General features: G+C 62.2%; 216 protein-coding genes, 1 tRNA gene and 4 pseudogenes (2 of these 221 cut by a window edge). 100 read left to right on the top strand and 121 right to left on the bottom strand.

What is annotated here, in order from left to right; all coding sequences use genetic code 11:
* On the top strand, positions 1-334 hold the final stretch of the coding sequence (locus NLY36_RS29660) for an aq_1923 C-terminal domain (RefSeq protein ID WP_023734156.1). The gene continues 857 nt to the left of window position 1, outside the view; only the last 334 of its 1,191 coding nucleotides appear in the window; the start codon falls outside the window, past its left edge; its stop codon occupies positions 332-334.
* A 230-nt stretch (positions 335-564) separates the two neighbouring features.
* Here the strand turns inward: NLY36_RS29660 and aspS are convergent, their stop codons facing one another.
* The gene (aspS, locus tag NLY36_RS29655) at positions 565-2,352 is read right to left on the bottom strand and encodes an aspartate--tRNA ligase (RefSeq protein ID WP_023682421.1); all 1,788 of its coding nucleotides are present in this window, start codon (positions 2,350-2,352) and stop codon (positions 565-567) included.
* A 223-nt stretch (positions 2,353-2,575) separates the two neighbouring features.
* Here aspS and NLY36_RS29650 point away from each other — a divergent pair, with 223 nt between their 5' ends.
* Positions 2,576-2,995: a hypothetical protein gene (locus NLY36_RS29650; RefSeq protein WP_023734157.1), complete on the top strand. Its 420-nt coding sequence runs from the start codon at positions 2,576-2,578 to the stop codon at positions 2,993-2,995.
* Here the strand turns inward: NLY36_RS29650 and NLY36_RS29645 are convergent.
* A complete protein-coding gene (locus NLY36_RS29645; protein WP_023734158.1) occupies positions 2,992-3,750 on the bottom strand; it encodes a DeoR/GlpR family DNA-binding transcription regulator in 759 nt (252 codons plus the stop codon). The genes NLY36_RS29650 and NLY36_RS29645 overlap by 4 nt on opposite strands.
* Before the next feature lie 112 nt (positions 3,751-3,862).
* Between NLY36_RS29645 and NLY36_RS29640 the strand changes: the two genes are divergently transcribed.
* The 3 genes from NLY36_RS29640 (at position 3,863) to rnd (ending at position 7,644) form a co-directional block, all read left to right on the top strand.
* A complete protein-coding gene (locus tag NLY36_RS29640) occupies positions 3,863-5,068 on the top strand; it encodes an MFS transporter (protein WP_023734159.1) in 1,206 nt (401 codons plus the stop codon).
* Between the two features lie 104 nt (positions 5,069-5,172).
* Positions 5,173-6,417 (top strand): MFS transporter, encoded by a 1,245-nt coding sequence (locus tag NLY36_RS29635; RefSeq protein WP_023750462.1) that lies wholly within the window; start codon positions 5,173-5,175, stop codon positions 6,415-6,417.
* Positions 6,418-6,492: 75 nt separating this feature from the next.
* On the top strand, positions 6,493-7,644 hold the full coding sequence (gene rnd, locus NLY36_RS29630) for a ribonuclease D (protein ID WP_023705815.1): 1,152 nt from the start codon (positions 6,493-6,495) through the stop codon (positions 7,642-7,644).
* Between the two features lie 62 nt (positions 7,645-7,706).
* Here the strand turns inward: rnd and NLY36_RS29625 are convergent, their stop codons facing one another.
* The 5 genes from NLY36_RS29625 to NLY36_RS29605 form a co-directional block, all read right to left on the bottom strand.
* Complete coding sequence (locus NLY36_RS29625; RefSeq protein ID WP_023736459.1) at positions 7,707-8,126, bottom strand: MAPEG family protein; 420 nt, start codon at positions 8,124-8,126, stop codon at positions 7,707-7,709.
* Positions 8,127-8,148: 22 nt separating this feature from the next.
* The gene (locus tag NLY36_RS29620) at positions 8,149-8,718 is read right to left on the bottom strand and encodes a hypothetical protein (protein ID WP_023749016.1); all 570 of its coding nucleotides are present in this window, start codon (positions 8,716-8,718) and stop codon (positions 8,149-8,151) included.
* 19 nt (positions 8,719-8,737) lie between these two features.
* Positions 8,738-10,240: an IMP dehydrogenase gene (gene guaB / locus NLY36_RS29615; RefSeq protein WP_023736458.1), complete on the bottom strand. Its 1,503-nt coding sequence runs from the start codon at positions 10,238-10,240 to the stop codon at positions 8,738-8,740.
* A 142-nt stretch (positions 10,241-10,382) separates the two neighbouring features.
* A complete protein-coding gene (locus tag NLY36_RS29610) occupies positions 10,383-10,838 on the bottom strand; it encodes a PIN domain-containing protein (protein ID WP_023673035.1) in 456 nt (151 codons plus the stop codon).
* Positions 10,835-11,080 (bottom strand): type II toxin-antitoxin system Phd/YefM family antitoxin, encoded by a 246-nt coding sequence (locus NLY36_RS29605; protein WP_023673036.1) that lies wholly within the window; start codon positions 11,078-11,080, stop codon positions 10,835-10,837. The genes NLY36_RS29610 and NLY36_RS29605 overlap by 4 nt, the downstream gene beginning before the upstream one ends.
* Positions 11,081-11,322: 242 nt before the next feature.
* Between NLY36_RS29605 and NLY36_RS29600 the strand changes: the two genes are divergently transcribed.
* The gene (locus NLY36_RS29600; protein WP_023736457.1) at positions 11,323-12,744 is read left to right on the top strand and encodes an MFS transporter; all 1,422 of its coding nucleotides are present in this window, start codon (positions 11,323-11,325) and stop codon (positions 12,742-12,744) included.
* Between the two features lie 222 nt (positions 12,745-12,966).
* On the opposite strand, the gene NLY36_RS29595 is transcribed toward NLY36_RS29600, so the two are convergent.
* Positions 12,967-13,677: an RlmE family RNA methyltransferase gene (locus NLY36_RS29595; RefSeq protein ID WP_023700576.1), complete on the bottom strand. Its 711-nt coding sequence runs from the start codon at positions 13,675-13,677 to the stop codon at positions 12,967-12,969.
* Between the two features lie 247 nt (positions 13,678-13,924).
* Complete coding sequence (locus NLY36_RS29590) at positions 13,925-15,268, bottom strand: Ppx/GppA phosphatase family protein (protein WP_023736456.1); 1,344 nt, start codon at positions 15,266-15,268, stop codon at positions 13,925-13,927.
* Between the two features lie 349 nt (positions 15,269-15,617).
* On the opposite strand from NLY36_RS29590, the gene NLY36_RS29585 reads away from it, so the two are divergent.
* The 6 genes from NLY36_RS29585 (at position 15,618) to NLY36_RS29560 (ending at position 19,362) form a co-directional block, all read left to right on the top strand.
* Positions 15,618-16,565, top strand: coding sequence for a lysylphosphatidylglycerol synthase domain-containing protein (locus NLY36_RS29585; RefSeq protein ID WP_023736455.1), 948 nt, complete (start codon positions 15,618-15,620; stop codon positions 16,563-16,565).
* A gap of 146 nt (positions 16,566-16,711) precedes the next feature.
* Positions 16,712-16,785 (top strand) — tRNA-Gln (locus NLY36_RS29580).
* A 216-nt stretch (positions 16,786-17,001) separates the two neighbouring features.
* Positions 17,002-17,406 carry a hypothetical protein gene (locus NLY36_RS29575; protein ID WP_156933239.1) on the top strand — a complete coding sequence of 135 codons (405 nt, stop codon included), beginning with the start codon at positions 17,002-17,004 and terminating at the stop codon, positions 17,404-17,406.
* Positions 17,407-17,490: 84 nt separating this feature from the next.
* Entirely contained in the window at positions 17,491-17,757 is a 267-nt protein-coding gene (locus tag NLY36_RS29570; RefSeq protein WP_023736453.1) for a hypothetical protein, read from the top strand.
* Between the two features lie 172 nt (positions 17,758-17,929).
* Positions 17,930-18,685, top strand: a complete 756-nt coding sequence (locus tag NLY36_RS29565; RefSeq protein ID WP_245260286.1) for a DNA-processing protein DprA — start codon at positions 17,930-17,932, stop codon at positions 18,683-18,685.
* Positions 18,686-18,714: 29 nt separating this feature from the next.
* Positions 18,715-19,362 carry a phosphoribosyltransferase gene (locus NLY36_RS29560; RefSeq protein WP_023736451.1) on the top strand — a complete coding sequence of 216 codons (648 nt, stop codon included), beginning with the start codon at positions 18,715-18,717 and terminating at the stop codon, positions 19,360-19,362.
* Positions 19,363-19,778: 416 nt separating this feature from the next.
* Here NLY36_RS29560 and NLY36_RS29555 read toward each other — a convergent pair whose 3' ends face one another.
* Positions 19,779-20,099: a hypothetical protein gene (locus NLY36_RS29555; protein WP_023736449.1), complete on the bottom strand. Its 321-nt coding sequence runs from the start codon at positions 20,097-20,099 to the stop codon at positions 19,779-19,781.
* 696 nt (positions 20,100-20,795) lie between these two features.
* On the opposite strand from NLY36_RS29555, the gene NLY36_RS29550 reads away from it, so the two are divergent.
* Positions 20,796-21,341: a DUF6932 family protein gene (locus tag NLY36_RS29550; protein ID WP_023736447.1), complete on the top strand. Its 546-nt coding sequence runs from the start codon at positions 20,796-20,798 to the stop codon at positions 21,339-21,341.
* Positions 21,341-22,288: a hypothetical protein gene (locus NLY36_RS29545; protein WP_023736446.1), complete on the top strand. Its 948-nt coding sequence runs from the start codon at positions 21,341-21,343 to the stop codon at positions 22,286-22,288. Before NLY36_RS29550 ends, NLY36_RS29545 begins: the two co-directional genes overlap by 1 nt.
* Before the next feature lie 205 nt (positions 22,289-22,493).
* Here the strand turns inward: NLY36_RS29545 and NLY36_RS29540 are convergent, their stop codons facing one another.
* From NLY36_RS29540 to NLY36_RS29525, 4 genes are all read right to left on the bottom strand, one after another.
* On the bottom strand, positions 22,494-23,171 hold the full coding sequence (locus NLY36_RS29540; protein WP_023736445.1) for a cation efflux transmembrane domain-containing protein: 678 nt from the start codon (positions 23,169-23,171) through the stop codon (positions 22,494-22,496).
* Between the two features lie 132 nt (positions 23,172-23,303).
* On the bottom strand, positions 23,304-23,594 hold the full coding sequence (locus tag NLY36_RS29535; RefSeq protein WP_031249300.1) for a helix-turn-helix domain-containing protein: 291 nt from the start codon (positions 23,592-23,594) through the stop codon (positions 23,304-23,306).
* A gap of 396 nt (positions 23,595-23,990) precedes the next feature.
* The gene (locus NLY36_RS29530; RefSeq protein WP_023673385.1) at positions 23,991-24,194 is read right to left on the bottom strand and encodes a CsbD family protein; all 204 of its coding nucleotides are present in this window, start codon (positions 24,192-24,194) and stop codon (positions 23,991-23,993) included.
* Between the two features lie 413 nt (positions 24,195-24,607).
* Entirely contained in the window at positions 24,608-24,838 is a 231-nt protein-coding gene (locus NLY36_RS29525) for a hypothetical protein (protein WP_245260285.1), read from the bottom strand.
* A 79-nt stretch (positions 24,839-24,917) separates the two neighbouring features.
* On the opposite strand from NLY36_RS29525, the gene NLY36_RS29520 reads away from it, so the two are divergent.
* Entirely contained in the window at positions 24,918-25,775 is an 858-nt protein-coding gene (locus NLY36_RS29520) for an ATP-dependent DNA ligase (protein WP_286461609.1), read from the top strand.
* A gap of 699 nt (positions 25,776-26,474) precedes the next feature.
* On the opposite strand, the gene NLY36_RS29515 is transcribed toward NLY36_RS29520, so the two are convergent.
* Genes NLY36_RS29515 through NLY36_RS29505 form a run of 3 tightly spaced genes read right to left on the bottom strand, consistent with a single transcriptional unit; the run spans position 26,475 to position 27,838 of the window.
* Positions 26,475-27,167, bottom strand: a complete 693-nt coding sequence (locus NLY36_RS29515) for an SOS response-associated peptidase (protein WP_023736438.1) — start codon at positions 27,165-27,167, stop codon at positions 26,475-26,477.
* Positions 27,168-27,176: 9 nt separating this feature from the next.
* The gene (locus NLY36_RS29510) at positions 27,177-27,557 is read right to left on the bottom strand and encodes a hypothetical protein (protein ID WP_023736437.1); all 381 of its coding nucleotides are present in this window, start codon (positions 27,555-27,557) and stop codon (positions 27,177-27,179) included.
* Positions 27,557-27,838, bottom strand: a complete 282-nt coding sequence (locus tag NLY36_RS29505; RefSeq protein ID WP_023736436.1) for a hypothetical protein — start codon at positions 27,836-27,838, stop codon at positions 27,557-27,559. Before NLY36_RS29505 ends, NLY36_RS29510 begins: the two co-directional genes overlap by 1 nt.
* A gap of 73 nt (positions 27,839-27,911) precedes the next feature.
* Between NLY36_RS29505 and NLY36_RS29500 the strand changes: the two genes are divergently transcribed.
* The 3 genes from NLY36_RS29500 to NLY36_RS29490 are packed head-to-tail and all read left to right on the top strand — an operon-like array spanning position 27,912 to position 28,837.
* Entirely contained in the window at positions 27,912-28,226 is a 315-nt protein-coding gene (locus NLY36_RS29500; RefSeq protein ID WP_023736435.1) for a hypothetical protein, read from the top strand.
* Positions 28,227-28,229: 3 nt separating this feature from the next.
* Entirely contained in the window at positions 28,230-28,481 is a 252-nt protein-coding gene (locus tag NLY36_RS29495; RefSeq protein WP_023736434.1) for a hypothetical protein, read from the top strand.
* A gap of 32 nt (positions 28,482-28,513) precedes the next feature.
* The gene (locus NLY36_RS29490; protein ID WP_023736433.1) at positions 28,514-28,837 is read left to right on the top strand and encodes a sunset domain-containing protein; all 324 of its coding nucleotides are present in this window, start codon (positions 28,514-28,516) and stop codon (positions 28,835-28,837) included.
* Between the two features lie 1,003 nt (positions 28,838-29,840).
* Here NLY36_RS29490 and NLY36_RS29485 read toward each other — a convergent pair.
* The 5 genes from NLY36_RS29485 to NLY36_RS29465 all read right to left on the bottom strand — a co-directional run bounded on the left by NLY36_RS29485 (position 29,841) and on the right by NLY36_RS29465 (position 33,348).
* Positions 29,841-30,182: a hypothetical protein gene (locus NLY36_RS29485; RefSeq protein WP_031249295.1), complete on the bottom strand. Its 342-nt coding sequence runs from the start codon at positions 30,180-30,182 to the stop codon at positions 29,841-29,843.
* 265 nt (positions 30,183-30,447) lie between these two features.
* Positions 30,448-30,654, bottom strand: coding sequence for a hypothetical protein (locus NLY36_RS29480; RefSeq protein WP_023736430.1), 207 nt, complete (start codon positions 30,652-30,654; stop codon positions 30,448-30,450).
* On the bottom strand, positions 30,651-30,926 hold the full coding sequence (locus tag NLY36_RS29475) for a hypothetical protein (protein WP_023736429.1): 276 nt from the start codon (positions 30,924-30,926) through the stop codon (positions 30,651-30,653). Before NLY36_RS29475 ends, NLY36_RS29480 begins: the two co-directional genes overlap by 4 nt.
* Before the next feature lie 379 nt (positions 30,927-31,305).
* On the bottom strand, positions 31,306-32,328 hold the full coding sequence (locus NLY36_RS29470) for a hypothetical protein (protein ID WP_023736427.1): 1,023 nt from the start codon (positions 32,326-32,328) through the stop codon (positions 31,306-31,308).
* 825 nt (positions 32,329-33,153) lie between these two features.
* On the bottom strand, positions 33,154-33,348 hold the full coding sequence (locus NLY36_RS29465) for a hypothetical protein (RefSeq protein WP_023736424.1): 195 nt from the start codon (positions 33,346-33,348) through the stop codon (positions 33,154-33,156).
* Between the two features lie 115 nt (positions 33,349-33,463).
* Between NLY36_RS29465 and NLY36_RS29460 the strand changes: the two genes are divergently transcribed.
* The 10 genes from NLY36_RS29460 (at position 33,464) to NLY36_RS29415 (ending at position 45,072) form a co-directional block, all read left to right on the top strand.
* Entirely contained in the window at positions 33,464-34,102 is a 639-nt protein-coding gene (locus tag NLY36_RS29460) for a hypothetical protein (protein ID WP_023736423.1), read from the top strand.
* The gene (locus tag NLY36_RS29455) at positions 34,089-35,303 is read left to right on the top strand and encodes a tyrosine-type recombinase/integrase (protein WP_023736422.1); all 1,215 of its coding nucleotides are present in this window, start codon (positions 34,089-34,091) and stop codon (positions 35,301-35,303) included. The genes NLY36_RS29460 and NLY36_RS29455 overlap by 14 nt, the downstream gene beginning before the upstream one ends.
* Positions 35,304-35,405: 102 nt before the next feature.
* A complete protein-coding gene (locus tag NLY36_RS29450) occupies positions 35,406-36,032 on the top strand; it encodes a hypothetical protein (protein WP_031249291.1) in 627 nt (208 codons plus the stop codon).
* Between the two features lie 106 nt (positions 36,033-36,138).
* On the top strand, positions 36,139-36,351 hold the full coding sequence (locus NLY36_RS29445; protein ID WP_031249289.1) for a hypothetical protein: 213 nt from the start codon (positions 36,139-36,141) through the stop codon (positions 36,349-36,351).
* Positions 36,352-36,619: 268 nt separating this feature from the next.
* Positions 36,620-36,775: a hypothetical protein gene (locus NLY36_RS29440; protein WP_023736421.1), complete on the top strand. Its 156-nt coding sequence runs from the start codon at positions 36,620-36,622 to the stop codon at positions 36,773-36,775.
* A 279-nt stretch (positions 36,776-37,054) separates the two neighbouring features.
* Positions 37,055-37,558, top strand: a complete 504-nt coding sequence (locus NLY36_RS29435) for a hypothetical protein (protein ID WP_023698053.1) — start codon at positions 37,055-37,057, stop codon at positions 37,556-37,558.
* Between the two features lie 598 nt (positions 37,559-38,156).
* Entirely contained in the window at positions 38,157-41,498 is a 3,342-nt protein-coding gene (locus NLY36_RS29430; RefSeq protein WP_023736420.1) for a M10 family metallopeptidase C-terminal domain-containing protein, read from the top strand.
* Between the two features lie 72 nt (positions 41,499-41,570).
* A complete protein-coding gene (locus NLY36_RS29425; protein ID WP_023682883.1) occupies positions 41,571-41,993 on the top strand; it encodes a hypothetical protein in 423 nt (140 codons plus the stop codon).
* A gap of 35 nt (positions 41,994-42,028) precedes the next feature.
* Positions 42,029-43,765, top strand: a complete 1,737-nt coding sequence (locus tag NLY36_RS29420) for a type I secretion system permease/ATPase (protein WP_023736419.1) — start codon at positions 42,029-42,031, stop codon at positions 43,763-43,765.
* Positions 43,762-45,072, top strand: coding sequence for an HlyD family type I secretion periplasmic adaptor subunit (locus NLY36_RS29415; protein ID WP_023689671.1), 1,311 nt, complete (start codon positions 43,762-43,764; stop codon positions 45,070-45,072). The genes NLY36_RS29420 and NLY36_RS29415 overlap by 4 nt, the downstream gene beginning before the upstream one ends.
* A 383-nt stretch (positions 45,073-45,455) precedes the next feature.
* Here NLY36_RS29415 and NLY36_RS29410 read toward each other — a convergent pair whose 3' ends face one another.
* The 6 genes from NLY36_RS29410 to NLY36_RS29385 all read right to left on the bottom strand — a co-directional run bounded on the left by NLY36_RS29410 (position 45,456) and on the right by NLY36_RS29385 (position 51,600).
* A complete protein-coding gene (locus NLY36_RS29410) occupies positions 45,456-47,708 on the bottom strand; it encodes a nucleoside triphosphate pyrophosphohydrolase (protein WP_286461608.1) in 2,253 nt (750 codons plus the stop codon).
* Positions 47,709-47,881: 173 nt separating this feature from the next.
* The gene (locus NLY36_RS29405) at positions 47,882-48,457 is read right to left on the bottom strand and encodes a hypothetical protein (protein WP_023724893.1); all 576 of its coding nucleotides are present in this window, start codon (positions 48,455-48,457) and stop codon (positions 47,882-47,884) included.
* Entirely contained in the window at positions 48,454-49,107 is a 654-nt protein-coding gene (locus NLY36_RS29400) for a hypothetical protein (RefSeq protein WP_156933237.1), read from the bottom strand. Before NLY36_RS29400 ends, NLY36_RS29405 begins: the two co-directional genes overlap by 4 nt.
* Positions 49,108-49,252: 145 nt before the next feature.
* On the bottom strand, positions 49,253-50,686 hold the full coding sequence (locus NLY36_RS29395; protein ID WP_023724891.1) for an aldehyde dehydrogenase family protein: 1,434 nt from the start codon (positions 50,684-50,686) through the stop codon (positions 49,253-49,255).
* 115 nt (positions 50,687-50,801) lie between these two features.
* The gene (locus tag NLY36_RS29390; RefSeq protein ID WP_023736418.1) at positions 50,802-51,185 is read right to left on the bottom strand and encodes an ACT domain-containing protein; all 384 of its coding nucleotides are present in this window, start codon (positions 51,183-51,185) and stop codon (positions 50,802-50,804) included.
* A gap of 13 nt (positions 51,186-51,198) precedes the next feature.
* The gene (locus tag NLY36_RS29385) at positions 51,199-51,600 is read right to left on the bottom strand and encodes a GNAT family N-acetyltransferase (RefSeq protein WP_023736417.1); all 402 of its coding nucleotides are present in this window, start codon (positions 51,598-51,600) and stop codon (positions 51,199-51,201) included.
* Between the two features lie 807 nt (positions 51,601-52,407).
* On the opposite strand from NLY36_RS29385, the gene NLY36_RS29380 reads away from it, so the two are divergent.
* Together NLY36_RS29380 and NLY36_RS29375 are read left to right on the top strand one after the other, a co-directional pair.
* On the top strand, positions 52,408-55,134 hold the full coding sequence (locus NLY36_RS29380) for an autotransporter domain-containing protein (RefSeq protein WP_023736416.1): 2,727 nt from the start codon (positions 52,408-52,410) through the stop codon (positions 55,132-55,134).
* Between the two features lie 246 nt (positions 55,135-55,380).
* Entirely contained in the window at positions 55,381-56,415 is a 1,035-nt protein-coding gene (locus NLY36_RS29375) for a YeiH family protein (protein ID WP_502882042.1), read from the top strand.
* On the opposite strand, the gene msrC is transcribed toward NLY36_RS29375, so the two are convergent.
* Positions 56,412-56,909 (bottom strand): free L-methionine (R)-S-oxide reductase MsrC, encoded by a 498-nt coding sequence (msrC, locus tag NLY36_RS29370; RefSeq protein ID WP_023736415.1) that lies wholly within the window; start codon positions 56,907-56,909, stop codon positions 56,412-56,414. The genes NLY36_RS29375 and msrC overlap by 4 nt on opposite strands.
* A gap of 183 nt (positions 56,910-57,092) precedes the next feature.
* Between msrC and NLY36_RS29365 the strand changes: the two genes are divergently transcribed.
* From NLY36_RS29365 to NLY36_RS29335, 7 genes and pseudogenes are all read left to right on the top strand, one after another.
* Complete coding sequence (locus NLY36_RS29365) at positions 57,093-57,989, top strand: GlxA family transcriptional regulator (protein ID WP_245260298.1); 897 nt, start codon at positions 57,093-57,095, stop codon at positions 57,987-57,989.
* A gap of 317 nt (positions 57,990-58,306) precedes the next feature.
* Positions 58,307-59,611: a M24 family metallopeptidase gene (locus tag NLY36_RS29360; protein WP_023736413.1), complete on the top strand. Its 1,305-nt coding sequence runs from the start codon at positions 58,307-58,309 to the stop codon at positions 59,609-59,611.
* A 337-nt stretch (positions 59,612-59,948) separates the two neighbouring features.
* Positions 59,949-60,626 carry an isochorismatase family protein gene (locus tag NLY36_RS29355; RefSeq protein WP_023736411.1) on the top strand — a complete coding sequence of 226 codons (678 nt, stop codon included), beginning with the start codon at positions 59,949-59,951 and terminating at the stop codon, positions 60,624-60,626.
* Positions 60,627-60,629: 3 nt separating this feature from the next.
* Positions 60,630-61,616: an alpha/beta hydrolase gene (locus NLY36_RS29350; RefSeq protein WP_031201599.1), complete on the top strand. Its 987-nt coding sequence runs from the start codon at positions 60,630-60,632 to the stop codon at positions 61,614-61,616.
* Between the two features lie 417 nt (positions 61,617-62,033).
* Positions 62,034-63,674, top strand: a complete 1,641-nt coding sequence (locus NLY36_RS29345) for an ABC transporter substrate-binding protein (RefSeq protein ID WP_023736409.1) — start codon at positions 62,034-62,036, stop codon at positions 63,672-63,674.
* 173 nt (positions 63,675-63,847) lie between these two features.
* Positions 63,848-64,252, top strand: coding sequence for a hypothetical protein (locus NLY36_RS29340; protein ID WP_023698040.1), 405 nt, complete (start codon positions 63,848-63,850; stop codon positions 64,250-64,252).
* Positions 64,253-64,318: 66 nt separating this feature from the next.
* A pseudogene (locus NLY36_RS29335) lies at positions 64,319-64,552 on the top strand (hypothetical protein); the annotation flags it as partial.
* 67 nt (positions 64,553-64,619) lie between these two features.
* Here NLY36_RS29335 and NLY36_RS29330 read toward each other — a convergent pair.
* Together NLY36_RS29330 and NLY36_RS29325 are read right to left on the bottom strand one after the other, a co-directional pair.
* Positions 64,620-65,498: a hypothetical protein gene (locus NLY36_RS29330; protein ID WP_023698039.1), complete on the bottom strand. Its 879-nt coding sequence runs from the start codon at positions 65,496-65,498 to the stop codon at positions 64,620-64,622.
* Between the two features lie 60 nt (positions 65,499-65,558).
* Complete coding sequence (locus NLY36_RS29325) at positions 65,559-66,341, bottom strand: hypothetical protein (protein ID WP_023698038.1); 783 nt, start codon at positions 66,339-66,341, stop codon at positions 65,559-65,561.
* A 150-nt stretch (positions 66,342-66,491) separates the two neighbouring features.
* Between NLY36_RS29325 and NLY36_RS29320 the strand changes: the two genes are divergently transcribed.
* From NLY36_RS29320 to NLY36_RS29295, 6 genes are read left to right on the top strand one after another with little or no spacing between them, the layout of a single operon-like run.
* A complete protein-coding gene (locus NLY36_RS29320) occupies positions 66,492-67,124 on the top strand; it encodes a DUF4129 domain-containing protein (RefSeq protein ID WP_023682900.1) in 633 nt (210 codons plus the stop codon).
* Positions 67,121-68,329: a hypothetical protein gene (locus tag NLY36_RS29315; protein WP_023736408.1), complete on the top strand. Its 1,209-nt coding sequence runs from the start codon at positions 67,121-67,123 to the stop codon at positions 68,327-68,329. Before NLY36_RS29320 ends, NLY36_RS29315 begins: the two co-directional genes overlap by 4 nt.
* Positions 68,316-69,272, top strand: a complete 957-nt coding sequence (locus tag NLY36_RS29310) for an AAA family ATPase (protein ID WP_023698037.1) — start codon at positions 68,316-68,318, stop codon at positions 69,270-69,272. The genes NLY36_RS29315 and NLY36_RS29310 overlap by 14 nt, the downstream gene beginning before the upstream one ends.
* Positions 69,269-70,579 carry a DUF58 domain-containing protein gene (locus NLY36_RS29305; protein ID WP_023711604.1) on the top strand — a complete coding sequence of 437 codons (1,311 nt, stop codon included), beginning with the start codon at positions 69,269-69,271 and terminating at the stop codon, positions 70,577-70,579. The genes NLY36_RS29310 and NLY36_RS29305 overlap by 4 nt, the downstream gene beginning before the upstream one ends.
* Positions 70,576-71,595: a stage II sporulation protein M gene (locus NLY36_RS29300; RefSeq protein ID WP_023698035.1), complete on the top strand. Its 1,020-nt coding sequence runs from the start codon at positions 70,576-70,578 to the stop codon at positions 71,593-71,595. Before NLY36_RS29305 ends, NLY36_RS29300 begins: the two co-directional genes overlap by 4 nt.
* Positions 71,582-72,448: an RDD family protein gene (locus NLY36_RS29295; protein ID WP_023698034.1), complete on the top strand. Its 867-nt coding sequence runs from the start codon at positions 71,582-71,584 to the stop codon at positions 72,446-72,448. The genes NLY36_RS29300 and NLY36_RS29295 overlap by 14 nt, the downstream gene beginning before the upstream one ends.
* Before the next feature lie 241 nt (positions 72,449-72,689).
* Here the strand turns inward: NLY36_RS29295 and NLY36_RS29290 are convergent, their stop codons facing one another.
* Positions 72,690-73,376: a D-lyxose/D-mannose family sugar isomerase gene (locus NLY36_RS29290; RefSeq protein ID WP_023698033.1), complete on the bottom strand. Its 687-nt coding sequence runs from the start codon at positions 73,374-73,376 to the stop codon at positions 72,690-72,692.
* Positions 73,377-73,526: 150 nt separating this feature from the next.
* Between NLY36_RS29290 and NLY36_RS29285 the strand changes: the two genes are divergently transcribed.
* From NLY36_RS29285 to NLY36_RS29275, 3 genes and pseudogenes are all read left to right on the top strand, one after another.
* Complete coding sequence (locus NLY36_RS29285; protein WP_023736407.1) at positions 73,527-74,585, top strand: D-TA family PLP-dependent enzyme; 1,059 nt, start codon at positions 73,527-73,529, stop codon at positions 74,583-74,585.
* 68 nt (positions 74,586-74,653) lie between these two features.
* Positions 74,654-74,958: pseudogene (locus NLY36_RS29280) on the top strand (type II toxin-antitoxin system RelE/ParE family toxin).
* Positions 74,951-75,247 carry an addiction module antidote protein gene (locus NLY36_RS29275; RefSeq protein WP_023672893.1) on the top strand — a complete coding sequence of 99 codons (297 nt, stop codon included), beginning with the start codon at positions 74,951-74,953 and terminating at the stop codon, positions 75,245-75,247. Before NLY36_RS29280 ends, NLY36_RS29275 begins: the two are co-directional and overlap by 8 nt.
* A gap of 47 nt (positions 75,248-75,294) precedes the next feature.
* Here the strand turns inward: NLY36_RS29275 and NLY36_RS29270 are convergent, their stop codons facing one another.
* The 10 genes from NLY36_RS29270 to hutI all read right to left on the bottom strand — a co-directional run bounded on the left by NLY36_RS29270 (position 75,295) and on the right by hutI (position 95,652).
* Complete coding sequence (locus NLY36_RS29270; RefSeq protein ID WP_023698032.1) at positions 75,295-76,926, bottom strand: tetratricopeptide repeat-containing sulfotransferase family protein; 1,632 nt, start codon at positions 76,924-76,926, stop codon at positions 75,295-75,297.
* A 34-nt stretch (positions 76,927-76,960) separates the two neighbouring features.
* The gene (locus tag NLY36_RS29265; RefSeq protein WP_023698031.1) at positions 76,961-77,644 is read right to left on the bottom strand and encodes an outer membrane protein; all 684 of its coding nucleotides are present in this window, start codon (positions 77,642-77,644) and stop codon (positions 76,961-76,963) included.
* A 201-nt stretch (positions 77,645-77,845) separates the two neighbouring features.
* Entirely contained in the window at positions 77,846-78,598 is a 753-nt protein-coding gene (locus NLY36_RS29260) for a heme ABC transporter permease (RefSeq protein ID WP_023698030.1), read from the bottom strand.
* A 172-nt stretch (positions 78,599-78,770) separates the two neighbouring features.
* Positions 78,771-80,543, bottom strand: coding sequence for a glucan ABC transporter ATP-binding protein/ permease (locus tag NLY36_RS29255; RefSeq protein ID WP_023672897.1), 1,773 nt, complete (start codon positions 80,541-80,543; stop codon positions 78,771-78,773).
* Between the two features lie 344 nt (positions 80,544-80,887).
* Positions 80,888-89,467 carry a glycoside hydrolase family 94 protein gene (locus NLY36_RS29250; protein WP_023736405.1) on the bottom strand — a complete coding sequence of 2,860 codons (8,580 nt, stop codon included), beginning with the start codon at positions 89,465-89,467 and terminating at the stop codon, positions 80,888-80,890.
* Positions 89,468-89,756: 289 nt separating this feature from the next.
* Positions 89,757-90,356 (bottom strand): HutD/Ves family protein, encoded by a 600-nt coding sequence (locus tag NLY36_RS29245; protein ID WP_023736404.1) that lies wholly within the window; start codon positions 90,354-90,356, stop codon positions 89,757-89,759.
* 12 nt (positions 90,357-90,368) lie between these two features.
* Positions 90,369-92,039 carry a urocanate hydratase gene (hutU, locus tag NLY36_RS29240; RefSeq protein WP_023734210.1) on the bottom strand — a complete coding sequence of 557 codons (1,671 nt, stop codon included), beginning with the start codon at positions 92,037-92,039 and terminating at the stop codon, positions 90,369-90,371.
* A 28-nt stretch (positions 92,040-92,067) separates the two neighbouring features.
* On the bottom strand, positions 92,068-92,880 hold the full coding sequence (gene hutG / locus NLY36_RS29235; RefSeq protein WP_023672901.1) for an N-formylglutamate deformylase: 813 nt from the start codon (positions 92,878-92,880) through the stop codon (positions 92,068-92,070).
* Position 92,881: 1 nt separating this feature from the next.
* A complete protein-coding gene (gene hutH / locus NLY36_RS29230; protein ID WP_023736403.1) occupies positions 92,882-94,420 on the bottom strand; it encodes a histidine ammonia-lyase in 1,539 nt (512 codons plus the stop codon).
* Positions 94,417-95,652 carry an imidazolonepropionase gene (gene hutI, locus NLY36_RS29225; RefSeq protein ID WP_023736402.1) on the bottom strand — a complete coding sequence of 412 codons (1,236 nt, stop codon included), beginning with the start codon at positions 95,650-95,652 and terminating at the stop codon, positions 94,417-94,419. Before hutI ends, hutH begins: the two co-directional genes overlap by 4 nt.
* An 88-nt stretch (positions 95,653-95,740) precedes the next feature.
* Between hutI and NLY36_RS29220 the strand changes: the two genes are divergently transcribed.
* Together NLY36_RS29220 and hutC are read left to right on the top strand one after the other, a co-directional pair.
* Positions 95,741-97,093 carry a formimidoylglutamate deiminase gene (locus NLY36_RS29220; protein ID WP_023736401.1) on the top strand — a complete coding sequence of 451 codons (1,353 nt, stop codon included), beginning with the start codon at positions 95,741-95,743 and terminating at the stop codon, positions 97,091-97,093.
* Positions 97,090-97,830 (top strand): histidine utilization transcriptional repressor HutC, encoded by a 741-nt coding sequence (hutC, locus tag NLY36_RS29215; RefSeq protein WP_023698022.1) that lies wholly within the window; start codon positions 97,090-97,092, stop codon positions 97,828-97,830. The genes NLY36_RS29220 and hutC overlap by 4 nt, the downstream gene beginning before the upstream one ends.
* A gap of 169 nt (positions 97,831-97,999) precedes the next feature.
* On the opposite strand, the gene NLY36_RS29210 is transcribed toward hutC, so the two are convergent.
* Positions 98,000-98,344 carry a RidA family protein gene (locus tag NLY36_RS29210; protein WP_023672906.1) on the bottom strand — a complete coding sequence of 115 codons (345 nt, stop codon included), beginning with the start codon at positions 98,342-98,344 and terminating at the stop codon, positions 98,000-98,002.
* Between the two features lie 207 nt (positions 98,345-98,551).
* Here NLY36_RS29210 and NLY36_RS29205 point away from each other — a divergent pair, with 207 nt between their 5' ends.
* Positions 98,552-98,890 (top strand): protein tyrosine phosphatase family protein, encoded by a 339-nt coding sequence (locus NLY36_RS29205; protein WP_023672907.1) that lies wholly within the window; start codon positions 98,552-98,554, stop codon positions 98,888-98,890.
* 224 nt (positions 98,891-99,114) lie between these two features.
* Here NLY36_RS29205 and NLY36_RS29200 read toward each other — a convergent pair whose 3' ends face one another.
* On the bottom strand, positions 99,115-99,582 hold the full coding sequence (locus tag NLY36_RS29200; protein WP_023698021.1) for an Lrp/AsnC family transcriptional regulator: 468 nt from the start codon (positions 99,580-99,582) through the stop codon (positions 99,115-99,117).
* 139 nt (positions 99,583-99,721) lie between these two features.
* Between NLY36_RS29200 and hppD the strand changes: the two genes are divergently transcribed.
* On the top strand, positions 99,722-100,837 hold the full coding sequence (hppD, locus tag NLY36_RS29195; protein ID WP_023698020.1) for a 4-hydroxyphenylpyruvate dioxygenase: 1,116 nt from the start codon (positions 99,722-99,724) through the stop codon (positions 100,835-100,837).
* 65 nt (positions 100,838-100,902) lie between these two features.
* Complete coding sequence (locus NLY36_RS29190; protein ID WP_023698019.1) at positions 100,903-101,127, top strand: type II toxin-antitoxin system Phd/YefM family antitoxin; 225 nt, start codon at positions 100,903-100,905, stop codon at positions 101,125-101,127.
* Between the two features lie 3 nt (positions 101,128-101,130).
* Here the strand turns inward: NLY36_RS29190 and NLY36_RS29185 are convergent, their stop codons facing one another.
* The 6 genes from NLY36_RS29185 to hmgA are packed head-to-tail and all read right to left on the bottom strand — an operon-like array spanning position 101,131 to position 105,505.
* Positions 101,131-101,667, bottom strand: coding sequence for a DinB family protein (locus NLY36_RS29185; RefSeq protein ID WP_023698018.1), 537 nt, complete (start codon positions 101,665-101,667; stop codon positions 101,131-101,133).
* A 1-nt stretch (position 101,668) separates the two neighbouring features.
* A complete protein-coding gene (locus NLY36_RS29180; protein WP_023698017.1) occupies positions 101,669-101,965 on the bottom strand; it encodes a hypothetical protein in 297 nt (98 codons plus the stop codon).
* Positions 101,966-101,972: 7 nt separating this feature from the next.
* A complete protein-coding gene (locus NLY36_RS29175) occupies positions 101,973-102,269 on the bottom strand; it encodes a hypothetical protein (protein WP_023724856.1) in 297 nt (98 codons plus the stop codon).
* A gap of 14 nt (positions 102,270-102,283) precedes the next feature.
* On the bottom strand, positions 102,284-103,297 hold the full coding sequence (locus tag NLY36_RS29170; RefSeq protein WP_023736400.1) for a fumarylacetoacetate hydrolase family protein: 1,014 nt from the start codon (positions 103,295-103,297) through the stop codon (positions 102,284-102,286).
* A complete protein-coding gene (locus NLY36_RS29165; protein WP_023736399.1) occupies positions 103,294-104,181 on the bottom strand; it encodes an MBL fold metallo-hydrolase in 888 nt (295 codons plus the stop codon). Before NLY36_RS29165 ends, NLY36_RS29170 begins: the two co-directional genes overlap by 4 nt.
* 10 nt (positions 104,182-104,191) lie before the next feature.
* On the bottom strand, positions 104,192-105,505 hold the full coding sequence (gene hmgA / locus NLY36_RS29160) for a homogentisate 1,2-dioxygenase (protein ID WP_023736398.1): 1,314 nt from the start codon (positions 105,503-105,505) through the stop codon (positions 104,192-104,194).
* Between the two features lie 124 nt (positions 105,506-105,629).
* Between hmgA and NLY36_RS29155 the strand changes: the two genes are divergently transcribed.
* Positions 105,630-106,064, top strand: a complete 435-nt coding sequence (locus tag NLY36_RS29155; protein WP_286461607.1) for a MarR family winged helix-turn-helix transcriptional regulator — start codon at positions 105,630-105,632, stop codon at positions 106,062-106,064.
* A gap of 226 nt (positions 106,065-106,290) precedes the next feature.
* Here the strand turns inward: NLY36_RS29155 and tdh are convergent, their stop codons facing one another.
* Together tdh and NLY36_RS29145 are read right to left on the bottom strand one after the other, a co-directional pair.
* On the bottom strand, positions 106,291-107,325 hold the full coding sequence (gene tdh, locus NLY36_RS29150) for an L-threonine 3-dehydrogenase (protein ID WP_023672918.1): 1,035 nt from the start codon (positions 107,323-107,325) through the stop codon (positions 106,291-106,293).
* Between the two features lie 169 nt (positions 107,326-107,494).
* On the bottom strand, positions 107,495-108,682 hold the full coding sequence (locus NLY36_RS29145; RefSeq protein WP_023736397.1) for a glycine C-acetyltransferase: 1,188 nt from the start codon (positions 108,680-108,682) through the stop codon (positions 107,495-107,497).
* 310 nt (positions 108,683-108,992) lie between these two features.
* Here NLY36_RS29145 and NLY36_RS29140 point away from each other — a divergent pair, with 310 nt between their 5' ends.
* Positions 108,993-111,059, top strand: coding sequence for a putative bifunctional diguanylate cyclase/phosphodiesterase (locus tag NLY36_RS29140; protein WP_023672920.1), 2,067 nt, complete (start codon positions 108,993-108,995; stop codon positions 111,057-111,059).
* Between the two features lie 21 nt (positions 111,060-111,080).
* On the opposite strand, the gene NLY36_RS29135 is transcribed toward NLY36_RS29140, so the two are convergent.
* Complete coding sequence (locus NLY36_RS29135) at positions 111,081-111,485, bottom strand: MarR family winged helix-turn-helix transcriptional regulator (RefSeq protein WP_023672921.1); 405 nt, start codon at positions 111,483-111,485, stop codon at positions 111,081-111,083.
* A gap of 192 nt (positions 111,486-111,677) precedes the next feature.
* Between NLY36_RS29135 and NLY36_RS29130 the strand changes: the two genes are divergently transcribed.
* Positions 111,678-112,085 (top strand): hypothetical protein, encoded by a 408-nt coding sequence (locus tag NLY36_RS29130; protein ID WP_023682929.1) that lies wholly within the window; start codon positions 111,678-111,680, stop codon positions 112,083-112,085.
* 220 nt (positions 112,086-112,305) lie between these two features.
* On the opposite strand, the gene NLY36_RS29125 is transcribed toward NLY36_RS29130, so the two are convergent.
* Positions 112,306-114,351 (bottom strand): oxidoreductase, encoded by a 2,046-nt coding sequence (locus tag NLY36_RS29125; protein ID WP_023730498.1) that lies wholly within the window; start codon positions 114,349-114,351, stop codon positions 112,306-112,308.
* Between the two features lie 139 nt (positions 114,352-114,490).
* Between NLY36_RS29125 and queF the strand changes: the two genes are divergently transcribed.
* Together queF and NLY36_RS29115 are read left to right on the top strand one after the other, a co-directional pair.
* Positions 114,491-114,952 carry a preQ(1) synthase gene (gene queF / locus NLY36_RS29120; RefSeq protein WP_023736396.1) on the top strand — a complete coding sequence of 154 codons (462 nt, stop codon included), beginning with the start codon at positions 114,491-114,493 and terminating at the stop codon, positions 114,950-114,952.
* 36 nt (positions 114,953-114,988) lie between these two features.
* Complete coding sequence (locus NLY36_RS29115) at positions 114,989-115,270, top strand: hypothetical protein (RefSeq protein ID WP_156933235.1); 282 nt, start codon at positions 114,989-114,991, stop codon at positions 115,268-115,270.
* Here the strand turns inward: NLY36_RS29115 and NLY36_RS29110 are convergent.
* From NLY36_RS29110 to NLY36_RS29095, 4 genes are all read right to left on the bottom strand, one after another.
* Positions 115,248-115,850, bottom strand: a complete 603-nt coding sequence (locus NLY36_RS29110; protein WP_023736395.1) for a YqhG/Tai3 family protein — start codon at positions 115,848-115,850, stop codon at positions 115,248-115,250. The two genes, NLY36_RS29115 and NLY36_RS29110, sit on opposite strands and share 23 nt — an antisense overlap.
* Before the next feature lie 161 nt (positions 115,851-116,011).
* Positions 116,012-116,977, bottom strand: a complete 966-nt coding sequence (locus NLY36_RS29105) for a right-handed parallel beta-helix repeat-containing protein (protein ID WP_023698007.1) — start codon at positions 116,975-116,977, stop codon at positions 116,012-116,014.
* A gap of 433 nt (positions 116,978-117,410) precedes the next feature.
* Positions 117,411-118,328 (bottom strand): right-handed parallel beta-helix repeat-containing protein, encoded by a 918-nt coding sequence (locus NLY36_RS29100; protein ID WP_023713078.1) that lies wholly within the window; start codon positions 118,326-118,328, stop codon positions 117,411-117,413.
* Positions 118,329-118,697: 369 nt separating this feature from the next.
* Positions 118,698-119,597, bottom strand: a complete 900-nt coding sequence (locus NLY36_RS29095; protein WP_023689607.1) for a hypothetical protein — start codon at positions 119,595-119,597, stop codon at positions 118,698-118,700.
* Positions 119,598-119,784: 187 nt separating this feature from the next.
* Between NLY36_RS29095 and NLY36_RS29090 the strand changes: the two genes are divergently transcribed.
* From NLY36_RS29090 to NLY36_RS29080, 3 genes are read left to right on the top strand one after another with little or no spacing between them, the layout of a single operon-like run.
* Positions 119,785-120,276 (top strand): hypothetical protein, encoded by a 492-nt coding sequence (locus tag NLY36_RS29090; RefSeq protein ID WP_155923242.1) that lies wholly within the window; start codon positions 119,785-119,787, stop codon positions 120,274-120,276.
* Positions 120,218-120,682, top strand: coding sequence for a hypothetical protein (locus tag NLY36_RS29085; protein ID WP_023689606.1), 465 nt, complete (start codon positions 120,218-120,220; stop codon positions 120,680-120,682). Before NLY36_RS29090 ends, NLY36_RS29085 begins: the two co-directional genes overlap by 59 nt.
* Positions 120,683-121,102, top strand: a complete 420-nt coding sequence (locus NLY36_RS29080; protein WP_027049645.1) for a hypothetical protein — start codon at positions 120,683-120,685, stop codon at positions 121,100-121,102.
* Here NLY36_RS29080 and NLY36_RS29075 read toward each other — a convergent pair.
* The 5 genes from NLY36_RS29075 to NLY36_RS29055 all read right to left on the bottom strand — a co-directional run bounded on the left by NLY36_RS29075 (position 121,059) and on the right by NLY36_RS29055 (position 125,520).
* Positions 121,059-121,298 carry an RNA-binding protein gene (locus NLY36_RS29075; protein ID WP_023689605.1) on the bottom strand — a complete coding sequence of 80 codons (240 nt, stop codon included), beginning with the start codon at positions 121,296-121,298 and terminating at the stop codon, positions 121,059-121,061. The two genes, NLY36_RS29080 and NLY36_RS29075, sit on opposite strands and share 44 nt — an antisense overlap.
* Positions 121,299-121,484 carry a hypothetical protein gene (locus NLY36_RS29070; RefSeq protein WP_023689604.1) on the bottom strand — a complete coding sequence of 62 codons (186 nt, stop codon included), beginning with the start codon at positions 121,482-121,484 and terminating at the stop codon, positions 121,299-121,301.
* 200 nt (positions 121,485-121,684) lie between these two features.
* The gene (locus tag NLY36_RS29065) at positions 121,685-122,164 is read right to left on the bottom strand and encodes a DUF3828 domain-containing protein (protein ID WP_023698004.1); all 480 of its coding nucleotides are present in this window, start codon (positions 122,162-122,164) and stop codon (positions 121,685-121,687) included.
* A 94-nt stretch (positions 122,165-122,258) separates the two neighbouring features.
* Positions 122,259-123,908 (bottom strand): ABC transporter substrate-binding protein, encoded by a 1,650-nt coding sequence (locus tag NLY36_RS29060; RefSeq protein ID WP_023713079.1) that lies wholly within the window; start codon positions 123,906-123,908, stop codon positions 122,259-122,261.
* Positions 123,909-123,969: 61 nt separating this feature from the next.
* The gene (locus tag NLY36_RS29055; protein WP_023736394.1) at positions 123,970-125,520 is read right to left on the bottom strand and encodes a trimethylamine methyltransferase family protein; all 1,551 of its coding nucleotides are present in this window, start codon (positions 125,518-125,520) and stop codon (positions 123,970-123,972) included.
* 89 nt (positions 125,521-125,609) lie between these two features.
* Here NLY36_RS29055 and NLY36_RS29050 point away from each other — a divergent pair, with 89 nt between their 5' ends.
* Both NLY36_RS29050 and mutL read left to right on the top strand, forming a co-directional pair.
* Positions 125,610-126,512, top strand: a complete 903-nt coding sequence (locus tag NLY36_RS29050; RefSeq protein WP_023713081.1) for a LysR substrate-binding domain-containing protein — start codon at positions 125,610-125,612, stop codon at positions 126,510-126,512.
* A gap of 259 nt (positions 126,513-126,771) precedes the next feature.
* On the top strand, positions 126,772-128,619 hold the full coding sequence (mutL, locus tag NLY36_RS29045; protein WP_023736393.1) for a DNA mismatch repair endonuclease MutL: 1,848 nt from the start codon (positions 126,772-126,774) through the stop codon (positions 128,617-128,619).
* A 200-nt stretch (positions 128,620-128,819) separates the two neighbouring features.
* Here mutL and NLY36_RS29040 read toward each other — a convergent pair whose 3' ends face one another.
* Positions 128,820-129,575, bottom strand: coding sequence for a hypothetical protein (locus tag NLY36_RS29040; RefSeq protein ID WP_023713083.1), 756 nt, complete (start codon positions 129,573-129,575; stop codon positions 128,820-128,822).
* Positions 129,576-129,711: 136 nt separating this feature from the next.
* Positions 129,712-130,605, bottom strand: coding sequence for a DMT family transporter (locus NLY36_RS29035; RefSeq protein WP_023736392.1), 894 nt, complete (start codon positions 130,603-130,605; stop codon positions 129,712-129,714).
* A gap of 91 nt (positions 130,606-130,696) precedes the next feature.
* Between NLY36_RS29035 and NLY36_RS29030 the strand changes: the two genes are divergently transcribed.
* Positions 130,697-131,623, top strand: coding sequence for a LysR substrate-binding domain-containing protein (locus NLY36_RS29030; RefSeq protein WP_023734233.1), 927 nt, complete (start codon positions 130,697-130,699; stop codon positions 131,621-131,623).
* Between the two features lie 17 nt (positions 131,624-131,640).
* Here the strand turns inward: NLY36_RS29030 and NLY36_RS29025 are convergent, their stop codons facing one another.
* On the bottom strand, positions 131,641-132,240 hold the full coding sequence (locus NLY36_RS29025) for a hypothetical protein (RefSeq protein WP_023734234.1): 600 nt from the start codon (positions 132,238-132,240) through the stop codon (positions 131,641-131,643).
* Positions 132,241-132,352: 112 nt separating this feature from the next.
* Here NLY36_RS29025 and NLY36_RS29020 point away from each other — a divergent pair, with 112 nt between their 5' ends.
* Positions 132,353-132,586 (top strand): DUF2093 domain-containing protein, encoded by a 234-nt coding sequence (locus NLY36_RS29020; RefSeq protein ID WP_023694434.1) that lies wholly within the window; start codon positions 132,353-132,355, stop codon positions 132,584-132,586.
* A gap of 60 nt (positions 132,587-132,646) precedes the next feature.
* On the opposite strand, the gene NLY36_RS29015 is transcribed toward NLY36_RS29020, so the two are convergent.
* From NLY36_RS29015 to epmA, 8 genes are all read right to left on the bottom strand, one after another.
* Positions 132,647-133,129: a PM0630 family protein gene (locus NLY36_RS29015; protein WP_156933234.1), complete on the bottom strand. Its 483-nt coding sequence runs from the start codon at positions 133,127-133,129 to the stop codon at positions 132,647-132,649.
* 89 nt (positions 133,130-133,218) lie between these two features.
* Positions 133,219-134,247 carry a tetraacyldisaccharide 4'-kinase gene (lpxK, locus tag NLY36_RS29010; protein WP_286461606.1) on the bottom strand — a complete coding sequence of 343 codons (1,029 nt, stop codon included), beginning with the start codon at positions 134,245-134,247 and terminating at the stop codon, positions 133,219-133,221.
* A complete protein-coding gene (gene waaA, locus NLY36_RS29005) occupies positions 134,248-135,564 on the bottom strand; it encodes a lipid IV(A) 3-deoxy-D-manno-octulosonic acid transferase (RefSeq protein WP_023689593.1) in 1,317 nt (438 codons plus the stop codon).
* The gene (locus tag NLY36_RS29000; RefSeq protein ID WP_023682942.1) at positions 135,561-136,349 is read right to left on the bottom strand and encodes a lysophospholipid acyltransferase family protein; all 789 of its coding nucleotides are present in this window, start codon (positions 136,347-136,349) and stop codon (positions 135,561-135,563) included. Before NLY36_RS29000 ends, waaA begins: the two co-directional genes overlap by 4 nt.
* Positions 136,350-136,354: 5 nt before the next feature.
* Positions 136,355-136,600, bottom strand: coding sequence for a DUF4170 domain-containing protein (locus NLY36_RS28995; RefSeq protein ID WP_023682943.1), 246 nt, complete (start codon positions 136,598-136,600; stop codon positions 136,355-136,357).
* A gap of 68 nt (positions 136,601-136,668) precedes the next feature.
* Positions 136,669-137,475 (bottom strand): 3'(2'),5'-bisphosphate nucleotidase CysQ, encoded by an 807-nt coding sequence (locus tag NLY36_RS28990; protein ID WP_023712781.1) that lies wholly within the window; start codon positions 137,473-137,475, stop codon positions 136,669-136,671.
* Positions 137,462-138,805, bottom strand: a complete 1,344-nt coding sequence (locus NLY36_RS28985; protein ID WP_023712780.1) for a TldD/PmbA family protein — start codon at positions 138,803-138,805, stop codon at positions 137,462-137,464. Before NLY36_RS28985 ends, NLY36_RS28990 begins: the two co-directional genes overlap by 14 nt.
* 202 nt (positions 138,806-139,007) lie before the next feature.
* Positions 139,008-140,054, bottom strand: coding sequence for an EF-P lysine aminoacylase EpmA (gene epmA / locus NLY36_RS28980; RefSeq protein ID WP_023712779.1), 1,047 nt, complete (start codon positions 140,052-140,054; stop codon positions 139,008-139,010).
* A gap of 129 nt (positions 140,055-140,183) precedes the next feature.
* Between epmA and efp the strand changes: the two genes are divergently transcribed.
* From efp to NLY36_RS28965, 3 genes are all read left to right on the top strand, one after another.
* The gene (gene efp / locus NLY36_RS28975; protein ID WP_023682947.1) at positions 140,184-140,753 is read left to right on the top strand and encodes an elongation factor P; all 570 of its coding nucleotides are present in this window, start codon (positions 140,184-140,186) and stop codon (positions 140,751-140,753) included.
* Positions 140,754-140,842: 89 nt separating this feature from the next.
* Entirely contained in the window at positions 140,843-142,303 is a 1,461-nt protein-coding gene (locus NLY36_RS28970) for a phospholipase D-like domain-containing protein (RefSeq protein ID WP_023712778.1), read from the top strand.
* Positions 142,304-142,384: 81 nt separating this feature from the next.
* Positions 142,385-143,185 carry an endonuclease/exonuclease/phosphatase family protein gene (locus tag NLY36_RS28965; RefSeq protein ID WP_023671569.1) on the top strand — a complete coding sequence of 267 codons (801 nt, stop codon included), beginning with the start codon at positions 142,385-142,387 and terminating at the stop codon, positions 143,183-143,185.
* 1 nt (position 143,186) lies between these two features.
* Here NLY36_RS28965 and NLY36_RS28960 read toward each other — a convergent pair whose 3' ends face one another.
* From NLY36_RS28960 to NLY36_RS28925, 8 genes are all read right to left on the bottom strand, one after another.
* The gene (locus tag NLY36_RS28960; protein WP_023736389.1) at positions 143,187-145,154 is read right to left on the bottom strand and encodes a glycoside hydrolase family 127 protein; all 1,968 of its coding nucleotides are present in this window, start codon (positions 145,152-145,154) and stop codon (positions 143,187-143,189) included.
* Between the two features lie 38 nt (positions 145,155-145,192).
* The gene (locus NLY36_RS28955; RefSeq protein WP_023682951.1) at positions 145,193-146,050 is read right to left on the bottom strand and encodes a carbohydrate ABC transporter permease; all 858 of its coding nucleotides are present in this window, start codon (positions 146,048-146,050) and stop codon (positions 145,193-145,195) included.
* Complete coding sequence (locus tag NLY36_RS28950) at positions 146,050-146,970, bottom strand: carbohydrate ABC transporter permease (protein ID WP_023682952.1); 921 nt, start codon at positions 146,968-146,970, stop codon at positions 146,050-146,052. The genes NLY36_RS28955 and NLY36_RS28950 overlap by 1 nt, the downstream gene beginning before the upstream one ends.
* A 329-nt stretch (positions 146,971-147,299) precedes the next feature.
* Positions 147,300-148,538 carry an ABC transporter substrate-binding protein gene (locus tag NLY36_RS28945; protein ID WP_023712774.1) on the bottom strand — a complete coding sequence of 413 codons (1,239 nt, stop codon included), beginning with the start codon at positions 148,536-148,538 and terminating at the stop codon, positions 147,300-147,302.
* A 63-nt stretch (positions 148,539-148,601) separates the two neighbouring features.
* On the bottom strand, positions 148,602-149,660 hold the full coding sequence (locus NLY36_RS28940) for a LacI family DNA-binding transcriptional regulator (RefSeq protein ID WP_023736388.1): 1,059 nt from the start codon (positions 149,658-149,660) through the stop codon (positions 148,602-148,604).
* Between the two features lie 410 nt (positions 149,661-150,070).
* Positions 150,071-151,945, bottom strand: coding sequence for a pYEATS domain-containing protein (locus tag NLY36_RS28935; protein ID WP_023736387.1), 1,875 nt, complete (start codon positions 151,943-151,945; stop codon positions 150,071-150,073).
* A complete protein-coding gene (locus tag NLY36_RS28930) occupies positions 151,932-153,011 on the bottom strand; it encodes a caspase family protein (protein ID WP_081727432.1) in 1,080 nt (359 codons plus the stop codon). The genes NLY36_RS28935 and NLY36_RS28930 overlap by 14 nt, the downstream gene beginning before the upstream one ends.
* A gap of 9 nt (positions 153,012-153,020) precedes the next feature.
* Positions 153,021-154,547: a hypothetical protein gene (locus NLY36_RS28925; protein ID WP_023736384.1), complete on the bottom strand. Its 1,527-nt coding sequence runs from the start codon at positions 154,545-154,547 to the stop codon at positions 153,021-153,023.
* 560 nt (positions 154,548-155,107) lie between these two features.
* On the opposite strand from NLY36_RS28925, the gene NLY36_RS28920 reads away from it, so the two are divergent.
* The 4 genes from NLY36_RS28920 (at position 155,108) to NLY36_RS28905 (ending at position 160,966) form a co-directional block, all read left to right on the top strand.
* Positions 155,108-159,193 carry a Pls/PosA family non-ribosomal peptide synthetase gene (locus NLY36_RS28920; RefSeq protein ID WP_023736383.1) on the top strand — a complete coding sequence of 1,362 codons (4,086 nt, stop codon included), beginning with the start codon at positions 155,108-155,110 and terminating at the stop codon, positions 159,191-159,193.
* Positions 159,193-159,651, top strand: a complete 459-nt coding sequence (locus tag NLY36_RS28915) for a GNAT family N-acetyltransferase (protein WP_023736382.1) — start codon at positions 159,193-159,195, stop codon at positions 159,649-159,651. The genes NLY36_RS28920 and NLY36_RS28915 overlap by 1 nt, the downstream gene beginning before the upstream one ends.
* Positions 159,648-160,316: a 4'-phosphopantetheinyl transferase family protein gene (locus NLY36_RS28910; RefSeq protein ID WP_023736381.1), complete on the top strand. Its 669-nt coding sequence runs from the start codon at positions 159,648-159,650 to the stop codon at positions 160,314-160,316. Before NLY36_RS28915 ends, NLY36_RS28910 begins: the two co-directional genes overlap by 4 nt.
* A 113-nt stretch (positions 160,317-160,429) precedes the next feature.
* On the top strand, positions 160,430-160,966 hold the full coding sequence (locus NLY36_RS28905) for a dihydrofolate reductase family protein (protein WP_023697685.1): 537 nt from the start codon (positions 160,430-160,432) through the stop codon (positions 160,964-160,966).
* 167 nt (positions 160,967-161,133) lie between these two features.
* Here the strand turns inward: NLY36_RS28905 and NLY36_RS28900 are convergent, their stop codons facing one another.
* The 5 genes from NLY36_RS28900 to NLY36_RS28880 all read right to left on the bottom strand — a co-directional run bounded on the left by NLY36_RS28900 (position 161,134) and on the right by NLY36_RS28880 (position 167,736).
* Positions 161,134-161,994 (bottom strand): patatin-like phospholipase family protein, encoded by an 861-nt coding sequence (locus NLY36_RS28900; RefSeq protein WP_023694766.1) that lies wholly within the window; start codon positions 161,992-161,994, stop codon positions 161,134-161,136.
* The gene (locus NLY36_RS28895; RefSeq protein ID WP_023697687.1) at positions 161,991-163,367 is read right to left on the bottom strand and encodes a M16 family metallopeptidase; all 1,377 of its coding nucleotides are present in this window, start codon (positions 163,365-163,367) and stop codon (positions 161,991-161,993) included. The genes NLY36_RS28900 and NLY36_RS28895 overlap by 4 nt, the downstream gene beginning before the upstream one ends.
* 188 nt (positions 163,368-163,555) lie before the next feature.
* A complete protein-coding gene (locus NLY36_RS28890; RefSeq protein ID WP_023715212.1) occupies positions 163,556-164,911 on the bottom strand; it encodes a M16 family metallopeptidase in 1,356 nt (451 codons plus the stop codon).
* 96 nt (positions 164,912-165,007) lie between these two features.
* Positions 165,008-165,562, bottom strand: coding sequence for a 16S rRNA (guanine(966)-N(2))-methyltransferase RsmD (gene rsmD / locus NLY36_RS28885; RefSeq protein ID WP_023697689.1), 555 nt, complete (start codon positions 165,560-165,562; stop codon positions 165,008-165,010).
* A 47-nt stretch (positions 165,563-165,609) separates the two neighbouring features.
* A complete protein-coding gene (locus tag NLY36_RS28880) occupies positions 165,610-167,736 on the bottom strand; it encodes a pseudouridine synthase (RefSeq protein WP_023697690.1) in 2,127 nt (708 codons plus the stop codon).
* Between the two features lie 180 nt (positions 167,737-167,916).
* Between NLY36_RS28880 and NLY36_RS28875 the strand changes: the two genes are divergently transcribed.
* A complete protein-coding gene (locus NLY36_RS28875) occupies positions 167,917-168,369 on the top strand; it encodes a nucleoside deaminase (RefSeq protein WP_023694762.1) in 453 nt (150 codons plus the stop codon).
* Positions 168,370-168,397: 28 nt separating this feature from the next.
* Here NLY36_RS28875 and NLY36_RS28870 read toward each other — a convergent pair whose 3' ends face one another.
* The 3 genes from NLY36_RS28870 to NLY36_RS28860 form a co-directional block, all read right to left on the bottom strand.
* Complete coding sequence (locus tag NLY36_RS28870) at positions 168,398-169,081, bottom strand: hypothetical protein (protein ID WP_023736380.1); 684 nt, start codon at positions 169,079-169,081, stop codon at positions 168,398-168,400.
* Positions 169,082-169,282: 201 nt separating this feature from the next.
* Positions 169,283-172,264 (bottom strand): isoleucine--tRNA ligase, encoded by a 2,982-nt coding sequence (gene ileS / locus NLY36_RS28865; protein WP_023697691.1) that lies wholly within the window; start codon positions 172,262-172,264, stop codon positions 169,283-169,285.
* A 231-nt stretch (positions 172,265-172,495) separates the two neighbouring features.
* Entirely contained in the window at positions 172,496-173,299 is an 804-nt protein-coding gene (locus NLY36_RS28860) for a MipA/OmpV family protein (RefSeq protein WP_023734252.1), read from the bottom strand.
* A gap of 212 nt (positions 173,300-173,511) precedes the next feature.
* Between NLY36_RS28860 and NLY36_RS28855 the strand changes: the two genes are divergently transcribed.
* The 4 genes from NLY36_RS28855 (at position 173,512) to NLY36_RS28840 (ending at position 175,405) form a co-directional block, all read left to right on the top strand.
* Positions 173,512-173,817 (top strand): ArsR/SmtB family transcription factor, encoded by a 306-nt coding sequence (locus NLY36_RS28855; protein ID WP_023689559.1) that lies wholly within the window; start codon positions 173,512-173,514, stop codon positions 173,815-173,817.
* On the top strand, positions 173,814-174,296 hold the full coding sequence (locus tag NLY36_RS28850; RefSeq protein ID WP_023694759.1) for an SRPBCC family protein: 483 nt from the start codon (positions 173,814-173,816) through the stop codon (positions 174,294-174,296). The genes NLY36_RS28855 and NLY36_RS28850 overlap by 4 nt, the downstream gene beginning before the upstream one ends.
* Positions 174,297-174,308: 12 nt before the next feature.
* Positions 174,309-174,722 (top strand): MAPEG family protein, encoded by a 414-nt coding sequence (locus tag NLY36_RS28845; RefSeq protein WP_023736379.1) that lies wholly within the window; start codon positions 174,309-174,311, stop codon positions 174,720-174,722.
* Positions 174,723-174,850: 128 nt separating this feature from the next.
* Positions 174,851-175,405: an HdeD family acid-resistance protein gene (locus tag NLY36_RS28840; RefSeq protein ID WP_023671535.1), complete on the top strand. Its 555-nt coding sequence runs from the start codon at positions 174,851-174,853 to the stop codon at positions 175,403-175,405.
* A 29-nt stretch (positions 175,406-175,434) separates the two neighbouring features.
* Here the strand turns inward: NLY36_RS28840 and NLY36_RS28835 are convergent, their stop codons facing one another.
* Both NLY36_RS28835 and NLY36_RS28830 read right to left on the bottom strand, forming a co-directional pair.
* Positions 175,435-176,418 carry a bifunctional riboflavin kinase/FAD synthetase gene (locus NLY36_RS28835; RefSeq protein WP_023694758.1) on the bottom strand — a complete coding sequence of 328 codons (984 nt, stop codon included), beginning with the start codon at positions 176,416-176,418 and terminating at the stop codon, positions 175,435-175,437.
* Positions 176,419-176,427: 9 nt separating this feature from the next.
* Entirely contained in the window at positions 176,428-177,288 is an 861-nt protein-coding gene (locus NLY36_RS28830) for a TIGR01459 family HAD-type hydrolase (protein ID WP_023736378.1), read from the bottom strand.
* A 335-nt stretch (positions 177,289-177,623) separates the two neighbouring features.
* On the opposite strand from NLY36_RS28830, the gene NLY36_RS28825 reads away from it, so the two are divergent.
* The 4 genes from NLY36_RS28825 (at position 177,624) to NLY36_RS28810 (ending at position 183,140) form a co-directional block, all read left to right on the top strand.
* On the top strand, positions 177,624-179,513 hold the full coding sequence (locus tag NLY36_RS28825; RefSeq protein WP_023697694.1) for a pilus assembly protein: 1,890 nt from the start codon (positions 177,624-177,626) through the stop codon (positions 179,511-179,513).
* 187 nt (positions 179,514-179,700) lie between these two features.
* Positions 179,701-181,674: a pilus assembly protein gene (locus NLY36_RS28820; protein ID WP_023697695.1), complete on the top strand. Its 1,974-nt coding sequence runs from the start codon at positions 179,701-179,703 to the stop codon at positions 181,672-181,674.
* A gap of 156 nt (positions 181,675-181,830) precedes the next feature.
* Complete coding sequence (locus NLY36_RS28815; protein WP_023697696.1) at positions 181,831-182,463, top strand: LysE family translocator; 633 nt, start codon at positions 181,831-181,833, stop codon at positions 182,461-182,463.
* A gap of 146 nt (positions 182,464-182,609) precedes the next feature.
* Positions 182,610-183,140, top strand: a complete 531-nt coding sequence (locus NLY36_RS28810) for a CAP domain-containing protein (RefSeq protein WP_023671529.1) — start codon at positions 182,610-182,612, stop codon at positions 183,138-183,140.
* 29 nt (positions 183,141-183,169) lie between these two features.
* Here the strand turns inward: NLY36_RS28810 and NLY36_RS28805 are convergent, their stop codons facing one another.
* From NLY36_RS28805 to NLY36_RS28785, 5 genes and pseudogenes are all read right to left on the bottom strand, one after another.
* Complete coding sequence (locus tag NLY36_RS28805) at positions 183,170-185,788, bottom strand: EAL domain-containing protein (protein ID WP_286461605.1); 2,619 nt, start codon at positions 185,786-185,788, stop codon at positions 183,170-183,172.
* Positions 185,789-186,121: 333 nt separating this feature from the next.
* The gene (locus tag NLY36_RS28800) at positions 186,122-187,657 is read right to left on the bottom strand and encodes a DHA2 family efflux MFS transporter permease subunit (RefSeq protein ID WP_023671527.1); all 1,536 of its coding nucleotides are present in this window, start codon (positions 187,655-187,657) and stop codon (positions 186,122-186,124) included.
* Between the two features lie 349 nt (positions 187,658-188,006).
* Positions 188,007-189,200 carry an HlyD family secretion protein gene (locus NLY36_RS28795; protein ID WP_023736377.1) on the bottom strand — a complete coding sequence of 398 codons (1,194 nt, stop codon included), beginning with the start codon at positions 189,198-189,200 and terminating at the stop codon, positions 188,007-188,009.
* Positions 189,197-189,667: a MarR family winged helix-turn-helix transcriptional regulator gene (locus tag NLY36_RS28790; RefSeq protein ID WP_023736376.1), complete on the bottom strand. Its 471-nt coding sequence runs from the start codon at positions 189,665-189,667 to the stop codon at positions 189,197-189,199. The genes NLY36_RS28795 and NLY36_RS28790 overlap by 4 nt, the downstream gene beginning before the upstream one ends.
* A 126-nt stretch (positions 189,668-189,793) precedes the next feature.
* A pseudogene (locus tag NLY36_RS28785) lies at positions 189,794-190,005 on the bottom strand (iron chelate uptake ABC transporter family permease subunit); the annotation flags it as partial.
* A gap of 129 nt (positions 190,006-190,134) precedes the next feature.
* Between NLY36_RS28785 and NLY36_RS28780 the strand changes: the two are divergent.
* Entirely contained in the window at positions 190,135-190,965 is an 831-nt protein-coding gene (locus tag NLY36_RS28780) for an AraC family transcriptional regulator (protein ID WP_023736375.1), read from the top strand.
* Between the two features lie 6 nt (positions 190,966-190,971).
* Here NLY36_RS28780 and NLY36_RS28775 read toward each other — a convergent pair whose 3' ends face one another.
* Positions 190,972-191,907 (bottom strand): bifunctional helix-turn-helix transcriptional regulator/GNAT family N-acetyltransferase, encoded by a 936-nt coding sequence (locus NLY36_RS28775; protein ID WP_023736374.1) that lies wholly within the window; start codon positions 191,905-191,907, stop codon positions 190,972-190,974.
* Positions 191,908-191,986: 79 nt separating this feature from the next.
* A complete protein-coding gene (locus tag NLY36_RS28770; RefSeq protein WP_286461604.1) occupies positions 191,987-193,174 on the bottom strand; it encodes an MFS transporter in 1,188 nt (395 codons plus the stop codon).
* Between the two features lie 170 nt (positions 193,175-193,344).
* On the opposite strand from NLY36_RS28770, the gene NLY36_RS28765 reads away from it, so the two are divergent.
* The gene (locus NLY36_RS28765; RefSeq protein ID WP_023712752.1) at positions 193,345-193,971 is read left to right on the top strand and encodes a TetR/AcrR family transcriptional regulator; all 627 of its coding nucleotides are present in this window, start codon (positions 193,345-193,347) and stop codon (positions 193,969-193,971) included.
* On the opposite strand, the gene NLY36_RS28760 is transcribed toward NLY36_RS28765, so the two are convergent.
* Positions 193,968-194,837, bottom strand: coding sequence for a hypothetical protein (locus tag NLY36_RS28760; RefSeq protein WP_023736373.1), 870 nt, complete (start codon positions 194,835-194,837; stop codon positions 193,968-193,970). The two genes, NLY36_RS28765 and NLY36_RS28760, sit on opposite strands and share 4 nt — an antisense overlap.
* An 82-nt stretch (positions 194,838-194,919) precedes the next feature.
* On the opposite strand from NLY36_RS28760, the gene NLY36_RS28755 reads away from it, so the two are divergent.
* The 3 genes from NLY36_RS28755 to groL all read left to right on the top strand — a co-directional run bounded on the left by NLY36_RS28755 (position 194,920) and on the right by groL (position 197,917).
* Complete coding sequence (locus tag NLY36_RS28755) at positions 194,920-195,717, top strand: class I SAM-dependent methyltransferase (protein ID WP_023689544.1); 798 nt, start codon at positions 194,920-194,922, stop codon at positions 195,715-195,717.
* A gap of 184 nt (positions 195,718-195,901) precedes the next feature.
* Positions 195,902-196,198 carry a co-chaperone GroES gene (groES, locus tag NLY36_RS28750; RefSeq protein ID WP_006203049.1) on the top strand — a complete coding sequence of 99 codons (297 nt, stop codon included), beginning with the start codon at positions 195,902-195,904 and terminating at the stop codon, positions 196,196-196,198.
* A gap of 63 nt (positions 196,199-196,261) precedes the next feature.
* A complete protein-coding gene (gene groL, locus NLY36_RS28745; RefSeq protein ID WP_023709705.1) occupies positions 196,262-197,917 on the top strand; it encodes a chaperonin GroEL in 1,656 nt (551 codons plus the stop codon).
* A 221-nt stretch (positions 197,918-198,138) separates the two neighbouring features.
* Here groL and NLY36_RS28740 read toward each other — a convergent pair whose 3' ends face one another.
* Positions 198,139-198,747: a TetR/AcrR family transcriptional regulator gene (locus tag NLY36_RS28740; RefSeq protein WP_023735847.1), complete on the bottom strand. Its 609-nt coding sequence runs from the start codon at positions 198,745-198,747 to the stop codon at positions 198,139-198,141.
* A 102-nt stretch (positions 198,748-198,849) separates the two neighbouring features.
* On the opposite strand from NLY36_RS28740, the gene NLY36_RS28735 reads away from it, so the two are divergent.
* Genes NLY36_RS28735 through NLY36_RS28725 form a run of 3 tightly spaced genes read left to right on the top strand, consistent with a single transcriptional unit; the run spans position 198,850 to position 200,755 of the window.
* Positions 198,850-199,860 (top strand): zinc-dependent alcohol dehydrogenase family protein, encoded by a 1,011-nt coding sequence (locus tag NLY36_RS28735; protein ID WP_023735848.1) that lies wholly within the window; start codon positions 198,850-198,852, stop codon positions 199,858-199,860.
* A gap of 41 nt (positions 199,861-199,901) precedes the next feature.
* Positions 199,902-200,351 carry an OsmC family peroxiredoxin gene (locus NLY36_RS28730; protein ID WP_023705715.1) on the top strand — a complete coding sequence of 150 codons (450 nt, stop codon included), beginning with the start codon at positions 199,902-199,904 and terminating at the stop codon, positions 200,349-200,351.
* A 17-nt stretch (positions 200,352-200,368) separates the two neighbouring features.
* The gene (locus tag NLY36_RS28725; protein WP_023735849.1) at positions 200,369-200,755 is read left to right on the top strand and encodes a nuclear transport factor 2 family protein; all 387 of its coding nucleotides are present in this window, start codon (positions 200,369-200,371) and stop codon (positions 200,753-200,755) included.
* A gap of 76 nt (positions 200,756-200,831) precedes the next feature.
* On the opposite strand, the gene NLY36_RS28720 is transcribed toward NLY36_RS28725, so the two are convergent.
* Positions 200,832-201,344, bottom strand: a complete 513-nt coding sequence (locus tag NLY36_RS28720) for an OsmC family protein (RefSeq protein WP_023735850.1) — start codon at positions 201,342-201,344, stop codon at positions 200,832-200,834.
* Positions 201,345-201,400: 56 nt separating this feature from the next.
* Positions 201,401-201,825: pseudogene (locus NLY36_RS28715) on the bottom strand (GFA family protein).
* 182 nt (positions 201,826-202,007) lie between these two features.
* Here NLY36_RS28715 and NLY36_RS28710 point away from each other — a divergent pair.
* The gene (locus tag NLY36_RS28710; RefSeq protein WP_023694696.1) at positions 202,008-203,000 is read left to right on the top strand and encodes an AraC family transcriptional regulator; all 993 of its coding nucleotides are present in this window, start codon (positions 202,008-202,010) and stop codon (positions 202,998-203,000) included.
* A 23-nt stretch (positions 203,001-203,023) separates the two neighbouring features.
* On the opposite strand, the gene NLY36_RS28705 is transcribed toward NLY36_RS28710, so the two are convergent.
* The 8 genes from NLY36_RS28705 to NLY36_RS28670 form a co-directional block, all read right to left on the bottom strand.
* Complete coding sequence (locus NLY36_RS28705; RefSeq protein WP_023735851.1) at positions 203,024-203,635, bottom strand: LysE family translocator; 612 nt, start codon at positions 203,633-203,635, stop codon at positions 203,024-203,026.
* A 69-nt stretch (positions 203,636-203,704) separates the two neighbouring features.
* Positions 203,705-204,085: a YkgJ family cysteine cluster protein gene (locus NLY36_RS28700; protein WP_023715196.1), complete on the bottom strand. Its 381-nt coding sequence runs from the start codon at positions 204,083-204,085 to the stop codon at positions 203,705-203,707.
* A gap of 4 nt (positions 204,086-204,089) precedes the next feature.
* A complete protein-coding gene (locus NLY36_RS28695; RefSeq protein WP_023671505.1) occupies positions 204,090-204,254 on the bottom strand; it encodes a hypothetical protein in 165 nt (54 codons plus the stop codon).
* Position 204,255: 1 nt separating this feature from the next.
* Complete coding sequence (locus NLY36_RS28690) at positions 204,256-204,663, bottom strand: hypothetical protein (RefSeq protein WP_023671504.1); 408 nt, start codon at positions 204,661-204,663, stop codon at positions 204,256-204,258.
* The gene (locus tag NLY36_RS28685) at positions 204,663-204,887 is read right to left on the bottom strand and encodes a hypothetical protein (protein WP_023705710.1); all 225 of its coding nucleotides are present in this window, start codon (positions 204,885-204,887) and stop codon (positions 204,663-204,665) included. The genes NLY36_RS28690 and NLY36_RS28685 overlap by 1 nt, the downstream gene beginning before the upstream one ends.
* A 292-nt stretch (positions 204,888-205,179) precedes the next feature.
* Positions 205,180-205,389, bottom strand: coding sequence for a cold-shock protein (locus tag NLY36_RS28680; RefSeq protein WP_023671502.1), 210 nt, complete (start codon positions 205,387-205,389; stop codon positions 205,180-205,182).
* 467 nt (positions 205,390-205,856) lie between these two features.
* Positions 205,857-206,186, bottom strand: coding sequence for a YciI family protein (locus NLY36_RS28675; RefSeq protein ID WP_023705709.1), 330 nt, complete (start codon positions 206,184-206,186; stop codon positions 205,857-205,859).
* A 29-nt stretch (positions 206,187-206,215) separates the two neighbouring features.
* Complete coding sequence (locus tag NLY36_RS28670; RefSeq protein ID WP_023735852.1) at positions 206,216-206,869, bottom strand: glutathione S-transferase family protein; 654 nt, start codon at positions 206,867-206,869, stop codon at positions 206,216-206,218.
* A 170-nt stretch (positions 206,870-207,039) separates the two neighbouring features.
* On the opposite strand from NLY36_RS28670, the gene NLY36_RS28665 reads away from it, so the two are divergent.
* Positions 207,040-207,219: a CsbD family protein gene (locus NLY36_RS28665; protein WP_023835135.1), complete on the top strand. Its 180-nt coding sequence runs from the start codon at positions 207,040-207,042 to the stop codon at positions 207,217-207,219.
* 50 nt (positions 207,220-207,269) lie between these two features.
* Here NLY36_RS28665 and NLY36_RS28660 read toward each other — a convergent pair whose 3' ends face one another.
* Entirely contained in the window at positions 207,270-208,394 is a 1,125-nt protein-coding gene (locus tag NLY36_RS28660; protein ID WP_023700653.1) for a metallophosphoesterase, read from the bottom strand.
* Positions 208,395-208,526: 132 nt separating this feature from the next.
* Here NLY36_RS28660 and NLY36_RS28655 point away from each other — a divergent pair, with 132 nt between their 5' ends.
* Complete coding sequence (locus tag NLY36_RS28655; RefSeq protein WP_023735854.1) at positions 208,527-209,120, top strand: hypothetical protein; 594 nt, start codon at positions 208,527-208,529, stop codon at positions 209,118-209,120.
* Between the two features lie 18 nt (positions 209,121-209,138).
* Here NLY36_RS28655 and NLY36_RS28650 read toward each other — a convergent pair whose 3' ends face one another.
* Positions 209,139-209,825: a TetR/AcrR family transcriptional regulator gene (locus tag NLY36_RS28650; RefSeq protein ID WP_023735855.1), complete on the bottom strand. Its 687-nt coding sequence runs from the start codon at positions 209,823-209,825 to the stop codon at positions 209,139-209,141.
* Positions 209,826-209,910: 85 nt separating this feature from the next.
* Here NLY36_RS28650 and NLY36_RS28645 point away from each other — a divergent pair, with 85 nt between their 5' ends.
* The 6 genes from NLY36_RS28645 to NLY36_RS28620 all read left to right on the top strand — a co-directional run bounded on the left by NLY36_RS28645 (position 209,911) and on the right by NLY36_RS28620 (position 215,851).
* A complete protein-coding gene (locus NLY36_RS28645) occupies positions 209,911-210,672 on the top strand; it encodes an NIPSNAP family protein (RefSeq protein ID WP_023735856.1) in 762 nt (253 codons plus the stop codon).
* Positions 210,673-210,800: 128 nt separating this feature from the next.
* On the top strand, positions 210,801-211,562 hold the full coding sequence (locus NLY36_RS28640) for an SDR family NAD(P)-dependent oxidoreductase (protein ID WP_023697718.1): 762 nt from the start codon (positions 210,801-210,803) through the stop codon (positions 211,560-211,562).
* Between the two features lie 4 nt (positions 211,563-211,566).
* On the top strand, positions 211,567-212,652 hold the full coding sequence (locus tag NLY36_RS28635; protein ID WP_245260232.1) for a glycosyltransferase family 10 domain-containing protein: 1,086 nt from the start codon (positions 211,567-211,569) through the stop codon (positions 212,650-212,652).
* A gap of 577 nt (positions 212,653-213,229) precedes the next feature.
* Positions 213,230-214,627: a class II fumarate hydratase gene (fumC, locus tag NLY36_RS28630; RefSeq protein ID WP_023697720.1), complete on the top strand. Its 1,398-nt coding sequence runs from the start codon at positions 213,230-213,232 to the stop codon at positions 214,625-214,627.
* 255 nt (positions 214,628-214,882) lie between these two features.
* The gene (locus tag NLY36_RS28625; protein ID WP_023697721.1) at positions 214,883-215,305 is read left to right on the top strand and encodes a DoxX family protein; all 423 of its coding nucleotides are present in this window, start codon (positions 214,883-214,885) and stop codon (positions 215,303-215,305) included.
* A 138-nt stretch (positions 215,306-215,443) separates the two neighbouring features.
* Positions 215,444-215,851: a DoxX family protein gene (locus NLY36_RS28620; RefSeq protein WP_023734272.1), complete on the top strand. Its 408-nt coding sequence runs from the start codon at positions 215,444-215,446 to the stop codon at positions 215,849-215,851.
* Between the two features lie 256 nt (positions 215,852-216,107).
* On the opposite strand, the gene ppx is transcribed toward NLY36_RS28620, so the two are convergent.
* Together ppx and NLY36_RS28610 are read right to left on the bottom strand one after the other, a co-directional pair.
* Positions 216,108-217,640, bottom strand: coding sequence for an exopolyphosphatase (gene ppx / locus NLY36_RS28615; RefSeq protein ID WP_023697723.1), 1,533 nt, complete (start codon positions 217,638-217,640; stop codon positions 216,108-216,110).
* Positions 217,640-219,832 (bottom strand): RNA degradosome polyphosphate kinase, encoded by a 2,193-nt coding sequence (locus NLY36_RS28610; RefSeq protein ID WP_023671487.1) that lies wholly within the window; start codon positions 219,830-219,832, stop codon positions 217,640-217,642. Before NLY36_RS28610 ends, ppx begins: the two co-directional genes overlap by 1 nt.
* Positions 219,833-220,066: 234 nt before the next feature.
* Here NLY36_RS28610 and NLY36_RS28605 point away from each other — a divergent pair, with 234 nt between their 5' ends.
* On the top strand, positions 220,067-220,312 hold the full coding sequence (locus tag NLY36_RS28605; RefSeq protein ID WP_023705697.1) for a zinc-finger domain-containing protein: 246 nt from the start codon (positions 220,067-220,069) through the stop codon (positions 220,310-220,312).
* A gap of 19 nt (positions 220,313-220,331) precedes the next feature.
* Positions 220,332-221,570, top strand: a complete 1,239-nt coding sequence (locus tag NLY36_RS28600; protein WP_023697724.1) for an FAD-dependent monooxygenase — start codon at positions 220,332-220,334, stop codon at positions 221,568-221,570.
* A 223-nt stretch (positions 221,571-221,793) separates the two neighbouring features.
* Here NLY36_RS28600 and NLY36_RS28595 read toward each other — a convergent pair whose 3' ends face one another.
* From NLY36_RS28595 to NLY36_RS28570, 6 genes are all read right to left on the bottom strand, one after another.
* Positions 221,794-222,459: a TIGR02117 family protein gene (locus tag NLY36_RS28595; protein WP_023735857.1), complete on the bottom strand. Its 666-nt coding sequence runs from the start codon at positions 222,457-222,459 to the stop codon at positions 221,794-221,796.
* Between the two features lie 105 nt (positions 222,460-222,564).
* A complete protein-coding gene (locus NLY36_RS28590; RefSeq protein WP_023671483.1) occupies positions 222,565-223,368 on the bottom strand; it encodes an amino acid ABC transporter ATP-binding protein in 804 nt (267 codons plus the stop codon).
* Positions 223,369-223,391: 23 nt separating this feature from the next.
* A complete protein-coding gene (locus NLY36_RS28585) occupies positions 223,392-224,549 on the bottom strand; it encodes an amino acid ABC transporter permease (RefSeq protein ID WP_023684325.1) in 1,158 nt (385 codons plus the stop codon).
* A gap of 4 nt (positions 224,550-224,553) precedes the next feature.
* Positions 224,554-225,741 (bottom strand): amino acid ABC transporter permease, encoded by a 1,188-nt coding sequence (locus NLY36_RS28580; RefSeq protein WP_023689901.1) that lies wholly within the window; start codon positions 225,739-225,741, stop codon positions 224,554-224,556.
* A gap of 62 nt (positions 225,742-225,803) precedes the next feature.
* Complete coding sequence (locus tag NLY36_RS28575) at positions 225,804-226,832, bottom strand: amino acid ABC transporter substrate-binding protein (protein WP_023689900.1); 1,029 nt, start codon at positions 226,830-226,832, stop codon at positions 225,804-225,806.
* An 89-nt stretch (positions 226,833-226,921) separates the two neighbouring features.
* On the bottom strand, positions 226,922-227,113 hold the full coding sequence (locus NLY36_RS28570; protein ID WP_023684328.1) for a hypothetical protein: 192 nt from the start codon (positions 227,111-227,113) through the stop codon (positions 226,922-226,924).
* Between the two features lie 178 nt (positions 227,114-227,291).
* Here NLY36_RS28570 and NLY36_RS28565 point away from each other — a divergent pair, with 178 nt between their 5' ends.
* Both NLY36_RS28565 and NLY36_RS28560 read left to right on the top strand, forming a co-directional pair.
* On the top strand, positions 227,292-228,461 hold the full coding sequence (locus NLY36_RS28565; protein WP_023684329.1) for a cystathionine beta-lyase: 1,170 nt from the start codon (positions 227,292-227,294) through the stop codon (positions 228,459-228,461).
* Positions 228,462-228,686: 225 nt separating this feature from the next.
* A protein-coding gene (locus NLY36_RS28560; RefSeq protein ID WP_023735858.1) for an HPP family protein crosses the window boundary here: on the top strand, positions 228,687-228,997 show its beginning. 778 nt of this gene lie beyond the right edge of the window; only the first 311 of its 1,089 coding nucleotides appear in the window; its start codon is at positions 228,687-228,689; its stop codon lies beyond the right edge, outside the window.

Genomic DNA, 228,997 nt, shown 5'->3' with positions numbered 1-228,997 from the left:
TTCCTTCAACAGCGCCTCGATCCGCTTCGACGACGATTCGCTGACCGGCAAGGTGCTTGAATATGTCGGCAAGCAGCAGGGCATGTCGGGCAAGGACATCGCCAACCAGGCCAAGGCGATCGTGCCGTTCGGCATGGCGCAGCTCAACAATCCCGAACTGACCGCCGAAGTGACGGCCGCGGTGAGCAAGTACCTCGACGATCCGAAGAGCCTCGAGATTTCGGCCGAGCCGCCGGCAGCGGTGCCGTTCGCGCTGATCATGGCCGGCGCCATGTCCAACCCGGCCGACCTGACCAAGACGCTGGGCGTCCACGTCAAGGCCAACGAAGACTGATCGAAGTTCGCTCCCTTCTCCCCGTCACTATACGGGGAGAAGGTGCCGGCAGGCAGATGAGGGGCGGCGCCAACGCGTGCAAATTGTAGTTCGATGCTGAACCGATTGTCAGAAGGCGCCAACTGCTAAGGCCGTTCGCCAATCGCCTGCATGCGTGCTGCCCCTCATTGTCCTGCCGGACATTTCTCCCCGTATAGAGACGGGGAGAAAGGGCAGCTGCAACGCTGCCGTCAGTCCTTCTTCACTGCCGCGACACGCAGCGACAGATCACGCAACTGCTGCGGCGAGGCTTCCGAAGGCGCGTTCATCAACAAATCGTAGGCCTGCTGGTTCATCGGGAACATGGTGATCTCTCGCAGGTTCTTGGCGCCGACCAGCAGCATGACGACACGGTCGACGCCGGCCGCCATGCCGCCATGCGGCGGGGCGCCATACTGGAAGGCGCGGTAGAGGCCACCAAAGCGTTCTTCCACCGTGGCGCGGTCGAGGCCAACCGTCTCGAACGCCTTGACCATGGTTTCCGGCAAATGGTTGCGGATACCGCCAGAGGCGATCTCGAAGCCGTTGCAGACCATGTCGTACTGGAAGGCCTTGATGCCGAGCAGGTCGTCGCCGTTGAGCGCGTCGATACCGCCTTGCGGCATCGAGAACGGGTTGTGGGCGAAGTCGATCTTCTTCTCCTCCTCGCTCCATTCGAAGAACGGGAAGTCGACGATCCAGCACAATTCGAAGCGCTCGCGGTCGACAAGGTTCAGTTCTTCGCCGGCACGCGTACGCGCGGCACCGGCGAAGGTAACGAACTTCTTCGGATCGCCGGCGACGAAGAAGGCGGCGTCGCCATCGGCAAGGCCGAGCTGCTGGCGGATCGCCTCGGTGCGCTCCTCGCCGATGTTCTTGGCCAGCGGACCGGCGCCTTCAAGCTTGTCGCCTTCCTTGCGCCAGAAGATGTAACCCAGTCCCGGCTGGCCCTCGCCCTGCGCCCACGAGTTCATGCGGTCGCAGAAGGCGCGGCTGCCGCCGGTCTTGGCCGGAATGCCCCACACTTCGGCCTTCGGATCGTTGGCCAGGATGTTGGCGAAGACCTTGAAGCCGGAATCGCGAAAATGGTCGGAGACGGCCTGCATCTCGATCGGGTTGCGCAGGTCCGGCTTGTCGGAGCCATATTTGCGCATGGCGACATCGTAAGGAATGCGCTGGAATGTCTGCGTCACCGGCTTGCCGTTGGCGAAGGTCTCGAAGACGCCGCGCATCACCGGTTCCATGGTCGACAGCACGTCGTCCTGCTCGACGAAGCTCATTTCGAGGTCGAGCTGGTAGAATTCGCCGGGCAGACGGTCGGCGCGCGGGTCCTCGTCGCGGAAGCAGGGCGCGATCTGGAAATAGCGGTCGAAGCCCGAAACCATGATCAGTTGCTTGTACTGCTGCGGCGCCTGCGGCAGCGCGTAAAAGGTGCCGGGATGGATGCGCGACGGCACCAGGAAGTCGCGCGCGCCTTCCGGCGACGAGGCCGTCAGGATCGGCGTCGAGAATTCGGTGAAGCCGACATCGGTCATACGCTTGCGCATCTCGGCGATGATTTTCGTGCGCGCCACGATGTTCCTGTGCAGCGTCTCGCGGCGCAGGTCGAGAAAACGGTACTTCAGGCGGATGTCTTCGGGATAGTCGGGCTCGCCGAACACCGGCAGCGGCAATTCCTTGGCTGCCGACAGCACCTCGATCTCGCGGGCAAAGATCTCGATCTCGCCGGTCGGCAGGTTGGCGTTGGTGGTGTCCGGCAGGCGCGCCTTGACCTCGCCGTCGACGCGGATCACCCATTCGCCACGCAGCGTCTCGGCCACCTTGAAGGCGGGCGAATCCGGATCGGCGACGATCTGGGTCAGGCCGTAATGGTCGCGCAGATCGATGAACAGCAGGCCGCCATGGTCGCGCACGCGATGCACCCAGCCCGACAGGCGAACCGAAGAGCCGACATCGCTCTTTCTCAACTGGGCACAGGTGTGGCTGCGGTAACGATGCATTGTCATGTCAAAATTCCGGGGTGCTGGGTTGTGGGTCGAGCATCAAAGCCCGGTCCAAAATTTGCGCGAAAAGCGCATGGGAGGCCCGATTTGTCAAGGCAAGCCGGGTTTGGGTCGTCTCTCTATCCGCTAGTCAGTGTTGAAGTCTTTGCCAGGCTTGGCGCATTGCCGCCAGAAGTGTTTCTCGCGACAGTGCAGTCATCGAATGATCTGGAGATACTTCATGCCAGAACCCACAGTCCCGCCGGGTGTCGGGCCACATAATGGCCGCGAATTGGAGCTGATGCTTCAGGGCGACAAATCAATGGCCTTGTTCGCGGCGGAACCGGGTATGGACGCCGACGATATTGGCGATGCAGGTTTTGCACCGTTTGTCGACGAAGGTCGCATCCTGAAGTTCACCCAGATTGTTCCTAAAACCTCAGTGGAAGAGCGCTGCTACTGCCTGCCGACAGAAGAATGGCGCTGCAAACTGAGCTTGTTGATCTCCAGAATGTGCCGCAGCGGAGAGGCCTTTGACATCTTCACATCGAATGATCTGGCGAGGCTTGAAGGAGCCCTTCTCGGCTATTCAAAGGAAGATGTCGAAGTGTTCGTCGCCCATGCTGCGTCCCGGACTGCCCGCGCGCCGAGCTCCGTTTAAGCCAAATGGATTTCGGCGCCCTGGCGTTCGAAGTCGGCGAGGATTGCGGCCGGCGCGGTCTTTTCGACCACGAGGTGGCGGATCGCCTCTGGCCTGGCAACCCGGTAGGGTGCGGCTGTGGCCAGCTTGTCGTTGGTTACAGCGATGACGATGCCTGCGCTGTTCTTGGCCATGGCCCGCTTTACCTCGGCCTCAGCCGAATCGAAGGCCGTGACGCCGCGCGACGCATCGAGACCGCAGGAGCCGAGAACAAACAGGTCCGCGCCAAGTTGCGCGACAGCGGCAAGCGTGTCGGCGCCGACGCAGGCGCCGAGATGGCGGTCGAACCGCCCGCCCAGCACAATCAGTTCGACCAAAGCGTGGTCTGACAGGACGGAGGCAATTTCGAGCGAATTGGTGGCGACGGTCAGATCGATGTCGCGCGGGATGGCCCTGGCGATCGCGGCATTGGTCGAGCCGCTGTCGATGAACAGGGTCTGTCCGCGCGAAAGCAGTGCCACGGTCGCGCGGGCCAGCCGCGTCTTTTCTTCGACCGCATGGCCGGCGCGCAGGCCGACCGGCGTGGCCGCGAAGGGTGCGGCCGCGACCGCGCCGCCATAGACGCGGCGGCACTGCCCGGCCTTGGCCAACTCCCTGAGGTCGCGCCGAACCGTGTCTTCCGAAACGCCGAAGCGGCCTGCCAGCTCGCCGGCCAGCACCCTTCCCTCGACGGCCAGGCGATCGCGAATAATTTGATGCCGCTCATCGGTCAGCATTGCATGATCCTGTTTTTTTCCATGCACGTTCTTGCACGATTTGCATGTTTGTGCAAGATGTAGGCATATCAAACAGTGACAACCGTCGACTCTCTTCCCCGAAAGCATCGTCATGACCTTTGGCCTCCGCCTCGCTCCGCAACACCGGGTCTACGCCGGCTTTGCGATCTATTCGTTCGCCATGGGCCAAATCTTCCCGCGGCTGCCCGACATCAAGCACGCCATGGGCATCGGGGACGGCACGCTCGGGCTAAGCCTGATCGGGACGCCGATCGGCACCTTGACCGCGCTGACGCTGGCGGCGCCGATCCTGGAGCGCATCGGCTTCCGCCGCGCGCTGCTCGGGCTGGTGCCGCTTTTGTCGGTTGTCTTTGCCATTGCCGTGCATGCGCCTGGGCCGCTTGCGCTGTTCCTGATGCTGTTTCCGGTCGGCCTGATGATCGGCAGCGTCGAGATCATTCTCAATGTCGAGGCCGATAGAACCGAATTCCTGCTCAAGCGCCGGATCATGAACCGGGCGCATTCGTTCTGGAGCATCGGCTTTTTCGGCGCCGGCCTGTTCGGCGCCGCGCTTGCGCATCTCGGCATTTCGCCGCAACTGCACCTGGCGATTGTCGTACCGATGGTGGCGACAGGAATCGCGCTGTTTCTCGGCGGTTACGAACCGGCGCCGAGCCGCTTCGCCGGCAATGACGAGACGGCGCCAAGGCTGGCGCGGCCGACGCTGCCGATCCTCGTCCTCGTCGCGGTGACACTGTCGGCGATGCTGATGGAAGGCGCCAGCATCGACTGGTCGGCAATCTACATGCGCACCGTGTTCGATGCGGGCCCTTTCGTCGCCGGCTTCACCGTGGCGCTGTTTGCATTCTCGCAAGCGAGCACGCGCTTCTTTGCCGACTCCTTTGTCGACCGCCACTCGCCGAGCGTCGTGGCGCGGGTGCTGCTGGCGACGATGGCGGTGGGCGTGCTGCTCGTCTTCTTCTCGCCTGCCCCGCTCGTATCGATGCTGGGCTTTGCGCTACTTGGCATTGGCAGCAGCGTGCTCTTTCCGCTGGCGATCTCGGCGGCAGCCCAGCGGACGGACCGCTCCGCGACGATCAATGTCGCGGCGCTGTCGCAGATTTCCTTCGTCGCCTTCCTGCTCGGCCCGCCGCTGCTCGGTTTCGTCTCCGACCATTGGGGCATCCGCTCGGCCTTCGGTATCGGCATCCCGTTCATCATGCTCAGCCTGCTGACCGCCGGCTCGCTTGGCCGAAGGGCTGCCCGGGGCAAGCCTGCGCCGGCGAGCGAAGCTTTGGCGAGGGCCGACGGAGCTTGAACGGCCGCACTTGAAGCCACACACCTGTTGGCGGCGGGACAAGCCACTGGCATTGGCCACACCGATGGTTCAGAACTGTGGAGCCACCTAAGCAACGGTTCCGTATGTCCTCCATCCGCCCGCTGATCCCGCTCCTCATCGCCGCCGGCATCCTGCTTGGCGGCAACGGGCTGCAGGGCACGCTGATCGCGCTGCGCGGCGCGCAGGAAGGATTTTCGGCCTCCGACATCGGCCTGATGGGCACGTTCTATTTCGCCGGCTTCCTGTTGGGGTGCCTGGCCGTCACCCGTATCCTCAAGGCAGTCGGCCATGTCCGGACGTTTTCAGCACTGGCCGCCATCGCCGCGGCCAGTACGCTGCTCCTGGTGCTGGTGATCGATCCGGTGATGTGGTGCGCGGTGCGCTTTGCCGGCGGTTTCTGCTTTGCCGGCCTGTTCACCGTCATGGAAGCCTGGCTGAACTCCGGCGTCGAAAACAAGGATCGTGCGCGCGTGCTGGCCATCTACCGCATGGTCGATATCGGCTCGGTGACCGGCGCACAGTTCCTGATCCCGATCTTCGGCCCCGGCGGCTTTGCCATCTTCGCCATCATGTCGATGATGATCACGCTGTCGCTGGTTCCGGTGTCGCTCGGCGACCGCTCCAACCCGACGCCGCCGGAAGACGTCAAGCTCGATCTCGCCCGCGTCTGGCGGATTTCGCCGCTCGGCTGCTTCGGCTGCATCTGCGTCGGCGTCACCAACAGCGCGTTCCGCACGCTGTCGCCAGTCTATGCCGAACAGATCGGCATGTCGGTGGCCGATGTCGTCACCTTCGTCAGCGTCGGCATCTTCGGCGGCGCCCTCATCCAGTATCCGCTGGGCTACCTCTCCGACCGCTGGGATCGGCGCGCGGTGCTTTTGGCCACGACATGCGGCGCCATGTTCGCCGCGCTGGCGCTGGTCTTCGTCGCCGGCGCCGATCCGACCCTCAATTTGATCATCGTCTTCATCTTCGGCAGCTTCGCCATGCCGCTCTATTCGCTGTCGGCGGCGCATTCCAACGACCGCGCCGACAAGGGCGAGTTCGTGCTGATCAACGCCGCCTTGATGCTGTTCTATTCCTTCGGCGCCATTGGTGGCCCCTTCGCGGCGTCCGCAGTGATGCAACATTTCGGACCGGGCGCCCTGTTTGTCTTCAGCGCAGTCGTCTACGCCACCCTCATCGCCGTCATTCTCTACCGCATGCAGGTGCGCGGCAGCGTGCCGGCGGGCAAGCGCAGCCGCTTCACGGCGCTGCTGCGCACATCAACCGTCTTCGCGCGGCTGGCGCGCAGGAATGGCGATTCCGACGGATCGGCTGATACTTGACCGAAGGGCGGCTTGACGAAAGCGCCCATGGCTGAAATTGAAAGAGAACCTTACCCGTTACTAAAAAGCGATTTGATGCACGTCATCACCACCCAAAATGAGCTCGAGTCCGTTCTCGCCGCTTTTGAAAAGTCGGATTTCGTCACCGTCGACACCGAATTCATCCGCGAAACGACATTCTGGCCGATTCTGTGCCTGATCCAGATGGCGGCGCCAGGCGTCACCGCGCTGGTCGACCCGCTGGCGCCCGACATCAACCTCGCCCCATTCTTCCGGCTGATGGCCAATGAAGCGGTGGTCAAGGTTTTCCATGCCGCGCGCCAGGACATTGAAATCATCGTCCATCTCGGCGATCTGGTGCCGCATCCGGTGTTCGACACCCAGGTCGCGGCCATGGTCTGCGGCTTCGGCGACAGCGTCTCCTACGATCAGCTGGTGCAGCGCATCACCGGCGCACGGCTCGACAAATCCTCGCGTTTCACCGACTGGCGCCACCGGCCGCTGTCGGACAAGCAGCTCGACTATGCCTTGGCCGACGTCACCCATCTGATCGACGTCTACAAGCATCTCAGCGCCGAACTGGAGCGGGAAAACCGCGCCCATTGGCTAAACGAGGAAATGGAGGTGCTGACTTCGCGCGAGACCTACGATCCGCACCCCGAAGACGCCTGGAAGCGGCTGAAGATGCGGCTGCGCAAGCCGCAGGAGCTGGCGATCGTGCAGACGGTGGCGGCATGGCGCGAACGCGAGGCGCGCGAGCGTGACGTGCCGCGCGGCCGGGTGCTCAAGGACGACGCCATATACGAGGTCGCCCAGCAGGCGCCGCGCGATGCGGCAGCCCTTGGCAAGCTGCGCACCACGCCGAAAGGCTGGGAACGGTCATCGACGGCAACGGCGCTGCTCGGCGCGGTCAACACGGCGCTCGCTTTGCCCCGCGAAGAAATGCCGAAGCTGCCCAAGAGCTTTCAGCCGCCCGAGGGCTCCAATGCCGCCTCCGAGCTATTGAAAGTGCTGTTGCGGATCGTCGCCGAGAAGGAAGGCGTCGCCTCGAAAGTGCTGGCGTCCAGCGACGACATCGACCGCATCGCCGCCGAGGGCGAGGATGCCGACGTGCCGGCCCTGCAGGGCTGGCGACGCGCCGTGTTCGGCGAAGCCGCACTGAAGCTGGTGCGCGGCGAAATCGGCATCAAGTTCGACAAGCGCAAGATCGCGGTGTTCGATTTGTAGACCCCACCCCGCTCCGCTGCGCGGAGCGACCCTCCCCACAAGGGGGAGGGTAAGCGACTGCCCTACACCGCTCCGAGCAGGTGTAGCGCGAACCAGATCCATGCCAACAAGAGAATGATCGCGCCGACGTAGAAGGCGCGGCTGCGAAACCGCAGATTGTTGCTGGTGAGGTGGACCCAGGCGTGGCCATAGCGGGAAATCACGAAAATCCACATCAACGCCAGGGTCAGATAATTGACGCCATTGGTCGCGTGCAGCGCCAGGCACAGCACATAGAACAGCACCGGCAGTTCGAACTGGTTGATGAGATTGTTGGCAACCGTGACGCTCGACCCGGGCTCGGTCGTGCGCACCTTGTATTGACCGACCTTGGCCTCGCCCGATTTGACCGCGCCGTAGCGGCGCCGGCCCATCACGACATAGACGATATAGACGAGCAACACCTGCGCCGGCATCGGCCAGAAAATCGCGGTCTGGCTCATGGCGTTGCCCCTGCTCTGTCGTTCATGCCTGTGGACGCCGCTGGGCGGCAAGGATCAAAAACGCGATGACGATGACGGGGATCGCCAGCAGCGCGAATTTGGTGACGATCAGCGACGAGGCGAAAGACAGAGAATCCGGGTTGGCCGACAGCGCATCGGACAAGAGCCGCGCCACCGCAATGTTCTGGGCGTAGTCGGCGCATGTGTAGGGCAGCACGATGACCAGCGCGAACAGCGCCTGAAGCTGCACCGGCATGGCACGAAAATTCTTCAGCCGCCGCCCCGTTGCCAGGATCAGGCTGACCATGGTCAGCGACAGCAGCGCCGGGAAGAGAAGGTCGAAAGTCAAATAGTGCCAGACCAGGATGATCTCGCTGCCGCGTCGGCCGAGTGCCGTCAGCCAGGCCATGCCCTCATCGGGCGTGAACCCGCCAAGGCGCACGTCGAGCGACGGCAGGCCACCGCTCAGCCGGCGGAAATAGAAGAATTCCAGCAGCGTCATGATGATGAAAACCGCCGCGGCGGCAAAGCACAGCGCGCCGGCATGGCGCGCCAGCCGCAGCACGATCGTCGCCTGGTGGCGCCAGAGCATGTACCGCTCTGGCTGCCGGTCAGGCTCCGCCAGGATAGTTCGGGCTTTCGCGGGTAATCGTGACGTCATGGGCGTGGCTTTCACGAAGTCCGGCGTTGGATATGCGCACAAAGGTGGCGCGTTCGCGAAAATCGGCAAGGTCGCGGCCACCGACATAACCCATAGCGGCTTTTAGCCCTCCCGCAAGCTGGTGCAGCACGCCAGACACAGGTCCCTTGTAGGGCACCTGCCCTTCAATGCCTTCCGGGACCAGTTTCAGCGTGTCGCGAACCTCGGCCTGGAAGTAGCGATCGGCCGAGCCGCGCGCCATGGCGCCGACAGAGCCCATGCCGCGATAGGCCTTGAAGGAGCGGCCCTGATGCAGATAGACCTCGCCCGGGCTTTCGTCGGTGCCGGCCAGCAGCGAACCGATCATGGCCGCACTGGCGCCCGCGGCAAGCGCCTTGACCAGGTCACCCGAATATTTGATGCCGCCGTCGGCGATGACCGACACGCCTGATCTATGCGCCGTCTCGACCGCCGACATGATCGCCGAAAGCTGCGGCACGCCGACGCCGGCGACGATGCGCGTGGTGCAGATCGAGCCCGGGCCGATGCCGACCTTGACGGCATCGGCGCCGGCGTCGATCAGCGCCTGCGTGCCTTCGGCGGTGGCGACGTTGCCGGCCAGGATGCGGACGGAATTGGAAAGCTTCTTGGCCCGCGTCACCGCATCGAGCACGCGCTGCGAATGGCCATGCGCGGTGTCGATGACCAGGAGGTCGACACCGGCATCGATCAACCGCTCGGCGCGCTCGAAGCCGTCATCGCCGACGCTGGTGGCGGCCGCCGCCCGCAGGCGCCCCTGCGCATCCTTGGTGGCGTGCGGGTTGAGCTGCGACTTCTCGATGTCCTTGACGGTGATCAGGCCGACGCAATTGCCGGACTTGTCCACGACGACGAGCTTTTCGATGCGGTGCTGGTGCAGCAGCCGCTTGGCCTCGTCCTGGTCGACATTCTCCTTGACCGTGATCAGGTTCTCACGGGTCATCAATTCGTAAACTTTCTGCCCCGGATCGGAGGCGAAGCGCACGTCGCGGTTGGTCAGGATACCAACCAGGCGGCCGATCTTCTGGCCGCCGGTGCCGCCATTCTCGACAACCGGAATGCCCGAGATGGAATAGGTGCGCATCAGCGCCAGCGCGTCGGCGAGCGTGGCGTCGGGGCCGATGGTGACCGGATTGATGACCATGCCCGATTCGAACTTCTTGACCTGGCGAACCTGCTCGGCCTGTTCGGCCGGCGAGAAATTGCGGTGGATGACGCCGATGCCGCCGGCCTGCGCCATGGCGATGGCGAGCCGCGCCTCGGTGACGGTGTCCATGGCGGCCGACAGGATCGGCACGTTGAGGTCGATGTCGGTGGCGATGCGGGTGCGGATGTCGGTCTCACCGGGCATGACCTCGGAATGACCGGGCTGCAACAGCACGTCGTCAAAGGTCAGCGCCAGCGCGCCGGTGGACGTTTCGATGATTTTTGCCATGGCCAGTCCTCGGATACGAAAAGCGCTGGGAGAATACAAAAAAGCGCTGGACCGAAATGGACAGCGCCGACTCGTTTCTTCCCTTTCAGGATTGGCGCTGGCTGGTAACACGTCGCGGCGTGGTTGAAAAGCCGGTCGTGGCCTATTCGGCGGACTTGCCCAACAGGGCATCGAGCAAGACATGGCGCGGTGACGCGAAAGGATTGACGACCGTTACGCCGCCCCAGGTGAAGCCGTCCTGCAGATCTTCCGACAGCAGCAGCCGGCAACCGGTTTGCGAGGCAACAGACAGGATGGTCGCATCCCAGATGCCGAAATGGTGATCGGTCGCAAGATCAGCCGCGACCGTCATCACCTCCGGCGTCGTGCCGACAACCGGAAACGCGTCGCGCCAGCTCAACAGGGCGTCGCGCGCTTGTGCACGTGATCGTCCGGCCTTGCGTGTGAGAACGGTGAACAATTCGCCGAGCACTTGGACTGGAATGACGGCTGCCTCTTGCGCAATGTCGTGCAGCAGGCCGAAAACGATGTCGCGCTTCTCGGCTCCGTTGATCCCCTCGGCATAAACAAGGATGTTGGTATCGAGCGCGACCTTCACCGCTCGTCCTCGTAAAGCTCGTCGCGGCTCCAGCGCCCGGCTTCTACAACAGGCTGGCGTTCGAGGCGCGACAGCAGCGCTGTGCGCGAACGAGACGCCGCAGGGTCGGGCTGCCCTGCAGGCACGATCCGCGCCACGGGACGCCCATGGCTGGTCACGACATAGCTCTGTCCTTCGCGGACACCGCGCAGGAGGAGCGAGAATTTGCGGTTGGCGTCGGCTGCGGAAACGGCTTCTTCCATGGCATTGTCCATATAGTAGTTATATTCACTACAGCATAGTGAACCCGGTCAATTTTCGCAAGTTCATTCAATGTGGCGAAACGCAGCGACGCCTCTTGTCCGCCCACGGTCGCACAAAAGTGACAGCAAATTAATGCGACATCGCGCCTGAGGCGTGATAACCGCCGGTTCGTATCGCTTGCCCCGCCTTTTCATTGCCTGGATTGGCCGGCACGCAATTTTGGCCAATTCGGACGCGTTCGTTGAACCGCATCATTCCGCTCATTCTGGCGGTCGCCTTGTTCATGGAAAACATGGATTCGACCGTCATTGCGACATCGCTGCCGGCGATCGCCGTCGACATCCACACCAGCCCGATCGCGCTCAAGCTGGCGCTGACCGCCTATCTGGTGTCGCTGGCCATCTTCATTCCGATCAGCGGCTGGATGGCCGACCGGTTTGGCGCCAAGACCATTTTTCGCGCCGCGATCGGCGTGTTCATCGTCGGCTCGGTCTGCTGCGCCGTCTCCAACTCGCTGCCGGCCTTTGTCGTCTCGCGCTTCCTGCAAGGCATAGGCGGCGCCATGATGACGCCGGTCGGCCGGCTGGTCCTGGTGCGCGCGACGCCGAAGAGCGAGCTGGTTGCCGCCATGTCGTGGCTGACGGTGCCGGCGCTGGTCGGACCGCTCGTCGGACCACCGATCGGCGGCTTCATCACCACTTATTTCACCTGGCACTGGATCTTTCTGATCAACGTGCCGATCGGCCTGATCGGCATCTGGCTGGCGACGCGCTTCCTGCCGCAAACCGACTCGATGGAGACGCCGCCGCTCGATTTCGTCGGTTTCGTGCTGAGCGGGCTGGCGGCCTCCGGCGTCGTCTTTGGCCTGTCGGTGGTCAGCCTGCCCTATCTGCCGCCGGCGACCGGCCTCATCACCGTGGCGGTCGGGCTGATTTCCGGCGTGCTCTATCTGCTGCATGCGCGGCGCGCCAAGAATCCCCTGCTGGCGCTGGAACTGTTCCGCAACCAGGTGTTCCGCTCCTCGGTGCTCGGCGGCTCGCTGTTTCGCATCGGCATCGGCGCGGTGCCGTTCCTGTTGCCCCTGATGTTCCAGATCGGGTTCGGGCTGACGCCGTTCCAGTCGGGCATGATCACCTTCGTCTCGGCCATCGGCGCCATTGGCATGAAGTTCGTCACCGCGCTGATCTTCCGGCTCGCCGGCTTCCGCCGGGTGCTGATCTGGGGCTCGCTGATCGCCGCCACATCGATCGCCATCTACGGCCTGTTCACGCCGGAGACGCCTTACGCGCTGATGCTGGCGATATTGCTGGTCGGCGGGTTTATCCGCTCGATGTTCTTCACCGGCGTCAATGCGCTCTCCTATGCCGAAGTGTCGGCCGAGGACACCAGCAAGGCAACGCCGATCACGGCGGTGTTCCAGCAACTGTCGATCGCACTCGGCGTGGCGCTGGCCGGCGGCATCCTGGAAGTCTCGACCTCGATCCATGGCGGCCCGCTGATGCTCGGCGATTTCCACATTGCCTTCTTCATCGTGGCGGCAGTGTCAGCGGCGGCGTCGGTGTCGTTCACGCGGCTGGCGCCGGATGCCGGCAATGCCGTGTCGGGACATGGCCGGCTGACGACGCCGAAGACGCTGGAGCCGGTGAGCACGGCTGGGAAGTAAGGGGCGGCGCGACGAAAATTGTCGACGTCGGCGATCCTTCACCCCCCCCTCTGGCCTGCCGGCCATCTCCCCCGCAAGGGGGGAGATCGGATATCACGCGGCTTTCGCCAATCTTGCAACTTTGAAGGAACGGCGAGGCGGGGGCGGTCGCAACTGCCAATCTCCCCCCTTGCGGGGGAGATGTCCGGCAGGACAGAGGGACGGAACGCTACGAAGCGTCTTTCACGCCGTGCCGTCTCTGCCCTTAAAATCCTTCGCCAGCAGATACAACTCCACCGACTCATCGCGCGACGCCGGCGGCTTGACGTGATGCACTGAGCGGAAGTTCTTCTTGAGCATCGACAGCAGCTCGTTCTCCGCGCCGCCCTGAAACGTCTTGGCCAGAAAGTGCCCGCCCGGCTTCAGCACCGACAGCGCGAAATCGGCGGCCACTTCGCACAGATGCATGGTGCGGATGTGGTCGGTTCGCTTGTGGCCGGTGGTCGGCGCCGCCATGTCGGACAGCACGACATCGGGGTCGCCGCCCAGCGCTTCGGCGAGCTTTTGCGGCGCCTCGGGGTTAAGGAAGTCCATCAGCAGCACCGGCGCGCCGGGCACGGCGGGCATTTCGAGATAGTCGATGCCGATGACATGCGGATTTTCTGCCGTCGACTTGGTCCTCGCGGCCGCCACCTGGCACCAGCCGCCGGGGGCCGCACCGAGGTCGATGACCTTCATGCCGGGTTTCAGCAGATGATGCTTGTCGTCGATCTCGATCAGCTTGTAAGCCGCGCGCGAGCGATAGCCATCGGCCTTGGAGCGCTGAACGTAGGGATCGTTGATGTGGCGTTGCAGCCAGCGGCGCGACGATTCTTTCAGGCCCGACTTCTTCTTGATCCGCGTTTTGAGGACACGAATGCTGGCGGAGCCCGGCTTTTCCGGCTTCTTGGTCATGACTTTTTTTCTTGTTTGAGTTTTTGCACTCGCCGAGTTGCCGCCGTTTTTCGGCGGCTTCGCGTTTCGCGAAGGGCTTCCCCCACTCCGTCGCCGCTTCGCGGCGCCACCTCTCCCCCCTCCGGAGGGAGAGGAAAGGCGCTGGTCTGCATAAGTTCGCGCCCTTCCTCTACCCCGTCGATCGGGGGAGAGGTGTCGAGCGAAGCTCGACGGAGTGGGGGTCGACCGTTCACCAAAGCAATGCGGATCATGCTCGGCCCCGCCCACTGTTGCGCCAGACGCCGTCATCGGCCATCAGCTCGCTCAAAATGCCTTCGCGCAGACCACGGTCGGCGACGCGCAGCCGCTCCGACGGCCACACCGCACGTATCGCTTCAAGAATAGCACAGCCGGCCAGCACCAGGTCGGCACGGTCGGCGCCGATGCACGGGTTGGCGCAGCGCTGCTGGAAATCCCAGCCAACCAGCTTTTCGACCATGCGGTCGACGCTGTCGCGGTCCATCCACAGCCCATCGACGCGGCGGCGGTCGTAGCGTTCGAGATCGAGATGGACGCCGGCCAGCGTCGTCACCGTGCCGGATGTGCCCAGCAGATGGAATTTCGGACTGGCCAGCACATGGCTCAGCCGGTCGCGGCCGTCGAAGGCTTTCAGCCGCACCGCGACGTCGTCGACCATGGCGGCAAAGATCTCGCGCGTCACCGTGCGGCCGCCAAAGCGTTCGGCCAGAGAGACGACGCCGACCGGCAGCGAGGTCCACGACACGATGTGGTTGGCCAGCCGCGGCGAGCGCTGGCCGGTGAGGTCGATCAGCGCGATTTCGGACGAGCCACCGCCAATGTCGAACAGCACCACGCCTTGCGTGTCGCGCTCGACCAGCGAGCCGCAGCCGGATACAGCAAGCCGCGCTTCGGTCTGGCGGTCGATGATTTCCAACTTCAGCCCTGCCTCGCGCTCGACGCGCTGCAGGAATTCGACGCCATTGTCGGCGGTGCGGCAGGCTTCGGTGGCGATCAGCCGGGCTTTCCTGATCTTGCGGTTGCGCAATTTGTCGCCGCAGATTTTCAGCGCCTCGACGGCGCGGTCCATCGCCGCCTGGCTCAGGTGCCCATTCGCCGTCAGCCCCTCGCCCAGCCGGACGATGCGCGAGAAGGCGTCGATGACGCGGAACTGGCCATGGCGTTGCGGCACCGCGACCAGCAGCCGGCAATTGTTGGTGCCGAGATCGAGCGCGGCAAACACCGGCAGTTCCTGCATCGGCGGCCGATGCATGGGCTGTTCCGGTCGGGGTTGTGGGGCCGAGGGCAAAGGCACGGGCGCTGGAGCGGCCGGGCCGACGAAGGCCGGCGCACCGACCGCCGCGGCCGTTGCGAGAGGGCTGTCGTCGCGCGCAAAAACCTTGCGCCCACGCCGGCGCTTGCGCCGCTTTCTCGCCTTGCCGCGCTGATGCTGGGCGTCGCCGGCCTGTCCGTTGCCGGACTGGGGCCCCGCCTGGCGGGGCCGCCCGGCGGATGGGCTTGGCCCGCCTGATGGCGGCGAAGCCCTGGACACGCCCACTTCCGGCGCGCCAGCGCCGGTGTCGTGGTCTTCCACTTCAGTTCCTTCCGGCGCCGCGCGAACCGGAAAACCGGACGCAGCAGGCGCTTCAATCTTTTAAGTTGCCGCCAGAGTAGCAGCGCCGGACCGGATCACCAAGAGCAAGGACTCAAATTTTGCCGGCTGCGTCCTGCCAAATCCCCGCTGCTTTGCAGCGTCCCGGCGTTCGCTAGCCTTTCATCTTGCCACTGGCACGACGAATTCGCCGTTGGCGAACCGGCTGCTCACCCTTGCCGGTTGAATAGCCGGTTTCAATGAGGCATTTCTGAAATGAGGGGGAATTGGTGAATCGCGGACGTTTTAACGCCCGCCTGGGCGATGGGCAGCAACGCATGACGACAACTCCATGAATTGGGGGGCCACGAATTGGAAGCGCTATCTGTGGCCGGTCATCGGTGTCGCGGCGGTCATCGGGTCGCTGTTGTTGCTGTGGCATGAACTGCGCGGCATCTCGATCGACGATGTCTGGGACGGCATATCCGCCATCCCGACGCGCGGCTGGATGCTGGCGGCACTGAGCTCGGTGGTCGCCTATGCCTCGCTCGCCGGCTATGACCACATCGCGCTCTTGCATATCGGCAGACGAGTGTCGTGGCTGTTCGTCACCTTCTGCTCCTTCACCACCTACGCGCTGTCGCACAATATCGGCGGCTCGGTGTTTTCGGGCGCCGTGATCCGCTACCGCGCCTACGGCACCAGGGGGCTGACCGGCCAGGATGTCGGCATTCTGGTGGCGATCTGCTGGATCACCTTCGTGCTCTCCAGCATTCTGGTCGGCGGCCTGGTGCTGGTTTTCGAGCCTGCAATCATCGACCGCTTTTCCGGCGCCCCGCACCACGGCCTGGCGATCGCCGCCGGCATCGCTTTGCTGATCCTGGTCGGCGCCTACATCTTCGGCAGCTGGCTGCATCTGAAGCCGCTGAAAATCGCCGGCTTCCAGTTGCACTACCCGGCGCTGCCGATCGTGGCGCGGCAATTGCTGATCGGCCCGATCGAGCTTCTGGCGGCGGCGGCGATCATCTTCTTTGCCCTGCCCGTTGCCGGCAATCCCGGCTATTTCGTCATCCTCGGCGTGTTCCTGGTGTCGTTCTCGGTTGCGCAGATCTCGCATGCGCCGGGCGGGCTCGGCGTGTTCGAGGTCGTGTTCCTCGCCGGCCTGTCTGATATGGACCCGGTCGGCGTGCTGGCGGCACTTCTGGTGTTCCGGCTGTTCTACCTGATCATCCCGCTGCTGATCGCGCTTGGCGTGGTGCTGTTCTTCGAGCACTCGCAATACAGCCGGACGGACAGTTGAGGTCGCGCCGGGCGACAGCGCCCGCCTGGCGCAATTGGCTGATGAAACACCGAGATTGAAATGCAACGCAGGCTTGACTATTTTCCGGCGGCGGCTACAAGGCACGCGCGGCTGCTTCGGCGGCCCACCAGCGCGACAGCGCCTGCTGGGGAATAGGTTAACGGTAGACCCACGGACTCTGACTCCGTTAGTCCTGGTTCGAATCCAGGTTCCCCAGCCAGCATTTTTCCAAATGAAATCACAAACTTAGACCGATGGGGATTTCCGTTTCTCGCGATTTGGTGCCGCGACACGTTGCGACACGTTCGCCTTGATTCTCAACGGTTCTCATCCGTTCGCCGCTACTCGACGCGACATGGACGCGACATGAAAGGGCATCGTCATGGTATGGTCTGACATCCTCTATTTCACCCCGGTCATCCTTTGCGTCGGCGGCATGGCGCTGGCCAAGCTTCCTGATCTCCTGGACGTAATCCAAGGAACGCCGGGCCAAGCCGATTTCGAACGCTTCATGATGGATGCCCGCCGGCGCGGTCTCACCTATTCGGAATCGATGCGAGAATTGGATATTAGGACGATCTTCGCCCGGCTTCGTCGCGAGGCCAGCGACGCCGTCGCGATCGACATCGAAAACTGGAAGCCGATCCTGGACGCCAAGGTCGCGGCATGCCTCGCCGACAATCCCGAACATGCCAGCGACCTTATGGCGATGATGGTAGGCTTGAGCTACGGCCACATTTTATATGAGCATGAGGCGGCCAACGTAGATAGCCTGTACACGGGGCTTCGCCGTGGCGGACAATCGATCGACCAGCTGGCGGCGTTGCGCGTGCACCGGTAGCGGCCTCATCCAAAATCACTGTTGAATTTTGGTTTTTCAACGCTATCTATTCGCCTGAAACAAGCGCGGTGAAGGGTGGACTGCATGTCAGACTTGAGCGAAGGCGCTAAAAAAATCCTCCGACATTTTCGAGACAACAAGATTCCGCAACTTGCATACGAATTTCCAGACACGTTGGCGGCATTGTTTGACGATCCTGAAGAGTGCGAACAGGCTCAGAAGGAATTGCAAGGACGTGGGTTTATCGAGTTGGGGCCAGAACTGCCCAAGCATATTCCGGTGTCATCACGTGTCCGACACGCGGCTATTACGCTGGAAGGCGAGCGGCACACAAAGAAGAATGATATCTAATCCAAGACCCTGACCATTTTCCTCAAGCTAGGAAAATTTGCCTCTCATGCAGGACTCAGTTATATAATTTGGTAGTCTTGTCCACAGTTGAACGCCAGAGTTAGCTATCGTCGCCAGACGAATCGCAATAGCCTTCCCGCGAAGGCGGGGCTGGCAAACGCTGGGGAACGTGTTGCTGCAACGTATGGCAAAGAAACAGCGAGAAAGTTCCGGTCCAAAGTCTGGTCGCGGATCGCCTTACGTTCGACCATTTGAAGCTGAGACTATACCGCTTCAGCAACTGTTAGACTACACGCGTCGGCCATTCCCTGAAACCCAGACTAACCTCTTCCGCGATCAAGATGACGCGGACCTTGCTATCTATTATTCTGGCGACCTCACTTTCCTACTAAACAGGTGCGTATCGGTGATCGGCGCACGGGACGTATCTCCGGAAGGGCAGGCTAGAGCCAGGCGCGTCGCTAGAGAACTCACTGGCTTCGGGATTGTCGTGACTAGTGGTCTAGCCAAGGGCGTCGACATTGCGGCGCATCGCGGTGCCATGGACGCCGGCGGCAAAACTATCGCCGTGATTGGAACGCCAATCGAAAAGGCCTACCCCATAGAACACGCCGAAACGCAGATGGAAATCTATCGGCACCATTTGCTTATTTCTCAGTTTCGCCCGGGCCAGCGCACATTCCCATCGGACTTCCCGAAGCGAAACCGCCTTATGGCAGCACTCACCGACGCGAGCGTTATTGTGGAAGCTTCGGATACATCAGGAACGCTGCATCAGGCGGTCGAGTGCACCAAGTTAGGCCGTTGGCTTTTTATCGCTAACTCAGTGGTCGAAGATCCTCGACTAAGCTGGCCAAAAAAGTTTCTGGAGTACGAAAACTGTGTTCCGCTTAAAGATATTTCGGATATTACCAGTAGATTGCTGTAGTAGCTCGCCGATTGAGCGGATTGAAAAGTATGCGAGTTTATTTTCGGGCGCAGTATCTGACTAGCGCTGTTGGTCAAATGCGTAGAGCCGACTACAACGCCACACTGTTGGTTCATGCGGTAAAAGGGAAATCGATCAACTCCAGTCAGTATGCCCATGTGAAAATCGGCGGCTCTTCCGTCATGATCACCGACGGAAACAAGGACCGGGCGATGGATTGGTTCGGTGAGTGGGCCGCCCAATACGTCCGAGCGCAGGGATGGGGGCCGAAAGTTCTTGTTCCAATCCCAAACAGATCGGCTGTGATCGGCAGTTCTGCTGCACCAAGAACGGCTTTGATCGCTCACGCCGTCCGCAGGGCCACCAGTGGGGCCGTTGTTGTGGCAGATGTGTTGCGATGGAAGCGACAGCTACCCAAGAGCACCGACATTGCTTCGCGAAGGCCAGAAGTCCTGCTGCCGGATTTGGTCCTGACCGGCAAACTTCCGGTTGGCACTGTGGTTCTCGTTGACGATGTATTCACCTCGGGCGGGCATGCCGTTGCTTCAGCGTGGCGATTGGCCGACCAACTTAAAATACCTAGCTGCGTGATTTCCTGCGGCCGGACCCTTCACGAACAGCTACCAGACCCATTCGCGGTGCCAGACGAAGAATTGATAATTCCGAAGCGACCGTAGACTGGCACCAGGCGTGACAGTGCGCAGTTGTTTAATCCTTGCCGACCCCCGCTGATGCTAAAGTCCGGGCGTCATAGAACGGAGAATCAACGATGCTGTTCGCCGACATGCAGGACGCACACGACAGGCGAGTCGAAAAGCTAATCGCTAGGATGGACAATCCCGGAGATCAGGACGCCAGTATTCTAGCTGATGAGCTTCGGACCGTTCCGTTAGTTTCGAATTTCAATCTCGTAGGGATCAGACGGCGATTAAACAACATCGAGGTAGGCGTATGGGCGATTGTCGGACTGCTGGTTCTCCACATCTATCGCCATTGGTGAAGTGCAGCCTGCGGCAATAAAATTCGTCGCGCGTGCGGTCGAGCCAGATCGATTTCCCTGCAATGGCTGGCCCAATCAGGGCAATGAAGCTTGTTAAATATCGCCGGGAGAAACCACTCCCCTACAGCCCCGATAGTCCCCATCCGCAACCACAACCCATTTGAAATAGCCGGTATCACTGGTGATGATTGCACGGGTGCCGGGCTTAACGACACAGGCCACAAACGGCATGATCAGATCGATGCCGCCAGGCTCATTCATGAGAACGTTTCCTTGGCGAGATGCAGAACCGTTCTGCCAAACAATGACCCAACTCTCTCCGGGCCGATTCAGTGTCACCGATTGCGCCAGTGCTGCCTGAGTGAAAAGCAAGCTTACGATAGCGGTGAATTTCAGAGCCCGAACAATCTTCATTTTGCGCCTCCCCTGTGACCAGATCGGGGAGTTGAGAAGCCTTCAGGTGGAAGGCCGCATACGCCTTTAGGCTTTCGCCCTGGACATACACGTATGCCTCCCCGACCTTGGTCGGAGAGTGCGGATATCGGCAGCACTGGTGCCGCCACCTGAAGGGGTTCTCACGCCCCTGAGCTTTCGCTCAGATGGCGTTATAAAGGTCGTTGACGCCTCTGCCAATCCTGATGCGCCAGCTTTACCTTTTGGTGCGTTGCTCGAAACTGGCGGGCTGCAGGGCGGAAGGTGCGGTTTCATCGCTCAGCGAAGAGCTGACTGGGCGAAGGCCGTAACAGCCGGCGTCACCCGGTGAAAAACTGATGGGGCTCGGTGCCCTCGGCGTAACAAGCATGGCTGCGGCGGCGTTAGCGTCTCTGGTGACCCTGTTATTGGCGGACATCTGGCGGGTGCTGCGAGGTGGCTGGCCTCAACGTTGCGCTCAGAATGAAGTGGACTGAGAATAAACGCGGCGCGGAGTGACTGGCCGTTCCTTCTGGACAGACTGCAGAGAACGTTTTGCGTCTACGGATGTCGACAAAAAACTTTCCCCCATTCGCACTTTGGTTGCAGACTTGTTTACGAATGTCCGTAGAGTATGAACGATCTAATCCGGGTGGGAGGGGGCTCTTGCCGATACCAGGTTTTGGTGGGAACGGGCTGTTGCCGCCGTTTGTTGGCGTCGATGCAACGACGACGGCCAGCCGATCGCCTTACTTCGCGCATATCACAGAGGTGGTTCAGAATTTTGGCACCTCCGTGGAGCGTCGGGCACTCCTGTCAAATCTGATCAGCTACCGCACACTGCTCGCTGGCGAAGGCTATGTGTCAGGGCTGCAGTTCGTCGATGGAAGCTTTGTGGAGGACATCGAGTCCGTGGCGAAACGGCCGCCAAGCGACATAGACGTATTTAGCATTCTGAACTTGCCGGCCAAATACCTAGGTGCTGGGCCTGACATATTAGCAGAGGGCGAAGCTTTCTGGCGCGATCGGGTCGCTAACAGGGAACATAACAAGGCGAATTTGAAACTCGACACCTATGCGCTCCTGGTGGAACAAACGGCCCTTGGCGACATGCTCCAGCAGGTTATGTATTGGTACAGCTTATTTTCGCATCAGAGAGACACCTTCGCATGGAAGGGCTTTCTTGCGATTGTGATTGACCCGGGTGCCGACAAGGAAGCAGCAAAAATGTTAGGGGGAGCTTGATGCCAACGCTACTCTCCCTTGAATCTCTCGAAACCGACCGCCAGTTCGTTGAGCGTCAGCGCGACGAAGCCAAACAAGGAGCATGGGGCACATCACGATTGATGTGGGAAAACCGGCTTCGGGAACTGAACCTTCGCATTGCCGAGTTGAAAGCTGGGAGCAACAGCTACGCTAGTGTTGCTCTGATTTTCGATGGATTGCCGGTGATTGGGCAGGGAGACATTCGGTTAGACTTCTCCACTGATGCCCTCAACAGCTATCAGAAGATGATCTCAATCGCGCTTGCGTCCCAGGCTGGCGAGGATTTGCCAGAGCGAGGCCCCGTCAAAGGGTCGGGAAAAGGAAGGCTATTTATTCGCGATCTCGTTCGAGGGTCGATGGGTTTCATGCTCGAAGAGCTCGCGCCAGATCAACAGGAGATGATTGCCACTCCATTAAAGCAGGCCGTCGAGAGCGCGACGGCTTTAATCGGCTCCATGACCGCTGACCAAACGGATGAGAATTTTGATGCCTTATTGGCGGATACGCAACCAAGGATGGTCGCTGCTGTCCAGAAATTCACGAAGGTGCTTCAGGAGGCTGGGGCTAGCACCCGTATCGTCGGAGACGAACACGCTGTAGGGCTGACGGGACCGCAGGTTGACGCTTTATACAAGCGGCTGAAAACCGTCGAGGTAAAGGAGGATGTTGAGGAGGTCGATGGGACCTTGCTTGGCATCCTACCAGATGCTCACCAGTTCGAAATGCGCCTACCAGGCGATGATGGTGGCACGTTGAAAGGCAGCGTGGCCGATGACCTCGCGCTAAAATATCTGGCCGACTTGCAGTTCAAAGAAACTTTGCTCCTTAAGCCCGTGAGAGCTTCGATCAATTACATCAGAACCATGCGGAACGGAAAAGTGATCAAAGAGCACAAGGTGCTGCAGAATCTGGTGCCATTAGGCTGAGGGCCAACCAACGTCCCTGTGTGGCTCAGTGACCCAAAAGCCGCCGGCTCTCGCTGGCGGCTTTTTGCGTCAGTTGGGAACATCCTCGCTCTGAGGCTGTTCGGTCACACCCGGCTCGTTCTTCAGCGGTCCGTGCCGGTGACCAAGATGCCCTGACTCATCATGGTCGGCCCGCGCGCTCGGAAGCAAGCGCGGGCCATCCCATTCACAAAGCCCGCTGGCTAGCTGATCTTATGTGACTCTCAGCGGGAGACAATGTGCGGGATGTCTGCAACTCGGCAAGCGACTGCCGGATGACGGTAACGGCCCCTTGAAGCGCAAGCGCGGCCATGATTCCTGCCACCGCAATGTCAGGCCAGCCGGAGCCAGTTCCAAAGACGCCAGCGGCGGCAAGCAGGACGGCAAGGTTGCCTAGAACATCGTTGCGGGTGCAAATCCATGCGGAACGCATGTTCGCGTCACCGCCTCGATACGCCCAAAGCAGGCCGAATGAAGCGGCATTGGCCAGCAAGGCTGCAAAGCCGACTGTGCCCATCGTTAAAGCGCCGGGCAACGTGCCGTGAGCAGTATTCCAGATGGCAATGCCAATGACCCAGGCCGCGAACAGCCCCATGGTAGCGCCTTTGACCAACGCGGCGGACGCGCGATAGCGAAGCGCCATGCCGATCACAAAAAGGCTGATAGCGTAGTTGCCGGCGTCACCAAGGAAGTCTAGCGCATCGGCCTGTAGCGAGGCAGAGCCAGCCGCTACGCCCGCGCCGATCTCGACTGCGAACATTGCCGCGTTAATCGCCAAGACAAGCCAGAGCGCCCGCCGGTAGCCGGCATTGGCCTTCTGCTCCTCGGCTTCGTTATGATGATGTCCGCAACACGCTGCGCCCATTTGGGATCACTCCTGCTTTGCGCTAAGCATATAGGAATTTAGGCAGGTGTGCGAAAGACACCGCTATGCATTACGAGCTTTCCGGTGTGAGTTCCGAGCCTGAGACGCTCCTGAGTGGGCTTTTCGCCCTTATTATTTCCTCTGCCGCCGACGCCACTGTCTATTGTCGGTGGCGAGGCCGCTATCACCTTCTGAGCGGGCGAGCGATGGAGTGCCTTCGGCGGTGAAGACAATTCCGGCGTCCTCCAACGCTTTGCGGATCGCCGCGATGTTGTGGGGACGCGATTTCCTGAATCCGTTCTCAAGATCGCTGATGGCCATTTCGCTAAGATCGGCCTTTGCGGCAAGTCGCACACGCGACCAGTTCAGTAGGGCCCGTGCTGCTCTGGATTGGTCTGCTGACAGTACGGTTCGGCTGTTCATAGACAGTCGAACATTCAAAATCGCTAAAATGTTCCTCTTGACCTACTGCGTTTCTCTAACGGCGTGAGGCCGGCCTCTCGGGTAATGCGGAGGGGTTTTCCAATAACTTTGCGGAACGCTGATCGTCACGCTGCAATGTCTTCTTTTTCGGCTTCGTCCGCTCAACCAGATCTGGCCTTTTCGCTATCAGGTAGTCGGCCTTGTTCGTTCGGTAATCTTGTTTGAGGACGGACATTTCTACAATCTCCATTGTGGAGATCAACGCGGCTGGGAGCCGACACGTTCCCATAAATCGCTTGTTCAAGGCCGAGCCGAGCGGCGCACGGATGCCACAAACGCGAAAAGGGCGCGGTTCATGACGGCGCCCTTTATTTGAAAAGGTTCAACTGTCGTATCCTACGAGTCTTGCCGACCATACCAGTCGTCGACGTCTCGCCGCACGCGATCCTTCTCAATGCCGTAACGTTCCTGGATCGTACCTTCGAGCTGATCGCGGTTGCCGGCTATGCGGTCGAGATCATCATCGGTGAGCTTGCCCCACTGCTCCTTGACCTTACCTTTGAATTGCTTCCAATTTCCTTCGACGCGATTCCAGTCCATGATGGCGATCTCCTTTCGTTCGTCCTTTCGAATAACGGTCGTATGGCCGTCAGGTTCCGCTGCAGGTAAGCGCGCTTGCTCGTGATCTAGCAATGGAACCTAATGCCCATCGCCAGCTTGAGTGCGCCGGCCTTTTCAGTTTTGGAACACAGCGGGCCTTTCGCCGTTTGGTGCAATGGAACAGCTTCGCAGCCAGATGCAGGTATTCGCCGATCCAGGCCTGTGGATCGCCTTGGCGGCACTGCTGATCCCTTATGGGATCGGTGTCGCACTGCTCCTGCGGGTAGCCGGTTGATGGAAGCCTGTTAACTTTCCTAGATCTCCGTGAAGCCTCTTGGACGCGGCGGAAGGTCTGCGTCCGGCGCTCTCCACCTAAAAATGAGGAAACTTAGAGAGGCGCCGGAGTGTTCGCCCTATTTGATACTAGGGGACGGCGGTTTCATCATCACTCGCAATTGCATCTGATCGATGGCCGCTATGATGGCCGTCGCCAGTGCTTCCGCCTCATGAATCAGTTCCGGACCATAGAGCCCGTTGACCATCTCTTCGCTCGGCAGCACGCCAGGAGGACAGTGCTCCTCGATAGTGCGCCGGATCAGCGTCAGCGCTACCCGGCATTCGTCGGCTTCGATCTTCATAATCATTGAAACATGCATTCGAGCTAAAATGTTCCGGAACCGATCTCAGCCTAGCGGCTTGAATCGCCGGACGGTGGGTCAGTGCATGCGTTTGAAGTTCATTGAGCCGTTAATGCCGACCTTGGTGGAGAAGCCTCCCGAAGGCGACGAATGGATTCACGAGGTCAAGTTCGACGGCTACCGCAGCCAGATCATCATCGATCATGACGTGCGCATCTTCACGCGCAACGGCCACAATTGGACGGCAAAATACAGGGATCTGGCCGGTGCCGCAAAACGCCTTGGGGTCGAGAATGCCATCATTGACGGCGAAATAGTCGTACTCAACGAAGCCGACCTTTCGGACTATCAGGCGCTGCGCAAAGCCATCACCAGCCGCCAGCATGACCTCTACTTCGTCGCCTTCGATCTCCTCCACTTGAACGGTCACGATCTGCGGGACATGGATCTCGAAGACCGACGCGAAATCCTGGAAGGCCTCATCTTGCCTGATGACCGCATCCAGTTCAGCCAAGCGCTGCCCGGAGACGCTAAAGCCATATTCCACCTGATCGATGAAGCCGGCCTTGAGGGTATGGTATCGAAGCGACGTGACAGCAAATACCGCAGCGGCCGGTCGACAGCCTGGCTGAAGATCAAGAGCTACATGGTGGAAGAATACGACTTGCTCGGAGTCGAGCGGGAACCCGGTAAGCCGGCCTTTGCGCTGATGGCCGATCGGAAGACCGGGGAGTATGTCGGCTCAGCGTTCATCAACTCCAGCCGGGCAATCCGCGAACGGCTATGGAAGCGCGTCCAGGAGCACGCCGGGCCGGCGCCGAAGGGCATGAAGCGGCCGGCGACGCAGTGGGTCAAGCCGGGCCTGATCGGACGAGTGAAGCACCTGCGCGGCGAGGAGGACCTGCGCCACGCGTCCTTGCAGGATTTCAGGGAGGAAGACTAGCGAATTGACGTCTAGCTAAGTGACAGGCACCTAGCTTGGGGATTTCTGCCATTAGTGTTTCCAGGAACAAACGTCATTCCTTCCACTTCGGCACATTCGTCTTTGAAATCTTCGACCAAACCTGCGCAGCCTTCTGTAGAGCCATTAACCGCGGTGCAATATTGGCCCAAGGTTATAGGCGTTCCGGGCTGGATTACGTTGTGTAGCCCTGCCGCAGATACAAAATTAGAGCCCAGAAACGTGAACAGGCATACCCAGAAAAACCTCATGACGTGCCTCCCCCTTTGAAGGCGAAATGTTCAACCAAATATTGGCAAGAAGCAAGGCTTTTTATAACATACAAGCGTCCAGCTAAAAAGGTCGAAGATTACATGGCGCGCATACTTGCCAATCACGGATCAAAAGGCGCGGGAAAGTCATCTGGTTTCGCCGGGGGCCGTTCCACTTAGGCGGTCGGACGCGCTTTGGAGTTCTCCTGCGGAGGTTGCGCGGGTCATTGGTGCCGTCCTGTTCCTGAAAGAAATTGCTCGCCGTCTCCGCGATGCTTCATGCAGAACCAATGCGATGGCTGGCGCGGCCTGGCAAATCCGAACCCAGCATCCTTGCCGCAGCCGGGGTGCTCGCACGCATGATTGTCGACCCGCCGCCGTTCGCGCGGGGGCGCTGTCATGCCTTCGACAGGCCGGCTAGGTTCGTCGCTCATAGCGGGTTGATCGGCCCGACCAGGCCGGGATGGTCGTTGGGCAGCTTGTTGATGGCGCTCGTGTTCACCTCACGCCCAACGCGGTTGAACTGCAACTGACCGTCGATGTCGTGGCTGAGAATGTCCTTGAGGCTGTCCTTGGGCGTCGCCGGGTCCAGCCAGGCGTCATAATATGCCTTGTCGAGAATGAGAGGCTGCCGATCATGCAACTGCTTCATAGGGTCTGCGGCAGGCTCTGTGATGATGGTGCAGCTGGTTATGTCGAGATTGGAATTGTAAGCCCAAAGGCCAGCGAAGGAGAAAGGCGCGTGGCCTGGCTGGTAGATGTGCCAAGGGTCTTTCTTGCCGTCAGCCGGAGAAATGGTCCACTCATAAAAACCATCGGCAGGGATGAGGCAGCGCTTTGACTTGAAGGCGTCGCGGAACGCGGGCGCTGTATCGATGCCCTCTATTCTCGCATTGAACATGGCCGCCTTCGGCATCTCCTTCGCCCAGAAGGGCACCAGCCACCAACGCCCTTCGCGGAGCTTATGATTGCCATCTTCGCCGGCAGTGACGAACGGCACATCCTGTGTAGGCGCAATGTTGTAGCGCGGCTCGTCGTTGCGGCCCGTCTCCGCCGGCGCAGTCAGGCGGTAGAGCCGGTGAATTTCCGACCACGACAGATATTTGGTGTAGCGTCCGCACATCGCTCTGCCTCAGTTGCGCAGGAGTCCAGGCACGCTGAGCGGGCCAAGGTCGAGAATTCTCCTATACTCGTCGTTGCGGCGCCAGACGCCGCGTATCTTGCCCTTTTCGCGGTCACGCTTCGCGTCGAAGGCCTCCCCTTGAAAATGATCGAGGAACGCCTTCGCTTCGGCTGGATCCGCGAAGCAGTGCAATCGATATTCCTCGTATTTGCCGTTTGGCCAAACCGCTTGCACATGCCGGATTTGGAAAGTCATTCCACGTTCCTGACAGTAGTCGTGGATCGTGGTCCGGTTCCGACCGGTGCAGAGGTCATCAGGCAGCGCCACCTGGTGTGGCCATCTTTCGTCGATCGTCGATGGCGGCAGTATGCTGCTGCTGCGCTGGACCATCAGTGGCGAGCGCCGCCGGTGTTCTTGCTCTCACGGAGATAGATGTCTGCCTGATGGCGTATGGCCTCTGCCAAAGACAATACACGATCAAGGTCATCGGGATAGTTCGCCGGGCACCATATGGCGGTTAATTCAGCGATGGCCGCCTTTTGGCTGAGAGGTGAGAGGCCGCGCACCCGCTTTCCCATCTTGCTGATAGCCCGGTGGATGGCGGGCATCTCGCGCCTGACCGTAGCGTAGATTCCGGGCTGTTCGGATTCCGTCGCAATCATCGGTTTCATGAGGTGTCTCCAATTTGACAGCAGTGAACAAAATCAGAACATTTGAGTCAACCCCTCTTGACTGGACAGGAATATGTTCCTCATCTTGTTCGCTATGGCGCACGATCCGATCGACACGCTGGGCAAGGCGACCCGGCACAACATGCTTGTGAAAGCCGAGTGCAGCTGCGGCAACGTCCGCTACTGCCGATCGGCCGATCTCATGATGGTCTACGGCGGCGGCGTCGATCCCTTGAAGCTCAAGTTCGACTGCAACCGGTGTAAGCCGCAGATCAAAATCACCTTGCTGGAGGTGCATCCCGAACACCTGCCTAAGCGCCTAATGATCCACAAGCCGATGAAGATCGATGGCAAGGTCGTCTGGCACACGGAGAGATTTCGAGGATAGGCCATGGCAAGATCGAAAGGTTCGCAACAATTGTCACAGGCTGAAATTGAGCGCTTTGTGGCGTCAGCGGAAGCGCTGCACTTGAGTATCATCAAGCAGTTTATATCCCCGCATTGCGACCACTGCCGGCAGACGCGCGTCCTGCATGACGTGCTGTTGCAGGCGGTGCGGGACGTCACAGGGGAGGAAGTAACGTTCATCCAGTGGAACGGGACAGGGCCAGCAAAGCCGCCCCATCTGGACTCCAAGCCCTAGGCGTCGCATTCTCCCATCGGGGAGTGAGGGGCGTGGGCAAACGTCGCTACTACGCGGACAATGAATACAACCGCCGAAGGTATGGCAGGCGCCATCGTTCGCGCGACGCGCCGTTATGGCTAAAGATCGGGGCCTTCGGTGCGGTTGTGGCTGGCCTGCTGGCCTTTGAAATCGGTCCCCCTGCTGTTGGCTGCGGCATCAAGGGCAATATCAGCTACAACACTGGCGAGCGCATCTATCACGTTCCCGGGCAGGAACATTATTCCGAAACCCGCATCAGCCTTTCGAAGGGCGAGCGGTGGTTCTGTTCGGAAGATGCAGCGCGCGCCGCTGGGTGGCGGAAGGCTATGCGCTAGCGTCGGCTCTAGCCGTTCTCGCAGCCTATCCCGTCGCCGTCTCGGTCGAGATCATAGATATCCGTGCCTATGACAGTGACCGGCCCGCGCACATATGCGGGGCCGTTGCCCTTTCCAGAGGAACAATCGACATCACTCGCAATCGGAACACAGGCCCCTGAGTAGTTTGGGTCGCAGGCTTCTTGGGCATGGGCGCAGCCGATGAAGGATGCCACGCAAAGAGCGATCGCGCCCCGTTTTGGGAACATGAACTTCGACCATACTTTCCATACAAAAGCGGGTGCCAGCGTCACCGAAAAGCTTGTACGAACGCCCAATCGGCTGTTACCATTCTGAGGCTACAGCTTCACAGCGCATGTCGGAAACCGACCTGCCTCCCGATCTGCCAGAGCTTTCGAGTTCTCGGCTTCGGACGCGCAGGCCCTTGCAAGCTTGACGCCGAATCCTTGGCCCTCCAGGCAGCGAACCATATATCGGTCTCTAAGGTCTTGGTTCACATCGTAGGTCGTCGTTGACCCCGGAATGTTTACCGCCCCGATGGTGTTGCAGGAGACGACTGTTCCGATCGTATTGCATTGCACTGTCCCGGGGTTGTTGTAGCCAGGATGGTAATCGGTTGCCATCGACTGCGGTATTTCTCTGAGCGACGCAATCTGACACTGGTCCTTAGCAGTCTGAGTTGCGTTTAGATCAACGCCCGGTTTGTAGACGATGTAAGCCGGCGCCGTCTGGCACCCCGCAACAGCAAGGATCACGATTATATAGCGCTTGCGCATAACATTATTCCCCCGATGGGCACTGAACTGCAAAAGCAACACCCCCGCAAGAGGCGCTTTACGATTGCTAATACAAAATCGGCTGGCGTTGCGGTGGGAGGTTTCCTGATCAGCGGCGGCCGGGCGGCAAATCAGGTCCGATCCCTAATCGAGCAGGACCTCGTACAGAAAATGCCTGTTCATCGAAGCTCACAGCGTGGGAGTAAGACAACTGTGGCGGTGGTGAGCTATGGGGCCTTGCTCACCATGGGCGAGGCCTTAAGCCGGTCAGCAAGTTTCACGGCAAGGCGAGACGTGGAGTCGGTCTGCCTAATCAGGGCAAGCAAATCGATGCTGAAAGTCGCACCACTCTTTTTCATATCTCGGAGTTCGGCATCCAGCATCGACTGCAGCGCTGCCAGCCGCGCTTTCGCCCGTGTCAGATCCATCAAACCGTCGATTTGGGCCTGTGAAACGCCTGCCCCGTTGCCGAAATACGCCCGGAACCCTTCTTGGAAAGTTTTCTTTTCTGCCCTCGAAAGAGCCTTGGGGAAAGGCATAGCCCTCATATTTTCCACATTTTTGATCATGGCAGACCTTGGCTCCAAGACTGAGAACTCGTGTCAGGGCAGCAATCCGTAAAACAATTGCAGAAATCGGTCCGGTGCATCGACCAAAGGTTCGAACGCTGCCAGAATAATTGCGCGCGTGGGCGGGCGTGCGGTCGGCGTGCGTTGCCTGATGTCCACATTTTAATGCCCCCACCCCTCCAGAGGCGCCGCCGCGCTGGCGTCACAGCGCGGCGACCGGTGGCCTGAGAGGAAGGGCAGACGCCCAGGCCAACGACAGGTTTTTTCAATGGACTGGGTAACGCCTCTTGACCCCTTCAATCGAGCGCTGGAACCAGATCTCCATCTGCCGTCGATAGGTGGCGAGACGTACGCTGATTTCGCGTTCGTTGATGTCCTGCTTTTTGAGGGTGGCTTCGTAGTCGACAAGAACTTTGTCGCGAACCTTGCCAAGCGCTTCAGCGGCGAATGCAACTGCCTGCGACGGGGTCATAGCTTCACCTTGGCGGTGCGCGTCTTGACGCCTCCTGGCTTTAGGCCCCTTTGCGAACCCGCTGCGATTTCAAGCAGCGTAAGCCGATTTGAAAGCGACTTGGTCTCCTTGGCGACCAGAGCTGCGACTACGTCTGCGATGTCGGCGAGAAGCCCGTCTTCGGCCAAGACCGAAGCCACATTGTTATCGGCCTTTGCAAAGACCTTTGCCAAGGCGATGATGGTATCGAGCTGATCGCTATTGCCGGAAGTGAGCTTGGTGAGTGCGCGCATCTATCGAGACCTCCGATGGGGTGGAAGTCGCACTATACCTCAACCAGTTTCCGCAACTTGGAACGCGTGACCTTGGTCAGGTCTACGAGAGCACGACTCAAGGCTTGCTCTATTTTCGAGCGATCGTGTGAGTCCCATTCTGGCAGGTATCCGGCCTCTACCAGAGCGTCTGTAACCTCAGTGAGATCGACCTCGACATCCAGGACCGAAAGTCCCTTTGTTTTCCGGTCGCGGTGTCTTGCCTTACGCGCTGTCGCGGTCATTCCCGTGGTTCCCCTTGTTGGTGTCGACCGCTCCTTTCTTTGCTACGTTCAATACGTGGTGTGCGAGGTCGGCTTTTTCCAGGTTCTCACGCGTCACTGTGGTCACCGCCGAGACCTCAGAAATCCTGGTCAAGGTCAGAAGGCGCGTAGCGACGGCGCCGCTCTTCGAGAATGGCTTTTGTCCAGGCTTCCTTTTCCCGGATCGGAATTAGCGCAAAGGCCCTCTCCGGCTCTTCGTCAGGCGATACCGAAAGCGCGTAGGTGGTAATGATATACTTTATGCCGTTGGCGTCAGCTTGTTCGTAAGTTAGGGATTCATCCCTCTGCCACTCTTCACAAATCAACGTATTCAAAAATGCGTTCTCAAAGACCCAACTCACTTCGCGCGGGGAAAGCTCATACGGTTCGATTTGATTGGGGGATTCAAAGAAGGGCTTATCGCCAGGGCTATTGCGTAAGGGAGAGTGTAGGTCCTGCGGTGCATTAGGCTGTGCAGCGCCTGCACCGTCGCGTGCAGGGCTTGCACCGTTCGGTGCATTTCCTGCGGCGGCCATTTCATTTGCCTGTGCAGCGCCTGCACGATCCTTCTTTGTGCGATCAAACCCCTCAGGAAATGCAATGCCGATTTTTCTGACGGTGTTCGGTTTTCCCTTTTCGTCCTGCGCCGTGGTCTCCTCAAAAAAAATCCAGCCCGCATTATTAATTCGCACCAAACCGCGCTGCACGATTGAGATGCTTTTGTGGACGAGCGCAGCCAACTGTCCGTTGGACAGACGACACCTCTGCAAAGCGTCAACGTGCACATCATTGAAGATCGGCCACAGGAGCCTCAGCGAGATGAGATCATCGGCAAAGACGTTGTGAGCCCCACTCATCCACTCATCGCGTAAAGCACGGCGCGCGGCGCGAAGTTCCAGCGCGTCGCCCTTGGGCCATTTGATGGGCTCGGATTTACAATCCGGCGGCGAAACGCGCGGTTGACGCGGCGGCGGTCGCTTTTTCGATTCATCACCGGCCTTGCCTGATCCGGGCTTTGATGTATTTTCTTGCTTCTGTGATTTTTCCTTTGCCCGGCCGCCCTGGTCGGGCTTTTCTTTTTTTCCGGAGCCGAGCAGCTCGTCGGCGGTTGCAGCTGTCATTAAGTCATTCCCTTCCTTCTCCGGACCTCGGCCCTGAGGCCGCATCTGATCGCTCGTACCGCTCCGCCGATTGATGACTCTGTGGCGTCGAAACGCTTTCTTACTTTCCAACGAAATTCTTCTGCGAGCCGATCAATCTCAACCTCGATTTCCTGACCGCAAAGTGGAGCGATCATCGCAGCGAGAGTGCGAATGCCGGCGACGTTGAAAATGTCCCTGCGAGTCAAGTCGATCACCTCGGCGGGCCCCGCAGGGGCTGGCCTGGACGATGGCAAGCGATCAGCAGGGATGGTGAGAACCTCGGCCGTCAGCTGACCCCCATTGGTGCTTTTCGTCATTGCACCTTGCTCCTTACGTTCTGAAGCAGTCGCTCATGCCAACTGAAGCGGTCTTCGAAGCGGACGCCGGGCCTACTGTTCGCGACAGGCCAACAATTCTGCCAGTCTGACACGACGCTGCTAGTCGCAAGATCGACAACTTGAACAATGCGATCGGGTGAGACGCGCCCGAAGTAGATGAACCAGGTTCGGTCGCTGGAACCATTGGCACGTCGCAAGGCGTCTACCGTTTCCTGGGTGCCGTTAGTAGCGGCCCAAACCCGCCACTTGTGAAGGTCCGCTTCCGGCACATCAACTTTGAGCCGAAAGCGCGCCTTGTCCAAGGCTGAGCCTGCAAGGCCGTGACCAATTTCGACTTTCGAAGAAGTTAGCCAAACGCCTACGAGGCCTGTGCCTCTCCAAAGGTCAGTTGGGACGTCGCCCACCGTTAAGCCATGCGCTGCAATACCGCGCAGACATTGGCCGGCAGTGAAATGATAAAGGTCCATCACTTGCCCACCTCGCCTGCCAGATGGGCAAGCAGGCGGCGGCGACTGGCAACCCAGATAGCCCCCACCTTCGATGCCGGAATCTGCCTTTTCACCAGCATGTGAAAAGTCTGGCCGGGTGTCCTGTTAATCGTTGCGGCAATGGCCTTGCAGCCCCACACGATGTCGCCGGATTCTTTGGATTTTGCCTTCATTTTGTCGCTCGCAATCGTTCGATAGATCGGAGCGGATGCTAGCGGATTTGAGCGGTTGCGAAACTTATAATTTTATGTCATGGGATAATTTCAAAATTATCCAGACAGAAAACCTATGATCCCAGTGACATTGGAATGGCAACACCCCCTCCGCGACGTGACTGTCCCTGAGGGTGAAATAGATTGGGACGCTCTGGCTGACGACGAACGCCGGTTCACGCCTCTGACCGATGAGATTCGGCCACGCTCCTTCACGCTCATCAATCTGGAAAATCCAATCTCGGTGGCGATGGCGAACTGCCGGACCTTCCAGGACTTTCGCGCCTTCATCAACAACTACGGTTTTCCCTGGGAAAAAGATCAAGCGGAGGTTTGGCAGCTGATAAGCCATTCCAAGGACATGAACCGCTATCTCGCTGCATGCTCAGATCCCCCCGCCGCTAAGCTAGAAGCCGCGCTGCTCATCCGAGATCGGTTCACGATTGAATCTGACATCCATTTTTCGCCTACGACAGGCAATCCAGAATTGGCCGTTAAGGTCGCGACGCCGTTTGAGTTCATGTGCCTGGAAGTTCTCTACGCCTTCGAAGTAGGCGCCAGTTTTCAGCGCTGCGAATGGTGCTCCAACGGCTTTTTGACCGGCACCGCCACAGGGCGCCGAAACACCTCAAGATTTTGCCGCGAGAGTTGCCGTCAGACTGCCCTACGGCATCGAAACAAAGCACAAGGAGACAAGACCAATGTCCGTAAATAAACGAACTTGGACGACGCCGAAGGGCGAGGAGAAGGAAACCTGGGTTTGCCGATATAGTGACCAAGGCGGCGCTCGCCGCCTGAAGACTTTTCGCACGAAAAAGGCGGCCGACGCCTTCGCGGCCTCAGCAGCGGTCGAAATCCGCGCTGGCATTCATGTTCCCGACGCCCAGACGGTCACCGTTGCCGAAGCAGGAAAGAACTGGCTGAAAGCGTGCGATGAAGCCGGACTGGAGCGAAGCACTGTCCAACAATACGAACAGCACTATCGAATCCATATCGCCCCAATGATCGGCACGGAGAAGTTGACGCGCATCACCGTTCCATTTGTCCGAAATTTCCAGGATCGGCTTCGTGAGGCTGGCAGGTCAGCCGCTATGATCAAACGCGTCGTAGTCAGCCTTGGCGGGTTGATCGCCGATGCCCAGGGGCGTGGCCACATTATTGGGAATGCCGTTTATGACGCCTCGAAGCGTCGCCTGAATGGCAAGGCTAGGAAGGTTGAGCGTCGCCAGAGAGCAAAGCTCCGTGTCGGCAAGGACATTCCGACCAATCCAGAAATCAGGGCAATCCTCGAACACGTCACCGGGCGCTACAAGCCGTTGCTCGTCACCGCTATCTTCACCGGGCTTCGCGCTTCCGAGCTTCGCGGCCTCAGATGGGATCATGTCGATCTTGCCAAGGCATTGCTTCACGTCCATCAGCGAGCCGACAGATTCCATTCCATCGGGGCGACCAAGACAGAGGCCGGCCAGCGCACAATTCCCCTGCCCCCGATGGCAGTGAATGTGTTGAGGGAATGGAAATTGGCTTGCCCAAAGGGTGACCTCAACCTCGTGTTCCCGAACGGCGAAGGCAACATCGAATGGCACGCTAATATTATTAAGCGCGGCCTATGGCCTGCCCAGGTTGCAGCGGGGGTTATAGTCGATTCTGGTAAACGCGATCGTGACGGCGCCGCGATCATGGTGGCGAAGTATCCTGGTTTGCATAGCATCCGGCATTGGTATGCAAGCTGGCTGATAAATCGCCGCGTCGATGGTGGCCTGGAATTACCCATGAAGACGGTGCAGGAAAGGTTGGGCCATGGATCGATCGCCATGACTGCCGATGTCTATTCGCATCTGTTCCCCAGTACCGACGATGCTCAAGCGCTTTCGGCAGCGCAGAACCAGCTTATGATCGCGGTAGGCGCGACATGACTGCGACATGGGCCGAAAGAAGCCAATGGAAACAACCCGGGCGGAAACACTCTGACTCCGTTAGTCCTGGTTCGAATCCAGGTTCCCCAGCCAAGGCACGTCATGCCCACTGACAGCCAGTACATCCTCGAACGCATCCGCCAAGGATGCGTGGAGTTGTCCGACGACGAGTTCGTCATCGACAGGCTGGCAAAATATGTCGGCAACGGCAGGATCCGCTGGCATGTCGAATTGCGTAGGCACCGCATCGAACTGACGACCGGCCAGATCAAGAAGCAGCCCACCTTCCGCAGGAAAATCCTCGAACAGGCTGGCGTGTTGCCGCCGCAGCGTGCCGGGGCCGACTACCGGCGATGGGCTCTCGATCTGAGGCGGAACGCCATCGAGCTTCCCTGGCGGGACAGGCCGGTCGATGCCGGTTTTGCCATCGACAGGCTGACCAGCCACGGCGATGGGCGCTGGACGGTGGAATACCAGGGCAAGGCGATAAAATTCACGACGACCAAACTGCGCAGGCAGCTCAGCTTCCGTAAACGCATGCTGGCCAAGGCCAAGGTGCTGCCGCCCGAACTGGCCCCAGCCGCTTATCGAAAGTGGATGGACTGGCTTATTCAAAACGCCACTGAGGCGGCACCACAGGCCGGCGAAATCTTGATGACGGAGAAAAGCTGGCTGGACGACCTGCCGGAGCTGGCTGGCTGGCAAGATGAGGCGCCGCCCGAGAATTGATTGGGTTCCAATGATGTCATACGCCGCTGGCGTCCGATCCGGTCGACGCTGTTGGGCACTTCACGCAAACAGGCTAAGATCGGTCCCGGCAGAGAGGACATTTGCAATGGCCGAACCAGAGGACAGAGATATCAGGGAATCGCGCCGCATCCTCCGGGACATCAAGCAACAGAAAGGCCCGGCAGGCTTTAGTCGTCTCCCTTACGAGGACCGGTTGCTTAGCCTGAGCGAGAAATATCCTGATCAGATCGTACGGTATTGGCCAGTTGGCCTTATCGTTGTCTTTGGACTCCTCGCCCTGTTGATCTATTTCGCCTAGCGCAGTGGGCATTGCCCTCGGTGCGCTTTGACGAGGTTCCTCGGCATCCCAACGCGGATCTATCCGCATTTTAACTAATGTAGACAATCCTCACGGAGAACGTTCTCCCGGCTGGTGAGCAGTGTGGAATGGACTAACCTTGTGGATGAGGATGAGCTTCCGGCATCCAGCCGATCAGGCCGCTGGCGCGCAATAGCTTTGGCGGCACTCCAAATCGTCCCACCGGTCATTTCGGTGGGATGCGCCATCATGGCCGGCTATTTCACCTATGGCTTCAAACAACAAGCCGCCCGCGGACATGGCCGCTTTGGCCGTGTCGATCATGAAATCCGACGATGCCTCTCCGGAACTGCGCGATTGGGCAGCGGACGTTCTGGGGATACAGACCGATATCGGAATGCCTGCCAAAACTGCCCAGCAATAATCGCCTACCCGCCTCATATTCCTCCGGCGGCAATTTGGTCGCCGCCCAAATCAGCGGCCGGCGCCGCTCATTCAAGAGATGGCCTGAGGAGGCGCCGGCCAGGCGGGCATTGGGGTACCCGCCGACGCTACATTAGCATTCACGCATAGATTTGGTATGGCGCGAACGCGGAAGTGCCTTCACAGCAGCATTACCGCAATTTTTCCCAAGACCAGGAACCCGCAACGGTGCAAGGGTTGGAACGCCCAGCGTTTCGGCGCGGCTTGCCTGGAGACAATCATGGCGACGTTTCTTACCGCTCTCGCATCCGAAGGTCCGCCAGCCGACCGGCCGAAAGACATGGACCTGTATGGATGGTTGATCGGCAGTTGGGACATGGAGACGCTCCACCACCGCAACGACGGCACAATTCAGAAATGGGATGGCGAGTGTCACTTTGGTTGGGTGCTCGAAGGCCGCGCCATTCAGGACATCTGGATCAGGCCCAGGCGCCCTGCCCCGTCCACCATGTATGGCACGACCTTGCGCGTCTTCGATCCCGGGATCGGTGGCTGGCACATTATCTGGAGCGATCCGCTCAACCAGGATTACTCGCGCCAGATCGGGCGGGCCGAAGGCAAGGACATCGTCCAGATGGGCGCCGACTCGCGCGGCCTGCAGGCGCGGTGGCGGTTCACCGAGATCACCGCCGACAGCTTTCACTGGATCGGCGAGGAGAGACGCGCGGAGAGCGACCCCTGGCGCGTGACCTATGAACATTTCGCCCGCCGGGCGGGTTTCTGAAGCACGCCTGCGCGTTCCGCCCTCGTGCCCTTGCGCAACGCTCGATCATTTTCCCAACCGGCGCGATAACCCTCGTCCCGGTCGACGCCCCCGGCGAGAGCACGAAGGCGGTGGTCCCGCCGCCTGCCCCGCCCGCGAAAGGCAACAGCGCGCATACCGGCGTTTGAGCGAAAGACGGAAGCTTACTCCGCCGCTTTCGTAGCCTGCGATGCCCCTGATCGAGAGGAAATCCTCGAGCCTGTATCCGGCGTATTCGGCCGTTGCCGGATTGCTTTGCGCCGCCCGACCGGCAGCCTGCGCCAGCCGGGATGGTTGATGCAGACATTGTGGTGCGCATGGCGGGCGAGGTACGACCATAGATTAGCGATAGCTCAATTAACACCAAACGAGTATCTCAAAACCCGCCGGTACAAGCGCGCCCAAGAACCTTCATATGTACTGAGCGCGAACAGAGGCTAGACAAGCGAAGATTCCAATAGCATTGTTGGCACTGGGACGGGGCTCGACCGGCAAACGCAGAGGATGCTTGTCGGTGGTTGGCAACTGCTAAACCGTACAGCCGTAATTGCCACGGCTGCGAGACCAAGGAGTCCCAAGGATGCCGAACCCAAGCCAAACCAGCGATCAATGGTGGGTCAACGACCAGACGCCGGACAACCCGTACGGCAAAAGCGAAGATTACGGAGCCTTCCTCACCTATCTTGGAGCGCTGGACCGGTCGATAACGCCGGCGATCGCGGCGGGAACGCTGAGGATCAATGTCTCCGAGCTCAATGACCATCCCGAATACAAGGCCGCCGCGATCGGCGCCTTGCAGATGTGGGCCAGTGTCACCCCGTTGAAGTTCGAAATCGTCGACAATGCACCATACAACAGCGCAACGGACTGGATGCAGGTTGTCAGCCCCGAACTGGGCGAAGAGGACGACGGCAGCGCCTATTCCAACGACCGCTATGTCAGCATCGGCCAGCGTTTCCACGACACCGAGGTCAACAAGACGGATATTGGCGGCTATGTCTTCGATTCCTTCATCCATGAATTCGGTCATGAGTTCGGCCTGAACCACCCCGGGCTCTACAATTACAGCGGCCCCGGCGGCGTACAGATCAATTATCTGAACAATGCGACCTGGACCTACGACCGTCAGCAATACAGCGTCATGTCCTATTTCGACGGGATCGATGTCGGTGAAACCAGCCGCTGGTCGGCGTCAACGCCGATGATGGCCGACATCGAGGCAGTCATCCGCCGCTTTTTCTCCACCGTCGACGAGAACGGCGTGCGCACCTATCAGCATATCGATCTCAACACGGGCGACAACGTCTACGGCTTCGGCAGTGCCGTGGATGGCTACCGGCTGACCTCGTCGGGCATGCAGCACGATATCGGTTTCGTCATCCATGACACCGGCGGAACCGACACGATCGACTTCTCCGGCTCGACGGCCGGCACGATCCTCGATTTGCGCGCCGGACAGTTCTCCAGCGTCAACGGCCACAGCAACAATGTGTCGATCTTCGCCGGGCACAACGCCGACGGCACCGACTATTACATCGAGAACGGCATCGGCAGCAGCTATGACGACGTCCTGATTGGCAATGACGGAGCCAACGTGCTGGATGGCCGCGGCGGCGGCGACCGCATGGCCGGCAATGGCGGCGACGACACCTACTTCGTCGACTCCCTCGACGACATCGTGCGCGAGGAAGCGAATGGCGGGAATGACACGGTAGTTCTGCTGAACCGGAACTTGAATATCCGGAAAATCGCCAACGTCGAACACATCATCTACGCCGACGAGTCGACACTCCAGCCTGGAGACGGCGGCACCGAAACCGCACCGACCATCGGCGACAACACGATGACCAGCGTCATCTTCGGCGACAATGGCAACAATACGCTCGACGGCGGCGCCGGCGACGACACGATCTTCGGCCAGGGCGGCGATGATCTCATCATCGGCGGCCGCGACTCGCTCGCCAGCCGCGACATCAACAACACCATCGATGTCGCCGACCTTCCAGACCAGACCGAGAGCGACGACGGCAATGACACGCTCTATGGCGGCCGCGGCAACGATACGATCCTCGGCGGCCAGGGCAACGACATCCTCGACGGCGGCGACGGCGACGATACGCTGAGCGGCCAGGATGGCGTCGATATATTCAGGGGTGGCGCCGGCGTCGACACGGTCGACTTCAGCAAGGAGAGCCCCTTCCAGCTGCTCGTCAACCTCGAGACGAACGTGGCCAGCGGCGGAACCGCTACGGGCGACACCTTCTACAGCATCGAAAACCTAATCGGCTCCGATGACCGCATCGACCGTTTCATCGGCACGTCGGCGGCAAATCATTTCTGGGGCCGGGGCGGCGGCGACTATTTCAACGGCGGCGGCGGCAACGACATACTGGATGGCGGCAATGACGGCGACATCCTGTACGGTGAAGCCGGCAACGACACGATCATCGGCGGCGCCGGCCAGGACTATCTGGATGGCGGCGCCGGCATTGATACGGTCGTCTACGAAGGCAGCTCCGCCGGCGTGACGATCGACCTCGCCAATGGCACGGCCAATGGCGGCGACGGCGATGGCCCGGTGCAGATCGTCGGGCGCGGCACCGTTATCCGGCACGACATCCTGGTCGGCTTCGAAAACGCCGTCGGGTCGTTCTTCGACGACCATCTCATCGGCAACGCCCAGGCCAACAAACTTTCCGGCGGCGCCGGCAACGACACGCTGACCGGCGGTGGCGGCGCCGATATATTGAATGGCGGCGCCGGCAGCGACACGGCGGACTACGCCGACGCGGCCAGCGGGCAAAACCTCAAACTGGGTGGCGGCAAATCCGGCGGCGACACCTATATCTCGATCGAAAATCTGGCTGGCTCGGGCTTCAACGATCACCTGACCGGCGATGGCGCGGCCAATGTGCTGACCGGCCAGGGCGGCGCCGACAAGATCGACGGCGGCGGCGGCGATGACACCCTGCTCGGCGATTTCGCTTATCAGGGCGATGCTCCGCCACGCCCGGGCATGGGCACCGGCTACGCCACGCTCGGACCGGACGCGACCAACAATTCGGTCTCGACCGCCTTCGACATCTCGAACAACTTCTCGCTGACCGCCGACCCCGACATCTTCGATTCGACGACCACCCTTCACACCACCGTCAATGCCACCGGAAACGGCTTGGGCGGATATTACAGCATCAACCTGGCGGCCGGCACGATCATCACCATCGACGTCGATGGCATTGCCGACCCCAATGTCCATGACAGCATCGTCAGGGTGCTGGACAGCGATGGCAATATCGTCGCCCAGAACGACGATGGCGGCAACGACCCCGGCTCCAACAACGGCCGCGATTCGAGCACCAGCTTCATCGTTCAGGAAACCGGAACCTACTATATTGTGGAGGGCGAATGGTCGGACTCCGCTCCTGGCGATGGCTGGGTGGAATCCGTGCCGGAGGGCTCGACTTACAAGCTGAACGTATCGGTCGAATTCCCGCCGGCACCAGCTCAGCCGGGCGTTGCGGGCGCCGATACGCTCAATGGCGGCGGCGGCAGCGACCTTTTGGATGGCGGGCTGGCTGCCGATACGCTGACCGGCGGCGCCGGCGACGACTATTTCCGCTTCTCGACAGAACTCGGGAACGGCAATATCGACTGGATCAAGGACTTCAAGGTCGCCGACGATACGATCCTGCTGGACAACCTCATCTTTGCCAGCGTTGGCGGCGACGGCGCCCTCGCTTTGGGCTCATTCTACAAGAGCGCAGCCGGTGTTGCTCATGATGCCGACGACCGCATCATCTACGACACCGACAGTGGAATATTGTCTTACGACGCCGATGGTTCCGGACAGGGAGCAGCCGTTCAGTTTGCACACCTGAACACAAATCTGGATCTTTCGGCTGCAGACTTCATTGTCATCTAACGCGTTGCCGGGAGGGGTGCCGTCAGGCTCCCCTCCCGCATACCCCAGCGCAGTGAAAAGGGAGAGGACGCGATGACCGACCGCCGCACAGTGTTAATGGCCGCCGGAGTTGCGGCAGTCGCCGCGGCCACCGGGGCGGCGGCAGCGCAATCGCCAGATATTCGCGCGCCAGATATTCGCGCAACGGATATTCGCGGCGCCGTCACCTTTGTGGGCGGCAAGGCTATCCCGGAAGGTCATCTCGAGATCTATCTTGAGGATCCCGCCATTCAGGACAGTGGGCGACGCCGCGCCGCCAAAACCAGCCTCAAGAGCGAGGGCGGCTCAAAGACCATAGAATTTTCCTTGCCCCTGCCCGCAAGCTCGACCGCTTCACCAACGCTGCAGGTCGTTGCGCGCCTGGAGCGTGCGGACGGCTGGCTGGTGGCGCGGGGCAGCGCGCAGTTCCAGGCCGGCTTGCCCGTCCATGTCACACTCAAGGCAGTTATCTATTGAAGGGACGAGATGCCATATCCTGATTGCGAGCCTGCATGCAGCTGACGCCATCGACGCCGCTTACGCTGGTCGGAATCCTGGCGTCCTTTCGACGTGCGGTTTCGGGCATCGTCCTGATGAGCGGGGTCGTCAACGTGCTGACCCTGACCGGCTCGTTCTTCATGTTGCAAGTCTATGACCGCGTCGTTCCGGGTCGCAGCGTGCCGACGCTGGTCGGCCTGGCGGTGCTTGCGGGAACATTGTTCGTGTTTCAGGGAGTGCTGGAGCTGATCCGCTCTCGCCTCATGGTGCGGCTGGGACAGGGGTTGGACGCAAAGCTGAGCCCGTCGGTCTATTCGGCGCTGATGCGCCTGCCGCTGCGCGCCAAGCCTTCCGGCGACGGGCTGCAACCCCTACGGGATCTCGATCAGGTCCGCTCCTTTATCGGCAGTGCCGGACCGACCGCTTTGTTCGACCTGCCATGGATGCCGCTCTATATCGGCATCTGTTTCATTTTTCATTTCTGGATCGGCGTTACCGCGCTTGCCGGCGCCGTTGTCCTGTTTGCACTGACGCTTCTGGCCGAATTCCGGACCCGCGGCCCGACAAGGATCGCCGGACAGCACGCGGCCGTTCGCAGCACGTTGGCCGAGGCGACAAGGCGCAATGCCGAAGCCATGCAGGCCATGGGTTTTGGCGGGCGTATCGCCGAGCGGTGGTCTGCCGTCAATGCCGAGTACCTGAACGCCCATGCGGCGGCCAGCGATGTCGCGGGAACGCTTGGCACGATTTCCAAGATCCTGCGGTTGATGCTGCAATCGGCAATGCTGGCGATCGGCGCTTATCTGGTCATCCAGCAAGAGGCGACCGGCGGCATCATGATCGCAAGCTCGATCATGATGGGCAGGGCGCTGGCTCCGATCGAACTGGCGATAGCGCATTGGAAGGGCTTCATTTCAGCGCGGCAAAGCTGGGCACGCCTGAAGCAGCTTCTGTCCGCGCTGCCGGAAGGCGCAACCGGCGTGACCCTGCCCGCGCCTGTCAGCGCGCTGGCGGTCGAGAATGTCAGTGTCGCCCCGCCGGGCGAACGCACGCCGGTGGTGTGGGATGCAAGTTTTTCACTGGCCAGGGGAGCAGGCCTGGGGGTCATCGGCCCGAGTGCTTCCGGCAAATCATCGCTGGTGCGTACGCTTGCAGGTGTCTGGCTTCCGGCGCGCGGCGCCGTGCGGCTGGACGGCGCGACGCTTGACCAGTGGCCGGCCGACGAGCTGGGTAAACATATCGGCTATCTGCCGCAGGATGTGCAGTTGTTCGACGGCACGATTGCGCAGAACATCGCCCGCTTCGACCCGGATGCGTCGTCCGACATGGTGCTTGCGGCAGCCAAGGCCGCCGGCGTGCATGATCTCGTCGTGCATCTGGCCGACGGTTACGACACAAAGGTTGGCGAAGCCGGCGCCTCGATGTCGGCGGGGCAACGCCAGCGTGTCGCCCTTGCCCGCTCTCTTTATGGCGATCCCTTCCTAGTCATCCTGGACGAGCCGAATTCCAATCTCGACTCAGAGGGTGAAGTGGCCTTGTCCGCCGCCATCCAGGGCATCAGGGACCGCGGCGGCATCGTTATCGTCGTCGCGCACCGATCCAGTGTGCTGGCCAATGTCGACACCGTGCTGGTGATGGCCAATGGCCATGTGCAGGCCTTCGGTCCGAAGGATGAGGTGCTGAACAAGGTCTTCCGATCGGCGGCACCGCTCAAGGTCGTTGCCGCCACGGAGAGAGGCGTTCCTGCATGAGCGAGGACAGATCCGCTTTGCATCATCGGCAGGTCCGCCGCTATCTCGTGGCTGGCGTTGCTACCTGTCTGCTGCTTGTCGGAGGTGTTGGCGGCCTGGCGGCAGTGACCAAGATGTCGGGTGCGGTGATCGCAGCTGGCCGGCTGGTGGTCGATTCCAATGTAAAGAAAGTTCAGCATCCGACGGGCGGCGTGGTCGGCGAGATCAGGGTGCGTGAAGGCGACCGGGTCAAGGCGGGCGATATTCTGGTGCGGCTGGATGAAACGACAACACGCGCCAATCTGGCGATCGTCTCAAAAGGTCTGGATGAGTTTTATGCACGGTTGGCGCGCCTGGAGGCGGAGCGTGACGGCAAGGACACGATCAGCTTTCCGGACGTTTTGACATCGCGGCGCGACGAAGCCGGTGTCGCCGCATCGATGGCCGGAGAACAATCGCTGTTCGATTTCCGGCACCAGGCGCGGTCTGGCCAGCGATCGCAATTGCGCGAACGGATCGCGCAGTTGAAGCAGGAGAGTGCCGGCCTGACCGAGCAGCTGCAGGCGAAACGCCGCGAGATCGAGCTGATCCAGATCGAGCTGGAAGGTGTGCGGTCGCTCTGGCATCGCAAGCTGATAGGAATCGACCGCATGACGTCGCTGGAACGGGACGCGGTGCGGCTCGAAGGCGAGCATGGCCAGTTGACCGCGGGAATTGCCCAGGTGAAAGGCAAGGCGTCCGAGATCGAACTGCAGATCATCCAGATCGACCAGGACCTTCGCAGCGAGGTCGCGACCGATTTACGCGATACCCAGGGAAAGATCTCCGAGTTCGTCGAACGCAAGGTAGCGGCCGAGGACCAGTTGAAGCGCATCGATCTGCGCAGCCCGCAGGATGGCGTGGTGCTGCAGTTGGCGGTGCATACGATCGGCGGGGTCATCACCCCCGGCGAACAGGTGATGCAGATCGTACCGGTGACGGACGACCTGACCGTTGAAGCGCATATCGCACCGCAGGATATCGACCAGGTGACGATGGGCCAGAATGCGATTTTGCGCCTGTCGGCGTTCAATCGGCAAACCACGCCGGAGCTGACCGGGACGCTGTCGCGGATCTCGGCCGATCTCACCATCGAAGAGCGCACCGGAGCAGCCTTCTATGTGGCGCGGGTGACGCTGCCCAAAACCGAGGTCGCCAAGCTGCGCGGGCTGGCGCTGGCGCCGGGCATGCCGGCCGAAGTGTTCTTCCCGACGGGCGACCGGACGATGCTTTCCTATCTGGTGAAGCCGCTGTCGGATCAAATACAGAAAGCCTTCCGCGAAGAATGAAGCTGGCAAGCGGCGTGTCTTGCCTGTGGCCGGCACCGGGACCGGCTGGTTGCCGATCCCGAGCCCCTACTCCGCCGCCTCGTAGCCTGCGATACCCTCGATCTCGAGGAAATCCTCCAGTCCGTATTCGCGACCGTTGCCGCGACCTCAATCTGGCGACGTTGCCGGATGATGAAAGAGACCCGCACTACGACAACATCCGCCGGTCATGTTGCGGAGCCGCCGAACATATCGGCCAGAGTCCCGACAATGCAGCGCTGACGGCAAACAGCATGGTCAAGTTTACGCGGGCGATAGTTGGAATCATCGAGATAGGCCGCGGGTAAGGTCCGACCAAATCAATAAAAGCCCTCAGAGAGTCAAGGTCTGGCTTTGCCGGCCAGCTAGTCATCTAGGCCCATATCGTCGTCCAGAAAACTGATATCCAATTGATGCTCTAGTTGCTCTAGTGAGAGCTCGAATCCATCGCGACCAGCGGACAGACGAACCCCTTTGTCCGACCCAGGAATCCTAAATAGACGCTCACCTGATTTACTCAAATTACCGAGGAGCGAAAATGGTACGCGCACACGATCCCCGGCATACTCTTCACCAACGAGCGTGCCGAAGTTCACATCACGGTTCTCAATCGTCGGCTCACCCGGCTTGGGTAGGCTCGTTTCAAGCAAGAAAACGCCATGGTCGAAACCGCCCACTTTCTCGCGCTTTGCATCCGCAATTTCGAGAACCTTTTTCTCATCAACGCCTGCTTGATGCATAATGCCGCGAAGAACCTCGTAAACATCCGCCAACTCCTCAGCAGTTGCATCCTGTCCTTCAGCCGCCAGCAGTTCCTGAGATTCTTCGATCAGCTTTCCAATCAATAACTGCAGGATTTCATCGGGTTTCAAATTCGCGAATACGACCCGCTCCCGCTTCGATCTTATCCGCTCAGGTATGCGATCACGCACGAGCTTCTGATACTTAATTCGACCGCGAGTGCGGAACGACTTCCTGTGCAACCTAAGATATACAGGAACCTTCCCTTGAAGCTGGAAATACGGGTGCGACAGAGGCGAGCCCGAATAGATCACAGACGAGCCCACCGTTTGGGCAAGCGATATAATTTCGCCCAGAAATTTGTGATCCCGAACGAGATGTTCACTAGGTTGAATATCCATCGCCACCTTCTTGCCTGACGGCAAGATCGGCACGATTGCTTTTACGTTCTCCAAATCACCGGGCGCGCGAACGGGCACGACAACATGATCTTGCCCTATTGCCGAATCTAAGTCTGGGTTGGAATATTCGTATGTACGATACCACGGCAAGCATAATACGCCACCCGATGCTAGCTCGACGCCGGCAAACCACATGATGGCGACTCGCTTTCCGAGCTTCGTGCCTATGATGTTTGTCTTGCGGGCGATTTCCAAAACTTCATTCGCCCGCAGGCACTGATGACGGCCTATTCCATTTCGTATTTGTTTAAAGGTCCACTCTCCCTTCTCATTCGGCCAGAGAAAATGCGATTTGTAGCTGGGGTATGCTGTAACCTCTTCGGTGATCGTATGCACATCCCACGCGTCGTAGGGATAGAACTGAAGAGAGTCCGGCAAGCCCCAATTGGCGTGAACCTGTATGTAAGGAGAATCCGGGTCATATAAGGCCCACGCCCCAGCACGAGCGCCAATGTATTTGTGCAAAATGAAGGCGAGATCCTCTAGCTCCCCTCCTTGAGAAGTATGCGCCTCTAATTGCTGGTGCATCCAGGCTGCAGCCGAAATAGGGTCGAGACAGCTGCTCGTACACGGCAGGTTGGTCGTTTTATCTGCGCCAGATCGGCGGCTGACACGGATGACAGCCATTTCCTCGAAAAATTTCTGCAATTCAGCGATCAGGCTTTCTCGCTGACTCCTTTCAGTAAGAATCTTTGAGGCATCTCTATAGGAAAGCACGTATAGCTTCTGGGGGAGAGGAGCGTAGTCGATAGACAATTCTTCTAGAATTTTAAGTTTGTCCCATATTGGTATGTTATCGTCATTGGCCTCGCTAAGGATCGCCGGTGGCGTGTCCGATACAATCAATTTCGAGTAAATCGGCAAGTCATTTGGATCGACTCCTTCAAGGTTGTCATCGTCCAGGTCGCATTGAAGGAGGTAAAGCCGCCCATCCGCCTCGGCCCACTCCAAGAGCATCCGGTCACGGCGCAGAACCGGACTAAAGTGATCAATTAACCACCGACAGGTAGATGCGAAAACGCGGTCGATCGGCTTTTGCGCAGACGGAATTAATTCAGTCTGGTGTTGGGCGGGCGCGTCACGCTGAGAATTAAAGCGGTCGGGCGCTAAATTGTAACCATCGACTTCAGTAAATCTTGTCCAATGCTCTCTCGTTCTGGATAGACGATTCAGATTCCCCAAAGTGCCCTTGATACAATTTGGCAAGAATCGCTGCAAAATTATAGCTACCTTCGCACCAGGTCGAATCGCTGTTGCATGACCTCGTATTTTTGAGATGGCCTCCCTGACTGCACTTTGATCGGGGGGATCATCAAAGGGAATCGATAGAAAGGTTCCGCGGTCCCAGATCGTTTCGCCCACTATACTAGAACGCACAATCAGCGGCCGATTTTTCAATCCCTCAGGCAAATCCAACGACACGGGGCCGTCGGCTAGAGAGTCTACCCAAGCCGTTGAGAGCAAGAGATACTCGGGCGTCCACATTGGTGGTAGCGTGGCTAGATATCCACCTTTTGTTCCAAAGTCTCTTGCGAGTTCGGCCCCTTCGGTCGCCAACCTAGGCAACGGCCCGGGCGAAAATACCTGCCTCACTTTTTGTCTACTTTACCAAAAATTGCGTTCGCTACATTGGTGAGGAGACCGCTCACGCCGTCGGCAAAATACCCTGCAAGGAACGCGACCACTAATGACCTTGCTAGATTCGGTTCCAACTCAACTGACTTTCCACCCATAAAACCAGTTTGCATCAATGCTAGGACTACATGTGCGTAAATACCGCCTGTCAACGGAACAAAAACACGCCACAGAAACCTGTCTTGATGCCAGATACCATTCGCCACAGAATGAACTAGCCATTTGATAGCAAATACGGTGCCGCCGACCGATCCAACTATCCAACACAGCACATCTCGGCGCTCTAAATGAAATAGGACCTGTGGAGGATCGCCTTTATTGATCGTAAAATCACCAGCGTAGGAAAAAGCCACTATCGCAGAGATGCCAAAAAAGAGCAGATAAAAACCCAAAATAGACGCCTCTCGCCTTATCTGTGGCGCGGCATCTTCGTACTTCGTTCTCCACTCCCACAACTGCCGATTGTCCGGAGCCACTGGAGGCGGCACCGGAACCGGGTTTTCTACGGGAATGTCGGTTTCTTCGCTCAAGCGGCTTGCCGCTTCCCCTGGTGAAAATTGGATATCGTCTTAAGGACGTTGTCGTAGAAGGGATGCTCCCGATAATTCCAACTATCGGGGGTTCCGGCAGCACTAGCTATGACTCGACGAAACCTTTGCGAAACTTCGTTTTTGGCAGGCTGCTCTAGTAGCGTTTTCCCTGACATCCATGCCAGGTAATAAGGTTTTTCGGATAAGACACCATTATACATTTCACCAATTGGCGCAGCGCCATCGCAAGCGTCCAACTCCTCGCTCATGCCGTCCCAGACACATGCGAGAAAGTTGCGGCTCGACACAATTATATGCAGGTGGGCGTGGTCCACACCGCATCCGATGTTTGACCCAGCTCGCAGCGCCCCGTGCTCAAAGGCCAGCATCTCATCGCCAGGCTTTGAGACTGCCTCAAATATGCTTGACGCGATACTTGAGAGCTCTTCGCGAGTGCCCATGCCCTGCTGGCCGAAATTAAAGGAATGCACTTTTGGGACGACCAAAAACCAATTTGGTACGATCATACCAATCGTTGGCAAGACCACATTATGCAATCCTTGCACAAGCGGTTTGTCCTCCAATTTCTGAACGCAATCCGCCAAAGCGTCAGAGAACCGACTTTTAGGTATCGTGGGTGCCCCGCTCACTGCAATATCCACTTCTAAGCGATTCAATCGCCTGCATAATAGCACATACGGTTTATCGTTGTCGTGCAACCAGATTGCGACGCAGGTAGCTAGATAGGTCTTTTTTCCTAAAAAACCAACAGAATGAGCATTTGAAACGTCGGCCCTACTCCGCTGCCTCATACCCCGCGATGCCCTTGATTTCGAGGAAATCCTCCAGCCCGTATTCGGCGTATTCGCGGCCGTTGCCGGATTGCTTGTAGCCGCCGAAGGGCAGGCCGGCGTCCCACTGGGGATAGTTGATGTAGACATTGCCGGTGCGCATGCGGGCGGCGACTTCGCGGGCTTTCTGGATGTCCTTGGCCTGGATGTAGGAAGCGAGGCCATAGACGGTGTCATTGGCGGTGCCGATCGCCTCTTCCACGGTGTCATACGGCATGATCGCCAGCACCGGCCCGAAGATTTCTTCCCTGGCGATACGCATGTCCGGCGTCACGTCGGCGAACACGGTCGGGCGGACATAGTAGCCGCGGTTGAGTTCTGCCGGGCGGCCCGGTCCACCCGCGACCAGCGTGGCGCCTTCATCTATGCCGGCCTGGATCAGGTCCTGGATCTTGTCGAACTGGATCTGGCTGACCACCGGGCCGAGCTTGGTGCCGGCCGCATCGGCCGGGCCGACGGTCAATTTTTCGGCCGCCGTCTTGGCGTAGCCGGTCGCCTCGTCATGGCGGTCGCGCGGCACGAACATACGAGTCGGCGCATTGCAGGACTGGCCCGAGTTGCTGAAGCAGCCGGCGACGCCCTTGCTGACGGCCTTTTCGAGATCGACATCGGGAAACAGGATGTTGGCCGACTTGCCGCCAAGCTCCTGATGCACGCGCTTGACCGTGTCGGCGGCCGCCTTGGCGACCAGGATGCCGGCGCGGGTCGAACCGGTGAACGACATCATGTCGACATCGGGATGGCTGGACAGCGCCTGGCCGACGCCCGGGCCGTCGCCATTGACGAGGTTGAAGACGCCCTTGGGAACGCCGGCCTCGTCGATGATTTCGGCAAAGATGATGGCGTCGAGCGGCGCGATTTCCGAGGGCTTCAGCACCATGGTGCAGCCGGCGGCGAGCGCAGGACCGACCTTGCAGGTGATCTGGTTCAGCGGCCAGTTCCACGGCGTGATCAGGCCGACGACGCCGATCGGCTCCTTGACGATCAGCGACGAGCCCTTGACGTGGCGGAATTCGAACGACTTCAGCACCTCGGCCATCTTCTGCAGATGTGCCAGGCCAATGCCGACCTGGCTGTCGAGTGCCATCTGGCGCGGCGCGCCCATCTCGCGCGATACGGCCAGCGCCAGATCGGCGCTGCGCTTCTTGTAGATCTCGATTATGCGGTTGAGGATATCCAGGCGCTCCTCGACCGAAGTAAAGCCGAATGTCTCGAAGGCGCGCTTGGCGGCCGCAACCGCCTTGTCGACATCGGCCTTTGAGCCGAGCGAAATCTGCGCGAAAGCATCTTCGTTTGACGGGTCGATGACGTCGAGTGTGCTGGGCACGACAGGATCGACCCACACGCCGTCGATATAGAACTGCAGATTGTGTGACACGGGCTTCTCCTCGGGGGATTCTGAATTGATGGGGGCGATCGCCGGATCGTCGTATCGGGGATAACGATGGGGCAAGAGCGATGTCAAACGCAAGGGCGGGCGATTGAGCCTACGGCTACAGAAGCGTGTGCCCCGCCGCGACCAGAAGCCCCCTTGCCGCGGCTTCATCCTTGGCTTTGACGAGCAGATGGTCACCATCGAAGGTGGATACCAGAAAAATGCCGAGTTCGCTTTCCGACAATGGCTTTATCACCGACACGACGATGCCGGTTTCGTCGAAGGCAAAGGGACCTTGGAGTTTCAGGGCGACCCAGTCCCTGTCATGCTTCACCCCGTCCGGCACCCGATCCTGCAGGCAGACGACCGAAAGCTCGTCCTCTGTCCTGGTGATGCTGACGAAGCCCGGCCCGTCCGCCCAGCCGGGAATGCTGTCTTTTGCTTCGAGGCGCGAAACCGCATACCGCCCCGTGAGCGGCTTCAACCGGACCCTGACTGCCATCCGATCCTCCCTGTTATCGGCCACCCAGTTTCTTGCTCATATAGACCGTCATGCCGTTCATGAACGGCTCCTCCCGGTCGATCGTATAGCCATGCCGTTTGTACAACAACACATTGGCCATGAAGGCGCCGTTGGTCAGCAGGCGCAGCTCGAAGCAGCTGGCCTCCAGCGCCTTCTGCTCCGCCCGTTCCAGCAACAGCCGGCCGATGCCCCTGCCCTGCGCCTGTGGCGCGACGCAGACATTCTCGATCCAGAGATGATCGTCGGCCGGCATGGTCTCGATCATGCCGACGATGCGGCCATTTTCGATGGCGAGATCGAACGGATGTTCGGCGACCGCCTTGTCATAGTCGGCGCGCATCGGCAGCGGCTCGCGGCCGATCAGAGGCACCCATTTGGCATAGGCGGCACGCACAATGTCCCTGATGGCGGCAGCGTCCGCCGGTTGGGCGGCCGAAACAGGATGGAAGAATTGGACATGGCAAAGGCTCCAGACATGAAAACCCCGCCGGCAGACGTCGCGGGCGGGGCTGGAACGAACGAACCGGAATTTTATTGGGCCGGTCCTTTTCGTCGCGCAAACAGCTTGCCGCGCTGCGTGGTGCAGGAACGGCGTCGCTTGGCGATGGCGAACGAGAAAACGAACATGACGCCACGCTGGAGCAGGAAGCGCGGCGCTGTCAAGATTTTGGCGTTGGCCCAGCCTCCGAGTTGACCCGCGCGGCTAGAGCGGGCGGCGCCGGCAAGGCCATAAGTGTACTGCCAGGCAACGCCAGTCTTCACCTTGCGCGGTGGTTGCTCGCCTAAACTGCTGCGCCGTCGAGTAGGGCTCTCGTACGCGTACAAAAAAACAGCAACAGCTAATATTGTAGGACATTCAACCTACCATTGGTTCAAATTTCTATTTGATCTAATCTTGGCATCATAATATAAGCGGAGAAGCACTGGACGGGCTGACGGGGGGGGCGCCATGCATCGAGGGCTGGCAAAGCGTACAATCTCACGTTTGTTAGGCGCGATGACGGTCGTCTACGCGCTCGCGGGCACGACGTCAGCGCTCGGGCAGTCTTGTAGTCCCACACAGACAGCTCATGCTTTTAGCTTTACTGGCGGCGACCAGTCCATCTCGGTTCCTGGCAACACCCATTCCGCCACAGTATACCTCAAGGGAGCGCAAGGCGGGGTTGGCAAGAGCGGCGCCGGCACCATCGGGGGCAGCCCATTGAGCCCAGGCGGCGCCGGCGGGCTCGGCGGCCAGGTGAGCGGTTCCTTGACTGTCGCGCCGGGTGACATCCTTTCTGTCGGCGTTGGCGGCCGTGGCTCGCTCGCGGTCAATCCCGGTGGCGCGAGCGGTACTCCCGACGGCGGCAATGGTGGCGGGGCGACCGACCTGCGGCTGGGCGGAACCCGCCTGGCAATTGCTGGCGGCGGTGGCGGCGGTGGCAACGGGGGCTGGCACACTACAAATTCGATAGCTGGTGGCGCCGGTGGCAAGAGCGGGGGATCCGGCTCGGCAGGAACCGATGTTTCGGGCGGCCTTGGCCCCTTTGGCGGTGAAGGTGGCACTGTAGGTGCCGGTGGCGCGATCGGCGCTGGGTGCGATAGTTTTCCTGGCACGGCCGGTCAGACAAATGGCCAAGGCGGAACTGCACGAAATTTCTCAGGGTCTTTCCTGGGCGCCGGATATGCTGGTGGCGGCGGTGGCGGGGCTACTGTCGGCGGCGGTGGTGGCGGCGCAGGCGTCGGCACGACCTCGTGCCAGCAGAACTGGAACGGCGCCGGCGGCGGCGGCGGCGGCGGATCATCGGATGCCGGCTCGCTGCAATCGGCTGCGGTGGCGGAAGGCGTCAATTCAGGCGATGGGTCCGCATTGATCTGTTTTGATGAGCCGCTCTATGTGATCAGCGGCACGGCGAGCGGTCAGACCGGGACGGTGAGTTTGAAATTGACATCAAGCTCGCCGGCAGGGACGCAAACCAGGGACGTGAATGTCGGCGATACCACCTTTGCCTTTGCGGATGGCCTGCTGACCGGCTCCAACTGGAGCGTTGAGGTTACTGCCAAGCCGGCCGACCAGACATGCACGGTCACGACGGCCTCGGGCACGGTGGCGGGAGCCGACGTGACCAATCTTGTCCTGTCCTGCACCACGGTGACGGTGGAGTTTTCGCCGGCAACATTGCCGAATGCACATATTGGCACGCCGTACAGCCAGACCATCACCGCAAGCAGCCCCAATGGCGGCGCCGCACCCTACACCTTCACCGTGGTTTCCGGCTCGGTGCCTCCCGGCCTCGCACTCTCGCTTGGGGGTACACTGGCTGGCACACCCACTGTCGCGGCCAATTACGATTTTACGGTGCGGGCCACGGACAGCAACGGCTTTACCGGCCAACGTGACTACACTGTGGTCGTCGAGATCCACTTGCCGTCGGCACAGGACCACACGCTGGACGTGATGGCCGGAACGACCGGGTCCCTCGACCTGACGCAAGGGGCTACGAATGGGCCGTTTACCAGCGCCACGATTGCCTCGCCGCCGCCGAGCGAAGCGGGCACGGCTTCCATTGTGCCCGATGGCGGCGCTTATATCCTGCAGTTTGCCGCGGCAGCCACCTTTGCCGGCACAACCAGCCTGACCTACACGCTCTCGAATGCCGACGGAACGTCACCTCCGGCAACCGTGACCATCAACGTCACGGCACGGCCCGACCCCTCCCGCGATCCGGAAGTGATCGGCCTGATTCGGGCACAGGTGGAGGCGGCAAAGCACTTCGCCGACATTCAGATCCAGGGATTTGGACAGAGGCTGGAACAGCTCCACAATGAGGGCGACCAGCGCCACAATTCGATAGGCCTCAGCGTTGCCGTCCAGCAATCGTCGGACAATCCCGACGCATACGCTCAGCAGCAGAATGCGGCGAACGATCCGGCGCTCGCCGCAATCGCCACGGCATCGTCGCAGTCCACTTACGGAGCGCCCAATCCGGAGCGCATTCAGCCCAACGCCAACGCAAAGCAGGACAGGACCTCGACCGGCGCGTCGCCGATCAAGACCGGACAGTCTTCAACTGGCACGGACGTGGACACCCAGACGTCGTCACTGCCGGCCGAGAACCCATTTGGCGAACTGGCCTTCTGGAGCGGCGGCTACGTCAATTTCGGCACCGATGACGATGGAGCCATCAAGCTCGACCATACGCTGGTCGGCGTGAGCGTCGGTGCCGACTACCGCTTTTCCCCGACCTTCACCGCCGGTCTCGGGTTTGGCTATGGCCATGACGTCACCGACGTCGGGAGCAACGGCACCGAAAGCCGCGCCCATGCCATCTCGGTCGCCGCCTATAGCAGCTACCGCCCGGCGCCAGGTTTTTTTGTCGATGGCCTTGCCGGCTATGGCGCCCTCAATTTCGACAGTGAGCGCTATGTGACCGATACCGGCGATTTCGCGTCTGGAACGCGCGACGGAAGCCAGGTCTTCGGGTCGCTGACGGCGGGCTACGAATTTCGCCGGCCGGACTCTCTGATATCACCCTATGGACGTCTGTCGGGGTCCCACTCCACGCTTGGCGGCTTCACCGAGACGGGTGGCGACATCTATAATCTGACCTTCGGCAAGCAGACCGTCGACACGCTGTCGGGCACCCTTGGCCTGCGCATCGAGAACAACATTCCTACCAGCTGGGGTCTGCTCACACCGCGCGCGCGCTTTGAGTATACGCACGACTTTGCCGGCTCCAGCCGCGTCAGCCTCGGCTATGCCGATATCGGCACCACGCCCTACGCGCTGGACGCAGATGCCTTTTCCAACGACTATTTGTCAATCGGGCTCGGCGTCGATGCGCAAATCGGCGGTATTGCCTTCGGGCTGAACTACAGCACCGCGGTCGGCAGCAACGGCGACAGCCAGGACCATACGATCGCCGCGCGAATTGGGATGAAATACTAGGGCATGATCCCAAAAAGTGGGGTTAGATCGTGATGGGAATTCATCATGATCTAGGGCGGCTCCAGGTTTCGCCCGGCCGCTCTCTCATTCTGACCTCGGCCGCCCTAAACGTTCACAAAAATCGATCATTCCAACAAGAACAATTCGTTGGAAAGATCGATTCTGGAATGACATTCTCCTGAGGTACTTGCCTGGAGAATTGCATTGTCTGCCGCCGCCCAGCTAGCGAACGATATTCCGATCAGCATGATTTCCGCCGACCTGGCCGTGGGCCGGAAGCGGCTCGATTCCGTGTGGAATGGCGTCATCCCCGGTATCGTGCTGGTGGCGATGATCACGGGGGTGGCCTTCTCGGCTCATAATGTCTCCGGCTTCGCGCTGTTCAGCCCGATGATCCTCGCCGTCGTCGCCGGCCTGATCTATTCCAACGTGCTCGGCACCCCCGCCCACGCCAAGGCCGGCATCGCCTTCTCGCAGAAGCGCCTGCTGCGCTTTGCCATCGTGCTGCTCGGCTTTCAGCTGACGCTCGGCCAGGTCGTCTCCATCGGCGCCGGCGGCGTCGGCATCGTGGCGCTGACCCTTGGAGCGACCTTCGTCTTCACCATCACGCTTGGCCGGCTGATCGGCGTCGACGCCAAGCTGGCGCAGCTGATTGCCGCCGGCACCTCGATCTGCGGCGCTTCGGCGATCGTTGCCACCAACATCGTCACCGATGCGCGTGACGAGGACGTCACTTATGCCGTCGCCTCGATCACGCTGTTCGGCACCGTCGCCATGCTCGGCTTTCCGCTGCTGGCGCCGGTGCTCGGCCTCGACCAGCACGCATTCGGCCTGTGGGCCGGCGCCTCGATCCACGAGGTGGCACAGGTCATCGGCGCCGGCTTCCAGAACGGCGCCCAGTCCGGCGAGATCGCCACCGTCGCCAAGCTGACCCGCGTCGCCATGCTGGCGCCGATGGTCATCGCGCTCGGCCTGATGGCGCGCCGCAAGAGCAATGGCGATCGCCCAAGCGACCAATCCGGTGCGCGGCCGCCGATGCCGTGGTTCGTCGCCGCTTTCATCGCCGTCGTGGCGCTGAACAGCCTGGTTGCCGTGCCGGCCGAAGTGAAGTCGGCCATGGCGTTCGCCACCACCATCATGCTGACCATGGGGCTCGCCGCCATGGGTCTGCAGGCCAACATTTCGCAGCTGCGCTCGCGCGGCCTTCGCCCGCTGGCGCTCGCCTCCTGCGCCTTCCTGTTCATCGGCTGCTTCAGCCTGATGCTGGTGAAGTTCGCTTAATCCTCGAACGAACTCGCCGCGACATAGATCGCGGCAAGCGCCTCGATGCCGGCCTGGTCGTCCTTGTCGAAGCGGCCGGGCGTCGGGCTGTCGAGGTCGATCAGGCCGAAGACGCCGTCATTGTCCCTCAGCAGCACGACGAGTTCCGAGCGCGAGTCGGCGTCGCAAGCGATGTGGCCGGCAAATTCATGCACATCCTTGACCAGCATCGACATTTCGAGATCGATGGCGGTGCCGCACACGCCCTTGCCGACGGCGATGCGCACGCAGGCCGGCTTGCCCTGGAACGGTCCAAGCACCAGCTCCTCGTCCGACGCCAGGAAATAGAAGCCGGCCCAGTTGAGATCGGGCACCATCTGGAACATCAGCGCCGATGTGTTGGCGGCGTTAGCGACGGAGTCGCTCTCGCCTTCCAGCAGCGCCTTCAACTGGGTGGCCAGTTCGCGGTAGAAGGCCGGCTTGTCGGTGCTGTCGATGGTCTGGGCCGCAAACATGGCGTCGTCTCCATTGCCGGCGGGCCAAAAAGCCCGTTACATTTCCTGTCTGCCACCAATGACGCTCCCAGGAAATACACAATTGTGAATACCGACCGTGCCAGCCAAACACACGACCGGGCGCAACCCGCAGCGAGCGAAGGTCCCCTCACCTTCGCCGTTCTGGTCTTTCCCGGCTTTCCGATGATGGCGTTCAGTTCGGTGATCGAGCCATTGCGCGCCGCCAACGTGCTGGCCAAGCGCGAGTGCTATCGCTGGGTGATCGTCGGCGCCGACCAGGGCACGGTCGAGGCATCCAATGGGGTCGTCATACAACCGGGATTCTCAGCGTTCGGCGCGCCGAAGGTCGATCGCATCGTCGTCTGCTCGGGCGGCAATGCGGACCTCGTCGTCGCCGACGATGCGGTTGCCTGGATGCGCAAGAGCCTGCGCGCCGGCGCTCACATAGGCGCGGTGGCCGACGCCGCCTTCTTCCTCGCCAGGGCCGGCCTGCTCGACGGCCATGCCTGCACCTTGCACTGGACCAGCCAGGCGGCATTCACCGAGGCCTTCCCGGATATCGAGCTCCGGCGCGATCTCTACGTCATCGACCGCAAGCGCTTCACCTCGGCCGGTGGCGTCGGCAGCCTCGACATGATGCTGGAGATCATCACCATCGATTATGGCGGCGAGCTCGCGGCGGGCGTTGCCGAATGGTTCGTGCACAGCCCCTTGCGTTCGAGCGTCGACCGCAAGCTGATGCCGCTCAGGCTGCGCACCGGCGTCCAGAACGAACTGGTGCTGTCGGCCATCGCCATCATGGAGGATGCGGTGGAAGAGCGGCTTGGCATGACGGAACTGGCGGCCCGTCTCGGGGTCTCCTCCGACAAGTTGGAGCGCAATTTCCGCGCCCAGCTCAGCATTTCGCCCAATGGATATTACCGGCGGCTCCGGCTGCGGCGCGCCGCCGACCTGTTGGCCCATTCGACGCTGATGGTGCGAGACGTGGCGCTGGCCTGCGGCTTCGCGTCCATGTCAAGTTTTGCCCGAGCGTTTCGCGAGGAGCATGGGCACGCGCCGAAGGCGATGCGGCGGCATTAGAGGGCGCTGCGCGCTAACGCGGTGAGATGCTGGCGGGACAGCGCCCCCCTCTGTCCTGCCGGACATCTCCCCCACACGGGGGGAGATCAGATGTCGCCTCGGCTTTCGCCAATCACCAACGTTGCAGGGCGAGCGGGACGCGAAAGCTGCTAATCTCCCTCCTTGCGGGGGAGATGTCCGGCAGGACAGAGGGGGGCGCGAAGAATTGCCCTTTGTATCCATGCCCTTCTTGCGGCATTTCGCACGACATCTGCGGATTCTCGCACAGACATTTTTCGGCGCATGGCTATGGTCTAGCCCTTCAGGAGGCGCACCCAATGAGCATCGTCGTTTTCGACCCCGACAGCACCGAGGATGTGGATTTCAAGGACCGCATGCGCCACCCGGTTGCGGCTGACTCGGCCGGTGGCATGTGGCTGTCGGACACCGAGCCGTCCTTCATCGATGCCGACGCCTTGCGCAAAGGGCGGCTGGCGAAACTGCGCGGCTGGATGCGCGAGGCGGGCTATGGGGGCGTCGTTTTGTTCGACCCCTACAACCAGCGCTATGCCACCGGCTCGCGCAACATGTTCGGCTATTTCCTGCGCAACTCGACGCGGTATTTCTTCATCCCCACCGACGGGCCGATCGTGCTGTTCGAATACCCGCAGAGCTACCATGTCTCGATGGTGCTCGACACGATCGACGAGGCGCGCCCGTCCAAGCTGGTATGGTCTTCGGTGTCGGGCCGCGACGACGAAACCGCCGGCCCCTTCGCCGACGAGATCGCCGAGCTTTTGAAGAAACATGGCGGCGGCTCGATGAAGCTCGGGCTCGACCGCTGCAGCCATTTGCAGGCGCTGGCACTGGAAAAGCGCGGCTGCGAGGTCAAGGATTGCCAGGGCGAGATTTTGGCGGTGCGCGCGGTCAAGACGCCCGAGGAAGTCAAATGCCTGCAGGTGTCGATGGCGGGTGCGGAGGCCGCCGTCTACGCCGTGCGCGAGGCGATAAAACCCGGCGTCTCCGAAAATGAGCTGTTCGCCATCATGTATGGCGAGGTGATCCGCCAGGGCGGCGAGTTCATCGAGACGCGGCTCCTCACCTCGGGACAGCGCACCAATCCGTGGTTCAACGAGGCCAGCGGCCGCAAGATCCGGCCGGGCGAGCTTCTGGCGCTCGATACCGATACGATCGGCTGCTATGGCTATTATTCCGATTTTTCGCGCACCTTCCGCTGCGGGCCGGGCAAGCCGACCGGCTATCAGAAATCGCTCTACCGCATGGCGCACGACCAGGTTCAGCACAACATTTCGATCGTCAGGCCGGGCATGGCTTTTCGCGAGATCGCCGAAAAGGCGTGGAAAATCCCGGACCGTTTCGTCGACCAGCGCTATACCTCAGTGATGCACGGCGTCGGCATGCATGGCGAGACGCCGTTCATAGCGCACGCCATGGACTATGAAACCTACGGCCGCGACGGTGTTGTCGTGCCCGGCATGGTGGTGAGCGTGGAAAGCTATATCGGCGAGAAAGGCGGCCGCGAGGGCGTCAAGCTGGAGGACGAAATCCTGATAACCGACACCGGCACCGAGCTTCTGTCGCGCTTTCCCTACGAGGATGAGTTTCTGGAGAAGCAGCTTTGATCGCAGCGTCCCTCACTAACGTCAGCGCGGTATCGCAAACCTTCGGGAATAGTCGCGGCAGCTATGCCTTCGTCATCCTAGGGCGAAGCAAGGAGCGCAGCGACGCGGCGCAGACCCTAGGATCCATGCCGGGACTCATCCGCGCCGCAACGGTGCAAGTTCTGCTCCGCCGCACTCTCCGACCAGCGTCACGGCATGGATCCTCGGGTCTCCGCGACGGAGCTTCGCTCCTGCTTCGCCCGTGGATGACGAAGGTGGGGAGGCACCGGCCAATCACCACTGTTTGCGCGACTTCGCTGAACGGAATGGCGTTGGTCGCGAACCAAGGCCTATCCGCATGAAAAGCCCCATCTCCATCAAACGCGGCACGGTCGCCGCAGCGTTCATCGACCTCCAGGAAGAGCATCGGCAGGACAAGCGCTATCTGGTCGAAGGCTATGGCGAGGTGCTGGCCAACGTCCAACGCCTGCAGGCGGCGGCGCGGCGCAACTTCGTGCCGCTCTACCACTGGGCCTATATCGTCGATGCCGCCAAGGCGCATCCCTTCCATCCGCTCGACGCCGACGGCAAGTCCGCCTTTTCCGACAAGAGCGATCCTCTGACGGAAATCTGCCCGGAAGTGGCGCCCGCGGCCGGCGAGACGATGCTGGTCAAGACGCAGGCCAGCGCCTTCGGCGCCGGGCCTGCCGCAACCGAACTCAAGGCGCGCGGCATCGAATGGCTGATCGTCGCCGGCGTCTGGACCGAGGCCTGCATCGACGCCACCGTGAAGGACGCGGTGGCATCCGGCTTTCGCGTGCTTCTGGTCAAGGATGCCTGCGGCAGCGGCAGTGCCGCCATGCACCAGACCGCCATCCTCAACCTTGCCAACCGGCTCTATGGCGGCGCCGTCACCAACACGATAGACGCGTGCCGGCTGATGGCGGGCGACACCATCGATGCATGGCAGGTCGAAGGCTCGGTACCGCTGCGCTTCACGTTTGAAAACGCCGAACGGCTCTACGGCGAGCTCTGAGAGATGGGCACGGTCCACAAGCTCAAGACCGCCAGGCGGGGGAAATACGCCACCCTGCTCGATCCGGCGCTGTGGGAGTATATCGACCTGGTCAATGACTGGTTCCCGCCAGAAATCGCCGAACTTCCGATCGCCGAGCAAAGGTCGGTCTATGATGCGATGTGCCGCGCCTTCCATCAGGGTTATCCCAAAGGGGTTTCGGCCAGCGGCGGCATCATCGCCGCAGATGCAGGGCACGCCATCCCGATCCGCTACTATCGGATGGCGGGCAAGCCCGTGCGCGCCGTCATCGTCTACTATCATGGCGGCGGCTTTGTGCTTGGCGGGCTCGACAGCCATGACGACATCTGCGCCGAGATCTGCGCCGGCACCGGTTTCGACGTTGTCTCGGCCGACTACCGGTTGGCGCCGGAACATCCCCACCCGGCCGCCTTCGACGACGCGCTGACCGTGTTCGAATGGGCGGCGGTGACAACGGACCTGCCGATCGTGCTCGTCGGCGAAAGCGCCGGCGGCAACCTTGCCGCCGCGGTCGCGCACGCGTCTCGCCGCCACCTGCGCCGGGCGGCCGGCCAGGTGCTGATCTATCCCGGCCTCGGCGGCGACGAGAGTGCCGGCTCGTATGTCGAACATGCCGAGGCACCGTTGCTGACGCTGCGCGACATCGCGTTCTACCGCACCATTCGCGCTGCCCCGGCACAGTCGCCCGACGACCCGACTTTTTCTCCGCTGAAAGACAACGACTTCTCCGGCCTGCCGCCGACTGTCATCATCACTGCCCAGTGCGATCCGCTGTCATCGGACGGCGAGACCTATCGCGACCGCATCGTTGCCGCCGGCGGCCGCGCCTGGTGGTATGAGGAGCCGCGGCTGGTGCACAGTTTTCTGCGCGCCCGCAAAAGTGTTCAGCGCGCCGGCGAGGCGTTCGTGTGCACGCTTGCAGCCATCGCCGCCGTCGCCGTGCTCGGCAAGAACGACTGGCCATATTGAGGCGGCGAAGCGCTGATCTCCCCCTCATGGGGGTTGAGGAGTGGTCCGCGTAGCGGATGGAAAGCCAATTGCTTGGCTTTCCGAACGACGAAAGCCGGCAGGCCAGAGGGGGGCGCGAAGGATCGCGGCCCTTCAATATCCTAAATCAACGCAACGATTATCTGCGATGATACTCCAGTCGGCAGACGGGATGGCGGGACAGCGCCCCCCTCTGTCCTGCCGGACATCTCCCCCACAACAAGGGAGGAGATTGGCCATCTACTACTGCGGAGCAGTGCACAAGAATTGCGGAAAAGCGAACATTTCCCGGTGTCGGCCCGCTTTATCATCACCTGCTCAGGCAACGGCGCCTCGGCGATCGCATCCGCCCCCAGCGGAAGCGGACCGTCGGGGCGCCCAACAAAAAAGGGAACGACGATGAAATTCATGCTGACCGACCGTAATTTGCACCCGCAGGCGAAGCCCGTTGCCGATGATTTCAGGAAGGGCGGTGTCAACCGCCGCGAATATCTCGCCATCATGGCCGGCTTTGGCGTCAGTGCCGCCGGCGCGCTGGCGCTGGGCGGCCTTTCCCCTTCGCCTGCCCGGGCCGAAGAGCCGAAACGCGGCGGCACCTTGCGCGTCGCCATGAACGTCAAGGGCTTCAAGGATCCACGTACTTTCGACGGCGTCGAAATGTCCAATGTAGCGCGCCATTGCAACGAATATTTGGTGCGCTGGAACCGCGACTTCACCTTCGAGCCGTGGCTGCTCGAAAGCTGGGAAACCAGCGACGACGCCAAGACGCTGACGCTTCATGTGCGCAAGGGCATCGCCTGGTCGAATGGCGACGCCTTCAACGCCGATGACGTCATCCACAATCTCAGCCGCTGGTGCGATGCTTCCGTCGCCGGCAATTCGGTCGCCGCACGCATGGGCGCGCTGGTCAATGCCGACACCAAGAAGCCGGTCGATGGCGGCATCGAGAAGGTCGACGACTTCACCGTAAAGCTCAATCTGCCGAAACCCGACATTTCGCTGATCGCCGGCATGGCCGACTATCCCGCGCTGATCATGCACCGCTCCTATGAGGGCGGCGACGACCCGATGAAGGCGCTGGCGATCACCACCGGCCCCTGCGAACTGGTCAGCTGGAATGCCGAGACCAGTGCGGAGGTGAAGCGCAAGGACAAGCCCTGGTGGAAGGGCGACTTCTACCTCGACGGCATCAAATGGGTCGATTACGGCTCCGACCCCAACGCCATGCTGTCGGCGTTCGAATCCGGCGAAATCGAAACCGACCACGAGACCGCGTCCGACGCCGTGTCGCAGACCGAGCAAATGGGCTTGTTGAATTCCGAGATCGCCACCGGCTCGACTATCGTTGCCCGCTTCAATGTCGGCAACGCGCCCTATGACGACGTCAAGGTGCGCCGCGCCGCCCAGCTTGCCGTCGACAATTCCGCCGTGCTGGCGCTGGGCCTCGGCGGTCGCGGCAAGCCCGCCGACAACCACCATGTCGGTCCGATGCATCCGGAGTACGCCGATATCGGTCCGGCCAAGCGAGATATGGATCAGGCGAAGAAACTGCTCGCCGAGGCCGGCAAGGCCGACCACGAATTCGAGCTCATCTCGGTCGACGTCGAATGGCAAAAAAGCACCGGCGATGCGATCGCCGCGCAGATGCGCGAGGCCGGCCTGAAGATCAAGCGCACCGTGCTGCCGGCGGCGACCTTCTGGAACGACTGGAGCAAATACCCCTTCTCCACCACCGAATGGCTGGGCCGCCCGCTCGGCGTCCAGGTGCTGGCGCTCGCCTATAAATCGGGCGCCGCCTGGAACGAAAGCGCTTACGCCAACAAAGAGTTCGACGAACTCCTCGACAAGGCGCTGGCAACGCCGGATGCTGCCCAGCGCAAGGAGATCATGGCCAAGATCGAACAGAATCTGCGCGATGCCGGCATCATCATCCAGCCCTACTGGCGCTCGGTCTACCGCACCTACCGCAAGGGCGTGCAAGGCTGCGAACAGCACCAGTCGCTGGAACAGCATTTTGAGAAGGTGTGGCTGGAGGGGTGATCGTTCGGGGACGCCGCATACCGGCTGGCACCTGAGCGGTATGTCGCTCAGGTAAATACCTGCAGCGCACTCCGAGCATTTACGACGGTGTTTGTCTTGACGCGGCGATCGTGGATCGGTCTGGTGTGTCGACGAGGCGCCGCTGTGGGCTCGCGTCATTCCGGAGAATACACATGCGCGCCCGTTGGGCTTTCATTCTTGCACCCATTATTCCGGCGATCCTGCCCGGCTACAATTGGCATGCGAACCACCCTGAGACGGGGCCGTTGTCGGGCTTCATCTTCGTAACCCTTGTTTTCTATGTTGTGGAGGCGGTGGTAGGAATTCCGGCCTTCTATGTCCTCACCCGACGGCGCTGGCAGTTTTTTTGGGTATACGTCGTCGTTGGCTTTCTGGCAGTTTTTGTTCCAGCGTTTGTCTTCGGCCTCATTAAGTGGAGTCCTCCATTGGGAATCGGCGGAGTTCTCTATGCATGCTCCTTCATAGGGATACTCGGTGGCGCTACAGGGCTGATCTTCTGGCTTTTGGTGCGCCCAGACAAGGACCCTGTCGAACAGATTGCTTCGCACTTTACCTAGGTCAGCACCCCAAGATTGAGTTCAAGGCCTGATACACTTTGGCCGCGATATTTTGCACGAGAACGCATGGACCACTTCGACCTCGGCACCTATCGCCGTCCAATCTCCACCGCCTCGGCCGAGACGCAGCGCTGGTTCGATATCGGGCTGAACTGGTGCTACGGCTTCAACCATGAGGAAGGCATAAAGTGCTTCGAGAAGGCGCTGGAGACAGATCCTGATTGCGCCTTCGTGCATTGGGGCATCGCCTATGCCGCCGGGCCTTTTTATAACCTCACCTGGAAGGAGCACGGACGAGCGTGCAGGCGAAACACGCTTGTTGTCACTGAGATCGCGCCGTCCGAGCAGCCGAGTCAGCTTTCGCCTTCTACGAGAAAATCTCCGCGAGTTCGTCGACGCTGGTGCCTTCCTTGACCTGGCGCAGCTCGACATAGGTGACGGCAATGGTCACCGACAGCATCGTCGAAAAGATCGTCGACACCAGAGTGCTGCCGAGCGCTCCGACCAGGACACCGACGCCGGTGATGCCGCCGGTGGTGGCGACCGCCAGTCCGAAAAACAAAGTGAACACCGCCTGGATGAGCATCGCCGCCACGCCAATGATCAGCAGGAGCCAGAATATCGACCAGCGGCTGCCTTTGGTCAGGGCACGGCTGCGCGATATCGAGCCGAACACGCCAAGCCGCTCCTGAACCGCAATGGGCACGGAAACCGATACGGAAATCAGCCACATGAAAGCGGGGATAAACGCCAGGGCAAGCCCGATCAGCCACCCGATAGGGGGAATGACCCAGGCGATGAAAACCATCACAAAAACAGCCACCACCAGAGTGACAATGATCAGAATGCCTATGCCAAGCGTGGGCAAGAAGCTGCGCAATGCTATCTGGATGCAGTCGCCGATGACCGGCCGCTTGCCGTTCAAATCCTCGATTGCCGCCCTGACAAGCGCCGCTTGCACCAGCAAGGCCAGAACGAAAATGATCAAGGAAGCGACTATCGATAAGCCCGAGTAGTCTCCCATGGCCGACGTCTCGAAAGCGGCGGCGTTCCCGGCGCTGTCGACGTTCACCAATGTAGCGACCCCGGACAGGTTCCAGAGATTGTACAGCAGTGCGGGCAGTGTAGAGAAAAGTCCGACAACCACAGCAAGGAAACCCAGATTGCGGCCAATGACCGCGAAGCTGTTGCTGAAAACCCTGCCGATGCGAAATTTTTCCAGTCTTTCCTGCGTCAGTGACGTCATGATGCCTCCTCCCCGCGCTTCCTTGATCCAACCGGGTCAAGGCAGTGCAAAGCCGTCTGCTTATGAGAAAATCTCGGCCAGTTCGTCGACGCTGGTGCCTTCCTTGACCTGGCGCAGCTCGACATAGCCGACCGCGGCGGCGACCGACAGCACCATCGACATCACGCTCTGCACCAGCCCCGCCACGATGGTCGCGGCAATGCCGTGAAACAGGTAGACAACCACGCCAACCATCGACTGGATGACCATGGCGATGATGAAGAGGAGCAAGAACAGGCCGAACAGCGACCAGCGGCTGCCCTTGGTCAGGGCGCGGCTGCGCGACATGGAGCCGAACACGCCGAGCCGCTCCTGGATCAGAACTGGTACTGAGACAGACCAGCCGAGCCACAGGATGATGCCAGGCACTGCCAAGGCGAGGAAGGCCAGTCCCGACCCCAGGCCAACCAGTATGCCGATCCCGAGGGTCGGCAGCAAAAAGCGAATAGCGGTCTGAATACTGTCGCCGAAGGATGGGCGCTTGCCGTTCAGATCCTCGATGGCGGCACGCACCAGCGCCGACTGCAGCAACAGGGCGCAAATGGAACTTATGAAAACGGCGACGATCGAGACCCAGGAATTGCGAAAGGCGAAAAGGGGATCAGCCGCCACGCCCGGATCGACCTGCAGGATCGCCTGCATGCGCGAATCGATCCAGAGCTGCATGATGATCGTCGGCAGTCCCGCAAGCAGAAAGGCCAAGCCGACGCTCAGGCCGATGTTGCGGCCGATGACGGAGAAGGTGTTGTTGAAGACCCTGCCGATCTGAAATTTCTCAGGCCGCGCAAATGTTGCCGAAGTCATGAAGTACCCCCCTTTTCGTCGCTGAATATTGGCCGACGATTGCAGCAGTAAATTTGCCAAGATTAACGACACTCGTCTAGCCCACTTGCAAATGTTGCGCTGCATTGCCAGTGTCGGCTCGCGAACCGCAGGTTGCAGGGGGGCGAGAAGGTGACTGCTGCACAGCCGGACGCTGCGCAAGCCGAATGGCTGGCCAAACTGCACAAGCAGTTGCTGTCGGACGATTCGATCCAGTTCGACCTGCCGGCCTACAGACCACCCGAGACACCCGAGTGGCTGAGACCGCTGGGCGAGTTCCTGAAATCGCTCGGCCCGTACATGATCTACCTGTTCTGGGGCGCGGTGATCACAGGTGCCGCGATCATTCTGCTGCTGATTGTCCTTGAAGTGAAAGGCGTCGCCTGGCGCCTGCCCTGGTGGCGCAAAAAGAGCGTGACCGAGGCGGAAGCGATATGGCACCCCGACGTTGGCGCCGCGCAGATCCTGTTGTCGGAAGCCGATGCGCTGGCCGCCCGGGGCGAGTATGACGAGGCGGTGCATCTCCTGCTGCGCCGCAGCGTTGCCGACATTGCCGGCCGCCTGCCCGACTTCCTGCGCCCGTCGCTGACCGCGCGCGATATCGCGGGAGCGGCGTCGCTGCCAACGCGGGCGCGTGGCGCCTTTACCCAGATCGCGCGCATCGTCGAGGCGGCGTTGTTCGCGCGCCGGCCGGTCGGGCCCGAGGGCTGGCAGGAGGCGCGCAGCGCCTATGAGCGATTCGTCTTCAGGGATGCCTGGACGTGAGTGACGCGACAGCCGACATCGCCCAGCAGGAGCCGTTCAGCCGCAGGACGCTGTTCTGGGGCATTTTCGCCAGCCTGCTCGCGGCCGCAGGCTTCTTCCTGTTGTCCACCTATGCGCCCGACTTTCGCCAGCCGAGCGTCGGTGGCGCAACCCCGCTGTCGAAGAGCGGCATCGGCTATGCCGGCTTGGCGGAATGGCTGGAGCTGACCGGCGAAGCGCCCGACATGGCGCGGTCCGACAGCGATCTTCAGATCGACACGAACCTCCTGATCGTCACCATTTCGCCCGACAGCGACCCGGATGCGCTTGCCAACATCATCAAGCTTCGCAAGGGCCTGGATACGCTGTTCGTGCTGCCCAAATGGGCGACCTTGCCGCTGGCCTTGCACGAAGGCTGGGAGATGAAGATCCAGCGGCTGCCGGATGTGGTGGTCAACGACTGGCTCGGCCGCATCGCCAAGGCCAAGCTCGGCGAAGGTGAGACCACGGTCAAGCAACTCGACGTCTCAGGGCAAATGGTCAGCGTTCCCGGCCAGTTGCAATGGGTGGCCGACGAACACCCGCTGATTGCCGCCGGCAACGGCAAGGCCGTGCTGACCGAGATCGAAGACGAGCGGTTCTACATTCTGACGGACCCCGATCTCATCAATAACGCTGGCTTGAAAGATCCCGACAAGGCGGCGGCGGCGCTCAAGCTGATCGAGCTCCTGCAGCCCGAAGAGCGTGCCGTCATGTTCGACCTGACGCTGCATGGCGCGGGGCGAAAATACGACCTCGCCAAGCTTCTGGTCGAACCGCCTTTCCTGGCGCTGACGCTGACCATCCTGGCGGCCGCGGCACTTGCCTTCCTGCATGGTCTTGGCCGGTTCGGGCCGCCACGGGCCGATCAGCGCGCCATCGCCTTCGGCAAACGCGCGCTGGTCGACACCACGGCGATGCTGTTGCGCCGCGCCGGCCGGCTGGAGGAACTGGGCGACCGCTATGGAGCACTGGCACGCGTGCGCGCCGGCGCGCTGCTCGGCGCGCCGCACGGTTTGCAGGGCGAAGCGCTCGACCGCTGGCTCGATTCCCGCGACAAGGACGAAGCCGGCGGTTTCACGACCCGCCTGCAAGCTGCGAACGCGGCAAAGACCCTGACACAAATGCATGATGCAGCCGAAAAGCTGCACGACTGGACGGCAAGGAGGCTCGGTGAACGTCGATGATGTGAAGGCCCTGGCGACACAGATCAGGGAAGAGGTGGCCAAGGCCATCACCGGGCAACACGATACGGTCGATCTGATGCTCACGGCATTGTTCGCCGGCGGGCATATATTGCTCGAAGGACCGCCGGGCACGGCCAAGACGATGACGGCGCGCTGCTTTGCCCAGGCGCTGGGCGTCGCCTATGGCCGCATCCAGTTCACACCCGACCTGATGCCCGGCGATATCGTCGGTTCCAACATCTACAATTTCCAGACCGGGCAATTCACGCTGACGCGCGGCCCGATCTTCTGCGACCTTTTGCTCGCCGACGAGATCAACCGCACGCCGCCCAAGACCCAGGCTGCCCTTTTGGAGGCGATGCAGGAGCATGCCGTCACCTTCGACGGCACCACTCATGCGCTCGGCCCGAACTTCATGGTGGTGGCGACGCAGAACCCTATCGAACATCAGGGCGTCTATCCTCTGCCCGAGGCGCAGCTCGACCGTTTCCTGTTCAAGCACCGGGTGAGCTACCCCGGCGCGGAAGAGGAAAAGGCGATCATCATCCACCATGGCGGCGGCACCGCCTCGCACGACATCAAGCAGTACGGCATCACCGCCCAGGCCGACCGCAAGACGCTGGAAAAGGCGCTGGCGACCGTCGGCGGGGTCACGCTGGTCGACGACGTCGTGGACTATATCGCAAGGCTGGTGCGGGCTACGCGCGAAAGCCCCGATCTGGAAGTCGGCGCCAGCCCGCGTGCGGGCGCCATGCTGGCGAGAGCCGCACGCGCCCGGGCAGCGCTCGACGGGCGCGCCTATGTCATCCCCGACGACGTCAAGGCGCTTGCCGTGCCGGCGCTGCGCCATCGCGTTATCCTGTCGCCGGCGGCGCAGATCGACGGCCGCCTGGTCGAACAGATCGTGACCGACCTTGTAGACCAGACGGAAGCGCCACGTTGATTTATCCGAGCGGCCGGGCAGTCTGGGCAGGTGCGGCCGGTGCAATACCGGCCTTCCTGATCGCGCTCGCGCTGCCGTCGCTGTGGTATCTCGGCCTGTTGTGGATCTGCGCGCTGCTTGCTTTCCTGGCCGTGGACGCGGCCGCCGGGCGCGGACGGGCTTCTCTGAACGCCAGCATCCACGCCCCGCCGCAGGTCAGCGTCGGCGGCCAGCTCACCGTCAATGTCACCGCCAGGCTCGGCGGACGGCCGCGCGCCGTGCAGGCGCGTCTTGGCCATGACGAGCGGCTGCAACCGCTGGGCGGCACCGGCGGCGCATCGACCGCCGAGGCCGGCAGCGCATCGCTCGATCTCAGATTTCAGGCGCTGCGGCGCGGCATTGCCAGGTTCGATCGCCTGTGGGTGCGCTGGCGCGGGCCGTTCGGGCTGGTCTGGAACCAGGTGGTTCTGCCGATGGACGGCAAGGTGGCGGTGCTGCCCAACGTCAGCAGCGCCCGCGACGAGGCGATCACGCTTCTGCAGCGCCAGGCGCTGCCCGACGGACATGCGCAGCGCCGCGCCGGCCAGGGCCGCGAATTCGAGGCGCTCAAGGACTACCAGCCCGGCATGGGCCGGCGCATGATCGACTGGAAGCGCAGCGCCCGCCACGGCAGGCTTCTGGCGCGCGAATTCCGTATCGAGGAGAACAACAACATCGTGCTAGCCATCGATAGCGGCCGGCTGATGTGCGAGCCCGTCGACGGCGTGCCGAAGGTCGACCGCGCGGTCACCGCCGCCTTGCTGTCGGCGTTCATTGCGCTGAAGGGCGGCGACATGGTCTCCCTGTTCGGCTTCGATGCGCGGCCGCGCGTCTCCAGCGGCGCCGTGCGCGGCTCCGCCAGCTTCGCCATGATCCAGAAGCGGGCGGCGGAGATCGACTATTCCACCGAAGAGACCAATTTCACCCTGGCGCTGACGACCCTTGCAGCAAAGCTCGACCGGCGTTCGCTGGTGATCATCTTCACCGACTTCGTCGATCCGATCAGCGCCGAACTGATGCTGCGCACCGTCGGTCGGCTCACCGAACGGCATCTGGTGCTGTTCATGATGATGAAGGATGTCGAACTGGAGACACTGGCCGACATGCCGCCGGACGCACCGGAGGATGTGGCGCGCTCGGTCGTTGCCGGCGGGCTGCTGCGCGAAAGGCAGGTCGTCATCGGCAGGCTCAGGCTGCTCGGCGCGCATGTCATCGAAGCCGACCATCAGAGGCTCGGACCGGCGCTGGTCGAGCGCTATCTCGAGCTAAAGCGGGAGGATCTGTTGTGAACGCGCTGGTCGGCAAGGATGCGGTGCGCCAGTCGCTGGCGAGCTTCCGTTCGGAGCGCGAGGCCGACTGGAAGGCGTTCGAGGCGCTGCTTGCCCGGGTCGAGAAACGTGCGCCGCGCACGCTGTCGGAAGACGAGCTTTTGTCGCTGCCGCTGCTCTACCGCTCGGCGCTGTCCTCGCTTTCGGTGGCGCGGGCGACGTCGCTCGACAATGCGCTGGTCAGCTATCTCGAAGCGCTGTGCCTGCGCGGCTACTTCTACCTCTATGGCGCGCGTCGCGGCTTGCGGCAGCGCATCGGCGATTTCTTTCTGCATGACTGGCCGCATGCCATTCGCGATTTGTGGCGCGAGACCTTGCTGTCGGTCGTCCTGACCTTTGTCGGCGCCGGCGCCGGCTACTGGCTGGTGGCCAAAGACAAGGGCTGGTTCGACGCCATCATTCCGCCGAGCCTGGCCGGCGGGCGCAACCCGGATGCCTCAGTCGAAGTCCTGCGACAGGTGCTTTATGACGGCGCCGACAGCAATTTCCTGTCGGGCTTCGCCGCCTATCTGTTCACGCACAATGTCCAGGTGGCGATCCTTGCCTTCGCGCTCGGCTTTGCTTTCGCGGTGCCGAGCGTGCTCCTGATCCTGATGAATGGCTGCCTGCTTGGCGCGATGTTCCAGATCTACATCGCCAAGGGGCTCGGGCTGGAGCTGGGCGGCTGGCTGTCCATCCACGGCACCACCGAGATGTTCGCGATCGCCTTGGCGGGCGCCGCCGGCATGCGCATCGGCACGCGCATCGCCTTCCCCGGCGAACTGACGCGGATGACGGCGGCAGCCGATGCCGGGCGCGTGGCCGCAACCACCATGGTCGGGGTGACGATCATGCTTTTGTTTGCCGGCCTGCTCGAAGGCATCGGCAGGCAGGTGATCACCAGCGACGTGACACGCTACGCCATTGGCGGCGGCATGCTGACGCTGTGGCTCTGTTATTTCTATGTGTTCAGGGTGGTGCGGCATGGCGACCGCTAGGCGTGCTGCCGTCTCGACGATACGGCCGCTGATCACGCCGGAAGGGGTCGATCTCCGGATCAAGCTCGCCGATGCCGGCACTCGCGCCGCCGCCTTCTTGCTCGACTTTGTCATCATCATCGTCACGGCGATCGTGATCTCGATCGTTGCACTGTTCGGGCTGGCCGGCCTCAAAGGCGAAGGCGCGCAGCCGCTGTTCATCGTCTGGATCATCCTGATCTTCTTCCTGCGCAACGCCTATTTCATCGTCTTCGAGGCCGGCCGCCGCGCCGCCACGCCCGGCAAACGGATGCTCGGCATCCGGGTGGCTTCGCGCAGCGGCGCCGGCCTGTCGGTGGATCAGGTCATCGCCCGCAACCTGATGCGCGAGATCGAGATCTTCCTGCCGCTGTCGATCATCCTAGGCCGCAGCCAGATGGGGCTCGCCGACACGCTGTCGACGATCTTCGGGCTGGTGTGGACGCTGCTGTTTGCGCTCTTCCCGCTGTTCAACCGCGACCGCATGCGCATCGGCGACCTGCTGGCCGGAACCTGGGTGGTGGAGGCGCCCAAGCTGGCGCTGGTCGAAGACCTGTCGCAACGCCAGGATACCACCACCCGCGCCTTCCGCTTCACCCAGGCGCAGCTCGATGCCTATGGCATCGCCGAACTGCACAAGCTGGAAGAGGTGCTGCGCCGCGACGACTATTTCGCGCTGAAAGCCGTGGCCGAAACGATCGGGCGCAAGATCGGCATGACAATCGAGCCGGTCGATTCCAGGGCCTTCCTCACCGCCTATTATGGCGAGCTGCGGGCACAGCTTGAGCGCAAGCTTTTGCTGGGGACGCGCAAGGCGGATAAGTACCAGCGGTAGAAAGAGGGGCCCACTGCTGCGATGGGTGAGTCCAACCGTCGGCGCCGCCCCTCATTGCCCTGCCGGGCATTTCGCCCCGTAGTGACGGGGAGAAAGAGGCTGTTGCCGAGGATTTTGCCAGCTCGGCAGAATGGACGCCGAGGTTTGCGGTCAGCCCCTTCTCCCCGTCACTATACGGGGAGAAGATGCCGGCAGGCAGATGAGGGGCAGCACCAGCCGATGGATATGGAGTGCCTCTCGCCTACCCCACCCACTTCTCGTAGTCGGACACCAGCAGGTGCAACGGGGCGACGTCCTCGTCGATGTTGGAGAAGCGGCCGATCGGTTCGCGGAAGACGTTGTCGGTAACGTCGTCATTGACGGTCGAGACCTCGCCGATCAGCACATCCTTGCCCTCGGCCCAGAAGGCGTGCCAGACGCCGGGCAGCAGCGTCACGCTCTGGCCCGGGTCGAGCTTCAGGAGCCCGCCTGCCGGCAGCCTGTGGATGGTGCCGTCGACCGGCACCGTCACTTCGGCCTTCGGATCGATGCCGCCGTCGCGATCGTGCATGAACAGTTCCAGCACGAGCTTACCGCCGCCGCGGTTGATGATGTCCTCGGCCTTGATGTTGTGGCGGTGCATCGGCGACAGCTGATCCTTGCGCGAGATCATGATCTTCTCGGCATAAAGCATGCCCATGCCCTTCTTCATGTCGGCATAGACGCCGTTGCGAACGGTGAACAGGAACAGGCCGAGTTCGTCGAATTTTTCCTGGCCGTAATCGGTGATGTCCCAACCGAGCCGCGAGGTGAAAATGGCGGCGGAGTCGGCCTTGCGCGCCTTCATCTCTTCCGGGCTCCAGTAGGCGAAGGGCGGCATGATGTAGCCGAACGAGCGGATGAAGGCGTCTGCATCGCGGATGATGTCGTTGACGGTGGAGCGTTTCATGATCGTGATCCCTTCGCGTCGCGTTCCCTGGAGTTATCTGAAGCGCATAGCCGAACAGCGCTGCGGTGTCGACGCAAACCGCATGCTGGCCCCATGACATCCATGCGGATCGGGGCCATAAGTCCAGCCAGATTTCCCAGGGTGACATTCATGCAAGGCATAGACGACCTCGACACGCCGGCGATCCTCATCGAGGCGGCCCGCGCCGAAGCCAACATCACACGAGCGCAGGCGCATGCCGACCGCCATGGGCTGAAACTCAGGCCGCACATCAAGACGCACAAACTGCCTTATTGGGCGAAGAAGCAGGTGGCGGCCGGCGCGGTCGGCATCACCTGCCAGAAGATCGGCGAGGCCGAAGTGATGGCCGATGCCGGGCTGACCGATATTTTCCTGCCCTACAACATCCTTGGCCGCGCCAAGCTGGAGCGCCTCAAGGCGCTGCATGGCCGCGTGACACTGTCAGTGACGGCCGACAGCCTCGAAACGCTGGAGGGGCTCGCCGCCACCTTCACCGATGCAGGGCACACCCTGCCCGTCCTGGTCGAATGCGACACCGGCATGGGCCGTTGTGGTGTGCAAAGCGCCGCCGAGGCGCTGGCACTGGCGAAGTTGATCGACCAAGCCAAGGGGCTCACTTTCGGCGGGCTGATGACCTACCCCGCGGCCGGCCGCGCCGCCGAGGCTGAATCCTGGCTGGCCGGCGCCAAACAAACGCTCGCGGCCTCGGGTCTCGCCTGCGATCGCATCTCCAGCGGCGGCACGCCTGACATGTGGCGCTCGGGCGAGGACAGCGTGGTGACCGAATACCGCCCCGGCACCTACATCTACCTCGACCGGTATCAGGTCGCCAAAGGCGTCGGCACGCTCGACGATTGTGCGCTGACGGTGCTCGCCACCGTGGTCAGCCATCCGACGCCGGCCCGCGCCATCCTCGACAGCGGCAGCAAGGCGCTGTCCAGCGACACGCTGGGGCTCGCCGATTTTGGCGAGCTGCTCGGCATGCCCGGAGCCCGCGTCACCAGCTTGAGCGAGGAACATGGCACGGTCACGCTTGAAAATGGCGCGAAGCTTCGCATTGGCGAGCGCGTGCGCTTGGTTCCGGATCATTGCTGCGTGGTGACCAACCTGTTCGACCAGGTGCATCTGATCGAGGGCGACAAGGTGCTGGAAACGCTGAAGGTGGAAGCGCGTGGACGGATGGGGTGAGGCTTTCGTTTTGGAGGCTCGCCCTATTTCGGCATTGACGAATTGTAATTTATAACTTACTAGTCCCCATGGCAATCCTGAAGCAGACAGCCACCTTTCGGAGGTGGCACCAAAAGCTGAAAGACGGAAGAGCCAAGGCGGCAATTGCCGTTCGGCTGCAACGTTTGATTGTAGGAAATCCCGGCGACGTGGCCCCAGTGGGTGAAGGCATCAGTGAATTGCGCATTCACTATGGGCCCGGCTATCGCGTTTATTTCACAAGCGCGGTGAAACGGTCATCCTGCTCCTGTGCGGCGGGGATAAAAGTTCACAAGAAACCGACATACGGACAGCAAAGCGCCTGGCCGTAGAATGGAGTGACGACAATGGTTGAAAAAATCTATGATTTCGATCCCGCCGAAATGCTCGATTCCGATACGGCAATCGAGGCGTTTCTGGCAGAGGCAATGGAAACCGGAGACGCCAAATTCGTCGCGTCCGCCCTCGGTGTCGTTGCCCGCGCCAAGGGGATGAGCAACATTGCCAGAAAGACCGGCTTGGCTCGCGAGCATCTTTATACCTCGCTCAGCGAAAACGGTAATCCTACGCTGGAAACCACACTGGCGGTCATGAAAGCATTCGGCTTTCATTTGGCCCCAAAGCACGATGCAACTCAGGTCTAATCTACGCCAGCGCGCGTCGAGCGCGAGGTTGTTCGGGCCAACTGAAATCAGGACTGATAAACCGGACCCAGCGCCGCCTTCAGCGGATCCAGCGCGTCGCCATACAGCTTCCAGCGCTCGACCGAGGATGAATAGATCGGCTGGCGCACCTGCCAGCGGCTCGGCGTCCGCACGGTGCGGTCGGTTTCGTTGAAACGCAAGCAGGCATCGTCCCACTCGATGCCGAGGAATCCGATCAATCCACGGGCGCGATTTTCAAAATCGGCGACCGTTTCTTCGTAGGGCATGTCGTGGATATTCAGCGGGATGACCTTGGTCCAATGGCGCATCAGGCGGTCATACTGCCGGTAATACTGCCCAAGCTTGGTCAGATCGGCATTATAGCCGTGCGCCTCGGAAAAGTTATGCATGAAACAGGACGCGCAATTGTCCATCGGGTCACGCCGGCAATGGATGATGCGGGCATTCGGCAAGATCAGGCTGATGAAGGCCAGCAGCTCGAAATTATGCGGCATCTTGTCGACGACAAGCCGCGCCTTGCTGTTGCGTCTGTTGAGAGCGTCGAGATATTTCGATCCAAGCTCCTTGGCCTTGGCCGCAGTGAGCGCCGCCATGGCCTCGGTGAAAATGGCTGGGTCGAGCTTGTCGAACCCAAGTTCGCCGGCAAGTGAACGAATGGTCGACAACTCGCCGGCGCCATGGATATCGCGATGGCTGGCGCATATCTGCTCGGTCAGCGTCGTTCCCGACCGTGGCATGCCGACGATGAAGACCGGGCGTCTGGATGGATTTCCCAAATTGGCTCGCGCCTCGAAGAAGCCGGCGTCGAAGGTGTCGATGAAGCTGTCGTAAAGCTGGGTGTGCCGGTCGATGTCGAAGTCATTGCCGGAAATCGCCTTGGCCCTCGCGAAATGGCGGATGGCCGGGCCATAATCGCGCTGATCATTGAGCATCTTGCCGGCGGCGTGGTGCAGCACTACCCGCTCGCGATCGGTGGTTGTCGGCAATTCCAGGCGTTTCAGCACCAAAGGCAACGTCGGATCGTCCTTGACCGCCCGGCGCGCAAGCGCCATTCCAGCCAGCGCCTCGACATGGCCCGGGTCGATGGCAAGGGCCTTGCTGAAGCATTCGACCGCCTCGGCCGGCCGGCCAATGTCGGTGAGCAAATCGCCCATACCGGCAAGTGCCATCACCGACTGGCCGTCGATAGCCAGCGCCTGGCGATAGAACCCTTCGGCAATGTCGCCCTCGAGCTGGCTGCGGTAGGAGCGGCCGAGATTGCACAGCGCTTCGATGAGCCCTCCGTCGAGCTCGATCGCCTTTCTCAGATGTCTGCGCGCCTTGTCGACGTTGCCGGTGACATTGTAGGTATTGCCGAGATTGTTGCGGAAGATGGCGTTGTCCGGTTCGAGCTTGACCGCCCTTTCCATATAGGCAATGGCGGCGTCATGATGCTCGGCCTCGATGGCGAGCGTGCCCATCAGGTTCAGCGCCATGGCATTTTTGGGCTGCGTGCGAAGCACCGTCTGGTAGCAGAACTCGGCCTCGCGAAAACGCTTGCGCCGTTGCAGGTCGATGCCGCGCTGCAATGTCTTTTCCGCCGGCTCACCGGCGGTCGGCAGCGAGGCTGGGATCATTGCCGGCAGGCCCAGGGGTTGCCGGCGTGGCAAGAGCGGCATCCGTCAAATCCCGGTCGCGGCCGCGACGAACCAATCAGAACTTCAGGGTAACGCCAAGCTGGAGATTGTGGGAGTACAATTTGGCGTTCTCGTATGTGCCGCCGCCATCATTGTCGTCTAGATCCACGCTTGTCACGGCCTTAAAGCGGTAACCGAAATCGAGGTCGACATTCTGCGTTACCGCGTAGGTAACACCGGCGCCCACCTGGCCGGCGAAACCCCAGCCGCCAGGCCCGTATCCATAGGCGTGGCCATCAAAGTGAGTATCGGCGGTAACATAGGCCGCGCCGAGACCGCCGCCGACATAGAGTTTGGCATCACCAAAATGCGCAACATCGGCCCAGACGTTGGCGAGAAGATAGGCGGCCGACAGATTGCCGGAAGCTGGGCCGGAACCTTGGTCGGCAGGAGGGAAGCTGAAGCTGTACTCGCTTGCCTTGTAGCGCGCGTAGGACAGTTCGCCTTCCACGCGGAACGTGTCGTTGATCCGCCGACCGACAGCGCCGCCGATCACGAACCCACTGTCAAGATCCACGGAATACCGACCACTATCGTAGTCCGTCTTCACATTGTTGGCAAAGCTGGCGCCGCCGAAGAGCGTGACGTACCAGAGATCCTCCGCCCTCGGCACGTCGACAAGCGCGTCTGCGGCGTAGGCCGAACTCCAGCCAAGCGCCAATGCAAATGTCGAAACGCCAGCCAGCAGGCACAGTTTCATCGTCGAATCCCCTCGCAACAACTAGTGACTAATATCACTCTTGCTTGGCGGCCGATCTGTCAAGAACGCAAACGAGATCAAGGAGCAAAGCGAGGTCGGGAACGATCTTTTGAGAATTCTTGTTGCCGCACCGCAACATAGCAGCACATGCTAATGTTTCTGGCGGCAGGCGCATGGCTGTCCCTTCCGTTTGAAATCGCGCTAGTCGGCCTGCCTTGCCGCCACCCTGCGCATGGAGATCACCCGCCGGCGGCGGATCTCGGTGCGCATCGCCGTCAGGTGCAGCGCGAAGAACAGCACGGTGAAGCCGAGCGCCGTCACCAGCAGCGGCCATAGCAGGCTGGGATCGATCGTCGGTCCGCCGAGCCGGAACACCGAGGCCGGCTGGTGCAGCGTGTTCCACCAGTCGACCGAGAATTTGATGATCGGGATGTTGATGAAGCCGACCAGCGTGATGATGGCGGCGGCCCAGGCGGCACGGCTGGCGTCATCCAGCGCGCGCGTCAGCGCGATGATGCCGAGATACATCAGGAAGAGGATGAAGACTGAGGTCAGGCGGGCATCCCACACCCACCAGGTGCCCCACATCGGCTTGCCCCAGATCGAGCCGGTGACCAGCGCAAGCGCGGTGAAGGTGGCGCCGATCGGGGCTGCAGATTTCAGCGCGACGTCGGCCAGCGGATGGCGCCAGACCAGCGTACCGAGCGCGGCGACCGCCATCACCGTGTAGCACATCATGGCGAGCCAGGCGAAAGGCACGTGGATGTACATGATGCGCACCGTGATGCCCTGCTGGAAATCCTCAGGCGCGGCAAAGCTCATATAGAGACCGATGGCGAGCAGGATCGCGGCGATCGACGCCAGCCACGGCACCAGCCTGTCGGCCAGCCCGACAAAGCGCGTCGGGTTGGCGAGGTCGGTCCAGCCGGCGAGGCGTGAGGAGGTGTCGCTCATAAGGCCTAGATAGACCGGCGGCGCGTTCGGGGCAATCGAGGGAGTGTCGCAGTCTTATTTACCCTCCCCTCGTGGGGAGGGTCGCTGCGAAGCAGCGGGGTGGGGTGGTGGGGCACTACCCCCACCCGGACCCTACGGGTCCGACCTCCCCACAAGGGGGAGGTAAAAAAGCTTACGCCGCTTCGATATTCACGGTGCGGCTGAGGCGGCGGACTTCCTCGTCGTTGAGCAGGCCGCCGGCGCGTAGCAGGCTGGCGAAACGGCCATTGCGCAGCGACAGTTCGGCGAAGCCGCCCATCTCGACCACCTTGCCCTTGTCCATGAACACGACCAGGTCGGCGTCGCGGACGGTGGTCAGGCGGTGGGCGATGATGAAGGTGGTGCGGTTGCGCCTCAGTTCGTCGATGGCTTCCTTGACGCGGTCCTCGGTCTCGACATCGAGCGCGCTCGTTGCCTCGTCGAGCACCAGGATCGGTGCGTCCTTGAGCACGGCGCGGGCAATGGCGATGCGCTGACGCTCGCCGCCTGAAAGCTGGCCGCCGCGCTCGCCAACGACGGTGTCATAGCCGGCGCTCTTGGCAAGGATGAAATCCTGCGCGGCAGCCGCATTGGCGGCGGCGTGAACCTCGTCATAAGTCGCCTCGGCACGACCGACGCGGATGTTGTCCTCGATCGAGCGGTTGAGCAGGCCGGCATCCTGGAAGACGGTGGCGATCGAATGACGCAGCGACTTGCGGGTCACCGTGCGGGTGTCGATGCCGTCGATCAGGATACGGCCATGAGACGGCGAGAAGACGCGCTGCAAGAGGTTGATCAGCGTCGTCTTGCCGGCGCCGGTCGGGCCGACGATGGCAACCGTCTGCCCGGCCTGGACCTCGAAGGAGACGTCGTCGACGCCCTGCCTCGAATTGGCAAACTCGAAGCCGACATTCTCGAAGCGGACATGGCCGGTGACGTTGGTGAGGTCGCGCAAGCCGTCCGGCTCGGCGGAGTCGGCGGCCGAATCCTCGAGGTGATAGAAGTCCTCGAGCTTGGCGCGGGCTTCCGAAATCTGGTTGGCGAAAGCCGACATCTGGTCGAGGCGGGCAATCAGCAGCGTGGCAAAGCCGGTGAAGGCGATGACGTCGCCGATCTTGAGCTGGCCATGGGTGACCAGATAGGCGCCAATCAAAAGCACGACCATCATCGAAATGGTCGACGACAGGCGGTGCAGCGCATTGGCCATTGCCCACCAGTCGAGCACCGGGTTCTGCGCGTCGAGCAGGTTCTTGACATAGCGGCGCAGCGTATCGGCCTCGTGGCCGAGACGATTGTAGCTCTGCAGCACGGCGACGTTGCTGACCGAATCGGTCACATGCGCGAACACCTGATGATAGTGGCGCTCGACGGCGGCCTGGCCTGCCTTGGTGCGCTTCATCACAAGCCGGCCGATGCCGACATAGAGAACGCCCAGCGCCATTAGCACCAGCGACATGCGCAAATCCATGCTTATCGCGGTCGGGATCAGCAGAGCCAGCGCAACCGCCGTCGACAGATGCTGGCGCATGAATTCAAGCCACAGGCTGAACAGCGTCTCGACGGCGCGCAGCAGCGTGTGCAGCGCGTTGGACGTGCCGCGCTGGTGGTGCCAGGCGAGCGGCATGGTGATCACGCGCTCGAACGACTGGCAAAGCACCTCGCTGCGCCGCTTGTGTGCAAAACGGTCGGCGCCGCGCGCCACCAGCACGAAGGCGACGATGTTAAAGGCGCCGAGACCGGCCCACAGCGCCAGCGTCGAAAACACCGAACCCTTATCGGAGATGGCGTCGATCACCCGGCCGAACATGATCGGCTCGAGGATGGCGATAATGGCGAGCGCGACATTCGCACCGCAGATAAACGCAACGCGCTTCCTGTCGGCTGCGAGATAACCCAGCGCTCTCCAGTAGATTTGCAGAAGTGACACTTCAGCTACTCCGCCCAAAACGTTATTGTGCACCGCACCATTTCTTGACACGTACCGGTTAACGGGTCGCAAAACAATGCCCGTCTACCTCTTCCGTTCCCGTTCTGCGAACAAAAGATGACGACGTTGCGAAATCTGCCGTGATCACCTAACGGTTTGAGATAAAAGGTGAAATGTCAGTCTTGCGGCAAAATCATGGCAGCAGCTGGCGCTGCCACATTTTTAGTCACTGCACGCTTGGACCGCCGGTATCCGGGAAGACACGCCGTTCTGCGCCAGAAGCATGCCGAAGTAGAAAACGCGCGCCTCGAAAGGCGCGCGTCAATAATCTGAAGCCTTTGATTTTACGCGGGTATCTTGACGACCACCTCGGTCTTGTCGCCGGCTTTCGGCTGAAAACCGGAAGACTTTGTCTTGGTTCCATTCACTTCGAGCGAGATGGATTTGGCCTTTTTGTCGCGGATGACGCGAACCTTGACCTCCGCCCCCAGCATCTTCAGCGTTGCAGAATAGCCGTCCCAATGGCTGGGCAGTTTCGGCCGGAACGTGATCTGCTTGCCCCGCCGCTCAATGCCCAGAATGCCTTCGACCGCAGCACGGTAGAGCCATCCCGCTGAGCCCGTATACCAGGTCCAGCCGCCGCGACCGCCCTTGTCCTCACCGGAATAGATGTCGGCGGCGACGACGTACGGCTCGACGCGGTAATGCTCGGCCGATGCATCGTCGAGCGCATGGTTGACCGGGTTCAGCATCGAGAAGCACCGATAGGCATCGTCGGTGCGGCCCATTTCAGCGAGCGCGATGACAAACCAGGTCGCCGCATGGGTGTACTGGCCGCCGTTCTCGCGCACGCCCGGCGGATAACTCTTGATGTAACCAGGGTCCTTTCTCGTGTTCTGGAAGGCCGGGGTAAACAGTTTGACGATCTTGAGCTTGTCGTCGACCAGCAGGTTCGTCGCCTGCTGCATCGCCGTGGTCGAGCGCGCGGGGTCGCCCTCGCCGGAGAGTACGCTCCACGACTGCGCGATGGAGTCGATCTTGCACTCGTCCGAATTATGCGAGCCAAGCGGCGTGCCGTCGTCGTAGCTGCCGCGGCGATACCACTGGCCGTCCCAGGCGGTGCTTTCCAGCGCCCGCTTCAGCACATCGGCGTGATTTGTCCAGGCCTGCGCCCGCTTGGTGTCGCCCTGCCCCTTGGCCACGGTGGTAAAGTCGCCCAGCGTCTTCAAAAGGAACCAGCCGAGCCAGACACTCTCCCCCTTGCCGGCTTCGCCGACGCGGTTCATGCCGTCGTTCCAGTCGCCGCCGAGGATCAGCGGCAGCCCGGCCGGGCTGCTGCGCTTGACCGCAAGGTCGAGCGCGCGCGCGCAATGGTCGTAGAGCGAAGCGTTCGTCTTGGAGATTTCCGGCGTGAAGAAGGCGTCGTGCTCGCCCTCGCCCAGCACCTGCCCGTCGATGAAAGGCAGTTGCTCCTTCAGGATCCCTGTATCGCCGGTCACCTCGATGTAGCGATTGGTGGCATGCGCCAGCCAGACCACATCGTCGGAGATCATGGTGCGCACGCCGGCGTCGGTGCGCGGCAACCACCAATGCTGGACATCGCCTTCGGGGAACTGCCGGCGCGCCGCATTGAGGATCTGGTCGCGCGCCAGTTTCGGATCATGCGCAAGCAGGGCCAGCGTGTCCTGCAGCTGGTCGCGGAAGCCGAAGGCGCCGCTTGCCTGATAAAAGGCCGAGCGGGCGCGGATGCGGCAGGCCAGGCTCTGATAGGGCAGCCAGTGATTGACCATGGCGTCGAGCGCCTTGTCGGGCGTCTCGACCTGGATGGTGTCGAGGAAGCCGCGCCAGACGCGTTCATTGTCGGCCAGCCGCTGGTCGAAATCCTTGCCCGAATGGGTCTGCACCAACGCGCTCGCCTCGGCTGATGTGGCGGCGTCGCCAAGCAGCCAGACCAGCGTGACGTCGCCGCCGGCAGGGATGTCGATTTCGCTGGCGACAGCTGCGCACGGATCGTCGCCGGCCTCGACGCGGCCCGACAGGCCGGCGCCGCTGACGACCGCGTGCGGGAATGCGCTGGTGCCGTGCCTGCCGATGAACTCGCCACGATCGGCTGTCGCCGAATGCACCGGACCGGTGGCGGCCAGGAAGGCCACCCGGTCGCCGAAATCGAGACCGTAGGGGTTTTGTGCCAGAAGCGCGCCGGTCGCTGGATCCCTGGACGGGATGATGGTCGCAGCCGTGCTCGAGCGATGGCTGCCGAGAACCCATTCGGCATAGGCATAGACGCGCAGCCGAGCCGGCGCCGAGCCCGAGTTCTGGATGCGCAGGCGCGTGATCTTCACGGGATCGACGGGATCGACGACGTGCGTCAGATCCATCGACAGCGGGCCGCGTTTGGACCGGAAGGTCGAGAAGCCCTGGCCGTGCCATGTCTCATAGGTCATCGAGGGATCGCGGACCACGGCAGCCAGCGGCGAGAATGCCTTGCCGCTGGCCTGATCGTAGATGTAGATGCCCTCGCCCGGCCGGTTGGTGACCGGATCATTCGACCATGGCGTCAGCTGGTAATCGCGGCTGTTGCGGCTCCAGGTGAAGGCAGCGCCTTCGGCCGAGACATGGAATCCGAACGAGGCGTTCGAGACGACGTTGATCCAGGGCTGCGGCGTCGAGCGCCGCCCGGCAAGGCGGGTGACATAGTGGCGGCCGTCGCCCTCGAAACCGCCAAAGCCGTTCCATTGGCTGAGGCCGCTGCCGTCGGCGCTGCTGTCGGACGCGGCATGGTATGCAGGCGCCGCTGGCACCGGCAGAGACGGCTCGCGCAGCGACGCGGGGGCCGCCGGCTGCAGGGCATCGCGTGCTTGCAAGGCTGCCGCCTCGGCGCGTTCGATCTGGTCGAAGATGGTGCCGTTGCGCGTGTGCAGAACCACGCGGGCAACCGCCAGCAGCGTCTTGTACGTCGCCTCGTCCATCAGGTCGCGGCGCACGGCGAAGATGTGCTGGCGCGGCCCGAGTTCCTTGCCGCGCAGGCGGCTGTTTTCGCACAGCGTCTCGACCGCGCGCTGCAGGTCCTGGACATAGGACGATGCCTGCTCGTTGACGACCACGAAGTCGATCATCATGCCGCGGGCGCGCATATACTCCTGGAAGCGCAGCGCCTGGGCGACAATTTCGAGGTCGGCCACGTCGCCGATGCGGACCAGGAAGATCGGGAAATCGCCCGAAATGCTGGTCGGCCACAGGCTGGACTGCTTGCCCAGCCCCGAAGCGATGGATTCGCCGGGCAGGCGCAGGAACGGATCGGGATAGATCAGGAAGCGCGCCAGCTTCTGCACGTTGGCGGCGTCGGTCAGGCTGAGACCAAGATGGCGGGTCTGCACCTGCGAACGCGTCCAGGCAAGCATCGCCTGGCGAGCAAAACTTTCGGGATGGTCGAGCCTGGCGATGGCCTCGTCCAGTTCGGCGCGGTTGGCGCCGACGGCGGTCCAGAAGGTCAGCGATATCTTCTTGTTGGCCGGCACCCGCACCTGGCGGCGCAGGGCCGCTACCGGATCGAGGGTGAAGCCGTGGTGACCGCCAAGCTTGGCGCCGGGATCGAAGGCCGCCGCTTCCGCGATGGTACGGCCACGGCCGATGAAGGCACGGCGGTCGGTTTCGGCCTCGGCATCGCGCGCCGACCCGGACGGATCGGTGACGAAATGCACCATGGTGACGTCAGGCTCGTTCTTCTCGCGCTTGCGCCTGGTGGCAAAGATGGCGCCGTTATTGGCAGCGATCTCGGTCTCGATAAACATTTTCGAGAACGCAGGATGGGCATTGTCGGAGGCTTCGTTGCCCAGCACCAGCTCGGCAAAGGAGGTCACCTCGATATGCCGGTCAGTGGCGCCGTCGTTGTAGAGCGTGACGCGCCGTCCCTCGCCATTGCCTTCCGAGATGACGATGCATTCGACCTCCGAACGCAGCGAGCCCACTGTTTTGACGAAGCTCGCCTTGTCGTCGGAAAACAGCGTCTGCACTCTCTCGCCGGTCGCCTGCTTCGGCTCCGCGGTGGCCGACCACCAGTCGCCGCTGCCGGCGTCGCGCAGGAAGATGTAGGAGCCGAGCCGGTCTTCGGTCGGGTCGGGCTGCCAACGGGTGACGGCGAGTTCGCCCCAGCGGCTGTAACCGGAACCGGTGGCCGAGACCATGACGGAGTAGCGGCCATTGGACATGACGCTGGTGGCGCGCAACGCCCTCAGCGGGTCGAGGACGATGCGCGAATCCGGGCTCTCGACCTCGGTCTCGTCCTTCGAGCGCTCGTCGGCTTCGGTCCTGACCGTGGCGGTCGGGATGTCGCGCGGCGCCCTCTCCTGCAGCAGGAGTTCGGCAGACTCGATCACCGGATCGCTGTGGAAGCGGTCGCGTAGCCGGCCCTCGAAGATGGCGTCGGCAACGGCGGCGATCGACATGCCGGAGTGATGCGCCATGTAGTTCAGGACAACAGCGTGGTCGGTGCCTTCCGGCACGCGCTGCGGCGTGAAGTCGACGGCGTCGTAAAAGCCATGCCGGCCGAGAGCGCCGATGGAGCGCAGCCTGGCCAGATTCTGGACGGATTCGCGCGGTGTGAACTGCGCCGCGAGGATCGTGGCGTAAGGGGCGATCACCGTGTTCTGGCCAAGGCCGCGCTTGAGGCCAAGTCCGGGCACGCCGAAATTGGTATACTGGTAGGTCAGTTCGCGGTCGCGGGCATTGTAGGCCGCTTCCGAAATGCCCCAGGGCACGTTCTTCGAACGCGCGTACTGGATCTGACGCTTGATGATCAGCTTGCTGGTCTGGTTGAGGATCGAGCCCTGCGGTTCCTTCATCACCAGTGGCGGCATCAGATACTCGAACATCGAGCCCGACCAGGACATCAGCGCACCCTGGAAGCCGATCTCGACGATCGGCCTTCCAAGCCGGAACCAATGCTCCGTCGGCAGGTCACCCTTGGCGATGGCGAACAGGCTGGTCAGCCGCGCCTCGGAGGCGAGCAGATCGTAGCAGCTCTCATCGAGCTGGTGCTCCTCGACCCGGTAGCCGATCGAGAGCAGTTTGCGCTCCTGACGCATCAGGAAAGAGAAATCCATCTCGAAGGCATAGCGGCGGCAGCGTTCGCGCAGCGCCAGCAGCTTGGCGCGCAAGGCTTCGACGGCGTTTTCGTCGCTGTGCGAGTCATGCACATGCGCCTCGCAGGTCGCTTCCAGCCGTGCCGCCCAGTCGGCGATAATGTCGCTGCGCTGCGATCCGGCCTCGGTGTGGATGGCGGTGGCGAGCTTGCGGATCTCGCCGGCAAGCACGGCCAGGTTAATGGTGCGGATCGAGGCCATCTCCGGCTGCGCCTTGATGGTCATGACGGCGCGCCGCATGCCATCGAGGCGATCGGCCAGACGCTGGCGCAACGGCCGCAGTTGCCGGCGGTCGTCAGGCAATTCCTCGAGGCTCTCGTCGAGGATACTCACCGTGTCGAGGACGCCTTCGAAATCGCCCTGCAGGTGAACGGACGGGGCTTCCGCCCACTCGGCACAGGCCGCCGCCACCGCGACCAGATGTCCGGCCAGATTGCCGCTGTCGACGGCCGAGATGTAGAGCGGATAGAGCGGCTTGAGCGTCGTGGTGTCGTACCAGTTGAAGAGGTGGCCGCGGTTGCGCGGCATGCTCTCGATGGTCGTCATCGTGGCGTCGATGCGAGTGATGGCGTCGGAGAGCGCAATCCAGCCGAAATCGCGTGCCGACACCACCGACAGCAGGTAGACGCCGATATTGGTCGGCGACGTCCGCGGCGCCACAACCGGCGCCGGGCTTTCCTGGAAATTGTCGGGCGGCAGATTGTGGTGCTCGGCCGTGACGAAGGTTTCGAAATAATGCCAGGTGCGGCGCGCCACGGTGCGCAGCGCGTGGATGTCGGCTTGCGATATGCGCAGGCGGTCCTCGGTCTCGGCCGAGCGGCTGATCCAGCAGGCAACCGCCGGCGAACCGATCCAGAACAGAGCGAAGAAGAAGGCGACGAAGGCACCGGTGGAATCGGCCAGCACGGGGATAGCGAGACCGACGACGCCGATGATCACGGCGCCATACATCATGCTGTAATAGGAGCCGATATCGTTGTCGCCGCCCTTGTGCGCCTGCGACGCGGTGCGCCATTCCAGCAGGTTCTGGCGGCTGACGAACAGGCGGTAAAGCGTGCGCACGATGGCGTCGCCCATCATCCAGGCATTGTGCGCCATCAACAGCACTTTCAGCGCCACAAGGGCCGTGCCGAAGACGGTGTCGTGCGCCAGTGCGGAGAAATGGCCGCGCGGCGTCTGGTCGCCGCTCTTGGGCAGGATGGCGTTGACGACATCGAAGGTCGGCGCCATGAACAGCGACAGGATCAGCAGCGCCTGCCACTGCGCGGCCTGCGTGAAGGGCAGCAGCGTCCAGCCGGCGATCGCCGCCATCACCCAGAAGATCGGGGTCAGCGAGCGGCGCAGATTGTCGACCATCTTCCAGCGCGACAGCGCCGGCACGCCGGAACGCGGCGAGAAGATGAAGCGCAGCAGCTGCCAGTCGCCGCGCGCCCAGCGGTGGTGGCGCGAGGCGTCGACCGAGTAGCGGGTAGGATAGTCCTCGACCAGTTCGACGTCGGTGACAAGTGCTGCGCGCGCCAGCGCACCTTCGAGCAGATCGTGGCTGAGGACGGTGTTTTCCTCGATGCGGCCCTGCAGCGCCGCCTCGAAAGCGTCGACGTGATAAAGGCCCTTGCCGGTGAAGGAGCCGTCGCTGAAGACGTCCTGGTAGAGATCCGAGACGGCAAAGACGTAAGGATCGAGACCGCTGTTGGACGAGAAGACGCGCTGGAAGAAAGAAGCGTCGTCGCCGCTGGTGAGCGAGGCTGTGATGCGCGGCTGCAGAATGGTGTAGCCGGCGGTAACGACGCGCTTTGTCGCGTCGAAATGCGGGCGGTTGAGCGGATGGGCGAGCTTGCCGACCAGTGACGACACGGCGTCGCGCGTGGTGCGCGTGTCGGCGTCGAGCGTCATGACATAGACGACCTTTTCCGGCAGCGGCACGTCGAGCGGCAGGAAGGTGGTGTCGCTGTCGCCGCGCAAGAGAAGGTTCAGCTCATGCAGCTTGCCGCGCTTGCGCTCCCAGCCCATCCAGGCGCCCTGCGCCTGGTTGTAGAGCCGGCGGCGATGCAGGATATAGAAACGCGGCGCGCCTTCCGAGGGATAACGGGCATTGAGCCTGGCGATCTCGTCGCGCGCATATTGCAGGATCTCGATGTCGGCGGCGTCGATCTCGGTCTTGGAATCCGGCCAGTCGGACAGCAGCGCGAAATGGATTTCTTCGGCCGTGTTGGCGAGGTGATGCACCTCGATGTTGCGGATGTTTTCCTCGACATCATCGCGCGAGCCGATCAGCGACGGCACCACGACCAAGGTGCGTGATGCCGCCGGAATGCCGTGCTTGTAATCATAGCCGACGAGCCGCGTCGGCTTCAGGAACAGTGAAACAACGGTGTTGAAGAAGGCGAGCGCGCCTTCGCTGGCAGGCACCGCAAACAGCGCCAGCATCAGCGTGATGGATTCCACCGACAGGCCGAGATGGGCAAGCGCATTGCCGGAGACAACCAGCAGTAGCACCGTCAGCAGGAAGACCGGCACAACGATGCCGAGCCAGCCCATGGCGGTGAAGGCGCGCTTGAAGGTCACATGGAAGGGCGGCCGATAGCCGATCGCCTTTTCCAGATCCGTCCGGCGCGGGCCGACCAGGAAGAAGCCGACATCGGTATGCATGGCCGGATCGGCTGATGCATCCGGCACGCCGGAGGCATCGGTGACCCCGGGAACATGGCTGGCCAGCTCGATGGCCTTTTCGGCGACACGGAATTCGGACAGGTCGGAACGGCGCGCCAGTTGCTCGATCGACGTGCGGTACTGGTCGCGCGAAAAGAAATCGAGCGCGGCGAAATCGGTGCGCTCGCGCAACAGCGTGTCGATGCGGCTGACGCCCTCGAACCACACCGTCCAGTCGACGTCGTTGATGAGGCGCAGGCCGCGGATGATGTTGCCGGTGGTGACATTGCCGCTGGACAGCGTGCGATGCTCGGAAATGATGATTTCCTCGGCGTCGGAGCCGGTTTTCTCGAGCTCGACCTCCAGCCATTCCAGCGCCCTGCCGGCATTCTGCGAGCCGTCGCGCAGGCGGTAGAGCAACTGGGTGGCGAAGGTGGTGTCCTGCGCATGCGCGCCGTAGCCCGACAGGATCTTCCGGCGGTCTGCATTGTCGTCGGTCGCCAGCACGCGGTCGGCGACCTCGTTGGCGATATGGCGCATCTGCCTGGTGCGGTCGACGCGCACGGCGATGCGGCGCAGATTCTCGATCAAAACGAAGCGCAGCAGCGACGGCAGCGCCCAGAGCTCGCCGATCTTGAGCGGCTCGACCGACTGAAAACCCTCGACGATGGATTTGAACATGGTCGCCGAAACCGAACTGTCGGAATGGGCGACATAGCTCCAGGCCAGGGCCAGCGCGCGCGGCACCGCGGCGCGATCGGCCACTTCCAGGGTCGGCAACTGCCGGTAGAAACGGCGCGGCAGGTCGCGCTTGACCTGAAAAATGGTCTCCTCGACGAGATAATTGTTGTCGAGCAGCCATTGCGCGGCAGGCGTGATGGTTTCGCCCTTGGCCTGGGCGGCATTGGTCGAGCGGTAGACTTCGAGGATTTTCTTGGCGCTGTCGCGGATGCGGGCCTGGAAATCGAACTGCGTCAGGCCGAACAGGTCCTTGATGTCGCCCTTGGCAAGGCTTTCGCCCAGCGCGCGCAGCCGCTCTTCGGGCAGGAAATTGGAGCGTATCGGCTCTTCGGTGATGACCGGGAAGCCGGCGCTGGACTTTTCGATATGGGCAGGATTTGTCTGGATATTCATTGAAAATTCCGCATGGGGGACGCGATGCGGCGCCACCGCCACGGCAATGTCCCTAAAACCGATTCAAATGCAATTGGTTGCATGATTACACTGGCCGAAAGTTTTGCTTCGCACCACGCCAGAGGCGTTATCCCTTCGACATTTTAAGTGGGGCTTTCGACAACTTAAGGACGAGCACCCCTGCCCTCCCGTCCGCCTTGGAACGACGGAAGGATTCGGGCTTTTTCGTGATCCAGACAACAGCTTACGCCAGATTTCTCCGGCGTGCGATCATGTTTGGCAACAGGCGTTAATCGTTGTGCTGGCGGTGCGGCTGGCCCAGCCTGGCTATCCGGATGACGAACACGGTCGTCGGCCGTACCGGTTCAACCCGTAGTTTCGCCTGCGGACCGAGCAACAGCGTGTCGAGGGGTCCAAGACGAGACGATGTCGGGCCGCTGAGGCCGACCTCGCCGTCGAACGGCAGGATCAGGGTCATAGCGCTGGTCGGCCGGATATCGGTCGGAACCGAAACCATCAGACGCTCGACCGAGTGCGTGGCCCGCCCGCGGCGGGTCATGACGTTGAGATCGGTGATCGGACCGGAGATCAGCGCCGCCGAGGTCGGCACATCGGCCGGGAAGGACAGCGGGGCGGAAGCCGCCGTCACTTCGGCCGGCGGACGGCCGGCAATATCAAGCACGATACCCTCGCCTTCCAGCACGGCAAGCGTGCGGTCGACGCCGGCAAACCCCGAGAACGGGCCGCTGCCCTCGACTCGCGCCATGGAAACGCGCCAGTCGAAATCGTCCAGCCCGACGCCGTCCGGCGAGACGGCGATCTCGGTGGTCGTGCCGCCGCCATTCTTCCACGGCATGACGCGGTAGTCGGCGGCCCGTAGGATGCGCATCATTTAAGCCAATCAGCCTAAAATACCGGGCAGATTGAGCTGGTGCTCCTTCGCGCACTCGATGGCGATGTCGTAGCCGGCATCGGCGTGGCGCATGACGCCGGTCGCCGGATCGTTCCACAACACGCGCTCCAGGCGCCTTGCGGCGTCCGGCGTGCCGTCGGCGACGATGACCATGCCGGCATGCTGCGAGAAGCCCATGCCGACGCCGCCGCCATGATGCAGCGACACCCAGGTCGCGCCCGACGCGGTGTTGAGCAACGCATTGAGCAGCGGCCAGTCGGAGACGGCGTCGGAGCCGTCCTTCATCGCTTCCGTCTCGCGGTTCGGCGAAGCGACCGAGCCGGAATCGAGGTGGTCGCGGCCGATGACGACGGGCGCCTTCAGTTCGCCCCTGGCCACCATTTCGTTGAAGGCGAGGCCCAGCCTGTGGCGGTCGCCGAGGCCGACCCAGCAGATGCGCGCCGGCAGGCCCTGGAAGGCGATGCGCTCACGTGCCATGTCCAGCCAGTTGTGCAGATGGGTGTTGCCGGGGGTGAGTTCGCGCACCTTGGCGTCCGTCTTGTAGATATCCTTGGGATCGCCCGAAAGAGCAGCCCAGCGGAACGGGCCGATGCCACGGCAGAACAGCGGCCTTATATAGGCCGGCACGAAACCCGGGAAAGCAAAGGCGTTCTCGAAGCCTTCGTCCTTGGCGACCTGGCGGATGTTGTTGCCATAGTCGAGCGTCGGCACGCCGGCATTCCAGAACGCGACCATCGCCTCGACATGCTCGCGCATTGAGGCGCGGGCGGCCTTCTCGACAGCCTTGGGATCGGAGACGCGCTTCTCGCGCCACTCAGCCATCGTCCAGCCCTTGGGCAGATAGCCGTTAATCGGGTCATGCGCCGAGGTCTGGTCGGTGACCATGTCGGGGCGGATGCCCCGCTTGAACATTTCCGGCACGATGTCGGCCGCATTGCCGAGCAGGCCGACCGACTTCGCCTCGCCGGCCTTGGTCCAGCGCTCGATCATTTCCATCGCTTCGTCGAGCGTCTCGGCCTTCTCGTCGACATAGCGGGTGCGCAGCCGGAAATCGATCGAGTCCGGATTGCATTCGATGGCGAGGCAGCAGGCGCCGGCCATGACGGCGGCAAGCGGCTGGGCGCCGCCCATGCCGCCGAGGCCGCCGGTCAGGATCCATTTGCCCGTAAGGTTGCCATTGTAGTGCTGGCGGCCGGCCTCGACGAAGGTCTCGTAGGTGCCCTGCACGATGCCTTGCGTGCCGATATAGATCCAGGAGCCGGCCGTCATCTGGCCGTACATCATCAGGCCTTTTTTATCGAGCTCGTTGAATTTATCCCAGGTCGCCCAATGCGGCACGATGTTGGAGTTGGCGATCAGCACGCGCGGCGCATCGGTGTGCGTCCGGAAGACGCCGACCGGCTTGCCGGACTGGACCAGCAGCGTCTCGTCTTCATTGAGGGTCTTCAACGAGGCGACGATGCTGTCGAAATCGTTCCAGGTGCGCGCGGCCCGGCCGATGCCGCCATAGACGACGAGCTCATTGGGGTTTTCGGCGACATCGGGATCGAGGTTGTTCATCAGCATGCGCAGCGGCGCTTCGGTCGTCCAGTATTTGGCGTTGAGCTTGTCGCCGCGGGGCGCGCGCACTTCGCGGATGTTGTGGCGAGGATTGTTCATCATTGTCCCTTTGGAGTAAGGCGGCGTCTCAGCGCCCGGCCCAGTCAATGGCGGATTGGAGGATTTTCGTCAGTGTGGCGCGCATCGGCGCGGCGAACTCGGCATCATAAGGCACCGGCCAATTGTCCGGTTCGCCCTTGCCCTCGGGCTCGCGCAAATAGCCGCGATCGGCAAGTTCCATCTGCAGCGCATGGTAGCCGCCTTGCGGATTGCCGAAATAGCGGGTGATCCAGCCACCCTTGAAACGGCCGTTGATGACATTGCTTTCACCGCTCTCGGCCATGATCTGGCCAACCAGCGCCTGCAGCGTAGGATCCGCGGTCTGGCCGTCATTGGTGCCGAGATTGAACACCGGCAGCGTGCCGTAGAACAGGCGCGGCAGCACCGACCGGATCGAGTGGCAATCGTAAATGACGACCTTCTCATGCAGGCCGCGCAGCCTGACGGACTGAGCCGCCAGCATTTCATGGTAGGGCACGAAATACGCTATGCGGCGCTGGTCTATCTCCGATGGCGTCGGTTCCGCGCCGGGCAGATACAGCGGATCGCCGTCGAAGGTCTCGGTCGGGCATAGCGTCGTTGTCGTCTGCCCGGGATAGAGCGAGGCGCCGGAAGGATCGCGGTTGACATCGATGACGGTGCGCGAGATCGACGTGTGCACGACAGTCGCGCCAAGGCCGGCGGCAAAATCGTAGAGATTGTCGATCCACCAGTCGCAATCGCGGCGGCCGAGCCAGGGCGAGACCAGCCGATTGTCGATGCCGGCGAGATCGATACCCGTGTGCGGGATGGACACCAACAGGGGTGCCGTGCCTTCCGTCGCTGTCAGCCAGTCGGTCATGTCAGACTCCCGAGATCGAAGGCAATGTCACCGCGCTCGCAGCCTTGATGGCAGCGCCGCTGCGCACCATGGCGATGGCTTTTTCCATGTCAGGGTGGAAATGCCGGTCATTGTCGAGATGCGGCACCTCGGCGCGGACCAGCTTGCGAACCGCTTCCAGAGCTGCACTCGACGCCAGCGGCGCATGGAAATCGCAGCCTTGCGCGGCGGCCAGGAGTTCGATGCCGATGACGGCCGTGGCGTTTTCGATCATGCCGATCAGCCGGCGAGCGCCGTGTGCGGCCATCGAGACATGGTCTTCCTGGTTGGCCGAGGTCGGGATGGAATCGACACTTGCCGGATAGGCCTTCTGCTTGTTCTCAGAGACGAGCGCCGCCGCCGTCACCTGCGGGATCATGAAGCCGGAGTTCAGGCCGGGCTTCGGCGTCAGGAAGGCCGGCATGCCGGACAGCGCGGGGTCTACCAGCATGGCGATGCGGCGCTCCGACAGCGAGCCGATCTCGCAGACGGCAAGCGCGATCATGTCGGCAGCGAAAGCCACCGGCTCGGCGTGGAAATTGCCGCCGGACAGCGCAGTATCGTCCTCGGCGAAGATCAGCGGATTGTCGGTGACGCCATTGGCCTCGGTGCCGAGCGTATCGGCGACCTGGCGCAGCACGTTGAGCGCCGCACCCATCACCTGCGGCTGGCAGCGCAGGCAGTACGGATCCTGCACGCGCTCATCGCCGACGCGGTGCGATTCACGAATGGCGCTGCCGGCCATCAGGTTGCGCAGCGCTTCCGCCGTCTCGATCTGGCCGGGATGTTTGCGCAGGAGATGGATGCGCCGATCGAAGGGCGCGTCCGAGCCCTTGGCAGCGTCGGTCGACAGCGCCCCGGCGACCAGCGCCGACTGATACAGCACTTCGGCCTCGAACAGAGCGGCCAGCGCGTAGGCGGTGGAAAACTGCGTGCCGTTGAGCAGCGCCAGACCTTCCTTGGCGCCGAGCGTCACGGGCTCCAGGCCGTGCGAGACGAAAGCGACCTTGGCCGGGAAGCGGCCATGCGGTGTAAAGCATTCGCCGACGCCGATCATCACCGCCGTCATGTGCGACAGCGGCGCGAGATCGCCGGAGGCGCCGACCGAGCCCTGCGCCGGCACCATGGGGATGACGTCGTTGGCCAGCATCGCTTCCAGCAACTCGATGGTTTGCGGCCGTACGCCCGACGCCCCCTGCGCAAGGCTGGCGAGCTTCAGCGCCATCATCAGCCGAACCACCGAAACCGGCATCGGCTCGCCGACACCGGCGGCATGCGACAAAACGATGTTGCGTTGCAGGGTCTCTAGATCCTCGGCCGGAATGCGGACGCTGGCCAGTTTGCCGAAGCCGGTGTTGATGCCGTAGACCGGCTCACCCTTGGCGACGATGCGGGCGACTGCCTCGGCGCTGGCCTTGATTTTTGGCCGGCAGGAGGCGTCGAGCTTCGGCATGGCGCCACGATAGATAGCGCGCCAGTCGGCCAGCGTCGCATTGCCGGGCTTCAGGTTAAGTTCGGTCATTGTCCTCTCCAGATGCGGGCATGGAGCGGGTTGAAGCCCATGCGGTAGACGAGTTCGGCCGGACGCTCGATGTCCCAGATCGCCAGGTCGGCGGATTTTCCTGCCTCAAGCGTGCCGGTCTTGCCAAGCAGCCCAAGCGCGCGGGCAGCCTCGCGAGTGGTGCCGGCCAGGCATTCCTCGACGGTCAGGCCGAAAAGCGTCGCTGCCATGTTCATGGTCAGCAACAGCGAGGTCAGCGGCGACGTCCCGGGATTGTTGTCGGTGGCGACCGCCATCTTGACGCCGTGCTGGCGGAACAGGCCGACCGGCGGCTTCTTGGTTTCGCGGATGAAATAGTAGGCGCCGGGCAGGATGGTCGCCACGGTGCCGGCCTTGGCCATCGCTGCGGCGCCGGCCTCGTCGGTGTATTCGAGATGGTCGGCCGACAGCGCGCCATAGCGGGCGGCGAGTTCGGCGCCATGCAGGTTGGACAACTGGTCGGCATGGAGTTTGACCGGCAGGCCAAGCGCCTTGGCCTTGTCGAAGACGCGGGCAATCTGTTCCGGCGAAAAGGCAATGCCCTCGCAAAAGCCGTCGACGGCGTCAGCCAGGCCCTCGGCGGCGATTCCGGGGAGGATGGTGTTGGCGACGAGATCGACAAAAGTGTCCTTGTCGCCTTTTGCTTCCGGCGGCAGCGCATGCGCGCCGAGGAAGGTGGTGCGGACCGTGACCGGGCGTTGCTTGTCCAGTTGCCGCGCGGCGCGAAGCGACTTCTGTTCATGTTCGAGATCGAGCCCGTAACCCGACTTTACCTCTACCGTGGTGACGCCCTCGGCCATCAGCGCATCGAGGCGTGGCAGCGTCTGCGCAACCAGTGCGTCTTCGCTCGCGGCACGCAGGGATTTGACCGAGGAGACGATGCCGCCGCCAGCACGGGCGACTTCTTCATAGGTGGCGCCGGCCAGCCGCATCTCGAACTCGTTGGCACGGTTGCCGGCATGGACGAGATGGGTGTGGCAGTCGATCAGGCCGGGCGTGATCCAGCGGCCTTCGCAATCGGTAGTCTCGCCGCCCTGAGCCAACGCTGACGGCATGTCGGCTTCCGGGCCGGCATAGACGATGATGCCGTCACGGGAGACGATCGCGCCCTTTTCGACGATGCCAAGTCCGGCAACGCCTTCAGCCATGGTTGCCAGGCGCGCATCACGCCAAAGCTGAAGGCCCCCTGCCCGGCTTTTGTCTTGTGCCGCCATCATCTTTTTCCGTTGCTTGGATGGCGATTATGTATATACATATTGAAACGCGCTGCAAGTGCATTGTTTATGGAATTCGGAGAAAAACGTGACGGCGATCTTTGCGGAACAGGCGCTGCTGACCGATGGCTGGCATGACAAGGTGCGGATCGTCGTCACGGACGGTCGCATCGCAACCGTCGAAGTCGACACGTCGCCGCGGAGCGGTGACGAACGCCACGCCATTCTGGTCCCCGGCATGCCGAACCTGCACAGCCACGCCTTCCAGCGCGGCATGGCCGGGCTTGCCGAACTGCGCGGTCCCTCCGCCGACAGCTTCTGGAGCTGGCGCGAGGTGATGTACCGCTTCGCGCTGTCGATGACGCCGGACCAGGTCGAGGCGGTCGCCGCACAGCTTTACGTCGAGATGCTGGAGGCCGGGTTCTCGCGCGTCGGCGAGTTTCATTATCTCCACCACGATCGCGACGGAACACCCTATTCCAACCTGGCCGAGATGGCGGAGCGGATCGCCGCCGCTGCCAACGAAACAGGGATCAGCCTGACGCTGCTGCCGGTATTTTATGCCCATTCCTCCTTCGGCGGCGCTGCGCCCAACGAAGGCCAGCGGCGATTCATCAACGATGTGAATCGGTTCGAACGCTTGCTTGAGAAAAGCCGCGAATCGGTTCGTGCGTTGAATCAGGCTGTCGTCGGCGTCGCCCCGCACAGCCTGCGCGCCGCGACGCCGGAGGAACTCAGCGCTGTTGCCGCCATTGCGCCGGACGGACCGATCCACATCCACGTCGCCGAGCAGGCGAAGGAGGTCGAGGATTGCCTGGCGTGGTCGGGTGCGCGACCGGTCGAATGGCTGCTCGCCAATGCCGGGATCGACAAGCGTTGGTGCCTGATCCACGCCACCCACATGACCGAGGCTGAGACAACCGGCATGGCCAGAAGCGGCGCCATTGCCGGGCTTTGCCCGATCACCGAGGCCAATCTCGGCGACGGCACCTTTTCAGCACCTCTGTTCATCGAACATGGCGGCCGCTTCGGCGTCGGCTCGGATTCCAACGTGCTGATCGGCCTGCCGGATGAATTGCGCCAGCTCGAATATTCGCAGCGCCTCGCACACCGCGCCCGCAATGTGCTGGCGGTGACCGGCGGCTCGACCGGGCGGGCTCTGTTCGACGCCGCCCTCGATGGCGGCAGCACCGCACTCGGCGCCGGCCCGTCGCGGATCGCCGCCGGCGCCGCGGCTGATTTCGTCTCCCTCGACGAAAACCATCCTTCGCTGGCCGGAAAAAGTGGCGATGCGATCCTCGACGCCTGGATCTTTGCCAATGGCGGCAAGGTCGATTGCGTCTGGGTGCACGGAAAAAAACAGGTCAGCGGCGGCCGGCATGCAGCGCGTGAGACGATCGCCGAGCGCTTTCGCCATGTGATGACGGCGCTTTCGGCATGAGCATATCAGAGACAGCGGCTGTGGAAGGCGGCGGTTCGCTGCACCAGCGCATCCTGTCCGACATCAGCGAGAAAATAATGTCCGGCGCCTGGGCGCCGGGTCACCGCATCCCGTTCGAGCACGAGTTGACGGCCGAATACAATTGCTCGCGCATGACAGTGAACAAGGCGCTGTCGCAACTGGCCAAGGCCGGGCTGATCGAGCGCCGTCGCCGTTCGGGCAGCTTTGTCCGCCAGCCGCAGTCGCAGGCCGCGGTGCTGGAAATCCACGACATCAGGATCGAGGTTGAGTCGCTTGGCCTGGCTTATCGTTACGAGCGCTTGGCGCGGCAGAAAAGGCGCAGCAGCGCCGAGGATCGCGCCTTGCTGGAACTGGACGCAGCCGGACAGGTGCTGGCGCTTGAATGCCGGCATTTCGCCGGCAAGCGGCCATTCGCGCACGAACAGCGGCTGATCAATCTCGCCGCCGTCGCGGAAGCCGCCGAGGAGGAGTTTCTCGACATCGCCCCCGGCCCTTGGCTGATCGGCCGCGTGCCATGGAGTGAGGCCGAGCACCGCATCCGCGCGGTGGCGGCCGACAGGCATATTGCCGAAGCCCTCGACGTCGCAACCGGCGCACCGTGCCTGGTGGTCGAACGCCGGACCTGGAGCGCGGAGCACCCGGTGACGCAGGTGAGGTTCACTTATGCCGCGGAAAGCCACACGCTGGTGGCGCGGTTCAGGCCTTCGCAGGGGTGATTACCCTCCCCCTCGAGGGGAGGGTCGCGGAGCAAGTGCCGCAAGGCGGCACTGGTGACGCGGGGTGGGGTCGGTGCAGCCTCGCCGACCCCACCCCGTCTCGCAGTCTCCGCTTCGCTTCGACTACTCGCCGACCCTCCCCTCGAGTGGGAGGGTAAGGCACCGCGCTCTAAATCGCCGCCGTAACAATAATCTCGACAGTGTATTCCGGCCCTGCAAGCTTGGCCTCACCCGTGGCGCGGGCGGGCGTGTTGCCTTGCGGGACCCACTTGTCCCATTCCTTGTTCATCTCGGCGAAGGTGCCCATATCGGCCAGCCAGATGATCGCCTGCAGGATCTTGGTCTTGTCGGTGCCGGCCTTGGCCAGCAGTTCGTCGATAGATGCGAGGATCGACCTGGTCTGTTCGCCAACGCTGGCGCCGGGCGTTCCGACCTGGCCGGCGAGATAGACGGTGTTGCCGTGGATGACGATCTGGCTCATGCGCGGGCCAACATCGATGCGACGAATGCTCATTGGATGGTTCCTTCGTTTGTCGGTGCGCCTGTTTAGAGTCGCTGCCGCCTCCGGGCAAGGCCAACAGCGCGAAACCTCTTGAGCCTGGGTTGGATCTTGGGCCGCAAATGTCTATCTGCGCCGAGGGATTTCTTTCCGGCGCGGATTGCCGACCTCGTGTGAGAGTGGCAAGACTTCGCGCCAAACCAGATTGCGAGGATGAGAGCCATGGAATATCGCGAAATCAGCGAGGACTATTCGGTCTCGGGCCAGATCCAGCCCGAAGATGCCGCCGCCATCAAGGAAGCCGGTTTCAAGAGCGTGATCTGCAACCGGCCGGATGACGAGCAGCCCGACCAGCCTTCGGCCGACAGCGTCAAGGCGGCGGTCGAAGCCGCGGGGCTGGCCTTCCGCTACATCCCGGTAATCAGCGGCCAGATCACAGCCGAGAATGTCGAAGATCAGGCCGAAGCGCTCGACGCGCTCGAAGGCCCGGTGTTTGCTTATTGCCGCTCGGGCGCGCGCTGCACCAATCTCTACGGGCTGATTCAGCAGTCCAAGGGGTGAGCATCTGAGGCGCTGGCGATCCCTCACACCCCCCTCTGTCCTGCCGGACATCATCTCCCCCGCAAGGGGGGAGATCGGATGTCGCCTTCGCTTTTCGCCAATCGCCGACGTTGCAGGATGAGCGCTATCGACAAAGCTGCTGATCTCCCTCCTTGCGGGGGAGATGGCCGGCAGGCCAGAGGGGGGTGCTGTCCCGCCGACGTATCAACTGAAACTCTCTCAAACTAGATCGGCAGCGCCCCGGTCTCCTTCAGCGTCTCCAGCACGATCGCCGTCTTTACATGCTGCACGGAGTCGTGCGGCAACAGCACGCCGTTGACGAATTCCGACAATGATTTGAGATCGGGCGTCACCACCTTCAAGATATAATCCATCTCGCCGGTCAGCGCGTGCGCCTCCTGCACCTCCGGCAGCCGCGCCAGCAGCTCGCCGAAGCGCCTGGCATTGTCGCGGTTATGGGTGGCGAGCGTCACCGAGATGACGTTGACCAGCGAGAAGCCGAGCTTGTCGCGGTCGAGCACGGCGCGATAGCCCTTGATGTAGCCGTCTTCCTCCAGCCGCTGGCGGCGGCGTGAGCATTGCGATGCCGACAGGTTCACGCGCTCCGAGAGATCGTTGTTGGTGAGCCGCGCGTCGCCCTGCAAGAGAGCCATTATCTTGCGGTCAAATTGATCGATGCGCGCTTCATTCATCGATTCATCTCCAATCATGCATGAATTACGCACGAGATGATCATTTCAAGCGTTTGAATGCAAGCACCGTGCGGTCGCTTCGCACTATCATGCGTCATCTCGTGGTCCGATGCGGCCACCATCCGTTTGGAGGAATGCCATGGGTCCCTTCCCGCACGACGCCCCGCCCGCAAAGATCAGCAAGGAAAACCCCGCCGGCACCGACGGTTTCGAGTTCGTCGAGTTCGCGCATGCGGAGCCGCAGAAGCTAGCCGAACTGTTCACCCGCATGGGCTATGTCGCGGTGGCCAAGCACCGCACGAAGGACATCACCGTCTGGCGCCAGGGCGATATCAACTATGTCGTCAATGCCGAGCCGGGCTCGCATGCGATGAAGTTCGTCGACAAACACGGCCCTTGCGCCGCCTCGATGGCCTGGCGTGTTGTCGATGCCAAGCACGCATTCGACCATGCGGTGTCGAAAGGCGCGACGCCCTATGAAGGCGACGACAAGGCGCTCGACGCGCCGGCCATTGTCGGCATTGGCGGCTCACTGCTCTATTTCATCGAAGCCTATGGCAAGAAGGGCTCGGCCTATGATGCCGAGTTCGAGTGGCTGGGCGAACGCGACCCGCGGCCCCAAGGCGTCGGCTTCTATTTCCTCGACCACCTCACCCACAATGTCTATCGCGGCCAGATGGACAAATGGTGGGACTTTTATCGCGAATTGTTCGGCTTCAAGCAGATCCATTTCTTCGACATCGACGGCAAGATCACCGGCCTCGTCAGCCGCGCCATCACCTCGCCCTGCGGCAAGATCCGTATCCCGCTGAACGAGTCCAAGGACGACACCAGCCAGATCGCCGAGTATCTGAAGAAGTACAATGGCGAAGGCATCCAGCATATCGCTGTCGGCACCGACGACATCTACGCCGCCACCGACAAGCTTGCCGACAACGGGCTGAAGTTCATGCCCGGTCCGCCGGAGACCTACTACGACATGTCGTACAACAGAGTGAACGGGCATGACGAGCCGATCGAGCGGATGAAGAAGCACGGCATCCTGATCGACGGCGAAGGCGTGGTCGACGGCGGCATGACCAAGATCCTGCTGCAGATATTCTCCAAAACCGTGATCGGCCCGATCTTCTTCGAATTCATCCAGAGGAAGGGCGACGAAGGTTTTGGCGAAGGCAATTTCCGCGCGCTGTTCGAGTCGATCGAGCAGGACCAGATCAAGCGCGGCGTGATCAAGGTCGATGGCAAGGCGGCGTGAAAACCGTAAGCTCGTTTGCGGCTCGATCGGCTTTGATCTAAGTTCCGATCACAAGAGGTCGAGCCGTGAACGTCTCCATAACCGAAGCAAAGGCCAAACTGTCGGAACTCGTCGGCCGCGCGGAAGCCGGCGAGGAGATAGTCATCACTCGTCACGGCAAGATCGCGGCGCGGCTCGTGCCACCAGTTCGAGAAGACTTGTTGTCGCGCATAGGTGCCCTGAAGGGCAAGATTTGGATTTCTGACGATTTCGACAAACTCGGCCCTGAATGGAACGAGTACACCAGATAAAGGTCAGAGGCCCAGCCGCTCGACCTCTTCCTTCCTCACCTTCAAATCATAATCGAGCAAAAACTCGTCCAGCTGCGGCGGCGCGACCGAGCTGCCCGAGAGCATCGCGTGAACCTGGCCGCGATGGTGGATGTCGTGCAGGAAGACATGGGCGAGAATGTCGCCGATCTTTTCGGGGATCATGCCGTCCTCGCGCCGGTCCGTGATGACCCGACGGTCGAGATCCGCCTCCGACAGCTTCTCGCAAAAGGCGATCAGGCGCCGGTCGGCCGCGACCTGAGCGGCAAACAGCGCCTGCGGGTCATCGAACGGCACGTAATCGTCATGGGCGGCCGCGCCGACGCCGCCCTCCTCAAGGAAATCGAGATAGAGATGATCGACCGCAAGGATGTGGTTGAGCGTTGCCTTGATCGACGGGAAGAAGCTGGTGCGTTCGGCTTCGAATTCGCCGGGCTTCAGCGCAAGCACAGCGCGGTAGAGCCGGTCATTCGACCAGAGATTGTTGCCGGCCATGCGGCTGAAGTGGGTGAGAATATCCATGTTATGCGCTTGGCCAACCGACCAAGTCCACCAACTTCAGAATGACGAGTATGGCAGCTATCCCCAGAAGACGAACGTTCATACCGCGGCGCAGTTCTTGCGTTCCTGCATCGCTTGCGACTTCCCGGTTCAAAGCGACGTACACAAGCCTCGGCAGGCGCGCCTCGCTGCTGAAATTACGCAGCCTTTCAGACCGATCCTCGACCTGCCGGCAGAGCCGAATTGCGGAAATCAAAAGCCAGCCGGTTGCGACGCTGCAAAGCCCAAGAAACCAAAGATAAGAAGCGGTATAGGCCATCTGCCATTCACGCTCCCGTCGATCGCATCAGATACAAGCCTGCCGCCATCACCGCGAAGCCGGCGACAACAATCAGCAAAAGCCGGTTCATGCGCCGCCGCGTCGCCTGCGTCTCCTCGTCCCGCGCCACATTGGTGTTGGTGATGGTGTGGAACATCATCGCCTTGCGCGGGTAGCCGCTGCGGTTGGTCAGATCGGGCGAGCGCGCCTCGATGCGGTAGCTCAGCCGGATCGCCTGGATGAAGACCACCAGAATGGCCAACGCCCAGACGCCGGCCAGCAGGTAGAACGCCTCGCCCGTCATTGCATTGCCCCCTCTTATGCCTGGGACTTCTCGACCTTCTGCTCGATGGCGCCGAAGATCGAGTTTCCGCTTTTATTCTTCATCTCGATACGCACTGTATCGCCAAAGCGCAGGAACGGCGTCTTGGGCTCGCCAGACTCAATGGTCTCGATCATGCGCAGTTCAGCAATGCAGGAATAGCCGGCGCCGCCGGCCGCCACCGGTTTGCCCGACCCGCCATCCAGCTTGTTGGAGACGGTGCCGGAACCGATGATGGTGCCGGCAACCAGCGGCCGTGTCTTTGCGGCATGGGCAATCAGCGCCGGGAAGTCGAAGGTCATGTCGACGCCGGCATTGGCACGGCCGAACGGCTTGCCGTTGACGTCGGCGAGCAGAGGCAGGTTGACCTTGCCGCCATCCCAGGCGTCGCCGAGTTCGTCCGGCGTCACCGCCACCGGCGAAAAAGCCGAGGACGGCTTCGACTGGAAGAAGCCAAACCCCTTGGCGAGTTCGGGTCCGGTGAGCGCGCGCAGCGTCACATCATTGACCAGCATGACCAGCCGGATCGCAGCGCGCGCCTGGTCGAGGCTGGCGCCCATCGGCACATCGTCGACGACGACGGCGACCTCCGCCTCCATGTCGATGCCGAAGGCTTCGTCCGCCGCGCGGATCGGCTCGCGCGGCGCGATAAAGGAATCCGAGCCACCCTGATAGATCAGCGGATCGGTCCAGAAGCTTGCCGGCGTCTCGGCGCCGCGGGCTTTGCGCACCAGCTCGACGTGGTTCACATAGGCAGAACCATCGGCCCATTGATAGGCGCGCGGCAGCGGCGAATGGGCGTCATGCTCATGGAAGCGTGCCGACGGCACCGCATTGTTCTCCAGCGATTCGGCGATCGTCGCCAGGTGCGGCGAAATCCGCTGCCAGTCGTCGAGTGCGGCCTGCAGCGTGCGCGCCAGGAACGAGGCGTCGGTGAAGCGCGTCAGGTCGCGCGAGACGACGACAAGCTTTCCGTCGCGCGTCCCGTCCCTCAATGTGGCAAGCTTCATGCGGTTTCCTCTCCTGATGCGGCTTTGGCGCCGTCTAAGTTCACAACAAGGCCGTCGCGGGCAATCGTCAAGTCACCCACCCACGATTTCCTGACAGCAGCCTCCCAGTCGGCCTCGCCGATCTCGGGATCATCGGCCGGAATGAGGTGGTTGAGCACCAGCCTCTTCACCCCGGCATCGCTGGCGATGCGGCCTGCCTGCTCGGCAAATGAGTGGCTGGCAAGCAGATGCTCTTTCAGCCGCGCGCCATTGCCGGTCCTGGCGACCAGCCGCTCGATGCCTTCTTCCAGCATGGCCTCATGGACGAGAATGTCGGCATTTCGGGCAAAGCCTGCGAGCGGCGGAAAGAAGGCTGTGTCGGCCGAGAACACGACGCTATTCGCACCATGCTCGAAGCGCAGCGCGAAACAGTCGGTCACCGGCGGATGGTCGACGCGCAGTGCCGAGACCTTCAGGCCGCGCTGCGCAAAAATCTCGCCCTCGCCGAATTCCACGATCGAAACCATTTCGCGGATGTCCGGCCTGCCTTCGTCGACGATTCGGATCTCGATGTCGAACTCCATCGCCTGGCAGAAGCGCCGCCAGTAGTGGCCGGTGCCGGGCGGTCCGAACAACGTCACCGGATTGGCCAGACCGGCGGTCCAGGCGGTGTGGAGCAGCGCCCCCAGTTCCAGCACATGATCGGAATGCAGATGGGTGACGAAGATCAGGTCGAGCGCCTTCAGGCTGACGGCGGAATCGACCAGGCCACGCGTGACGCCGAGCCCGCAATCGACGACGATGGTTCGCCCGCCCAGTTCCAGCAGCGACGAACTCGGCCACGGCCCGCCCGGCCGCAGCGCCGGGCCGCCTTTCGAGCCGAGAAGCACCAGCCGGTCGTTCATCGGGCTGATCTCAAGACCAGTCGCCCTCCGGCGTGCCGTTGAAACGCTTCTTCAGATCGGTCCAGCAATCGATGTAATTGTCCTGCCTCGTTTCAAGCTCGGCGCCGTAGCGGGTGAGCATTTGCGGGAATCGGGTCTCGAACATGAAGGCCATGGTGTTGTCGAGCTTGACCGGTTTCAGCTCCGAGCGCGAGGCCTTTTCGAAGCCAGGTGCGTCGGGGCCGTGGGCCAGCATCAGATTGTGCAGGCTGATGCCGCCGGGCACGAAGCCTTCTTCCTTGGCGTCGTACTGGCCATGAATCAGGCCCATGAACTCGCTCATGATGTTGCGGTGGTACCAGGGCGGCCGGAACGTGTCTTCCGCCACCAGCCAGCGCGGCGGGAAGATGACGAAGTCGATATTGGCGGTGCCCTCCTCGCCGCTCGGCGCCGTCAGCACGGTGAAGATCGACGGATCGGGATGGTCGAACAGGATGGCGCCGACCGGCGAAAACGTCGCCAGATCATATTTGTAGGGCGCATAGTTGCCGTGCCAGGCGACGACGTCGAGCGGCGAATGGCCGATCTCGGTGACGTTGAAATTGCCGCACCATTTCACCGTCAGCCGGCACGGCGTCTCCTTCTCCTCGAACCAGGCGCTGGGCGTCTTGAAGTCGCGTGGGTTGGCCAGGCAGTTGGCGCCAATCGGGCCGCGGTCGGGCAGCGTCAGCTTGGCGCCGTAGTTCTCGCAGACATAGCCGCGCACTTCCTTGTCGATGAGCTCGACCTTGAACACCAGCCCGCGCGGCAAAACGGCGATCTCACCGGGTCGCAGCTCGATGACACCCATCTCGGTGACGAAGCGCAAGGCGCCGACCTGGGGGACGATCAGCAACTCGCCATCGGCATTGAAGAAATGATCGTCGACCATCGATCGGCTGGCGACATAGACATGCGCGGCCATGCCGCTTTGGCCCAGCACATCTCCGGCGGTGGTGATGGTGCGCATGCCGGCGATGAAGTCGGTCGGCTCACTCGGCATCGGCACCGGGTTCCAGCGGTACTGGCCGAGCGCCAGTTCGTGGTCGCCGACATTGGGAGCGGTCTTCCACAGGGGATAGCTCGCCGCCTTGAAGCGGCCGGTGTGTTTTACGCTCGGCCGGATGCGGTAGAGCCAGGAGCGCTCATTGGTGCCGCGCGGGGCGGTGAAGGGCGAGCCCGAGAGCTGCTCGGCATAAAGTCCGTAAGCCGGCCGCTGCGGGGAATTGCGCCCTTGCGGCAGCGAGCCGGGCAGCGTTTCGGTCTCAAAATCATTGCCGAACCCCGGCATGTAGGAAAATTCCATCCGATCCTCCCTGATCCCGACCGCCGCGAAGCGCGGCCTGCCGGCGATGTTGACCAAACTGGTTTCATTTGTAACCATCGAAAATGTAACTATCAACGGCTGATGCCGCATCCACGGTGCGCATATGGAAACCCTCGAACTCGAAAATTTCCTGCCCTACCGGCTTTACCGGCTGGCCGACGCTGTCAGCCGAGAATTTTCAAAAATCTACCGCGACCGCCACGGCCTGACGCGGCCGGAATGGCGCACGCTGTCAGGGCTCGGACAGCGCGGCACGATGACCGCGACGGCGCTCGGCGAGCAGTCGGCCATGCACAAGACCAAGGTTTCGCGGGCGGTGGCGGAGCTTGAGCGGCGGCGCTGGCTGACGCGCACGCCGGACGAGAATGATCGGCGTGTGGAGCATTTGGCGCTGACCAAGGCGGGACTGGCCGCCTATCGCGAGATGGTGCCGCTGGCGAAAGCCTTTGAACGGGAGTTGCTGGAGAGGTTGAGCACAGAGGAGCGGACAGCGATTGTGAGCGGCGTGGCGGCGCTGGAGGGAGCGTTGGGTGAATAAAGAATCTGCTCCGCCGTGATCCTTCACACCCCCCTCTGTCCTGCCGGACATCTCCCCCGCAAGGGGGGAGATCAGATGTCGCGAAGGCTTTCGCCAATCTCCAATGTTGCAGAGGTTGGCGAGGCGTCAAAGCTGCCAATCTCCCTCCTTGCAGGGGAGATGGCCGGCAGGCCAGAGGGGGATGCCTCGCGCCGACATTTCCAGCGGATAGCGCTCAGCCGCACCCTCACCAATCCATCACCACCTTACCCGAACTGCCACTGCGCATAGCATCGAACCCTGTCTGGAAATCATCGATACCGATCCGATGCGTGATGAGCCCGCTGACATCCAGCGGGCCTTGCACCAGCGCGATCATTTTGTACCAGGTCTCGAACATCTCGCGCCCGTAAATGCCCTTGAGATGAAGCATCTTGAAGATGACCTTGTTCCAGTCGATCTCGAAGCCGGTCGGCGCGATGCCGAGAATGGCGATCTTGCCGCCATTGTTCATGGTGTCGATCATGTCGCGAAAGGCGGGCGCGGCGCCCGACATTTCGAGGCCGACGTCAAAACCCTCGGTCATGCCCAGCGCCGGCATAACGTCGCGCAGTTTTTCCTTCGAGGCATCGACGACATGCTGGACGCCGAGCTTTTTGGCCAGCGCCAGCCGCACCGGGTTGATGTCGGTGATGACGACTTTTCGCGCCCCCACACATTGGGCAACGAGCGCGCCCATGATGCCGATCGGCCCGGCGCCGGTGACCAGAACGTCTTCACCGACCAGGTCGAAGGACAGAGCGGTGTGGACGGCATTGCCCAGGGGATCGAAGATCGCGGCGATCTCGTCGGGCACATCGTCGGGGATCGGCACGACATTGTGCTGCGGGATCGCCAGATATTCGCCGAAGGCGCCGGGGCGGTTGACGCCGACGCCGAGCGTGTTACGGCAGAGATGCCCCCTGCCGGCGCGGCAATTGCGGCAATGGCCGCAGACGATGTGACCTTCGCCGGAGACACGCTGGCCGACCTTGTATTCGGTGACCGCAGCGCCGAAATCGGCCACCGTGCCGACGAATTCATGGCCGGTCACCATCGGCACCGGCACGGTCTTCTGCGCCCACTGGTCCCAATTGTAGATGTGGACGTCGGTGCCGCAGATCGCCGTCTTCTTGACCTTGATCAGCACGTCGTTAGGGCCGATCTCCGGCACCGGCACCTCTTCCATCCAGATGCCCGGTTCAGCCTTGGCCTTCACCAGCGCCTTCATCATGTTCGACATGCTACAACTCCTTACCCTCCCCCTTGTGGGGAGGGTGGCCCGAAGGGCCGGGTGGGGGTCAAAAACTGGCGGAGGTCGTGACCCTGCAGACCCCCACCCCGCCTCCCGCCCGCTTGCTTCGCAAGCGGTCGAAAGTCGACCCTCCCCACAAAGGGGGAGGGTAAAACTCTCAGCCAATCACGCCCAGTTCCTTGCCGACCGCCGCGAATGCTGCCACGGCGCGGTCGATGTCGGCGGTGGAATGCGCCGCCGACATCTGGGTGCGGATGCGCGCCTGGCCTTTCGGCACCACCGGGAACGAAAAGCCGATGACATAGATGCCGCGCTTCAGCATGCGCGCCGCCATTTCCTGCGCCAGGCTCGCATCGCCCAGCATCACCGGAATGATCGGATGATCGGCGCCGGCCAGCGTGAAGCCGAGCTTGCCCATTTCGGAGCGAAAGCGCGCCGCATTGGCATAGAGGCGTTCGCGCAGGGCGTCGCCATTGCGGATCAGCTCGAACACCTTGATGGAAGCGCCGGCAATTGCCGGCATCAGCGTGTTGGAGAAGAGATAAGGCCGCGAACGCTGGCGCAGCCAGTCCACGACCTGGCTTTTGCCGGAGGTGTAGCCGCCGGAGGCGCCGCCGAGCGCCTTGCCGAGCGTGCCGGTGATGATATCCACCCTGCCCTCGACGCCGCAATGCTCGGCCGAGCCGCGGCCGTTCTTGCCGACGATGCCGACGGCATGGCTGTCGTCGACCATGACCATGGCGTCGTATTTTTCCGCGAGGTCGCAGACGCCTTTAAGATTGGCGATGATGCCATCCATGGAGAACACACCGTCGGTGGCGATCAGGCGGAAGCGGCAGTCTTTCGCCTCCTTCAGCCGGGCTTCGAGATCGGCCATGTCGTTGTTGGCGTAGCGGAAACGCTTGGCCTTCGACAGCCGCACACCGTCGATGATCGAGGCATGGTTCAGCGCATCGGAAATGATCGCATCATCCTCGCCGAGCAGTGTCTCGAACAGGCCGCCATTGGCGTCGAAGCAGGAGCCGTAGAGGATGGTGTCGTCCATGCCGAGGAATGATGAAATCGTTGATTCAAGCTGCTTGTGCTCTTCCTGCGTGCCGCAGATGAAGCGCACCGAGGCCATGCCGTAGCCGTAGCGGTCGAGCGCGCCTTTGGCTGCATCGCGCAATTCTGAGCTGTCGGCGAGGCCGAGATAGTTGTTGGCGCAGAAATTCAGCACCTTGTCGCCGCCGACTTCGATCTCAGCCGACTGGGTCGAGGTGATCACCCGCTCGGATTTGTAGAGCCCGGCGGATTTCAGCCCTTGCAGTTCGTTGTCGATATGGGAGAGGAATGCCGCGCTCATGGATCAGGTCCTGTTGAGATTGGCGCGACTGTCGCGCTACGCGCACTAAAAATCCATCGCAAAAGCGACCGTTTCGGTGGCACGGCGGGCTCAACCCTGGCGCGACCCGATCGCATGGCCCGCATGCTGGAGTAGCAGGCACGCGAATACGGCTATGCCGCGAAAGAACATGATAACCATCTCGGCAGCTTTCGTTTACTGCCGAAGCAACAGTTCCGCCGGCTTCCAGACCTGTTAACCCTTTCAAGCCAATGGTCTTCTCGCCACGAATCAGTGGCAGAAATCCGTCGACCGAGGGGTCACCTAGAATATGTCGCAGCAGCCGGCGCAAACCGTCTCGGGCAAACTCATCCTGCTGATCAAGAGCGGCTACTGGCTGGCGCTGCTGATCATCGCCGCCATGGTGATGGCCTCCTTCATCCTGCTGCAGCAGATGATGGCGGCGCAACAGCACAACCATACTCTGCTCGACATCGTCAGCACCCAGAAGGCGCTGTCGCAGCGTATTGTCTTTTTGACCAGCGCAACCGGCTCCGCCGCGCGTGACAAGCAGCCGGCCCTGGTTGCCGCGCTGAAACAGGCGACCGCCGAGTTCGAGACGAACTACGACCTGCTGCTCAAACAGACGGGAGCCGACCCACTGTCACCGGCATTGTCCGATCCAAAGTCGATCGAGAGCGTGCTTTACGGCAAGCCGTTCCACCTCGACTATTTCTCGGTCGGGCTGGTCGCCAATGGCGAAAGGCTGATCTCGTCCTTCGAATCCCAGCTCTCCGGCAATGCCGCCTACAAGGGCGGCGGCGAGCGCGTCAATCTCGATGCTTCCGTCGCCAATGCGACGCTGTCGGGTTATGCCGCGCTCGGCCAACGCATCGCCGCATTCGCAGACGAGCGGTCGGAAAAGCTCCTCGATCTCCATCGCACCTTGTTCTACGCCACCATCGGCGTCATCGTCCTGGTGGCGCTTTTCATCTTCCGGCCGATGTCGAAGGCGATCCTGCGCAAGACGCACGAGCTTGTCGATGCCCGCAACTCGATGGCCTTCATCGCCGTACATGACGGGCTGACCGGCCTGCACAACCGCACCTTCCTGACCGACCACTTCGAAACGCTGATCAAGGGCGCGCATCGCCGGCGCGAGAGGCTGGCGGTCATCCAGCTCGACCTCGACCGGTTCAAGCAGATCAACGACACACTCGGCCACGCCGCCGGCGACTATGTGCTGGTCGTCACCGCGCAGCGCATGCGCGATTCCTGCCGTGCGTCGGATCTCTGCGCGCGCCTTGGCGGCGACGAATTCGTGATGATCCTCAATGGCGCCGGCGGCCCCGAGGACATCAACATGCTGGCCCGGCGCATCCTAGAGGAGATCAACGAGCCGATTACCTTCCAGGGCACGACCATCCTTCCAGGGGCCAGCGCCGGCATTGCCGTCTATCCCATCGACGCCGACAATGCCGAGGATCTGCTCGTCCACGCCGACCTCGCGCTCTATTCCGCCAAAAAGCTCGGCGGCGGCAGCTTCTCGTTCTTCTCCGAGGAACTCAGGCGCGAGCTAGACTACCGCAAGCAGCTCGAGCACGACATCAAGGTCGCGATTTCGGAGAACGCCTTCCAAGTCTATTTCCAGCCGCAGGTGTCGCTGAGCAACGGCGCCATCAGCGGCATCGAGGCGCTGGTGCGCTGGAAGCATGCCGAGCGCGGCATGATTGCGCCGGGCGAGTTCATTCCGGTCGCCGAAAAATGCGGCTTCATGCCCGAGATCGGCCGCATCGTCTTTACCAAGGCGATCGAGCAAGCAGCCGAATGGGATCGCGCCGGCATCGCTTTCGGCCGGCTTGCCGTCAACGTGTCCGGCACCGAGCTGCGCGAACCCGACTTCGACCGCTTCCTGTTCGCGACGCTGGAAAAGGCCGGCCTTGCTCCGCAGAAACTGTCGCTGGAAATCGTCGAATCCGTCATTCTCGACGACGAGAAGACGGGCATCGCGGCGAAGCTGCGCCACATCCGCGCTGCCGGCGTCCATCTTGAGCTCGACGATTTCGGCACCGGCTATGCCTCGCTCAGCCACGTCAATCCCAACGAGATCGACCGGCTGAAGATCGACCGCCGCTTCGTCCAGAACATCAACGAGAATGGCGACAACACCAAGATCGTGCGCGCCATCACCGAGCTGGCGCGCGGTCTCGGCATTTCGATCGTCGCCGAGGGCGCGGAAACCGAAGCCGAGCTCGATTCGCTTATGGCAATCGGCTGCGATCAGGTGCAGGGCTATTCCATCGCCTTCCCGATGCCGCAGGACAAAGCGCGCGAATGGCTGCTGGCGCGCAGCCCGAAGAAAGCCAAGCTGAAGGTGCTTCAGGGCAATTTAGCCTAGACTATTGCCCACCGGTGCCGGTCATTTGGCCGGCGCGACATTCGCCCGCAATGCCGCCAGCACCTCGGCGAACTCCGCCAGCCTGTCGTCCGGCAATCCCGCGCGCAGCCGCTTGTCGAAGATGAGAGCCGCCGCCCGCAGCTTCAGGAACATCGTTTCGCCCGCCTGCGTCAGTTCGACCAGATGAACCCGGCGGTTGTCCGGATCGCGGCGGCGCGTCAGCAAGCCTTGCGCCTCCATGGCGTTGAGATGGTGGGTGAGCGTGGCGCCCTGGATGCCGATCATGCCGGCAAGTTCGCGTTGGTTGGCAAGCTCGCTCGACTTGACCGAAAGCAAGGTCAGCCACACCGGCAGCGTGCCCCCGGCCTCGACCAAAGCGGCGTCAAATGCCTGCGCCACCAGCTTGGAGGTGCGCGCGAGATTCATGCCGATTGGCGGACGGTCAAAGGGAGTCATGCGCCGACAGTAGAACAAGGCGCCGAGCGATGGAACGCGGCATTATACATTGACATCGAACCATTTGATACCTAACTATCATGCGTGTCGATCTACCGAGTTCGTATCATCCTGCATTCGACAGGGATCCGAGGACGGGCGGCGGGCAAGGAGGAAGCGGTCATGCAATATGTCTACATCGTCGTTATCGGCCTTCACGTCATGGCCGGTGTGTTCTGGGCCGGCACCACCATCACGCTTGCCCGCGACCCCGAGATCAGGGCGGAGCGCTTTATCGGACCGCAAATGGGCTCGGCCGGCATGGTGTTCGTGACCGGCGCCCTGCTCTGGTATTTCTTCCACGGCGCCTATTTCGGCTCGATGGAAATGGTGCTGGCGCTAGGCATCCTGGCCGCCTTCGCCGCTGCCGGCGTTCTCAGCGTCGTCGTCCGCAAGACCAGCCGGCAGCTTGCCGGCGCGGACGTCGCAACGGAAGCGGCGCTGCGCACCAAAATGGCCCGCGGCGAGCGCATCGCCGCCTGGCTGCTGGTGCTCACCGTGCTTTGCATGGCGACCGCCAGGATGATTTGAGCCCTGCCGCACGTCGCCTCCCGGTTGAAGACCATTCCGCATCGTGCGTCGCCTGGCTCTCGGCTGGTAGCGTACGCGGCGCGCAGTTCGGACGGATGTGCAAGGTGGCTCTCCGCACAGAGGTTTGGCTGCGCGCCACCCATCACTTTGATCGATCGAGTTGCGCCCGCCGGAAGGGTGAGATCGAGCTTTGGAACAAGCCGTAGGCCGGCTTGTAGGCTCAAACCCGCAAGCCGAACCTGATGCCGTCATAGATGGCGGCATGGATGTTGCGCGAGGCGACCGCATCGCCGATGCGCAACAGCACGAAGCCGCCTTCGGGATTGCGTGAAGGAAAAATATCGCCGCCGCCGACCAGCCGCTCATAGTCGACCGCGCCACCATTCTTCGACAGCGGTTTCAGCTGGAGATAGAGATCGTCGAGCGGCGCCGTGCCGTGCTCGACCACCACCTGGTCGACCCGCCTTTCGCCACGCCAGCCATCGGCAAAGTCGGAGGCGAGTTCGGCGACCAGCTGGTTGCCCTCGCGCCGTACCGAGCGCAGCCTGGTGTTGATGGTGATGGTGACGCCCTTCTCCTGGAAGGCGCGCATATAGGGCACGTGGTTCATGCCGCCCATTTCGGGGGCGAAGAAGCGCTCCGGCGAAACCAGCTCCAGCTTCGAACCGGCATTGGCGATCAGCTCCGCCGCGCCCATGCCCTGATGGCCGCCATTGTCGTCGAAGAGCAGCACGTTCTCCGCCGGCTTGACGCTGCCGGCCATGATGTCCCAGCTCGACGTGACGAGATTGTCGCCTGATGTCAGCGGCGGGTTCTGCGGCAGGCCGCCGGTGGCGATCACCACCACATCGGGCGACAGCGCCAGCACATCGTCCTGCTCGGCCCATGTATCGTAGCGGATCCCGACGCCGAGCCGGTCGAGTTCGGCCAGCCGCCAGTCGATGATGCCGATCAACTCCTTGCGGCGCGGGTTCTGCGTTGCCAGCCGAACCTGGCCGCCGGCCTGACCGGAGGCTTCAAGCACCGTGACATGATGGCCGCGTTCGGCCATCACGCGAGCTGCCTCGAGCCCGCCAGCGCCAGCGCCAACGACAACGACGTTCCGCCTGGGCCCTTCGGTCTTCAGGATGATATGCGGAATCTCGGCCTCGCGGCCGGTCGCGGCATTGTGGACGCACAGCGCCTCGCCGCCTTCATAGATACGATCGAGGCAATAGGTGGCGCCGACGCAAGGCCGGATCTCGTGCTCGCGACCTTCCATGACCTTCTTGATGATGTGCGGGTCGGCGATATGGGCGCGGGTCATGCCGACCATATCGAGCTTGCCGGTCGCGATGGCGTGGCGCGCCGTGGCGACATCGGAAATCCGCGCCGCATGGAAGGTCGGAAATTTTGTTGCCGCCCTCACCTCGCCGGCGAAATCGAGATGCGGCGAAGAGCGCATGCCGGTCACCGGGATAACCTTGGTGAGCGCCGCGTCGCTTTCGATCGAGCCGCGGATGATGTTCAGGAAATCGACCTTGCCAGAATTGGCGAGCCGTCTCGCGATCTCGACGCCCTCGGCCTTCGACAGGCCTTTGTCAAAGTCCTCATCGGCGACCATGCGGATGCCGACGATGAACTTTTCATCGACGGCAGCCCGCACGGCGTCCAGCACCATGTCGGTGAAGCGCAGCCGGTTGTCGAGCGAACCGCCGAACTCGTCGTCGCGATGGTTTGTGGCCGGCGACCAGAAGCCGTCCATCAGATGGCCGTAGGATTCGAACTCGATGCCGTCGAGGCCGGCCGCCTGGCAGCGCTGCGCAGCGGACGCATAGTCGGCGACGATGCGCTCGATGTCCCAGTCCTCGATGGTTTTCGGGAACGCGCGGTGCGCCGGCTCACGCACCGGCGAGGCCGACAGCACCGGCAGCCAGTCGGCCTTGTTCCAGCCGGTGCGGCGACCAAGATGGGTGATCTGGATCATCACCTTGCAGTCATGCTCGTGGCAGGCGTCCGCCAGTTCGGCCAGCCACGGCACGATGCGGTCGTCATAGACATGCAGATTGCCAAAGGCGGCCGGGCTGTCGCGCGAGACGATGGCCGAGCCCGCCGTCATGGTCAGCGCCATGCCGCCCTTGGCCTTTTCGGCATGGTAGAGCCGGTAGCGCTGTTTCGGCATGCCGTCCTCTGAATAGGCCGGCTCGTGGCTGGTCGACATCACCCTGTTCTTCAGCGTCAGGTGTTTGAGCTGGTAAGGCTGGAGAAGCGGGTCGTTGCTGGTCATCATCTTCCTGCCATTCCAGTTTGTGTCGGAGCAGCGCGCGCTGCTCCAGTTCTTGTCTTGAGCATCGAATTTATCCGAAAATCGCTGCACACTTTTTGATCCGATGCTAATGAGCGCGGAAATCCCCAGGAAAACCACGATGATCGATACCAAAACCCTCACCCAGCTCGGCGCCCACGTCGAGACGCCACAGAGCCCGGAGACCGCGGTCCTGGAGACCGTGCCGTTCCAGCGCGGCGACGGACCGCCGGCGATGGTGCGCTTCACCTGCCCGGAATTCACCTCGCTCTGCCCGGTAACCGGACAGCCGGATTTCGCTCATATCGTCATCGACTACGCACCCGATGCCACCCTTGTGGAATCGAAGTCGCTCAAACTGTTTTTGACTTCGTTTCGCAACCATGGCGCTTTCCATGAAGACTGCACGGTGATGATCGGCCGCCGCATTGTGGCGGCAACGAAGCCGCTGTGGTTGCGCATAGGCGGCTATTGGTATCCGCGCGGCGGCATTCCGATCGATGTCTTCTGGCAGACCGGCGCTCCGCCCGAAGGCGCCTGGTTGCCCGACACCGCCGTTGCTCCCTATCGCGGCCGTGGCTGAACTGACGTCAGCCATAGGCGGCTTGGCGCCGCGCCCATGCAGCAGTACGACCGCGCCGCAGCTGCCCTTTCGATCAGCCGCCCAGCCGACCAGATCAGGAGCGCCGGGCTGGTCGAGCACGACGCGCTCGACGGGCAAATCGCCGGGAGCCGCCAAAGCTTGCCAAGGCGCGCGGGCGATCAGCATCGTGCCGATGTGCCAGTCGAGGCCGCAGCCGGCAGCGCCCAACCCGACCAACGCGATCGCGAGCAAAACGCGAAGCTTCATTGCCGACCACCCGGAAACAATCGGCGGCTTATTCGCACTGATACTGGCTGAGCGCCCATTCACCGGTCACCGAAAGCAGATCGGATATCTTCCAGTCGCCGTCGACCTTCTTCAGCTTCCACTCCAGCCGGTGCTGGTTGCCTTCGACGACGAAGGCGACCACCACCTTGGCCTGATCACCATTGACGGCCTCGATGCTCTTCAGGCTCTTGTCGATCGCAAGCTTGTCGTAATCGGCATTGTCGAGCGCCATGTTGGGGTCGAGGCATTCGCCCTGCCCGGATTTGCGCAACGCGTCGCTCTTGTCGAGTACGGTCTTGGCCGGGTCGACGAAGTTCTTGCGCTGGGTCGGATCGAGCTCCAGTCCGAGATGTTCGTAGAACGGCTTGACCACAGCCGTCGGCGAGCCCGCCAGGACGGGCGCGGCCGGCTCGGCCGGCGGCCACCCAACCGGCGGTGTCGCCGGTTCCACCGCTGTCCCGGGTGGATTTGCCGGCGGTGCTGCGCCGCCCGGCACTATCTCGGCCGGGGCATTTGCAGGTGGCGGACCGAGCAGCCCTTGAGCGGCAGCCGTGTTCAATCCTGCCAGCAGGCATACAGTCAACAAAGTCGGAAGACGGCTATGGGCCATCACGCATCACTCCAGGCCCGATCAGTCACATACCGGCCGAAACGTTCAGCCATGTCATCGGCGCCTGGCGGCAAAGATGCAGACTTTGAGGAAGCTAACAAGCCCTCGATTGCTTGCTTCGCCCGGGTGGTTCCCGCGCGAAGCGCTGCAATCCGCAAACCCTATTTCTGCGCAATGGTTGGCGGGTTCGGACCGTCAGCCGTGTTGCCGTTGAGCTGATTGGTGCCATAGGACGATATGACACCGCCATTAACGATGGCCGTGCCCGTCGTATTACCGGAGATCGTCGATCTGCCGACCCGGATGGTCGCGTTGGCGCCGTCGGCACGCAGGCCGCCTGCCGCTCCGTTGTTGGCCACGGCAACGCCGTCAACCATGATGTTGATCGCAGGCCCGCCGACCGGATTCAGGATGCTGATGCCGGCATTCGTGTTGCCCGACACGCTGCTATCCACGATCGTCGTGTTGGAGCCGCCCGTGTTGCTGGTGCCGTCAGCCTTCACGCCGGCCAGGTTGTTGTTCTCGATCGTCGAGTTCTCGATGATGACCTTGGCAACGCCGGCTGCGGTCGGCTGGATATGAACGCCGTCCGCGCCGTTGCCGGTGATGAAGCTGTTGGTGATATAGAGTTCGGACGCGCCCGACGGTGCGAACAGGATGCCGTTGCCGTTCGGCGCCGCAGAGCTGTTGCCACGAATGACGCAATCCTCGATGTGCAAGGCGGCGCCGACGAGAAAGCGGACGCCATTGATTCCAGGCGATGCCGTCGCTGTGTCGATATCGAGACCTCGCAGAACGACGACGTCGGTCGCCAACGCGTTGATGGTCACTTGCGTCCCCGCATTCGATATGCCTGCCTCGACGTCCTCGCAAGCGATCGTTATCGACTTGGTGATCGTCACCGCGCCAAAGCCGCCCGGGTCGACGCAATTGATTTCGCCGCCGGCAGCCGTTTTCGAAATCGCGCCGGCGAAAGTCTTACAAGGTGCGGTGCGGCTGCACGGATTGACGTCGTCGCCAACGCCGGAAACCCACGTCCGGGGCGCCTGCGCGGACGCCGGCGTGGCAAGACAAGCCATCACCATGGCGATTAAAATAGAAGATACCATGTATACAATTTTATTCATCTTCTCACCCCCTCAATGGAAAACAACTACTATTGCAGATATGCAATAGAAATCTAACACACCACAGCCAAAAGAGCAACTAGACCACAATTCAATCTGAAATCGGCTCTGTTTCTCGGCCGGCAAAAGCGATCCCCGCGAAGATTGCGATGGTCTCACTGACAGCCCGGTGGAGCGGACCGACAAATCGGGCGCCCTTGGCAAGACATCGATTTCGGTCGTCTTGTAATCTGGCTGTCAGCCACGCCCTACTTCGCGTGGTCCTGCCTCGAGATCATGTCATCAGGACTGGCAGTCGACAACGACAGAGAGGACTGGTGGCAGTACTCCGGGACCCGCCCGGTCATTCAAACTGGTTGCGCGTCCAGCCATAAAATGCACTTGGCGCGGTGTTGCCGCGCCAAGCGTTGCTATCAACAGTTAACCCCTGCAGCTATTTCAGCGCGATGGTTGGCGGATTGGGGCCGTCAGCAGTGTTGCCGTTGAGCTGGTTGGTGCCGTAAGACGAGATCAACCCGCCGTTGACGATGACCGTGCCGGTGCCATTGCCGGAGATGGTCGAGCGGCCGACGCGGATGGTTGCGTTGGCGCCATCGACACGCAGCCCGCCGACCACGCCGTTATTGGCGACGGCAACGCCGTCAACCATCATGCTGATCACCGGCCCACCAGCCGGATTGAATATGCTGATGCCGGCGTTGGTGTTGCCCGACACGCTGCTGTTCACGATCGTCGTGTTGGAGCCGCCCGTGTTGCTTGTGCCGTCAGCCTTCACACCGGCCAGGTTGTTGTTGTCAATGGTCGAGTTCTCAATGATGACCTTGGCAACGCCGCCGGCGGTCGGCTGGATATGAATGCCGTCATTGTTGCCGGTGATGAACGAGTTGCTGACATAAAGTTCGGCTGTGCCCGACGGTGCGAACAAAATGCCGTTGCCGTTCGGCGCCGCAGCCGTGTTGTCGCGAATGACGCAATCCTCGACATGCAAGGCGGCGCCGGCAAGAAACCGGATTCCATTGAGACCTGGCCCAGCCGTCGCGCTGTCGATATCGAGACCGCGCAGAACGATGATGTCGGTCGCCAACGCGTTGACGATGATGCCATTCACCGACGCATTCAACACGCCCGCCTCAACGTCCTCGCAGGCGATCGTCATGGATTTGGTGATGGTCACCCCGCCGAAGCCGCCTGGATCGATGCAATTGATTTCGCCGCCGGCGGCGGTTTTCGAGATCGCACCGGCGAAGGTCTTGCAAGGTGCGGTACGGCTGCACGGATTGGCGTCGTCGCCAACACCGGAAACCCATGTCCGGGTCGCCTGTGCGGACGCCGGCGTGGCAAGACAAGCCACTACAATTGCAACTAGAATTGATGACAATAGATATGTGATCGATTTCATATGCCCCACCCTCCAAATTTTGAGCAAGTTAATACTTGCAGCCGAGCAAGGAAACATACCCCGCTACATCTAAAAAAGCAACTACTGATGTGACCGGCCGTGCGGATGCAACTGTTTCTGGATCCGGCTTTTCTGCAACCGCAAAATAATGCTGAATCGCCGTAAAATATAGCGACCATCACAAAAGATGTTACGATATTTTGCTTAGCAATTTTATGGCTGTCGCGCTGAGAGACCGCCGTTACAGCATGAAAACAATCACTGACCCAGGATGCTGACCGTTGCACGATTCGGCAAGCCGCGACAATTCAGGGTAGTGTCTCAGTTTGAAATTTCGGCCGCTGACTTTTTGTAAGGGCCACGCTTTCCGGGCTTCGGCGCAACGGCGTCCATCTTCTCGCAGAGATCGTCCATCGACCAGAGCGTCCTGGAAACGCCAGCGGCCATTGCCGGCGTCATTTTCAGCGTCTTGTGCATTTTGATGAAGTTGTACCAGACGGTGTAAATGGCGACCATGTGGACATGGTTTTCGAACTTCTTTGAGAACGCATTGGTAAGGCGCGTGAAGCGGCGATTTGCCATGCGCATAGTGAGATTGGCGCGTTCGATATGCGACGTGCTGACGTGCACCGGATCGGGATTGCCTGCAATCCGCGTCTTGGTCGCGCCAGTGCAGACAGCCGGGCTATAGCGGCGCTCTGGCGAGGTCTTCTTGCCTTCCGGCTCACCGTATTGCTTGATGAGCATGGCGTAATCGATATCCGCTCCAAAGGCTTCCTCGACCGCATTGAGATAGGCGCGGTGGCCGTCCGTCGTAAGCTGGACGCGGTTGGCAAGACGGTCCTTCACGTCGTCCATGAAGGCCAGCGCATATTCGCCGTCGCGACCGCCGACCAGCCAGGAAATGATAAGCTTGCTGTCGCTGTCCAGGGCGGTCCAAGTCCACACGTCGCCAGCGCGGTCAACCGGCTGCTTCATGGCCGAAACGTTCTTTGCCTTCGCGCCGACAAACGACCAGATTTCATCGCACTGGACGCGCTTGGAAGCGACGTTGCGCACTTCGCTGTCGTGCAGTTCGGCACAGAACTTGCCAGCATCGACCAACAGCTTGGACACGGTGTTGATCGACACATCGGCAACGCGGGAGATTGAGCGCATCGAAGAACCCTCGCAAAGCATGGTGAGGATTTGGACGCGGGTTTTGAGAGGCAGCTTGTTCATTCGCCTAATATGTGAACTTTTATGCTTAGCGTCAAGGACAAATATCGATTTGGCTTTAGCCTCCTGTTAGGGTATCGAGTCAAATTGTCGCAACCCTTGGCGGGGCGGACTATTGACTTATATGTCAATCCTTGCTGCTATCAAGCGGCACGTTAGGGCTGGACGCTTGTTCCCTCTAGAAATGGAGTTGGCAAGCGACCCGGTTGTTCGAGGCATTTACCTGTCGGAAGACATGCGGGGGCTGATCTATGGACCATGGGCATCTGAAAATTGCCATCCGCGTGTCATGAGGCTTCAGGCTGATCTAGAAGCGTTTGTAAAGGGTGAGACAGTTTCCCTTTGCCTTGAGCCGTATTCGGCTGGCAAAGCCTTCTTCGGGAGGCTGTCAGATGTCTCAGACGAGGTTTGGGATATTCGCAGCCGCAGCCCGAAGCCTGGCCTGCGCTTATTTGGCAGCTTTGCCGCTCCTAACCAGTTCGTGGCCTTTACGTGGCGACCGCGCTCAAAGCCGTGGAATGGTCGCCAGCCTATGGGTGACCGCTACGATCAGGAGTGGGAGAAAATGAAGGCCGAATGCCTGTCGCAATGGAACGCTCTGTTCCCTAGACACAAACCTATGCATGGAGAAGACGCTGATGACTATGTCACCGAAACCGGATTTTCTCTCGGAGATATCTGAGGGCATCAAAATCCCAGAGGCCAAGATGGCCTATTTTGAGCAGAGGGCCCTGAACGGGTTCTACGACTATGTCATGCGCCGGTTTGCGGAAGAGCAAAAGAATTCCAAGCTGACTAAGGCAACTCTGGCTAAACGCATCGGGCGCGGGCCTGACCAAGTCAACCGCATGCTGGCTTCGCCCGGCAACTGGACGATTGGCACCCTCGCTCGCCTATTGGTTGGGATCGCTGGCGAGGAGCCGATTCTAACTTCGAAGAAATTGGCCGGAAGGAAGCCGCAAAATATGACGGTGGAGGCCTTGCTTGAACCGCCTTCCGAGCAACCGTCCAAGCTGCGGCTTCCGCAGGCGCCTTCCGCTACAGCGTCAAATGCGAAGGCGGTCGAAATTAAATTCGAGCCGGCCTAAATGGCAAAGAAACCGATAAACGTTACGAACGCGATCCTGTGTGAGTATGTAGCGCAGGGAAGCTTCAACAAGCATACGCTGGTCAATGTCTTTTCCGGCGATGTTGTGGCAAGGGAGTTCCCGGTTGAAATACCGTTTGGCATTTTTCTTATTCTCGATGAAGTAAATATCAGACTGCTCAAGCTAGAATTGCTGGTAAACGGCGAGAGTGTGTTTGTTGGGGAAGCAGACGGACCCTTTCGTGGTACAGGGCCGCTCGCAATAGCGTCCTTCAAGGTCAAAGTGAAAGAACCCAATTCTGTTATGGAATTGGTGCTTTCTTCCGCCGATCACAAAAATACCATAGCTATAAGCAAGAAGGTTCTCCAAGGGGAAATTACTTATGCCGCCCCTCCCACCGCTTCGAAGCCGCCTTCTTAGCAATCTCGGCGCGCCGCTCTGGCGTCATGTTGGCGGCGCGCTTCTTGCCACCCTTCGAACCAAGCTCTTTGGCGGCGGCGTTCTTACCGTCGTCAATCACGTCGTCGGCTTCATCGCCGGTGGCAATTCGCATGACGCGCACGGCATTGCCGATCACGTCGGCGGGGCGCTTCTGGCCTTTAGGTCCGGTGGGCATTTAGCTGGGGTACTCCACGATAACGACATAGCCGGATGGTAGATCGTAGGGGCCAATCTCTGTGGCGATTTCGCGCTTCGGCTGCCAAATCACATTGATGACCCGGCTGCCCTCTTCGCCTAGGCTATGGAGAAGGGTCTTCAGCCGCTCAATGTCGTCCGGGCATGTCTCGACGGTATACGACATGAAACCTCCCATGCTTTCCGCTAAACATATAGGAGTTCGGCCCGGACCGCGACAAGCGCGGCCGAAATTTCAAACTGAGACACTACCCAATTGCGGCTGTCATGGGCCGAATACACCCTCGCCTGGACCCGGCGGCGGCGATTATGTCTGAATGCTGCCAATTTGCTGGCGAGCCGCGACGCCGGAACAGCGCGTCGGGATCACTCCGGCGCTTTGTCGGGCATGCATTCCAGCGCGCTCAGCGTCCAGCTGCTGGTCTTGGAGGTGATGTCGGCGACCTTCCATTTGCCGTCGATTTTCTTCAGCCACCACAGCATTTCGCGTTTGGAATCATCGCCTTCCGCAAAAAGGCTGAAGGTGGCGGTGACTTCGGCCGTATCGCCATTGACGGTCTCGGCCAGCTTCAATGTCTTGGCAATCGACTTCTGGTCGAAATCCTGCGCGTCGAGGCCGGGATCGAAGTCGAGGCAGGCGACTTCGTCGGGCTTGTTCTTCGTTGCCTGGTCGTTGAGATCGAACAGCTTGGTCACCGGCTCGGTGAAGCGGTCGCGGTACTTTGCATCTCCCTCGAATTTCACCTCGGGCAGATAAAAGAACTTCACGGCGTTGGAAGCCGGCCCGGCCAGCACCGTCGCAGGCAAGGCAATCGAAAAGACAGCGGCAAGCACTATCGGTTTCATGCAGGATCTCCGGACGTTTGGCGGCAAGGCGGCAATACCAGACATCCTGCATATCGGCTTTTTTGCGGCTCATAAAGCCCCGGCTTGCACCGTCTCAGCCATCCAGCCAGACGTTCTGCAGGTCCATCTCGAAGGTCTGGTGGACGCCGTAGTTCTTCACCTTCTTGTTCATGTGGCTGTAGAGCTTCTGCCAGAAGGGTTGAATGATGACGCCGGAATCCTGCAGGATCTGCTCGACATCCTTCATCACCTCACGCCGTTTCTCCACGTCGATCAGCGACAGCGCCTGCTTCAGCTTGGCGTCGAAGTCCGGGTTGGAATAGGCCGATTCATTCCAGGCTTCGCCGGTGCGATAACCAAGCGCCAGCACCTGGACGCCGAGCGGGCGCATGTACCAGATGGTCATCGAGTACGGATACTTCGTCCAGTCGTTCCAGAAGGTCGAGCCCGGCAGCACCGTGCGCTTCACCTTGATGCCGGCGTCGCGCAACTGGCCGGCAATCGCGTCGCCGGTGTTCTTTTGCCAGTCGTCCTCGACGGTGATCAGCTCGTGCTCGAAATCGGCCTGGCCGGCATCCGCCATCAGCTTCTTGGCGCCGACCGCGTCGCGCGTCTTCTTGGGCAGCGCGAAATATTCAGGATGGATAGGGCTGACATGGTGGTTTTCACCGACCGTCCCTCGCCCGGCATAGCCGAGTTCCAGCACCGCATTGTTGTCGACCGCCATCTGCAGCGCGTTGCGCACCCGCTGGTCGTCATAGGGCTTGTGGGTAACGTTCGTGCGGGCAACCAGCGTGGTTGCCGTCGCAACCTCGGACTTCTCCAGCCCCATCTTATCCAGGATGTCGATGAAGTCGGCCGGCGTCTCGAAATTGAGGTCTATCTCGCCGGATTCGAAGGCGTTGATCGAAGCGTTGAAGTCGGTGCCGTAGTCGATGAACTCGACGCTGTCGAGCGGCGCTTCACCACCCCACCACTTGCCGTTTTCACGACGCTTGACCACCGCCTTCTGGCCGACATCGTAGGAGACCAGTTCGAACGGGCCCGTGCCGATCGGCTTCTTGACCGGGTCGGCGCCTTCGGCGTCGAAATTGCGGTGGACGACGAGCGCGGGATAATCGGTGAGGTTCGGGATCAGCGAAATGTCGGGCGCGCTGAGCGTCAGCTTGACCGTATTGTCGTCGACCTTGGCGATCGCGCCTTCCCTGGCCTTGCCCGACTTTTCGTCGATCAACCCGCCGACGCGAGCGGCCATGGAGTTGCCGGCGACCTTCTTCTCGCACCAGCGGGTAACATTGAAGACCACGTCATCGGCGTTGAAAGCATCGCCATTGTTCCAGGTGATGCCCTTGCGCACATGCAACGTGTATTCCGTGGCGTCGTCATTGATGTCCCAGCTTTCGAGCAGCACTGGCTCGAAGGTGAATTCCCTGGTGTAGCGGACCAGCGGCTCCAGCCAGCAGCGCGAGATGTTGGCGAGTTCCACCCAGTCATAGGTGCGCGGATCTTTTTGGGCCTTGACCGACATCGATATGTGCAGCGTGCCGCCCTTCTTCGGCTCCTCGGCAAAAGCCTGTCCCGGCGCGGCAAGGCCGATCATGCCGTAGGCCAGCGCCGTCGATGCGCCGAACGCACTTGCCAATGCAAGAAACTCGCGCCGGTCCATACGGCCAGCACGCGTCTCTTGCGCCATCGCCTCGATGGCCGTTGGCACGCGATCGCCATTGCTTTTGAAAAGTGTCATGTCTTTCTCCCTTGCGGTTCCCATCGGGTCTTCGCCCGTTATCAACTCATTCGTCGTTCTCTTAGCTAACGCTGTCGGGCAGCCTCTCCTCGCGCTGCGCGATAAAGTCCCTGAGGCCCTCGGCAATGCCCTCATCGAGTTTCGGCTCTTCATAGTCGGCCAGCATGTTGCGGGCTTTCTCGCGGCCGCGCGTGTCGTGGTCCTTCGCCCCTCCAGCCTTCCATTGTTCGTAGGAGTTGAAATCCATGATGGTGGGCATGAAGAATGCCGACTCGTAATGATCGAGCGTGTGCTTTGTGCCGAGGAAATGGCCCTGCGGCCCGACCTCGCGGATCGCCGCCATGGCCTCCTTGAAGTCGTCGAACGGCAGGCCGCCGGCATATTTGTACCAGCCGACAAGCTGCTCGCAGTCGGTGGCGAATTTCGAATAGCCGCAGGTAAGCCCGGCCTCGAGCCAGCCGGCGGAATGCCAGATGTAATTGGCGCCGGCGAGGATGGCGGCATGCATCAGCATGTTGGATTCGTAGCCGGCCTGGGCGTCGTTCAGCTTTGAGCCGACATGGAAGCCGGAGGTGCGCCACGGCAGTTTATACTTCCGCGCCAGCGCGCCCATCAGATACATCATCTGCGCCGCTTCAGGGGTGCCGCCCATCGGCGCGCCGGTCTTCATGTCGACCGTCACCATGAACTGACCGTAGATCTGCGGCGAACCCGGGCGCAGCAGCTGGGTGAAGGCGACGCCGGCCAGTGCTTCGGCATTGACCTGCGCCACCGCGCCGACGGCCGAGGCCGAGGTCGATGCGCCGCACAGCGCAAAGGGCGCCAGGATCAGCGGCTGGTTGCTGCGTGCATAGACCTTCATCGCGTCCAGCATGGTGGCGTCCCAGACCAGCGGCGAATTGCAGTTGGTGATCGACACCAGCACCGGGTTGTCGCGGACGAACTCCTCGCCGAAGACGATGCCCGCCATCGCCATCGTGTCTTCGGCGCGTTCCTTCGAGGTGACGATGCCCATGAACGGCTTGTCGGAATGCTTCAGCGCCGAATGGATGATGTGGAGGTGGCGCTTCGGCACCGCAATTTCCATCGGCTCGCAGATGACCGAGCTCGACGAGTGCAGCGCCGGGGCCATGTAGGCGAGCTTGTGGAAATTGTTGAGGTCTTCAAGCGTGCCATAACGCCGGTTGTTGTCGAGGTCGCGCACGTAAGGCGCGCCATACATCGGCGCGAAGATGGAGTTCTTGCCGCCGACGCGCACGGTGCGCTCGGGATTACGCGCATTGAGGGTGAATTCGGACGGAACCTTCGCGACCAGTTCCATCAGCAGGCCGCGGTCGATGCGGACGCGTGTCTCGGACACGTCGGCGCCCGCCGCCTTCCACATGGCGATCGCCTCGTCGTCGCGGAACTCGCAACCGACCTCTTCGAGGATGGCGAGTGACTCCTGGTGGATCAGTTCCACCGCCTCGTCCGGGACCATCTGGTAGGTGGGGATCTCGCGGACCAGCGTCGGGAACGAGGTGACGGGGGCGCTCCTCAGCGCCTTGCGTCCGAGGCGACCGCCGCCGCGGCGGTGGGTTTGCTCGGTCAGTTCAGCGGCCGGTGCGTTCATGGAGCCTCCTCATTCCGTCCAACCAAGTTAGCGAGAGGAAATATGGATGTGATGCTGGAAAATCCTGATCTCTTGTATAAGCTCAGCTTATGCGAAGCCTGCGCCACCTCCTGCCCTCGGCCGGCAGCCTGATCGTCTTCGAGGCGGCGGGCCGGCTGTCGAGCTTCACCGCTGCCGGGCGCGAGCTCGGCATGACGCAGGCCGCCGTCTCTTATGCGGTGCGCGGGTTGGAGGAACAGCTTGGCGCGCAGCTGTTCCAGCGCCGCCACCGCCAGGTCATCCTGACAGAAGCGGGCGAACGCTTCCATGCCGATGTCTCGCTGGGGCTATCGCACATCCGCAAATCGGCCGAGGATCTGCGCCTGCAGGCGACTGGCGGCCATGTCACGCTGGCCGCATCGACCGCCTTCGGCTCGTTCTGGATGATGCCGCGCCTGCAGCAGTTCCGCGACGAACTGCCGGGCATCGACCTGCGCATCCAGACCGCCGACCGCGACCTCGACATCATTGCCGAGGGCATCCCGCTCGCTGTGCGCGGCGGCGAACCGAGCGACTGGGCCGATTATCATTCGCTGCCGCTGGCCGACGAGGAGATTTTCCCGGTCGTTGGCGCCAGCTATCTCGCGAAATTCGGCATGCCAAAAACCGTCGCGGAGCTGGCGACGCACCGTCTGATCCATCTCGAGGAGCCCTACCGCGAGGCGGCAAGCTGGGACGAATGGTTCCGGTCGGCCGGCGGCAGCCTCGACAACACCGCGCGCGGCCTGCGCATCAACGATTATGGCCTGGTGATCCAGGGCGTCATGGAAGGACAAGGCATCGCGCTCGGCTGGCGGCATCTGGCCGAACGGCTGCTGGCGACGGGGTTGCTGGTGCCGGTGACCGATCATGTGCTGAAGACGGGCAAGGCGTTTTATGTGGTTTGGCCGAAGAACAGGGAGTTGAGCGAGAATGCGCGCAAGGTAAGGGATTGGCTGGCGGCGCAGGCTTGAGGTTGGTGTGCGCAACTCCTCGATGTCGGCGGGACAGCACCCCCCTCTGCCCTGCCGGGCATCTCCCCCTCAAGGGGGGAGATTGGATGTCACAACGGCTTTCGCCAATTTTCTACGTTCAAAAAGAAGAGCCAGCGCCAAAGCTGCTAATCTCCCCCCTTGAGGGGGAGATGGCCGGCAGGCCAGAGGGGGGTGCTGTCCCGCTGGCATCTCCATTGAAGCCTTCCGCACACCCTTCGAATCCGCCTATAGTGCCGCCATGCCCATTCGCCAGCTTTCCGAAACGATGATCAACCAGATCGCCGCCGGCGAAGTCATCGAGCGTCCGGCTAGCGTGGTGAAGGAACTGGTCGAGAATGCGCTCGATGCCGGCGCGTCGCGCGTCGAGGTGGTTACTGCCGGCGGCGGACTCAATCTGATCCGCGTTACCGATGACGGTTCGGGCATTCCCGAACCGGAACTTGCGCTGGCGATCGCCCGCCATTGCACGTCCAAGCTTGCCGACAACATTCACGACATCCGCTCGCTCGGTTTTCGCGGCGAGGCTCTGCCCTCGATCGGCTCGGTGTCGCGGCTGTCGATCCGCTCGCGCACGGCCGCCGGCGACGCAGCCGCCGAGATCGGCATCGAGGGCGGGCGGGTTTCGGCGGTCAAACCGGCGGCTGCAAACCGCGGCACCACGGTCGAGGTGCGCGATCTGTTCTTCGCCACGCCGGCAAGGCTGAAATTCATGAAGGGCGAGCGGGCGGAAAGCTCGGCCACCAGCGACGTGATCAAGCGCATCGCCATCGCCTTCCCCGCCGTGCGCTTCACGCTCGCCGGCTCGGACCGTTCGACGCTGGAATTGCCGGCGACTGACGACAGCACGGGGGGCAGCCTGCGCCGCGTCGCGCAGGTGATGGGCGCCGAGTTCCCCGACAATTCCATTGCCATCGATGCCAGCCGGGACGGCGTGCACCTGGCCGGCCATGTCTCGATCCCGTCCTTCACCCGCGCCAATGCGCTGCAGCAATATGCCTATGTCAACGGCCGTCCGGTGCGCGACAAGCTGATCGCCGGCGCCATCCGCGGCGCCTTCGCCGATGTGCTGCCACGCGACCGGCATGCGGTGACCGTGCTGTTCCTGACGCTCGATCCGGCGACCGTGGACGTCAACGTCCACCCGGCCAAGGCCGATGTGCGCTTCCGCGACCCCGGCCTGGTGCGCGGGCTGATCGTCGGCGCCATCCGCGAGGCGCTGGCCAATGCCGGCATCCGCGCCGCCACTAGCGGGGCCGCCGGCATGATGGCGGCGTTCCGACCGGGGGCCGCTTCCTACGCCCATGCCGGCCCGGCCAACGGCCATCGCAACTACGACGCCGCCCACCGCGCGTCGGGCTTTGCCGGTTTCGACCGCTCGCCGCAGCGGCCGCTGGATATGGGCTTTGACGGCTTTCGCGAGAACGATCAGACGGCCTTCGATGCCGGTCCGCTGGCCAGCGCCGATGCGCGTGCCGGCACAGCCGAGCCGGCCGAGACGCTGCTTGGCACCGCACTGGGTGCTGCCCGCGCGCAGGTGCATGACAACTATATCGTTGCGCAAACCCGGGATTCGCTTGTCATCGTCGACCAGCATGCCGCGCATGAGCGGCTGGTCTATGAAGCCTTGAAGAATGCGCTGCATTCGCGCGCGGTGCCCTCGCAGATGCTGCTTTTGCCTGAGATCGTCGACCTGCCGGAGGAGGATGCCGAGCGGCTGGCCATGCATTCCGAGACGCTGGCCCGTTTCGGCCTCGGCATAGAGCGCTTCGGCCCCGGCGCGGTGGCGGTGCGCGAGACGCCGTCAATGCTGGGCGAAACCAATGTCCAGCAATTGGTGCGCGATCTTGCCGACGAGATCGCCGACAACGACACGGTCGAGACGCTGAAAGAGCGCCTGGACAAAATCGCGGCAACAATGGCCTGCCACGGCTCGGTGCGTTCAGGCCGCCTGCTCAAACCCGAAGAGATGAACGCGCTGCTGCGCCAGATGGAGGCGACGCCGGGATCCGGCACCTGCAACCACGGGCGCCCGACTTATATCGAGCTCAAGCTCGCCGATATCGAGCGGTTGTTCGGGCGGCGGTAAAAGACTGCAGGGCGCAGACCCCCACCCGGACCTGCGGTCCGACCTCCCCACAAGGGGGAGGTAAGGAGCTGAACCGCAGACGCCGCGCCCACCCTCCCCCTTGTGGGGAGGGTCGCTGCGAAGCAGCGGGGTGGGGGTCCGAAAAGAGCCGCTCAGCGGCACTTTTCGAGCCAGGAACGGTCCCTTCGCAAGCCCAAGCCTCACTTCCTCAGGCGGTACTTCCTGGTCTTGCGGTCAAAGACATAGTCCTCCTCATAGCCGGCGCGGCCATCGTAGAAACTCACGGATATGATGTCCTTGCCTCGCTCAACACTCTTCTGCACATTGAAGTAGATGGGTGTCATCAGCATGCCCGCATTGCAGAGGTCGCCGCCGAATTTGATGGTCTGTACGACCTTCTGCCGCTTCTTGTTGATGACCTGCATTTTCGTCATGCAGATCCCGTTGTCGGTTTTCGTGTAGACCCCGGCAAACCTGTCGGTGGCCGTCTGCGCCCAGAACGGGATTTCGACGCTTCCGTCGATCTTCCCCTCCCCGGTGTCGTCCAGGCCCGCAACCTTCTTGAGATTTACCGGAAATTTGTCCGCGCCTTTGCTCCAACTGCCCGTCAAGACACCGTCGGCGAGCTCGAGGGAAAACGGGCAGCCGGTGGTGTCGGCTGGCGTCTTGGACCCCATGACGATGACGCGCTGAAACTCCTCGTCATCGGCAATCTCGCACAGTGCGATGCTGGTGCCGCTGATTTTGCCGTAGAGCGGGATCGGGCTTTGCTTGTCGTCGTAGAAGTAGCTGCCCTCGACCGTGAGGCTGCTGCCGAACGTGTAGGTCTGCAAGGAGAGATGGGCGGGGTTGGGACCAATGGAACCTTCGTAGTTTTCCACGTGATACCAACCCGCCGTGGCTTTGCCGCTGAGCAGCAGCAAGCAAAATACGGCCGATACGAACTGCCTGACCATCCCGACCCCCCCCCGTGTATTCAACTCACCATAGCCACCGGGTGGGGTCGTGTCTGCACCGCAGCGGCAGTCGCTTGCGCCGAGAATTCCTGTACGGCTCTCACGTTGATTCGGGAAAGGCGCCCAACCCGCTGATCTAGCGCTTCAAATTCACCACGATCACGCCGCCGAGGGCCAACGCACCGCCGAGGATGCCGAGCAGCGTCGGCACTTCGCCCAGCCAGAAGAAGCCGATCAAGGCCGACATGGGCGAGACCAGGTAGAGGAAGTTCGAGGCACGTGCGGCCGGCAGACGCGACAGAGCGGTTGCCCAGGCGGCATAGGCGATCAGGCTGGGCACGATGCCAAGAAAGATCACGGCGCCGATCCCGGCCGTGTTGGCGACCGCTGCCTGCGCAAAGCCGCTTGGCAAAAAGGGCGCCAGGCAAAGTGCGCCAAGGATCATGTTCGAGGCCGAAATGGTCAGCGGGTGATGGCGGGCAAAGAGCGGCTTCTGGACGATCGTGTTGACGGCCGAGCACAGCGCGGAGCCAAGAACCAGCAGCGCGCCGGTGTCGAAACTCAAGCCATTGCCGTCGGCGACCGCAATGATGCCGATGCCGGCGAAAGAAATGGCCGTGCCAAACCAGGCCCACGTTGAGAAACGCTCGCCCAGCAATGCCATTGCCATGATGGCGGTGAAGATCGGGCTGACATTGATGATGAAACCGGCGGCGCCAGCCGACACGGTCAGTTCGCCGTAATTGAGCATGACGGTGTAGAGCGCGACGAAAATGGCGCCGCCAAAGCCGAGGCGCCACACTTCATCGAGCCTCGGCAGTGCCGGGCGCTTGACGGCAAGAAAGATCGCCGCCGGCACCGCGGCAATGGCAAAGCGCAGCGAACCGAGTTCCAGCGGCCCGAAGGCGGCGAGACCCGCACGAATCGCTGGAAAGGCCGATGCCCAGCCGACCACCGTCAGAGCCACGGCGATGGCTGCCGTGGTGTCCATCCGCTGTGTCTGATTCGATGTGCCGGTTACTGCGCTCATTCCACTGTCCTCGCGTTTTTCAGTCATGAACCGCAGAAAGCGCCTTTTCGGCGCCGTTGACAAACGATCAAATCGAGGATCACCTGTGACTATGGATCACAGCTCAGACACAATGGTGCCGCTCGAGACACTGCGTGCTTTCGATGCGGCGGCGCGCACGGGGAGCTTTTCGGCCGCGGCCGAGAAGCTCAACATCACCCATGGCGCCGTCAGCCGGCAGATCGCCAAGCTGGAGGACTGGCTGGGCCTGAAAGTGTTCGACCGCGGGGCCCGCGGCGTCTCGCTGACCATCGAGGGCAACCGCCTGCATCTGCGCACGGCGGAAGCCTTTGCGCTGATCTCCAGTCATTCCGACCGCTGGGTCGAGCCGCGCGGCACCGCCGTGGTGCGGCTGACCTCGATACCCTCCGTCAGCGGGCTGTGGCTGATGCCACGCATGGCGGCGCTGGAGAACAATCCAACCAAGCTGCGCATCGTGCTCGACGTCGACATCCGCCAGGCCGACCTTGCCGATGAAGGCATCGACCTGTCGGTCCGCTGCGGCCGCGGGGGCATTCCGGGCCGCATCTCGGTGAAGCTGTTCGAGGAACATGTCTTTCCCGTCGCCGCGCCCGGCCTTGCCCGCGAGATCGGCCGCGGCGACCCGGCCCGGCTGCTGAGGTTTCCACTGATCAACGATTCCGACGCCTCCGGCTGGCGTGCCTGGTTTGCCGCGCAAGGGATGGACTACCGCCCGCGCCCGCAGGATCGCCGCTTCGAGGACTACAATCTGGTGCTCGACGCCGCAGCTTACGGGCTCGGCATCGCGCTGGCGCGGCCGCCGCTGACCGGACACCAGTTGGAGGCAGGCCGCATCGTCGCCGTCGACGAGCGCACGGCGCTGAACCCGGTGTCGTACTGGCTCGACCGGCCGCTGGGGCGGCCACGCACGGCTGCCGCCGAACTTTCACGCCGTATCGCTGTCGAGGCGGGGCTGGCGATGGACAAGATGGAAGCATTCCTCGAAGCCGAGCGATAGCGGCGGTCGTTCGGTGCTCAGCGAAGCACCAGCAGGGCTAGCCCGACAATGGCGACGGCCAGAAACCCGGTTGCCAGCGCCATCAGACCGACACGCGTCTGCTGTCGGCCTTGCGGCTGGGCCGCATCATTCGGCCCAGACGTCGCCTGCTCCCGCTTCATTGGCATATCGGTGGTGGCAGCGCGGCGCTGCGGCGAAACCACGGGTGCGAGAAGCGCAAACCAAGGCAGTCCTGCGGGCTTTGCGGCAGCGCCATCTTCGGCCTTGGCCGACGGCAGCGGCAGACCGCGCCGTGTGTCGTCATTTGCCGGCGAGACCGCAACGACCCTTGTCGGCGCGACCTTGTCTGGCGCCTCGACGCCAGGTTCAGCAAGGGCCAGATAGGCTTGCAGGACCTCGGCAGAACCCGTCTGCTGCCCCTTTGCGGTGGCTGCGGACAACAGCGCCTGCAGCGCCGGCGCCGCTGCCGGCTGCAAAGGCGCGCCGGACGGCGTCGGCGGCTGCACCAGCGCCTTTATAAGTGCTGCTTTCGCCGGATCGGCCTTCGCCGACGGCAACGCTGCCAACATCATGGCCTCACGCAGCAGCGCGGTCAGGCGGGCGGATGAAATGTCCATGCCGGTCCCATAAGAATGGTTTGGAGCGACAATAGCGCCTCAGCATTGCGTCAAGCTTGACCTTGCCGGCAATTTATGGCGATGAAATCAGCATGAACCTTGGCACCACTCCATCATGAACCGCTTCGAAGGCCCCGGCGGCAAGGAAGCCCGTATCCGCTATCTCGACGGCGACTTCCAGGTCACCAGCCCCGGCGCCTTCGTGCGCTGCGCGGTGACCGGCGAGAGCATTCCGCTGGACGAGCTCAAATATTGGAGCGTCGCCAGGCAGGAGCCCTATGTCAGCGCCGCCGCCTCGCTGCGCCGCGAGATCGAGATGCATCCGGACCTGCGCAGCCGGGGTTAGATCGGCACACCGGAAAGCAAGGCTCACCGTCGATCTGATTTTCCTGGAACGCCTGCAGGACTATGGCTTTGAGGATGCCGGCGCGTTTTCGACCGAAAAGTCGAATTTATGAACAAGCCGATCTCCGACAAGCACTTTGATGGAATACGGCCCGATCGGATCACCCTCGGCCATGCACCAGCCATGCGAGATCCATCCGTCCTGCGGTTTGTAGAACATGGTGGTCTCGGAGACCCTTCGATCGCCCGATAGCTTGCTCAAGCTGTATTCGTTTCCGTCGATACCACCCCACTGCCTGGGCTCCGCGGGAAGCGCGAACACCTCGGTGACCGATACCAGTCTGTCGCCTTGCGCCAGACGTACGCGCCATTCAAAGCAGGCGCTATCGGGGATAAGCGGTACAATGTTTGAGGGCCGAACGTGGGTAGCACCGTCCGCTTCGGTGACCGAGACCAGAAATTCGCTGTCGGTCGCGGTGGGTGCCTGCGCCGAAGATGGGTTCGCTATCGCCACAAGAACAAAGCCCACAAAGAGTGCCCGCAACCTAACCATTCCACCCCCCGCGCTGAAGCCGGTCTGACTTATAATAGTGATAAGCGGCGAGAAATATCCTGTGTCAACGCGGGAGCGCCCTACCCTCGCAGCCGGCGCTGTCTCCAGGCATCCAGCGTCTCGTCGATGATGCGCTCCGGCACAGTGTCGAGTTCGAACGTGGCGTCGATCTCCAGCACGGCGAGTTCAGCGAGGAAATCGGCCGGGGCAGCGCCGTGGCGCAGCCGGGCGGCGTCCTTGGCGGTGGTGACGAGGCCCAGTCCATCGCGGCGCGCCGTTGCCGCCAGTTCCGCGAGTTCATCAGGGGCATAGAAGTGATGGTCCGGAAACGACCGGCTCAGCGCCACTTCCGCACCAGTGCCGCGCAGCGTGTCGAAGAATTTTTCGGGGTGGCCGATGCCGGCAAAGGCGAGGAACCGCCGGCCGGCGAACCGCTCCTTGCCGCCCGGTTCAGCATGCGCCTCGAAGATCGGCCGGCCGGCGCGCGCCGCCTGGCGCACGACCTGGTCGGCGGCGGTGCCCTCGCCCATCTTCAACAGCCCATCGGTGAACACCAGTTGGTCGACGACGTTGGCGCGCAGCGGCCCACCCGGAATGACGCGGCCATTGCCGATGCCGTAGCGGGCGTCGACGACGACCAGCGCATAATCAATATGGATGCGCGCGCTCTGAAAACCGTCATCCATGATCAGGAAATCGCAGCCATGGGCTTCCAGGAGCAGCTTGGCGCCGGCAGCGCGGTTGGGGCTCACCGCAACCGGCGCGTGCTCGGCCAAAAGCAGCGGCTCGTCGCCGACATGCTTGGCAGCGTCGTGACCGGCATCGACGACATGCGGCTGCGCGAACGAGCCGCCATGGCCGCGCGACAGGAATCCGGGATTGAGTTGCATGCGCCTGGCCTGCTTTGCCAGCGCGATGGCGACCGGCGTCTTGCCGCTGCCGCCGACGGTGAAGTTGCCGACGCAAAGCACTGGCGCGTCGATCTTTTCACGTACCGCCCGATGCATGCGGCGGCCGGCGACGATGCCATAGACGGCTGATAGCGGCGACAGCGCAAAGACCCGCCAGTCCGGCGCTTCCCACCAGAAAGGTGGTGCTTCCGACGCCACCTATCGCCCGTCGGCGCCCTTCAGGCGCGACTTGACGATCAATGGCTGGATATAAGGCTCGAGCGACTTCAGCGTGTGCGCCAGCGCACCGCGCATCTGGTCGACTGTGGCGGCACCGGCCGCCATCATCTCGTGGCGCGCAACTTCATTGCTCAGCAGGAAATTGACGGCGCCTGCCAGCATGTCGCGGTCGCGCACCAGCTTGGCGCCGCCGCTGTCGAGCAGGCGCTGATAGGCCTCGCGAAAATTCTGGACGTTGCGGCCGGCCAGCACAGCGGTGTCGAGCATGGCCGGCTCCAGCGGATTCTGGCCGCCTTCCGAGGTCAGCGAGCGGCCGACAAAGGCGATTTCCGTCAGCCGGAGATAAAGCCCCATCTCGCCGATCGTATCGCCGAGCAGGATATCGCTGTCGGCGGTGATCCGGTCGCCCTTGCTGCGCCGCGCCAGCTTCAGGCCCATGCCGGAAATCTGTGCGGCCAGCGCTTCGGCGCGGTCGGGATGGCGCGGGACGATGATCGTCAGCAGGCCATGGTGGCGCTTGTAGAGCGTGGCGTGGACTTCCGCCGCGACCACCTCCTCGCCGTCATGGGTCGAAATTGCCGCCCAGGTCGGGCGGCCGGCGATCTGGCGCTTCAGCGTCGCCAGCGCCCGTTCGTCGACGGGCGGCGGCAAGGTGTCGACCTTGAGGTTGCCGGACACGGTGACCGGCCGGGCGCCAAGCGCGCGAAACCGTTCGCCGTCGACATCCGACTGGGCAACGACATGTGCAAGGTTCTCGAACAGCGCCTCGGCGATGTTGGCGCGCTTCTTCCAGGATTTGAACGAACGGTCGGAGAGCCGGCCGTTGACCAGCACCTGCGGCACGTGGCGGGCGCCGAGCTCGAGGATCGTCATCGGCCATATCTCGGATTCGGCGATGATAGCCAGGTCCGGCCGCCAGTGATCGAGAAAGCGGCTGACGGCCGGCTTGAGGTCGAGCGGAACATATTGGTGGATGATGCGGTCGCCCAGCCGTTCGTCGGCAACCTGCGCCGAGGTCACTGTTCCCGTCGTCAGCACGATGTTGACACCGTAGTCGAGGATGCTTTGCACCAGCGGCACGACCGCAAGGGTCTCGCCGACGCTTGCCGCATGGATCCAGATCACCGGCCCTTCGGGGCGCGGCCGCCCGGCAACGCCGTAGCGCTCACGGCTGCGGCTGCGGTCTTCCTTGCCCTGCGATGTGCGCCAGGCGACATAGGGACCCATCAGCGGATAGGCGGCTGCACCGGCAAGGCGGTAGGCCGCCAGGAAGGCGCGCGCCCAGCCGACGCTCATGGCCTGCCGTCCACGAGCCGATAGGCCTCGGCGGTTGCGGCATTGAGCGCGGCCGTGACTTCCTGGCGCTTGCGCTCCATTTCGGCCTCGTCGGCATTGGCCGGCACGAAAACCGGCGTTCCGATGACGATCGAGGAGCGGCCGAACGGCAGGTTGATGGTGGTCTTGTCCCAGCTCCTTTCCAGCACCTTGCGGCGGCTGGTGGCGATGGCGGCAGGCATGATCGGCCGGCCGGAAAGGCGTGCCAGCAGAACGATACCAAGCCCCGCGTCGCGCGGCGTGCCGTGGGGAATGTCGGCGATCATGGCGACGTTCTTGCCGGCCACGAGTGACTTTTTCAGGGCGATGAGCGCCTTGGCGCCGCCCTTGTCGAGATGCTTCGTGCTTTCACGCCCGCCGGAGCCGCGCACCGCCTCGATGCCGAATTTTTCGATCATCAGCGCGTTGAGTTCGGCATCGGCGCTGCGCGAGACCATGGCGACCAGCGGCCGTCCCTTGGGATAATAGGCTGGGGTCAGCAGATGCTGGCCATGCCAGAGCGCGATGATGCCGGGTTCGAATTCGGCGTAGTCGCCGCCTGAAAATTTAGCCGAGCCTTCGACCACGCGGTTGGTCAGGCGCACCAGGCGGACGAACTGGGCGAGCAGGCTGACGATCATGCTCTTGACGATTCGCGACTGCGCCAACGGCTCGCGGATCTTGCGCCAGAATGTCTTCGAACTGCCGCCGCGTCTTCTTCGGACCGCGGCGCCGGTGGGCTGCCCTTTCACCGCTTCATGCTCCATCGCTGTCAACCGGCGGCCTTGCTTTCAGGGTCGAGCAGCCGGTGCAGATGGACGACGAAATAGCGCATATGGGCATTGTCCACGCTGGCTTGCGCCTTTGCCTTCCACGCGGTGTGCGCGGTTTGATAGTCCGGATAAACGCCAACGATGTCGAGCGCGTCGAGATCGCGGAACTCGGTGCCTCCCAGCTTCTTCAGCTCGCCGCCGAACACCAGGTGCAAAAGCTGTTTCTTTCCGTCTTCCGCGGCCATTTCGGTCCTTCACATATTGTGAGTTTGCGACAGGTCTAGCCCAAAGCTGCCGACTTTGGAACCTTCGATCACGCCTCCGTATCGGCAATGACGCCGGCAAGCACGGTCAGCAACTGGCCGCTGCCGGCGACCAGCGCGCCGTGACGGATGATCTCCCCGGCATAAAGCGGCGCGCGGCCATGGCCGTCGAGCACGGCGCCGCCAGCCTCGCGCAAGATGAGATCGGCGGCGGCGATATCCCAGTCATGCGCGTTGGGCTTGACGAAGGTTGCGTCGAGCGTGCCGTTGGCGACCATCGCCAGCCGGTAGGCGAGAGAGGGAATGTGCGCCGCCCGCCGCACCCGGCCCTGCCATTGCGCCGGCATCAGGTCGATCAACTGCTTCAGCCCGCCGATCTCGACCGTCTTGCCCAGGCCGCGCACGGCAATCGGCTTGCCGTTGCGGAAAGCTCCATGGCCAGGCAGCGCCCAATAGGTTTCGCCCTTGGCCGGACATTCGAGCACACCGGTGAGCGTGCGGCCATTCTCGACCACCGCGACGCTGACGCACCACGAGCGCAGACCTTCGAGGAAGCCGCGGGTGCCGTCTATGGGGTCGACGACAAAGGTGCGCCGCGCCAGAAGCCGCGCCGGATCGTCAGTCGTTTCCTCCGACAGCCAGCCATAGTCCGGCCGGGCCGCCAGCAGGGTATCGCGCAGATAGGCGTCCGCCGCGTGGTCGGCTTCGCTGACCGGCGAGGTGCCGCCCTTCATCCACACTTGCGGGTTTTTGCCGAAATAGCGCATGGCGATCGCGCCCGCCTCGCGGGCGGCGTCGCGCAGCAGATCGAGGTCTTCCGAGGCCCCGGCCGATATGACCGGGTCACGCTCCGGCAAGGGTCATTCCTTCGATCAGCAGCGTCGGTGCGGCAGTGCCGAAATCGCGGTCAAGATCGCTCGCCGGAACCATGTTGAGGAACATCGTCTTCAAATTCGAGGCGATGGTCACCTCGGCCACCGGATAGGCAAGCTCACCATTGTCGATCCAGAAGCCGGATGCGCCACGGCTGTATTCGCCGGTCACCATGTCGACGCCCTGGCCGAACACTTCAGTGACATAAAAGCCGGATTTTAGCGACCTGATCAGGTCTTCCGGCGTCCTGTCGCCCGGCTCGATGGCGAGATTGGTCGAAGACGGCGATACCGACGAGCCGCTGCGCGCGCCGCGTCCGTTGGTGGTCAGCCCCAATTCCCGCGCGGCGGACGTCGACAGGAACCAGTGCTTCAGCACGCCGTTCTCGACCATCAACAGCTTTTCGCCCTCGACGCCTTCGCCGTCGAACGGGCGCGAGGCCTGACCGCGACGCCGCAGCGGTTCGTCGGTGACGGTGATGGCAGCCGACGCAACCTGCTTGCCCATCATCTCGCGCAAAAAACTGGTCTTGCGCGCCACCGAAGCGCCGTTGATGGCGCCGGCGAGATGGCCGGCAATGCCGCGCGCGACGCGCGGATCGAACACCACGTTGACCGGACCGGTCGCCGCCTTGCGGGCGCCGAGGCGGCGCACGGCGCGCTCGCCGGCCTTGCGGCCGATCAGCTCCGGCGCGTCGAGATCGGAAAAATGCTGGTTCGAGGAGTATTCGTAGTCGCGCTCCATGCCGGTGCCCTCACCCGCAATCACGCTGGCCGAACGCGAAAAGCGCGACGCGACATAGTGGCCGACGAAGCCGTCCGACGTGGCAAGCACCAGCCCGCCGAGGCCTGCGCTGGCGCCGCTGCCGGCCGAATTGGTGACACCCTTGACTGCAAGGGCCGCTTCCTCGGCGGCAAGGGCCGCTTCCTTCAACTGATCGGCCGAAACCTCGGTGGCGTCGAACAGATCGAGGTCGCGCACCTTGCCAACCAGCAAAGCCGGATCGGCGAGACCCTGATAGGGGTCCTCGGGCGAGACTTTGGCCATGGCCACGGCGCGCTCAGCCAGCGCCTTGGGGTCCGATGCCGCCGTCGCCGAGACGCTCGCCACCCGGTTGCCGACGAAGACGCGCAGCGAGACATCGTCGCCCTCGGACGCTTCGGTGTTCTCGACCTTTCCCAGCCGCACCGACACGCCGATCGAACGGCCGCGCACGGCAACCGCGTCGGCGGCGTCGGCGCCGGCCCGCTTGGCAGCCTCGACCAGTGCCGCGACGCGGTCGGTCAATTTCGCTGCCTCTGATGTATCGGTCATGCGCGTGGTCCTGGCTGAAGCCGCGCCGGGCGGTAGCGGCTGTTGCACCATCTATTGTCCCAATGCGGCTTGTGCAATGGCGCACGGACAATTGTCCCGCTGCGGCATAGCGCCCGAGCGGAGCGCGAAAGCTATCCGCGGCGGCGGCCGCCAGAGACGCGCGGCTTGACCGGTTTGTGAGTTTAACCGAGGCCGATTTCCGTCAAGGAGTGGCGGCCGGCGTCCAGATCACGTCATCGATCCTCGTCGCGCCCGTTGCCAGCATCACCAGCCGGTCGAAGCCGAGCGCCGAGCCGCTGGCTTGCGGCATGATGGCGAGGGCGGCGAGAAAATCCTCATCCAGCGGATAGCGCTCGCCATAGACGCGCTCCTTCTCGTCCATCTCGGCGGCAAAGCGCCGGCGCTGCTCGGCCGGATCGGTCAGTTCGCCAAAAGCATTGGCGAGCTCGACGCCGCAGCAATAGAGCTCGAAGCGCTCGGCCACGCGCTGGTCCTCCGCGCTCGGCCGGGCGAGCGCCGCTTCCGAGATCGGATAGCCGTACAAGATGGTGGCCCGCCCCTGCCCCAGCACCGGTTCGACCTTCTCGACCATTACCCGGCTGAACAAATCGGCCCAGTTGTCATCGCCGGCCGTGCGCAGGCCGGCCTTGATCAGAGCATCATGGAGTGCGGCGCGGTCTGTGCCGCCATCGGCAGAAACGGTGGCAAGAAGATCGATGCCGGCGTAACGCGCAAAAGCTTCCGCCACGCTCACGCGTTCCGGCTCGGCGAACGGATCGGCCTCGCGGCCGCGAAAGCGGAAGGTTTTGGCGCCGGCCCGCTCGGCTGCCAGCTTCAGCAGTTCGGCGCAATCGGCCATCAGGCTGTCATAGGTTTCGCCGACCCGATACCATTCCAGCATGGTGAATTCGGGATGGTGCAAGGGGCCGCGCTCGCGGTTGCGCCAGACGGCGCCCAGGCTGAAGATGCGCCGCTCACCGGCGGCCAGCAGCTTCTTGCAGGCGAACTCCGGCGAGGTGTGGAGATAAAGCGGCCGGCGCGCGCCGTCGGCGCCGATCGCCTCGGTGGCGAAGGCTGAGAGATGCGCCTCGTTGCCGGGCGAAATCTGCAATGCCGCCGTCTCGACCTCGATGAAGTCCCGCTCGCCAAACCAGCCGCGCATTGCGGCAGCTATGGCGTTGCGGGCCATCAGCCGCGGCCGGCGGTCGGCGTGAACATCCGGCGTCCACCAGGGCGAAGCGCCAGTCATGGGTTTGCCGGGCAACGGAATTGCTGACAGGGCTGGCGGTTCGGGCCAAGATGCGCTACGGCGACGGCTCTCGCAGCCGATTTGCGCCGAACGATCGTTTCAGGCCAACGAAGTCTAGGATTGAAAACCGTGGTGAAGGTCATCGCCAGTTCGCTCCGTAAAGGCAATGTCGTCGACAAGGACGGCAAGCTTTACGTGATCCTCTTTGCCGAAAACATCCACCCTGGCAAGGGTACGCCGGTCACCCAGCTCGACATGCGCCGCATCTCCGACGGGGTGAAGGTTTCGGAGCGCTACCGCACCACCGAGCAGGTCGAGCGCGCCTATGTCGAGGAGCGCGAGCACACCTTCCTCTACGCCGACGCCGAGGGGTATCACTTCATGAACCCGGAAAGCTACGACCAGGTCGCGGTGCCGGAAAGCGTGGTCGGCGACATGGCGCCCTACCTGCTCGAAGGCATGGCGGTGCAGATTTCGCAGTTCAACGGCATCGCCATAGCCCTGGTGCTGCCGCAGCGCGCTACTTTCGAAGTGGTCGAGACGGAGCCGACGACCAAAGGCCAGACGGCGTCCTCGTCATACAAGCCGGCCGTGCTTTCCAACGGCGTGCGCACGCTGGTGCCGCCGCACATCGCGCCGGGTACCCGCGTGGTGGTGATGACGGCTGACGGGGCCTATGTGGAGCGGGCGAAGGACTGAGGCGCGAGCGCCTCCGTCCTGGTTAATCCCTTGCCCGGTACTAATCCCCCACATTGCCTTCTGCGGCCGCTGGCTCGATAGTCCTGCCGATGTGGCAGACCTTTGTGACCTACTGGCCTCTGATCCTTGTGATCATTCCGATGCTGATGGCCGCCATCGGCATCGTCCACGCAATCATGACCAAGGAAGACGTGCGCGCCGCCACCGGCTGGGTCGGCGTGATGATCTTGTCGCCGTTCCTTGGCGCGATCATCTATGCCATTGCCGGCATCAACCGCATCCGCCGCGCCACGATCAGCGCCATGCGGCCCGTCGCCGGTGAAGCCGAGACAGCCAAACACGACCACGACATTGCGCTCGAAACACTCATCTCAGCCGAATTCGGCCAGCGCTTTGCCGGCCTGAAGACGCTAGGCGACAGGGTGGCGCGGCGCGCACTGACGTCGGCAAACGCGATCACGATCCTCAGGACCGGCGACGAAGCTTACGCAGCAATGTGCCGGGCGATAGACAGCGCACAGCGCAGCATTCTGCTCGAGACCTACATCTTCGACAATGACGAGATCGGACGACGTTTTGTGGAATCGCTGGCCGGCGCGGTCCGGCGCGGTGTGACGGTTCGCGTGCTGATCGATGCGGTCGGCGTGCGCTATTCCGTGCCCAGCATCCTTGGGACACTCCGGGAAGCCGGCGTCACCGTCGATCTGTTCAACGGCAACATCGTCATGGGCCTGAGACTTCCCTATGCGAATTTGAGGACGCACAGGAAAATCCTGATCGTCGACGGTGTGGTGGCGTTCACGGGAGGCATGAACATCCGCAAGGGATTTTCGGCCGAATTCGCCGGCAGCGCCAGTTCGGCGGATACGCATTTCCAGGTCACGGGGCCCGTCGTGGCCGACCTTTTCGCGGTTGCCGCCGAAGACTGGCGTTTTGCCGGCAACGAGGCCCTCAAGGACGAGGTCTGGCACGTGGAAAAGCCCTCGCCGCCTCCCGGTCAACCGATCCTGGTGCGGGCGGTGGCCTCGGGGCCTGACGCCAGCATCGAAACCAACCATAAATTGCTGATGGGGGCATTTTCCGTCGCCCGCAAATCGATCCGCATCATGTCGCCCTATTTCCTGCCGGACCGGGAATTTGTCAGCGCGCTGGTCACGGCGGCCCGGCGCGGCGTCGAGATCGACATCGTCGTGCCCGCGGTCAACAATCTCTTCCTGGTCGGCCGCGCCATGACGGCGCAGTACGACCAGGTGCTGAAGCACTATTGCCGCGTCTGGCGGCATGAGGGGTCGTTCGACCATTCGAAGCTGTTGTCGGTCGATGGCGTCTGGGCCTATGTCGGCTCTTCCAACCTCGACGCCCGGTCGCTGCGGCTGAATTTCGAAATCGACCTGGAGGTGCTGGATACCGGCTTTGCCGCCGAGATCGAAGGGCGCATCGGAGCGGCAATCGCTTCCGCCAAACCCGTCACACTCGCAACCTTGAAAGCGCGGCCATTTCTCATCCGGGTTTTTGACCGGTTGTTATGGCTGGGATCGCCCTATCTCTAATGCATACCGCCTCGAAGTGGTCCCGGTTGTGAGAGAACGATATGCATAGAACAAAGAATCAGGACATCGAATAGCAGGCCTATGGACATAAACGGACGCAGCCTTCCTGAAACAGTGCTCCTGTCGATCCGCGGCAGGAAAGCGCGCAAGGCGAACGCGACGCCGCGCAAGCACATTGAAGGCGCCCAGATGGTGGTCGCCTCCTACAACGTCCACAAATGCATCGGCACCGACCGCAGGTTCGACCCCGAACGCACCGCCCGCGTCATCCGCGAGATCGGCCCCGACGTCATCGCGCTGCAGGAGGCCGACAACCGCTTCGGCGATCGCGCCGGGCTGCTCGACCTTGCCCGGATCGAACACGAAACCGGGCTTGTGCCGGTGCCGGTTTCCGGAAGCGGCAAGGGCCATGGCTGGCGCGGCAACGTGCTTTTGTTCAAGCGCGGCACCGTGCGCGACGTCCATCAGATCAAGCTTCCGGGACTGGAGCCCCGCGGCGCGCTGGTTGCCGAGATCGACCTCGACGAAACGCGCACTCTGCGCGTCATCGCCGCGCATCTCGGCCTGTTGCGCCGCTCGCGCTCGGAGCAGGCCCGCGTCGTGCTCGACATCATGAGCAACCAGGATGAAAGGCCGACCTTGCTGCTCGGCGACCTCAACGAATGGCGGCTGGGCAACCGCTCGGCGCTCAAGACGCTGCACGCCACCTTTGGTTTCACGCCGGCGGCGGTGCCGACTTTCCCCTCAGGCCTGCCGGTACTGGCGCTCGACCGGATCATGGCCAACCGGCACGGCATGGTCTCGTCGGTGGAAGCCCATGACACGCCGCTGTCGCGGGTTGCGTCGGATCATTTGCCGCTGACGGCGTTCGTCAGCCTGTAACTCATCCGTCCCGCAGCCAGACCAGCATCTCACCGGGTTCACGGTTGTCCCAGGCAAAGTACGGGACGGCGGTGATTTTCGTTTCGCTCACCGCCGGCGGATCGGTGCGATAGAGCCCGGTTTCCCAGTTTTCCTGGGCTTCCTTGCTGGCAAGTGCCGAAAGCGTGACGATGCCGCCGAGCAGGTTCGGCTCGGCATGCGCCTCGATTGTTGCCGTTCGCGGCAGAGCGATCCGATGCAACTGGCCGGGATTGTCGGTCTCCTCGACGCAATAGATCAGCGGACCGCGCGCAAGTGCGACGCGGCCGATGTCCTGACGCACCTCCGGATTGGCGAACAGACGGGCGATCGACATTTCGAGATCGAGTTCGACCCGGTCGCCCTGGCGCCACTCGCGCCGGATCGCGGCATAGCCGTCGCTGGTGATGTCATCCAGATCGACCGCGGCGCCGTTGACCTTGAGCGCCGCCTTGCCGCACCAGGAGGGGACGCGCAGGTGCAAGGTGAACTCGACCGGCGCTTCGGCTTCGATCCGGATCGAGACCGCGCCATCCCAAGGATAATTGCTGGTCTGAATCAGACTGACCGCCCGGTTCGATATGTCGAAGCGCGCGGTGCTGTCACCGTAAAGATGAACGGCCAGCGCGTCGTCAGACAGGCTGTAGAAATAGCTGCCGATCGACGCGACCATGCGGCCGATATTGGGCGGGCAACAGGGGCAGCGATGCCATTTCCAGCGATTGTGCCTGCCCCGGCTCTCCAGCGGGTTCTCGTAGAAGAACAGCGAGCCGTCGAGCGACAGGCCGGAGATCGAGCCGTTGTAGAGTGCCCGCTCCATCATGTCGGCGTAGCGGGCGTTGGGACCCATGCCGAGCATGCGGCTGGCCCAGAACACCAGGCCGACCGAGGCACAGGTCTCGGCATAGGCGGTTTCGTTCGGCAGGTCGTAGTCGCTGGTGAAGCCCTCGTTGTGCGCCGATGGCCCGAGGCCGCCGGTGATATAGAGGTTTTTGGTGGTGAGATCGTTCCAGAGCCGGTCGAGCGCCACCCTGAGCGTATCGTCGCCATATTCGGTGGCGATGTCGGCCATGCCGGAATAGAGGTACATCGCCCTGACCGCATGGCCGACGACCTTGTCCTGCTCGCGCACCGGCTTGTGCGACTGGTTGTACTCATAAGTCTTGAAATGATAGGCCTTCGGATCGGCGCCGCGCGCACGCGCCTCCTCGTCGAAATAATGCGGCTGTTGCCCGCGCTGGTCGATGAAATACCTGGCCAGGTCCATGTATTTCTGCTCGCCGGTCGCCCGCGCCAGCTTGACCAGCGCCAGCTCGATCTCCTCATGGCCGCAATAGCCCTTCTTCTTGCCCGGCTCCGGACCGAAGGTGTCGGCGATATGGTCGACATAGCGGCACATGATATCCAGCAGCTTGCGCTTGCCGGTGGCCTGGTAGTAGGCGACCGCGCCTTCGATCAGATGGCCGGCGCAATAGAGCTCGTGGCAATCGCGCAGATTGGTCCAGCGCTTGCCGGGCTGGATACGCTGGTACCAGCTGGAGAGATAACCGTCTTCCTGCTGCAGTCTGCCGTAGAGGTCGATGACGGCATCGATCTTCTTCTCGAGTGCCGCGTTCTTGCGCCGGTAGAGCGAATAGGCCGCGGTCTCGATGGTCTTGCCCCAATCGGAGTCCCAGAACATCTGCGTCGTCACCGTCGAGCCGGTGAAGCCGGGGCTGGCCGCCTCGTCGGGCGACGGCGAATGGAACGGAATGACGACGCCCGGCGAGGGCCGGTCCGGGTCGATCTGCTCCAGCATGCGCGCCTCGACGCAGCGCTCGTACAGGATGTCGGCGGTGCGCGACGCCACGGCATCGACGCGGTCGCCCCAGAAGCCGCGGACATCGACCTGCGGCACCGGCAGTGGGCGGAAGGCGAGTTTGCCGGGCTTGGCGGATGGTTTGGCGGTCATCGTGTCACTCCGTTGGATATTGGTCATTTCACGGCGGGTCATTTCACCGCGCCGGCCATCAGGCCGCGGATGTAGAAGCGCTGCAGCAAGAGGAAGAGCACCAGGCACGGCACCATCATCACGGTGACGCCCGCCTGCACGGCGCCCCAGTCGATGGCGCCGAAGCGGCCCGACTGCAGCGCGGTCATCATGATCGGCAGCGTGAATTTGGACTGGTCGGTCATCAGCACCAGTGCGGCCAGGAATTCGTTCCAGGCGCCGAGGAAGGCGAACAGCGCGATGGTGACGATGCCCGGCCAGACCAGCGGCAGCATCACCTTCAGCAGCATGGTGACGTTGTTGGCGCCGTCCATGCGCGCGGCTTCCTCGATCTCGCGCGGCACCGCGTCGAAGGCGTTGCGCATCATGAAGATCGAGAACGGCAATTGCAGCGTGGTGTAGACCAGGACCAGCCCGGTCAGCGTGTTGTGCAGGCCGACCTTGGTCAGCACCAGGAAGATCGGCGTCAGGATCGACTGGAAGGGGATCATGATCGTCGACAGGATCACGATGAAGAGCACATCCTTCATGGGAAACCGGAAGCGCGAAAAGCCGTAGCCGGCCAGCACGCTGACGACGACCGACAGGATCACCGTCATCGAGGCGACATAGAGGCTGTTTTGCGCCGGCAGCCAGAGGCCGTCGCCAAAGGTGTCGAGCGTGCGGTAGTTCTCGACCGAAAAGCCTGTCGTCGGCCACGGCGGCAGCGGCGGCTGGCGCGCCTCCTGGGCCGGCTTGAAGGTCGACAGCACGGCCCAGACGATCGGCGCGATGAACAGCACTGAGGCGATCATGCCGGTCGAATGCTCGGCGATCCTGAGCCAGAGGCGGCTGCTGCGGCTTCTTGCCTGCGCCATCAGTCGATGCCCTCCGGCTTGCGCAGCAGCCACAGCTGAACCAGGCTGAGCGCCACCAGTATGGCCAGCAGGATCATCGACAGCGCCGCACCATAGCCGAGCTTGAACGAGACGAAGGACTGGTTGAAAATCCAGTAGACGGCGGTCAGCGTCTGGTTGCGCGGGCCGCCGCGCAGGATGATGTAGAACTGGTCGAAGGCGAGGATCGAGCCGGCGATCGACAGGATCAGCGCCAGCGCCAGCGTGCGGCGCATCAGCGGCAGGGTGATGGCGCGAAAGCGCGCGAACGGCCCTGCCCCGTCGATCATCGCGGCTTCCTGCAGATCGGTCGGGATCGACTGCAGGCCGGTCATCAGGATGATCATGGTGAAGCCCGCCACCTTCCAGACGACCATGGCGATGATCGACCAGAAGGCCGGCTGGAACGTCGCCAGGAGGTTGAACTTTTTCGCCGTCAGGCCGAAATCGTAGGCGGCCGGGCTGAACAGGCCGGAATCGACATTGAGCAGCCACGACCACAGCAGGCTGGCCGAGGCGAAGCCGACGACCGCCGGCATGAAGAAGGATGTCCGGTAAAAGCCGGTCAGCCGCCTGGGCTTTTCGATGAACAGCGCCAGCGGAAATGCGACGGCGAAGATCACGATGGTGACGATCACGGTGTAGTAGGCGGTGAAGCTCAGCGCGTTCCAGAAACGGTTGTCGCGCAGGATCGCCCGGTAATTGTCGAAGCCGATGTAAAAATGCTCGCCCATCAGCGGCCAGTTGTGCAGCGACATCCAGGCCGTCATGCCGAGCGGAATGATGAAGAACACGACGACCAGCGCCACGGCCGGCGCGACATAGAGCAGGCCGATCCACTGCCGGCGGCCGGCGCCGACCAGTTTTCTGGCGCGTGGCGGGGTGGTGGTGGTGATGGTCATTTACCCTCCCCCTTGTGGGGAGGGTCGCTGCGCAGCAGCGGGGTGGGGGTGCGGCGCCGGCCCCCCACCCGAACCTGCGGTCCGACCTCGCCGCAAGGGAGAGGTAGGGCGTCGGTGCCATGATTGAGAATGCCAGGGGTCATGCTGCTCTTCCGTTGGATCTCGTAGGGCGGTGGGACACACCTCCCCCACCCCGCTGCTGCGCAGCGACCCTCCCCACAAGTGGGAGGGTAAGGAGCGCCGGCCGCCCGTCCAGGGAGACGGATCGGGCGGCCGGATCAGGACCTGCGACGGCAGGGGCGTCATGCGCCCTCGCCGCCGGCCAGTCCTTATTTCTGCGCCTGGTCGATGATCGACTGCATGGTCTCTTGTGCATTGGCGATGGCGCCATCGACGTCGTCGCCGAAGACGACTTCGTTGATCATCTGCGTCCACGGACCGTTGGCCGAGTTGATCAGGTCGTTGAACACCACGGAATAGGGCGTGCGGCCCTTGGCCATGGCTTCGGCGGCGATCTGGTAGCGCGGATCGAGATCTTTCAGCGCCTCCTTGGCGATGTCGCCGCGCACCGGCAGGCTGCCGTATTTGGCCAGGATGGTCTGGCCTTCTAGCGAATAGGCGAAGTCGAGAAACTCCTTCACCACGGCGAGCTTCTTGGTGCCCTTGGTCACGACGAAATTGTCGCCGCCGGCAAACGAAGACCAGCCGCTGTCCTTGCCCGGCAGGAAGGTGACGCCATAGTCGATATCCGGATACTGCGTGTTGAGCGCGCCGATGGCGAAGGCGCCGGACGGCGAAATGCCTATATTGCCGGTGGCGAAGGCGGCAAAGAAGTTGGCGCCGGTGTCGGTCTGCGCGCCGGCCGGCACCAGATCCTTCTTGACCATCGAGCGGTAGAGGTCGATGGCGCCGCGCAGCTGCGGGCTGTCCAGCGTCGCCTTCGACCCGTCCTCGGAGAGGATATCGCCGCCCGAGGCCCACACCAGCGGCGTGAAGGTGAAGATGTTGCAGCCGCCGCAATTGCCGGAGAAATAAAAGCCCTTGATGTCGCCGCCGAGCGCGTTGACCTTTTCGGCATCGGCCTCGATCTCGGCCCAGTTGGCCGGCCCCTTGTCGGGATCGAGCCCCGCCTGCTTGAACAATTTCTTGTTCCAGATCAGCACCGAGGCGTCGGCCGAGAACGGCAGCCCGTAAATGTGGTCCTTGTAGGTGCCGGTCTTGACATGCGCCGGCGACAGGCTGGCGAAATAGGGCAGCGATTTCGCCCAGTCGGTGATGTCCTCGAGCTGGCCGGCGGCGGCAAAGGACGGCGTATAGATCAGGTCGAGCGACAGCGCGTCGGGCGCCGTACCGCCGGCGGCGGCGGCGCCATATTTCGGGATGATCTCGGCATTGGGAATGATGTCCAGCTTGACCTGGTTCTCATGGCCCTTGTTGAAGGCGTCGACGATGCGCGGCATGAAGTTCGAGCCGTCGGCGCGAACCCAAATGTTGGCGGTGTCGGCGGCCATTGCAGGCAAGGCAATGATGCTCGCGGCGAGCGCGAACCCGGTAATCATGGTCTTCATGGTTTTCCTCCTCATGGTTCTGTTCTCCTCCCTGTTGCGCCGCAGATCGCGCCGCGCGTTCTCCTAGCCGCCCAATGGACGGCCGCATGACTGACGCACCACCAGCCGGCACGGCAGTTTTCGAATGCCCGGCGCGGCGGGTTGGCCGCCGACGAGCGAAAGCAGTGTGAGGCCGGCCTCGCGGCCGAGCGCTGCCAGGTTCATGTCGACCGAGGACAGCGGCGGGCGGGTCGCCTCGGCCACGATCTCCCAATTGTCGAAGCCGATGACGCCGACATCATCAGGCACGCCTAAGCCGCGCTCGCGCAGCGCATCGATGACGCCGCGCGCGATCTGGTCGTTGCCGCAGAACACCGCATCGGGTTTCTCTCCCTTCTTGTTGAAGAGCGTTGGGCCGTCGAACAGCTTTCCGACGGCGTCGTGCCCCCAGGCTTCCGACCACGAGCCGAGCAAGGGCTCTGTCACCGGCAGGCCGTGCTCGGCCAGCACATCGCGAAAAGCCTGTGCCCGCTCATTCACCACGGCAAAACTGGCGGGACCGCTGACATGGGCGATGCGGCGCCGCCCGAGGCGGCAAAAATGCTCGACCGCCAGCCGCGCTCCGCCGGCATCGTCGGAGACGAAGGCGACGGCGCCGGGATCGGGCTGGCTGAAGGCGTAGATCACGGGCACGCCGAGATTGGCGAGGTCGACCGGCAAATGGCGGTCGATGCGCTTGCCGCTGGCGATGATGCCGTCGATGCGCTTGTCCAGCATCGCCTCGACATGCAGCTGCGCCAGCCGCGGGTCGTCCTCGACATTGCACATGAACACCGAGACACCGGCATCGACCAGCGCGTCCGAAATGCCCGACATGACCGGCAGTGAAAAGCGGCCATAGGTATCGTTGGTCAACAGGCCGACGGTGAAGGAGCGCCGCCGCAGCAGGCTCTGCGCCAGGCTGTTGGGGCGAAAGCCGAGCCGCTGCGCCGTCTCGCGAATGCGCTGCCGCGTCTCGGCGGTCATCCGCCCCTGCCCGTTCAGCGCTTTTGACGCCGTCGCCACGCTGACGCCAGCCATCGCCGCGACCTGACGGAGGGTGACGGGTTGCTTGGCGGGTGTTGGCGAGGTGTCGGATGCCATGGTGCGGGTGTCGGTCCTCGATTTGGGAAAAGGTTTTCTCTTACAAGGCTGCGGTGTGTCGCGGTGGGGGATCGGCGGATGTTGCGGGGTTTGGGAAAAGGTTTTCTCAAAGGGAGATTAGGATGAGAATTTGGGAATGGCAAGGGGGTTGGGTGAGTGGGCGACGCGATCGACGAGGTTGTTCGACATGACCGATTTGCGCCAGAAAGCGGTTGCCATGAGCAGATATTCTGATGTCGCCGTTTGGGCCGAAAGCGGACCGTCAGCTTTGGCATGGTTGGGCCAAAGCTGACGTTCGGATTGTCAGACGTCACAACTGGCGGCGCGGTTTTAACAGCAATAAAACACAATCCTGCACCCACGCCGAGGACCAAGGCGCGCTGCAGAGCGATAAGCCATATTCTTCCGGTCTATCTATCCCGAAACCATTGGGGAAGTCTGTCATCGAGTGCGAGGTCCAACTCAACTCTGGTGCCATCTTCAGTTTGGGCCCCGAGCGTGAATCCGCCCATTGCGTATAGCGTTATCTTCGCTTCACGTCTGAGCCACCGGGCTGGTTCAACGCTAGGATTGAAGGTCGGGTGAAGGTAGAAACGCACGATCCCATCGGGCAAGACATAATTTGCACCACGAGTGATCGCTATATATAGCGCAAGAAACTCAGGATTGTTCGAACTTTCCCACGATCGAAGGGAAAGAGTATAGCCGTTGTCAGAGGGACTCCCTCCAAATTTGCCCTTCAGTGGATCTGACGACAACAGCACATAGGTTGCATTTTCACTGAACGATCTCGATTCCAAAACCTCGTTGTTGGCAGTTTGCATTTGCTGAGCGATCAGCGACACTGGAGATTTCAGGGCAACAGCCAACTCCTGCAAGAGCTCCTTTGCACCAGATTGTTCAACTCCGAGCCTAAGCGCGCTGGCGGCCAGTTGCAGGGTTGGGGCAGAGAACCGCGAAAGATCGATATTGGGGAGTTCGTATGACTTAGGCGTTCTGTCAACGGAAGGTGTCTCAGACCTCAGCCCATTGCTATAGGTTCGTAAATTGTTGGCAAAGGTCTGAACGATGCTTTCAATGCTGTCGATGATCGGCATTATTTGAGACTGGCCCTCCGCATTGCCTTTGCGGCGCCAAACCAACCAAGGCAACGACCCCACGTTCGCTTGAGAAGCGGCTAAAAGCTCTCTCGACAGATTGACTTCAGAGATATGGGTTGCGCTCCAAGCCGTTGCCCACCGCCAGCATCGTTCAAGCATGGGCGGAAACGAAAGGTCACTGAACGGATTCGTGTGCCCGAGCCCGCTTTCTCCCAAAGCTAACCGCCATCTGACGCAGTCAACATCGGCGGAAAATTCAAAGTCTTTCAGCACTTCAAGAAGACTCTCGACTTTGGAGACGACGTCTTCGGCCAAGGTAAAGCGTTCTGAGCTCCTATCATTCGGCTGCAACACAACGGGGCCGAGCAATGCCGCCGTGGCGTACAGGAAGAAATAAGGGTCTCGACCTTCTGATATTAACCTAAGAAGTTCGGGTTCAATCGTATTACTACCTTTAGCCAAGCATGACAGCAAAGTTACGGCAAGACGGATTGACAATTCGACAGCGTGCACGTTTTCTTCTATGCCGACGGAAAATATTCGAGTTGACGCCGGATCGATTCCATCTCTAGACCTGAACTGGAACTCGTTCCTTGTTTTTTCTGGACGAGATGCACGAATTGCTTTCATCATGGCTACTGTTGTGCGGGCAGCATTCAGATATATAGTCTGTTCGACTGAGATACGATCGACAGTTTTATAACTGAGCTTGTATGCTCCTTGCTGAGCGCTGACAAATAGGCAAAGGTAGGAGCCCAAAACGATGGGATCCCCTATTCTTAGGTCTTTTCCGATTTCTTGGGTACTCGGTCTTAGCTTGAAATCCTTGCGAAAGCTCACAGATGGAGCCGAGTTCGAAGCGCCCGCAATGGCGATCACCAGGTTGGCTCCGCGTTCCAAAGCGTGCTCGATGGCATTGCTGACCTGTTCCGCCTCCGCGCGGTCGGCTGTACCGTCGTAGACGACTGACAGTGGGTTTCTTCGCGATACGCGAACGACCTGTTCAGTAAGCCTTCCCGCTGAATTGTAGCGCACCGTATAGATACCTTCGGGGAACGGGCGATCAATGGAGTTGAAGCCTTGGGCAACTTCGTTGAATGGTCCATGAGTTATTGAGATTGCTACACCCTTAGGCGCGATGACTTTAAGAATTCCTTCCGAGCTATGTCCATCAGACGTCGACATCAGTAGCTCCCGGTCCAATATGGTTGAATGCCTTTAACAACGTGCCGTCAGCGAGCTCAATGGAGTAGCTGCCGATGGGCAGATCGAAATGATGCGCTCCGTCCGTAACCAACTCGGTTGCAACGAGTTCGGTGATTTCGTTCCTCACCTGAAATTCGGTGCCGATTGGCACGGTGATGAACGTGACATTCAAGGTAAGGGAGCCCGTCAACGGAGGTCCTTGGACCAGCACCATTGCCGGCGGTCGCGGCCGCTCCAGAAAATCCGGAAACTGCTCCAATGGCGGTTTCACCAAGTCGGCAATACCGACCGTCACGAATTCTTCCAGGTCTTTCAGGGTCAATCGGCCGTTCACACGATGCTCTCTGAGGCCACCAATCAATAGTTTCGAAAATGCGCCTCGGGTTGGATCGGCACTTGGAACCTCATAGGCTACTTGCTCGTCCTGCGCTGCTCGTCCAATTCCGAGTCTGGCAAACCGTTGAGAATTGTTCACCCTATCATAAGGAGCAGGTGGCTTTCCTACCTTCAGTGGCAATGGGTTCCGGCAACAATCGAAGAACAGGACCAACTCGGGAGGGCCGACAAGCTGAAGATATCGTCGGAGGTCGTCGCAGCCTATCAACCCCAGCGCTAACATGCTGTTTGCAGAGAAATCGCCTGCCATAAAACAGTTTTGTGGTTCCTCTGTTGCAAACTCCAGTCTGGTCTGCCCGCCATGGCCCGCAAAGAATACGTATAGTCTTTGAGCTCCTGACTTTACTGCTTCTTCAGTGATGGCTGGAATGGAACGAATAATCTCTATGTATCCAGGCGCCTTACTGAAGTCCGGCCCAACCGTCGGCCATAGCGTCGGATTGTTCATAAACGTTACTAGATTCGGTCCTGGATTCTCCGGAGCCGGATAGGTCCAGAAGAACATATTTTGAGGAGCAATATTGCCTCCTGCCGGATCGAGTGCCCAATCTGCAAAGTCGGCGGCATCAGCAACCGCCCCATATAACTTGGTGAGTTTGGCATCTTCTGGATATTCATTTATCCCAATCACAAGAGCCCATGCTGCCATCAGACTGTCCTATCCCAAATAGGTGGCCACGCTAGCAAGTGTTTTAGGATCGTCATCAAAAGCCCCGTGTGCATGAGACAAGCAATTTAGTCCCGCGCCGGCGTTGGATTCGGACAGGATTACGCGGTTTGGCTCCGCATTGAGGAATGCCCGCACTTTCTCCAGGGCAGCGATCTCTTTTTGATCGGATAACTTCGGGGGCTCTTGGCCAACAAACCTGTCCATGCCCAAAAGTGCGGCATCGAACGCACCGTCTTCGCCTTCGCTTTCGAAAAGCCCTGAAACTAGATAGAGAAGCGACGAGGGATACAGGAACCCATATCCTTTGCCGAGTAGCACGTCGGCTCTCTCAAGTTTATCCGACATGATGAACATCCGGAAATTGCGAATGGCATCGGGCGCGCTCGACAGAAAGTCGGCGAACCTCTTGATCCGAATCGCGGGGGCAAGCAACACCAAGTCCGCTGGAGGAACACCAGGCGCATTGCGAGCTGAAAGGAATTCCGTCGCCCAAATTGACCCGGCACTATGCCCGACGACAAGCAGCTGGAGATCTTTGACGCCGGACAGGGCGCTTATCAAGCGAGGACCCACGGAGCCAGGATTAAAATGATCGCGGGCGTCCTTCACCATCATTCCCCAGACGATGGAGCCAATCAGGTCACCGTAGAATTCGCGAACCATCTCCTCGGCTATGGTGGCATGAACACCGTGATCCCGTCCCTTCCTCATTCGGGAGATAACCCTAATGGCGATCCTAACACCGTGTTTGGCAACGCTGATTAAACTGCCACCGATAAGGAGGGCTCGCGGCCTTCCGGTCACCTGATCACGGTCTTCCCACTCACTTTGGATTTCGGTGTTGACTTTGCTGAACGTTTTCTCCCCTTGGACCGCATCCGCGACGTGATTTCCTCTGGAGACGTCCAGGGTTTTCCGAGCAATGTACGTGTCGATATTGGCACAGACCTTCTGCAAATCAGGATCAAGTTCGATTCGTTTTCCTAGTTCCATTTCCACGTCATCATCGGAGACGTTACCAAGCGCAGCGGCCCGGCTTGATGCGATACCTGGAACGCTAGGCTTTTCCTCCAAATCTGCGAAAGGATGATCCGATCGGGATTGGAGCGCAGCCTCCACCTCGTCGTCGGTCATCGGGTTGACGATGGCGCCGCCGCGTCCTACCGGGGTTAGTCCGCCAAGCTTCTCCGATATGTAGGGCATCAGCTTTTTAAAGAGCGCGCGGTACAGCCGGTCGTTCTCGAAAAGGTCGAGCCAGTTGGCACGCAGTGTCTCTGCGACCCCAGTTCTCCAGATGACATAGACTTGCTCCCAATCATCGGGAGGGTTTAAGCCTCCGGCTGCGGAAAGGCGCGTCGCCATTTCCTCGGCGCTTTTCTGATCGACGAGTCCTCCATGTAAATAGAGGAGTAATTTACGGGATCCGTGTTCCAGGCGCTTCTCAAGATTGGCAAGCGACTCCAAGTCTTGGGAATCAAGCTTTCCATCAGATGTACGGAGTATAGTCGTCGCCATTTCTCCCCCCATGCAACGAGTTAGCAATATGCACAGAATTCCAAGTTTCGCACCATGTTTGTTGGAAAGTTGAGAGAAGCTGGCGGAGCGGCGGGGGGTGGCGCTCAAGGACGTTGATGCGGCCGCCCTCTACGAGGCGCAAAGCGGTTCTGTGCGCCTTCAGCTATGTGAGTCTGCTCTGGGGCCACAGGCGGCCGGTCCAGTTGATTCGGCTACCCACTTCCGCTTGCCGCCCTTCGCCCTCAGTTCGTCCTTGATATCTTCATCAAATCGAGCACGCGGTATTTCGACACCAAAGAGCTGGTAAGGCGCGCAGCCGCTCCCCCGCAAGGGCCAGCAGGGGAGATCCGCCCCCCAGACACACTCCAGAAACAAAATTCAACAGTTCGGAAAAACCGGCGAAAAGATCGGGTGGCATAAGCTTCCCAGTCGGGATTCCGGGTTCTTCCTTTTTGGCAGCGTCGGTCCTCCACAAACAACGGTCAAATCGCAGCGGCGGCGTAGTGCCTGCTCCAGCGGCGGCATGAACAGCCGGGCGATGCCCGGCAGGACGAGAAAGTATGGAAATGGACTACGATATCGCCGGACTGGACAGCGACGCGGCAACGCCGGTCGGCGGCCTGGCAAGCGCGCTGGCAACGATCGCTCCGACAAGGGGCGCCGCACATGGCCAGATCCTGACGGGCGCCGACTTTGCCCGGCAGCCGGGTGAGCGGCTCGATACGGTGTTCGAGCAGCTCGCCGTAACGTTTGCCGCACTGCCGGCGGCGATCTCCGACGGGCGTGTCTGGACCTATCATGAGCTGAACAGCCGCGCCAACCAGTTCGCCCGCATGCTGATCAAGCACGGCGTGCGGCCGGGCCACCGGGTCGGGCTCATTCTCGACCGGTCGGCGGAGACCTATGTCGCCTTGCTGGCGGTGATGAAGGCGGGGGCTGCCTTCGTGCCGCTGGCCACCGCGTTTCCGCAGGAGCGGATGGCGCTGATCATCGAAGACGCCGCCGTCAGCATGATCATCACCATCGCCGCCTATGCGTCGCGCGCCGGTCAACTGCCCGTTCCCCATGTGCTGATCGACAGCGCCGCCGCCGAAATCTCAGCACAGTCGCCCGCGCCGCTGAAGCAGCAGGCGACCGACGACATCTGCTACATCCTCTATACCTCGGGCACCACCGGCAAGCCCAAGGGCGTGGTCATCACGCACCAGAGTTTCGTCAACTTCATACACGTCGCCGCCGCCTCCTACGGCTACCGGCCGGGCGACCGGGTGTATCAGGGCATGACCATTGCCTTCGACTTTTCCTCCGAAGAGATCTGGGTGCCGTTCGTCGCCGGCGCGACGGTGGTGCCGGCACCTGGCCAGATGCCGCTGGTGGGCGAGGAACTGGCGGATTTCCTGCGCCTCCATGACATCACCTGCATGGCCTGCAGCCCCACATTGTTGTCATCGATGACATCGGACGTTCCCAACCTACGCACGCTTTTGGTGGGCGGCGAGGCCTGCCCGCACAATCTGGTGGTGCGCTGGTCGAAGCCGGGCCGGCAGATCCTCAACACCTACGGGCCGACCGAGGCGACCGTCACCGCGACGATGGGAGCGCTGACGCCGGACCGTCCGGTGACCATCGGCGCGCCGCTGCCAACCTACTCGATCGTCATTCTGGACGCTTCGCTGCCGCAGCTTGCCGAGCCTGGCGCACTGGGCGAGATCGGCATTGCCGGCATCGGGCTCGCCGTCGGCTATCTCAACCGGCCGGAGCTCATCGACCAGAAATTCATCGCCGATTTCGTCGGCCTGCCGAACAACCCGTCGCAGCGCATCTACCGCACCGGCGATCTTGGCCGGATCAACGATAAAGGCGAGATCGAGTATGCCGGGCGCATCGACACGCAGGTGAAGATTCGCGGCTATCGCATCGAGCTCGGCGAGATCGAGGCGGTGCTGCTCGACCAGCCCGAGATCGCCCAGGCCGCCGTCACCACCTGGGAGATCGAACCCGGTCGCGTCGAACTGGTTGCCTATTACGCGCTCAAAACCGGCGTAGCGGCGATTTCCCGAGGGGATCTCGCCCAGACGATGAAGCGGCGGCTGCCCGACTACATGGTGCCCGCCTATCTGGAGGAACTGCCTGCCATCCCGATGACCGTCTCCAACAAGGTAGACCTGCGCCAACTGCCGAAGCCGACGAGCGTCCGGCTTTCGGCCGATCGCACGATGGTGCCGCCCGGCAATGAGGACGAGCGATTCCTGGCGGAAGCGCTGGCCACGGTGCTGAAATTCGACGCGGTGTCGGTCGAGGATCACTTCTTCGACGATCTCGGCGCCAACTCCTTGCTGATGGCGCATTTCTGCGCGCGCGTGCGCACTAGGAAGGAATGGGCGACGACGTCGATGCGCGACATCTATCTCTATCCCACGGTGGCGCGCCTGGCGCTGCATCTGGGGGTAGCGGAGGAGATGACGACGGCAACCAACGAGCCGGTCCTCACCCGCCGGGCCTCGAACTTCGCCTACTGGACCTGCGGCGCGGCGCAGCTTTCGTTCTACGGCCTCTACAGCTACGTGGCGCTCTGGGCGATCAATGACGGCCTCAACTGGATGTATGACGCGCTCGACGATCCGCTGCAGCTCTATATCCGGTGCGTGGCGCTCTCGGCCGCCGTGTTCTTCGGCATGTCGGGCTTTGCCGTCCTTGCGAAATGGGTGCTCATCGGCCGGTGGAAGGCCGAGGCGTTTCCGATCTGGGGCGTGCGCTACTTCCGCTTCTGGGTGGTCAAGACATTGATCCGCACCGCGCCCGTCGTGCTGTTCCGCGGCAGCCCGCTCTACAGCCTCTATCTGCAGCTGCTCGGCACCAAGCTCGGGAAAAACGCCGTCATCGAATCGAAATCCGTGCCCGTCTGCACGGATCTTATTTCCATCGGCGCCAACACCATCCTGCGCAAGGAATCGATGATCCTCGGCTTCAGGGCCCAGTCCGGTTATATCCACACCGGGCCGCTGACCATCGGCCGCGATGCCTTCGTCGGCGTCGGCTCCACGCTCGACATCGACACCAGGATCGGCAACGGCGCCCAGCTCGGCCATTCGTCCTCGCTGCATCGCGGGCAAAGCATTCCCGACGGCGAGCACTGGCATGGATCGCCGGCGGTGCCGACCACGGCGGACTATTGCAAGGTGCGCAATGTCAATCCTTACCAGGTCCGGCGCTTCCTCTATGAAGCGCTGCAGCTGATCGGCCTGTTTGGCCTCGTCACCCCGCTGCCGCTCCTGTTCCACAGCTACTGGGAATATGTCGGCGACGACTATCAGGAGACGATCGGCCTTGTCGCAATCGGCACCACGGTCACGCTTTTCGGCTATATCGCGGCGGCTTTCCTGGCAGCGACGCTGGTGCCGCGCCTGACCAGCCTCATCTTGAAGCCGGGCCGCACCTACACGCTTTACGGTTTCCGCTACTGGCTGCAGACCGTCGCCGAATTCGCCAGCAATTCCCGCGTGCTCGGGCTCCTGGCCGGCGACAGCTCGGCCATCGTGCACTACATGCGCGCCATCGGCTGGAACCTAAACAGAGTGGTGCAGACCGGCTCCAATTTCGGCTCCAACCAGCAGCACGAAAACCCGCTTCTGTGCGAGATCGGCACCGAGACCATGGTCTCGGACGGGCTGTTCATGATCAACATGCACAAGTCCGCCTCGGCCTTCAGGCTCGAGCCGACGCGCATCGGAGAACGCAACTATCTCGGCAACAACATCTACTATCCGCCGGACGGCCGCACCGGCGACAACGTGCTGCTCGGCACCAAGGTGATGATCCCCATCGACGGGCCGGTGCGCCAGAATGTCGGCCTTCTCGGTTCGCCTGCCTTTGAAATCCCGCGCATGGTGAACCGCGACAAGGAGCTTATAGCCGGCGTCGACGAGGCCGACCGGCGCCGGCGCATCCCGCACAAGAACCGCCACAACCTGGTGACCATTCTTCTGTTCCTGGCAACGCAATGGGTCATGCTGTTCGTCACGCTGGCGATCTGGGACCGGGCGCTGAACTACTATACGGAATGGGCGGAGGTCGCCCTGTTCGCCGCCGTGCTTTTGACCTCGGCGATCACCATTCCGTTCTACATTCTGGTCGAGCGGGCAAGCCTTGGCTTTGGCCGGCTGAAGCCGCAGATGACGACGATCTACGACGTCGCCTTCTGGCGCCACGAACGCCACTGGAAGCTGGCGGATTCGCCCATCGTGCGCCTGTTCGCCGGCACGCCGTTCCGGCCGATGATCCTGCGCCTGCTCGGCGTCAAGGTCGGCAGCCGGGTCTATGACGGCGGCAGCAATTTGACCGAGCGTTCGCTGGTCGAGATCGGCGACGACGTCACGCTCAACGAGGGCTGCGTGATCCAGGCCCATTCGCTGGAAGAAGGCGCGTTCAAGTCCGATTTCATCCGCATCTGCGATGGCTGCACGCTCGGGCCTTCCGCCTTTGTCCACTACGGCGTGGTGATGGGCAAAGGCTCGATGGTCGATGCGGACTCCTTCGTGATGAAGGGCGAAGAGCTGGAGCCCAACTCGATCTGGCGGGGCAACCCGGCCAAGCTGCATCGCTTCGTCACGCCGGTGCCGGAGGAAAGCGTCAAGGCAACGGCTTGATGAGCGCAGACATCCGCCTCGTTTCGGTGACCGGGGCCAACCGGGCCCTGGTCGCGGCTCTGGAACTGGCTGCGGATCAGATGGATTTCGTCGCCAGCAATGCGGAGTCGCTGGACGAAGCCGAAACCGACGGGGACGCTCGGCCGCGCGTCGTCATGGCAGGGGATCGCATCGTCGGTTTCCTGATGTACGAGGCGCCGCAGGACGACGACGAGGCGCGGATCTACCGCTTCATGATCGATCGCGTCCATCAGGGCCAAGGCTACGGCAAGGCCGCTTTGCGCGAAGTGCTGGATGAAATCATGCGGCTCGGCCACATCAGCCACGTTTCGATCTGCTACGAACCTGGGAATGAAGCGGCACGCCGCCTCTATCGCGCTGCCGGTTTCGTCGAAGAAGGGCCCGACGAGGACGGGGAAATGATCGCCGACCTCGCTCTGCGGGGCGAACAGCCATGACGCGCCGGCTCGATGCCGGTGCCAGCCTGTCGGCGCAGTTGCTGGCGGCGATGGCCGCCATGGCACCGGCCGGCGTTCGGATCGGATGCCGCACGATCCGCGAAGGCGATGAGAACCATTTGCTGCCGCAGGAAGCACGCTCCATCCCGTCACGCCTGCCGCTGATGCGGCGGGCGAGTGGCGCGGCGCGGTGGATCGCGCACGAGCTGCTGGCGGATATGGGCTTGAACGACGTCGCTATCCTCCGCGGCTCCTCCGGCGCACCGGTATGGCCTCATGGAGTAACGGGGTCGCTGGCTCACGACGACGAGATAGCCGTGGCGGCCGTCGCGCCGCTCTCCCACGTCGCCTCGCTCGGCATCGATATCGAGCCCGCTTTGCCCCTGCCCGACGACATCTTCGCGCTGGTTGCAGCCCCCGCTGACCGGATCGACGCAACCGACTTGTATCTTGCCGGTCGCATCCTTTTTGCCGCCAAGGAAGCTGTCTACAAGGCCGCCTACCCGCTTGATGGCGAAGTGCTGGGCTATGAGGACATCACCGTCGATCTCGACGCAAGCGACGCTGTGACGAAGACGGGCCGCAGAGCGAGACTGGTTTACTGCGTTGCTCCGTGTGTGGTCGTTCTGGCGTTTGTCGATGGTGTCCGAAGCGCCCCCCTTTAAGCGCGATGGGCCAGCGCCCGACAGCAACGCCTGCTCAACAAAGCGCTTTTTTTTCGCAGAGCGGTCGCAAAAGGCTCACACGGTTCGTCCTTTGACAGAAGAAGGAGAGCGCCATGAGAAACCTTATTATCACCGAGTTCATCAGCATCGATGGCATCGCCGAGGTCGAGAAGCTGCCCAGCGTGACCTGGAACGATGAGATGCAAAGGTTCAAGGAGGACGAGCTTGCCGACAGCGGGGCCATGCTTCTGGGGCGCACGACCTACGAGATTTTTGCCGGCTCTTGGCCCAAGGAAACCGGAGACTTCGCCGACCGGTTCAATGCGCTGCCGAAATATGTCGCGTCGACAAGCCCGAAGGCACTCGACTGGAAACCGGCCGAGTTGCTGAAGGGTGTGTTGCCGGAAGCGGTTCGGGCGCTGAAGCAAGGCAGCGGCGGCAACATCTATGTGCATGGCAGCCTGAGCGTCGCGCGGGAATTGCTGCGCCATGGTCTGGTCGATCGCGTCAGGCTGCTGAGCTACCCTGGCTCCGTCGGGGAGGGCAAGAAGCTGTTCCCGCCCGATATGCCGGTGGCGTTGGAGCCGATCTCGACCGTACAGTTCAGCAATGGCGTGGTGGCGCTGGAATATGCGGCTGGGAGGGTGTGAGACGCTGGTGGGTAATCTCCCCTTGAGGGGAGATGTCGCCGAAGGCGACAGAGGCGGTCGGTCCGTCCTGACGCAACCTCCTATCGACCGTAGGAGGTCGAGCTTCACGCGAGACGACCCCCTCTGGTCCGCCGGCCATCTCCCCCTCGAGGGGGGAGATCGGCAGCTCACCCTGCTTTCTTCCCCCGCTTGCCCTTGGCATGCGCCTCGACCACTCTTTCCACCTCGCGCTTCAGTTCGTCCTTGACCTCCTGCGTCTCGGCCAGCAGCGTGTCGATCTTCATGAAATCGAGCACGCGGTATTTTGACACTGGCGGGCGGATCAGTATGTCGGGGGGGCGCTGGTTCAGCTTGTGGGCGATGATCGACTGCATCATCAATTGCGTGGCGCCGTACATCAGATCGACGGTGGTCGGGTGCTTGCGCTCGGCCTCGCTCGGCGCACCGACGACGTCGATCGCGATGATGATGTCGGCGGCGTCTTCGATGAGGTCGAACGGCACCGGATTGTAGATGCCGCCGTCGATCAGCACGCGGTCGTCGCGCGTCACCGGGCGGAACACGGCGGGAATGGCAGCCGAGGCGGCGAGCGCCGAATGCAGGTCGCCCTCGTCGAAGACGGCCAGCTTGTGACCGAAATAGTCCGTCGCCGTCACCTTGAGCGGGATCATCAGCTCGGCGAAGGTTTCCGGGATGGCTTCCGGCAGGAACGCCTTCAAGATGCGCTCTATGTTGAACTGGCTGACGCGGATGCCGCCCTGCATCGCCTCGGCGATGGTGCCGGGACGCGAGCGCCACATGCGCGCCGCCACCTCGGCGCGGCGGCCGAGGATCGAGCGGGCGTAGTCCTCGATGTCCTTTCCGCTCATGCCCGAGGCCATGCCGGCGCCCATGATGGCGCCGATCGAGGAGCCGGCGATGGCCACGGGCTTGATGCCGAGCTCGTCCAGCGCCTCGACGATGTGGATATGGGCGAGGCCGCGCGCGCCGCCGCCGCCAAAGGCGATACCGAAAGTCGGACCTGTCATTTGGCCTCCAGCTTCGGCCCGATGCTCATGATCGCGGGCGCCGGCGTCAGCAGCTTCTTCGCCGCTGCCTTGACCTGATCGAGCGTCACGCCGTTGATGAGCGCCGCGCGGCGCTGCACGTAGTCGATGCCGAGATTGTCGAGCTGCAATTCCACCAGGGTCGCGGCAATGGCGCTGGAAGAATCCAGATTGCTGATAGCATAGGAGCCGACCATGTATTTCTTGGTCGCGTCCAGCTCGGCCTCGGTCGGCCCCTCCTGCGCCATCTTCTTGACCACCTCCTTGACGATGGCGAGCGTCTCGGCGGCGCGGTCGGAACGCGTCGCCGTGGTGATGATCAGCGCATTGGAATGCTGGTGGTCGACCAGGTTGGAATCGACGGAGTAGGCCAAGCCGCGCTTTTCCCGCACCTCGTCATAGAGGCGCGAGGTGAAGGTGCCGCCGCCGAGAATCTGGTTCATCAGCACCGCGGGGAAGAAATCCGGCGCATCGCGCTTCACACCGGGGTAGGCAAACTGCAGCGAGGTCTGCGGCAGGTCGTAGTCGACCTCGAGCTGCTGGCCGAGCTTCAGCTCGGTATCGGCAACCGGTTGCAGCACCTGCTTTTCCGGCAGATCGCCGAAGACCTCATCGAGCTTCCGTTTCAGCGTCGCGGCATCTATGTCGCCGACCACCGCAACATGCAGGCCGCTGCGGGCGAAATTGGCCTTGTGGAAGGCAGCCAGATCCGCTGCCGTGATGGTGGCGATGCTGTCCTTGGTGCCCTGGTCGGGCCTGGAATACGGATGGTCGCCATAGATGGCGCGCAGCCATTTGGTTTGCGCGACGGTGTTGGGGTCACGCTCATTGGCGATGATGCCGGACAGGATCTGGGCGCGGATACGGTCGATCGGCGCCTGGTCGAAGCGCGGGCTGGTGACCGCCAGCCTGAGCAGGTCGAAGGCCGCATCCTTCTGCTCGGCCAGCATCCGCATCGCGCCATAGGTGCCGTCGCGCGCCGCTTCGAAGCCCATTTCGGCGCCGGCATCGTCAAGCTTGATCTGGAAGGCCTCGCTGTCGAGGTCGCCGGCGCCCTCGTCGAATAGGCCGGTCATCAGATTGACCAGCCCTTCCCGCCCCGCCGGATCCTGCGTCGAGCCGCCATCGAAGACGAAGCGGATGGCGACGATCGGAATGGAGTGGTCCTCGACCAGCCAGGCGTTGACGCCTTTCGATGAGGTCACCGGCTGAATGTCCATCGCGTGCGCGGCAAGCGCCGGCAGGATGAGGAAGAAGATGCCGAGGAACAGTGTGGCGAAGACGTGGAGAACCGCGATGCGCCTATGAGTAATCGCATCAGGCCATTGATCACCAAGGTCAGCTCCGCCCCTCATCGCGCTGCCGGGCACTTCTCCCCGTATAGTGACGGGGAGAAGGGGTCTCGCCGCGACGCTGGCGCTCTTCTTGCGACGCTGATGGTTGGCGAAATCGACGATGACAGCGCCCCTCTCCCCGTCACTATAGGGGGAGAGGATGCCGGCAGGCAGGTGAGGGGCAGCGCTAACGCTCAATCTCGTCATCATCAATTCCCCGCCTGTTGCTGCGGCAAGAGATAGCCGGTCGTCGTACGATCGAGCAGCAGATAGCGTGCGGCGACCGCCTTGATCTCATCGGCGGTGACCTTGCGAATGCGGTCCGGCCATTCCTCGATATCCCTGACGTTGCCGCCGGTGGCGAGCTCGGCGCCGTAGAGATTGGCCATCTCGTCCTGCTTGTCGCGGGCGAAGATCATGGCCCTGATATAGCGGGCCTTGGCCTTCTCCAGCTCATCGGCGGTGACGCCGTCCTTGACGATGCGGGCGATCTCGGCGTCGACGGCCGCCTCGACGTCGCTCAGCTTGGCGTCGCCGCGCGGCGCGCCATAGACGGTGAAATTGGTGGCGTCGAGCATCGTACCCTGGAAGAAGGCGCCGGTCGCCGATGCGATGCCTTGCTTGACCACGAGCTGCTGGTAGAGCCGGCTGCGGCTGCCGCCGCCAAGGATCTCTCCCAGCAGGTCGAGCGCCTCGGCCTCGCCCGGTTTTGCCGTGTGGTAGGACGGAACCACCCATTGCGTCGAAAAGCTCGGCACCGAAACGCGCCCATCGGTGAGCGTCACCGTGCGCTTGGTGTTCTGCTCCGGCTCGACCGGGCGGATGCGCGGGGGCAGGTCGGGACCGCGCGCGACCTTGCCATAGGTTTTTTCGGCCAGTGCCTTCACGACCTCCGGCTCGACATCGCCGGCCACGATCAGCACCGCATTGTTGGGCCGGTAGTATTTGTCATAGAAGGCAACCGCATCGGTGCGGTTCAGCTGCTCCATCTCCTGCATCCAGCCGATCACCGGAATGCGGTAGGGCTGGTTCTGCCAGAGCGTCGCGTCGACCTCTTCGTCGAGCACCGCCTGCGGATTGCTGTCGATGCGCGAGCGGCGCTCTTCCAGGATCACGTCGCGCTCGGTCTTGATGACCTCGTCGGTCAAGATGAGGTTGCGCATGCGATCGGCCTCGAAGCTCATCATCTCACCAAGTGCCGAGGGCGCCACCGTCTCGTGGAAGGCAGTGTAGTCATATGAGGTGAAGGCGTTGTTGGAGCCGCCGATGGCTGATATGGCGCGGTCGAACTCGCCCGCGGCGTGGTTGGTCGTGGCCTTGAACATCAGGTGTTCGAAGAAGTGCGCTATGCCGGACTTGCCTGGGGGCTCGTCGGCGCTGCCGATCTTGTACCACACCATATGGGTGACGATGGGGGCGCGATGATCGGGAATGACCACCACCTCCATGCCATTGTCGAGCAGGAAGTTGGCCACCTTGCCATCATCCGCGGCCAGGGCGGGGCCGGCCATGGTCAGCGCGGTGGCGAGCAAGGCTCTCCGCAGCCATTCAGTATGAAATGTCATTGATGGCTCCGGTTGTTATCGCGCGACGATAGGCAAGGTTAGCCGGGGAGGCAAAGTGAATTGTGCGTCATTTTGAAGGCGCCGATCGCCACACCCTTACGCAAGCTCGATGAACCGGACCACCGTCTCGCCGTAGTTTCGTTCATCAACCACCGAGAATTCCGGCCCAATCTCGAAGGGCGCCGAGGCGGCTTCCTCGATCACGCAGAGCGCGCCGGGCAGCAACCAGCCGCCATCCCTGGCCGAGCGCAGGGCGCGCTCGCCAAGGCCCTTGCCATAGGGCGGATCGGCGAAGACCAGGCCGAATGCCGCAAGCGTACCGGCCTCACCCAGGGCGGTCGCGTCGCGGCGGAAGATCTTGGTGCGGCCGGTAAGGCCAAAAGCCTCGACATTGGTGCGGATCAGGCCGCGCCCTTCGGCCGATTCTTCGATAAAGACGCCATAGGAAGCGCCGCGCGACAGCGCTTCGAGGCCGAGAGCGCCGGTGCCGGCGAAAAGGTCGAGCACACGCGCGCCGTCGAGCTTGTCGGCAAAGCGGTGCGCCAACACGTTGAAGACGGCCTCGCGGGCGCGGTCAGTCGTCGGGCGGATGGCATGGTCGCGCGGCGTCGCCAGCGGACGCCCGCGAAATTGGCCGCCGACGATTCTCATTTATGCCCGGGTCTCATTTAAGGCCGGATCTCATTTAAGTCCCGGCATCATCTGGTCCTCGGGCCCTTGGGACCGTTGCGTGGCCGCTCGCCGCCCCGACCGCCATCCGGACGCTCGCCACCCGGCTTGCCGAACGGCTTGGCTCCGCTCGGCTTGCCATAGGCCGGCTTGCCATAGGACGGCTTGAATGACGCCTTGCGCGCCTTGGCCTCGGCCGCCTTGGCGGCATCGGCTTCCGCCCTGCCCTTGCCGATCGGACGCGCGCCCGGCGCCATCCAGACATTAGCCTTGCGCTGGCCCGGTGGATCGATCGGCCGCTGCTCGCGCTCGGGCTTCTTGCCGCCGCGCGGTTTGTCACCAAAGGCGCCGCGCGGCTTGTCGCCGAAGCCTCCACGGGGCTTGTCGCCAAAATCGCCGCGCGGCTTTTCGCGAAACTCGCTGCGCGGCTTGTCCGAAAACTCGCTGCGCTCGGGTCTCGGGCCGCGTTCGCCAAAGCTCTTTTCCGGCCTCGCGCCCCTTTCGGGACTGGTCGACAGCTTGCCGAGCGCTTCGTCGCGGCTGCCTTCGCGGCGCTTGCGGTTCTTGATCAGACCGCCCTCGCCGATCGGCCGATGGTCACCCTCGCGGGTGACTTTCGGCCGTTCCGGCTCCGCGTCACGCTCTCGCCGCACCGGCTGGTTGGAAAACGGCTTGATGATCTCGGCGTCGAAATTGGCGCCGGATTCCTCGACCAGTCGCTCGCCGAGCTGGTCGCGCAAGACGCGGCCCTTGATCTCCAGCACATGGCCTTCGGCGAGATCGTCGAGCTGGAACGGTCCGTAGGAGATGCGGATCAGCCGCGTCACGTCGAGGCCGAGCGATCCAAGGATGTTCTTCACTTCGCGGTTCTTGCCTTCGCGCAGGCCGATCGTCAGCCAGGCGTTGGTGCCTTGCTCACGGTCGAGCGTCGCTTCGATGGCGCCGTAGAAGACGCCGTCGACGGCGATGCCTTCACGCAGGCCTGCGAGCATGCTTTCCTCGACCTTGCCATGAACGCGCACGCGGTAACGGCGCAGCCAGCCAGTGGCAGGCAGTTCGAGCACGCGCGACAGACCGCCATCATTGGTGAGCAGCAGCAGGCCTTCGGTGTTGATGTCGAGGCGGCCGATGGTCATCAGCCGCGGCAATTCGGCCGGCAGCACGTCGAACACGGTCTTGCGGCCCTCGGGGTCGCGGTTGGTGGTAACGACGCCGGCCGGCTTGTGAAACAGGAACAGGCGGGTGCGCTCGATCGGCGGGATCTCCATGCCGTCGAGATGGATGATGTCGCCCGGCATGACGTTGAAGGCCGGCGAGGTCAAAGCCCGGTTGTTGACCTTGACACGGCCCGCCGCGATCAGGTCTTCGGCGTCGCGGCGCGACGCCAGGCCGGCGCGGGCCAACCGCTTGGCGATACGCTCGCCGGCTTCTTCAGCCTCGGCCGGACGCGGGCGCGGCTTGAAGGCGCCGCCAGATGCTTGCGGCCGGTCACCACCGAAATCGCGCTTGGGGCGATCGCTGAAGTCACGCTTGGGACGATCGCTGAAGTCGCGCTTGGGACGATCTCCGGCGTCTCGCTGCGCGCGATCGCCCAAATCGCGCTTTGGTCGGTCGAAACGCTTTTCGCCTTCGGCAGCCACCGGCCGGTCGCCGCGTGGTGCGTAAGGCTTGCGTGGCCCTTCGCGCTTTTCGAAAGGCTTGCCTTCGGGACGCGGCCCCTTGCTGAACGGCCGATCGCCGCCCTTGAAATCGCGTTTTGGCCGCTCGCCATCGGCCGCAATCGGCCGATCGCCGCGCGGTGCATAAGGCTTGCGCGGCCCCTCGCGCTTCTCATAGGGCTTGCGTTCACCCTCGGCCGCCATAGGGCGATCGCCACGTGGTGCATATGGCTTGCGCGGTCCGTCGCGCTTTTCGTAGGGCTTGCCTTCCGGGCGAGGACCTTTGTTGAATGGCCGGTCGCCACTTTTGAAATCGCGCTTGGGCCGCTCGCCCTCAGCCGCTGCCGGCCGGGCGCCGCGCGGTGAATAGGGTTTCTTGGCCCCGAAGGAGGGTTTGCCGCTTTTGCCGGCGGCGCCATCGCGGCGCGGCCCCGCGGCTCCAGGGCCGCTTTTGCCCGGGCCTTTGTGGCGCGGAGATTTCTTGTCGTTGTCGTCCATGTGGCCTTTGCCTTGTTGCGCTGCTACAGCGTGGCGCATCCTTTCGGACGCGCAAAGGACGCTATAGCACTTTGATTTGGCGCATGATCATTTCCGAAAATCTGTTCCGATATTCGGGTTGACGCGCTCCATAACAGGATCACCGCCAAGTGGCGAGGAGATAATCGGAATGGAAACCGCTTGAAGCGGCCGGATTTCATGGCGCTGGCGCTGAAAGAGGCGCAAGCCGCCGCCTTGCGCGGAGAAGTTCCGGTTGGCGCCGTCATCGCCAGCGGCGACACGGTGGTGGCATCCGCCGGCAACCGCACCCGCGAACTTGCCGATCCGACGGCGCATGCCGAAATGCTGGCCATCCGCGCGGCCTGCCAAACGCTCTCCAGCGAGCGGCTGACCGGCCACGACCTCTATGTGACGCTGGAACCCTGCGCCATGTGCGCCGGCGCCATTTCCTTCGCCAGGCTGCGCCGGCTCTATTTCGGCGCGGCCGACGAGAAGGGCGGCGCGGTGGTCAACGGCGTGCGCTTCTTCGCTTCGCCGACCTGCCACCATACGCCCGACATCTATCCGGGCATGGCCGAGGCCGACGCGGCGCTGCTGCTCAGGGAATTCTTTCGGGAAAGACGCGAAACGTAGAGCCTTCAGCTACCGAAGGCGACGGTTCCTACCAGGAGGGCAGCCAGTCGAAGAGCCCGCCGCTCTTGCCCTTGGCGGCCGCTTCCTTCTTGAGGCGGCGTTCCTTCTTGTATTCATCCTCGCCGAGTTCGCCCTGCGGCGCCGTGTCGGAGGCAGCCCGATAGGCCAGAGGCGGCTCGCTCAGATATCTGCGAGTGTTGGGATCGCCCTGCTTTTGCTCTGCGGTGCGGCGCTGGATCTCGGCGGCGCGGCCCTTGTCTGAATCCTTCGGCGACCAGGCCGGCGGGTGGCTTGAGCCCGAATCCGCCAGCGCCTTCTTCACGGAAGCCGGATCGGTCTGCACGTCGTCGACGATCCCCAACTGATAGGACGGGTCGTCCTGGTGGGCAGTGGCGTCGGCACGCAGGCGGGCGCGGCGCTGCTCGGGCGATTCGGGCCAATCGGTGCTCGCCGTCTCGATGCTTTCCTGAGGCGGCGGCAGCACTTCCTTCTGCCCCGGCGCCGGCTTTACCAGCTCCGGACGCGGCCTGTAGTCGATCTGTTCCTTGTGCTTGGGCGTGATGGCGAAGGCGCCGGAAAGGTCGCCGGCAAGCTGCTCGCCAGCCGTCTTGTCGGTGCCGTAGGTCGGCGAACCCATGCAGCCGGACAGAGCGAGGCCGGACGCGACAAGCGGCGCCAGCAGCGCAACGCGCACGGAAGTTCTGTCGATCATGCCAAAAAGTCCCACTCTAGACAGCCTCTCGATCGTCACCGGCCAAAGGCCCCGGTCCCCATCGTCCACGCTCTTGCGACGGAATTCCGGCGACAATTTGTCTTCCGGAGTTTCGCGTGTTTATCTCAACCACTCGTTAAGGGCAACGCGCGGGCGCTTTTCACCCGCCCGCCGTGGCATTTGTGCACCGGCTTTGAGCACTCACAAACGTCCCAGAGCCTTGAGTTCATGCAGCACGGCGGCATCGCGGGCAGACACGTCGGGGAATTCCACGTCCTGCCCGACATCGGCGGTATAGCGCCACGAACGCGCGCATTTGACCAAGCCGCGGTCCTCGGCCTTTTCGACCACCACCGCGACACCTTTGACATCGTCGAGCGCAAAGGCGCCTTCCGGCGCCTTGCCGTGGGCGATGACGAGATCGCTGGTGATCGCCATTTCGGCCATGTCGACATCGGCGATCGCGGTTTCTAGCGAGGCATCGTCGAGGGTCACAACCGGCACGGCTTCCAGCGAGGCACCGATGACCTTCTGAGCGCGTGCGATCTCGAGCGCGCCGGTGACGACTCGGCGAACCTGCCGCACCTTGCGCCATTTTTCCGCCAGTGCCTCGTTCTTCCAGTCGGCCGGAATCTCGGGGAACTGGTCGAGATGCAGCGAGACAGCATCCGGATGACGGTCGAGCCAGGCTTCTTCCGTGGTGAAGGGCAGCATCGGGGCCAGCCATTTCACCAGGCAGTCGAAGAGGTGGCGCACCACTTGTACCGAGGCCTTGCGCTTCACGCTGGCGGGTCCTTCGCAATAGAGCGCGTCCTTCCTGATGTCGAAATAGAAGGCCGACAGCTCGACCACCATGAAGTCGAGCAAAGTGCGGGTGATGCGTTTGAACTCGAACGCGTCGTAGCCCGAGCGCACGACCTCATCGAGCTCGGCCAGCCGATGCAGCATCAGCCGCTCCAGTTCCGGCATCTTGTCCAGCGGCACCTCCTCGCCATCGTCATGGGCGAGCGTGCCCAGCATCCAGCGGATGGTGTTGCGGAGCTTGCGGTAGGCGTCGATGTTGGTCTGCAGCACGTTCTTGCCGAGACGCTGGTCTTCCCAATAATCCGTCGTCACCACCCATAGCCGCAGAATGTCGGCGCCGGACTGCTTGATGACGTCTTGCGGCACCACGGTGTTGCCGAGCGATTTCGACATCTTTCGCCCCTCCTCATCCATGGTGAAGCCATGGGTGACGACGGTGTCGTAAGGTGCCCTGCCCCTGGTGCCGCAGCTTTCGAGCAGCGAGGAGTGGAACCAGCCGCGATGCTGGTCGGAGCCTTCGAGATAGACGTCGGCCGGCCATTTCAGGTCCGGACGGTCTTCCAGCGTGAAGACATGCGTCGAGCCCGAATCGAACCAGACGTCGAGGATGTCCATCACCTGCTTCCATTTGGAGGCCTCGTGATTGCCGAGGAAACGCTCCTTGGCGTCGGCAGCGAACCAGGCGTCGGCGCCTTCCCTCTCGAATGCGTCCATGATGCGCTGGTTGACGGCTTCGTCCTTCAGCACATTGCCGTTCTCGTCGGCAAAGACGGCGATCGGCACGCCCCAGGCGCGCTGGCGCGACAAGACCCAATCCGGGCGTTCCTCGATCATGGCGCGGATACGGTTCTGGCCGGCCGCCGGCACGAAGCGTGTGTCATCGATCGCCTTCAGCGCACGGCTGCGCAGCGTCGTGCCGTCGCCGAGGTCCTTGTCCATATAGACGAACCATTGCGGCGTGTTGCGGAAGATGATCGGCTTCTTCGACCGCCACGAGTGCGGATAGCTGTGCTTCAGCCGGCCGCGCGCGAACAGTGCGTTGCGCTTGATCAGCTCGTCGATGACCGCCTGGTTGGCATTGCCCTTCTTGCCGTTGTCGTCGATCACGCGCGCCGCCCCGCCTTCGCGATCCGGGCCAAAACCCGGCGCGTCCCTGGTGAAGAAGCCAGCATCATCTACAGTGAAGGGGATGGCAGGGTCGATGCCGCGTGCGCGCAAATCCGATGCCGCATCCATCCAGGCATCAAAGTCCTCGCGGCCATGGCCGGGCGCGGTGTGGACGAAGCCGGTGCCGGCGTCGTCGGTGACATGATCGCCGGCCAGCATCGGCACGGCGAATTCGTAGCCGCCGCCGAGACCTTTGAAGGGATGTGAAAGTGTAAGGCTTCCAAGCTCTTCGACCGAAACGCTGCGAAGCCGATTCAAGGTGACCTTGGCCTTGGCCGAGGAGTCTTCGGCAAGCGCATCTGCAAAGATCAGCTTTTCACCGGGCTGTGGACCGAACGAATTTTCGGCTGCGGTAACTTCATAAAGGCCGTAGCCGATCCGTGACGAATAATTGACGGCACGGTTGCCGGGGATCGTCCACGGGGTTGTCGTCCAGATGACGACGTGGGCGTTGTCCAAAAGTGCAACGCTTTCCGGAACGCGCATGGACGGTGCAGCGTCTGATACAAAGTGCTCAACGCTCCAAAATCCTGACACAACTGGAAACTTCACCCAGATCGTATCCGACTCATAATCCTGGTACTCGATCTCGGCCTCGGCCAACGCGGTGCGCTCGACCACACTCCACATCACGGGCTTGGAGCCACGATAGAGCTGGCCGGACATGGCGAACTTCAACAACTCCCCGGCGATGCGTGACTCCGAATGGAAAGCCATCGTCGTATAGGGGTTCTTGAAGTCGCCGATGACGCCCAGTCGCTGAAACTCCGCGCCCTGCACGGAGATCCAGTTCGCGGCGAACTCGCGGCATTCGTTGCGGAATTCGTTGACCGGCACCTCGTCCTTGTTCTTGCCCTTGGCGCGGTACTGTTCCTCGATCTTCCATTCGATCGGCAGGCCGTGGCAATCCCAGCCCGGCACATAATTGGCGTCATAGCCGCGCATCTGGAACGAGCGGGTGATGACGTCCTTGAGGATCTTGTTCAGCGCATGGCCGATATGGATGTTGCCGTTGGCGTAGGGCGGGCCGTCATGCAGCACGTATTTTTCGCGGCCGGCCGCCTCCTCGCGCAGCTTGCGATAGAGGTCCATGTCCTGCCAGCGCTTGACCAGCAGCGGTTCCTTTTCCGGCAAGCCGGCGCGCATCGGGAAATCCGTCTGCGGCAGGTAAAGCGTCTTGGAATAGTCGATCGTTTCAACAGTGTCGGTCATTGGTCTGCCATATGCATTGCCCGGCGGGCGTAAAAGCTCGGGCGTGAACTATCATGATTGGAAAAGCGCGAGGGGCGCGCAAAACTCCCGGCGGCTCCGGCGGCGCTCAGGCCGCCCGGAACACCGGGCCTGTAATTCGTATCGTCAGCGCGCGAAGGCGTGAAAAGCTCGTCATTGCCGGGCTTTTAGCCGAGAAAGCCGCAGGAATAAAGCGTCTCTTGTTCGATTCACTTACATCGCGAAGTCGAAGCGATAGGTGGTCGAGACGCCGACCGTGAACTGGTTACGGTCGCCGCGCTCCTTGACCAGGCTGGAATCGGCGGCCGGGCCCGTCAGGCGCGCATATTCGCCGAACAGGCTGGCGGTCATCGGATCGGTCACCTTCCAGGTGATGGCGCCACCAAGGCCGGTCGATTTCAGGCCGCCGCCAGGATGGTATTCGCTCAGGCCCGAGGCCGCAGCCTCCTTGGCGTTGACACCATAATAAGAGTCGAAATAGCCCGACGAGGCAAAGGACACGCGTGGTCCGCCCGAAATTCTGACAGTCGGCGTCACGTCGTAGAAAGCATCGGCGGCGATGTCGGCGACAAAGCCATCATGGGCACGAATGCCATGGCGCAGTTCGGCGCGGGCGCGCAGCCAGTCCGTCGGATAGATTTCGAAGAAGCCGCCGACCTCACCGCCCCAGCGCACCGGGTCGAGGCCCTTGAGCTCATCCTTGCTGTCGCGGGAAAACAGGAATTTTCCGGTCAGGCCGGCGCGGACGCCGCCATCGTCGACCAGCGCCAGCGAGATGTTGTCGTTGCGCGAGCTAAAGCGTGCGGCCGGGCCGGCCTTGCCCAGCGAGATGATCGGCGATGCGCTGAGCAGATAGCTGTTGGAGCCCTCGAATTTCGGCGCGACCATGCCGGTGGCGCCAAGCGTCAGGTACCAGTCGCCGGACATCCAGCCGAAGGCACCCTCGCCCGCATTGGCGGTGGACACAGTGAGCAGCGCCGAGGCGAGAAACAGCGGAATCGTCCAGACAATACGCATCATCACCCCATACGCGAAACAAAACGGAGAGAACACCCGGCAGCCAAAGCCATGGCGCCGGTTCGGTAAAATTTGACTTAAAATCTACAGCAGTGGCGGCAACTGCGACCCTGTTTTTTGCGCTGTGGCCCATTTGAACAGGGCGCCGCCGGGCCTGTGGCGAGTTGACAGAAATAGCGAGGTTGCCTAAATTCGCGTTAGTGCAGACTAACATGAACAGATGGACAGCGCTTGGCGACCCGACCAGGCGGACGATCTTCGAACTGCTGGTCGAACAACCCTGTTCGGTCGGGGAATTGGCTCGTGCGCTTCCTGTCACCCGGCCGGCGGTCTCGCAGCACCTGAAGGTGCTCAAGGACGCCGGCCTCGTGGCCAACACACGGCTAGGCAAGCAACGCATCTACCGGGTCGAACCGGAAGGCTTGGCCAGCCTGCGCGCCGAACTCGACCGGTTCTGGAGCAAGACCTTGGCGGCCTACAAAGTGGTCGTCGAACAGCCCTTGAAGGAGCAGGAATGAGCACGCATCAACCGCCCGTGAGGCACTCCATCCTTGTCGAGGCTACGATCGCACATGCCTTCAAGGTCTTCACCGAGGACTTCGGCAGTTTCAAACCCAAAGAGCATAACCTGCTTGCGGTGCCGATCGCGGAGACGATCTTCGAACCCCGCGTTGGCGGTCACGTCTACGACCGCGGTGTGGATGGCAGCGAGTGCCGCTGGGCACGGGTGCTGGCCTACGAGCCGCCGAACCGACTGCTTCTGAGTTGGGATATCAGCCCTCAATGGCAGATCGAGACCAATCCGGACAGGACCAGCGAGTGGGAAGTCCGGTTTACGGCGGAGACGAATAGCCGGACCTGCGTCGAGATCGAGCATCGCAATCTCGAACGTCATGGCGAAGGCTGGGAAGGCGTGCGCTTTGGGATTGACGGTGATCAAGGCTGGCCGCTGTATCTCAGGCGATTCCAAGATCTTTTTGCCAGCAAGGTGACCTGAAGGAGCACAATTATGGAACCCTATTGGCTAAGCATCCTCGGTGTACTGATCCTCTGTCTTTTGTCAGTCGCGCTGGCGGTTTACTCGGGTTCGTCCAAGGGATTTGCCGGAGCGCTTTCCGGTCCGGTGATCCCGGCCGACGACGCCAATCTCCTCTACAGGATCGACCGCGTGCATATGAACTCGGTCGAGGCGCTGGCGCCTTTTGTCGTCCCGGCGGTGCTGGCCATGATGGTTGGCGTTGGGTCGGCCACGTTGGCGACCATTGTCTGGGTTCATGTGGCGATACGCCTGCTTCACCCGGGGGTTTACCTACGCGGCGGCAATGCCGCCAAGGGTGGCAGTGTCAGAACGATCGTCTACGTCTCTGGAGCGATCGTCACGCTTGTCCTCGTCCTTGTGACTGGGTGGGCTGCCATAAATTGACACGTACGCGCGAGCCTCAAGCCACCGACGCTTTGTTTGTTTGCTAGCCGTCGCCATCGGCTGGACGTCCGCTACAGCCGGGGCTAACCTCCCGGCAAGGTGCCAGGCGATTTCGAGGAGATGCAGCCATGACCCTGCACGGTGATACCCTGAAAGATGCGATCGGCCGGACACGGGACAAATGGGGGTGGTTCGTCGCGCTCGGCGTGCTGCTGCTCATCTTCGGCGGCATTGCCTTCGGCAATCTGTTCATCGCCACCGTCGCCTCGGTCTATGTCGTGGGCTGGCTGATGCTGATGGCCGGCATCATCGAGATCGTGCATGCCTTCGGCGTGAAGACCTGGAGTCGCTTCTTCTATTGGCTGCTCAGCGGCCTGCTTTATGCCGTTGCCGGTTTCTTTGCCTTCGACAATCCGCTGCTGGCCTCGACGGTGCTGACCTTGCTGCTGGCGGTGGCGCTGGTCGCTTCAGGCGCGCTCAGGGCCTGGGTCGGCTATAGCCACCGACCGGAAAAGGGCTGGGGCTGGGTCGTCGCGGCGGGCCTGATCAGCGTGCTGGCGGGGCTGACCATCGCCATGGGCTGGCCGGTCAACAGCCTGTGGGTGCTCGGCCTGTTCCTGGCCATCGACCTGATCTTCCAGGGCTGGAGCTTCATCGCTCTCGGACTGGCGTTGAAGAAGTAGGGGCTTGAAGAGGTAAGCGGCCGGAAGGCTCAAAAAGCGATGGCGCCGTCCAGATCCGAAAGCGGCCTGACGCCGGCCAGCAGCGCGCGCGCCTCCGCCTCGTCGCGCTTCATTTGTGCCACCAGCCCATCGAGCCCATCGAACTTCACCTCGGGACGCAAAAAGCCGAAGAGCGATACGTCGCAGATCTCGCCATAGAGATCGCCGGCAAAGTCGAAGACGAAGGTTTCGAGCAGCGGCGCGCCATTGTCGTCGACAGTCGGGCGACGCCCGAAGCTGGCGACACCATCATAGAGCGTGCCGTCGGCGCGGCGAAAGCGGACGGCATAAATCCCTTCCTTCAGAGTCGTTTCCGGCGAAAGCCTCATGTTGGCTGTCGGGAAGCCGAGCGTGCGGCCGAGCTGCTGGCCGCCGATCACTTCGCTTTCGACGGTGAAGCGGTAGCCGAGCAGGCCTGCGGCCTCGGCGACCTCTCCCTCGCAGAGCAGCTCGCGGATACGGCTCGACGACACCACCTCGGCGCCCTCGTCGCGAAAGGCGTCGACCAGGGTGACGCCGAAACCATGGCGCTCGCCTGCCGCCATCAGAAACGCAGGACCGCCCTGCCGGTCCTTGCCGAAGTGAAAATCGAAGCCGGTGACGGCATGGGTGATGCCGAGGTTCGTCTCCAGCACATCGGTCACGAAAGCCTCGGCCGACAGGCCGGCAAAGGCGCGCGTGAACGGCTGTTCGACGAGTGCGGCAAAGCCCAGATGCGACAGCAGCCGCGCCTTCATCGGCGGCGGCGTCAATACGAACAGCGGCATATCGGGCCTGAACACCTTGCGCGGATGCGGCTCGAAGCTCAGCACTAGCGCCGGCACGCCGCGCCGCCCGGCTTCGGCAAGCGCGCGATCGAGCACCGCCTGGTGGCCGCGATGGACGCCGTCGAAATTGCCGATCGCCACCACGCCGCCGCGCAAATGCGGCGGCAGCGGCGCGGTTGCTGAAATGTGTTCGAAAGCTGCGCTCATGCAGCAACCCTACCGCAGTCTCGGAATGACGGCGACCGGCCGGTAGCCGTGCTTTTGCAGAAAGGCTGCAAGCCTGGCGGGGTCCGGCTGCATGGGATCGCCATAGTCGCGCGCGTGAATGCCGCCCGAGACGTAAAGCACGTCGATGCCGTTGTCGGCGGCGCCCTTGACATCGGTCATCATGCCGTCGCCGATGGCCAGCACCTCGGTGCGCGCGACGTCTCGGCCTAGAAGCACGGCAACCTCCCGCAGCGCTACGTCATAGACCGGCGCATAAGGTTTTCCGGCGATCAGCGTGCGGCCGCCAAGCTGGGCATAGTCGCGCGCCAAGGCGCCGGCGCACCAGATCATGCGCTCGCCGCGTTCGACCACGATGTCGGGATTGGCGCAGATGAAAGGCAGGTTCCTGGCGCGCAGCCGGCGCAGCAGATCGGCGTAATCCTCAGGCGTTTCCACCTCGTCGTCGAACAGCCCGGTGCAGACCGCGCCGGAGGCCTCGAACTCCTCGACGAGCTCGACGTCCAGACCGTCATAGAGGGTGAAATCGCGGTCGGCGCCGATATGGAAGATTTTTCGTGGGCCTTCGGCGATAAGGTCGCGGGTCACATCGCCTGAGGTCACGACGCGGTCGTAGGCGGCGGCGGGAACGCCGATCACATTCATCTGCGCCACCACATCGGCATTGCGGCGCGGCGAGTTGGTGATCAGGACGACCGGGACCTTCGCCGCACGCGCGGCGGCAAGCGCTTCGGCAGCCGCCGGAAAATGCCATTCGCCATTGTGGATCACGCCCCAGACATCGCACAGGATGGCCGAGTAGGCGCCCGACAAATCCGCGAGCGAGCCGATGATATCAGGCGAATCCGCCATGCCGTTTACCTGCTGTGACGATCATTGCGAGAGCTGCAGCCGACGGTCCGCCGCAACCGGCCCCGCATTAACCGAAGCGTTTCATCCTGTCACCAGCTTTTCGGCACTTGCCAGGCTGTTGCGCAACGGCTGATCGAAGGTTGCACAGGCAGGAACCACCCTTCTCCGAGCTTCGGTCTATCGAAACAATGTCGCACCGCTGATCACCAGGGCCGAGTGGTTAACGAGCCTTGAAAAGATGGGCCCATGTTGAACGCATTTCAGCAACCTGAAATTTAACGATTTTGTGGGCATCTTCGGACCGATATTGGGGTCCTGGCAGGGGTGCTGAAGGCATGATCCGCAGATTTCTGAACGACAGACGCGGCAACTATGCCTTGATGACAGTGATCACCATGGTGCCCTTGATGGGCGCGCTGGCGCTTGCCATCGACTACACCGATCTCTTGCGCCAAAAGCAGAACATGCTGAACGCGCTGGATGCCGCCGGGATTGCCACGGCACAGCAGATCGTCACCGGGGCGACCGACACGGCAGTCAAGGCCTATGCGAAGGATTTCTTCGAAGCCAATCTCGGCCGCGTCAAAGCAGCCAATACGGCCCTGACGGTGACGCTTCCCAACAACAACGCAGGTGGTGGCACGCTGAAGCTGTGCGCCGAATTGACGTACCACCCCTATTTCCTGCCGGCAGCGGCCATGATGATCGGAAGAACCGCCGCCGACGTCACAACATCGGCATGCTCGGAGATCCGCCTCAAAAACACGCTGGAAGTGTCTCTCGTGCTCGACAATTCCGGCTCTATGAGCACCAACGGCTCCGGCACCGGCCAGCCGCGAATAGATTTGCTCAAGAAGGCCGCGACCGAGCTTGTCAATACAATGGCGCTCCAGGCCGCACAAATGAAGCAGGTGACCAAGCCGGTGCAGTTCTCGCTGGTCCCGTTTTCTGCGTCGGTCAATGTCGGCGCTCCGATCCCCCCGGCTCCATTGCCGACGTGGCTGGACACGACCGGCATTTCCCCGATCCATCATCAGAACTTCGATTGGTCGACGATGACAGCGGCGGCAAATGCCACCAAATGGATCGAAAAAGTAGGCAGCGTTTACTACCAGCGCGGCACGGGCTGGGGCACTGACAAAGACAAGGAGATGACGCGTTTCACCCTCTATCAGGACATGATGGCAACGACCTGTACGAAGAAAAACTCGAACGGCACTTGCAAGACCTCCGTCGTCGCCAAATACGAAGCCTGGAAGGGCTGCGTGGAGGCGAGGCCGTATCCCTATAATGACGACGACACGTCGCCGACCACTGGCACGCCCGCCACCATGTTCGTGCCGATGTTCGCGCCGGACGAAGCTGGCAATTTCTGGACCGACACAACTCGCACCAGCACATCGACGTGGGGTTACGCCAACAATTGGTGGATCGATTATTCCGACACGCTGACTGTCCCCAAACGCCAGGCGGATATGCGCAAGTATTTTCTGACAAAGCCCTGGGACGCAGCAGCCGCTGCGGCCGATGATGGACCCAATTCGGCATGCACGACCGCCGCGATCACGCCGTTGCAGGACATAACCACCACCGATGGCAAGAAAATCCTGACGGATGCCATCAATGCCATGGCCCCGACGGGCAACACCAACGTGCCGGAAGGGCTGGCCTGGGGCTGGCGGACGGTGTCGAGCAACGAGCCTTTTACGCAAGGCCGGCCGAACACCGAAAGAGGCAACGACAAAGTGGTCATCGTCCTGACCGACGGCGCAAACACCTATAGCATCGGCCCCAGCAACGACATGACCAGCAACTACGCCAAGAATGGATCGACCTACGCCGCCTATGGCTACACCGGCCCTAATTTTCCGAAGCCAGTGGAGCCTGCGACCCGCCTGTTCGTCAACACGACCGTCGCCAAGACAACCTATACGGCGACCAACTACACGGCCGCGCTTGACGAGCAGATGCAAACCCTTTGCGCCAATGCGAAGAATTCGAACATTCTCTTGATGACCGTCTCGCTCGACCTTGTTAGTTCCAAGCCGGCGGAAAAGACTGCCATAGATGCGCTCAAGAAATGCTCCTCGGATTCGCGCTTCCGCAAGGATCCGACCGACCCGAGCAAACCGGCGAAGCTGTACTGGAACGCGACCGGCGCCACCTTGTCGCAAAGTTTCAAGGAAATCGCCGACGAACTGTCGAACCTGCGCATCGTCAGCTGATCGGCGCGATCTTTCGAACAAGGCGCTCCGCCTCGGCGGGGCGTTTTGCGTTCGGCAGCTGGCGCATTTGGTTAGCGCCTGGTGAAGCGCTATCCGCGCAATCGAGCAGTTTCCCAAACCCGTCCTTCAACGTTTTGTGAAACTGTGGCGGCATTGAAGAATCCGCAGGCGGGGCCGCTTACATCACATGCGTGAACTCTGGCGCACATTCCGGCGTGACTTCTGGCGTGACCGCCGCGGCAATTACGCTCTGATGACCGTTGTGGCGATGGTGCCACTGATGGGCGGCGTGGCCATGGCCGTCGACTACACCGGCGTGGTCAGCGAGAAGCAGAGGGTGGTCAACGCGCTCGACGCCGCCAACTTCGCCACCGCGCGCCGGCTGGTGGAAGGCGCCACCGACGACCAGTTGCGGGCCTATGCGCTCGACTTCTTCAAGGCAAACCTCAACGACGTCGATCCCGCCGACACGACGCTCAGCGTTACGCTGCCCAGCAGCACGACCGGCGGCGGGATCGTCAAGCTGTGCGCCAGCCTGGTCTACAAGCCCTATTTCCTGCCGGCAGCGGCGATGCTGATCGGCAGGACGTCGGAAAACGTCACCTACTCCGTGTGTTCGCAAGTCCGGCTGAAGAACACGCTGGAAGTGGCCATGGTGCTCGACAATTCGGGGTCGATGTCGAACACGGGCACGGGTGCCGGACAAAAGCGCATCGACCTTCTCAAGCAAGCCGCCAAGCAGCTCGTCGACACGCTTGCCTTGCAGGCCGCGATGATCAAGCAGATCGACAAGCCGGTCCAGTTCAGCCTTGTGCCGTTCGCCGCCTCGGTTAATGTCGGCGCCAGCAACGACAACGCGTCGTGGATCGACGCCTACGGGCTGTCGCCCATCCACAATGAGAATTTCGCCTGGTCCACCCTTAACGCAGCCGACAAATATGCCCAGAAGATCGGCGGCATCTGGTACAAGAAAGGCACTGGCTGGGGTGAGCAGGAGGGGCAGATGCTGACCCGCTTCTCGCTCTACCGCGACATGAAGGTGGTCACCAGCCACGAGCGCATCGTCGGCAGCAAACGCGTGGTCTGCGACAAATATCGCGCCAATCATACATGCTCGGACAGCCACAACGAATACGACTACAACGACACATACGGACCGTTCGCCAGCTGGCAGGGCTGCGTCGAGGTCCGTCCCTACCCCTATAATGTCACCGACGCGCCGGCCTCCGGCGGACCGAACAACACCGGCACCGGCGTCGGCGATCCCGCGACCATGTTCGTGCCGATGTTCGCGCCGGATGAGCCGGGCAATCATTGGTACATAACGCAGGACCCCGACGAGGTGGCTCCCAAGACCTATGGCGCAGCCAACAGCTGGTGGAACGACGATCCGGCGAGCACCACCGGCAAGACGCGCCAGTCCAACATGGCCAAGTATTTTCAGCCACGGCCGATGAACGCGCCGGTGCTGGGGACGGGTGCCGGTCCGAACTACAGCTGCACCACCACGCCGATCACACCCCTGACCGACGTCGCCAACGCCGCCGGGCTGACCAAGATCAAGGCTGCGATCGACCTTATGGCGCCTAACGGCAACACCAATGTGCCGGAAGGCATGGCCTGGGGCTGGCGCACCGTCTCCAGCACGGAGCCTTTCACAGGAGGACGTCCTGAGACGGAGCGCGGCAACGACAAGGTGGTCATCGTGCTCACCGACGGCGAGAACACCTATTCGACGGTGAGTTCCGACCCCGCCGGCAACAAGTCGACCTATGCCGGCTATGGCTATACCGGCGTCGGCTACAACGGCACTGCGGTCACCCGCCTGTTCGGCGGCACGTCGAGCGCCATCGGCCAGCTCAACTATTCGTCGAGCAACTACACCGCCGCGCTCAACGAGCAGATGGCGACGCTGTGCAACAACGCCAAGGCGGCCAACATCATGGTGATGACGGTGGCGCTCGACATGTCGACGACCGACGCCGGCGACAAGAGCGCGATGGAGGCACTGAAGACGTGCTCGTCGGACTCGCGCTTCCGCAAGGATCCGACCGACCCGAGCAAGCCTGCAAAACTGTTCTGGAACGCGACCGGCGCCACGCTGTCCGACAATTTCAAGGAAATCGCCAACGAGCTCTCGAACCTGCGCGTGGTGAGCTGAGGGTTGAAGCTGCTGATCTTCCCCCTTGCGGGGGAAATTGACGGCTTCGCCGCTTTCGACATTTTTCGGCGCTGGCGCAAAGTCTCCGGCCATCATGCTCTTGCGGTGAGTCAAAACGCGTGCTCGGTATCGTCACCGCTTCCCGGAGATTGCCCCGTGCCCGAAACCGCCAACCATCTCGCCTTCGCGCTGGTCTGCCTGGGCATGGTGCTGACGCCCGGGCCGAACATGATCTACCTGATCTCGCGCTCGCTGTCGCAAGGCCCCATGGCCGGGCTGATCTCGCTCGGCGGCGTGGCGGTCGGCTTTCTGTTCTATGTCGTGTCGGCTGCGCTGGGCATCACCGCCCTGCTGCTTGCCGTGCCGTTTGCCTATGACGCACTGCGCATTGCCGGCGCGCTCTATCTGCTATGGCTCGCCTGGCAAGCGGTGCGGCCCGGCGGGCGCTCACCATTCCAGGTGCGCGAACTGCCGAAGGACAGGCCGCGCAAGCTGTTCGCCATGGGTCTAATGACCAATCTCCTCAATCCCAAGGTGGCGGTGCTTTATCTGTCGCTGCTGCCGCAGTTCATCTCGCTGGGCAACGGCCATGTGCTGTCGCAGCTTCTGGTGCTCGGCGCCACGCAGATCTCGATCAGCCTGACCGTCAATGCCATCATCGCGGTAACGGCCGGTTCGATCGCCACCTTTCTTGCCGGACGGCCGCTATGGATGGTCATCCAGCGCTGGATGATGGGCACGGTGCTCGCCGCGCTGGCGCTTAAAATGGCGACCGACGCGCAACGCTGATCGGAGGCAGCGCGCCGAGACTACATCGGCCGCCGACCTTCCCATTCGAATCGATCGGCCGAACCTGCACGGAGGCCAGCGATTGAGATTTTCGCAGCCCTGCCCGGCAAAAGCCATGATCGCCGCTAAGTCAGGCAGGCATGACAATGATCTGCACCACCAATCACCCGCTCGCGCAAACCCGCTCTGGCGCAGCAAGTCCAAAACCAAACAGGCGCCTGCTGCTGATCGGCCTTGCAGCCATGGCCGGCCTCGCTGCTTGCAGCACGGTCTCGGTGCCGACCGGCGAAGGCGCCGGTGTCTCGTCCTCCGCCACCGCGACGCTGGCCGGCATCCGAGCTTCGGCCGGACTGCCGGCGCTGGTGCCGGACGCCCAGCTCGAGCAGGCCGCTCGGCAGCAGGCCGGCTATATGGCCTCACGCGAACGCATGAGCCACACGACGGGCTGGGGAAAGGATTTCGCGTCGCGGATGAAGGACAATGGCGTGCGGGGCGCCGCCGCCGAGAACATCGCCGAGGGCCGCTTCGACCAGCAGAAACTGTTCGACATCTGGATGCATTCGGCTGGCCACCGCCGCAACATGCTCGATCCGGATTTCAGCCGCTTCGGCCTCGCCTATGTACGCGACGGACGCGACAGCGCCATCCGCTACTGGAGCCTGGTGCTCGGAAAATAGCAGCCAGCGGTTACGGCGCGAGCCAGCCGTCAGCCTTTCGCGATCAGCTCGCCGATATCCCCAGCCGACAGGGGTTTGCTGAAATAATTGCCCTGCACCTCGTCACAATTGTTCTTGCGCAGGAAGGCGACCTGGTCTTCCGTTTCGACACCTTCGGCCAGCACCCGAAGGTTCAACTTCTGCCCCAGGGAAATCACGGCGCCAGTGACCGCCTGATCGTTCTCGTCGGTCGCGAGATCGTTGATGAAGGACTTGTCGATCTTCAGCCGCGCCACCGGAAACGTCTTGAGGGCGCTGAGACTGGAATAGCCTGTTCCGAAATCGTCGATCGATATCTGCACGCCGAGCTTTTGCAGTCCGTTCATCGTTGCGACCGCCAGCTCGAAATCCTGCATGATCAGGCTTTCCGTCACTTCGAGCTCGAGATACCTCGCCTCCAGGCCGCTTTCCTTCAATGCGTTGACGACGCGGTCGATCAGGTTCTTCTCCCGGAACTGCCGCGCCGACACGTTGACGCAGACGGTTACGGGCGACAGACCGGCGCGCTGCCAGGCTTTGTTCTGCCGGCAGGCTTCGTGCAGGATCCAGTCGCCGAGCGGCACGATCAGCCCGGTCTCCTCGGCGGTCGGGATGAACATCGCCGGCGAAACCAGGCCTCGCGTCGGGTGGTTCCAGCGCACCAGCGCTTCGAGGGCGAAAACCTGCCCCGATCGCAGATCCACCTGTGGCTGATAATGCAGAGCGAATTCCGACCGGGCGAGCGCGTTTCGCAATTCCTCCTGAAGCAGGAATTTTTCATGTGCCGTTGAGTTGAACTCCGGGGCATAGAACTGGAAATTGTCGCGGCCGAATTCCTTGGCGCGATACATGGCGGCGTCGGCATTGGCCAACAGCGTATCCGGGCTGGTCCCGTCCTTCGGGTAATTTGCGATGCCGATGCTGGCCGTCGTTCTCAGCCGATGCTCTCCGACAAGAACCGGTTCCGCGATCGCATCCCTGATCGTCTGCAGGGTTTCCGAGACCACATCGACATTGGTGGTTTGGTCGAACAGGACGATGACAAATTCGTCGCCGCCAAGCCGCACGACGGTGTCGGTGGCCTTCACGCATCCAACCAAACGGCTGGCGACGGTCTTGAGGAGTTCGTCGCCGGCATTGTGGCCAAACGTATCGTTCACCAGTTTGAAATTGTCGAGATCGATGAACACCACCGTCATCCAGCGATTGTATCGCTGCGCGTAGAGGACCGCCTGGGAAAGCCGATCCTCCAGCAAAGCGCGATTGGGCAGGCCGGTCAGCGCATCATGGTTGGCCATGAAGTGGATCTGGTCTTCCGCCAGTTTGCGCTCGATCGCGATGCCGGCAATGTGTGTGGTGAATTCGATCAGGCGGGTCTCGGCATGGGTGGGTTCGCGCACGGTCATCGAATACATGGCAAAGGCGCCCAACACGACGCCCCGATGCGACAGGATCGGGGTTGACCAGCACGAACGATAGCCATGGGGTGCCGCCAGTTCGCGGTAATCGTCCCAAAGCGGATCCTGCAGAATATCGGTAACAATGACCGGTTCCCGCCGGTAGATGGCGGTTCCGCAGGATCCCACCTTGGGACCGATGGCCGCCCCATCGATGGCGCTCGTATAGGCTTTCGCCAGGCCCGGCGCCGCACCGTGACGCAAATGAATGCCGTCCTTGTCGAGCAGCAGGACGGAACCGAATATCCCCTTCAACTGAGCCTCGACGAAGCGCATGAGGCGGTCGAGCACGTCCTCCAGCGGCGCGCTCGTGGCAATCATTTCGAGGATCTGCGCCTGCCCGCTGCGAAGGACATCCGCCTGCTTGCGGGCGGTGATGTCGTGGGCGATGCCAACCAGGCCGAAGATTTCATTTTGGCGATTGCGCAACGGCACCTTCGTCGACGAAAGCCATTTGCCGTTCCCCGACGCATCGACGACAAACTCTTCCGCGTCGATCATTGGTTGTCCGCTCTTGAGCAGGCGCTGCTCGACCAGGCGAAATTTCCGCGCAACTTCCGGGGGGTGGAGATCAAAATCGGTCAAACCGATCATGTCGCTGGTCTTGTTGCGGCCGCTATCGGTCGCAAGGGCGCTGTTGACCACGACGAAACGGCTTTGCGTATCCTTGACCCAGAGATAATCGGGCACCCAGTCGATCAGCGCCTGCAGCGAAATGCGCTCGTCGACGATCTGCCGATTGGCGAGGAGTTCAGTGATGTCCTCATGCGTGGCGATCCAACTGCCATCGGGCATGGGCTGGTTACGGATCTGGATTGTGCGACCATCGACAAGTTTGGCGGTCCAGAGCCGCGAAGCCTTGCCCGAATTGATCGAGCGAGCCGTTGCGAGATAGGTGTCGGCGGCCGTCGCCGCCGTGCCGGCGGCAACGCGGCGTTCGACGATTTCGCTCAGTGTCACGCCAGGCCGCAATTCCTCGGGCGCAATGCGGTAGATTTCCGCATAGCGCCGGTTGCTCAGGATCAGCCGTTCATCGGCATCGAAAAAGCAGATGCCTTGCGAAATATTCTCGATCGCAGTCTCGAAGCGCAGGGTCTGCCCTTCGAGACCCGCAATGGTCGTGCGAAGTTCTCCCTCGAGCGTATCGTAGGAAACGTCAGCCAGTCTTGCCAATGCGGCTACGCCCACCGGCCCGCGCGCCCCGACGGATCTTCTGGATGACTTCGTGACCAACAGACCTCCTCCGGTTTGGCACCTGAAACAAGAAAGGGCCTCTGTCGTGCCAGACGAAAGTCGACTGACAATGTTACAGATGTGCTAATTCAAGATGAACTGTAACGGAATTGGAGGCGTCAGCAACCAGATACCAAAGGTGCAAATGTCATTTCAAATCAACTTCCAACGGCTCATTATCGATATTCTTTTGCACACGCGGGTTTTGACGATCATCCGAGCAACAAATCATCAGGGGCAACCAGCTTGCTGCCAGCGCTACCGGCGCCCGCCTCAATCCATATGCGCGGCAGGAGCTGCCGCGCCGGCCGGAGCGGTCTTCGGCTTGCGCAGCAGGAAGACAAACGGAATGGCAACCAGCGTCATCACCATCAGCAGTTTGAAGTCGTTGACGTAGGAGATCATCATCGCCTGGATGTTGACCATGCGGTCCACCTGCGAAAGTGCCGTCGGATCGCCGCCTGCTGCCGCCGGCGAGGCCGCCCACAAATTGGGGTTGAACGGGTTGATGAAAGCCGACAGTTCGGTGTGATTGACCTGCGTGTTGCGCACCATGAGAACCGTCACCACCGACACACCGATCGACGAACCGAGATTTCGAACCAGGCTGAACAGGGCCGTGGCGTCGGTGCGGAAGCGCACGTCGAGCGTAGCGAAGGCCACCGTGGACAGCGGCACGAACACCATGCCCATGCCCAGGCCCTGGATGACGCCGGAGCTGAGGATCAGCCAATTGTCCATCTGCGGCGTGAAGGAGGACATGGTGTAGAGCGACTGCGCGGTGAGCAGAAAGCCGATGACGACGAGGATGCGGGCGTCGATCCTGCTCATGAGCCGTCCAACGACAAGCATCGAAATCATCGTGCCGACACCGCGCGGCCCCAGGACGACGCCGATGGTGACGGTCGGATAGCCGAAGATGGTCGACAGCATCGGCGGCAGCAGCGACATCGAGGCCAGGATCAGCACGCCCATGACGAAGATGAAAGCCAGACCGGTGACGAAATTGCGGTCGAGGAAGATCTTGGGGTCGATGAAAGGACGTTCCGCCGTCAGTGTATGGATGATGAAAACCCAGAAGCCGGTGATCGAAAGAGCAAGCTCGATCCAGATTTCGACCGAGGAAAACCAGTCGACCTCGCCGCCGCGGTCGAGCAGCAGCTGCAGCGCGCCGACGCCGAGCGAAATCATGGCGAAACCGAAGAAATCGAAGCTGCGGATCCGCCGGGCAACGACCGGCAAATAGGCTGCCATGCCGAGGAAGGCGATGATGCCGACCGGCAAATTGATGAAGAACACCCAGCGCCAGTTGAAATTCTCGGTCAGCCAACCGCCCAGCGTCGGACCCAGGATCGGCCCCAGCATGATGCCGGCGCCCCAGATGGCCATCGCCTGGCCGTGGCGTTCCCTGGGGTTGATGTCGAGCAGGAAGGTCTGCGACAGCGGCACGATGGCTGCGCCGAACACGCCCTGCATCAGCCGGAAGAACACTATGCTCTCCAGGCTCCAGGCAATGCCGCACAGCATCGAGAACACGGTGAAGCCGACAACCGCCGCCAGGAACAGTTCCTTGCGGCCGAAGCGGTCGGCCAGCCAGCCGGTCACCGGCGTCATGATCGCGGCGGCAACGATGTAGGAGGTCAACACCCAGTTTATGTTGTCGGGCGACGCGCCGAGGTCGCCGGTCATGGTCGGCAGCGCGACATTGGCAATCGTGGTGTCGAGCGCCTGCATGACCGTCGCCAGCATCAGCGCCACGGTGATCAGGCCGCGATGCGGCACTTCCTTGAAAGGTTCTGGTGTGGTCATGATGCGGAACTTCCGACAGGTTACAAAAACGTGTACATTAGGTTTCCGGGCGGCGAGGCCTTCTCTGGTGAAGAGACCCTCATCGCGGTGGGACGCGATCTATCGATGTGGGGGTTACATCGATCGAAGGTCTCGACACATCAGGCGCTTGCCGCCCGGAAATCCAAGGTCCGAAGGATGGGCGCCGAGATGGTCCAGGTTCTGGGCAGGCCGCGATGCGGCCCGGTCCAATCCACCCCTCGTTCAACCTGCCGTCGGACCGATCCTGTCATCTCAACTTCACCTCGCCTGCGGCGGGCGTTCTGCCGGGCCGTGATCCTGCTTTTCGAGATCACGGTCCATTCACAGTCTATTGTGCTTCGCCTGCGGTGGCGTGGCCGAAGATAGCGGGGAACCCGCGAGCAACGCCGGTATCCACCGTAACCGAGGCGCTCATGCCGGTGCGCAGCGCCATTTTGGCGTCGGCATCGGTCAGCTCCAGGCGCACCGGAATGCGCTGCGTGACCTTGACCCAGTTGCCGGTGGCGTTTTGAGCAGGCAACAGCGAAAACTCCGCGCCGGTGCCGGCGCCGATCGCCTTGACGGTGGCCTCGAAAGTTCTGCCCGGATAGGTGTCGACGACGATCTCGGCCTTCTGGCCAGGCTTCATGTGGGTAAGCTGGGTTTCCTTGAAATTGGCATCGATCCAGGTGTCGCCGGTCTCGACCAACGCAAACAGCGGCGTGCCGGAACCGACATACTGGCCGATCTTGAACGAGGAGGCCTGGCTGATGACGCCGTCGGCCGGCGCCTTGACCGTGGTCTGCGCCAGATCGTAGGCGGCCTTGTCGCGCGCGGCGAGTGCGGCCATCACCGTCGGATGCTTGTCGGTCTCGATATCGGGATTGCCGGCGAGAGCCGCCTTGGCGCTGATGATGCCTTGCTCGGCAACGGCCAGTTGCTGCCTGGCCTTGTCGAGATCGTTCTTGGCCTCGTCCAGCGACGATTTGGCGTTGATGCCCTTCTGGGCAAGGTCGGCGGCGCGGTCATACTGCGACTGCGCGTAGTCGACCTGGCTGGCATCGGACTTTTCCTGCGCCAGTGCCTGGCTGTAGGCGGCGCGCAGCTGTTCGATTCCGACGCGTGCGACTGCGACCGCCGCGTCGGCCTGGGCTAACGCGATCCGGTAGGGCTCGGGGTCGATGGCAAACAGTACATCGCCCTGCTTGACCTGCTGATTGTCCGAGATGCCGACCTGAACGATGCGTCCGGCCGTGTCCGAGGCGATCGACACCTTGGCCTGCTGCAAATTGGCGTTCTCGGTTTCCTGATAGCGGCCGCCGGTCACCCAGACATAACCGCCACCAATGGCCAGCGCGGCCGGCAGGGCGACCATCAGCAGCAAGCGGCCGAGGCGGCGCTTCTTGACCGGAGCCGGAGCGGGTTGAACCGGGGGAGCCACCGCGACAGGTGCTGCGGCCGGCTGTGCAGGCGCTTCGGCGGCCGGCTTTGCCGGCGTCTCGATCTTGGTTACATTCTCGTCCAGCTTGGCTGCCGCGTTCATGCTGCTGCCCCTTCCGTACTCTTCAAGGACGACGTCTCGCCGTCCGCCAGGTTTTGCACGATGGTGTCCAGCGCCCGGATCAGGACGCGGCGGTCCTCCGGCGAAACCCCGACCAGCGATTCCTCATAAACTTCGCCAGCAAGGCTTTTGACCTCGGCATAGGCCGCGTTCGCCTTGGCTGTCGGGAAGATCATACGCACGCGCCGGTCAGTTGCGTCGGAGCGCCGCTCGATCCAGCCGCCCTCCTCCATCCGGTCGACGAGGCGTGAAACGCTGATCGGCTCGATTTCGAGAAGTTCGGCGAGGCGAGCCTGGGCGACGCCCGCCTCCTTGGCAACGCGAACGAGAAGCCGCCATTGTGCCGAGGAAAGACCAAGTCCGCGGGCGCGCGCTTCAAAGCGCTTGCGCATGAGGCGCTGCACGTCGTGGATCAAAAAGCCCAATCTATCTATGCCGTCGGAAACCATGAGCGGTATATATTATAAGCGTGCTTACCATTCAAGGCGCCGCATTGCGCCAGAGCCGAAAAAGAGGGATGGCAGCCATGCAGATGCGGTCACGGCACAGTCAATGACGGTTGCGGATGACCTCCCGACCGAGACGTGAATTGCCGTCGAGAACGCCGCGAGAAGAAAGGTCGTCTTGCGCGTCCTCGCCACCGGCACACCTACGCTTTCGGCGGCATTTTCGCCGGCGGCGAAGGCATCGAGCCGGCGGTGATTCCACAGGGCATAGGCGAGGATGCCCCCGCACCCAGCGCGCCCAGCCAGATATTGTCCCAGCGAGCCAGGCCGAGGCCGCCCAGCAGCGGCTTCCCACCATGGTGACCTGTCACAGTCGACCAGCGCCCCTCGATTTTACGACAGGCGCAATTTCGATCAAACTGGCCTCGCAAAAGGCCGGCAGCATGGTGCGGCCAAATGCGAGGAGACCTATGAACCCGACCGAGAAAGCGCTGTGGTTTGTCGAGAGCCATCTGCCGGAAGCGATCTCGCTTGAAGATGTCGCGCAAAGCAGCGGCGTCTCGCGCTTTCATGTGACGCGCGCCTTTAGCGCCGCCACCGGCCGTTCGGTGATGGGCTATATGCGCGCGCGCCGGCTGACCGAAGCGGCGCGCAAGCTGGCTTCCGGCGCGCCCGACATCCTCGCGGTCGCGCTCGATGCCGGCTACGCCTCGCACGAAGCCTTCACCCGCGCCTTCCGCGACCAGTTCGGCACGAGGCCGGAACTGGTGCGCGCGCAGGGCAGCCTCAGCAATCTCGATCTCGTGGAGCCGATCCTGATGGACCAGTCCTTCCTCGCCTCACTGCCGCCGCCGCGCTTCGAGACCGGCCGTCCCTTCCTCATTGCCGGCCTCGGCGAGCGCTACAGCTGCGAAACCAGCGCGGCTATTCCGATGCAGTGGCAGCGCTTCGGTCCCTATATCGGCAACATTCCGGGCGAGACCGGCGACGTCGCCTATGGCGTCTGCGTCAACGGCGACGATGCCGGCAATTTCGACTATATCGCCGGCGTCGAAGTTTCGGATTTCTCGGACCTGCCGAAGGAGCTTTCGCGGGTGCGGGTGCCGGCGCAGAAATACGCCGTGTTCACCCATGCCGAGCACATCTCCACGATCCGCCGCACCGTCAACACGATCTGGAACAAATGGCTGCCGGCCTCGGGGCACGATATAGCCCACGGCCCCGAATTCGAACGCTACGGCCCGGAGTTCGATCCGCGCAGCGGCAATGGCGGGCTGGAGATATGGGTCCCGGTGGCCTGAACGCCGCTACAGCTCCAGGTTCCAGTTCTGGCCGACCAGATCCTTGCCGAAGGCGTGATGGCGCTCTTCGTCCACCAGCCTGAAGCCGGCACTCTCGTAGATGTGGCGGGCGGCGGTCAGGATGTCGTTGGTCCATAGGGTCAGCGTCGTGTAGCCCTTGGCACGAGCAAAGCCGATGCACTCCTGAACCAGCCGCTTGCCGATGCCGAGGCCGCGCGCCGATGGTTCGACATAGAGCAGGCGCAGCTTCGCCACCGCGTCGGATTTGCGCACGACGAAGACCGAGCCGACCACCTCCCCTTGCCGTTCGGCAATCCAGCTGCGTTCCCATTCTGGATCGAAGGATTTTACGAAGGCGCCGAGGATTTCGGCGACCAGCGCCTCGTAGGTTTCGTCCCAGCCATAGTCCTGTGCGTAGATCTGTCCTTGGCGGCGCACCACCCAGCCGATGTCGCCGACCTGCAAGGGGCGCAGCATATACGGCACTTTGGACTCCGGGCTGTCGCCCAGGAGTTGCTGCACCGTCTGCATGGCCTTGACCAGCCGGTCCTGTTCGGCAGCAGGAAGCCGCTCCAGCAAGGCCGCGACCTGGTCGTGCGAAGCCCGGTTCAGCGGCGCGAAGGCCTGCCGCCCAACCGGCGTCAGCGTGATCGACGACTGCCGCGCATCCGACGCCAGCGCCGCGCGCGCAATCAACTGCAGGTGCTCGAACTTCTTCAGGAGCCGGCTGACATAACCGGCGTCGAGGCCGAGATCGCGGATGAGATCGCTGGCGGTCAGGCCATCGCGATGCGCCAGTTCGTAGAGCACCCGCGCCTCGGTCAGCGAGAAGGCGCTTTTCAGCAGGCCTTCGTCGAGCAGACCTATCTGGCGGGTGTAGAAGCGGTTGAAAGCCCGCACCGCGTCGATGCGTTCCTTGCCGGGTTGATGATGGATCGTCATGGGAAGCCTCCTGCCCATCAACGATCGGTCATTTATTTGACTTAGTCAAGTATCGAGGAGATGCTCCCCCGGTCGTGTCTCAGGCGACGGCGCGGCGGCGCCGTGCGATCAGGACGAACAGGCCGAGCAGCACGACGCTGGCCGCAGCACTGGCGGCGGCAAATTCCGGCACCGGCCGAAAATCCTTGCCGTCGATCAGCAGCGATGCCGCGACCGGGCCGATCGCCAGACCGAAAAGCTGGGCCGCCGGCACCAGAAGCACGGCCGTGCGCGTCTCGTCGGCGGTGATCGCCAGCCGGATCTGATAGGGCACGATGAACAGAAGGATGAAGCCCATGATCAAGGCCGCGACCCAGAAAACCGTCAGGCCGGGGCTGCCGGCGAGCATCACGGAACTGGCGACGGCGACCACGCCGATCGCCACGATGGCGAAGCGGTAATCGATGCGCGCCTCGAAGACGGTAGCCGTCATTGCGCCCAGCACCTGCAATGCGAGGTTGGCCGAGACGATCAGGCCGACGGTGCGGCCATCGATGCCGTATTGTGCGCCAAGTGGCTCGAGAAACGCCCAGACCGAGCCGAAGAACATGAAGTAGCAGAAGACGCTCAGCAAAGCGGCAAGCGAGGGAACGGTCAGCACATTGCTGAACTGTTCCTCCTTGGGCAGGTCGGCATAGCTATCCGGGACGATGAAGGCGACGGCCACCGAGGCGATGCAGACGACGGCAAGAACGATGAAGCCGCCCGCCGATCCGGCGGCCGGGATGACGTAAAGCGCCAGCAGCAGGGCAAGGGCGCATTGCGCCAGGGTCTGAAGGGTGACGAAGAAGCCGCCGATGCGCTCGGCCCGGCGTGAACGGGCGATCAGTTCCGTGGCGACCGCCACCAGCCCACCCTCGGCGAGGCCTGCCACCGCGCGGGCGGCAATCAGCGAGGTCGAGGTCAGCGCATAGGCGGTCGCCCCGTTCGCCAGCGCCAGCAAGAGCAGAAGGACGGCACTTTTCAAGCGCATATTGTGGGCGGACAGCATCATGGCGATGGCCGCCGATCCGATGCCGATGGCGATCATCTCCGCCGTGGCGACCAGCGCGAGTTCGTCACCGCTGACATGCCCTTCGGTGTAGAGCGCGCCGAGAAGCACCGGCTGCAGCCCGAGAATGAGCAGGCCGACCGAGCCGATCCACAATGCCGAGGCGAGTTGCGCCCCAGTGGGGTTGCCGACCAGCCAGTCGCCGTTCCCGGCATCCGCGTTACCAGCAGAAGTCACGGTCGCCTCCCAACGTCCTTGCCTGACGGCAAAAAAACTGACAGTCTGTCAGCATTTAGAAACTGATACTCGATCATATTCGTTTGTCAATCAGTAGCGGGACTTGGCACCAACAAGGCTGGGGATGGTCTTGGCGATCGAATGGTCTGGGCGATCGAGAGGATGGCGGCATGAACGAAGCAGTGCAGATGACGACCGAACCGAGGCGCAGGCCCAAACAGGAGCGCAGCCGCGAGCGCATCGACGCCATCCTGTCGACGACCATGCGGCTGATCGGCGAGAAAGGCATCGACGCCGTCACCATGAAGGAAGTCGGCGCACAGGCCGGCGGGCCGATCGCCACCGTCTATCATTACTTCCCCAACAAGTCGGCGATCCTGGCGATGCTCTACGAGCGATTCTCCGAAGTGAGCCGCGCCCGGCTTGCCGCGATCGTTGCCGACGTCGGCGGGCTGAGCGACGTTATCGCTGCGGCCGACCGGCTGCTCGACGACTACTATGAGCGCGTCGCCGGCGACCCCGCCATTCAGGACCTGCAAAACGCCATCCAGGCTGACAAGGCGCTGAAGAATCTCGACATCGCCGAAACCCGGCACCAGGCGACGATGTTCTGCGACCATGTCGGCCCCTTTCTCGCGCCAGAGCGACGCAATGAGTTCGGCCGTATGGTTTTCCTGATCTTCCAGCTGGCCGGCGGCGTCGTGCGCATGGCGCTGACCCAGGACCAGGAGGAAAGCCGCCACACCATCGAGGACTACCGGTCGATCATCCATACGCAGTTGGGACTGTTTCTCTAGCGCCCGATTCGACACCGTCCGGTCTGGTGGATGAGGTTTTCGAAGCCGTCGGCCAGGTTGGCTGTGCCGGCGGCAACAATCTTCGACAGGTTCCTGGCGCGACCTGGGGTCTTGTTGGCATCGAGCAGCACGGCCCTGCCCTCATGCACGACAAAGTCGAATTTGCCATAGTCGAAGCCCAGCTTCCGACGCAAGGCGCGCAGTTCGTCGGGAACCGCAACCGGCTGCCGGCGGACGGTGTCGTCGCCCTTGACCAGGCGCTGCGGCGAGACATAGCGGGTGCAGCGCTCCCGATCGCCGCAGAATATCCAGAACCGCGCCGCAAACCCGTCGGGCTCGATTTCGGGAATGAATTTTTCCACGATCAGGTCGGCACGCCTGAAAATCTCCGGCGCCACATCGGCCAGCGAGGCATGCACCTGATAACGGTCGAAGGTCTGAGCGCCCGGGAAAGGCACTGCCTTGCCGGCGCGAACGGATTTTCGGTTGAGCTGCTCCTCGGGCGTCCCCCAATGATTGAGGTTGCTCTTGACGATGACCTGACCGCTCCAGTTGGCACCCTCCTCGAGGATCGCACCGCTGATGCGGCGCTTGGAAATGTCGGTTGCACCAAGATTGAGACAAATCGGAAATCCGCGCGCGTAGTCGACATAGTCCGATGGCGTCACTGTCGCGTCGACATGCAGGACGGCAATATCGGCGTTATGACTTGCCGAGGGTCCACGCATGATCTGCACGGAGTGACCGCGCCGTTTCAGCTCCGCCAGGACGTCGAACAGCATGTAGGGGCTGTCCTGGCGCAGCAGGAGGCCCCGCCGGCTCTGGAAGCGGTCAAATTCATGCGTTATGACGGCAATGCGGGCCATGGCCTTTCCTGCATGAGGTAACTCGCAAGGCAACCAACAGCCTGGAAGGAAATATGTCCAGCCTTTCCCCAAACCGTTCCGCATGACTGAGCATTGGGACGCAATTCGCCGTCATTGGCGGCTTCTCGGGTCGCCGCTGTGTCCACCCCCGGAAGCTGTCGCCGCCTATGAGCGCGAACTTAGCCTGCAATCAGTCGATGTGGTGCTGCTCGGGGTCACGCCGGAGCTTGCCGGCCTCGGAAGGACCATGCTCGCGATCGACGAGTCCACTGCCATGATATCGGGCATCTGGCCGGGCGATACCGCCTCACGCAAGGCGGTGATCGGCAACTGGCTGGAGTTGCCGCTGGGCGACGAAAGCGCCGGGGCGGTGATCGGCGACGGCTGTCTGTCGGCGCTGGACTCCTCGGTTGCACGGCAGGCGCTGCTTGCCGAGATCGCGCGTGTGCTGAAGTCCGATGGGCGGGCTGCATTGCGCGCCTATGCAAGCCCTCAGGTGCCGGACGATCTGCAGGAGGTCCGGGCGCTGACGCTGTCCGGTGGTGTCGCGACCTTCCACGAACTCAAATGGCGCATTGCCATGGCTTGTGCCGGCGGCGATCCCGACCGCGCCATTCCGGTGCGGGCGATCCTCGACGCCTTCGATGCGCTGTTTGCCGACCGGGAGGCCCTTGCCGCCACGACCGGATGGGAGATGCCGGTCATCGGCACCATCGATGTCTATGCGAATTCGCAGACTGTCTACAGTTTCGCCCCGGCGGCGACGCTGGTCGAAGAGGCGAGCCGGTTTTTTGACAGTGTCCGCCTCGCGCCGACAGGGACCTATGGGCTGGCTGAACGCTGTCCGCTTCTGGTGCTTAAATCGCCGCGGCGCCGGTAGGGTCTGCCGTCGGATCGCGGCACGGCTCCAATTGGCACAATTGTGCTCACCGTTCGCCTTGACTCTCGAAAGCCACGCGCTTATTTCAGCGCACGTTAGCACTCTCCCCAGGTGAGTGCTAACGCACATCCGGCACCGCCGGATCGAGGAACAGCTCTCACCGTTCTCATTCGAGGAAGAAAAAATGGCAAAGTCGAAGTTCCGCCCGCTTCATGACCGCGTGGTCGTACGCCGGGTCGAATCCGAATCCAAGACCGCCGGCGGGATCATCATCCCGGATACGGCAAAGGAAAAGCCGCAGGAAGGCGAGATCATCGCCGTCGGCTCCGGCGCTCGCGACGAAGCCGGCAAGCTGGTCCCGCTGGACGTCAAGGCCGGCGACCGCATCCTGTTCGGCAAGTGGTCGGGCACCGAAGTCAAGCTCAATGGCGAAGACCTTCTGATCATGAAGGAATCCGACATTATGGGCATCATCGGCTGATTATCGGCCTCACCGTCAACTAATTTCGGGCTTGATCGCAAGCCCCCTGCCAGGAGCTAAAAAATGGCTGCTAAAGACGTAAAATTCTCCCGCGACGCCCGCGAGCGCATGCTGCGCGGCGTCAACATCCTCGCCGACGCAGTGAAGGTCACGCTCGGCCCCAAGGGCCGCAACGTCGTCATCGACAAGTCGTTCGGCGCACCGCGCATCACCAAGGACGGCGTCACCGTCGCCAAGGAAATCGAGCTTGAAGACAAGTTCGAAAACATGGGCGCGCAGATGGTCCGCGAAGTTGCTTCGAAGACCAACGACATCGCCGGCGACGGCACCACGACCGCGACCGTTCTGGCGCAGTCGATCGTCCAGGAAGGCCACAAGGCCGTTGCCGCCGGCATGAACCCGATGGATCTGAAGCGCGGCATCGACCTGGCCGTGACCGAAGTCGTCGCGGCTCTCGGCAAGGCTGCCAAGAAGATCAAGACCTCCGAGGAAGTTGCCCAGGTCGGCACGATCTCGGCCAATGGCGACGAGTCGGTCGGCGCCATGATCGCCGAAGCGATGCAGAAGGTCGGCAATGAAGGCGTCATCACGGTTGAAGAGGCCAAGACCGCCGAGACCGAGCTGGAAGTCGTCGAAGGCATGCAGTTCGACCGCGGCTATCTCTCGCCCTACTTCGTCACCAACGCCGACAAGATGGTTGCCGAGCTCGAGGACGTCTACATCCTCCTGCACGAGAAGAAGCTGTCCAACCTCCAGGCCATGCTGCCGGTTCTCGAAGCCGTCGTGCAGACCTCCAAGCCGCTTCTTATCATCTCGGAAGACGTCGAAGGCGAGGCTCTGGCCACGCTGGTCGTCAACAAGCTGCGCGGCGGCCTGAAGATCGCCGCCGTCAAGGCGCCGGGCTTCGGTGATCGCCGCAAGGCCATGTTGGAAGACATCGCCATCCTCACCGGTGGCCAGGTCATCTCGGAAGACCTCGGCATCAAGCTCGAGAATGTCGGCCTCAACATGCTCGGCCGCGCCAAGAAGGTGTCGATCTCCAAGGAGAACACCACCATCGTCGACGGCGCCGGCAAGAAGGCCGAGATCCAGGGCCGCGTTGCCCAGATCAAGCAGCAGATCGAAGAGACCACGTCGGACTACGACAAGGAGAAGCTGCAGGAACGTCTGGCGAAGCTCGCCGGCGGCGTTGCGGTGATCCGTGTCGGCGGCGCGACGGAAGTCGAAGTCAAGGAAAAGAAGGACCGCGTCGATGACGCCCTCAACGCGACCCGCGCGGCCGTGGAAGAAGGCATCGTTGCAGGCGGCGGCGTCGCACTGCTGCGCGCTTCGGCCAACATCAAGGTCACCGGCGTCAATGCCGACCAGGCTGCCGGCATCAACATCGTTCGTCGTGCACTGCAGGCTCCGGCCCGTCAGATCGCTTCGAACGCAGGTGCTGAAGCTTCGATCGTTGCCGGCAAGATCCTCGACAACAAGGGCGCGACCTACGGCTACAACGCCCAGACCGGCGAGTATGGCGACATGATCGCCATGGGCATCGTCGACCCGGTCAAGGTCGTTCGCACCGCTCTCCAGGACGCGGCCTCGGTCGCCGGCCTGCTCGTCACCACCGAAGCCATGATCGCGGAGGCTCCCAAGAAGGAGTCGGCCGGCGGCGGCATGCCTGGCGGCATGGGCGGCGGCGGCATGGGCGGCATGGGCGGCATGGATTTCTAAGAATCCATAAAGCCGCCCATGAGCTAAAGTTGCTCAAGCCCGCAAGCGGGCTTGAGTGGCGGCATGGATTTCCAAGAATCCATAAAGCCGCCCATGAGCTAAAGTTGCTCAAGCCCGCAAGCGGGCTTGAGTGGCGGCATGGATTTCTAATCCAGCCAACCTGGCTTATGGATAAGGAAAGGGCGCCGAGAGGCGCCCTTTTTGTTTTAGAGACCAGTTAGTTAGGCGGCGCTGTCCGCCTGCCGCGCAACCTTGCCTGCAAGCACCGCCTGCTCGACAAGCGCCGCCACCTCGTCGGCCACCACCAGCACCGGTGCACGGTCGCGGGTGGCCCGCGCAATCACCATCAGCCCTTCCAGCGAGGATTCGACCAGCAGCGCCAAAGCGTGCGCGCGGCGTTCGGGCACCCCTGCCCTGACAAAGGCCTGTCGCAGCAAGCCGATCCATTGCTCGAAAGCCGATCGGCAGAGTTCCGCCAGTTCCGGCACATCGGTGGGTGAATCCAGCACCACCGGCGCGATGGGGCAACCCAGCGAAAAATCATTGTCCTCCAGAATGCGCCCGACCGACTGGTAGATGTGATGGACGGCCACTGCAGGATCGCTCTCGGCTGCCAGCGCTTCGCCCAGCCTTTTCGTGACGTCGGCAACGCTGTTGCGCGTCACCTCGATGACCAGTTGGTCCTTGCCGCCTGGGAAATGAAAATAGAGCGAGCCGCGCGGCGCCCCGCTGGCGCCCAGAATGTCGTTGAGCGAGGTGCCGTGATAGCCGCGCTGCCTGAGCAACAGGCCTGTGGTCTCGAGTATGCGGGTGCGGGTGTCGTTGGCCATGTCAACCTCTGTCAGCAGTGACGCATTATAGGCCTTGCCAACAATATGACAATCGGTCTATATAATATGTAGATCAGTCTATATATTATATAGGAGAGTGATATGCGCAGCTACCGTCTTGAAGGGTTTGGTGGAACCGAATCCTTGGCCATGCGCGACGAGGCGCGGACGGAACCGAAACCGCATGAGATCGTGCTGCGAGTCCGCGCCGCCTCGCTCAATCGGCGCGACACGATGATCCTTGGCGGCACCTATCCGTTGCCGCCGCGGCAAGGCATCGTGCCGCTGAGCGACGGCGCCGGTGACGTCGTCGCAATCGGCGATGCCGTCACCCGTTTTGCCGTCGGCGACCGCGTCACAGGCAGCTACTTCGCCCGCTGGATCGATGGCCGCATCAATGCCGGTCTGATCGACCAGCTCGGCTGTACGCTGGACGGCATGCTGACTGAGTTTGCCGTGCTCGACGAACAATGGGCGGCGCGACTGCCCGATCATCTGAGCTGGCACGAAGCGGCGACGCTGACCTGCGCCGGCGTGACGGCCTGGAACGCGGTGACGGGGACCCGGATTACGAAGCCTGGTCAATGGGTTCTCACCATCGGTTCGGGTGGCGTTTCGCTGTTTGCTCTGCAGTTCGCCAAGTTGCTCGGCTGCCGGGTTGTCGCCATCACATCGCGCGCGGAGAAGGCCGACAGGCTGCGGGCGCTGGGCGCCGACCTCGTTGTCTCCAGCACCGACATACCGGAATGGGGCGGCTGGGCGCGCGAGCAGACAGGCGGCATCGACCTCGTCGTCGAAACCGGCGGCCCGGCCACCTTCGCGCAGTCGCTGATTGCCAGCACGCTTTATGGACACATCGTGCTGCTGACGCTGCAGGACGCCAGTGGCAGATCGATCGAGATGCCGGCAGCGCTTTATCAGCGCAGCCTCGCCACCATTAGCCGCCTGTTCGTCGGCAGCCGCAGCAATCTCGAAGCCATGCTGCGCGCCGTGTCGCAGCATCGCCTCAAGCCCGTTATCGACAGGGTCTTCCCCTTTGCCGAAGCCCCCGAAGCGTACCGCCACTTCCAGCAGGGCGACGTGTTCGGGAAGGTTGTCATCGACTGCGCCTGACCCAATTGCCCGCTTTTCAACCCCGAATCAGGAGAACGACCATGACCATCCGTGAAGCTTCCGCAGAATGGCAAGGCACGCTGAAGGAAGGCGGCGGCCGTCTGCGGCTTGGCAGCGGCGTCTTCGAAGGCGCCTATTCCTTTCCGTCGCGGTTCGAGAACGGTCCGGGCACCAATCCCGAAGAGCTGATCGGGGCAGCACATGCCGGCTGCTTCTCGATGGCGCTGACCTTCATCCTCGGCCAGGAAGGCCACGTCGCCCGCACCATCCGCACCGTCGCCAAGGTGCATCTCGGCGCGACCGCCGCCGGGCCGACGATCACCCGCATCGAGCTCGAAACGGAAGCAGAGATTCCCGGCCTTCAGCCTGCCGAATTCCAGCGTATGGCGGAGACGGCGAAGACGACCTGCCTTGTCTCCCGCGCTTTGGCCGGCGTTACAACCATCACCCTCAAGGCCGAGCTGGCCGCCACCACTGCCACGGAACAATGAAAACCAGGAGGTATGAGATGAGCCAGGACAGCATCACGAGCATTCATCCGGGCGACCACTCTAGCCAGACGGCCGAGATCATGCGTCGCTTCAACGATGTGTTCCAGTTGCACGATCCGTCCGCGCTTGCCGAGTTGGTGGCGCAGGATTGCGTTATCGAAAACACCGTGCCGGCGCCGGACGGCGCCCGCCATGCCGGCAAAGAGGCGTGCATTGACCTATGGTCGGCGATCGCCACCCAGCCTGGCACGCGCTTCGACCTTGAGGAAACCTTCGTCGCCGGCGAACGGGCGACGATCCGCTGGCGCTACTTCATGGCCGACGGCAACTCCATCCGCGGCGTCAACCTGATGCGTGTCGCGGACGGGCTGATCGTCGAGGCGATGGGTTACGTCAAGGGATAGAAGCGTTGCCCGATACGGCACTCCCGTTCCCAGCCCGGAATCTCGCTCAAGTCGAGTTTCCGGGCCGGTTTTCTGGTCACTGGATGACGCGGTGCAGCTTCACCGTGGTGCTGGGACTGTTCTGGATGGTCTGGAAGATCACGCAATAGCGATCCGTGAGTTCGAGCAGTTGGTCGAGCTGACTTTGGGGAGCGTCGGTGTCGATGTCGAACCGCAAGCGGATTTCCTTGAAGCCGACTGGAACACCCGCAGTCACGCCGAGCGTGCCGCGAAGATCGACGTCACCTTCCGCGGAAACTTCGGCGGACCTGATCGGAATTTCGAGCACGGCCGCCGCCGCGCGCATCGAGACACCGGCGCATGCGATCAGCGCCTCCAGCAGCATGTCGCCGGAGCAGAGTTCCTGGCCGCTGCCCCCGGCCATCGGATGAATGCCGGCAAGCGCCAGCCCGCGTCCGGTCTCGACCTTGCAGGTCACGGTGGACGCGTCGGCGACGCCTTTGGCCTTCAAGGTGAGGAACGCGGCCTTCGCATCCCTGCGATAGAGATCCTTGATCGGCTCCTGCGTGGCGCGAAATGTTGCGACCATGAACAATCTCCTGTCTTGAATTGTCGTTGTCAAAAATGGCGAGCAGTGGCCGGGCCTTATTCCGGCACCGCGATGCCGGAGCCGCCGAGCTCAGCCGGAAAGTCCCTGAGCTTGGGCAGCCCGTCCTTCATCGGCAGCACGGTCTCAGCGTAGTTGACGTGAACCCCAGGCATGAATTTCACGCCTGGTATGGTTGCCGCATAGACATCGACCAGGCCGAGCGGCGGATGAACGGTCATCAGATGACCACCGCATTTCGTGCAGAACTGGCGATCGCTCATTTCGGTCTTCTCGAACCCGGACAGGAACTCCGCGCCCCTGGTGACCTTGATGTTCTGAGGCTTCCACAGCGTGAAGGCGTTCACGGGAGACGCCGACCACGATCGACACGAACCGCAATGGCAATAGCCCATTGCCTCGGCGGCTCCGTGCACTTCGATTCCACGGCGCCGCAAAAACACCCGCCCTTATGTACCGTCATGACTTTTGTCCCTGGTTGGTTTCGACAGCACTCAGCGCCCACTCTCGGCAGCGCTTGAGCACCGGTGCAGGTTTAGGAGTTCTGGCCGCGAACTGAATGATACGGCGTCCGCCTCGCTTGACAGCGCGTCCGGAACTCGAAAGGGATGGCTCACCGGCTAGCCGGGTGCGGGACGAAACGGAATGGCCGGGGATGCTCTGTCTGACCTGTTGAGGACGGTACGCCTTACCGGCGCGACGTTTTTTGACATTGAGGGCCACGAGCCGTGGGCCGTCTGCTCGCCGGCGCCATCGTCCATCCTGCCGAAGATCCTGCCCGGTGCGGACCATCTGATCTCCTACCATGTGGTAACGGCCGGTCGCTGCTTCGCGCGCATCGTCGGCCAGGAAGCGATCGCGCTGGAGGCCGGCGAAGTCGTCGTCTTCACCAGGAGCGACCCGCACATTATGTCCAGCAATCCGGCGTTGCGCGCCGATCCGCCGACAGCCGACGTTCTCGACATCGCAACAGCCGGCCGGATGCCGTTTTACATCAACTGCGCCGGCGACGGCGCGACCTCGGCCAGGCTGGTTTGCGGCTATCTCGCCTGTGATGCACAGCCTTTCAATCCACTGCTCGAGGCTTTGCCGCCGGTGATCAAGGCCGGAGATGCCAAAGGCGATGGCGGCTGGCTCAGCCAGTTCATCAACCTGGCTGTCACGGAGGTGGCGCAAAAGCGCGCAGGCAGTGAAACGGTGCTCACCAAACTGAGCGAACTGATGTTTGTCGACGTGTTGCGCCGTTACTTGGAATCGCTGCCGCCACAAACCACGGGATGGCTGGCTGGCCTGCGCGATCCGCACCTGGCGAGGGCACTGGCGCTGATCCACGACCGGCCGGCGCATAACTGGACGGTGGAGGCGCTGGCGAAGGACTCCGCGCTGTCGCGCAGCGTGCTCGCCGAACGCTTCACCAGGCTGGTCGGCATGCCGCCAATGCATTATCTCGCCAAATGGCGCATGCAGATCGCCTCGGAGCTGCTCAGCGCCGGCTCCAGCAACATGGCCAGCATCGCCGCTGAAATCGGCTACGAATCCGAGGCAGCGTTCAGCCGCGCCTTCAAGAAGATGATCGGCCTTCCGCCCTCGGCCTGGCGTCTAGGCATCCGGACCGGATCCGGAACCGACGAAGAGTAGGCCGAGGCCTGGCAGCTCCTGTTCTATCGATCAGCCAGCGCCAGCTTGGCGCCGAGCATGACAAAGGCGCCGGCGAAGGTGCGGCGCATCCAGGTCAGCACCATCGGCCGCGACACGACATGGCTGCGGATCGAGGCCGCAAAGATGCCGTAAGCGACGAAGACGACGAAGGTCAGCAGCATGAAGACGCTCGAGAGTTCGAGCATCCTGGCAAATGCGTTCGGTTCGGTCGTGCTGACGAATTGCGGCAGGAAGGCAAAGAAGAAGATCGACAGCTTCGGGTTCAGGATGTTGATCAGGATACCGGAGGTGATGACCTTGGCTGCCGAGCGGGGTGCCGCGTTTTCATCGACGCTCAGGCCGCCCTTCTCCTTCAGCGTGTTCCAGGCCATGTAGAGGAGATAGGCGACGCCGAGATATTTCAGCGTCTCGAAGGCGACAGCACTTGTGTGCAGCAGCGCCGCCAGGCCGGTGATGGCGGCGGCCATATGCGGGATGATGCCAAGCGTGCAGCCGAATGCAGCAGTGATCGAGGCGCGCGCGCCTTGCGAAAGCCCGGCGCTCAGCGTGTAGAGAACGCCGGTGCCGGGCGAAGCCACAACGATCAGCGACGTCAACAGAAATTCGATGCTCATGGTTCCTCCAACGCCCTGCCCGTAGTGGAAGCTATCGGGGGATGTGGGATGAGGCAAGGTGGGCGTCGGCTAGATCGTTGGCATCCCGTGCGCCTTGCGCGCCATCAGGCAATCGTCGCCGCCAGGCATGCAGGCGTGGCAGACGTCCGGGCGGATCTCGTAGATGCCGCAGGCCGTGTGCTTGCCGATCTCGCCCGTAAGCGCCGAACAGCGCACGCCCTCGCAGCGCATGCCGGACAGGTCGGCGGACACGAACTTTTCCGGAATCCGGTCAAGTTGCGCATCGTCCTCGGTCGAGAAGCGCGGCCATTCGGCCGAGTAGGAACAGCAGGCGCCGCAGCTCTGGCAATCGAAAACCGGCTGGTCGTCCTGTTTTGACGACCGGATATCCCTGGCGGCCAACGCGACCAGCCCAGGTGCTGCGAGATTGCGATCGGCTTGGTGCGGCAAGGCGCTATTTCTTCTTGCCTGCCTTGCCCTTGGGCGTGGCGGCTGGCGCCTCGAACAGATCGGTTGCCGACGGTTCGGCGGCCTTCGGCGCGGCAGCGGGCTTGGCCTGCTTTGCAGTGGCAGCAGCCGGCGCTGCCGGCTGGTCCTTGGTGGAAAACTTTATGGCCATGTCAGTCCTCGTCGGAAAAGCGGGATGATGGTGCGCGCGGATTGCGCAAGCGGCCGATCAGCGCCGAGACCGCTGTGATGTTCATTTCCTCGGGCGACCAGTTCCTCGCCTCGGCAATGTGGTGCGCCGCCAGTTCGCGATGCGTGCTGCCGCTATAGGCGGCATCCTGGTAGGTCACGCGCTCCTGGGTCTTTTTGTCCTCGCGGACATATTCGACCAGATAGTTCGGGGCTTCGGCACGGCCGCGCACGCCGACGCGCACCTGGGCATCGCCATGCGCGCGCTTGCAGCGCTCGAGCTTTTCCAGCACACGGCGGACATATTCGACCGGCTTGTCCAGGCCCGGGACCATGGACGCTATGGTCGCATCGGCATCGATCGGCGTCGGCGGTACGCGCTTGGTGGCCATCAGCGTTTGCCTGCCCGCTTCGGCAGCGTCGCAAGGGCTGCGGCCGCCGCCATGTCGTCGGCTTCCTTTTCCTTGCGCAGTTCGCGCAAGCGCGCGGTCTTGGCTTCGCGAGCCTCGCTGACGGCATCACGCTCGGACAGGATGCGGTTGAGTGACATCGACTGGGTTTGCGTCTTGCTGAACAGCGAGCCAGCCTGGTCGGCGGTCTTGGATTGCGTGGTCAAAACTTTCTCCTGTCGGGAGCCTGGTGCCGATAGAGCGAGAGCGGTCTTCGATTAGGACCAAAGCAATACGGCAGCGGGGCAGTATGGGCGGTTCAGATTGCTGGAGCGTCCCTTAGCACGTTCCGGCCGGCGTGCGGCGCACTTTTAGCGGCATGACGCACAAAATGAAAAAGGCCAGGCACCGCCTGACCTTCCATGAAAGCGCCGCGCATCCAGTTGGATGCGCAAGGCGCTCCTTTCAGCCTTTCATCGGTGCCAGTACATCCGTGGTCACCGGAAGGCCGAATCCTTATCAGGCCGCCTTCAACTGGTCGGCGGACATCTTGCCCGACTTGTTGTCGCGGGTCATCTCGTAGCCGAGCTTCTGACCCTCGACGATGTCACGCATGCCGGCGCGCTCTACGGCCGAGATGTGGACAAAAACGTCGGCGGAGCCGTCGTCAGGCTGAATAAAACCAAAACCTTTGGTGGCGTTGAACCATTTCACTGTGCCGGTGGCCATGAAGAACCCTTTCCCTGGCAAATATTCGTTCACCATCGTGCGACTGCACAACAGCGTTTTGTCTCGATTTTTGATGGGGAAGTTCGTCAAAGGCGCGCATGCATGCGCGGATAACAAAAGTCGGTCAAACAAATATCGACATGTTTCTTATAGACTTCTTTTAGCGCCGAGTCAATTTCTGGTTTGCCCGCAGCCTAAATTCAACCTGAGGATGCCTGAGGCATAAGCCTCAACTGACGAGGTGGCGGAGCGCAAGGCGTTCCCAAAAAATATTCCACGCCCCCGGAACCAATCGCAAGCCGGCGCATTTCCGTGGTGTCAGCAATTCAGAGAGCAATCTCAGTAATGCTGGCAAAAGGACGCTTCCCGCACATTAAACGGTGCGAGAGGCGTTCTTGTATGTGCCGTTGTCTGACACAATTTCCAAGGGAAAACCGTTTCACACTTTTCCTTAAACTTACGCTCGCCTACAGGATCGCGCTGATCAGCGGCAGGATTTCGTAGCGGAAACCACGGCCGGAGTTCGACACCGGATCGCCGTCGGTGACCGCTCTTGCCTCGGCTTCGCTGCCGACACGTAGGATCAGCAGACCCCAAGGGCCGGCCGGGTCGGCGACCGGCCCGGCCAGGATCATGGTGCCCTCGGCAAGCTTGCCGCGCAGATAGTCGGCATGCCGGCCCATCAACTCCCTCTCCTCCTCCGTCAGGGTGAAGGCGAAGTCCGGCCGAGGCGGGATTAGCCGGCAGTGGAAGATTGTTGGCGCGGTAGTCTCACGCGGTCCATCATTGCCGGCCATCGGTCACTCACCGTGATGTCACTAGTGTCCTATTCGTCCGGGCCGGGTTCCGGCCAGGTCTCCTTCGCTGCTTCCGCATACCAGTGCCGCATCGCCGGCGTTGCCAACACGGCGTCGACATAGGCGCGCGTGTCGGGCGCGAGCTTGCCGCCATAGGTGTCGAAGCGGGTGACGACAGGTGCATACATGGCATCGGCCGCGGTGAAATGACCGAACAGGAAGGGGCCGCCCTTGCTGTATTGTTCCCGGCACTGGCGCCAGATCGTTTCGATGCGCGCGCGCTGCATGTCGCCTTCGGCGTCGAGCGGCTTGTGGGCCTTCGGCCGGCGCAAATTCATCGGCCAGCCATAGCGCACCTCGCGAAAGCCGGAATGCATCTCGGTCGCCACCGAGCGAGCCAAGGCGCGGGCGCCGATATCCTGCGGCCAAAGTTTTTTCTCAGGAAACAGGTCGGCCAGATATTCAAGGATGGCAAGGGTTTCCCAGACGATCCTGCCATTGTGATTCAACACTGGCACCAGGCCGGTCGGCGACACTTTCGCCAGATTGGCAAAAGTCTCGGGCGTGCGCAGGCGCACGAAACCTTCCTCGAACGGGATCTCCAGATGCTTCATCGCCACCCATGGCCTCAGCGACCAGGACGAAAAGCACTTGTTGGCAATGATGAGCGTAAATTCAGCCAAGGCGGTCTCCCCAAAATTTCGTCACACTAGTCACATGATACGACGCGGCAAAGCGTTTCGGCGACCATATAAGCGACCAGATGCGACGATGATCGCCGCCCAGGGAACCTAAGCCAAGCCGGCCCGTTTGCCTCCTGCGAATGAATCCCCGGATCCCAGGAGATGCAAAGATGGTGAACAAGGATCAGGTTGCCGGCGTGGCCAAGCAGGTCAAGGGCTCGGTCAAGGAGGCCGGCGGCAAGGCGGCCGGCAACAGGCAGACCCAGGCCGAAGGCACGGCCGACAAGACCGCCGGCAAGGTGCAGAAGGTCTATGGCGACGTGAAGGACAAGATCAAAAAGGCGCTCTGATTCGATCTTGCAGGCAATGAGGAAGGCGGCTCAAGGCCGCCTTTTTCTTGTCAGAGGCTGAGGCTCTTGCTGAAGGCGCTGGTGAACTTGACCCCGCCCCGGTCGCCCGCCGCCTCGCCCAGCACCACGTCCATGCCGTCCCCGGTTACCCTCACCAGCGCGAAGCCACCCATATAGGCAGCCTTCGGCTTGAACAGGTCGAGGCCATCGCTTTTGTAGATCATAGGCACTTCGTGCTGATGGCCATGGAAGATGGCGATGACATTGTAGCCCTTCAGCGCCGCCAGCATCGCCTGGCGGTCGGCCTCGCTCCACCAGTGCGGCGCGCCTGCGCCGTCATCGTCATAGGTGCGCTTGGCCGGGTCCCAGCGCTCGACCGAGAAAGTGTCCCAGCCATAGTGCTGGAACAGGATGACGGGACGGCCATCCGCCGCGTAGGTCGCCAGATCCTGCTTCAGCCACGGCAGGCTGCTCACCGCGCCATGGCCGGTGTCGCCGGCAAAGCGGTGGGTCTGGACGAGATGCAGGCCGCCCCAGTCCCAGGAATAGCAGTCGGTGTCGACATCGTATTCGGTGGCCGGCACCGGCGGCTTGAAGAACACGCCGGGGCGGTGGTTGACCTCGACATAGTCGCGCAATTCACGCCGATACCAGTCGACATGGGGCGGCGAGCCATTCTGGTCGAGATCGTGGTTGCCGAGGCCGACATAGACCGGCATGTGCACGCGGTCCGGGCCGACGCCTTGTTGATAGCGCTGGCTGAACTGCAACAGTTGCGTGCCTTCGCTGGGCTCGGTGATCTGGCCGCCGCCATCGTCGGTGATGTCGCCGCCGACAACGAGGCCGAGCGGCGCATCGATGCGGCTGCCGGCCGAACGCAGGCGGGTTGCAACGCCATCGATCTCGACTGGCCATTGCCGGCCGGCCAAGCCATTGAGAACAGCGACATTGCGCAACAGCGCGGCATCGGTCTTGCCTTCCTCCAGGCAGTTGGGGCTGAGGCCGCTCGACATGCGGCAGGCATGGACATCGGCGATGAACAGAAAGGTGGCGTCGATGGGCTGGATGCGCTTGCCGGTCTGGCCAAGCGCGGCGCGCGGCAGCATACCAGCCATGGCAAGGCCGGCTGCCTGTGCGAGGAAATTGCGACGGGAGAGGACGAGCTTGCGATTCATGACCTGAAATTCAGCACAGCCGGCGCCCCACCGTCCAGTTGCCAGGAATGGCAGGTCGACCCGGCACTGTGGCTCTGGCATTTCTTGGGTCATGCTGGCGCGCAGCAAATACAAGCAGAGGGGGAGGATTTCATGAGAGCCGTTTCGATAGGCGTGGTGCTGGCTGGGTTGCTGCCGGGGGCTGCGGTGCATGCCGCCGATTGTGTCGACGCAAAATCGGCCAAGGCCGGCTTCGTTCTGGAAATGCCTGGCGTCCGCAGCGAGTTTCGGCCGGTGGCCGGCGGCATGGTGTCCGTCGCCAACAACTACGAATCGCAATCGCCGCAGACACAGTTCCTGTTTGCCGGCCTGGTCGAAGTGTTTCGCGACAGCGATACCGGACGGGTGGCGACGATCCCGTTTTCCGATCTGCGAAAACTGTTTCCGCTGAAGACGGGAGCCAAGAGCACGATCGAATTCGTCGAGTTGTCGCCGAACAAGCAGCCGAAGAGCACCAAGACACTGAGCCTGGTCGTCAAGGGCAAGGAGACGTTCAGCGTCGGCGGCTGCAAATACAACGTGCTGGCGGTCACGGAGACCTTCAAGAACGGCGCCGGCGAAACGCTGGACACATTTACCGCGCTTTATGCGCCCGATCTGCAAGCGTCCCTCGCCCGGCGCTACGACGAAGGGACCAGCGCGGAATCGGTAAACGGTTACGAGACGATCAAGCCGCTTTCCAACTAGAACAGCGCAGTTCCGGCCTCAAGGTTTTCCCGGCCGCAGCAGGATCCTGCTACGCCGCTTCGCTCTGCTCGGGAATGGCGGCGTTGAGCTACCCTGAAGTTCGGCCAGGCAATCGCGCAGCACGCTGGCATCCTGTGCCGCCTTGGCCATCGACATGGCGCCGGAATAGGCGGCGATGGCGAGTGCCGCAAAGCGCTCGGGGTCGGTGCCCTGCTCCCTCCCCGACTGCTGGTCGGCTCGCACCTTGTCGGCAACCGCCTGACGCCATCCGGCAAAGATATCGTCCAGAGCGGCGCGGAAATCCGGGTCAGCGAGCGACAGTTCATGCGCCAGATTGTTGAGCGGACAGCCGCGCACGAAGCCTTGCTGCTCAAGGTCGGTCGCCACCGCCTCGAACACCGCGCGCACGCCTTCGCGCGCCGAGCCTGCCGCCCGTACAGGGTTGATCCAGGTTTCATCGAGGGCCGCTGCCACGCGCTCCTCGATCACCGCCAGAGCGAGCGCCTTCTTGGTCGGGAAATGATGATGCAGCGCGCCGCCGCTGACGCCTGCGGTCGTCATCAACTCGCCAAGAGCGGATGCATGATAGCCACGCGCCTGGAACGACGCTTCGGCGATATCGAGCACCTTGTTGCGCAGCCCTTCGGGATCGTTGGTGCGTTTTCGCGGCGGCCCTTTCGGAGCCCGAGCAATCTCTGCTGACATTTGCCAACGATAGCAGATTGACAAAACAGGACAACCGGTCTGTTTTATAAACCGGATGATCATCCTGTTTTTTGGAGACGACACAATGACCGTACCCCTGAATGCGCCTGCGACGGCAAGCCTGCTCGCTTCGCCTGTCGTCGAGTTGCGGCAGTACACGCTGAAGCCGGGCCGGCGCGAGACGCTGATCGACATCTTCGACAGTCGGTTCATCGAAGGCCAGGAACACGCCGGCATGACCATCATCGGTCAATTCCGCGACCTCGACCGCCCCGACATATTCGTCTGGCTGCGCGGCTTCGATGGCATGGAAGCGCGGAAGCAGGCGCTCACCGCCTTCTATGACGGGCCGGTGTGGACGGCGCACCGCGACGCCGCCAATGCGACGATGATCGATTCCGACGATGTGCTGCTCTTGAAGCCGGCATGGCCAGGCGCCGGCTTCGATCTGTCAGGCGCGCAGCGAGGCGCCATGCCGCCGGATGGAAAGCTGAGCGCAGACAATCGCTTGACCGCTATCGTTGCCATCCAGATTCATCATCTGCGGTCTGGCGCCGAAGCCGATTTCGCCGGCAATTTCGAAACGGATGCCGTTCCGGTCCTTATCGGCGTCGGCGGACGGTTGCTTGGCGCCTTCATCACCGAGCACGCCGAAAACAGCTTTCCCCGCCTGCCGGTGCGCTTGAGCGAAAACGTCTTTATCGCGGTGACGGGTTTCAACAGTCCCGAGGCGCATGCCAGTTACGAAGCCGCAGTTGCCGCTTCGCCCCAATGGCAAGCGGCCGATGTGACCTGGCGGACCGAAACCTTGCGCCTGACGCCGACGTCGCAGTCGCTGCTGCGGTAACCGGATCGGCACGCGGCCAACCGAAGTTCATACTGAGCGATAGGCCGGCGGCTTGACCGCCCTCGCCGATCGGCATTGCCTTCGTGACGCGGGCAACAGCGAGAGCATTCGATGCGACTTGGCCTTCAATGAGACTTTCTGGCAAGCGAGCACTGGTGACCGGCGGCTCGGACGGCATCGGCCTGGCGATATCGGAAGCTTTCTTGCGCGAGGGCGCCGACGTGCTGATCGTCGGTCGCGACACCAGCAAGCTCGAGACCGCCCGCGAGACACTTGCGGCGGCGGGCAACGTCGGCACCCAGTCGGCCGATCTCTCGACCTCGTCCGGCATCGATGCCGTGGTCGATCGCGCGAAAGCAACCGGCCCGCTCGACATCCTCGTCAACAATGCCGGCGTCGCTTATCTGGTGCCTTTCGAGACCGTCACCGAGCACCAATTCCAGCAATCCTTCGCGCTCAATGTGACGGCGGCGTTCTTCCTTACCCAGCGGCTGCTGCCGCATCTCGGCGCCAACGCCTCCGTCATCAATATCTCGTCCTACTTCGCCGACAAGATGATCCCGAAGCGGCCGTCGAGCCTGTATTCCTTGTCCAAGGGCGCGCTGAATTCGCTGACCAAGTCGCTGGCCTTCGAGCTTGGTCCGCGCGGCATCAGGGTCAATGCGATTGCGCCCGGCACGGTCGACACCGCCATGCGGCGCAAGTCGATCGACAACCTGCCGGCGGCAGCGCAAGCCGAGCTGAAAACCTATGTCGAGCGCAGCTACCCGCTCGGCCGCATCGGCCAGACCAGCGATCTTGCCGGCATCGCCGTCTATCTGGCCAGCGACGAGGCGGCGTGGACCAGCGGCGGCATTTTCGCGATCGATGGCGGGTATACGGCGGGGTGACCGTTTGGACGGCCCTCGGCCTCGAACAAGCGGAGCACTTGACCAAACTTCCGATACCGCGTCTGTCTGCAGATTGAGCAATGCTTCAGACATTCGTGGTGCCATGCCGTCTATCGATCCACTGATCCTCTTCTACACAACGTTCTTCAGCAAACCCGTCGATATCGCGTCGATACAGTGCGAAATGCCCGGGCGGTGGACACTGGACAAACGACGGATTTCCGAGGCCGCGGCAGTCGTCTTCCATATTCCGAACTTTCGCGAAGTTGGCGATGCCTACAAATACCCTGGTCAATATTGGGTCGCCTGGTCGATGGAATGCGGCCAAAACTACAAGCGACTTGCCGACCCCAAATTCATGCGGCACTTCGATATCATCATGACGCATGAATCCCGGTCCGATGTCTGGGTACCCTACCTTCCGCGTGCGGTGTGGTGGAAAGATGCGCTGGCCAGACCAATCGTGCCGAAAACGGAAGAAGCGCCGGTCGCACTCTTCCAGTCGGCCGGCCTGAATTATAGCGGCCGTGTCGATTTGGCGAACGAACTGGCGCGCCACATCAAGATCGATTCTTATGGCCGATATCGCCACAACCGATCGGTCTCTGGCCCCGATCTGGGCTCGAAGACCAAGATCGAAACCATTGCGCGGCACAAATTCTGCCTGGCCATGGAGAACTCGATCGAGGCCGACTATGTCACCGAGAAAATCTATGACGCGTTCATGGCGGGCACGGTGCCGATCTACCTTGGCGCTCCCAATGTGGACGAGTTCGTTCCGGAGCACTCCTTTATTGACGCCAGTGCCTTCGCCAGCGCCAGCGATCTTGCAGCCTATCTCCAGCACCTGATCGCAACGCCGCAAGACTACGAGGCTTATTTCGACTGGCGCTCAAAGCCATTGCCCGACAATCTCGTCAAACGGGTGCAATCATTGGAAACACCCGCGTTCTGCAGACTGATGAGCGTCGTGCGCCAGCGTCTGGAGGCGCGGACAAGCACGCCTTCCGGACGGCGAACACTTCCGTTCGGCTATAGATCCTATCTCAGGACAAAGCTGCGCCGTTGGAGGAAAAAGGTTCCGAGCTGACGGTCCGCGATCAGGCGCGCTTTCAGCAAAATACGGAGGACAAAGAGCGTCACTTGCGACGTCGAGACGGCTTCGACCTTGCCGCCATGCATCTTGGAAAACTCCGAGGCCATGTGGAGGCGCTCCCAGGGTGGACTTGAAATTCTCGGCTTCGCGATCCGAAGCTCGATCCGGATGCGATGCCGGATTTTGGACGGAAACTGAACAGAAGGACAAGTGCATAAGCTACCTCATCGCTGCTGTTGCCAGTGAGACGCCGGCACGGATGGTAGTTTGTGTGGCAGCGTCGCTCGTAGGTAGACGTGAATTGCGCATTGCTGATCCTGGGGGAAGTTTGCGTAGAGCAATCCGCCAGCTCGACATGATCTCATCGAGCTAAATCCGCAAGTTTCCGTCCACTTTATGGGATCAAGCCGCACTGAGGAGCAATTTCCTTCACACGAAAGTGGAGGGTGCAGGATTCCGAAGGGCGGCGCTACTGCTTCAACCGATTTACTGCCTGCCGGCCGCAATCTCTGCTTGAAGGCCATTGTGCAACGCGATACGCCGTTGCCGAATTCGATCGTCGGAGAGACAAGTGACCGCTGCCAGGACCAGAACCGAAACCGACACGTTCGGCCCCATCGAGGTTGCCGCCGACCGTTACTGGGGCGCGCAGGCGCAGCGTTCCCTCGGCAATTTCAGGATAGGCTGGGAAAAGCAGCCGGCCTCGATCGTGCGTGCGCTCGGCATCGTCAAGCGAGCGGCGGCGGAAGCCAATATGGAGTTGAAGCGGCTCGATCCGGCAGTCGGCAAGGCGATCATCGAGGCGGCGCAAGAGGTGATCGACGGCAAGCTGAACGATCATTTCCCGCTGGTCGTCTGGCAGACCGGCTCGGGCACGCAGTCCAACATGAACGCCAACGAGGTGATCTCCAACCGGGCCATCGAACTTCTGGGCGGCGTCATGGGCTCGAAGAAGCCGGTGCACCCTAACGACCACGTCAATATGAGCCAGTCGTCGAACGACACCTACCCGACAGCCATGCACATCGCGTGCGCCGAGCGCATCGTGCACGATCTGCTGCCGGCGCTGAAGCATCTGCACGCTGCGCTCGAGGTCAAGACGAAGGCCTTCGCCCACATCATCAAGATCGGCCGCACCCATACGCAGGACGCGACACCCCTCACGCTGGGCCAGGAATTTTCCGGCTACGCCGCGCAGGTGGCCTCTTCGATCAAGCGCATCGAGATGACGCTGCCCGGCCTGCAGGAACTGGCGCAGGGCGGCACCGCCGTCGGCACCGGCCTCAACGCGCCGGTGGGCTTTGCCGAAACGGTGGCGGCGCGCATCGCCGAAATCACCGGCATCGCCTTCGTCACCGCGCCGAACAAGTTCGAGGCGCTCGCCGCGCATGATTCCATGGTGTTCTCGCATGGCGCCATCAACGCGGCGGCCGCCGCCCTCTTCAAGATCGCCAACGACATCCGCTTCCTCGGCTCCGGCCCGCGCTCGGGCCTCGGCGAACTGTCGCTGCCGGAAAACGAGCCGGGTTCCTCGATCATGCCGGGCAAGGTCAACCCGACCCAATGCGAGGCTCTGACGCAGGTCTGCGTGCAGGTGTTCGGCAACAACGCCTCGCTGACCTTCGCCGGCAGCCAGGGCCATTTCGAGCTCAACGTCTACAACCCGCTGATGGCCTACAACTTCCTGCAGTCGGTGCAGTTGTTGGCCGACGCCTCGATCTCCTTCACCGACAATTGCGTCGTCGGCATCGAGGCTCGCGAAGACAACATCAAAGCCGCGCTCGACCGCTCGCTGATGCTGGTGACCGCGCTGGCGCCGACGATCGGGTACGACAATGCCGCCAAGATCGCCAAGACCGCGCACAAGAAGGGCACCACCTTGCGCGAGGAAGCACTGGCCACTGGGCTGGTCAGCGAGGCAGACTACGACCGGCTGGTGCGGCCGGAGGACATGACGCATCCGGGTTAAGCGATTCCAGGGAAAGTGCCTTGCGTTTCCTCGGGAAGCGCGCAGCCCTCGTCTTGGGGATTGCGTCAACTAGAAATCCGAATTTTGTGGCGGGACAATTTGCTCCCGCCGCTGCTGGCCGCGACAAGAATTTTGCGTCGGTCGAACGATCCCGAAATGTACGTCCTGTGAACAATGTGTCGCCGGACTGGCGGCTTTGGTGAACAGTCGGCTTGGTCTATCTGACGGGACATCAACCCTTTTCGGAGAGCCACCATGTCCATCAACACTTCCGCTGCCGGCGCCGGCATCGCGTCCAACAGCTCCACCACCATCCTGCTCGGCCGCATCCTGCTCGCCGCCATCTTCCTGCTTTCCGGCTTCGGCAAGCTCACCGCCATTTCCGGCACCGCCGGCTATTTCGGCGCCATGGGCCTGCCGGTGCCGACCGTAACGGCCATTGTCGTCGGCCTGATCGAATTGCTCGGCGGCCTTGCCGTGCTCGTTGGCTTTCAGACCCGCATCGCCGCCTGGGTGCTCGCGGTCTTCACCATCGCCTCGGCCTTTGTCGCCCATACCGGCTGGGCCGACCAGAACCAGATGATCCATTTCCTGAAGAACGTCGCCATCACCGGCGGCTTCCTGCTGCTGGCTTCCTCAGGCCCTGGCACCTACTCGATCGACGCCAAGCGCGGCTGAGCTTTCCCTTCCCAAGCCTGAAAAAAGCGGCGTGGAATTTTCCACGCCGCTTTTTCGTTGTCTGCCCAAGCGCACGCTCGACCCATCCCTGCTAGGATCGGTCTCGAAACAGCCGGCGGACAGACATCGGAGATGACCATGCCCCGCGATGCATTGCTTCTGATTTCCCGGCTGCTGCTCGCCGTCCTGCTCGTTCCCTCCGGCTACCACGCGCTCGCCGACATTGCCGGGACGACCGGCTATTTCGCCGGCCTCGGCATGCCATTGCCGACGCTTGCCGCCTGGGGCACCGGGCTGTTCGAGTTGATTGCCGGTCTCTTGATACTGGTCGGCTTTCAGACGCCGGTCGTTGCGATACTTCTTGCCGCTTTCTGCATCGTTGCAGGCTCCATCGGCCACTACGGCCAGGGCGGCGATGACCCGATGCTCACCTTCCTGCACCAGCAGATGCTGATGAAGGATATTGCCATCGCCGGTGGATTCCTGGCGCTAGCCATGGCCGGCGCCGGGGCCTGGTCGATCGACGGGCGCCGCGCCGCGGTCTGATATCGTCAAATATCGTCCCGGTTGAACCATCCGTGCCAGGTCGACCCCCACTCCGTCTCGGCTTCGTCGAGCCACCTCTCCCCCGATCGACGGGGTAGAGGAAGTGCGCGAGCCTATTGCCGCCAACGCTTTCCAACGAGGCTCCCTTCCTTTCCCTCCGGAGGGGGAAGGTGGCGGTGCGAAGCAGCGACGGATTGAGGAAGCCGGTCCTCGAACGCGAGGCCGACGACGACATGGTTTTGCTGTCAGGCCGCGCCTACTTCACCGACACGCTCTGCCCACCCTCGACCGCCAGCACCAGCCGGCGGTTGGTGATCCGCGCCAGTTGCGCCAGCCGTCCGGCCGGGCGTTCGCCGTAAAGATCGGAAAGTGAGGCCGGCAGCACCAGCGCCAACGTGCCATTGCCGCGGTTTTCCCATTTCAGCCGCGGCATGACGCCGGGCATGGCCGCAGTCAGCAGATAGACGACGCGCAGCACCGCCGCCAGGATGCGGGCGCGCTCGAGATAGCGCGGCGTCGCCAGGCCGCGGATTTCCGGCGCCGCATCGTTGAACACGCCTTCGTGGCGGAACAGGCCGACCAGCGCCAGGAAGGCACGGCCGGGGTGATCGACGCCAATGAAGGAGGCGTGGGCAATGATGTTGAGCGACTGCTTGCCGCGATATTCCGGGTGCGCGCGCCAGCCTATATCGGCCAGCAGACAGGCAGCGTGGCGATAGCGCGCCTCATCCTCCGTCTCGTCGATGCCGAAGGCGGCAAAGGTCTTGTCCGTCCATTCGACAAGCTCATGCGCATGGGTGACCGAGCGCGACCGCAGCCGCGCCAGTTCCTCCGAAGCGGAGACCAGCGGATCGGCCTTCTGCTCGGCAGGGTCGAGCAGCGAATAGAGAAACCCTTCGCGCACGCCCAATGCCGAGACGATGATCTTCGACGGCTGCATCGCCGCCATGATCTCCTGCAGCACGACCGCGCCATAGGGCAGCAGCGAACGGCGGTTCTTCGACACACCTTCGATGCCCTTGACCTTCTCGATCTCGCCTTTCGCCACCTGCTTCAGGAAATTGGCGGCGCTTTCGACACCGATCTCATAGTGGTGCATGACGCCAAGCGGGTAGTTGGTCATTTCCATGTGCAGCCGGGCAAGGTTTCGCCAGGTGCCGCCAACGGCGTAAAAGGGCCGTCCCAGCCCGCCCTTCAACAATTTGGCGCGCGCCAGTTCGTCGCGGGTGATCTTTGCCGCCTGGGCGAGCGAATTCCTGGCCATGTCCTGCAGCCGCAGGCCACCCAGCGGCAGCGTGATGCCGTCGCCGATCGCCTCGCCATTGATGTCGATAAGCTCCAGGCTGCCGCCGCCAAGATCACCGGCAATGCCATTGGCGGGGTGGAAGCCCGAAATGACGCCAAGCGCCGAATAATGCGCCTCCTGCCGGCCAGTGAGCACGCGGATCTCGGTCTTGAGCACATCCTGGGCGCGGTGGATGAAATCGGGGCCGTTGATCGCTTCGCGGGCCGCGGCTGTTGCCAGCACAAACATGTGCTCCGCACCCGCCTGGTCGGAGAGCGCGCGGAAACGGCGGAACTCCTCCATCGAGCGCGTCACCGCCTCGGGATCGAGCTTGCCGGTCGAAACGATGCCGCGGCCGAGGCCGGCCAGCATCTTTTCGTTGAACAGCAAGGTCGGCGAGCGCGCCAACCCTTCATAGACGACAAGGCGGATCGAGTTCGAGCCGATGTCGATGATGGACAGCGGCCGGCGATCCTGCAGCCGGCCTTGGGACGTTGAAATCATCAGCCGGTGTTCTTCTTGCGACGCTTGAACTGCGCGATGCGCTTGGGCGCATGCGACTTCAGCGCGTCACCCCGTCCCGACAGGCTCGGATTGGTCATGAAATATTCCTGCGCGTTGAACGGTTCCTCACCCTCCTCCAGCACGACGCGCCGGGAGGTTCCGTCAGCCAATACGTCGAAACTTTGCTGGTTGTCCATGATGTTGCCCAGCATGATCTGGCCAAGGATCTGTTCATGCACCGTTGGATTGGTGATCGGCACCATGGTCTCGACGCGGCGGTCGAGATTACGTGGCATCAAGTCGGCCGAGGCGATGTAGACGATCGCCTCGTCCGACGGCAGGCCATGGCCGTTGCCGAAGCAGTAGATGCGGCTGTGTTCGAGGAAGCGGCCGACGATCGACTTGACCCTGATGTTTTCCGACAGGCCGGGCACCTGCGGCCGCAGGCAGCAGATGCCGCGCACGACGAGATCGATCTCGACGCCGGCACGGCTGGCGTCATAGAGCGCGTCGATGATGTTGGGATCGACGAGCGCGTTCATCTTCATCCAGATGCGCGCCGGACGGCCAGCCAGCGCGTAGGCGACCTCGTCGGCAATGTGCTTGAGGATACGGCTGCGCAGCGTAAACGGCGAGATGGCGATCCGCATCTCATCGGTCGGCTCGGCATAGCCGGTGATGAAGTTGAACAGCTGGGCGACATCGCGCGCGATCGTCGGATCGGTGGTGAAGAAGGACAGGTCGGTGTAAATGCGCGCTGTCACCGGATGGTAGTTGCCGGTGCCGAGATGCACATAGTTACGCAGCTTGCCGTCCTCGCGCCGCACCACCAGCGACATTTTCGCATGGGTTTTGAGTTCGAGGAAGCCGAACACGACCTGGACGCCGGCGCGTTCGAGGTCGCGCGCCCAGCGGATGTTGGCTTCCTCGTCGAAGCGCGCCTTGAGCTCGACCAGGGCGGTTACCGACTTGCCGGCCTCGGCCGCGTCGACCAAGGCGCGCACGATCGGGCTGTCGTTGGAGGTGCGGTAGAGCGTCTGCTTGATCGCCACCACCTCCGGGTCGGCCATCGCCTGGCGCAGGAATTGGACCACCACGTCAAAGGATTCATAGGGGTGGTGGACGACGATGTCCTTCTCGCGAATGGCCGCGAAACAGTCGCCGCCATGCTCGCGGATGCGCTCGGGAAAGCGTGGATTGTAGGGGGTGAACTTCAGGTCGTCGCGCGGCACGGCGACGATCTCGGAAATCTGGCTGAGCGCCAGCGGGCCGGTCAGAACGCTGATGCGGCTCGAAGAGACGCCAAGCTCGCCGGCGACGAACTCGCGCAATTCGCCGGGCATCGACTTGTCGAATTCGATGCGGATGACCGAACCGCGGCGGCGGCGCTTCAGCGCCGTCTCGAACAGGCGCACGAGATCTTCCGACTCTTCCTCGACCTCGATATCGCTGTCCCGGATGATGCGGAAGGTGCCTGAACCCTTGACCTCATAGCCGGGGAACAGCTTGCCGATATAGAGGCCGACAGCCTCCTCCAGTGGAATGAAGCGAACGTGCTGCTTGCGGTCGGGCAGACGGATGAAGCGCTTCAGCGCCACCGGCAGGCGCAGAAGCGCGCTCATCTCCTCGCCATTCTTGCGATGGCGCAATTGCAGCGCCATCGAGAAGCCGAGATTGGGAATGAACGGAAACGGATGCGCCGGGTCGATCGACAGTGGAGTCAGGACCGGGAAGACCTGGTCCTGGAAATGGTCTTCCAGCCAGACTTTCTCATCCTTGGTTAGTGCATCGCGGGTGATGCTCTCTATGCCTTCCTTGTTGAGCAGCAGCATCAGCGCTGAAAGGCTGTTCTGCTGGTCCTCCTGCAGCCGCTCGACCTCGCGCAGCAATTGTTCCAGCTGCTGCTCCGGCGTGCGGCCGTCGGGGCTCTTGAGCGCAATGCCTTCGCGCACCTGGCCCGCAAGGCCGGCGACGCGGACCATGAAGAATTCGTCGAGATTGGCGGCTGAAATCGACAGGAAACGGACGCGTTCGAGCAGCGGATGGTGCTGGTTCTGGGATTCCTCGAGCACACGCCGGTTGAACTGCAGCCAGGAGAACTCACGGTTGACGAACCGATCGGGGTTGCCGCCCTCGGGGCTCGCCACCTCGACATTGATGAATTCGCTCTGCACCGGCTTCAGTTCGTTCATGGTTCCTGCTCTTCCCCCGCCAACCGTCCCTTGGAGCGCCGCTGGACGTGCCATGCCTCTAACACGCTTTTGTGGCGCATGACCCTTCGGCGAAAACCGTTCCGATTTCAGGGACATGCACTTAACCGGCTCACCGTATCCTCTGACAGGCTTTTGCGACAGTTTCATTTCATCGATCTTGCAAACAGGCCTGTTATGTTCCAGATGCTTTTCGACGAGATCAAGGAGACGACGATGGCAGGCGGTTCCATTCCCCATTTCCAGAACGATGCGGGCCATCCGGCAATCGACATCGGCGTCAAGGAATTCATGTGCACCGGCGCCAACCCGCCCTTCGACCACCCGCATGTGTTCCTCGACATGGGCGACGACAATGAAAAGGTCTGTCCCTACTGCTCGACGCTCTACCGCTATTCGGCGAAGCTGAGGGCGACGGAAACGCTGCCGGCCGGTTGCCTTTATATCGACCAGGCCGCCTGATCCTTCCGCGACAAGCCCGATGGAAGACATCAGGTCCCGGCAGGTCATAATCGCCGGGGCCGGCATCGCCGGGCTGACCGCTGCCCTTGCCTTCGCCGGACGGGGTTATCCGGTAAAGCTGATCGAACAGGCACAGCACCTAGACGCGGCCGGCGCCGGCATCCAGCTTTCGCCCAACGCAACACGCATTCTTGGAAAACTCGGCGTGCTCGACCGGCTGCTGCCGGCAGCGTTGCGGCCGGAAGCGGTCGTGCTCAAGGACGCCGGGACGCTGCGCGAACTGGCGCGGGTACCGCTTGGGCAAGCCGCCGAAGCGCGCTGGCAGGCGCCTTATCTCGTCGCTCACCGCGCCGATCTGCAGGCAGGGCTGCTGGCGCAAATGGCCGAACGGCCAGAGATTGAGCTCATCACCGGCGCCCGCGTGACCGGCATCGTCAAAGACGCGCAATATGTCGCCGTGACCGCCGAAGTGGACGGCCGCGAGATCGAGGCACGCGGCAAACTGCTGGTCGGCGCCGACGGCGTCTGGTCGGCAGTCAGGGCGCAACTCGCAGGCGAGGACTTCGTCAAAAGCCGTTTTTCGGGCGAACTCGCCTGGCGAGTCACGATCGCGGCCGAGAGCGCCGCCGGCGAAGCCTTTGTCGCGATCGGCGCCGCCGACTGCGTCACCACGTTCCTGCATCCAGGCTTCCACATGGTCGCCTATCCCGTCAGCAAAGGCCGGGCCTTCAATCTCGCCGCCTTCACCAAGGGCGAGCGCATGGCGGAAGGTTGGTCAGGCCATGCCGATCCCGCGATCCTCACGGCTGCCCTGCGCGGCACCGCGCCGGGCCTGACGAAGCTTGTGGCACTGGCCGGCCCATGGACGGCCTTTCCGATCCACACCGTCGAACAGAAGCGGTGGACGAGCCCGCAGGGCATCGCGCTGATCGGCGACGCCGCGCACGCGATGACGCCGTTTGCGGCGCAAGGTGCCGCGATGGCGATCGAAGATGCCACCACGCTTGCCGAGGCTATCGCCGATTTCCCTGGCGATCTGCCCAGAAGTTTTCGAATCTGGGAAAATCTTCGGCGGCCGCGTGTCGCCAAGGCCGCGCGTCGTGGGGCCGTAAACCGCCTCGCCTGGCATGCTGCCGGCCCGGTGGCGATCGCCCGCAATCTGTTCCTGGCCATGCGCTCGCCCGACAAGCTCGCCGCCGACCTCGACTGGCTCTATGGATGGCGAGCGGACACTCGGCAGTCTAGATCGTCGACGTAGCGATCCTTCCCACCCCCCTCTGTCCTGCCGGACATCTCCCCCGCAAGGGGGGAGATTGGATGTCGCCGTCGCCTTCGCCAAAATCGCCGGCGTTGCAGCAGGAGCGCCGCGGGCAAAACGGCTGATCTCCCCCCTTGCGGGGGAGATGGCCGGCAGGCCAGAGGGGGGTGCCGTCCCGCTGACTTCAAAAGATCCAACACTGTCGCGGTGCGATGAAGGACTGCTAGTTATAAAACCGCATCGACAAGCCCAGCGAGGCCGGCAGCGGGTTCCACCAGCCGGTGCGCAGGCCGGCGGTGCGCAGGCCGGCGGCTGTCCAGGTGTTGCAGCCGACCAGCGCGTTGAAATGGCCGTTCGCCTCGAAGAAGCGGTCGAAGCTGGAATAGGCGGCGTTCTCGATGACCACAGGACCGTGCGGCCCTTGCTGGAAACTCGCGTCGATATAGTCGAGCAGCGCTGCAAAACGTTCCTCATCGATGTCGAAACCGGTGGCAGCAGGGTGCGGCTCGGCGATGGCCCCGGCGATATCGACATGCATGACCGAGGCGTCCAGTGTCAGCGCCTTGAGGACGGGCACTGTCTTCAGCTGCGACCAGCTCGGCGTCTCCAGATAGAAGGCCCGGCCGCCCCAGCCAAAGACGATGTAGCGCACTTCCGGGGCGTCGACAGGGATGCCGGCAGCGACCAGGAAATGGAAGCGCCGGCGCACCTCGTCATCGACGGGAATGGCGATGTCGGTGTGGATCGGATTCTCCAGCACCAGAATATGGCGCGTGCCCTCACCCGCCGCTGACGCCGGCCACAGCGGACGCGGCACCAGCGTGCCGAGCGTGGCAGCGAGCGCGACCACGATAATCAGCATGGCCAGGAAACGCAGGGCTTTTCTCATGCGGCGGCGGCTTTGCGTTTCAATGGAGAAGATCAATCCCGACCCCAGATAGCAAAAGAGCCCGGCCGCATTGCGGCCGGGCTCTTTTGCTTCGCATGAAAATGCTCAGTGCAGGATCTGCGACAGAAACAGCTTGGTGCGCTCGTGGCGCGGATGGTCGAAGAACTCGGCCGGCGTGTTCTGTTCGACGATCTGGCCCTGATCCATGAAGATCACCCGGTTGGCCACTTTGCGGGCAAAGCCCATTTCGTGGGTGACGCACAGCATGGTCATGCCTTCCTCGGCCAGGCCCACCATCGTCTCCAGCACTTCCTTGATCATTTCTGGATCGAGCGCCGAGGTCGGCTCATCGAACAGCATGATGCGCGGGTTCATGCACAGCGAACGCGCTATCGCCACGCGCTGCTGCTGGCCGCCCGACAGCTGGCCCGGATATTTGTTGGCCTGTTCGGGGATCTTGACGCGCTTGAGGAAGTGCATGGCGATTTCCTCGGCCTGCTTCTTCGGCGTCTTGCGCACCCAGATCGGCGCCAGCGTGCAGTTCTCCAGGATGGTCAGATGCGGGAACAGGTTGAAGTGCTGGAACACCATGCCGACCTCGCGGCGCACCTCGTCGATCTTCTTGAGATCGTTGGTGAGTTCCTTGCCGTCGACGATGATCTTGCCCTTCTGGTGCTCTTCCAGCCGGTTGATGCAGCGGATCATGGTCGACTTGCCCGACCCCGAAGGACCGCAGATGACGATGCGCTCGCCGCGCATCACCTTGAGGTTGATGTCCTTCAGCACATGGAACTCGCCATACCATTTGTGCATGCCGATGATGTCGATTGCGACATCGGTGGTCGAGATGTGCATCTTCTTGGCATCGACCTTGATCTCTTCGGCGCTGACGGCGTTTTCTATGACCATGGCAGGTTCCCCTTTATTTGTTTTTAACGTTTGTGGCCGGTGTCCAGCCGGCGTTCCGTATACATCGAATAGCGCGACATGCCGAAGCAGAACAGCCAGAAGACGAAGGCAGCGAAAATCAGGCCGGACTTGGTGGTCTGCGGCGTCGCCCAGTTGGGATCGGAGAAGTTCTGCTTGACGACACCGAGCAGGTCGAACATCGAGATGATGATAACCAGGCTTGTGTCTTTCAACATGCCGATGAAGGTGTTGACGATGCCGGGTATGACCAGCTTCAGCGCTTGCGGCAGCACGATAAGGTTCATCTTCTGCCAGTAACCGAGACCAAGCGAATCCGCACCCTCATACTGGCCCTTGGGGATCGCCTGCAGACCGCCGCGCACCACCTCCGCCATGTAGGCGGCGGCAAACAACGAGAAGCCGATCAGCGCCCTGAGGAACTTGTCGAAGGAAACGCCGGGGGGCAGGAACAGCGGCAGCATGACGCTGGCAAAGAACAGGACGGTGATCAGCGGGATGCCGCGAACGAATTCGATGAAGATAACGCACAGCATCTTGACTATCGGCATCTTCGAGCGCCGACCGAGCGCCAGCACGATGCCGAACGGCAGCGACACTGCAATGCCGACGAAGGCCAGGCTGAGCGTCACCAGCAGGCCGCCCCATAGCTGCGTCTCCACATGCGGCAGGCCGAACATGCCGCCGACCAGCAGCACGAAAGCGACGATCGGCAGCACCAGGAAAAGCAGGATCGCGTTCAGCCCCTTGCGCGGCACGCGCGGGATCAGCAGCGGCACCAGCAGCGCCACGAATAGTATGGCGACCAGGATCGGCCGCCAGCGCTCCTCAATAGGATAGCGGCCGAGCATGAATTGGCCGAACTTGGCGTTGACGAACGCCCAGCAAGCGCCGGACCAGCCATCCGGCTGAACGCCGCCTTGCGCCGCCGTGGCGCATACCGAGCGATCGGACCCTACCCACTGGGCGCTGATGAAGGCCCAGTTGATGATTGGCGGCAGGATCATCACCACCAGTGCGATGCCCAGTACGGTCAGGATGGTGTCGCCCACCGAACCGATCAGGTTCTTGCGGACCCAGGCGATAGGCCCCCGCACGCCGGCCGGCGCCTGTTGCGCCAGGGCCATTTCGGTCCGCACCCAGGCGGTATCGTGTTCCTGCATGGCCTTACCTCTCCACCAGCGCCATCCTGGCGTTGACCACATTCATGACCGCCGACGTCACCAGGCTGATGACGAGATAGACGACCATCATGATCAGCACGTTTTCGACCGCCTGCCCCGTCTGGTTGAGCACTGTGCCGGCGGTCGCCGTCAGATCCGGGTACGCAATAGCGATGGCCAGCGATGAGTTCTTGGTCAGGTTGAGATACTGGCTGGTCAGCGGCGGGATGACGATGCGCATGGCTTGCGGCACGACGACAAGCCGCAGGATCGATCCCGGCCGCAATCCCAGAGCACCAGCCGCTTCCGACTGGCCCTTCGAGACGCCGAGAATGCCGGCACGCACGATCTCTGCAATAAAGGAGGCCGTGTAGCAGGACAGCGCCAGATAGAGCGAAAGGAATTCCGGCCCGATGTGGAAACCGCCGGCCAGGTTGAAGGTCGATTGCTTCGGAAAATCGAAGGTCAGGGGAAAGCCGCTCAGCGCATAGGCCAGAAGCGGCAGGCCGACGATCAGCGCCAGGGACGTCCAGAACACGGGAAACTGCTGACCGGTCGCCATCTGCCGCTGGCGCGCCGTGCGGGCGACGAACCATGCCATGGCGATGCCGACAAGCAAGGCGACAAAGATCAGCCAGGAGCCATCACCCCAGATGGCACGAGGAAGATAGAAGCCGCGCTGGTTGAGAAAAGAGCCGAATGGCAGGTTGATGCTTTCGCGCACCACGGGCAAGACCGCCAGCACGCCCGAATACCAGAAGAAGATCACCAGCAGCGGCGGGATGTTGCGGAAAATCTCGACATAGACCGTGCAGATCTTGCGGATCAGCCAGTTGTGCGACAAGCGGCCGATGCCGACGATGAAGCCGATGATGGTTGCGGTGATGATGCCGGCAACGGCGACGATGAGGGTGTTGATCAGCCCGACGACAATGGCTTTGCCATAGGTGTCGTCCGAGTTGTAAGGGATGGCACTGACTGAGATATCGAAGCCGGCACGGCTTTTCAGGTAGCCGAACCCGGAAGAAATGTGCAGGCGCTGCAGATTGTCGATGACGTTGTGGACAATCCACCAGACGCTCGCCACCAGCAAGACGACAACCACCGCCTGGAAGACAACTCCACGGACTTTTGGATCGTTGATGAAGGAACCGCGGCTCGGCTCCTCGCGTAGGACTTCCTGCGACGCCATTGCCCATCCCCTGCAAAGAGAAACCGGAAGGCAGACAATCTGCCTTCCGGATCGCATTTCGATCAGCGGATCGGTGGCGCGTATTGCAGGCCGCCCTTGGTCCACAGCGCATTGATGCCGCGCGCGATCTTCAGCGGGCTGCCGGTGCCGACATTGCGCTCGAACATCTCACCGTAATTGCCGACTGCCTTGACGATGTTGACGACCCAGTCATTGCTAACGCCGAGATCGGTGCCGATCTTGGTTTCGGGTTCCTGGCCGAGCACGCGCTTGATCTCCGGGTTGTCCGAGGTCTTCATCTCGTCGACATTGGCCTGGGTGATGCCCAGTTCCTCTGCCTGCAGCAGCGCGAAATAGGTCCACTTGACAATGTGGTACCACTGGTCGTCCCCCTGGCGCACGGCCGGGCCGAGCGGTTCCTTGGAGATGATCTCGGGCAACACGACATGGTCTGCCGGCGCGCTGAGCGTCAGGCGGATGCCGTAGAGACCCGACTGGTCGGTGGTGTAGACATCGCAACGGCCCGCGTCATAGGCGGCGTTGACCTCTTCAAGCTTTTCGAAGACGACCGGGTTGTACTCCATCTTGTTCGCCTTGAAGTAGTCGGCGAGGTTGAGCTCGGTCGTGGTGCCGCTCTGCACGCAGACTGCCGCACCCGAAAGCTGCAGCGCCGAATTGACGCCCGGCAGCTTCTTGGCGTTGATCATGAAGCCCTGGCCGTCATAATAGGTGACGCCGACGAAGTTCAGGCCAAGTGCCGTATCCCGATTGATGGTCCAGGTGGTGTTGCGCGACAGGATGTCGACTTCGCCCGACTGCAGCGCGGTGAAGCGCTCCTTGGCGCTGAGCGGCGTGAACTTGACCTTGGTGCCGTCGCCGAAGACGGCGGCCGCGACCGCGCGGCAGAAATCCACATCGATGCCTTTCCATTCACCCTTGTCGTCAGGCGCAGCGAAGCCGGCAAGACCTGTGTTGGTACCGCACTGGATGAAGCCTTTCGCCTTGACGTCGTCGAGCGTTGTCGCCGACGCGGCCGAAGCCATCCATCCAAGCGCAGCGGCACCGAGAATGCCAATTGCAATGTGTTTCATAACCCACAGACCCTTTTCTGTTTTCAGGTAAACCCTGATCCTCAGGCAAATCCTGATCTTTTCCCGCGTGAACCCGGCTCCCATCCGGCTCATTCCCGGAACCCCGCGTCGTAACCGACGCCCGGCCCCTCCCATTCACGAACTGCATCGAAGGCGATTATCTCTGTGAGGTCAAGGGAAATGACCGTTTCACGACAGCTTTGAAAACCAATTGCCGCAAATGCCTGAATTGCAGACAACAGCATCAGGAAAGCAGCAAGCCCCGCAAATAAAACCGGCAAAGTCCGTCGACGCTAATCCACATCCACTCATGAAATCCGCGGCTCTGGATCGCCACGCATTCCAGACTATTCATGGGGGAATTGGCCTATGCAAAGGGCACCGCCTGGCGGGCGCCCGCTGTTGCACGGCCAATGCCGCCGCTCTATGGCTAGCGCTTTCACCACAAGGCGAAGAGCAATGGCGACTGACGGCAACGAAATGGGTATCAACACGCGGCTTGCCCATTCGGGCAACAATCCGCACGACTATTTCGGCTTCGTCAATCCGCCGATCGTGCATGCCTCGACCGTGCTCTATCCCAATGCGTCGGTGATGGCGGCGCGCAGCCAGAAATACACCTATGGCACACGCGGCACGCCGACCACCGATGCGTTGGCGCATGCGATCGACGCGCTGGAAGGCTCCGCCGGCACAATAATCGTGCCGTCGGGCCTGGCGGCGGTGACCGTCCCGTTGCTGGCGTTTCTCTCGGCAGGCGATCACATCCTGATTGTCGATTCCGTCTACCATCCGACCCGCAATTTCGCCGACACGATGCTGAAGCGGCTGGGTGTCGAGGTCGAGTATTACGATCCGCATGCCGGCGCCGGCATCGCCAGCTTGATCAAGCCGAACACCAAAGTCGTGTTTACGGAATCACCGGCCTCCAACACCTTCGAGGTGCAGGACGTTCCGGCGATCGCCAAGGCGGCGCATGAAACGGGCGCCATCGTCATGATGGACAATACCTGGGCAACGCCGCTCTATTTCCGTCCGCTCGACCACGGCGTCGATATCTCGATCCATGCGGCGACGAAATATCCGGCCGGGCATTCGGATGTGCTGCTGGGCACAGTGTCTGCCAATGCCAACTGCTGGAAGCAGCTTTGCGAGACGTTCTACACGATGGGCTGCTGCGCCGGCCCCGACGACGTCTACCAAGTCCTGCGCGGCCTGCGCACGATGGGCGTTCGGCTGGATCACCATCAAAAGAGCGCGCTTGCCATTGCCGTCTGGCTTGAAGGCCAGCCCGGCGTGGCCCGCGTGCTGCACCCGGCGCTCCCCAGCCACCCCGACCACGCGGTGTGGAAGCGTGATTTTTCCGGCTCGAGCGGCATCTTTTCCATCGTGCTCAAAGGCGGCGGCCAGAGACAGCAGCATGCCTTCCTCGATGCGTTGAAAATCTTCGGTCTCGGCTATTCCTGGGGCGGCTATGAGAGCCTTGCCGTGCCGGTCTTCCTCGGCGACCGTACCGTCGCCAAGGGCCCCTATGACGGCCCGCTGATCCGGCTGCAGATCGGGCTCGAGGATGTCGAGGACCTCAAGGCCGATATCCTGCGCGGGCTGGAAGCGGCCGCTGCGGCATGACACCAGCAAACTTGCCAAGCTGATTCCGCTAGCCGGCTTAACCCGTTGAAAGGATTGGCGAGCGACTTTCGCAGGCGATCGACCTCGCAAAGCCGCTCATCGGTCAACCAAGCGCAATGTTATTTCCCCAACGCGCGCTTTTTCGGATCGGTTTGACTTTCAAAATCGTCGGTCCAACGCCATTGCAGGCGCTGCGCGCACAATTCCAGCCGGACTGAGCTTGCCATGGCCTTTCGTCTCTTTGTCCCCATTCTCGCCGGCGCGACGCTGCGCGAGCGCCTCATCGCCTGCATCGGGGCGATGATCGGCATTGCGCTGACCGGCGCGATCGGCGCGCTGGTGCTTGGCAATGGCCCGCATGTGCCGCTGCTGGTGGCGCCGATGGGGGCGTCGGCGGTGCTGCTGTTTGCGGTGCCTGCAAGCCCGCTGGCGCAGCCATGGTCGATCATCGGCGGCAATACAATATCGGCGCTGGTCGGCGTGATCGTGGCCCATTTCGTCCCTCAGCCCGTTCTCGCCACGGGCATTGCCGTGGC

Origin of the sequence: Mesorhizobium sp. C399B, assembly GCF_030323185.1 — a bacterium.
Lineage (GTDB): Bacteria > Pseudomonadota > Alphaproteobacteria > Rhizobiales > Rhizobiaceae > Mesorhizobium.
Note: the sequence above shows the minus strand (reverse complement) of the source record. Positions and strands in the feature narration are given on the sequence as shown.

Coding starts and splice junctions, on each gene's coding strand:
- aspS (WP_023682421.1), bottom strand. CDS start 2,352: ATGCATCGTTACCGCAGCCACACCTGTGCCCAGTTGAGAAAGAGCGAT.
- NLY36_RS29650 (WP_023734157.1), top strand. CDS start 2,576: ATGCCAGAACCCACAGTCCCGCCGGGTGTCGGGCCACATAATGGCCGC.
- NLY36_RS29645 (WP_023734158.1), bottom strand. CDS start 3,750: ATGCTGACCGATGAGCGGCATCAAATTATTCGCGATCGCCTGGCCGTC.
- NLY36_RS29640 (WP_023734159.1), top strand. CDS start 3,863: ATGACCTTTGGCCTCCGCCTCGCTCCGCAACACCGGGTCTACGCCGGC.
- NLY36_RS29635 (WP_023750462.1), top strand. CDS start 5,173: ATGTCCTCCATCCGCCCGCTGATCCCGCTCCTCATCGCCGCCGGCATC.
- rnd (WP_023705815.1), top strand. CDS start 6,493: ATGCACGTCATCACCACCCAAAATGAGCTCGAGTCCGTTCTCGCCGCT.
- NLY36_RS29625 (WP_023736459.1), bottom strand. CDS start 8,126: ATGAGCCAGACCGCGATTTTCTGGCCGATGCCGGCGCAGGTGTTGCTC.
- NLY36_RS29620 (WP_023749016.1), bottom strand. CDS start 8,718: ATGCTCTGGCGCCACCAGGCGACGATCGTGCTGCGGCTGGCGCGCCAT.
- guaB (WP_023736458.1), bottom strand. CDS start 10,240: ATGGCAAAAATCATCGAAACGTCCACCGGCGCGCTGGCGCTGACCTTT.
- NLY36_RS29605 (WP_023673036.1), bottom strand. CDS start 11,080: ATGGAAGAAGCCGTTTCCGCAGCCGACGCCAACCGCAAATTCTCGCTC.
- NLY36_RS29595 (WP_023700576.1), bottom strand. CDS start 13,677: ATGACCAAGAAGCCGGAAAAGCCGGGCTCCGCCAGCATTCGTGTCCTC.
- NLY36_RS29585 (WP_023736455.1), top strand. CDS start 15,618: ATGAATTGGGGGGCCACGAATTGGAAGCGCTATCTGTGGCCGGTCATC.
- NLY36_RS29575 (WP_156933239.1), top strand. CDS start 17,002: ATGGCGCTGGCCAAGCTTCCTGATCTCCTGGACGTAATCCAAGGAACG.
- NLY36_RS29570 (WP_023736453.1), top strand. CDS start 17,491: ATGTCAGACTTGAGCGAAGGCGCTAAAAAAATCCTCCGACATTTTCGA.
- NLY36_RS29560 (WP_023736451.1), top strand. CDS start 18,715: ATGCGAGTTTATTTTCGGGCGCAGTATCTGACTAGCGCTGTTGGTCAA.
- NLY36_RS29555 (WP_023736449.1), bottom strand. CDS start 20,099: ATGAAGATTGTTCGGGCTCTGAAATTCACCGCTATCGTAAGCTTGCTT.
- NLY36_RS29545 (WP_023736446.1), top strand. CDS start 21,341: ATGCCAACGCTACTCTCCCTTGAATCTCTCGAAACCGACCGCCAGTTC.
- NLY36_RS29540 (WP_023736445.1), bottom strand. CDS start 23,171: ATGGGCGCAGCGTGTTGCGGACATCATCATAACGAAGCCGAGGAGCAG.
- NLY36_RS29535 (WP_031249300.1), bottom strand. CDS start 23,594: ATGAACAGCCGAACCGTACTGTCAGCAGACCAATCCAGAGCAGCACGG.
- NLY36_RS29530 (WP_023673385.1), bottom strand. CDS start 24,194: ATGGACTGGAATCGCGTCGAAGGAAATTGGAAGCAATTCAAAGGTAAG.
- NLY36_RS29525 (WP_245260285.1), bottom strand. CDS start 24,838: ATGATTATGAAGATCGAAGCCGACGAATGCCGGGTAGCGCTGACGCTG.
- NLY36_RS29520 (WP_286461609.1), top strand. CDS start 24,918: ATGCGTTTGAAGTTCATTGAGCCGTTAATGCCGACCTTGGTGGAGAAG.
- NLY36_RS29515 (WP_023736438.1), bottom strand. CDS start 27,167: ATGTGCGGACGCTACACCAAATATCTGTCGTGGTCGGAAATTCACCGG.
- NLY36_RS29510 (WP_023736437.1), bottom strand. CDS start 27,557: ATGGTCCAGCGCAGCAGCAGCATACTGCCGCCATCGACGATCGACGAA.
- NLY36_RS29505 (WP_023736436.1), bottom strand. CDS start 27,838: ATGAAACCGATGATTGCGACGGAATCCGAACAGCCCGGAATCTACGCT.
- NLY36_RS29500 (WP_023736435.1), top strand. CDS start 27,912: ATGTTCCTCATCTTGTTCGCTATGGCGCACGATCCGATCGACACGCTG.
- NLY36_RS29495 (WP_023736434.1), top strand. CDS start 28,230: ATGGCAAGATCGAAAGGTTCGCAACAATTGTCACAGGCTGAAATTGAG.
- NLY36_RS29485 (WP_031249295.1), bottom strand. CDS start 30,182: ATGATCAAAAATGTGGAAAATATGAGGGCTATGCCTTTCCCCAAGGCT.
- NLY36_RS29480 (WP_023736430.1), bottom strand. CDS start 30,654: ATGACCCCGTCGCAGGCAGTTGCATTCGCCGCTGAAGCGCTTGGCAAG.
- NLY36_RS29475 (WP_023736429.1), bottom strand. CDS start 30,926: ATGCGCGCACTCACCAAGCTCACTTCCGGCAATAGCGATCAGCTCGAT.
- NLY36_RS29470 (WP_023736427.1), bottom strand. CDS start 32,328: ATGACAGCTGCAACCGCCGACGAGCTGCTCGGCTCCGGAAAAAAAGAA.
- NLY36_RS29465 (WP_023736424.1), bottom strand. CDS start 33,348: ATGAAGGCAAAATCCAAAGAATCCGGCGACATCGTGTGGGGCTGCAAG.
- NLY36_RS29460 (WP_023736423.1), top strand. CDS start 33,464: ATGATCCCAGTGACATTGGAATGGCAACACCCCCTCCGCGACGTGACT.
- NLY36_RS29455 (WP_023736422.1), top strand. CDS start 34,089: ATGTCCGTAAATAAACGAACTTGGACGACGCCGAAGGGCGAGGAGAAG.
- NLY36_RS29450 (WP_031249291.1), top strand. CDS start 35,406: ATGCCCACTGACAGCCAGTACATCCTCGAACGCATCCGCCAAGGATGC.
- NLY36_RS29445 (WP_031249289.1), top strand. CDS start 36,139: ATGGCCGAACCAGAGGACAGAGATATCAGGGAATCGCGCCGCATCCTC.
- NLY36_RS29440 (WP_023736421.1), top strand. CDS start 36,620: ATGGCTTCAAACAACAAGCCGCCCGCGGACATGGCCGCTTTGGCCGTG.
- NLY36_RS29435 (WP_023698053.1), top strand. CDS start 37,055: ATGGCGACGTTTCTTACCGCTCTCGCATCCGAAGGTCCGCCAGCCGAC.
- NLY36_RS29430 (WP_023736420.1), top strand. CDS start 38,157: ATGCCGAACCCAAGCCAAACCAGCGATCAATGGTGGGTCAACGACCAG.
- NLY36_RS29425 (WP_023682883.1), top strand. CDS start 41,571: ATGACCGACCGCCGCACAGTGTTAATGGCCGCCGGAGTTGCGGCAGTC.
- NLY36_RS29420 (WP_023736419.1), top strand. CDS start 42,029: ATGCAGCTGACGCCATCGACGCCGCTTACGCTGGTCGGAATCCTGGCG.
- NLY36_RS29415 (WP_023689671.1), top strand. CDS start 43,762: ATGAGCGAGGACAGATCCGCTTTGCATCATCGGCAGGTCCGCCGCTAT.
- NLY36_RS29390 (WP_023736418.1), bottom strand. CDS start 51,185: ATGGCAGTCAGGGTCCGGTTGAAGCCGCTCACGGGGCGGTATGCGGTT.
- NLY36_RS29375 (WP_502882042.1), top strand. CDS start 55,381: ATGATTTCCGCCGACCTGGCCGTGGGCCGGAAGCGGCTCGATTCCGTG.
- msrC (WP_023736415.1), bottom strand. CDS start 56,909: ATGTTTGCGGCCCAGACCATCGACAGCACCGACAAGCCGGCCTTCTAC.
- NLY36_RS29365 (WP_245260298.1), top strand. CDS start 57,093: ATGATGGCGTTCAGTTCGGTGATCGAGCCATTGCGCGCCGCCAACGTG.
- NLY36_RS29360 (WP_023736413.1), top strand. CDS start 58,307: ATGAGCATCGTCGTTTTCGACCCCGACAGCACCGAGGATGTGGATTTC.
- NLY36_RS29355 (WP_023736411.1), top strand. CDS start 59,949: ATGAAAAGCCCCATCTCCATCAAACGCGGCACGGTCGCCGCAGCGTTC.
- NLY36_RS29350 (WP_031201599.1), top strand. CDS start 60,630: ATGGGCACGGTCCACAAGCTCAAGACCGCCAGGCGGGGGAAATACGCC.
- NLY36_RS29345 (WP_023736409.1), top strand. CDS start 62,034: ATGAAATTCATGCTGACCGACCGTAATTTGCACCCGCAGGCGAAGCCC.
- NLY36_RS29340 (WP_023698040.1), top strand. CDS start 63,848: ATGCGCGCCCGTTGGGCTTTCATTCTTGCACCCATTATTCCGGCGATC.
- NLY36_RS29330 (WP_023698039.1), bottom strand. CDS start 65,498: ATGACGTCACTGACGCAGGAAAGACTGGAAAAATTTCGCATCGGCAGG.
- NLY36_RS29325 (WP_023698038.1), bottom strand. CDS start 66,341: ATGACTTCGGCAACATTTGCGCGGCCTGAGAAATTTCAGATCGGCAGG.
- NLY36_RS29295 (WP_023698034.1), top strand. CDS start 71,582: ATGGCGACCGCTAGGCGTGCTGCCGTCTCGACGATACGGCCGCTGATC.
- NLY36_RS29290 (WP_023698033.1), bottom strand. CDS start 73,376: ATGAAACGCTCCACCGTCAACGACATCATCCGCGATGCAGACGCCTTC.
- NLY36_RS29285 (WP_023736407.1), top strand. CDS start 73,527: ATGCAAGGCATAGACGACCTCGACACGCCGGCGATCCTCATCGAGGCG.
- NLY36_RS29275 (WP_023672893.1), top strand. CDS start 74,951: ATGGTTGAAAAAATCTATGATTTCGATCCCGCCGAAATGCTCGATTCC.
- NLY36_RS29270 (WP_023698032.1), bottom strand. CDS start 76,926: ATGCCGCTCTTGCCACGCCGGCAACCCCTGGGCCTGCCGGCAATGATC.
- NLY36_RS29265 (WP_023698031.1), bottom strand. CDS start 77,644: ATGAAACTGTGCCTGCTGGCTGGCGTTTCGACATTTGCATTGGCGCTT.
- NLY36_RS29260 (WP_023698030.1), bottom strand. CDS start 78,598: ATGAGCGACACCTCCTCACGCCTCGCCGGCTGGACCGACCTCGCCAAC.
- NLY36_RS29250 (WP_023736405.1), bottom strand. CDS start 89,467: ATGAATATCCAGACAAATCCTGCCCATATCGAAAAGTCCAGCGCCGGC.
- NLY36_RS29245 (WP_023736404.1), bottom strand. CDS start 90,356: ATGCGCATCCTACGGGCCGCCGACTACCGCGTCATGCCGTGGAAGAAT.
- hutU (WP_023734210.1), bottom strand. CDS start 92,039: ATGAACAATCCTCGCCACAACATCCGCGAAGTGCGCGCGCCCCGCGGC.
- hutG (WP_023672901.1), bottom strand. CDS start 92,880: ATGACCGACTGGCTGACAGCGACGGAAGGCACGGCACCCCTGTTGGTG.
- hutH (WP_023736403.1), bottom strand. CDS start 94,420: ATGACCGAACTTAACCTGAAGCCCGGCAATGCGACGCTGGCCGACTGG.
- hutI (WP_023736402.1), bottom strand. CDS start 95,652: ATGGCGGCACAAGACAAAAGCCGGGCAGGGGGCCTTCAGCTTTGGCGT.
- hutC (WP_023698022.1), top strand. CDS start 97,090: ATGAGCATATCAGAGACAGCGGCTGTGGAAGGCGGCGGTTCGCTGCAC.
- NLY36_RS29210 (WP_023672906.1), bottom strand. CDS start 98,344: ATGAGCATTCGTCGCATCGATGTTGGCCCGCGCATGAGCCAGATCGTC.
- NLY36_RS29205 (WP_023672907.1), top strand. CDS start 98,552: ATGGAATATCGCGAAATCAGCGAGGACTATTCGGTCTCGGGCCAGATC.
- NLY36_RS29200 (WP_023698021.1), bottom strand. CDS start 99,582: ATGAATGAAGCGCGCATCGATCAATTTGACCGCAAGATAATGGCTCTC.
- hppD (WP_023698020.1), top strand. CDS start 99,722: ATGGGTCCCTTCCCGCACGACGCCCCGCCCGCAAAGATCAGCAAGGAA.
- NLY36_RS29185 (WP_023698018.1), bottom strand. CDS start 101,667: ATGGATATTCTCACCCACTTCAGCCGCATGGCCGGCAACAATCTCTGG.
- NLY36_RS29180 (WP_023698017.1), bottom strand. CDS start 101,965: ATGGCCTATACCGCTTCTTATCTTTGGTTTCTTGGGCTTTGCAGCGTC.
- NLY36_RS29175 (WP_023724856.1), bottom strand. CDS start 102,269: ATGACGGGCGAGGCGTTCTACCTGCTGGCCGGCGTCTGGGCGTTGGCC.
- NLY36_RS29170 (WP_023736400.1), bottom strand. CDS start 103,297: ATGAAGCTTGCCACATTGAGGGACGGGACGCGCGACGGAAAGCTTGTC.
- NLY36_RS29165 (WP_023736399.1), bottom strand. CDS start 104,181: ATGAACGACCGGCTGGTGCTTCTCGGCTCGAAAGGCGGCCCGGCGCTG.
- hmgA (WP_023736398.1), bottom strand. CDS start 105,505: ATGGAATTTTCCTACATGCCGGGGTTCGGCAATGATTTTGAGACCGAA.
- NLY36_RS29155 (WP_286461607.1), top strand. CDS start 105,630: ATGGAAACCCTCGAACTCGAAAATTTCCTGCCCTACCGGCTTTACCGG.
- tdh (WP_023672918.1), bottom strand. CDS start 107,325: ATGTCGAACATGATGAAGGCGCTGGTGAAGGCCAAGGCTGAACCGGGC.
- NLY36_RS29145 (WP_023736397.1), bottom strand. CDS start 108,682: ATGAGCGCGGCATTCCTCTCCCATATCGACAACGAACTGCAAGGGCTG.
- NLY36_RS29140 (WP_023672920.1), top strand. CDS start 108,993: ATGTCGCAGCAGCCGGCGCAAACCGTCTCGGGCAAACTCATCCTGCTG.
- NLY36_RS29135 (WP_023672921.1), bottom strand. CDS start 111,485: ATGAATCTCGCGCGCACCTCCAAGCTGGTGGCGCAGGCATTTGACGCC.
- NLY36_RS29130 (WP_023682929.1), top strand. CDS start 111,678: ATGCAATATGTCTACATCGTCGTTATCGGCCTTCACGTCATGGCCGGT.
- NLY36_RS29125 (WP_023730498.1), bottom strand. CDS start 114,351: ATGACCAGCAACGACCCGCTTCTCCAGCCTTACCAGCTCAAACACCTG.
- queF (WP_023736396.1), top strand. CDS start 114,491: ATGATCGATACCAAAACCCTCACCCAGCTCGGCGCCCACGTCGAGACG.
- NLY36_RS29115 (WP_156933235.1), top strand. CDS start 114,989: ATGCAGCAGTACGACCGCGCCGCAGCTGCCCTTTCGATCAGCCGCCCA.
- NLY36_RS29110 (WP_023736395.1), bottom strand. CDS start 115,850: ATGGCCCATAGCCGTCTTCCGACTTTGTTGACTGTATGCCTGCTGGCA.
- NLY36_RS29105 (WP_023698007.1), bottom strand. CDS start 116,977: ATGAATAAAATTGTATACATGGTATCTTCTATTTTAATCGCCATGGTG.
- NLY36_RS29095 (WP_023689607.1), bottom strand. CDS start 119,597: ATGAACAAGCTGCCTCTCAAAACCCGCGTCCAAATCCTCACCATGCTT.
- NLY36_RS29085 (WP_023689606.1), top strand. CDS start 120,218: ATGGAGAAGACGCTGATGACTATGTCACCGAAACCGGATTTTCTCTCG.
- NLY36_RS29080 (WP_027049645.1), top strand. CDS start 120,683: ATGGCAAAGAAACCGATAAACGTTACGAACGCGATCCTGTGTGAGTAT.
- NLY36_RS29075 (WP_023689605.1), bottom strand. CDS start 121,298: ATGCCCACCGGACCTAAAGGCCAGAAGCGCCCCGCCGACGTGATCGGC.
- NLY36_RS29070 (WP_023689604.1), bottom strand. CDS start 121,484: ATGTCGTATACCGTCGAGACATGCCCGGACGACATTGAGCGGCTGAAG.
- NLY36_RS29065 (WP_023698004.1), bottom strand. CDS start 122,164: ATGAAACCGATAGTGCTTGCCGCTGTCTTTTCGATTGCCTTGCCTGCG.
- NLY36_RS29060 (WP_023713079.1), bottom strand. CDS start 123,908: ATGACACTTTTCAAAAGCAATGGCGATCGCGTGCCAACGGCCATCGAG.
- NLY36_RS29055 (WP_023736394.1), bottom strand. CDS start 125,520: ATGAACGCACCGGCCGCTGAACTGACCGAGCAAACCCACCGCCGCGGC.
- NLY36_RS29050 (WP_023713081.1), top strand. CDS start 125,610: ATGCGAAGCCTGCGCCACCTCCTGCCCTCGGCCGGCAGCCTGATCGTC.
- mutL (WP_023736393.1), top strand. CDS start 126,772: ATGCCCATTCGCCAGCTTTCCGAAACGATGATCAACCAGATCGCCGCC.
- NLY36_RS29040 (WP_023713083.1), bottom strand. CDS start 129,575: ATGGTCAGGCAGTTCGTATCGGCCGTATTTTGCTTGCTGCTGCTCAGC.
- NLY36_RS29035 (WP_023736392.1), bottom strand. CDS start 130,605: ATGAGCGCAGTAACCGGCACATCGAATCAGACACAGCGGATGGACACC.
- NLY36_RS29030 (WP_023734233.1), top strand. CDS start 130,697: ATGGATCACAGCTCAGACACAATGGTGCCGCTCGAGACACTGCGTGCT.
- NLY36_RS29025 (WP_023734234.1), bottom strand. CDS start 132,240: ATGGACATTTCATCCGCCCGCCTGACCGCGCTGCTGCGTGAGGCCATG.
- waaA (WP_023689593.1), bottom strand. CDS start 135,564: ATGAGCGTCGGCTGGGCGCGCGCCTTCCTGGCGGCCTACCGCCTTGCC.
- NLY36_RS29000 (WP_023682942.1), bottom strand. CDS start 136,349: ATGGAGCATGAAGCGGTGAAAGGGCAGCCCACCGGCGCCGCGGTCCGA.
- NLY36_RS28995 (WP_023682943.1), bottom strand. CDS start 136,600: ATGGCCGCGGAAGACGGAAAGAAACAGCTTTTGCACCTGGTGTTCGGC.
- NLY36_RS28985 (WP_023712780.1), bottom strand. CDS start 138,805: ATGACCGATACATCAGAGGCAGCGAAATTGACCGACCGCGTCGCGGCA.
- epmA (WP_023712779.1), bottom strand. CDS start 140,054: ATGACTGGCGCTTCGCCCTGGTGGACGCCGGATGTTCACGCCGACCGC.
- NLY36_RS28970 (WP_023712778.1), top strand. CDS start 140,843: ATGTGGCAGACCTTTGTGACCTACTGGCCTCTGATCCTTGTGATCATT.
- NLY36_RS28965 (WP_023671569.1), top strand. CDS start 142,385: ATGGACATAAACGGACGCAGCCTTCCTGAAACAGTGCTCCTGTCGATC.
- NLY36_RS28960 (WP_023736389.1), bottom strand. CDS start 145,154: ATGACCGCCAAACCATCCGCCAAGCCCGGCAAACTCGCCTTCCGCCCA.
- NLY36_RS28955 (WP_023682951.1), bottom strand. CDS start 146,050: ATGGCGCAGGCAAGAAGCCGCAGCAGCCGCCTCTGGCTCAGGATCGCC.
- NLY36_RS28950 (WP_023682952.1), bottom strand. CDS start 146,970: ATGACCATCACCACCACCACCCCGCCACGCGCCAGAAAACTGGTCGGC.
- NLY36_RS28945 (WP_023712774.1), bottom strand. CDS start 148,538: ATGAAGACCATGATTACCGGGTTCGCGCTCGCCGCGAGCATCATTGCC.
- NLY36_RS28940 (WP_023736388.1), bottom strand. CDS start 149,660: ATGGCATCCGACACCTCGCCAACACCCGCCAAGCAACCCGTCACCCTC.
- NLY36_RS28935 (WP_023736387.1), bottom strand. CDS start 151,945: ATGTCGACGTCTGATGGACATAGCTCGGAAGGAATTCTTAAAGTCATC.
- NLY36_RS28930 (WP_081727432.1), bottom strand. CDS start 153,011: ATGGCAGCATGGGCTCTTGTGATTGGGATAAATGAATATCCAGAAGAT.
- NLY36_RS28925 (WP_023736384.1), bottom strand. CDS start 154,547: ATGGCGACGACTATACTCCGTACATCTGATGGAAAGCTTGATTCCCAA.
- NLY36_RS28920 (WP_023736383.1), top strand. CDS start 155,108: ATGGAAATGGACTACGATATCGCCGGACTGGACAGCGACGCGGCAACG.
- NLY36_RS28915 (WP_023736382.1), top strand. CDS start 159,193: ATGAGCGCAGACATCCGCCTCGTTTCGGTGACCGGGGCCAACCGGGCC.
- NLY36_RS28910 (WP_023736381.1), top strand. CDS start 159,648: ATGACGCGCCGGCTCGATGCCGGTGCCAGCCTGTCGGCGCAGTTGCTG.
- NLY36_RS28905 (WP_023697685.1), top strand. CDS start 160,430: ATGAGAAACCTTATTATCACCGAGTTCATCAGCATCGATGGCATCGCC.
- NLY36_RS28900 (WP_023694766.1), bottom strand. CDS start 161,994: ATGACAGGTCCGACTTTCGGTATCGCCTTTGGCGGCGGCGGCGCGCGC.
- NLY36_RS28895 (WP_023697687.1), bottom strand. CDS start 163,367: ATGAGGGGCGGAGCTGACCTTGGTGATCAATGGCCTGATGCGATTACT.
- NLY36_RS28890 (WP_023715212.1), bottom strand. CDS start 164,911: ATGACATTTCATACTGAATGGCTGCGGAGAGCCTTGCTCGCCACCGCG.
- rsmD (WP_023697689.1), bottom strand. CDS start 165,562: ATGAGAATCGTCGGCGGCCAATTTCGCGGGCGTCCGCTGGCGACGCCG.
- NLY36_RS28880 (WP_023697690.1), bottom strand. CDS start 167,736: ATGGACGACAACGACAAGAAATCTCCGCGCCACAAAGGCCCGGGCAAA.
- NLY36_RS28870 (WP_023736380.1), bottom strand. CDS start 169,081: ATGATCGACAGAACTTCCGTGCGCGTTGCGCTGCTGGCGCCGCTTGTC.
- ileS (WP_023697691.1), bottom strand. CDS start 172,264: ATGACCGACACTGTTGAAACGATCGACTATTCCAAGACGCTTTACCTG.
- NLY36_RS28860 (WP_023734252.1), bottom strand. CDS start 173,299: ATGCGTATTGTCTGGACGATTCCGCTGTTTCTCGCCTCGGCGCTGCTC.
- NLY36_RS28855 (WP_023689559.1), top strand. CDS start 173,512: ATGAACAGATGGACAGCGCTTGGCGACCCGACCAGGCGGACGATCTTC.
- NLY36_RS28850 (WP_023694759.1), top strand. CDS start 173,814: ATGAGCACGCATCAACCGCCCGTGAGGCACTCCATCCTTGTCGAGGCT.
- NLY36_RS28845 (WP_023736379.1), top strand. CDS start 174,309: ATGGAACCCTATTGGCTAAGCATCCTCGGTGTACTGATCCTCTGTCTT.
- NLY36_RS28840 (WP_023671535.1), top strand. CDS start 174,851: ATGACCCTGCACGGTGATACCCTGAAAGATGCGATCGGCCGGACACGG.
- NLY36_RS28835 (WP_023694758.1), bottom strand. CDS start 176,418: ATGAGCGCAGCTTTCGAACACATTTCAGCAACCGCGCCGCTGCCGCCG.
- NLY36_RS28830 (WP_023736378.1), bottom strand. CDS start 177,288: ATGGCGGATTCGCCTGATATCATCGGCTCGCTCGCGGATTTGTCGGGC.
- NLY36_RS28825 (WP_023697694.1), top strand. CDS start 177,624: ATGATCCGCAGATTTCTGAACGACAGACGCGGCAACTATGCCTTGATG.
- NLY36_RS28820 (WP_023697695.1), top strand. CDS start 179,701: ATGCGTGAACTCTGGCGCACATTCCGGCGTGACTTCTGGCGTGACCGC.
- NLY36_RS28810 (WP_023671529.1), top strand. CDS start 182,610: ATGATCTGCACCACCAATCACCCGCTCGCGCAAACCCGCTCTGGCGCA.
- NLY36_RS28800 (WP_023671527.1), bottom strand. CDS start 187,657: ATGACCACACCAGAACCTTTCAAGGAAGTGCCGCATCGCGGCCTGATC.
- NLY36_RS28795 (WP_023736377.1), bottom strand. CDS start 189,200: ATGAACGCGGCAGCCAAGCTGGACGAGAATGTAACCAAGATCGAGACG.
- NLY36_RS28790 (WP_023736376.1), bottom strand. CDS start 189,667: ATGGTTTCCGACGGCATAGATAGATTGGGCTTTTTGATCCACGACGTG.
- NLY36_RS28780 (WP_023736375.1), top strand. CDS start 190,135: ATGAACCCGACCGAGAAAGCGCTGTGGTTTGTCGAGAGCCATCTGCCG.
- NLY36_RS28775 (WP_023736374.1), bottom strand. CDS start 191,907: ATGACGATCCATCATCAACCCGGCAAGGAACGCATCGACGCGGTGCGG.
- NLY36_RS28765 (WP_023712752.1), top strand. CDS start 193,345: ATGAACGAAGCAGTGCAGATGACGACCGAACCGAGGCGCAGGCCCAAA.
- NLY36_RS28760 (WP_023736373.1), bottom strand. CDS start 194,837: ATGGCCCGCATTGCCGTCATAACGCATGAATTTGACCGCTTCCAGAGC.
- NLY36_RS28755 (WP_023689544.1), top strand. CDS start 194,920: ATGACTGAGCATTGGGACGCAATTCGCCGTCATTGGCGGCTTCTCGGG.
- groES (WP_006203049.1), top strand. CDS start 195,902: ATGGCAAAGTCGAAGTTCCGCCCGCTTCATGACCGCGTGGTCGTACGC.
- groL (WP_023709705.1), top strand. CDS start 196,262: ATGGCTGCTAAAGACGTAAAATTCTCCCGCGACGCCCGCGAGCGCATG.
- NLY36_RS28740 (WP_023735847.1), bottom strand. CDS start 198,747: ATGGCCAACGACACCCGCACCCGCATACTCGAGACCACAGGCCTGTTG.
- NLY36_RS28735 (WP_023735848.1), top strand. CDS start 198,850: ATGCGCAGCTACCGTCTTGAAGGGTTTGGTGGAACCGAATCCTTGGCC.
- NLY36_RS28730 (WP_023705715.1), top strand. CDS start 199,902: ATGACCATCCGTGAAGCTTCCGCAGAATGGCAAGGCACGCTGAAGGAA.
- NLY36_RS28725 (WP_023735849.1), top strand. CDS start 200,369: ATGAGCCAGGACAGCATCACGAGCATTCATCCGGGCGACCACTCTAGC.
- NLY36_RS28720 (WP_023735850.1), bottom strand. CDS start 201,344: ATGGTCGCAACATTTCGCGCCACGCAGGAGCCGATCAAGGATCTCTAT.
- NLY36_RS28710 (WP_023694696.1), top strand. CDS start 202,008: ATGGCCGGGGATGCTCTGTCTGACCTGTTGAGGACGGTACGCCTTACC.
- NLY36_RS28705 (WP_023735851.1), bottom strand. CDS start 203,635: ATGAGCATCGAATTTCTGTTGACGTCGCTGATCGTTGTGGCTTCGCCC.
- NLY36_RS28695 (WP_023671505.1), bottom strand. CDS start 204,254: ATGGCCATAAAGTTTTCCACCAAGGACCAGCCGGCAGCGCCGGCTGCT.
- NLY36_RS28690 (WP_023671504.1), bottom strand. CDS start 204,663: ATGGCCACCAAGCGCGTACCGCCGACGCCGATCGATGCCGATGCGACC.
- NLY36_RS28680 (WP_023671502.1), bottom strand. CDS start 205,389: ATGGCCACCGGCACAGTGAAATGGTTCAACGCCACCAAAGGTTTTGGT.
- NLY36_RS28675 (WP_023705709.1), bottom strand. CDS start 206,186: ATGGCCGGCAATGATGGACCGCGTGAGACTACCGCGCCAACAATCTTC.
- NLY36_RS28665 (WP_023835135.1), top strand. CDS start 207,040: ATGGTGAACAAGGATCAGGTTGCCGGCGTGGCCAAGCAGGTCAAGGGC.
- NLY36_RS28660 (WP_023700653.1), bottom strand. CDS start 208,394: ATGAATCGCAAGCTCGTCCTCTCCCGTCGCAATTTCCTCGCACAGGCA.
- NLY36_RS28655 (WP_023735854.1), top strand. CDS start 208,527: ATGAGAGCCGTTTCGATAGGCGTGGTGCTGGCTGGGTTGCTGCCGGGG.
- NLY36_RS28650 (WP_023735855.1), bottom strand. CDS start 209,825: ATGTCAGCAGAGATTGCTCGGGCTCCGAAAGGGCCGCCGCGAAAACGC.
- NLY36_RS28645 (WP_023735856.1), top strand. CDS start 209,911: ATGACCGTACCCCTGAATGCGCCTGCGACGGCAAGCCTGCTCGCTTCG.
- NLY36_RS28640 (WP_023697718.1), top strand. CDS start 210,801: ATGAGACTTTCTGGCAAGCGAGCACTGGTGACCGGCGGCTCGGACGGC.
- NLY36_RS28625 (WP_023697721.1), top strand. CDS start 214,883: ATGTCCATCAACACTTCCGCTGCCGGCGCCGGCATCGCGTCCAACAGC.
- NLY36_RS28620 (WP_023734272.1), top strand. CDS start 215,444: ATGCCCCGCGATGCATTGCTTCTGATTTCCCGGCTGCTGCTCGCCGTC.
- ppx (WP_023697723.1), bottom strand. CDS start 217,640: ATGATTTCAACGTCCCAAGGCCGGCTGCAGGATCGCCGGCCGCTGTCC.
- NLY36_RS28610 (WP_023671487.1), bottom strand. CDS start 219,832: ATGAACGAACTGAAGCCGGTGCAGAGCGAATTCATCAATGTCGAGGTG.
- NLY36_RS28605 (WP_023705697.1), top strand. CDS start 220,067: ATGGCAGGCGGTTCCATTCCCCATTTCCAGAACGATGCGGGCCATCCG.
- NLY36_RS28600 (WP_023697724.1), top strand. CDS start 220,332: ATGGAAGACATCAGGTCCCGGCAGGTCATAATCGCCGGGGCCGGCATC.
- NLY36_RS28595 (WP_023735857.1), bottom strand. CDS start 222,459: ATGAGAAAAGCCCTGCGTTTCCTGGCCATGCTGATTATCGTGGTCGCG.
- NLY36_RS28590 (WP_023671483.1), bottom strand. CDS start 223,368: ATGGTCATAGAAAACGCCGTCAGCGCCGAAGAGATCAAGGTCGATGCC.
- NLY36_RS28585 (WP_023684325.1), bottom strand. CDS start 224,549: ATGCAGGAACACGATACCGCCTGGGTGCGGACCGAAATGGCCCTGGCG.
- NLY36_RS28580 (WP_023689901.1), bottom strand. CDS start 225,741: ATGGCGTCGCAGGAAGTCCTACGCGAGGAGCCGAGCCGCGGTTCCTTC.
- NLY36_RS28575 (WP_023689900.1), bottom strand. CDS start 226,832: ATGAAACACATTGCAATTGGCATTCTCGGTGCCGCTGCGCTTGGATGG.
- NLY36_RS28565 (WP_023684329.1), top strand. CDS start 227,292: ATGGCGACTGACGGCAACGAAATGGGTATCAACACGCGGCTTGCCCAT.